Origin of the sequence: Streptantibioticus cattleyicolor NRRL 8057 = DSM 46488 (assembly GCF_000240165.1) — a bacterium.
GTDB lineage: Bacteria > Actinomycetota > Actinomycetes > Streptomycetales > Streptomycetaceae > Streptantibioticus > Streptantibioticus cattleyicolor.
In genome coordinates, this window is the sequence record NC_017586.1 from 1,021,107 (window position 1) to 1,249,054 (window position 227,948).

At 73.3% G+C, this 227,948-nt stretch carries 203 protein-coding genes, 1 tRNA gene, 3 rRNA genes and 1 riboswitch (2 of these 208 cut by a window edge); of the genes, 84 read left to right on the forward strand and 123 right to left on the reverse strand.

Annotated elements, in window-relative coordinates; genetic code table 11:
• The 8 genes from SCATT_RS04250 to SCATT_RS04285 all read right to left on the reverse strand — a co-directional run.
• Positions 1 to 986 carry the 5' portion of a S1 family peptidase gene (locus tag SCATT_RS04250; protein ID WP_014141698.1) on the reverse strand. Its footprint begins 76 nt before the window's first position, so only the first 986 of its 1,062 coding nucleotides appear in the window; its start codon is at positions 984 to 986; its stop codon lies beyond the left edge, outside the window.
• Positions 987 to 1,209: 223 nt separating this feature from the next.
• Complete coding sequence (locus tag SCATT_RS04255) at positions 1,210 to 1,986, reverse strand: DUF1684 domain-containing protein (protein ID WP_014141699.1); 777 nt, start codon at positions 1,984 to 1,986, stop codon at positions 1,210 to 1,212.
• 5 nt (positions 1,987 to 1,991) lie between these two features.
• Positions 1,992 to 3,290 (reverse strand): NtaA/DmoA family FMN-dependent monooxygenase, encoded by a 1,299-nt coding sequence (locus SCATT_RS04260; RefSeq protein ID WP_014141700.1) that lies wholly within the window; start codon positions 3,288 to 3,290, stop codon positions 1,992 to 1,994.
• Positions 3,287 to 4,327, reverse strand: a complete 1,041-nt coding sequence (locus SCATT_RS04265) for an LLM class flavin-dependent oxidoreductase (RefSeq protein ID WP_014141701.1) — start codon at positions 4,325 to 4,327, stop codon at positions 3,287 to 3,289. Before SCATT_RS04265 ends, SCATT_RS04260 begins: the two co-directional genes overlap by 4 nt.
• A 76-nt stretch (positions 4,328 to 4,403) precedes the next feature.
• Positions 4,404 to 5,372 carry an ABC transporter substrate-binding protein gene (locus SCATT_RS04270; RefSeq protein WP_014141702.1) on the reverse strand — a complete coding sequence of 323 codons (969 nt, stop codon included), beginning with the start codon at positions 5,370 to 5,372 and terminating at the stop codon, positions 4,404 to 4,406.
• Between the two features lie 29 nt (positions 5,373 to 5,401).
• Positions 5,402 to 6,154 carry an amino acid ABC transporter ATP-binding protein gene (locus SCATT_RS04275; RefSeq protein ID WP_173405673.1) on the reverse strand — a complete coding sequence of 251 codons (753 nt, stop codon included), beginning with the start codon at positions 6,152 to 6,154 and terminating at the stop codon, positions 5,402 to 5,404.
• A 20-nt stretch (positions 6,155 to 6,174) separates the two neighbouring features.
• Positions 6,175 to 7,062 (reverse strand): amino acid ABC transporter permease, encoded by an 888-nt coding sequence (locus SCATT_RS04280; RefSeq protein ID WP_014141704.1) that lies wholly within the window; start codon positions 7,060 to 7,062, stop codon positions 6,175 to 6,177.
• A 34-nt stretch (positions 7,063 to 7,096) separates the two neighbouring features.
• Entirely contained in the window at positions 7,097 to 9,061 is a 1,965-nt protein-coding gene (locus SCATT_RS04285) for an FAD/NAD(P)-binding protein (RefSeq protein ID WP_014141705.1), read from the reverse strand.
• Positions 9,062 to 9,991: 930 nt separating this feature from the next.
• Between SCATT_RS04285 and SCATT_RS04295 the strand changes: the two genes are divergently transcribed.
• Entirely contained in the window at positions 9,992 to 10,438 is a 447-nt protein-coding gene (locus SCATT_RS04295) for a cell division protein SepF (RefSeq protein ID WP_014141707.1), read from the forward strand.
• Between the two features lie 48 nt (positions 10,439 to 10,486).
• Here SCATT_RS04295 and SCATT_RS04300 read toward each other — a convergent pair whose 3' ends face one another.
• Both SCATT_RS04300 and SCATT_RS04305 read right to left on the reverse strand, forming a co-directional pair.
• Complete coding sequence (locus tag SCATT_RS04300; RefSeq protein WP_014141708.1) at positions 10,487 to 11,674, reverse strand: acyl-CoA dehydrogenase family protein; 1,188 nt, start codon at positions 11,672 to 11,674, stop codon at positions 10,487 to 10,489.
• Between the two features lie 86 nt (positions 11,675 to 11,760).
• Positions 11,761 to 13,353, reverse strand: coding sequence for an MFS transporter (locus SCATT_RS04305; protein ID WP_014141709.1), 1,593 nt, complete (start codon positions 13,351 to 13,353; stop codon positions 11,761 to 11,763).
• A 565-nt stretch (positions 13,354 to 13,918) separates the two neighbouring features.
• Between SCATT_RS04305 and SCATT_RS04310 the strand changes: the two genes are divergently transcribed.
• Positions 13,919 to 14,926 carry a phosphatase PAP2 family protein gene (locus tag SCATT_RS04310; RefSeq protein ID WP_014141710.1) on the forward strand — a complete coding sequence of 336 codons (1,008 nt, stop codon included), beginning with the start codon at positions 13,919 to 13,921 and terminating at the stop codon, positions 14,924 to 14,926.
• A gap of 87 nt (positions 14,927 to 15,013) precedes the next feature.
• Here SCATT_RS04310 and SCATT_RS04315 read toward each other — a convergent pair whose 3' ends face one another.
• The 3 genes from SCATT_RS04315 to exaC all read right to left on the reverse strand — a co-directional run bounded on the left by SCATT_RS04315 (position 15,014) and on the right by exaC (position 17,454).
• Entirely contained in the window at positions 15,014 to 15,229 is a 216-nt protein-coding gene (locus SCATT_RS04315) for a hypothetical protein (RefSeq protein WP_014141711.1), read from the reverse strand.
• Between the two features lie 303 nt (positions 15,230 to 15,532).
• Positions 15,533 to 15,931 (reverse strand): DUF779 domain-containing protein, encoded by a 399-nt coding sequence (locus SCATT_RS04320; protein WP_014141712.1) that lies wholly within the window; start codon positions 15,929 to 15,931, stop codon positions 15,533 to 15,535.
• Positions 15,931 to 17,454: an acetaldehyde dehydrogenase ExaC gene (exaC, locus tag SCATT_RS04325; RefSeq protein WP_014141713.1), complete on the reverse strand. Its 1,524-nt coding sequence runs from the start codon at positions 17,452 to 17,454 to the stop codon at positions 15,931 to 15,933. The genes SCATT_RS04320 and exaC overlap by 1 nt, the downstream gene beginning before the upstream one ends.
• Positions 17,455 to 17,591: 137 nt before the next feature.
• Here exaC and gvpO point away from each other — a divergent pair, with 137 nt between their 5' ends.
• From gvpO to SCATT_RS04365, 8 genes are read left to right on the forward strand one after another with little or no spacing between them, the layout of a single operon-like run.
• Entirely contained in the window at positions 17,592 to 17,885 is a 294-nt protein-coding gene (gene gvpO, locus SCATT_RS04330) for a gas vesicle protein GvpO (protein WP_041824423.1), read from the forward strand.
• 21 nt (positions 17,886 to 17,906) lie between these two features.
• Positions 17,907 to 18,353, forward strand: a complete 447-nt coding sequence (locus SCATT_RS04335; RefSeq protein ID WP_014141715.1) for a gas vesicle structural protein GvpA — start codon at positions 17,907 to 17,909, stop codon at positions 18,351 to 18,353.
• Positions 18,350 to 19,075: a GvpL/GvpF family gas vesicle protein gene (locus SCATT_RS04340; protein ID WP_014141716.1), complete on the forward strand. Its 726-nt coding sequence runs from the start codon at positions 18,350 to 18,352 to the stop codon at positions 19,073 to 19,075. The genes SCATT_RS04335 and SCATT_RS04340 overlap by 4 nt, the downstream gene beginning before the upstream one ends.
• Positions 19,075 to 19,314, forward strand: a complete 240-nt coding sequence (locus tag SCATT_RS04345) for a gas vesicle protein GvpG (RefSeq protein WP_014141717.1) — start codon at positions 19,075 to 19,077, stop codon at positions 19,312 to 19,314. Before SCATT_RS04340 ends, SCATT_RS04345 begins: the two co-directional genes overlap by 1 nt.
• Positions 19,315 to 19,336: 22 nt before the next feature.
• A complete protein-coding gene (locus SCATT_RS04350; RefSeq protein ID WP_014141718.1) occupies positions 19,337 to 19,651 on the forward strand; it encodes a gas vesicle protein in 315 nt (104 codons plus the stop codon).
• Entirely contained in the window at positions 19,648 to 20,421 is a 774-nt protein-coding gene (locus SCATT_RS04355; protein ID WP_014141719.1) for a GvpL/GvpF family gas vesicle protein, read from the forward strand. The genes SCATT_RS04350 and SCATT_RS04355 overlap by 4 nt, the downstream gene beginning before the upstream one ends.
• Complete coding sequence (locus SCATT_RS04360; protein WP_014141720.1) at positions 20,418 to 20,621, forward strand: gas vesicle protein; 204 nt, start codon at positions 20,418 to 20,420, stop codon at positions 20,619 to 20,621. Before SCATT_RS04355 ends, SCATT_RS04360 begins: the two co-directional genes overlap by 4 nt.
• On the forward strand, positions 20,618 to 20,890 hold the full coding sequence (locus SCATT_RS04365; RefSeq protein ID WP_014141721.1) for a gas vesicle protein K: 273 nt from the start codon (positions 20,618 to 20,620) through the stop codon (positions 20,888 to 20,890). The genes SCATT_RS04360 and SCATT_RS04365 overlap by 4 nt, the downstream gene beginning before the upstream one ends.
• A gap of 18 nt (positions 20,891 to 20,908) precedes the next feature.
• On the opposite strand, the gene SCATT_RS04370 is transcribed toward SCATT_RS04365, so the two are convergent.
• Both SCATT_RS04370 and SCATT_RS04375 read right to left on the reverse strand, forming a co-directional pair.
• The gene (locus SCATT_RS04370) at positions 20,909 to 21,535 is read right to left on the reverse strand and encodes a LysM peptidoglycan-binding domain-containing protein (protein ID WP_014141722.1); all 627 of its coding nucleotides are present in this window, start codon (positions 21,533 to 21,535) and stop codon (positions 20,909 to 20,911) included.
• A gap of 107 nt (positions 21,536 to 21,642) precedes the next feature.
• Entirely contained in the window at positions 21,643 to 22,326 is a 684-nt protein-coding gene (locus tag SCATT_RS04375) for a LysM peptidoglycan-binding domain-containing protein (RefSeq protein ID WP_014141723.1), read from the reverse strand.
• A gap of 509 nt (positions 22,327 to 22,835) precedes the next feature.
• On the opposite strand from SCATT_RS04375, the gene SCATT_RS04380 reads away from it, so the two are divergent.
• Both SCATT_RS04380 and SCATT_RS04385 read left to right on the forward strand, forming a co-directional pair.
• Positions 22,836 to 23,648, forward strand: a complete 813-nt coding sequence (locus tag SCATT_RS04380) for a hypothetical protein (protein ID WP_014141724.1) — start codon at positions 22,836 to 22,838, stop codon at positions 23,646 to 23,648.
• A gap of 202 nt (positions 23,649 to 23,850) precedes the next feature.
• The gene (locus SCATT_RS04385; protein WP_014627488.1) at positions 23,851 to 24,195 is read left to right on the forward strand and encodes a hypothetical protein; all 345 of its coding nucleotides are present in this window, start codon (positions 23,851 to 23,853) and stop codon (positions 24,193 to 24,195) included.
• A 33-nt stretch (positions 24,196 to 24,228) separates the two neighbouring features.
• Here the strand turns inward: SCATT_RS04385 and der are convergent, their stop codons facing one another.
• The 4 genes from der to SCATT_RS04405 form a co-directional block, all read right to left on the reverse strand.
• Positions 24,229 to 25,686, reverse strand: coding sequence for a ribosome biogenesis GTPase Der (der, locus tag SCATT_RS04390; protein WP_014141726.1), 1,458 nt, complete (start codon positions 25,684 to 25,686; stop codon positions 24,229 to 24,231).
• A gap of 57 nt (positions 25,687 to 25,743) precedes the next feature.
• Positions 25,744 to 26,439, reverse strand: coding sequence for a lysophospholipid acyltransferase family protein (locus tag SCATT_RS04395; RefSeq protein WP_014141727.1), 696 nt, complete (start codon positions 26,437 to 26,439; stop codon positions 25,744 to 25,746).
• Positions 26,436 to 27,104, reverse strand: coding sequence for a (d)CMP kinase (cmk, locus tag SCATT_RS04400; RefSeq protein WP_014141728.1), 669 nt, complete (start codon positions 27,102 to 27,104; stop codon positions 26,436 to 26,438). Before cmk ends, SCATT_RS04395 begins: the two co-directional genes overlap by 4 nt.
• 164 nt (positions 27,105 to 27,268) lie before the next feature.
• Positions 27,269 to 28,354, reverse strand: a complete 1,086-nt coding sequence (locus SCATT_RS04405; RefSeq protein WP_014141729.1) for a prephenate dehydrogenase — start codon at positions 28,352 to 28,354, stop codon at positions 27,269 to 27,271.
• Positions 28,355 to 28,718: 364 nt separating this feature from the next.
• On the opposite strand from SCATT_RS04405, the gene SCATT_RS04410 reads away from it, so the two are divergent.
• Positions 28,719 to 29,081 carry a DUF952 domain-containing protein gene (locus SCATT_RS04410; RefSeq protein WP_014141730.1) on the forward strand — a complete coding sequence of 121 codons (363 nt, stop codon included), beginning with the start codon at positions 28,719 to 28,721 and terminating at the stop codon, positions 29,079 to 29,081.
• A gap of 31 nt (positions 29,082 to 29,112) precedes the next feature.
• Here SCATT_RS04410 and SCATT_RS04415 read toward each other — a convergent pair whose 3' ends face one another.
• From SCATT_RS04415 to SCATT_RS04455, 9 genes are all read right to left on the reverse strand, one after another.
• Positions 29,113 to 30,159 carry a pseudouridine synthase gene (locus tag SCATT_RS04415; RefSeq protein ID WP_014141731.1) on the reverse strand — a complete coding sequence of 349 codons (1,047 nt, stop codon included), beginning with the start codon at positions 30,157 to 30,159 and terminating at the stop codon, positions 29,113 to 29,115.
• A complete protein-coding gene (scpB, locus tag SCATT_RS04420) occupies positions 30,159 to 30,806 on the reverse strand; it encodes an SMC-Scp complex subunit ScpB (protein WP_014141732.1) in 648 nt (215 codons plus the stop codon). Before scpB ends, SCATT_RS04415 begins: the two co-directional genes overlap by 1 nt.
• Positions 30,803 to 31,750 (reverse strand): segregation and condensation protein A, encoded by a 948-nt coding sequence (locus SCATT_RS04425; RefSeq protein WP_014141733.1) that lies wholly within the window; start codon positions 31,748 to 31,750, stop codon positions 30,803 to 30,805. The genes scpB and SCATT_RS04425 overlap by 4 nt, the downstream gene beginning before the upstream one ends.
• A gap of 74 nt (positions 31,751 to 31,824) precedes the next feature.
• On the reverse strand, positions 31,825 to 32,391 hold the full coding sequence (locus tag SCATT_RS04430; RefSeq protein ID WP_407696588.1) for a hypothetical protein: 567 nt from the start codon (positions 32,389 to 32,391) through the stop codon (positions 31,825 to 31,827).
• Positions 32,388 to 33,503, reverse strand: coding sequence for a ParA family protein (locus SCATT_RS04435; RefSeq protein WP_078590616.1), 1,116 nt, complete (start codon positions 33,501 to 33,503; stop codon positions 32,388 to 32,390). The genes SCATT_RS04430 and SCATT_RS04435 overlap by 4 nt, the downstream gene beginning before the upstream one ends.
• Positions 33,504 to 33,822: 319 nt before the next feature.
• Positions 33,823 to 34,938: an alanine dehydrogenase gene (gene ald / locus SCATT_RS04440; protein ID WP_014141736.1), complete on the reverse strand. Its 1,116-nt coding sequence runs from the start codon at positions 34,936 to 34,938 to the stop codon at positions 33,823 to 33,825.
• A gap of 248 nt (positions 34,939 to 35,186) precedes the next feature.
• Entirely contained in the window at positions 35,187 to 37,691 is a 2,505-nt protein-coding gene (locus SCATT_RS04445; protein WP_014627491.1) for a Tetratricopeptide TPR_4, read from the reverse strand.
• Between the two features lie 153 nt (positions 37,692 to 37,844).
• Positions 37,845 to 38,483: an NUDIX domain-containing protein gene (locus SCATT_RS04450; RefSeq protein WP_014141738.1), complete on the reverse strand. Its 639-nt coding sequence runs from the start codon at positions 38,481 to 38,483 to the stop codon at positions 37,845 to 37,847.
• Between the two features lie 144 nt (positions 38,484 to 38,627).
• Positions 38,628 to 40,340, reverse strand: coding sequence for a CTP synthase (locus SCATT_RS04455; protein WP_078590857.1), 1,713 nt, complete (start codon positions 40,338 to 40,340; stop codon positions 38,628 to 38,630).
• Positions 40,341 to 40,921: 581 nt separating this feature from the next.
• On the opposite strand from SCATT_RS04455, the gene SCATT_RS04460 reads away from it, so the two are divergent.
• Positions 40,922 to 42,748, forward strand: a complete 1,827-nt coding sequence (locus SCATT_RS04460; RefSeq protein WP_041824428.1) for a glycoside hydrolase family 15 protein — start codon at positions 40,922 to 40,924, stop codon at positions 42,746 to 42,748.
• Between the two features lie 6 nt (positions 42,749 to 42,754).
• On the opposite strand, the gene SCATT_RS04465 is transcribed toward SCATT_RS04460, so the two are convergent.
• The 6 genes from SCATT_RS04465 to SCATT_RS04490 form a co-directional block, all read right to left on the reverse strand.
• A complete protein-coding gene (locus tag SCATT_RS04465) occupies positions 42,755 to 43,909 on the reverse strand; it encodes a glycosyltransferase family 4 protein (RefSeq protein ID WP_014141741.1) in 1,155 nt (384 codons plus the stop codon).
• 282 nt (positions 43,910 to 44,191) lie between these two features.
• A complete protein-coding gene (recN, locus tag SCATT_RS04470; RefSeq protein ID WP_041825014.1) occupies positions 44,192 to 45,910 on the reverse strand; it encodes a DNA repair protein RecN in 1,719 nt (572 codons plus the stop codon).
• 89 nt (positions 45,911 to 45,999) lie between these two features.
• Positions 46,000 to 46,911, reverse strand: a complete 912-nt coding sequence (locus tag SCATT_RS04475; protein WP_014141743.1) for an NAD kinase — start codon at positions 46,909 to 46,911, stop codon at positions 46,000 to 46,002.
• A gap of 35 nt (positions 46,912 to 46,946) precedes the next feature.
• Positions 46,947 to 47,753 carry a TlyA family RNA methyltransferase gene (locus SCATT_RS04480; RefSeq protein ID WP_014141744.1) on the reverse strand — a complete coding sequence of 269 codons (807 nt, stop codon included), beginning with the start codon at positions 47,751 to 47,753 and terminating at the stop codon, positions 46,947 to 46,949.
• A 15-nt stretch (positions 47,754 to 47,768) separates the two neighbouring features.
• Positions 47,769 to 48,092 carry a hypothetical protein gene (locus SCATT_RS04485; RefSeq protein WP_014627493.1) on the reverse strand — a complete coding sequence of 108 codons (324 nt, stop codon included), beginning with the start codon at positions 48,090 to 48,092 and terminating at the stop codon, positions 47,769 to 47,771.
• A gap of 316 nt (positions 48,093 to 48,408) precedes the next feature.
• A complete protein-coding gene (locus SCATT_RS04490; RefSeq protein WP_014141746.1) occupies positions 48,409 to 49,248 on the reverse strand; it encodes a hypothetical protein in 840 nt (279 codons plus the stop codon).
• 233 nt (positions 49,249 to 49,481) lie between these two features.
• Between SCATT_RS04490 and SCATT_RS04495 the strand changes: the two genes are divergently transcribed.
• Positions 49,482 to 49,829: an SCP2 sterol-binding domain-containing protein gene (locus tag SCATT_RS04495; protein WP_014141747.1), complete on the forward strand. Its 348-nt coding sequence runs from the start codon at positions 49,482 to 49,484 to the stop codon at positions 49,827 to 49,829.
• 36 nt (positions 49,830 to 49,865) lie between these two features.
• Here the strand turns inward: SCATT_RS04495 and SCATT_RS04500 are convergent, their stop codons facing one another.
• Entirely contained in the window at positions 49,866 to 50,891 is a 1,026-nt protein-coding gene (locus tag SCATT_RS04500; RefSeq protein ID WP_014141748.1) for an HAD hydrolase-like protein, read from the reverse strand.
• Between the two features lie 149 nt (positions 50,892 to 51,040).
• On the opposite strand from SCATT_RS04500, the gene SCATT_RS04505 reads away from it, so the two are divergent.
• Positions 51,041 to 52,351 carry a DUF1015 family protein gene (locus SCATT_RS04505; protein WP_014141749.1) on the forward strand — a complete coding sequence of 437 codons (1,311 nt, stop codon included), beginning with the start codon at positions 51,041 to 51,043 and terminating at the stop codon, positions 52,349 to 52,351.
• A gap of 54 nt (positions 52,352 to 52,405) precedes the next feature.
• Here SCATT_RS04505 and SCATT_RS37655 read toward each other — a convergent pair whose 3' ends face one another.
• The 7 genes from SCATT_RS37655 to SCATT_RS04535 form a co-directional block, all read right to left on the reverse strand.
• A complete protein-coding gene (locus SCATT_RS37655; protein ID WP_050990291.1) occupies positions 52,406 to 53,356 on the reverse strand; it encodes a tetratricopeptide repeat protein in 951 nt (316 codons plus the stop codon).
• Positions 53,335 to 53,880 carry a hypothetical protein gene (locus tag SCATT_RS37660; RefSeq protein ID WP_086010085.1) on the reverse strand — a complete coding sequence of 182 codons (546 nt, stop codon included), beginning with the start codon at positions 53,878 to 53,880 and terminating at the stop codon, positions 53,335 to 53,337. Before SCATT_RS37660 ends, SCATT_RS37655 begins: the two co-directional genes overlap by 22 nt.
• 278 nt (positions 53,881 to 54,158) lie before the next feature.
• Positions 54,159 to 54,275: ribosomal RNA gene (gene rrf / locus SCATT_RS04515) — 5S ribosomal RNA — on the reverse strand.
• A 161-nt stretch (positions 54,276 to 54,436) separates the two neighbouring features.
• Positions 54,437 to 57,559: ribosomal RNA gene (locus tag SCATT_RS04520) — 23S ribosomal RNA — on the reverse strand.
• Between the two features lie 274 nt (positions 57,560 to 57,833).
• A 16S ribosomal RNA gene (locus SCATT_RS04525) occupies positions 57,834 to 59,359 on the reverse strand.
• The 16S, 23S and 5S rRNA genes sit together here, the layout of an rRNA operon.
• 545 nt (positions 59,360 to 59,904) lie before the next feature.
• Positions 59,905 to 61,185 carry a tyrosine--tRNA ligase gene (gene tyrS / locus SCATT_RS04530; protein WP_014141750.1) on the reverse strand — a complete coding sequence of 427 codons (1,281 nt, stop codon included), beginning with the start codon at positions 61,183 to 61,185 and terminating at the stop codon, positions 59,905 to 59,907.
• A gap of 112 nt (positions 61,186 to 61,297) precedes the next feature.
• A complete protein-coding gene (locus SCATT_RS04535; RefSeq protein ID WP_014141751.1) occupies positions 61,298 to 61,942 on the reverse strand; it encodes a DNA-3-methyladenine glycosylase in 645 nt (214 codons plus the stop codon).
• Positions 61,943 to 62,053: 111 nt separating this feature from the next.
• Between SCATT_RS04535 and SCATT_RS04540 the strand changes: the two genes are divergently transcribed.
• Together SCATT_RS04540 and SCATT_RS04545 are read left to right on the forward strand one after the other, a co-directional pair.
• Complete coding sequence (locus tag SCATT_RS04540; RefSeq protein ID WP_014141752.1) at positions 62,054 to 62,593, forward strand: YbhB/YbcL family Raf kinase inhibitor-like protein; 540 nt, start codon at positions 62,054 to 62,056, stop codon at positions 62,591 to 62,593.
• Between the two features lie 414 nt (positions 62,594 to 63,007).
• Positions 63,008 to 63,472 (forward strand): HNH endonuclease, encoded by a 465-nt coding sequence (locus tag SCATT_RS04545; protein WP_014141753.1) that lies wholly within the window; start codon positions 63,008 to 63,010, stop codon positions 63,470 to 63,472.
• 17 nt (positions 63,473 to 63,489) lie between these two features.
• Here the strand turns inward: SCATT_RS04545 and SCATT_RS04550 are convergent, their stop codons facing one another.
• From SCATT_RS04550 to SCATT_RS04560, 3 genes are all read right to left on the reverse strand, one after another.
• A complete protein-coding gene (locus SCATT_RS04550) occupies positions 63,490 to 64,443 on the reverse strand; it encodes an SPFH domain-containing protein (RefSeq protein WP_014141754.1) in 954 nt (317 codons plus the stop codon).
• A 120-nt stretch (positions 64,444 to 64,563) separates the two neighbouring features.
• Complete coding sequence (locus SCATT_RS04555; protein WP_014141755.1) at positions 64,564 to 64,974, reverse strand: NfeD family protein; 411 nt, start codon at positions 64,972 to 64,974, stop codon at positions 64,564 to 64,566.
• Between the two features lie 71 nt (positions 64,975 to 65,045).
• The gene (locus SCATT_RS04560) at positions 65,046 to 65,837 is read right to left on the reverse strand and encodes an ABC transporter ATP-binding protein (RefSeq protein WP_014141756.1); all 792 of its coding nucleotides are present in this window, start codon (positions 65,835 to 65,837) and stop codon (positions 65,046 to 65,048) included.
• Positions 65,838 to 65,985: 148 nt separating this feature from the next.
• Between SCATT_RS04560 and SCATT_RS04565 the strand changes: the two genes are divergently transcribed.
• Positions 65,986 to 66,804 (forward strand): hypothetical protein, encoded by an 819-nt coding sequence (locus tag SCATT_RS04565; RefSeq protein WP_014627498.1) that lies wholly within the window; start codon positions 65,986 to 65,988, stop codon positions 66,802 to 66,804.
• Positions 66,805 to 66,885: 81 nt separating this feature from the next.
• Here SCATT_RS04565 and SCATT_RS04570 read toward each other — a convergent pair whose 3' ends face one another.
• The 4 genes from SCATT_RS04570 to SCATT_RS04585 all read right to left on the reverse strand — a co-directional run bounded on the left by SCATT_RS04570 (position 66,886) and on the right by SCATT_RS04585 (position 69,783).
• Positions 66,886 to 67,293, reverse strand: a complete 408-nt coding sequence (locus tag SCATT_RS04570) for a chaplin (RefSeq protein ID WP_014141758.1) — start codon at positions 67,291 to 67,293, stop codon at positions 66,886 to 66,888.
• Between the two features lie 260 nt (positions 67,294 to 67,553).
• Positions 67,554 to 67,796 carry a chaplin gene (locus tag SCATT_RS04575; protein WP_014141759.1) on the reverse strand — a complete coding sequence of 81 codons (243 nt, stop codon included), beginning with the start codon at positions 67,794 to 67,796 and terminating at the stop codon, positions 67,554 to 67,556.
• A gap of 171 nt (positions 67,797 to 67,967) precedes the next feature.
• On the reverse strand, positions 67,968 to 68,615 hold the full coding sequence (locus SCATT_RS04580) for a response regulator (protein WP_014141760.1): 648 nt from the start codon (positions 68,613 to 68,615) through the stop codon (positions 67,968 to 67,970).
• Positions 68,608 to 69,783, reverse strand: coding sequence for a GAF domain-containing sensor histidine kinase (locus SCATT_RS04585; RefSeq protein WP_014141761.1), 1,176 nt, complete (start codon positions 69,781 to 69,783; stop codon positions 68,608 to 68,610). Before SCATT_RS04585 ends, SCATT_RS04580 begins: the two co-directional genes overlap by 8 nt.
• A gap of 194 nt (positions 69,784 to 69,977) precedes the next feature.
• On the opposite strand from SCATT_RS04585, the gene SCATT_RS04590 reads away from it, so the two are divergent.
• Positions 69,978 to 70,676, forward strand: a complete 699-nt coding sequence (locus tag SCATT_RS04590) for an SDR family NAD(P)-dependent oxidoreductase (protein WP_014141762.1) — start codon at positions 69,978 to 69,980, stop codon at positions 70,674 to 70,676.
• Complete coding sequence (locus SCATT_RS04595; protein WP_014141763.1) at positions 70,673 to 71,716, forward strand: S-adenosylmethionine:tRNA ribosyltransferase-isomerase; 1,044 nt, start codon at positions 70,673 to 70,675, stop codon at positions 71,714 to 71,716. Before SCATT_RS04590 ends, SCATT_RS04595 begins: the two co-directional genes overlap by 4 nt.
• Positions 71,717 to 71,776: 60 nt before the next feature.
• Here SCATT_RS04595 and SCATT_RS04600 read toward each other — a convergent pair whose 3' ends face one another.
• The gene (locus tag SCATT_RS04600; RefSeq protein WP_014627499.1) at positions 71,777 to 74,227 is read right to left on the reverse strand and encodes an FHA domain-containing protein; all 2,451 of its coding nucleotides are present in this window, start codon (positions 74,225 to 74,227) and stop codon (positions 71,777 to 71,779) included.
• 218 nt (positions 74,228 to 74,445) lie between these two features.
• Here SCATT_RS04600 and SCATT_RS04605 point away from each other — a divergent pair, with 218 nt between their 5' ends.
• Together SCATT_RS04605 and serB are read left to right on the forward strand one after the other, a co-directional pair.
• The gene (locus SCATT_RS04605) at positions 74,446 to 75,813 is read left to right on the forward strand and encodes a streptophobe family protein (protein ID WP_014141765.1); all 1,368 of its coding nucleotides are present in this window, start codon (positions 74,446 to 74,448) and stop codon (positions 75,811 to 75,813) included.
• Positions 75,814 to 75,914: 101 nt separating this feature from the next.
• A complete protein-coding gene (gene serB / locus SCATT_RS04610; RefSeq protein WP_014141766.1) occupies positions 75,915 to 77,162 on the forward strand; it encodes a phosphoserine phosphatase SerB in 1,248 nt (415 codons plus the stop codon).
• Positions 77,163 to 77,243: 81 nt separating this feature from the next.
• On the opposite strand, the gene SCATT_RS04615 is transcribed toward serB, so the two are convergent.
• From SCATT_RS04615 to SCATT_RS04625, 4 genes are all read right to left on the reverse strand, one after another.
• A complete protein-coding gene (locus SCATT_RS04615) occupies positions 77,244 to 77,765 on the reverse strand; it encodes a SixA phosphatase family protein (RefSeq protein ID WP_014141767.1) in 522 nt (173 codons plus the stop codon).
• A 106-nt stretch (positions 77,766 to 77,871) separates the two neighbouring features.
• Positions 77,872 to 78,123 carry a hypothetical protein gene (locus SCATT_RS04620; protein WP_014141768.1) on the reverse strand — a complete coding sequence of 84 codons (252 nt, stop codon included), beginning with the start codon at positions 78,121 to 78,123 and terminating at the stop codon, positions 77,872 to 77,874.
• Between the two features lie 169 nt (positions 78,124 to 78,292).
• Positions 78,293 to 78,412, reverse strand: coding sequence for an SGM_5486 family transporter-associated protein (locus tag SCATT_RS40265; RefSeq protein ID WP_014627503.1), 120 nt, complete (start codon positions 78,410 to 78,412; stop codon positions 78,293 to 78,295).
• Positions 78,413 to 78,529: 117 nt separating this feature from the next.
• Positions 78,530 to 79,870, reverse strand: coding sequence for a CynX/NimT family MFS transporter (locus tag SCATT_RS04625; protein WP_014141770.1), 1,341 nt, complete (start codon positions 79,868 to 79,870; stop codon positions 78,530 to 78,532).
• 76 nt (positions 79,871 to 79,946) lie between these two features.
• On the opposite strand from SCATT_RS04625, the gene SCATT_RS04630 reads away from it, so the two are divergent.
• Entirely contained in the window at positions 79,947 to 80,633 is a 687-nt protein-coding gene (locus tag SCATT_RS04630) for a FadR/GntR family transcriptional regulator (RefSeq protein ID WP_014141771.1), read from the forward strand.
• A gap of 18 nt (positions 80,634 to 80,651) precedes the next feature.
• Here SCATT_RS04630 and SCATT_RS04635 read toward each other — a convergent pair whose 3' ends face one another.
• The 3 genes from SCATT_RS04635 to fabG all read right to left on the reverse strand — a co-directional run bounded on the left by SCATT_RS04635 (position 80,652) and on the right by fabG (position 82,795).
• Complete coding sequence (locus SCATT_RS04635) at positions 80,652 to 81,002, reverse strand: hypothetical protein (protein WP_014141772.1); 351 nt, start codon at positions 81,000 to 81,002, stop codon at positions 80,652 to 80,654.
• A 303-nt stretch (positions 81,003 to 81,305) separates the two neighbouring features.
• Positions 81,306 to 82,085: an enoyl-ACP reductase FabI gene (fabI, locus tag SCATT_RS04640; RefSeq protein WP_014141773.1), complete on the reverse strand. Its 780-nt coding sequence runs from the start codon at positions 82,083 to 82,085 to the stop codon at positions 81,306 to 81,308.
• Between the two features lie 5 nt (positions 82,086 to 82,090).
• Entirely contained in the window at positions 82,091 to 82,795 is a 705-nt protein-coding gene (fabG, locus tag SCATT_RS04645) for a 3-oxoacyl-[acyl-carrier-protein] reductase (protein WP_014141774.1), read from the reverse strand.
• 220 nt (positions 82,796 to 83,015) lie between these two features.
• On the opposite strand from fabG, the gene SCATT_RS04650 reads away from it, so the two are divergent.
• From SCATT_RS04650 to SCATT_RS04665, 4 genes are all read left to right on the forward strand, one after another.
• Positions 83,016 to 84,539, forward strand: coding sequence for a TldD/PmbA family protein (locus SCATT_RS04650; RefSeq protein WP_014141775.1), 1,524 nt, complete (start codon positions 83,016 to 83,018; stop codon positions 84,537 to 84,539).
• The gene (locus SCATT_RS04655) at positions 84,539 to 85,927 is read left to right on the forward strand and encodes a metallopeptidase TldD-related protein (RefSeq protein WP_014141776.1); all 1,389 of its coding nucleotides are present in this window, start codon (positions 84,539 to 84,541) and stop codon (positions 85,925 to 85,927) included. Before SCATT_RS04650 ends, SCATT_RS04655 begins: the two co-directional genes overlap by 1 nt.
• A 142-nt stretch (positions 85,928 to 86,069) precedes the next feature.
• Positions 86,070 to 86,480 carry a DUF3099 domain-containing protein gene (locus tag SCATT_RS04660; protein WP_014627504.1) on the forward strand — a complete coding sequence of 137 codons (411 nt, stop codon included), beginning with the start codon at positions 86,070 to 86,072 and terminating at the stop codon, positions 86,478 to 86,480.
• 203 nt (positions 86,481 to 86,683) lie between these two features.
• Positions 86,684 to 86,926, forward strand: a complete 243-nt coding sequence (locus SCATT_RS04665; RefSeq protein WP_014141778.1) for a hypothetical protein — start codon at positions 86,684 to 86,686, stop codon at positions 86,924 to 86,926.
• A 34-nt stretch (positions 86,927 to 86,960) separates the two neighbouring features.
• On the opposite strand, the gene moaA is transcribed toward SCATT_RS04665, so the two are convergent.
• Complete coding sequence (gene moaA, locus SCATT_RS04670; protein WP_014141779.1) at positions 86,961 to 87,950, reverse strand: GTP 3',8-cyclase MoaA; 990 nt, start codon at positions 87,948 to 87,950, stop codon at positions 86,961 to 86,963.
• Positions 87,951 to 88,234: 284 nt separating this feature from the next.
• Between moaA and SCATT_RS04675 the strand changes: the two genes are divergently transcribed.
• Together SCATT_RS04675 and SCATT_RS04680 are read left to right on the forward strand one after the other, a co-directional pair.
• Positions 88,235 to 88,420, forward strand: coding sequence for a hypothetical protein (locus tag SCATT_RS04675; RefSeq protein WP_041824435.1), 186 nt, complete (start codon positions 88,235 to 88,237; stop codon positions 88,418 to 88,420).
• 157 nt (positions 88,421 to 88,577) lie between these two features.
• Positions 88,578 to 90,104 (forward strand): S8 family peptidase, encoded by a 1,527-nt coding sequence (locus tag SCATT_RS04680; protein ID WP_014141782.1) that lies wholly within the window; start codon positions 88,578 to 88,580, stop codon positions 90,102 to 90,104.
• On the opposite strand, the gene SCATT_RS04685 is transcribed toward SCATT_RS04680, so the two are convergent.
• Both SCATT_RS04685 and SCATT_RS04690 read right to left on the reverse strand, forming a co-directional pair.
• Positions 90,073 to 90,810, reverse strand: coding sequence for a lysoplasmalogenase (locus tag SCATT_RS04685; protein WP_014141783.1), 738 nt, complete (start codon positions 90,808 to 90,810; stop codon positions 90,073 to 90,075). The genes SCATT_RS04680 and SCATT_RS04685 overlap by 32 nt on opposite strands.
• Positions 90,807 to 91,718 (reverse strand): sterol desaturase family protein, encoded by a 912-nt coding sequence (locus SCATT_RS04690; RefSeq protein ID WP_014141784.1) that lies wholly within the window; start codon positions 91,716 to 91,718, stop codon positions 90,807 to 90,809. The genes SCATT_RS04685 and SCATT_RS04690 overlap by 4 nt, the downstream gene beginning before the upstream one ends.
• A gap of 166 nt (positions 91,719 to 91,884) precedes the next feature.
• Between SCATT_RS04690 and SCATT_RS04695 the strand changes: the two genes are divergently transcribed.
• The 5 genes from SCATT_RS04695 to SCATT_RS04715 all read left to right on the forward strand — a co-directional run bounded on the left by SCATT_RS04695 (position 91,885) and on the right by SCATT_RS04715 (position 96,940).
• Positions 91,885 to 92,943: a DEDDh family exonuclease gene (locus SCATT_RS04695; RefSeq protein ID WP_014141785.1), complete on the forward strand. Its 1,059-nt coding sequence runs from the start codon at positions 91,885 to 91,887 to the stop codon at positions 92,941 to 92,943.
• Positions 92,944 to 93,041: 98 nt separating this feature from the next.
• Positions 93,042 to 93,290 (forward strand): hypothetical protein, encoded by a 249-nt coding sequence (locus SCATT_RS04700; RefSeq protein WP_078590622.1) that lies wholly within the window; start codon positions 93,042 to 93,044, stop codon positions 93,288 to 93,290.
• Between the two features lie 118 nt (positions 93,291 to 93,408).
• Positions 93,409 to 94,293 (forward strand): SURF1 family cytochrome oxidase biogenesis protein, encoded by an 885-nt coding sequence (locus tag SCATT_RS04705; RefSeq protein WP_014627506.1) that lies wholly within the window; start codon positions 93,409 to 93,411, stop codon positions 94,291 to 94,293.
• Complete coding sequence (locus SCATT_RS04710) at positions 94,290 to 96,164, forward strand: glycoside hydrolase family 15 protein (protein WP_265736692.1); 1,875 nt, start codon at positions 94,290 to 94,292, stop codon at positions 96,162 to 96,164. The genes SCATT_RS04705 and SCATT_RS04710 overlap by 4 nt, the downstream gene beginning before the upstream one ends.
• Positions 96,165 to 96,178: 14 nt before the next feature.
• On the forward strand, positions 96,179 to 96,940 hold the full coding sequence (locus SCATT_RS04715; protein ID WP_014141789.1) for an SDR family oxidoreductase: 762 nt from the start codon (positions 96,179 to 96,181) through the stop codon (positions 96,938 to 96,940).
• 7 nt (positions 96,941 to 96,947) lie between these two features.
• Here the strand turns inward: SCATT_RS04715 and SCATT_RS04720 are convergent, their stop codons facing one another.
• The 11 genes from SCATT_RS04720 to SCATT_RS04770 form a co-directional block, all read right to left on the reverse strand.
• A complete protein-coding gene (locus SCATT_RS04720) occupies positions 96,948 to 97,562 on the reverse strand; it encodes an alkaline shock response membrane anchor protein AmaP (protein ID WP_014141790.1) in 615 nt (204 codons plus the stop codon).
• Positions 97,563 to 97,569: 7 nt separating this feature from the next.
• Complete coding sequence (locus SCATT_RS04725) at positions 97,570 to 98,112, reverse strand: DUF6286 domain-containing protein (RefSeq protein ID WP_014141791.1); 543 nt, start codon at positions 98,110 to 98,112, stop codon at positions 97,570 to 97,572.
• Entirely contained in the window at positions 98,109 to 98,510 is a 402-nt protein-coding gene (locus SCATT_RS04730) for an Asp23/Gls24 family envelope stress response protein (RefSeq protein ID WP_014141792.1), read from the reverse strand. Before SCATT_RS04730 ends, SCATT_RS04725 begins: the two co-directional genes overlap by 4 nt.
• Complete coding sequence (locus SCATT_RS04735) at positions 98,507 to 98,713, reverse strand: hypothetical protein (protein ID WP_014141793.1); 207 nt, start codon at positions 98,711 to 98,713, stop codon at positions 98,507 to 98,509. The genes SCATT_RS04730 and SCATT_RS04735 overlap by 4 nt, the downstream gene beginning before the upstream one ends.
• A gap of 34 nt (positions 98,714 to 98,747) precedes the next feature.
• A complete protein-coding gene (locus SCATT_RS04740) occupies positions 98,748 to 99,200 on the reverse strand; it encodes an Asp23/Gls24 family envelope stress response protein (protein ID WP_014141794.1) in 453 nt (150 codons plus the stop codon).
• Positions 99,201 to 99,384: 184 nt separating this feature from the next.
• Positions 99,385 to 100,194, reverse strand: a complete 810-nt coding sequence (locus tag SCATT_RS04745) for an enoyl-CoA hydratase/isomerase family protein (RefSeq protein ID WP_014141795.1) — start codon at positions 100,192 to 100,194, stop codon at positions 99,385 to 99,387.
• A 114-nt stretch (positions 100,195 to 100,308) separates the two neighbouring features.
• Complete coding sequence (locus SCATT_RS04750) at positions 100,309 to 100,530, reverse strand: helix-turn-helix domain-containing protein (RefSeq protein ID WP_014141796.1); 222 nt, start codon at positions 100,528 to 100,530, stop codon at positions 100,309 to 100,311.
• A gap of 447 nt (positions 100,531 to 100,977) precedes the next feature.
• Complete coding sequence (locus SCATT_RS04755) at positions 100,978 to 102,576, reverse strand: ABC-F family ATP-binding cassette domain-containing protein (protein WP_014141797.1); 1,599 nt, start codon at positions 102,574 to 102,576, stop codon at positions 100,978 to 100,980.
• Between the two features lie 619 nt (positions 102,577 to 103,195).
• Positions 103,196 to 104,563: a hypothetical protein gene (locus tag SCATT_RS04760; protein WP_173405623.1), complete on the reverse strand. Its 1,368-nt coding sequence runs from the start codon at positions 104,561 to 104,563 to the stop codon at positions 103,196 to 103,198.
• Positions 104,564 to 104,715: 152 nt separating this feature from the next.
• Positions 104,716 to 105,852 (reverse strand): alpha/beta hydrolase, encoded by a 1,137-nt coding sequence (locus SCATT_RS04765; RefSeq protein ID WP_014141799.1) that lies wholly within the window; start codon positions 105,850 to 105,852, stop codon positions 104,716 to 104,718.
• An 81-nt stretch (positions 105,853 to 105,933) separates the two neighbouring features.
• Positions 105,934 to 106,584, reverse strand: coding sequence for a class II aldolase/adducin family protein (locus tag SCATT_RS04770; protein WP_014141800.1), 651 nt, complete (start codon positions 106,582 to 106,584; stop codon positions 105,934 to 105,936).
• Positions 106,585 to 106,717: 133 nt separating this feature from the next.
• Here SCATT_RS04770 and SCATT_RS04775 point away from each other — a divergent pair, with 133 nt between their 5' ends.
• From SCATT_RS04775 to cobC, 14 genes are all read left to right on the forward strand, one after another.
• Positions 106,718 to 108,109 carry an NAD(P)/FAD-dependent oxidoreductase gene (locus tag SCATT_RS04775; protein ID WP_014141801.1) on the forward strand — a complete coding sequence of 464 codons (1,392 nt, stop codon included), beginning with the start codon at positions 106,718 to 106,720 and terminating at the stop codon, positions 108,107 to 108,109.
• Positions 108,110 to 108,323: 214 nt separating this feature from the next.
• A complete protein-coding gene (locus tag SCATT_RS04780; RefSeq protein WP_014141802.1) occupies positions 108,324 to 109,595 on the forward strand; it encodes an inorganic phosphate transporter in 1,272 nt (423 codons plus the stop codon).
• Positions 109,592 to 109,813: a hypothetical protein gene (locus SCATT_RS04785; RefSeq protein ID WP_014141803.1), complete on the forward strand. Its 222-nt coding sequence runs from the start codon at positions 109,592 to 109,594 to the stop codon at positions 109,811 to 109,813. Before SCATT_RS04780 ends, SCATT_RS04785 begins: the two co-directional genes overlap by 4 nt.
• Positions 109,814 to 109,964: 151 nt before the next feature.
• Positions 109,965 to 110,089: riboswitch (cobalamin riboswitch) on the forward strand.
• 121 nt (positions 110,090 to 110,210) lie between these two features.
• Complete coding sequence (locus tag SCATT_RS04790; protein ID WP_014141804.1) at positions 110,211 to 111,149, forward strand: cobalamin biosynthesis protein; 939 nt, start codon at positions 110,211 to 110,213, stop codon at positions 111,147 to 111,149.
• Positions 111,146 to 112,654, forward strand: coding sequence for a cobyric acid synthase (locus SCATT_RS04795; protein ID WP_014141805.1), 1,509 nt, complete (start codon positions 111,146 to 111,148; stop codon positions 112,652 to 112,654). The genes SCATT_RS04790 and SCATT_RS04795 overlap by 4 nt, the downstream gene beginning before the upstream one ends.
• Positions 112,655 to 112,677: 23 nt before the next feature.
• Positions 112,678 to 116,310, forward strand: coding sequence for a cobaltochelatase subunit CobN (gene cobN, locus SCATT_RS04800; protein WP_173405676.1), 3,633 nt, complete (start codon positions 112,678 to 112,680; stop codon positions 116,308 to 116,310).
• Complete coding sequence (locus tag SCATT_RS04805; protein WP_014141807.1) at positions 116,307 to 118,364, forward strand: putative cobaltochelatase; 2,058 nt, start codon at positions 116,307 to 116,309, stop codon at positions 118,362 to 118,364. The genes cobN and SCATT_RS04805 overlap by 4 nt, the downstream gene beginning before the upstream one ends.
• Positions 118,364 to 118,960, forward strand: a complete 597-nt coding sequence (gene cobO / locus SCATT_RS04810; protein WP_014141808.1) for a cob(I)yrinic acid a,c-diamide adenosyltransferase — start codon at positions 118,364 to 118,366, stop codon at positions 118,958 to 118,960. Before SCATT_RS04805 ends, cobO begins: the two co-directional genes overlap by 1 nt.
• Positions 118,954 to 120,345 (forward strand): cobyrinate a,c-diamide synthase, encoded by a 1,392-nt coding sequence (locus tag SCATT_RS04815; protein ID WP_173405624.1) that lies wholly within the window; start codon positions 118,954 to 118,956, stop codon positions 120,343 to 120,345. Before cobO ends, SCATT_RS04815 begins: the two co-directional genes overlap by 7 nt.
• Positions 120,342 to 121,070, forward strand: coding sequence for a precorrin-2 C(20)-methyltransferase (gene cobI, locus SCATT_RS04820; protein ID WP_014141810.1), 729 nt, complete (start codon positions 120,342 to 120,344; stop codon positions 121,068 to 121,070). The genes SCATT_RS04815 and cobI overlap by 4 nt, the downstream gene beginning before the upstream one ends.
• Positions 121,067 to 121,867 (forward strand): precorrin-4 C(11)-methyltransferase, encoded by an 801-nt coding sequence (cobM, locus tag SCATT_RS04825; protein WP_014141811.1) that lies wholly within the window; start codon positions 121,067 to 121,069, stop codon positions 121,865 to 121,867. Before cobI ends, cobM begins: the two co-directional genes overlap by 4 nt.
• A 42-nt stretch (positions 121,868 to 121,909) precedes the next feature.
• Positions 121,910 to 123,607, forward strand: a complete 1,698-nt coding sequence (gene cobJ / locus SCATT_RS04830) for a precorrin-3B C(17)-methyltransferase (RefSeq protein WP_014141812.1) — start codon at positions 121,910 to 121,912, stop codon at positions 123,605 to 123,607.
• 48 nt (positions 123,608 to 123,655) lie between these two features.
• Complete coding sequence (locus tag SCATT_RS04835) at positions 123,656 to 124,615, forward strand: sirohydrochlorin chelatase (RefSeq protein ID WP_014141813.1); 960 nt, start codon at positions 123,656 to 123,658, stop codon at positions 124,613 to 124,615.
• Positions 124,599 to 125,654 (forward strand): Rv2231c family pyridoxal phosphate-dependent protein CobC, encoded by a 1,056-nt coding sequence (gene cobC, locus SCATT_RS04840; RefSeq protein WP_014141814.1) that lies wholly within the window; start codon positions 124,599 to 124,601, stop codon positions 125,652 to 125,654. The genes SCATT_RS04835 and cobC overlap by 17 nt, the downstream gene beginning before the upstream one ends.
• Positions 125,655 to 125,673: 19 nt before the next feature.
• On the opposite strand, the gene SCATT_RS04845 is transcribed toward cobC, so the two are convergent.
• The 4 genes from SCATT_RS04845 to SCATT_RS04860 form a co-directional block, all read right to left on the reverse strand.
• The gene (locus tag SCATT_RS04845) at positions 125,674 to 128,481 is read right to left on the reverse strand and encodes a bifunctional YncE family protein/alkaline phosphatase family protein (RefSeq protein ID WP_014141815.1); all 2,808 of its coding nucleotides are present in this window, start codon (positions 128,479 to 128,481) and stop codon (positions 125,674 to 125,676) included.
• Positions 128,482 to 128,639: 158 nt separating this feature from the next.
• Entirely contained in the window at positions 128,640 to 129,086 is a 447-nt protein-coding gene (locus tag SCATT_RS04850) for a hypothetical protein (RefSeq protein WP_014627512.1), read from the reverse strand.
• A 2-nt stretch (positions 129,087 to 129,088) separates the two neighbouring features.
• Positions 129,089 to 129,961, reverse strand: a complete 873-nt coding sequence (locus SCATT_RS04855) for an ABC transporter permease (RefSeq protein WP_014141817.1) — start codon at positions 129,959 to 129,961, stop codon at positions 129,089 to 129,091.
• On the reverse strand, positions 129,958 to 130,839 hold the full coding sequence (locus SCATT_RS04860; RefSeq protein WP_014627513.1) for an ABC transporter ATP-binding protein: 882 nt from the start codon (positions 130,837 to 130,839) through the stop codon (positions 129,958 to 129,960). The genes SCATT_RS04855 and SCATT_RS04860 overlap by 4 nt, the downstream gene beginning before the upstream one ends.
• Before the next feature lie 207 nt (positions 130,840 to 131,046).
• Between SCATT_RS04860 and SCATT_RS04865 the strand changes: the two genes are divergently transcribed.
• Positions 131,047 to 131,844, forward strand: a complete 798-nt coding sequence (locus SCATT_RS04865; protein ID WP_014141819.1) for a Clp protease N-terminal domain-containing protein — start codon at positions 131,047 to 131,049, stop codon at positions 131,842 to 131,844.
• 20 nt (positions 131,845 to 131,864) lie between these two features.
• On the opposite strand, the gene SCATT_RS04870 is transcribed toward SCATT_RS04865, so the two are convergent.
• On the reverse strand, positions 131,865 to 132,956 hold the full coding sequence (locus SCATT_RS04870) for an amidohydrolase family protein (protein WP_014141820.1): 1,092 nt from the start codon (positions 132,954 to 132,956) through the stop codon (positions 131,865 to 131,867).
• 87 nt (positions 132,957 to 133,043) lie between these two features.
• On the opposite strand from SCATT_RS04870, the gene SCATT_RS04875 reads away from it, so the two are divergent.
• The 5 genes from SCATT_RS04875 (at position 133,044) to thpD (ending at position 137,973) form a co-directional block, all read left to right on the forward strand.
• The gene (locus tag SCATT_RS04875) at positions 133,044 to 134,147 is read left to right on the forward strand and encodes a pyridoxal-phosphate-dependent aminotransferase family protein (protein ID WP_014141821.1); all 1,104 of its coding nucleotides are present in this window, start codon (positions 133,044 to 133,046) and stop codon (positions 134,145 to 134,147) included.
• A gap of 425 nt (positions 134,148 to 134,572) precedes the next feature.
• Positions 134,573 to 135,103: a diaminobutyrate acetyltransferase gene (gene ectA / locus SCATT_RS04880; protein ID WP_014141822.1), complete on the forward strand. Its 531-nt coding sequence runs from the start codon at positions 134,573 to 134,575 to the stop codon at positions 135,101 to 135,103.
• A gap of 144 nt (positions 135,104 to 135,247) precedes the next feature.
• Complete coding sequence (gene ectB / locus SCATT_RS04885; RefSeq protein ID WP_014141823.1) at positions 135,248 to 136,516, forward strand: diaminobutyrate--2-oxoglutarate transaminase; 1,269 nt, start codon at positions 135,248 to 135,250, stop codon at positions 136,514 to 136,516.
• An 80-nt stretch (positions 136,517 to 136,596) separates the two neighbouring features.
• Positions 136,597 to 137,001: an ectoine synthase gene (locus SCATT_RS04890; RefSeq protein ID WP_014141824.1), complete on the forward strand. Its 405-nt coding sequence runs from the start codon at positions 136,597 to 136,599 to the stop codon at positions 136,999 to 137,001.
• Between the two features lie 72 nt (positions 137,002 to 137,073).
• Positions 137,074 to 137,973, forward strand: coding sequence for an ectoine hydroxylase (gene thpD, locus SCATT_RS04895; protein WP_014141825.1), 900 nt, complete (start codon positions 137,074 to 137,076; stop codon positions 137,971 to 137,973).
• 16 nt (positions 137,974 to 137,989) lie between these two features.
• Here the strand turns inward: thpD and SCATT_RS04900 are convergent, their stop codons facing one another.
• Together SCATT_RS04900 and SCATT_RS04905 are read right to left on the reverse strand one after the other, a co-directional pair.
• Entirely contained in the window at positions 137,990 to 138,694 is a 705-nt protein-coding gene (locus tag SCATT_RS04900; RefSeq protein ID WP_014141826.1) for a hypothetical protein, read from the reverse strand.
• 163 nt (positions 138,695 to 138,857) lie between these two features.
• Positions 138,858 to 140,447: an aldehyde dehydrogenase family protein gene (locus SCATT_RS04905; protein ID WP_014141827.1), complete on the reverse strand. Its 1,590-nt coding sequence runs from the start codon at positions 140,445 to 140,447 to the stop codon at positions 138,858 to 138,860.
• 141 nt (positions 140,448 to 140,588) lie between these two features.
• On the opposite strand from SCATT_RS04905, the gene SCATT_RS04910 reads away from it, so the two are divergent.
• The 3 genes from SCATT_RS04910 to SCATT_RS04920 all read left to right on the forward strand — a co-directional run bounded on the left by SCATT_RS04910 (position 140,589) and on the right by SCATT_RS04920 (position 143,945).
• Positions 140,589 to 141,359 carry an IclR family transcriptional regulator gene (locus SCATT_RS04910; RefSeq protein WP_014141828.1) on the forward strand — a complete coding sequence of 257 codons (771 nt, stop codon included), beginning with the start codon at positions 140,589 to 140,591 and terminating at the stop codon, positions 141,357 to 141,359.
• Between the two features lie 421 nt (positions 141,360 to 141,780).
• Positions 141,781 to 143,160, forward strand: coding sequence for a cytochrome P450 (locus SCATT_RS04915; RefSeq protein ID WP_014141829.1), 1,380 nt, complete (start codon positions 141,781 to 141,783; stop codon positions 143,158 to 143,160).
• Positions 143,157 to 143,945: a class I SAM-dependent methyltransferase gene (locus tag SCATT_RS04920; RefSeq protein WP_014141830.1), complete on the forward strand. Its 789-nt coding sequence runs from the start codon at positions 143,157 to 143,159 to the stop codon at positions 143,943 to 143,945. Before SCATT_RS04915 ends, SCATT_RS04920 begins: the two co-directional genes overlap by 4 nt.
• Positions 143,946 to 143,991: 46 nt before the next feature.
• Here the strand turns inward: SCATT_RS04920 and SCATT_RS04925 are convergent, their stop codons facing one another.
• Together SCATT_RS04925 and SCATT_RS04930 are read right to left on the reverse strand one after the other, a co-directional pair.
• Positions 143,992 to 144,966: an aldo/keto reductase gene (locus SCATT_RS04925; protein WP_014141831.1), complete on the reverse strand. Its 975-nt coding sequence runs from the start codon at positions 144,964 to 144,966 to the stop codon at positions 143,992 to 143,994.
• A gap of 125 nt (positions 144,967 to 145,091) precedes the next feature.
• Complete coding sequence (locus tag SCATT_RS04930; RefSeq protein WP_014141832.1) at positions 145,092 to 146,030, reverse strand: 5-dehydro-4-deoxyglucarate dehydratase; 939 nt, start codon at positions 146,028 to 146,030, stop codon at positions 145,092 to 145,094.
• Between the two features lie 186 nt (positions 146,031 to 146,216).
• Here SCATT_RS04930 and SCATT_RS04935 point away from each other — a divergent pair, with 186 nt between their 5' ends.
• Positions 146,217 to 147,035: an NAD-dependent epimerase/dehydratase family protein gene (locus SCATT_RS04935; protein WP_014141833.1), complete on the forward strand. Its 819-nt coding sequence runs from the start codon at positions 146,217 to 146,219 to the stop codon at positions 147,033 to 147,035.
• 21 nt (positions 147,036 to 147,056) lie between these two features.
• Here the strand turns inward: SCATT_RS04935 and SCATT_RS04940 are convergent, their stop codons facing one another.
• A complete protein-coding gene (locus SCATT_RS04940) occupies positions 147,057 to 148,556 on the reverse strand; it encodes a hypothetical protein (protein WP_014141834.1) in 1,500 nt (499 codons plus the stop codon).
• A gap of 538 nt (positions 148,557 to 149,094) precedes the next feature.
• Between SCATT_RS04940 and SCATT_RS04945 the strand changes: the two genes are divergently transcribed.
• Positions 149,095 to 150,912: an endonuclease/exonuclease/phosphatase family protein gene (locus SCATT_RS04945; protein WP_041824441.1), complete on the forward strand. Its 1,818-nt coding sequence runs from the start codon at positions 149,095 to 149,097 to the stop codon at positions 150,910 to 150,912.
• Positions 150,913 to 150,939: 27 nt separating this feature from the next.
• Positions 150,940 to 151,488: a DinB family protein gene (locus SCATT_RS04950; RefSeq protein ID WP_014141837.1), complete on the forward strand. Its 549-nt coding sequence runs from the start codon at positions 150,940 to 150,942 to the stop codon at positions 151,486 to 151,488.
• 51 nt (positions 151,489 to 151,539) lie between these two features.
• On the opposite strand, the gene dapD is transcribed toward SCATT_RS04950, so the two are convergent.
• The 9 genes from dapD to SCATT_RS04995 all read right to left on the reverse strand — a co-directional run bounded on the left by dapD (position 151,540) and on the right by SCATT_RS04995 (position 159,288).
• Positions 151,540 to 152,535: a 2,3,4,5-tetrahydropyridine-2,6-dicarboxylate N-succinyltransferase gene (gene dapD / locus SCATT_RS04955; RefSeq protein WP_014141838.1), complete on the reverse strand. Its 996-nt coding sequence runs from the start codon at positions 152,533 to 152,535 to the stop codon at positions 151,540 to 151,542.
• Between the two features lie 142 nt (positions 152,536 to 152,677).
• Positions 152,678 to 153,010, reverse strand: coding sequence for a metal-sulfur cluster assembly factor (locus tag SCATT_RS04960; RefSeq protein WP_014141839.1), 333 nt, complete (start codon positions 153,008 to 153,010; stop codon positions 152,678 to 152,680).
• Entirely contained in the window at positions 153,007 to 153,462 is a 456-nt protein-coding gene (gene sufU / locus SCATT_RS04965; RefSeq protein WP_014627518.1) for a Fe-S cluster assembly sulfur transfer protein SufU, read from the reverse strand. The genes SCATT_RS04960 and sufU overlap by 4 nt, the downstream gene beginning before the upstream one ends.
• 14 nt (positions 153,463 to 153,476) lie before the next feature.
• On the reverse strand, positions 153,477 to 154,733 hold the full coding sequence (locus tag SCATT_RS04970) for a cysteine desulfurase (RefSeq protein ID WP_014141841.1): 1,257 nt from the start codon (positions 154,731 to 154,733) through the stop codon (positions 153,477 to 153,479).
• A complete protein-coding gene (gene sufC / locus SCATT_RS04975; protein ID WP_014141842.1) occupies positions 154,730 to 155,494 on the reverse strand; it encodes a Fe-S cluster assembly ATPase SufC in 765 nt (254 codons plus the stop codon). Before sufC ends, SCATT_RS04970 begins: the two co-directional genes overlap by 4 nt.
• A gap of 7 nt (positions 155,495 to 155,501) precedes the next feature.
• Positions 155,502 to 155,819 (reverse strand): bifunctional 3-phenylpropionate/cinnamic acid dioxygenase ferredoxin subunit, encoded by a 318-nt coding sequence (locus SCATT_RS04980; protein WP_014141843.1) that lies wholly within the window; start codon positions 155,817 to 155,819, stop codon positions 155,502 to 155,504.
• Positions 155,816 to 156,985 (reverse strand): Fe-S cluster assembly protein SufD, encoded by a 1,170-nt coding sequence (gene sufD, locus SCATT_RS04985; protein WP_014141844.1) that lies wholly within the window; start codon positions 156,983 to 156,985, stop codon positions 155,816 to 155,818. The genes SCATT_RS04980 and sufD overlap by 4 nt, the downstream gene beginning before the upstream one ends.
• Positions 156,986 to 157,054: 69 nt before the next feature.
• Entirely contained in the window at positions 157,055 to 158,476 is a 1,422-nt protein-coding gene (gene sufB / locus SCATT_RS04990) for a Fe-S cluster assembly protein SufB (RefSeq protein WP_014627519.1), read from the reverse strand.
• A complete protein-coding gene (locus tag SCATT_RS04995) occupies positions 158,473 to 159,288 on the reverse strand; it encodes a helix-turn-helix transcriptional regulator (protein ID WP_014141846.1) in 816 nt (271 codons plus the stop codon). Before SCATT_RS04995 ends, sufB begins: the two co-directional genes overlap by 4 nt.
• Before the next feature lie 146 nt (positions 159,289 to 159,434).
• Between SCATT_RS04995 and SCATT_RS05000 the strand changes: the two genes are divergently transcribed.
• The 3 genes from SCATT_RS05000 to SCATT_RS05010 all read left to right on the forward strand — a co-directional run bounded on the left by SCATT_RS05000 (position 159,435) and on the right by SCATT_RS05010 (position 162,179).
• Positions 159,435 to 160,361 carry an ABC transporter ATP-binding protein gene (locus tag SCATT_RS05000; protein WP_014141847.1) on the forward strand — a complete coding sequence of 309 codons (927 nt, stop codon included), beginning with the start codon at positions 159,435 to 159,437 and terminating at the stop codon, positions 160,359 to 160,361.
• A gap of 41 nt (positions 160,362 to 160,402) precedes the next feature.
• Positions 160,403 to 161,119 carry an ABC transporter permease gene (locus SCATT_RS05005; RefSeq protein ID WP_202446966.1) on the forward strand — a complete coding sequence of 239 codons (717 nt, stop codon included), beginning with the start codon at positions 160,403 to 160,405 and terminating at the stop codon, positions 161,117 to 161,119.
• Between the two features lie 82 nt (positions 161,120 to 161,201).
• The gene (locus SCATT_RS05010) at positions 161,202 to 162,179 is read left to right on the forward strand and encodes a COX15/CtaA family protein (protein ID WP_014141849.1); all 978 of its coding nucleotides are present in this window, start codon (positions 161,202 to 161,204) and stop codon (positions 162,177 to 162,179) included.
• On the opposite strand, the gene SCATT_RS05015 is transcribed toward SCATT_RS05010, so the two are convergent.
• The 4 genes from SCATT_RS05015 to SCATT_RS05030 all read right to left on the reverse strand — a co-directional run bounded on the left by SCATT_RS05015 (position 162,153) and on the right by SCATT_RS05030 (position 166,191).
• Positions 162,153 to 163,277: an amidohydrolase family protein gene (locus tag SCATT_RS05015; protein WP_014141850.1), complete on the reverse strand. Its 1,125-nt coding sequence runs from the start codon at positions 163,275 to 163,277 to the stop codon at positions 162,153 to 162,155. The two genes, SCATT_RS05010 and SCATT_RS05015, sit on opposite strands and share 27 nt — an antisense overlap.
• On the reverse strand, positions 163,277 to 164,641 hold the full coding sequence (locus SCATT_RS05020) for a type I glutamate--ammonia ligase (RefSeq protein ID WP_014141851.1): 1,365 nt from the start codon (positions 164,639 to 164,641) through the stop codon (positions 163,277 to 163,279). The genes SCATT_RS05015 and SCATT_RS05020 overlap by 1 nt, the downstream gene beginning before the upstream one ends.
• Before the next feature lie 143 nt (positions 164,642 to 164,784).
• On the reverse strand, positions 164,785 to 165,126 hold the full coding sequence (locus SCATT_RS05025) for a hypothetical protein (RefSeq protein WP_014141852.1): 342 nt from the start codon (positions 165,124 to 165,126) through the stop codon (positions 164,785 to 164,787).
• Positions 165,127 to 165,240: 114 nt separating this feature from the next.
• Entirely contained in the window at positions 165,241 to 166,191 is a 951-nt protein-coding gene (locus tag SCATT_RS05030; RefSeq protein WP_041824445.1) for a heme o synthase, read from the reverse strand.
• A 379-nt stretch (positions 166,192 to 166,570) separates the two neighbouring features.
• Here SCATT_RS05030 and tkt point away from each other — a divergent pair, with 379 nt between their 5' ends.
• Genes tkt through pgl form a run of 5 tightly spaced genes read left to right on the forward strand, consistent with a single transcriptional unit; the run spans position 166,571 to position 173,209 of the window.
• Positions 166,571 to 168,649 carry a transketolase gene (tkt, locus tag SCATT_RS05035; RefSeq protein WP_014141854.1) on the forward strand — a complete coding sequence of 693 codons (2,079 nt, stop codon included), beginning with the start codon at positions 166,571 to 166,573 and terminating at the stop codon, positions 168,647 to 168,649.
• 39 nt (positions 168,650 to 168,688) lie between these two features.
• Positions 168,689 to 169,807 carry a transaldolase gene (tal, locus tag SCATT_RS05040; RefSeq protein ID WP_014141855.1) on the forward strand — a complete coding sequence of 373 codons (1,119 nt, stop codon included), beginning with the start codon at positions 168,689 to 168,691 and terminating at the stop codon, positions 169,805 to 169,807.
• Between the two features lie 5 nt (positions 169,808 to 169,812).
• The gene (gene zwf, locus SCATT_RS05045; protein ID WP_014141856.1) at positions 169,813 to 171,339 is read left to right on the forward strand and encodes a glucose-6-phosphate dehydrogenase; all 1,527 of its coding nucleotides are present in this window, start codon (positions 169,813 to 169,815) and stop codon (positions 171,337 to 171,339) included.
• The gene (gene opcA, locus SCATT_RS05050; protein ID WP_014141857.1) at positions 171,336 to 172,430 is read left to right on the forward strand and encodes a glucose-6-phosphate dehydrogenase assembly protein OpcA; all 1,095 of its coding nucleotides are present in this window, start codon (positions 171,336 to 171,338) and stop codon (positions 172,428 to 172,430) included. Before zwf ends, opcA begins: the two co-directional genes overlap by 4 nt.
• Positions 172,427 to 173,209, forward strand: a complete 783-nt coding sequence (pgl, locus tag SCATT_RS05055; protein ID WP_014141858.1) for a 6-phosphogluconolactonase — start codon at positions 172,427 to 172,429, stop codon at positions 173,207 to 173,209. Before opcA ends, pgl begins: the two co-directional genes overlap by 4 nt.
• 105 nt (positions 173,210 to 173,314) lie before the next feature.
• Here pgl and SCATT_RS05060 read toward each other — a convergent pair whose 3' ends face one another.
• The 11 genes from SCATT_RS05060 to uvrA form a co-directional block, all read right to left on the reverse strand.
• Positions 173,315 to 173,650, reverse strand: a complete 336-nt coding sequence (locus SCATT_RS05060; protein WP_078590626.1) for an RNA polymerase-binding protein RbpA — start codon at positions 173,648 to 173,650, stop codon at positions 173,315 to 173,317.
• Positions 173,651 to 173,835: 185 nt separating this feature from the next.
• The gene (gene secG / locus SCATT_RS05065) at positions 173,836 to 174,072 is read right to left on the reverse strand and encodes a preprotein translocase subunit SecG (protein ID WP_014141860.1); all 237 of its coding nucleotides are present in this window, start codon (positions 174,070 to 174,072) and stop codon (positions 173,836 to 173,838) included.
• A gap of 101 nt (positions 174,073 to 174,173) precedes the next feature.
• Positions 174,174 to 174,950: a triose-phosphate isomerase gene (gene tpiA / locus SCATT_RS05070; RefSeq protein ID WP_014141861.1), complete on the reverse strand. Its 777-nt coding sequence runs from the start codon at positions 174,948 to 174,950 to the stop codon at positions 174,174 to 174,176.
• 5 nt (positions 174,951 to 174,955) lie between these two features.
• Entirely contained in the window at positions 174,956 to 176,179 is a 1,224-nt protein-coding gene (locus SCATT_RS05075) for a phosphoglycerate kinase (protein ID WP_014141862.1), read from the reverse strand.
• 93 nt (positions 176,180 to 176,272) lie between these two features.
• On the reverse strand, positions 176,273 to 177,277 hold the full coding sequence (gene gap / locus SCATT_RS05080) for a type I glyceraldehyde-3-phosphate dehydrogenase (protein WP_014141863.1): 1,005 nt from the start codon (positions 177,275 to 177,277) through the stop codon (positions 176,273 to 176,275).
• A gap of 187 nt (positions 177,278 to 177,464) precedes the next feature.
• On the reverse strand, positions 177,465 to 178,442 hold the full coding sequence (whiA, locus tag SCATT_RS05085; RefSeq protein ID WP_014627522.1) for a DNA-binding protein WhiA: 978 nt from the start codon (positions 178,440 to 178,442) through the stop codon (positions 177,465 to 177,467).
• Positions 178,433 to 179,419 (reverse strand): gluconeogenesis factor YvcK family protein, encoded by a 987-nt coding sequence (locus SCATT_RS05090; protein WP_014141865.1) that lies wholly within the window; start codon positions 179,417 to 179,419, stop codon positions 178,433 to 178,435. The genes whiA and SCATT_RS05090 overlap by 10 nt, the downstream gene beginning before the upstream one ends.
• Before the next feature lie 23 nt (positions 179,420 to 179,442).
• Positions 179,443 to 180,366 (reverse strand): RNase adapter RapZ, encoded by a 924-nt coding sequence (gene rapZ, locus SCATT_RS05095; protein ID WP_014141866.1) that lies wholly within the window; start codon positions 180,364 to 180,366, stop codon positions 179,443 to 179,445.
• A complete protein-coding gene (gene uvrC / locus SCATT_RS05100) occupies positions 180,363 to 182,456 on the reverse strand; it encodes an excinuclease ABC subunit UvrC (protein ID WP_014141867.1) in 2,094 nt (697 codons plus the stop codon). Before uvrC ends, rapZ begins: the two co-directional genes overlap by 4 nt.
• An 82-nt stretch (positions 182,457 to 182,538) precedes the next feature.
• Positions 182,539 to 182,949: a Rieske (2Fe-2S) protein gene (locus SCATT_RS05105; RefSeq protein ID WP_014141868.1), complete on the reverse strand. Its 411-nt coding sequence runs from the start codon at positions 182,947 to 182,949 to the stop codon at positions 182,539 to 182,541.
• 112 nt (positions 182,950 to 183,061) lie between these two features.
• Positions 183,062 to 186,088 carry an excinuclease ABC subunit UvrA gene (gene uvrA / locus SCATT_RS05110; protein ID WP_014141869.1) on the reverse strand — a complete coding sequence of 1,009 codons (3,027 nt, stop codon included), beginning with the start codon at positions 186,086 to 186,088 and terminating at the stop codon, positions 183,062 to 183,064.
• A 316-nt stretch (positions 186,089 to 186,404) separates the two neighbouring features.
• Between uvrA and SCATT_RS05115 the strand changes: the two genes are divergently transcribed.
• On the forward strand, positions 186,405 to 187,139 hold the full coding sequence (locus SCATT_RS05115) for a maleylpyruvate isomerase family mycothiol-dependent enzyme (protein WP_014141870.1): 735 nt from the start codon (positions 186,405 to 186,407) through the stop codon (positions 187,137 to 187,139).
• Between the two features lie 5 nt (positions 187,140 to 187,144).
• Positions 187,145 to 187,798, forward strand: coding sequence for an MBL fold metallo-hydrolase (locus tag SCATT_RS05120; RefSeq protein ID WP_014627524.1), 654 nt, complete (start codon positions 187,145 to 187,147; stop codon positions 187,796 to 187,798).
• Between the two features lie 73 nt (positions 187,799 to 187,871).
• On the opposite strand, the gene SCATT_RS05125 is transcribed toward SCATT_RS05120, so the two are convergent.
• From SCATT_RS05125 to uvrB, 6 genes are all read right to left on the reverse strand, one after another.
• Positions 187,872 to 188,177, reverse strand: coding sequence for a DUF3761 domain-containing protein (locus SCATT_RS05125; protein WP_014141872.1), 306 nt, complete (start codon positions 188,175 to 188,177; stop codon positions 187,872 to 187,874).
• A 159-nt stretch (positions 188,178 to 188,336) separates the two neighbouring features.
• Entirely contained in the window at positions 188,337 to 189,365 is a 1,029-nt protein-coding gene (locus SCATT_RS05130; protein ID WP_014141873.1) for a cytochrome c oxidase assembly protein, read from the reverse strand.
• A gap of 66 nt (positions 189,366 to 189,431) precedes the next feature.
• Positions 189,432 to 190,442 (reverse strand): TerC family protein, encoded by a 1,011-nt coding sequence (locus SCATT_RS05135; RefSeq protein ID WP_014141874.1) that lies wholly within the window; start codon positions 190,440 to 190,442, stop codon positions 189,432 to 189,434.
• A 138-nt stretch (positions 190,443 to 190,580) separates the two neighbouring features.
• On the reverse strand, positions 190,581 to 192,638 hold the full coding sequence (locus SCATT_RS05140; RefSeq protein ID WP_014141875.1) for a TerD family protein: 2,058 nt from the start codon (positions 192,636 to 192,638) through the stop codon (positions 190,581 to 190,583).
• Between the two features lie 93 nt (positions 192,639 to 192,731).
• On the reverse strand, positions 192,732 to 193,310 hold the full coding sequence (locus SCATT_RS05145) for a TerD family protein (protein ID WP_014141876.1): 579 nt from the start codon (positions 193,308 to 193,310) through the stop codon (positions 192,732 to 192,734).
• Between the two features lie 224 nt (positions 193,311 to 193,534).
• The gene (gene uvrB / locus SCATT_RS05150; RefSeq protein ID WP_014141877.1) at positions 193,535 to 195,631 is read right to left on the reverse strand and encodes an excinuclease ABC subunit UvrB; all 2,097 of its coding nucleotides are present in this window, start codon (positions 195,629 to 195,631) and stop codon (positions 193,535 to 193,537) included.
• 144 nt (positions 195,632 to 195,775) lie between these two features.
• On the opposite strand from uvrB, the gene SCATT_RS05155 reads away from it, so the two are divergent.
• Both SCATT_RS05155 and SCATT_RS05160 read left to right on the forward strand, forming a co-directional pair.
• On the forward strand, positions 195,776 to 197,224 hold the full coding sequence (locus SCATT_RS05155; protein ID WP_014141878.1) for a WGR domain-containing protein: 1,449 nt from the start codon (positions 195,776 to 195,778) through the stop codon (positions 197,222 to 197,224).
• A 41-nt stretch (positions 197,225 to 197,265) separates the two neighbouring features.
• On the forward strand, positions 197,266 to 197,802 hold the full coding sequence (locus tag SCATT_RS05160) for a methylated-DNA--[protein]-cysteine S-methyltransferase (protein WP_014141879.1): 537 nt from the start codon (positions 197,266 to 197,268) through the stop codon (positions 197,800 to 197,802).
• Between the two features lie 360 nt (positions 197,803 to 198,162).
• Here SCATT_RS05160 and SCATT_RS05165 read toward each other — a convergent pair whose 3' ends face one another.
• Positions 198,163 to 198,531 carry a tetratricopeptide repeat protein gene (locus SCATT_RS05165; RefSeq protein WP_014141880.1) on the reverse strand — a complete coding sequence of 123 codons (369 nt, stop codon included), beginning with the start codon at positions 198,529 to 198,531 and terminating at the stop codon, positions 198,163 to 198,165.
• A 544-nt stretch (positions 198,532 to 199,075) separates the two neighbouring features.
• Between SCATT_RS05165 and SCATT_RS05170 the strand changes: the two genes are divergently transcribed.
• On the forward strand, positions 199,076 to 200,518 hold the full coding sequence (locus tag SCATT_RS05170; RefSeq protein WP_014627526.1) for a N,N-dimethylformamidase beta subunit family domain-containing protein: 1,443 nt from the start codon (positions 199,076 to 199,078) through the stop codon (positions 200,516 to 200,518).
• Between the two features lie 7 nt (positions 200,519 to 200,525).
• Here the strand turns inward: SCATT_RS05170 and coaE are convergent, their stop codons facing one another.
• Entirely contained in the window at positions 200,526 to 201,152 is a 627-nt protein-coding gene (coaE, locus tag SCATT_RS05175) for a dephospho-CoA kinase (RefSeq protein ID WP_014141882.1), read from the reverse strand.
• Between the two features lie 20 nt (positions 201,153 to 201,172).
• The gene (locus tag SCATT_RS05180) at positions 201,173 to 202,111 is read right to left on the reverse strand and encodes a PAC2 family protein (RefSeq protein ID WP_014141883.1); all 939 of its coding nucleotides are present in this window, start codon (positions 202,109 to 202,111) and stop codon (positions 201,173 to 201,175) included.
• A 419-nt stretch (positions 202,112 to 202,530) separates the two neighbouring features.
• Between SCATT_RS05180 and SCATT_RS05185 the strand changes: the two genes are divergently transcribed.
• From SCATT_RS05185 to SCATT_RS05195, 3 genes are all read left to right on the forward strand, one after another.
• Positions 202,531 to 205,155, forward strand: coding sequence for a GH92 family glycosyl hydrolase (locus tag SCATT_RS05185; protein WP_202446979.1), 2,625 nt, complete (start codon positions 202,531 to 202,533; stop codon positions 205,153 to 205,155).
• Between the two features lie 186 nt (positions 205,156 to 205,341).
• Positions 205,342 to 206,295 carry a right-handed parallel beta-helix repeat-containing protein gene (locus tag SCATT_RS05190; protein ID WP_014141886.1) on the forward strand — a complete coding sequence of 318 codons (954 nt, stop codon included), beginning with the start codon at positions 205,342 to 205,344 and terminating at the stop codon, positions 206,293 to 206,295.
• 225 nt (positions 206,296 to 206,520) lie between these two features.
• Positions 206,521 to 207,654 carry an IS30 family transposase gene (locus tag SCATT_RS05195; protein WP_410176203.1) on the forward strand — a complete coding sequence of 378 codons (1,134 nt, stop codon included), beginning with the start codon at positions 206,521 to 206,523 and terminating at the stop codon, positions 207,652 to 207,654.
• Between the two features lie 108 nt (positions 207,655 to 207,762).
• Here the strand turns inward: SCATT_RS05195 and rpsA are convergent, their stop codons facing one another.
• Positions 207,763 to 209,259 (reverse strand): 30S ribosomal protein S1, encoded by a 1,497-nt coding sequence (gene rpsA, locus SCATT_RS05200; RefSeq protein ID WP_014141888.1) that lies wholly within the window; start codon positions 209,257 to 209,259, stop codon positions 207,763 to 207,765.
• Positions 209,260 to 209,575: 316 nt separating this feature from the next.
• Here rpsA and SCATT_RS05205 point away from each other — a divergent pair, with 316 nt between their 5' ends.
• Both SCATT_RS05205 and hrpB read left to right on the forward strand, forming a co-directional pair.
• Complete coding sequence (locus SCATT_RS05205) at positions 209,576 to 210,466, forward strand: class I SAM-dependent methyltransferase (RefSeq protein WP_014627530.1); 891 nt, start codon at positions 209,576 to 209,578, stop codon at positions 210,464 to 210,466.
• 13 nt (positions 210,467 to 210,479) lie between these two features.
• Complete coding sequence (gene hrpB / locus SCATT_RS05210) at positions 210,480 to 213,002, forward strand: ATP-dependent helicase HrpB (RefSeq protein WP_014141890.1); 2,523 nt, start codon at positions 210,480 to 210,482, stop codon at positions 213,000 to 213,002.
• On the opposite strand, the gene SCATT_RS05215 is transcribed toward hrpB, so the two are convergent.
• The 4 genes from SCATT_RS05215 to polA form a co-directional block, all read right to left on the reverse strand.
• The gene (locus SCATT_RS05215) at positions 212,939 to 213,955 is read right to left on the reverse strand and encodes a DUF3068 domain-containing protein (RefSeq protein ID WP_014141891.1); all 1,017 of its coding nucleotides are present in this window, start codon (positions 213,953 to 213,955) and stop codon (positions 212,939 to 212,941) included. The two genes, hrpB and SCATT_RS05215, sit on opposite strands and share 64 nt — an antisense overlap.
• 13 nt (positions 213,956 to 213,968) lie before the next feature.
• On the reverse strand, positions 213,969 to 214,103 hold the full coding sequence (locus SCATT_RS37885) for an SPW_0924 family protein (protein WP_014627532.1): 135 nt from the start codon (positions 214,101 to 214,103) through the stop codon (positions 213,969 to 213,971).
• Between the two features lie 155 nt (positions 214,104 to 214,258).
• A complete protein-coding gene (locus SCATT_RS05220; protein ID WP_014141892.1) occupies positions 214,259 to 215,497 on the reverse strand; it encodes a lytic transglycosylase domain-containing protein in 1,239 nt (412 codons plus the stop codon).
• Between the two features lie 294 nt (positions 215,498 to 215,791).
• Entirely contained in the window at positions 215,792 to 218,527 is a 2,736-nt protein-coding gene (gene polA / locus SCATT_RS05225) for a DNA polymerase I (protein WP_014141893.1), read from the reverse strand.
• A gap of 165 nt (positions 218,528 to 218,692) precedes the next feature.
• Here polA and SCATT_RS05230 point away from each other — a divergent pair, with 165 nt between their 5' ends.
• Together SCATT_RS05230 and SCATT_RS05235 are read left to right on the forward strand one after the other, a co-directional pair.
• On the forward strand, positions 218,693 to 221,005 hold the full coding sequence (locus tag SCATT_RS05230; protein ID WP_014141894.1) for an FdhF/YdeP family oxidoreductase: 2,313 nt from the start codon (positions 218,693 to 218,695) through the stop codon (positions 221,003 to 221,005).
• An 81-nt stretch (positions 221,006 to 221,086) separates the two neighbouring features.
• Complete coding sequence (locus tag SCATT_RS05235; protein WP_014141895.1) at positions 221,087 to 221,560, forward strand: PaaI family thioesterase; 474 nt, start codon at positions 221,087 to 221,089, stop codon at positions 221,558 to 221,560.
• Positions 221,561 to 221,628: 68 nt separating this feature from the next.
• Here the strand turns inward: SCATT_RS05235 and SCATT_RS05240 are convergent, their stop codons facing one another.
• The gene (locus SCATT_RS05240; protein WP_086010107.1) at positions 221,629 to 222,261 is read right to left on the reverse strand and encodes an ANTAR domain-containing response regulator; all 633 of its coding nucleotides are present in this window, start codon (positions 222,259 to 222,261) and stop codon (positions 221,629 to 221,631) included.
• Between the two features lie 118 nt (positions 222,262 to 222,379).
• Here SCATT_RS05240 and SCATT_RS05245 point away from each other — a divergent pair.
• Together SCATT_RS05245 and SCATT_RS05250 are read left to right on the forward strand one after the other, a co-directional pair.
• Positions 222,380 to 222,462, forward strand: a tRNA-Leu gene (locus tag SCATT_RS05245).
• A gap of 77 nt (positions 222,463 to 222,539) precedes the next feature.
• Positions 222,540 to 223,328: a hypothetical protein gene (locus SCATT_RS05250; RefSeq protein ID WP_014141897.1), complete on the forward strand. Its 789-nt coding sequence runs from the start codon at positions 222,540 to 222,542 to the stop codon at positions 223,326 to 223,328.
• 6 nt (positions 223,329 to 223,334) lie between these two features.
• Here SCATT_RS05250 and pyk read toward each other — a convergent pair whose 3' ends face one another.
• Together pyk and SCATT_RS05260 are read right to left on the reverse strand one after the other, a co-directional pair.
• Positions 223,335 to 224,777, reverse strand: a complete 1,443-nt coding sequence (gene pyk, locus SCATT_RS05255) for a pyruvate kinase (RefSeq protein ID WP_014141898.1) — start codon at positions 224,775 to 224,777, stop codon at positions 223,335 to 223,337.
• 157 nt (positions 224,778 to 224,934) lie between these two features.
• The gene (locus SCATT_RS05260; RefSeq protein ID WP_014141899.1) at positions 224,935 to 225,630 is read right to left on the reverse strand and encodes an SIMPL domain-containing protein; all 696 of its coding nucleotides are present in this window, start codon (positions 225,628 to 225,630) and stop codon (positions 224,935 to 224,937) included.
• A 214-nt stretch (positions 225,631 to 225,844) separates the two neighbouring features.
• On the opposite strand from SCATT_RS05260, the gene SCATT_RS05265 reads away from it, so the two are divergent.
• Positions 225,845 to 227,680 (forward strand): bifunctional metallophosphatase/5'-nucleotidase, encoded by a 1,836-nt coding sequence (locus tag SCATT_RS05265; RefSeq protein ID WP_014141900.1) that lies wholly within the window; start codon positions 225,845 to 225,847, stop codon positions 227,678 to 227,680.
• Here the strand turns inward: SCATT_RS05265 and SCATT_RS05270 are convergent.
• A protein-coding gene (locus SCATT_RS05270; protein WP_014141901.1) for a lysine N(6)-hydroxylase/L-ornithine N(5)-oxygenase family protein crosses the window boundary here: on the reverse strand, positions 227,652 to 227,948 show its 3' portion. Its footprint extends 1,236 nt past the window's final position; the window shows 297 of its 1,533 coding nt (coding positions 1,237–1,533); its start codon lies beyond the right edge, outside the window; the stop codon is at positions 227,652 to 227,654. The two genes, SCATT_RS05265 and SCATT_RS05270, sit on opposite strands and share 29 nt — an antisense overlap.

The window sequence follows — 227,948 nt, forward strand, 5'->3', positions numbered from 1 at the left end:
TCGCCGCTGCCGCCGGAGGTGAGGCCCACCGCGGTGCTGCCGGAGTACAGGGAGCCGCCGCTGTCGCCGGGCTCGGCGCACACGTTGGTCTGGATCAGGCCCCGTACGATGCCGTCGCTGCCGTAGTTGACGGTGGCGTTGAGGCCGGTGACCGTACCGCTGTGGACGCCGGTGGTGCTGCCGCGCCGGGTGACCGACTCGCCGACGTAGGCGTTGCCGGCGCCGGTGATGGTCTGGCCGCCGACCGCGCTGGGGTGGGGGAGCGAGGTGTTGCTGTAGCGCACCAGCGCGTAGTCGTTGCCGGGGAAGGTGTAGCCGGTGGTGGGACCGATCACCGTGGACTGGCCGGAGCTGGTGTACCAGGTGGAGACGGCTTTGCCGCAGTGGCCGGCGGTCAGGAAGTAGTAGGTGCCGCCGCTGTGCACGTTGAACCCGAGCGAGCAGCGGTAGCCGCCGCCGTAGATGGCGTCGCCGCCGGAGAGGAGTTCCCGGAAGCGTCCGGCGACCCGCTGGACGCGGACCGCGTCGCCGTACCGGGCGGCGGTGGTGCGCAGCGCGGCGTAGCGGCCGGCCGGCACGCCGTGGTCGGCGCTGACCACGAGCTGGTCGGTGCGGGGGTCCTGGGCCCAGGCGGTGCCGGCGATGCCGAGCCGCTGCACCGCGGCGCCGGCCGTGTCGAGCTGGGCCGAGCTGTACTTCACCAGCCGGGGTACGGCCCCGGCGGCGCGCACCTGGCGGGCGGCGGCGTCGGAGGTCACGTTGACCACGGTGGCCTTGGCCGCCGCGTCGTAGTAGGTGCCGGCGGTCGCGGCGGCCCCGAGGGTACGGGCGACGCCGGCGGCGGCGTCGGGGGTGGCCCGGGCCGCGGGCGCGGCGTCGGCGGCGGGCAGGGAGACCGCGGTGGCCGCGACGAGTCCGCAGGCCACCGCCAGCAGGCGGAGCCGTCTGCCGGTGGCGGCGGGCGGGGTGACGCGCTTGATCCTCACTCGTTCCTCCTGTGGGGGGTGGAGGGACCGGCCCGGCCGGCCGGTCCGTGAGGCGCAGCCGGGAACCGGCCGAACGTAGCGGCGTGTCCCTGACAAGCGCTTCCTGGAGTATTCACCCGCACCCCCAGGGGCGCACAAGACCACGGTTCGGACGTTTTCTTTACGGTCCCGAGCGGTCCCGCTGAGATCCCCTTTACCCGCCCATTAATTGACGCGCCGTCATCTACCGGGTGAGCACCGCCTTCTCCCCCGCCTCCACCGCGAACGGCAGGGTGTTGCCCGGCGGCGGGAACGGGCACAGGAAGGCGTCGGAGAAGGCGCACGGCGGCAACTGGGCCCGGTTGAGGTCGAGTTGCACGGTGCCGTCGGCGGCCGGGGCCGGCGGGCGCAGGAAGCGGAACCGGAAGGTCTGCGATCCGCTGGTGGCGTCGGCGACCACGCCCCACAGCGAGCCGTCCGCCTCCACCGCCACCGCGATCCGGTGTTCCCCGCCGGCCGCGGTGAAGACCAGGTCGCCGTCGAGCCCCAGTCCGCGTTCCCGGCCGTCCGCGTTGGCCACCCGCACGCCGTGCCGCCGCGGGTACGGCTCGAAGCGGGCGGTCAGCGCCCACCGCGGGTCGTAGCCGAAGGCGTCGATGCCGGCGAAGCGTTGCCGGGCGGCCGCGGCGGGGTCGAAGACCCGTACCGCCCACTCGCCCTCGGGGCGCACCAGGGCCAGGGCGCGTTCGCCGTGGGCCAGCCCGCCGCGGCCCGCGGTCAGCCGCACCTCGCCGCTGACCGGGACACCGTCCAGGGTGATCCCGTCGGCGGCCGACGCGGTCAGCACCAGTTCGTCGCCCTTCTCCCGCCAGTGGCCGGGTACTCGGGGCAGCCGGCCGTCCTCGGCGTCGGCGAGCCAGTGGGTCCCGGTCAGCGCCAGCGGTCCGTGCGGCGCCGACACCGCCTCGACGCGCCGGCGGCGCCACTCGTGCCAGTCCTCTTCGGTGTCGTGGTTGCTCATGTCGGTCAGCCTCCCACTGCCGGCCGCGGCAGACCCAGGTGGTCCCGCAATGTGGTCCCCTCGTACTCGGCGCGCAGCGAGCCGCGTTCCTGGAGCAGCGGGACGACCCTGTCCACGAAGTCGTCCAGACCGCCCGGGGTCAGATGCGGAACGAGGATGAATCCGTCGGCCGCGCCCGCCGCGACGAACCCCTCCAGCGCCGTCGCGACCGTCTCCGGCGAGCCGACGAAGGAGTGGCGCGCGGCCAGTTCGATCACCGTCTCGCGGATCGACAGCCCCTTCTCCTCGGCCAGGGCACGCCACCGGGCGGCGGTGGCCAGCCGGTCGGCGTGGCGCACCCGGCCCTGGCTCACCTCGCCCGCCGGCTCCGGGTCGATGTCGGGGAAGGGGCCGTCGGGGTCGTAGCCGCTCAGGTCGCGCCCCCACAACTGCTCCAGGAAGACGATGGCGGTGGGGCCGGAGACCTGCCGGCGGCGGATCCCGGCGGCCCGTTCGGCGGCCTCGGCGTCGGTGTCGCCGAGGACCACGGTCACCCCGGGCATGATCTTCACATCGTCCGGCCGCCGTCCGTACCGGGCCAGGCGCCCCTTGACGTCGGCGTAGAAGGCGCGGCCGGCCTCCAGCGTGCCGTGCCGGGTGAAGACCACGTCGGCCGTGGAGGCGGCGAACTCCCGCCCCTGCCCGGAGTCCCCGGCCTGGATGATCACCGGCCGACCCTGCGGGGTGCGGGGCACGGTGAACTCGCCGTGGATGTCGAAGTGCCGGCCACGGTGGACGAAGGGCCGGGCCTGTCCGCCCGGGGTCCAGGAGTCCCACAGCGTCCGGGCCGCGGTGACGAACTCGGCGGCCCGGGTGTAGCGGTCGGCGTGGTCCAGGAAGCCGCCGCGCCGGAAGTTCTCACCGGTGAACGCGTCGGAGGAGGTCACCACGTTCCAGGCCGCCCGGCCGCCGCTGAGGTGGTCCAACGAGGCGAGCCTGCGGGCGAGTTCGTACGGTTCGTTGAAGGTGGCGTTGACCGTGGCGGCGAGCCCGACGTGCTCGGTGACGGCGGCCAGCGCGGCCAGCACGGTGACCGACTCGGGCCGGCCGACCACGTCCAGGTCGTGGATGCGCCCCTTGTGCTCGCGCAGCCGCAGCCCCTCGGCGAGGAAGAAGAAGTCGAACCTGCCGCGTTCGGCGGTGCGCGCGAGGTGGTGGAAGGAGGAGAAGTCCACTTGCGAGCCGGAGGCCGGGTCGGACCAGACGGTGGTGTTGTTGACGCCGGGGAAGTGGGCGGCCAGGTGCATCCGGCGGGGCGCGGTCATCGGGCGGCCTGCCGGGACGGCGCGTAGCGGTTGGCCGGGCGCGGCAGGCACAGGTGGTCGCGGAGGGTGTCGCCGGTGTAGAAGCGGCGCAGCAGTCCGCGTTGCTGGAGCAGCGGGACGGTGGCGTCGGCCAGCCGGGCCAGGTCGCGCGGCGGATCGGTGGGGCGCAGGTGGAACCCGTCGGCGGCGCCGTCGCGGAACCAGTCGCCGATGCGTGCGGCCAGGCGTACCGCGTCGGCCGGGTCGACCAGGTCGACGCGGAGCGAGGCGAGCACGGTGAGCCGGTCCGGGTCGCGCCCCGACTCCGCGGCGCGGTGGCGCAGTTCGGCGCGGAGCGAGGCGGCGGTGCCGGGGTCGTCGGTGCGGACGTAGGCCACGTCCGCGCGGTCGGCGGCGAGGGCCCGGGGGGCGGGGTCGGTGGCGTCCACGGCGATCAGCGGGTGGCCCTGGGGCGGGCGGGGCACGATCGAGGGGCCGCGGACGGTGAACCGCTCGCCTTCGAAGTCCACGTGGTGGAGCTTGTCCCGGTCGATGAACCGGGCGGTCGCGGTGTCGCGGATCTCGGCGTCGTCCTCCCAGCTGTCCCACAGCCGGGTCACGACGTCGGCGACCTCGGCGGCCTCCCGCCACAGCGCGTCGGCGGGCTCGGCCGGCCGGCGGCCGAAGTGGGCCGCCTCCGCCTCGGTGGCCGAGACCTGGACGGTCCACCCGGCCCGGCCCCGGCTGACCCAGTCCAACGTGGCCACCTGGGTGGAGAGGTGGAACGGCTCGGTGTGGGTGGTGGTGACGGTCGGCACCAGCCCGACGCGACCGGTGCGCGGGGCGACCCGGGCGAGCACGGCGAGCGCGTCGAGCCTGGGCACGCCGGGGGCGGGCGGGGCGAGCGAGTCGTCCAGGGTGACGAAGTCCAGGCAGCCGCGTTCGGCGAGCCGGGCCAGCGCGGTGAAGTGGTCGGCCTGGTACACCCCGGGGGCGTCGATGGCGGCGGCCAGGTGGAGCGGCCGGGTACGGCCACGGGCGGTTGCGGGTCCGGGCATCAGGGCGTCCTTCCGGGACGGCGACGGGGAGCGGGGGCGCTGGTGGCACGGGTCGTACGGCGGGCCGCGGGCGGGCTCACTGGCTGGTCCTGGGCAGCCCCGGCGGGTTGATCTCGGACCGGGGCACCGCCTCCGCGCTCAGCCCCCAGCGGGCCAGCACCTTGGCGTAGTCGCCGTTGCGGATCACCTCGTTGATGGCGTCGGCGTACGCCTTGACCAGTCCGTCGCCCTTGCGTGTGGTGGCGGCGATCTTGCCGGTGAGCGAGCCGCCGCCGGAGAGGGTGCCGACGATCCGGGTGCGGCCGGAGACGGCGCAGTGGTAGGCGGCGGTGGGGTCGGGGCCGAGGTAGGCGTCGATGCGGTGGGACTGAAGGGCCAGGTAGTAGTCGGAGGCCCGCTGGTAGTACCGGACGTCCACCGGTTTCAGTCCCGCCTTGACGTCCTTGGCGCTCCAGTCGAGCAGGATCTTCTCCTGGTTGGTGCCGGAGGAGACCGCGATGGTCTTCCCGGCCACGTCCTTGGGCCCGGTCACCTTCCAGCCGGCCGCGTCCTTCGGCGCCTCGAAGGCGAGTTCGTCCAGCCGGTAGGTGGCGAAGTCGTACCGTTCCTTGCGTTCCTCGGTGACCGTGATGTTGGCGAATCCGGCGTCGTAGGCGCCGCTGTCCAGGCCGACGAAGAGCTGTTCCCAGGAGGCCACCTCGAACCGGGGTCGCAGGCCGAGGGTGTCGGCGACCAGGGTGGCGATGTCGTACTCGACGCCGATCGGGGTCTTGTCGTCGGTGGCGTAGAAGCTCAGCGGCGGCGCGGTGTCCGCGGTGCCGCCGATCACCAGGGTGCCGCGGGCCCGGACGGCGGCGGGCACTTCGGCGGCGATGGCGGCGACCTTCGCGGCGCGGATCCGGTGCTGGTCGGGGCCGAGGTCGATCCTGGACCCGGCCGGGGCGGCGACCGGGTCGGCGGTGCCGGTGGCGCCCGGGCCGCAGCCGCTGAGCAGCCCGGCCATGACGAGGACGGCGGTGGCCGCGGCGGCGGTGCGTGTGATCACGTGGTGACTCCTTGGCCGAGGGGCGGCGGTCACAGCACCTTGGACAGGAAGGTCCGGGTGCGTTCGTGGCGGGGGTTGTCGAGGACGGCGGCGGGCGGCCCCTGTTCGACGACGCGACCGCCGTCCATGAAGACCACGGTGTCGGCGACCTCGCGGGCGAAGCCGATCTCATGGGTGACGACGATCATGGTGGTGCCCTGCCGGGCCAGGTCCTTGATGACGTCGAGGACCTCGCCGACCAGTTCCGGGTCGAGCGCCGAGGTGGGCTCGTCGAACAGGAGCAGTTCGGGTTCGAGGGCGAGCGCGCGGGCGATGGCGACGCGTTGCCGCTGGCCGCCGGAGAGCTGGGCGGGGTAGGCGCCGGCCTTGTCGGCGAGCCCGACCCGGTCCAGCATCCGCTCGGCGGCGGCCACCGCGTCCGCCCGGCGCCGGCGCAGCGCGGCCACCGGCGCCTCGACGACGTTCTCCACCACGGTCAGGTGCGGGAAGAGGTTGAAGGTCTGGAAGACGAAGCCGATCCGGGTGCGTTGGCGCAGCACCTCGCGTTCGGTCAGCTCGTACAGCTTGCGGCCCGCGCGGCGGTAGCCGACCGGGCGGCCGGCCACGCTGATCCAGCCGCTGTCCGCCTTCTCCAGGTGGTTGATGGTGCGCAGCAGCGTGGACTTGCCCGAGCCGGACGGCCCGAGGACCACCGCGACCTGCCCCGCGGCCACCGTCAGGTCGATCCCGCGCAGCACCTGGAGGGCGCCGAACCGCTTGTGCACGCCGCGCAGTTCGACCATGGGCGGGGCGGCCGGCGCGGTCATCGGGCGGCCCCGCGGGCGTAGCGGCGCTCCACGTAGTGCTGGAGCACCGAGAGCACGGTGGTGAGCAGGACGTACCAGACGGTGGCCACCATCAGCAGCGGGATGACCCGGGTGTTGCGGCCGTAGACCACCTGGACCTGGTAGAACAGCTCGCCGATCGCCATCACCGAGACGATCGAGGTGCCCTTGAACAAGGAGATCACCTCGTTGGCGGCGTTGGGCAGGATGGCCCGCATGGCCTGCGGCAGCACGATGCGGCGCAGTTGGCGCAGCCGGGGGATGCCCAGGGCGGCGGCAGCCTCGCGCTGCCCGGGGTCGACCGAGAGCACCCCGGCCCGCACGATCTCGGCGGCGTAGGCGGCCTGGTGGAGGGCGAGCCCGAGGACGGCGGCGCCCATGGAGCTGACCATGTCGCGGGTGTCGAAGGAGAAGAACCCGGGGCCGAACGGGATGCCGAAGTCCAGCCTGCGGTAGAGCACCGAGAGGTTGAACCAGAACAGCAGCTGCACGATGAGCGGGATCGAGCGGAACGCCCACACGTAGCCGAAGGCCACCGCGCGCAGGAACGGGCTGCCGGACAGCCGCAGCAGCGCCAGCACCAGGCCGAGGGCGAAGCCGAGCACGGTGCCGTAGACGGTGAGCTGCACGGTGACGCCGAGCGCCTTGAGGATCGAGTCGGCGGTGAAGAACGCGGCGAACGTCCCCCAGTCCCACACCGGGTTGGTGACCAGGCCGTGCACCAGCTGGGCGAGGAGGACGACGACCACCGCGGTGGCCACCCAGCGCCAGGGGTGGCGGGCGGGCACGATGGTCAGGGTCTCGGGGCCGGCCGGGCCGGCGCGTTCGGGGACCGCGCCGACGGCGGGGTCGGTCGTCACGGACATGACGGTTTCCTCCAGGGACGGGGACGGGGACGGCTCAGGCGGTGAGCGCGGGCGGGGCGTCGCCGGTGGCGAGCGTGCGCAGGAAGGCGAGGGCGGCGCGGGCGGTGGCGTCGTTCTGCCCGAAGGCGGGGGCGTTGGTGCGCGGGCGGGCGAAGGCGGCGTAGGCGCGGCCGTTGGTGTGCGGGCCGAGGGCGAGGCGGCGGGGGTGCGGGCGGCCGTCGCGGTCCAGGACCCGGGAGTCGCCGGGGTCGACGGCGAGCAGTCCGGTGGGCAGCGCGGTCGTGCCGTCGTACAGCACCTCCTCGCCGCCACCGCCGTCCTCGGCGAGGGCGCGCAGCAGCGGGTCGCGCGAGCGGTGCACCGACGGTGCGGGCAGCCGGGCCTCGACCAGGGCCCGGGCGGTCACGTCCCCCGGCCAGGTGGTGCCGGTGGCCCGGAAGGCGCGGGCCCGGGGGTCGGCGTGGACGGTGAGCCCGGCGCCGAGGAAGCGGACCACCCCGGCGCGGGAGAGCGCGAGCAGTTGCCGCAGCCGGGGCGCGGGCGGGCCGGAGGCGTAGAAGCTGAAGAACCCGTGCCACCAGCCGTCCACCTCGGCCAGCCGGGAGCGCGGGGCGAGCCTGCCGGAGCCCACCAGCGGGACGAGGTGGGTGTAGACCGACAGCATGGCCAGGAAGACCGCGAGGTCGGGGCTGTGCGCCCGGTCGACGCGGCGGTCGAGGTCGGCGGTGACGTGGTCGCGCAGATAGGACTGGAACGTCTCCTCGTCCGGGCAGCGCACCCCGGCCAGCGGATGGTCCAGCGCCACCGGGTCGAAGCGGTCGGCCGGGTCGGGGACCGCGTCGGCGATCAGGGCGTCCAGTCCGGCGCCGCCGGGTGCCGCGGCGGCGAACTTCTCCTCGAAGTCGGGCCAGTTGACCCGGGTGCGCTCGGGGTGGGCGGTGAACAGCCGGTGGTAGTGGGCGTAGGCCAGCTCCTTGGCGATCAGCGGCCACACGTCGCGCCGGAAGTCCAGCGCCGGGCGGGTGAGCAACTCGCCCACCTGCTCCGGCCCGAAGAACCGGGGTAGCGGCGTCCGTTCGCCCCACCAGCCGTAGCCGATCTTGGCGTGGTACGGCACCCCGCGGCGCGACCCCACGTGGAGCACCGGTTCCCGGCCGGAGGGCAGGTAGACCAGCCCGCCGTGATCGTCGGTGCGGTACCTGCCGCCGCGTCCCTCGGTGAGGAGCACCATCAGGTCGACGAAGGCGAGGCCGAAGCCGCGGACGATCACCGGTTCGCCGGGGCGCAGCGCCGACAGGTCGGCGTCGGCGGTGTACGCGGGCGGGATGTGGACCAGGCCGTGCTCGCGGGCGAACCGGGTCAACTCGCGCTGTTCGTCGTCGGGTTCGGAGTCCAGGTGGCCGAGGGCGAGGACGACCAGGTCGGCGGTGAGCGGCTCGGGGACGCCCTCCAGCCAGACCCGTTGGCGGCCGTCGCGCGGGCCGGTCACGCGTACCGCGCGGCGCCGGTGGCGGTGGAGCCGGACGCCGGGCGGCAAGGCGGCCACCGCCTGCTCGTACACCCAGGCCAGGTAGGCGCTCTGGACCCGGCGGGAGGGGAAGGCGGTGGGGGTGAGCCGGCGTACCTCGGCGGCGAGTGCCGGGTCGGCGGGGGCCGGTATCCGGCCGGCGCGGACCCGCTCGGCCCATTCGGCGAGCGTCGGCCCGGGGCGCACCGGTCCGGCGCAGGTGACCGACTCGTCGAGGAACATGGTGACGTCCTCGGCCATGGAGTTCATCCACAGCAGCGGCGACTGGTCGGCGCGCCAGACCCGTCCGGCGCCGGGCGGGTACGGGTCGACCAGGTGGACGTCGAGCGGCGAACCGCCGTACAGCTCCGGGACGTTGGCGGCGAGGCGTTCCAGCAGTCCGGTGCCGCGCGGACCGGCGCCCACGACGACCAGCGAGGGTACGGTGCCGCCGGGGTGCGGCGGGCGGGACGGAAGGGGGGAGACGGGCATGTGAAGGCTCCGACGGGATCACCGCGCGACGACTCGCGCGTCACGGAAATCGCCTTCACACGGCCGCGCCCCTCAACGCGGCCAGGGCCCGACCAGGCCCCGCCCCGAGGCTATGCCGACGGCGCCGCCGGTTGTCAACCCTGTCCAGCAGGTGGTCACCGCGTCTCATCATGGTTGACGTGTCCGCGTTGGACTGCTCAACTGTGCTCATGCGCTCGCAGGAGTTGGTCACCCGCGGCCACATCGACTTCGGTCGGGTGTGGTCGTCCTCGTGTTGTCGTTGATCCGGTAGCCGGCCGCGCAGACGGCCCGTTCTCCCCTTGATCCGACCACGTCCGGGCGCCTCTCCCCCGGTCAGCCGCGGCTACCGTTCCTCCTTCGGCCTTCCCGCCTTCACACCGTGTCAGCAGTTCCCGCCGCGCCCGCCCTGGCAGCACTCGCACGAGCGCGTGCGGCAGTCGCACCCCGTACAGCCGTCCTCACGACACCAGCCGTACTTCGGCCCGCCCCGCGCCGCCGGCGCCGGCGCCGCACCGTGGATCAACTCGGCGTCCGTCATGCTCCCGGTCGACCTCGCCGCGACCGCCGCCCCCTCGTTCGGGTGTTTCGCCGACCGGGGGCGGGGCAGGCGACGGGCGCTCGGGCGGCGGGTGAACGGAGGGTGCGGTGCGGTGACGGAGGGGTGAGGAGATTGGGGGCGTGGGCCGTCCGGACGCGCCCCTTCACTCTCCCGTGCGCCGGGCGTGACAGGATTTCCAGCGCCCCGTCAGCTTCCTTGTGCACCGCGTCCCCTGACGCAGCGCCATGCCGGTCGTGCACCAGTAGCGTCACGAATCCCCGGTCCGGTCCATTTCCACTTGGCGCTTCCTCCGCATCATGGACGACGATAGGGGGGCGGACGGTACGGACCGCAGCGTTAAGGAGGCGTCCATGGGTTCGGTGCGAAGGGCCAGCGCCTGGCTGGGGCTCGTCGACGAGGGCGGGGACGAGCGTTACTACGACGAGGAGTACACGGACTACCCCGAGGCCCCGCAGACCACCGAAGCCTGGGTGACCGATCCACGGGTGCAGGTGGCCGGGGAGACGGCGGAGCAGCAGGGGCGGCGGATCGCCACCGTCACCCCGGACGGCTTCCGGGACGCGCGGGGCCTCGGCGAGCTGTTCCGGGACGGCATCCCGGTGATCGTCAACCTCACGGCGATGGAACCGGCCGACGCCAAGCGGGTGGTCGACTTCGCCGCCGGGCTCACCTTCGGGCTGCGCGGATCCATCGAACGGGTGGCCAACCGGGTCTTCCTGCTGACGCCCGCCGACTACCTGGTGGTCAGCGCGGAGGCGGCGGGGCGTTCGGCGGACGGGTTCTTCAACCAGAGCTGACCGCCGCCCGGGGGTGCGGACCCCCGGTCGGCGGCGGCCCCGCGGCCGTCAGCGGAAGGCGTCCACCCCGGTGAGCGCCTTGCCGAGGACGAGCTGGTGCATCTCCACCGTGCCCTCGTAGGTGAGCACGCTCTCCAGGTTGGTGGCGTGCCGCATGACGGGGTATTCCAGCGAGATGCCGTTGGCGCCCAGGATGGTGCGGGCGGTGCGGCAGATGTCGATCGCCTCGCGGACGTTGTTGAGCTTGCCGAAGCTGATCTGCTCCGGGCGGAGCGTTCCGGCGTCCATCCGGCGGCCGAGGTGGTGGGCGAGCAGGACGCCCTTGTGGAGTTCGACCGCCATGTCGGCGAGCTTGGCCTGGGTGAGCTGGAAGCCGGCCAGCGGCTTGCCGAACTGCTCGCGGCTGACGGCGTACTCCAGGGCCGCCTCGAAACTGCTGCGGGCGGCCCCCATCGCGCCCCACACGATGCCGTACCGCGCGTGGCTCAGGCAGCTGAGCGGTCCGCGCAGCCCGGTGACCTCCGGGAGGACGGCGTCGGCCGGCAGCCGTACCCCGTCCAGGACCAGTTCGCTGGTGACCGAGGCGCGCAGGCTCCACTTGTGCTTGATCTCCGGCGCCGAGAAGCCGGGGGCGTCGGTGGGGACGACGAAGCCGCGGATGCCCTCGTCGGTGCGGGCCCAGACCACCGCCACCCCGGCCACCGAGCCGTTGGTGATCCACATCTTGCGGCCGGTGAGCACCCAGTCGGTGCCGTCCCGTTCGGCCCGGGTGGTCATCGCGGCCGGGTCCGAGCCGTGGTCGGGCTCGGTCAGGCCGAAGCAGCCGATCACCTCGCCGGCCGCCATCCGCGGCAGCCACTCGCGCTTCTGCTCCTCGGAGCCGAACCGGTGGATGGCGTACATCGCCAGCGAGCCCTGCACGGAGACCAGGGAGCGGATCCCGGAGTCGGCGGCCTCCAGCTCCAGGCAGGCCAGGCCGTACTGGACGGCGGTGGCGCCGGCGCAGCCGTACCCGGTCAGCGACATCCCCAATGCCCCGATACGCCCCAGTTCCTGGGCGAGTTCCCGGATCCCGGGCAGCTCCCCGGCCTCGTACCACTGGGCGATGTGCGGCAGCACCCGGTCGGCGGCCCAGCGGCGTACCGTGTCGCGCACCGCGAGGTCCTCGGGGGCGAGCAGGTCGTCCAGGCCGATCGGGTCGGACGGGTCGAACGGCGGCAGCGTGCTGCCCTTCATGGCGGACCTCCGGGGTGCACCGAGACGATCTTCGCTGGCGCGCTCGACGCTACGGGCGGCCCCGGGCCGCGTAAAGCCCCCGCCGGTCAGCCGTGAACCGCGTCACGCGCGGCGGCGGCCCGGGCGGTGTCCATCCCGCGCGGCAGGCACAGCGCGGCCAGCGCGCCGATCAGCAGCAGCCCGGCGCTGACCGCGAGGGTGACGTGGAGGCCGTGCACGAAGGCGGAGCGGGCAGCGGCGCGCAGCGTCTGGCCGGCCGGACCACCGAGCCGGCCGGCCACGTCGTAGGCCTCGCCGAGCGAGTGGGTGGCCTGGTCGGCGGCGTACTCCGGCACCCCGGGCACCCGGCGCACCCCCGGTTCGTAGGCGGCGTTCATCACGCTGCCGAGCAGGGCGATGCCCATCCCGGCGCCGAGTTGGTAGGAGGTCTCGCCGATCGCGGCGGCGCCGCCGGCCCGGTCCGGCGGGGCCTCGCTGAGCATGGACTCGTAGGCGCCGAAGAGCGTGGTCTCCAGGCCGAAGCCGAGCAGTACGAAGCCGCCGGTGAGCAGCCAGGGCCGGTCGGTGGCGCCCATCGCGGTGAGCGCGAGCACGGCGCAGGCGGTGAGCACGAAGCCACCGCAGACCATCGCGCGCGGCCCGACGCGGTGGAGTATGCGCGAGCCGGTCAGACCGGCGGCCATCGCGGCGAAGGTGAGCGGCAGCAGCCGCAGCCCGGCCGCGACCGGGCTGAGGTGGAGCACCAGTTGGAGGTACTGCACCGCGACCAGTTCCAGGCCGACCAGGGCGAGCATGGCCAGCACGATGCACCCCACCGAGGTGCCGAACGCCGCCCGGCCGAACATCGACATGTCGATCAGCGGATGGCGCAGCCGGCGCTGGCGGCGTACGAAGAGCCACAGCAGCACCACCCCGGCGGCGAGCGCGGTGAGCGCCGCGGGGTCGGTGAACCCGTCCCCGCCGCCGAGCCGCTTGACGCCGAGGATCACCCCGAGGATGCCGAGGGCGGCCAGCCCCGCGCCGAGCAGGTCCCACGGACCGTCCCGGTCGCCGGTGGACTCCGGCAGCAGCAGCCGGGCGACCGGCCAGATCACCGCCATCAGCGGGATGTTGACCAGGAAGACCGAGCCCCACCAGAAGTGTTCCAGCAGGAAGCCGCCGAGCACCGGGCCGACGGCGGCGCCCACCGCGGCCACCGCGCTCCACACCCCGATGGCCACCGCGCGTTCCTTGCGGTCGGGGAAGACCTGGCGCAGCACGGAGAGGGTGGCGGGCATGATCATCGCGCCGCCGACGCCGAGCAGCGCGCGGGCGGCGATGAGCACCGCGGGCGAGGTGGCCAGCGCGGCCAGCCCGGAGGCGGCGGCGAAGAGCGCGTAGCCGAGCAGCAGCACCCGGCGGCGGCCGACCCGGTCGCCGAGGGTGCCGAAGAGGATCAGCAGGGAGGCCGCGGCCAGCGGGTAGGCGTCGACGATCCACAGCAGTTCGATCGGCCCGGGCCGCAGGTCCTCGGTGAGCGAGGGGACGGCGACGTGGAGCACCGTGGAGTCGAGCGCCACCAGCAGCAGGCTCACGCAGAGAATGACCAGGACCGTCCAGCGGTTCGCCGGGTGGCGCGCGCCGGCCCGGTCGGACCGCCCGCCGGGCGGGACGGCGGCCTGCTCCGAAGTGCCGGCCATGGTCGTCCCCGTCATCCATGCACCTCCACAGGTCGTACGAGCCCGCCCGCGACCCGGGCGGGCGGCGGCCCAGGCGCCGGATTCCCCCCGGTGCGGTGCGGGCAAGTGAGTGAGCCGCCAGCGTACGCGAGTCGGACCGGGCGGGGTCCGGCCCGCCCGGCGTTCCGGGTGATTTATGAGGTCCATCCGGTACATGGCGTTCATCACATTCCCCGGCGTGTCCCGGGCCCGCGGGGCGGCGGGGGCGGGCGCCGGTGGACCGGCGGGGCAGAATTCGATCTTGGAACGGGGAACGCCGCCCGCCCCGCGCCCCCGGTCCGCGGCCGGCCGTCCGCACCGCCCGGTCCGGTCCCCCGGCCCCTATCCCCTTGGGATTACCGGGAATTGCGCGGACGGAATTCCGGTGCGCCCACCACGCGGTGAATACCAGGGCCGCCGACCGCCCGGCCGGCAAGTCGGAAAATGTGAGCCAGATGACACGGGGTGACTGTTGCCACATCACATCGTCATCACAAAGCGCTCGGTCCGGCCGAACCAACCTGTCACACGCTGTAACGTCGTTTGAGTGCGTACCGACCGAATCGCCGCCCCCTTGAAGCGGGAGCGAGAGCAGGAGCGGCCGAGCGACCGCGAGGTCCCGCGGATGAGCCGAACACGCCTTGTGCTGTTCGGCACCACGCTGGTGGCCTACGCGGGGATAGTCGTCGCCGTGCTGGTGACCTCGAAGCTGGTCGGGCTGGACTGGCAGGTGATGCTGTTCCGCCCGTACAAGCAGTGGCCGCAGATCCACACGTTCCTGGACTACTTCGTGGTGCTGGGGCAGCGCGGGCCGACCGCGGTGGCGGTCGCCGCCTGGCTGGGCTGGCGTGCCTGGCGGCAGCGTTCGCTGCGCCCGCTGCTGGTGCTGGGCGCGGCGCTGCTGATGCTCAACGCGACGGTGGGCGCGGTCAAGTACGGGGTGGGACGGCTCGGTCCGCACTACGCCACCACCATCGGATCGGCCGAACTCTTCCGCGACGGCGACATATTCCCCTCCGGGCACACCGCCAACGCCGTGGTGACCTGGGGCATCCTCGCCTATCTGGCCACCACGCCGCGGGCCCGCCGGGTGCTGTCGGTGCTCAGCGCGATGCTGTCGCTGGGCGTCGGGATGACCACCATCTACCTGGGCACCCACTGGGTCAGCGATGTGCTCAGCGGCTGGTGCGCCGGGCTGCTGGTGCTGCTGGCGATGCCGTGGGTGGAGCCGCTGGTGGCGCGGGCCGAGGCGTGGCTCGCGGCGCTGTGGGGGTGGCTGCGCTCGGCGGCCTGGGCCCGCCCCGCGGGGGCGCCCCCGATCGCGGCGCGTCCGGGTGTGGTGGCGCCGCGCTCCCCCGCCGACGACACCACGCGGGTACCGCAGACGGTGGGCGCGGGGGCGTACGGCCGGCCGCCGGCCCCGCACGCGGTGCGCCACCCGGTGGTCCGCGGCGGCCACCCGCGCTACGACCGGCCGGCCGCCCCGGCGGTCCGCCGGCCGCGTCAGGGACCAGCGGTGGAGACGGCGGTACGCGGACGGGGCCCGGTGGGCTGAGCCGGGAAGAACGGCGGGCGGGGCCCGCGGGAGACGGTACGCACCAGCTCCCGCGGGCCCCGTCGCGTTGTCCGGACGGTGTCGCGGTCAGCCGTGCCAGCAGCGGGTGACCACCCCGTCCACCACGGTCAGGTTGATCCGGCCGGCGACGAACTCCATGGTGACCACGGCGTCCGGCGGCAGGGTGCGGACGGTGCGCCAGCCGTGTTCCGCGGCGCGGGCGCGGGCCTGTTCCTCGGTGAGCCCGACGTAGGCGCCGGCGTCGTCCCGGGGGGCGGGGGGCGGGGACGGTGGGTGTGCCATGGCGGCCACCGTACGTCCCCGCCCGCCGCCCCGGAAGGCGGCCGGGCCGGGGAAGTTCCCACAGTCGCGTCACACTTGTGTCACAGTCCGCGGCGCGGGGTTTACCGAGGCCATTCACTCGTCCGGGGAAGGACGGCGGCGCCCGGAAGGCCATTCACGGTTGCCTTCCGGAATTCCCTCCCGGGCATCGCCGATGTCAATTCCGGCGTCGGCGGATAAGCATCCGGAAAGGCGCTCCGGGCGATTCCGCTTGCCTTTCCGCAAGGGCACGGAACCGCCCGGAACACCCGCCGCCGACGGCGCTCAGGGACGGGATCGTTCCTCGCCCAGAGCGGCCAGTTCCTCATCGGTCAGCAGCCGGGAGCGGATCAGGAAGCGCCGGCCGGTGGGCGCCTCCAGGGAGAAACCGCTGCCCCGGCCGGGGACCACGTCGATGGTGAGATGGGTGTGGCTCCAGTACGCGAACTGGTCCCGCGCCATCCACACCGGCACCGGTTCGATCCCCGGCACCGGCAGGTCCCCGAGGTGCACGTCGGACTCGCCGGTGAGGAACTCCCCGGCCGGGTAGCACATGGGCGAGCTGCCGTCGCAGCAGCCGCCCGACTGGTGGAACATCAGCGGCCCGTGGGCCTCCGCGAGGCTGCGCAGCAACCGTGCCGCCTCCTCGGTCACCCCGACCCGCGCGGCGCCCGCGGTGTCCATCAGAACAGCCCCGGGCCCTTGGCCGAGTAGGAGATCAGCAGGTTCTTGGTCTGCTGGTAGTGGTCGAGCATCATCTTGTGGGTCTCCCGGCCGATGCCGGAGTTCTTGTAGCCGCCGAAGGCCGCGTGCGCGGGGTAGGCGTGGTAGCAGTTGGTCCACACCCGGCCGGCCTGGATGGCGCGGCCGGCCCGGTAGGCGGTGGACAGGTCGCGGGTCCACACCCCGGCGCCGAGGCCGTAGAGGGTGTCGTTGGCGATGGAGATCGCGTCGTCGTAGCCGTCGAAGCGGGTCACCGAGACGACCGGGCCGAAGATCTCCTCCTGGAAGATCCGCATCCGGTTGTCCCCCTCGAAGATGGTCGGGGCCACGTAGTAGCCGCCGGACAGGGAGCCGCCGAGGTCGACCCGTTCGCCGCCGGTGAGCACCTTGGCCCCCTCGGCGGTGCCGATGTCGATGTAGGACAGGATCTTCTCCAGCTGGTCGTTGCTGGCCTGGGCGCCGATCATGGTCTCGGTGTCCAGCGGGTTGCCCTGCTTGACGGCCCGGGTGCGTTCCAGGGCGTCGCCGAGGAAGCCGTCGTAGATCCCGCCGGCGATCAGCGCCCGGGACGGGCAGGTGCACACCTCGCCCTGGTTGAGGGCGAACATGGTGAACCCTTCGAGCGCCTTGTCGTAGAAGTCGTCCCGCGCGGCGGCGACGTCCTCGAAGAACAGGTTGGGGCTCTTGCCGCCGAGTTCCAGCGTCACCGGGATGAGGTTCTGGCTGGCGTACTGCATGATCAGCCGGCCGGTGGTGGTCTCCCCGGTGAACGCCACCTTGGCGATCCGGGGGTTGATCGCCAGCGGCTTGCCGGCCTCGATGCCGAAGCCGTTGACCACGTTGATCACGCCGGGCGGCAGGATGTCGGCGATCAGCTCCATCAGGACCAGGATGGAGACCGGGGTCTGCTCGGCGGGCTTGAGGACCACCGCGTTGCCGGCCGCCAGCGCCGGGGCCAGCTTCCAGACCGCCATCAGCAGCGGGAAGTTCCACGGGATGATCTGGCCCACCACGCCCAGCGGTTCGTGGAAGTGGTACGCCACCGTGTCCTCGTCGAGCTGCGAGATGGAGCCCTCCTGGGCGCGCAGCACGCCGGCGAAGTAGCGGAAGTGGTCCACCGCCAGCGGCAGGTCGGCGGCGAGCGCCTCGCGGATCGGCTTGCCGTTGTCCCACACCTCGGCGACGGCCAGTTCGGTCAGGTGCTGCTCGATGCGGTCGGCGATCCGGCCCAGGACGGCGGCGCGTTCGGCCGGGGCGGTGCGTCCCCAGGCCGGCGCGGCGGCGTGCGCGGCGTCCAGCGCCAGGTCGATGTCGGCGGCGGTGGAGCGGGCGATCTCGGTGTACTCCTCCCCGGTGACCGGGGTGGGGTTGGCGAAGTAGCGCCCTTCGGCGGGGGCTTTCCAGTCACCGCCGATCCAGTTGTCGTAACGGGGACGCAGCGAGATCACGCTGCCGGGGGTTCCGGGTGCCTGATGAACCGTCATGCCACAGCCTCCTGGTCGGCGTTCCGGGGGCATTTGCCGGATGTGACGCACGCTACTGCGGGACCGCGTTCCCGGCCATGGTCCGTACCCGGGTTTGGCCACCGCGGCTCGCGGTACCCGATGGGGGCGAGGTGCTGATGACGACGAACCGACGACAGCAAGGCGCGGACGACGGCCCGTCCCCGGCGGACGTACTGCGTTCGGCCCGCGCCGAGTTCACCGAGCTGACCGGCCTGAACGCCGAGTCCGTCTCCTGCTTCACCCGGACCGAGGAGGGCTGGGCGCTGGAGGTGGAGGTGGTCGAGGTGGCCCGGGTTCCCGACACGGTGAGCCTGATGGCCGGCTACCAGGTGACGCTCGACGAACGGGGACGGCTGACCGGATACCGGCGGGTGCGCCGCTACGAGCGCGGCCGGGCCGACCGCGCCTGACCGACCCGGAAGGAGAGGCAGATGACGACCGTGGCACCGACCACGACGCTACCGGCGACGTCCGGAGGCGGTGGTGGCAGCAGCGGCCTGTACGACGTCCTGGAACTCATCCTCGACCGCGGACTGGTGATCGACGCCTTCGTACGGGTGTCGCTGGTCGGCATCGAGATCCTGAAGATCGACGTGCGGGTGGTGGTCGCCGGGGTGGACACGTACCTGCGGTTCGCGGAGGCGTGCAACCGGCTCGACCTGGAATCGGGTCCGCACAAGGACCCCGGGCTGCCGCAGGTGGTCGGCGAGTTGACCGAATCCGGTGCCCAGGGCAAGGCCAAGGGCGCGCTCTCCGGGGCCGCGCAGTCCGTCGCCGACGCCTTCCACCAGGTGCGCGACGGCGTCCAGGGCGAGAGCAAGCAGACGTCCCGGCGCGGCGGCACCCGCCGTAAGGAGGAAGCGGAGGAGGAGCGGTGACCGCCTACGTGTACGGCATCGCCCGGGCCGGCGGCGAGGTGCTGCCGGAAGAGGTGACCGGCATCGGTGACCCGCCGCGCCCGGTGCGCACCGTGGAGCACGCCGGGCTGGTGGCGCTGGTGTCGGAGTGCGCCGAGGCGCCCCGGGCCAAGCGCCGCGACCTGGTGGCCCACCAGCGGGTGCTGACCCGGGCCGCCGAGTGCGGCCCGGTGCTGCCGCTGCGGTTCGGCAGCCTCAGCCAGGACGAGGAGACGCTGCGCGGCGTGCTGGCCGACCGCGCCGACCACTACCGCGAGCGGCTGGCGGCGCTGGACGGCAGGTCCGAGTACCACGTCAAGGCCGAGCACGACGAGGACGCGCTGCTGCGGGACATCCTGCGCGAGGACCCGGCGGTACGGGAACGCAACGCCGCCAACCGCGCGGCCGGCGGCGGCAGTTACCAGGACCGGCTGCGCCTGGGTGAGCTGGTGGCCCGGGCGGTGGAGGAACGGCGGGCGCGGGACGCGGAGTACCTGCGCGGTGAGCTGGCGCCGCTGGGCGAGGACGTGGTGGCCGTCGACGGCTGGCCGGCCGGTCTGTCGCTGCTGGCCGGCCGGGAGGTCACCGGTCCGCTGTCGGCCGCGCTCGACCGGATCCAGGCCGACCGGCCCCGGCTGCGGCTGAAGGTGACCGGACCGCTGCCCCCGTACAGCTTCGTCGAACCGCGTTCCGGGGCGGCCTGATGGGGCTGCTGACGGCGGTGCTGACGCTGCCGGCGGCGCCGGTGCGCGGTACCGCGTGGGTGCTGCGGCAGGTGGTGGCCGAGGCGGAGCGCCGTTACTACGACCCGGAGGTGATCCGCGCCGAACTGGCCGCGCTGGCCGAGCGGCTGGACGCCGGCGAGCTCGACGCGGACGCCTTCGACGCCGCCGAGGACGCGCTGCTGGAGCGGCTGGCCGAGGCCCAGCGGCGGCGGAGTTGAGGACCATGCGGAAGGGGAGACGATGACCGCCCGGCTGCCGGAGCCCTACGCCCCGGCCGACCCCGCGGGGCAGAACCTCGCCGACATCCTCGAACGGGTGCTGGACAAGGGCGTGGTGATCGCCGGGGACATCCGGATCAACCTGCTCGACATCGAACTACTCACCATCAAACTGCGGTTGGTGGTCGCCTCGGTCGACAAGGCCAAGGAGATGGGCATCGACTGGTGGGAGCGCGATCCGGAACTCTCCTCGGCGGCCGGCGACCGCGAACTGGCCCGGGAGAACGCCGAGTTGCGCGCCCGCCTGGCGGCGCTGGAGACGGAGGGGACGCGGTGAGCGAGCTGCTGTACGCCTACGGCGCGGTGCGCGCCGGTGCCGAGCCGCCGGCGCCGGGGCTGCGCGGGGTGGCCGGCCGGCCGGTGCGCCTGGTGTGCCACGAGGAGCTGGCCGCGCTGGTCAGCCCGGTGCCCGCCGAGGAGTTCGAGGAGTCGGCGCTGCGGTCCCGGCTGGAGGACCTGGGGTGGCTGGAGGAGACCGCCCGGGCCCACCAGCGCGTGGTGGACGCCGCCGCCTTCCCCGGCCCGGTGCTGCCGCTGCGGCTGGCCACCGTCTACCGGGACGAGGAGGGGGTACGGCGGATGCTCGCCGCCGACCGGGAGCGGTTCGCCGAGTCGCTGGACCGGGTGGAGGGCCGGGTGGAGTGGGGGGTGAAGGCGTACGCGACGGTGCCGCCGGAGCAGCCGGCCGCCCGCCCGGCCGAGCCCGCCGCCCCGGTGCCGGCCGGACCCGGTGCCGGCCGGGAGTACCTGCGCCGCCGCAGCCAGGCCCGGCGGGTCCGGGAGGACGGCATGGGGCGCGCCCACGAGGTGGCGCGGCAGGTCCACGAGGCGCTGCACGGGTACGCCGAGGCGTCCCGGCTGCACCGCCCGCAGGACGCCCGGCTCTCCGGGGAGCGCGACCCCAACGTGCTCAACGCGTCCTACCTGGTGCCCTCCGCCGAGGCGAGCGGCTTCGCGGCGCGGGTACGGGCGCTGGACGCCTCCACGGACGCGGCCCGGCTGGAGCTGACCGGCCCGTGGGCGCCGTACTCCTTCGTCACCTCATGACGTCGGCCGCGCCCCCGGAGCCCTTCGCCGAGCGGCGGATCGCCCTGGTCGACCTGCTCGACCGGCTGCTGGCCGGCGGGGTCGTGCTCAGCGGCGACCTGACCCTGCGGATCGCCGACGTGGACCTGGTGCGCATCGAACTGCGCGCGCTGATCAGCTCGGTGGGCGCCCTGATGGACGGCATGGAAGGCCCGGCATGACACAGATGTCCCTGGAACCGGACACGGTCGAACGTGATCTGGTCAAACTGGTGCTGACAGTGGTCGAGTTGCTGCGTCAGCTGATGGAACGGCAGGCGGTGCGCCGGGCCGATGCCGGTGATCTCACGGCGGACCAGGAGGAACGCATCGGGCTCACCCTGATGCTCCTGGCGGACCGCATGGACGCGCTGTGCGCCCGGCACGGCATCGACCCGGCGGAACTCAACCTGGACCTGGGCCCGTTGGGGCCGCTGCTGCCCGAGCGGTGACCGGCACCGCGCGGCGGGCTACCGTCCGGACGGGATCACCAGGGTGGCTCCGGGGGCCAGCCGGTCCGGGGAGGAGCCGACCGCCTGGTGGTTGGCCCGGTACAGCGCGGGCCAGCCGCCCTTGACGCCGAACCGGGCGGCGATGCCGCTGAGGGTGTCGCCGGACTGGACGACGTAGAAGCGTCCCACCGGGCCGCGGTGGGAGGAACGGTCGGCGGCCTCCGGCCCGCGCGGGTCGTCACCGTCCGGGGGGCGTACGCCCTTGGCGCACTGCGGCCACGCCTGCCACCCCTGGGCGCGCACGACCCGTTCGGCGACGGCGATCTGCTGTTCCCGGGTGGCCAGGTCGGCCCGTGGCGCGTAGGCCAGGCCGCCGGCCGCCTCCCAGGTGCCCTGGTAGAACTGGAGTCCGCCGTAGTAGCCGTTGCCGTTGTTGACGTGCCAGTTGCCTCCGCTCTCGCACTGCGCGATGGTCTCCCACACCTCCGAGGGCACTGCCGCTTGGGACTCCCCCGCGCTGCCCAGCACCGCGACCAGCGCGGTGACCGGCAGCGCGACCGCACACGCCGCACGGGCCCGGCCCGCTGACGGGTCGTCCTGGGCCCGGGCAGGCTCTTGTGTGTTCGTCGTACGAAGTGGGTGCATCGCCTCACGCTAGGGCGCGTACCCGGCGTGGCCGCACCGTGGCACGCCACACGGCCCGGGGCCCCACCCGGTCGGCGTACCGGATGGGGCCCGTTCGGCGCAGCCGGTCAGACGGTCAGCCGCTGGCCGGGCATGATCAGGTCGGGGTCGCCCCCGATGACCTGCCGGTTGGCGGCGTAGAGCCGCTGCCAGGTGGTGCCGTGGGCCTCGGCGATGGTGCTGAGGGTGTCGCCGGGGGCCACCGTGTAGCCGCCGTGTCCGCCGGCCGACCGGTGGGTGGTGGGCGCCGGGCGCGCGGGCTGCTCGCCGCGGGAGACCGGGGCGTTGTGGTGGCGGTGGGTGGTGGTGACCGGCTTGTAGGTCTTCAGTTCGGTGCCGGCGGCCCCGGGCGCGCTGCCGGAGGCCCCGGCCTGGCCGGAGCAGACCGGCCAGGCGCCCCAGCCCTGCGCCGACTGGACCTTGGCGGCCACGGCGATCTGCTGCTCCCGGCTGGCGCCGTCGGCGGTGGGCGCGTACCGGGTGCCGCCGTAGGCACGCCAGGTGGAGGCGCTGAACTGGAGCCCGCCGTAGTAGCCGTTGCCGGTGTTGATGTGCCAGTTGCCGCCGCTCTCGCACTGGGCGATGCGGTCCCAGACCCCGCTGTCGGCCGCGTGGGCCTGGCCGGCTGCCCCGAGGGCGGCCAGCGGTGCCACGGCCGCCGCTCCGGCGAGGACCGCGGCCCGCGCCGAGCGGCGCAGCTTCTTCGCGGTGGCCGGCGCGTTCTGCTCGTGGCGTTCCGGATGACCGGACATGAATCCCCTTCACTGCGAACCCGGGCTCCCCCTGTTGCCGACGGAACGGCCGCCGTGGCGCCTGGTGCGCCGGCGTTCGTCCCGCCCGTCCGCTGCGCCCGCCGAGGCGGGTGCATCTCCCGTGCGGACTGCCCGGGTGGTGCTGTCTGCACACGGCCGCCGAATCTAGGAAGCCGACGCCGTCGTCGGCAACCAAATCCCTTGCCGCCCAGGCCAGTTGGGGGTTACCGGCGGTAAATCGGCCGTTCGGCCGGGCGGTTGGCGACCCTTTATCACCATTTACGACCCCGACCCGGGCCTTCCCTGTGAATTTCTTCACGCGTTCACAAGCGGAGGGCCGGTTGCCCGCTCGACGCAGCGTCAGCGTTTCGGCCCCGGTGTCACCGAGCGTGTCCGACCGGCCGAACCGGTACCGGACGGCGCGTGACCCCGGCCACAGATCGTCCGTTGTCACTGCGAGCCCGGAAGCCCCGGGCCCGCAGTGTCCGCATCCACCGAGGAGTCATCCCGTGCCGCCCATGCTCGATGTCAGCGACGAGGTACGCGCCGAGATCGGCGATACGGAGGCCGACCGCCTGCTGGCGGGCGACAACACGCCCGGCCGGTACGACTGCACCTCCTGCCGCGCCCCCGGTGACACCACCAGGGAACGCACCAGCACGGTGCTCTTCGTCGGCGAGGAGACCGCGGTGCTCGCCTTCGCACACGCGAGCTGCATCCCCTCGCAGGTCGTCCCGGTCTCCGAGGAGCAGCTCCAGGGCGCCGTCCGGAGCATCACCGAGACCGCGGGTCCGGTCGCCGTCCCCGGTCCGGCCGGCGACGAGGCCGCCCCGGCGCGGCCGGACGTGCCCCGGCAGGCGGTGCTCGGCATCACCTGCGGCCTGGTGCTCTGCCAGGGCGCCCCGTGCCCGGCGCTCGTGGTGGAGCCGACCAGCCCGGTGGGACGCCCCGGCAGCACCGCCGACGACGAGTTCCTCGACCTGCTCGGCGAGGAGGGGTTCCAGCCCGTCACCACGCTGGAGGAGCCGCCGCCGCTGCTGGAGGGCTGGTCGGTGCTGCTGGTCATGGGGCGGCTGCACGCCGTGCTCCAGGGCGGGAGCAACAGCGCCAACGCCGTCGCCTGGTGGCAGGCGCACCAGCCGTTGCCGGTCACCGACGAGTGGCGGGCCGCCGTCAACCGCACCAACGAGGTCATCGTCTACGCCGCCCCGGTCGGCACCATCGGCCGTCAGCCCCGCGAGGACCTGCTGCGTACCGCGCTGGACAAGGCGGCGGCCAACGGGCTGCTGGTCGGCGGCCGGATGCCGCTGGCCGGCACCTGATCAGCGGCCGGCGCGCACCCGGGGCGACCGCGGCACCGGCGTGACCGACGCCGGTCCGCGGTCGCCGCACGCCCCGGCACCCGCGTACGGCACCCGCATACATATTCGGGAACAACGGCGTCAATCCCGGCCACCCGGAAGGAGTCGGCCAATACGCCCGAACGGCCCGCATCCCGGACGCGTCACGCTCGTTGCCCCTTACGTGCACACCTATGACGCCGCTTCGCCGTACCACGGCCACCACATCCCTGCCATGCGGGCGCCGCACGACTCCGTCACCGGCTCCAGCACGCCGATCTACGACGCGCTCTGCTCGGAGTACCGCAGGCTCTTCCGCGCCCTGCCCGGCGACCGCACCGGTGAGGAACACTTCAGCTACGAGAGCTGGACGCCCTGGGAGCGGTACGGCCCCCGCCCCGCTCCCCCGCCGCCCGTCCCCCCGCAGCCGTACCACCCGCGCCACCGCGGCATGGTCCGCGCGGCGCTGCCGCCGGGGCCCTCCGGCGGTCCTCCCGGCCCGTACGACAACCGGCCGCACGGACGCTGAGTCCGTACGGCCGGCCGCCCGGTCGGTGACCGGTTACTTCTTGCGACCGCGCTTCTCGCGCACCCGCACCGACAGCTGGATCGGGGTGCCCTCGAAACCGAACTCCTCACGCAGCCGGCGCTCGATGAACCGCCGGTAGCCGGCCTCCAGGAAGCCGGAGGCGAAGAGGACGAAGCGCGGCGGCCGGGTGCCCGCCTGGGTGCCGAAGAGGATGCGCGGCTGCTTGCCGCCGCGGATCGGGTGCGGATGGGCGGCCACCAGTTCGCCGAGGAAGGCGTTGAGCCGCCCGGTGGGCACCCGGGTCTCCCAGCCGGCCAGCGCGGTCTCGATCGCCGGCACCAGCTTCTCCATGTGGCGGCCGGTCTGCGCCGAGACGTTCACCCGCGGCGCCCACTGCACCTGGACCAGGTCCTGCTCGATCTCCCGCTCCAGGTAGTAGCGGCGCTCCTCGTCCAGCAGGTCCCACTTGTTGTAGGCGATCACGACGGCCCGGCCGGCCTCCACGGCCATCGAGATGATCCGGGTGTCCTGCACCGACAGCGTCTCGCTCGCGTCGATCAGGACCACCGCCACCTCGGCCTTCTCCAGCGCCGCCGCGGTGCGCAGCGAGGCGTAGTAGTCGGCGCCCTCGGTGAGGTGGACCCGGCGCCGGATGCCCGCGGTGTCCACGAACTTCCAGGTCTTGCCGCCGAGTTCGATCAGCTCGTCGACCGGGTCCCGGGTGGTGCCGGCCAGCTTGTCGACGACCACCCGCTCCTCGCCGGCCACCTTGTTGAGCAGCGAGGACTTGCCGACGTTGGGGCGGCCGAGGAGCGCGACCCGGCGCGGGCCGCCGAGGCCGGCGCCGAAGACCTGCGCCGGCGCCTCCGGCAGCGCCTCCAGGATGGCGTCGAGCAGATCGCCGGTGCCGCGGCCGTGCAGCGAGGAGACCGGGTAGGGCTCGCCGACGCCCAGCGACCACAGCATGGCCGCGTCGGCCTCGCCGCTGGGGCCGTCCACCTTGTTGGCGCAGAGCACCACCGGCTTGCCGGCCCGGCGCAGCAGCTTGACCACGGCCTCGTCGGTGTCGGTGGCGCCGACGGTGGCGTCCACCACGAGGACCACCGCGTCGGCGGCCTCGATGGCGAACTCGGCCTGGGCGGCGACCGAGGCGTCGATGCCGAGGACGTCCTGCTCCCAGCCGCCGGTGTCGACGATCTTGAAGCGGCGGCCGTTCCACTCCGCCTCGTAGGTGACCCGGTCCCGGGTGACCCCGGGGCGGTCCTCCACGACCGCCTCCCGGCGGCCGATGATCCGGTTCACCAATGTCGACTTGCCGACATTGGGCCGGCCGACGACGGCCAGCACCGGCAGTGGTCCGTGGCCGGCCGCGGCGACGTCGCCCGCGACGTCCTCGAGGTCGAAGCCCTCCTCCGCCGCGAGCTCCATGAACTCGGCGTACTCGGCGTCGCCGAGCGCGCCGTGCTCGCCGTACTCGTTCTCGTGGTCCATGAAGTCGTTTCCTCGTCCGTCAGCAGTGGGGGCCTCGAAAGCAGACCCGGTCTTGGTTCAACGCCGCCCGGTGGCCCGCCGGGCGTCCCGCAGGTGGGCGGTGAGCCGCTCCTGGATGCGGGCGGTGGCCGCGTCCAGCGCCGCCCGGGTGCGCCGGGCCCCGGGCCCGCCGTCCGTCCCGGTCGCGTCGAACGGGTCGCCGAAGACCACGTCGACCCGGCCGCGCAGCGGCGGCAGCGCCGGGACCAGCCGGCCCGCCCGGGCACTGCCGAGCACCGCCACCGGCACCACGGGGGCACCGGTGCGTACCGCGAAGTAGGCCAGCCCGGACCGCAGTTCGGCGAAGTCACCGCCGCCGGACCGGGTGCCCTCGGGGAATATCCCAAGCACCCCGCCGTCGGCCAGCACCCGCAGCGCCGCCATGACCGCCGACCGGTCGGTGCTCCCCCGGTCCACCGGCACCTGGCCGATGGCCCGCAGGAACCGGCCGAGCGGGCCGACGAACACCTCCCGCTTCACCAGGAAGTGCACCGGCCGCGGGCAGGTGCCCATCAGCATCGGGCCGTCCACGTTGTGCGAGTGGTTGCCGGCCAGGATCACCGGTCCGCTCGCCGGGAGCCGCCAGGCGCCGAGCACCCGCGGGCGCCACAGGCCGTTCATCAGGCCGATGCCGATCCGGCGGCCGATCGCGGCGCCCCGCGCGGAGGGCGCCTGCTCCGGCGCCCGGCCTCCCGCCGGAGCCGCCGGGGTCACCGGGCCGCCCTCTCCCCGATCAGGGTGACGATGCGTTCGACGACCTGGTCGAGGGTGAGTTCGGTGGTGTCCACCTCCACCGCGTCGTCCGCCTTGGCCAGCGGCGACGTACGGCGTCCCGAGTCGGCGGCGTCGCGCTTGGCCAGCGCTTCGCGGGTGGCCGCCAGGCCGACGGCCTCCTTGCCCTTCAGCTCGCCGTTGCGGCGGGCGGCGCGGGCCTCCTCGGAGGCGGTGAGGTAGATCTTGAGCGTGGCGTCGGGCAGCACGGTGGTGCCGATGTCCCGGCCCTCCACCACGATGCCCCGGGCGGCCCCGGCCGCCGCGGCGCGCTGCAGCTCGACCAGCCGGCCGCGTACCTCGGGCACCGCGCTGACCGCGGAGACCGCCGAGGTGACCTGCTGGGTGCGGATGGGCGCGGAGACGTCCTGGCCGTCCACGGAGATGACGGGGGCGGCCGGATCGGTGCCGGAGACGATCTGCGGCTTGCCGGCGGCGAGGGCGACCTCGGCCGGGTCGGTGACGTCCACCCCGTTGTTCAGCATCCACCAGGTCATCGCGCGGTACTGGGCGCCGGTGTCCAGGTAGGCCAGCCCCAGCTTGGCGGCGACCGCCTTCGACGTGCTCGACTTGCCCGTGCCGGAGGGGCCGTCGATGGCGACGATCACCGGAGTTTCCACAGCGCTGGGGCCTTCCTCGTGAACCGGATGCGGGGGGCGGGGTACGGCGCCGGGCCGACGCCATCCCCCAAGGTTACCGGCCGGGCCCGGGCTCCCGTGCCGGTGCCGTCGGCCGGCCGCCGGGGGGGCGGCCGGCCGGGGCGGGCGCGCGGTCACCCGCGGATCGACCAGCCGCGTTCCCGCAGCGCCGCGGTGAGCCCGGCGACCGACCGGGGCTCCACCATGAGCTGGACCAGACCGGCCTGCTGCCCGGTGGCGTGCTCGATGCGCAGGTCCTCGATGTTGACCCCGGCCGCGCCCGCGTCGGCGAAGAGCCGCGCCAGCTCGCCGGGGCGGTCGCCGATCAGCACGGCCACCGTCTCGTAGGCGGCCGGGGCGGCGCCGTGCTTGCCCGGGATCCGGTCGCGTCCGGCGTTGCCGCGCAGCAGCACGTCCTCGATGCCGCGGGCACCGGTGCGGCGCTTGTCCTCGTCGGCGGACTGGAGCGCGCGCAGCGCCTCGACGGTCCCGGTGAGGTCGGCGGCGACCGCGGCGAGCACGTCGGCGACGGGGCCGGGGTTGGCGGCCAGGATGTCGAGCCACATGGCCGGCCGCGAGGCGGCGATCCGGGTCACGTCCCGGATGCCCTGCCCGCACAGGCGCACCGCGGTCTCCTCGGCGTGCTCCAGCCGGGCCGCCACCATGCTGGAGACGAGCTGCGGGGTGTGCGAGACCAGCGCCACCGCCCGGTCGTGGGCGTCGGCGTCCATCACCACCGGCACCGCCCGGCACAGCGCGACCAGCTCCAGGGCGAGGTTGAGCACCTCGGTGTCGGTCTCCGGGGTCGGGGTGAGCACCCACGGGCGGCCCTCGAACAGCTCCTCGGTGGCGGCCAGCGGCCCGGAACGTTCCCGCCCGGCCATCGGGTGGGTGCCGAGGTAACGGCTGAGGTCGCCGCCGAGCGCCTCCAGGTCGCGGCGCGGCCCGCCCTTGACGCTCGCCACGTCCAGGTACCCGCGGGCCACCCCGGCCCGCTGGGCCTCGGCCACGGTGGCCGCCACGTACGCCGGCGGCACCGCGACCACCGCCAGGTCGACCCGCCCCTCGGGCGGCTCCGCCGTGCCCGCCCCGAGCGCGGCCGCGGTACGCGCGGCATCCGCGTCCGCGTCACGCAGATGCACCACGACCCCTCGCGCGGTCAACGCCAGTGCGGCGGACGTTCCGATCAGGCCGGTGCCTATGACGACGGCGGTACGCATGCCGCCATCCTGCCCTAACCCCCCGCCCCGACGTGCGCGGGGCGGGGCCGAACGCGGCGGTCGCCCCGGGATCCGCCCGCGCGAGCGGAAACGCGGCGGCCCGCCCGTCCGCCCGCGAGCGGGAACCGGGTGGACCCGGTGGTGCCGCGTCACGGCCCGCGCGGACGGGATCGCGGGCGAGCCGGGTCGCCCGAGGACACCGCCCCGCACGGGAACACGGACCGACACGGCCGCCCGAGGGCACCGACCCGCACGGGAACGCGGACCGACACAGCCGCCCGGGGGCACCGACCCGCACGGGGATGCCGACGGGGCCGAGGGGCACGGGCGCGGTGGGGGCGGGGTGTCGGGTAGAACGGTGCGCATGATCTACCACGTGGTTCCGCTGGACGACTGGTTGCGCATCCCGGACCGCCCGTACACCCCGGCCTCGCTGGCCGAGGAGGGGTACGTGCACTGTTCGCCGGACGAGGCGACCGCGTTGGCGGTGGCCGACGCCTTCTACCGGGAGGCGGTCGGCCCGCTGATGGTGCTGATGATCGACGAGGAGGCGCTCGACGCCCCGGTCCACTGGGAGGCGGCCAGCCCGGCGCCCCCGCCGGGCTCCGGCCCCGAGGTGCGCTTCCCGCACGTGTACGGGCGGATCAACCGGGGCGCGGTGGCCGGGATGCTGGAGGTGGAGCGGGACGACGAGGGCCGGGCGGTGCGGCTGCGGGCGTGGGCCTGAGTGCCGCCGCCCGGCGCTGTCGGGGCGTTGCTCAGAGGTCGACCTCACGCATGAGCATGCCGACCTCGGTGTTGGTCAGCCGGCGCAGCCACCCCGACTTCTGGTCGCCGAGCGCGATCGGGCCGAAGCGGGTGCGCACCAGCTTGTCGACGGGGAACCCGGCCTCGGCGAGCATCCGGCGCACGATGTGCTTGCGCCCTTCGTGCAGGGCCACCTCGACCAGGTAGTTCTTGCCGGTGTTCTCCACCACGCGGAAGCTGTCGGCGCGGGCGTAGCCGTCCTCCAGCTCGATGCCGCTCTTGAGCCGCTTGCCGAGGTCGCGCGGGAGCGGGCCCTGGATGGCGGCGAGGTAGGTCTTGGTGACGCCGTAGCGGGGGTGGGTGAGCCGGTGGGCCAGTTCACCGTGGTTGGTGAGGAGGATGATGCCCTCGGTCTCGGTGTCCAGCCGGCCCACGTGGAACAGCCGGGTCTCCCGGTTGGTGACGTAGTCGCCCAGGCACTGGCGGCCGTCCGGGTCCTCCATGGTGGAGACCACCCCGGCCGGCTTGTTGAGCGCGAAGAACAGGTACGACTGGGTGGCGACGGTCAGCCCGTCCACCCGTACCTCGTCCTTCTCCGGGTCGACCCGGAGCCCTTGCTCGGTGACGATCTTGCCGTTGACCTCGACGCGGCGCTGCTCGATCAGCTCCTCGCAGGCGCGCCGGGAGCCGAGGCCGGCCCGGGCCAGCACCTTCTGCAGGCGCTCGCCCTCGGGTTCGCCGAAGGTCTTGGGGAGCTTCAGGGCCGGACGGTCGTGCCGGGCCCGGTTGCGCTCCTCTATCTGGGCGTCGAGTTCGCGCGGGCGGGCGGGGGCGGTACGGCCGCCGGTCTGCTTGCGCGGGCCCGCCTGCTTGCCGGCCGCGGGCTGGCCGGCGCCGGGACGGCCGGGCTTGCCGGAGCGGCCGGCGGCACCGGGCTGGCCGACGTCGTAACGGCGCTCCTCCGGACGCGGCCGGCCCGCGCGCCTGTTCTTGTCGTCGCGGTTGTCGCCCGCGCCACGGTAGTTCCGGTTACCGCTGTTCCTGCCGCTGCTTCGCATCAATGTTCCGTAGTCGAGGTCGGTTCGGGGGCGTCCGGGTCGAACGACGGAAGCGCTTCCGCGGATTCCGCTTCGACGGCGTCGGCCTCCGGGAGGAACGGTGCCAGCTCGGGCAGCTCGTCGAGGCCGCGCAGGCCCATCCGTTCCAGGAAGTAGTTCGTCGTCCTGTACAGGATCGCACCTGTTCCGGGTTCCGTCCCAGCCTCCTCCACCAGTCCGCGCTGGAGGAGGGTGCGCATCACGCCGTCGCAGTTGACGCCGCGCACCGCGGCGACCCGGGAACGGCTGACCGGCTGGCGGTAGGCGACCACCGCGAGCGTCTCCAGCGCGGCCTGGGTGAGCCGGGCCTGCTGGCCGTCGAGGACGAACCGTTCGACCGCGGCGGCGTACTCGGGCCGGGTGTAGAACCGCCAGCCGCCGGCGACCAGGCGCAGGTCGAAGCCGCGGGCGGTGCGGGCGTACTCGTCGGACAGCTCGCGCAGCGCGTCGGCGACCGCGCGCCGCGGCCGTTCCAGCAGCCGGGCCAGGTCGGCCTCGGTGGCCGGTTCGTCGACCACCATCAGGACGGCTTCGAGCGCGGGCTTGAGCGCGAGGGCGGCGACGTCGGCCGGGGCCTGGCCGGGCGCGATGTCATCGGTGGTGGTCATCGGGGTCCATCCTGGCCCGCCGGGGGCGAGCCGTCGAACTCGTCGCCGATCAGCGCGGCGGTGTCCGGTCCCGTGCCGCCGGTCCAGCGTACGGTGAGCGGGCCGAGCGCCTGCTCCTGGTCGAGGGCGACGGCCTTCTCCCGGTACAGCTCCAGCAGCGCCAGGAACCGGGCGACCACGGTGAGAGTGTCGGGGGCGTCGGCGACCAGATCGGCGAAGGTGGCCTTGCCCCGCTCGCGCACCGCGGCGACCAGGATCGCGGCCTGCTCGCGGACGCTGACCAGGGGCGCGTGGATGTGGTCGACGTACACCTGCGGCCTGGGCCTGGGCTGCATCGCCTTGGCGGCGAGCCGGGCGAACCCCTCGGCGCCGATGCTGATGACGACGTCCGGCAGGAGTTCGGCGTGGTGGGGTTCGAGGCCGACGGTACGGGGGTGGTGGCGGGCCTCGGTGGTCAGGCGTTCCTCGAAGATCTCCGCGATGCGCTTGTACGCGCGGTATTGCAGCAGCCGCGCGAAGAGCAGGTCGCGGGCCTCCAGCAGCGCCAGGTCGGCCTCGTCCTCGACCTCGGCGGCGGGCAGCAGCCGGGCCGCCTTCAGGTCCAGCAACGTCGCCGCGACCACCAGGAACTCGGTCGTCTGGTCCAGGTCCCAGTCCGGCCCCATGGCCCGGATGTGCGCCATGAACTCGTCGGTGACCTTGGAGAGCGCGACCTCGGTGACGTCCAGTTTGTGCCGGGAGATCAGCTGGAGGAGGAGGTCGAACGGCCCCTCGAAGTTGGCCAGCCGGACGGTGAACCGCCCGTCGGCGCCCGGGTCGGCCTCGGTGTCGGAGGCTTCGTCGGGCGTTGCGTCGGGGGTCTCGTCGGGGGTTTCGTCGGGGGCGGGGGGCTCCTGGGCCGGGCCGTGGCCGAGGGGGCGGCGGGCGGGGCGGGGGTGCGGCATGACGGTCCAGGGAACGGGGGAACGGCGGAGGGGCCCGGCGGGCGCGCCGGACCGGCACACTACCGCCGGGCGCGTCAGCGTCCCCGCAGGCGGCGCACGAGGATGCTGGCGTCGCCGCGCGATTCGAGGTCGGCGAGGACCACGGCGACCGCCTCGCGCACGATCCGTCCGCGGTCCACGGCGAGTCCGTGCTCGCCGCGGAGGACCAGCCGGGCGTGTTCGAGGTCCATCAGCTCCTCGGCGGAGACGTAGACCGTGATCTTCTCGTCGTGGCGTTCCCGTCCGCTGGGGCGGCGGTTCTGGCTGCCGCGGCGTCGGCCGCGCTGCTGCTGGGCGACCACCCGTTCCTGCGGCTGCTGGCGGCGGGCGGGGGAGGATTCGGCCGCGTTGCCGCGGGCGTGCTCGGCGGCGTCCGGCCGGCCGTCGTCGCGGGCCGCGGCGTCGGCGTCGGCGGGTGCCTCGCCCGGGGCCTGCCCGGCCGGGGCCGCGTCGGGCCCGGCGGCCGGTGCCGGGACCGGCCGCAGCCGCTCGGTGCCGGCCGGCCCGCCCGCCTCGCCGCCCGGGTGCTGCCGCGGCGAGGAGGGCTGGAGGGCCGTGCCCCCGGTGGTGCGGAAGAGTTCCTCGGCTCCGGGCAGACTCACTCGGCGTGGCACCGGGCGAGCACCTCCCTGGCGAGTTGCCGGTAGGCGGCGGCGCCCACCGAGTTGGAGGCGTAGGTGGTGATCGGCTCGCCGGCCACCGTGGTCTCCGGGAAGCGCACGGTGCGTCCGATGACGGTGTGGAAGACGTGGTCGTCGAAGGCTTCCACGACCCGGGCGAGCACCTCGCGGCTGTGCACGGTGCGCGAGTCGTACATGGTGGCGAGAATGCCGTCCAGTTCCAGCTCGGGGTTGAGCCGCTCGCGGACCTTCTCGATGGTCTCGGTGAGCAGGGCGACCCCGCGCAGCGCGAAGAACTCGCACTCCAGCGGAACGATCACCCGGTGGGCGGCGGTCAGCGCGTTGACGGTGAGCAGACCGAGCGAGGGCTGGCAGTCGATGATGACGTAGTCGTAATCGGCCATCAGCGGCTTCAGGGCGCGCTGCAGGGTCGACTCGCGGGCCACCTCGCTGACCAACTGGACCTCGGCGGCCGACAAGTCGATATTGCTGGGCAGCAGGTCCATGCCGGGCACGGCGGTCTTCAGCAGCACCTCGTCGGCCGACATGCCGCGTTCCATCAGGAGGTTGTAGACCGTCAGGTCCAACTCCATGGGGTTGACGCCCAGTCCGACGGAGAGGGCGCCCTGCGGGTCGAAGTCGACCAGCAGCACCCGGCGGCCGTACTCGGCGAGGGCGGCACCCAGGTTGATGGTGGACGTGGTCTTGCCGACGCCGCCCTTCTGGTTGCACATGGCGATGATCTGGGCGGGCCCGTGCTCGCTCAGCGGGGACGGGATCGGAAAGTAGGGCAGCGGGCGGCCGGTCGGACCCACGCGCTCGCGGCGCTGGCGGGCCACGTCCGGGGCGAGGGTGGCCGCGTACTCGGGGTCGGGTTCGTACTCCGCGTCCGGGTCGTAGAACTGACCGTCCGTAAGGTCTTCCTCGTATGGCGACATGGCGTGCGTGGGGTGCGTCTCCGGGTTCGCATCGGGCCGGCGAGCCGCGAAAGTGCGGACCGCGACAGATCCTACGGCCGCGAGCCGCGTCGGGCTCGGACCCTGAACGGTCGTTCCTGGCTGACCACCCCCGGGAGCAAATGTCGACTCATTCACAAGTCGTCTTACCTCCTTGGTGACCAGGAAACTTCTAGATAGGTCAGCGTGACACCATGCCGACGGTTGGCGACTCTATGGCGTGTCGGCGGTCTGCAGCAACACAATCCACCGGAGACGGCGCGATGTGTCGGCAACGGAACACCGCTCTGTCAAGGGTCCAACCACCCCAACCGCGAAGTTTCGCCGCGGTGCGAATAGGCGGAATCCAGCCGAAGGTCACCGCAAGCGCACCGGCCGGGTCTTGACGGACAAGACCCGGCCGGTGCGGCGGTGTTGGCACAAGGTGACGCAAAGTACGTCACCCGCCGTCCAGTTGTCAGCCCAGCAGGCTGTTGAGGTCGGTCACCGGCAGGCCGTGCGCCTCGCCGACCTCGGGGTAGACGATCTGACCGTCGTGCACGTTGAGCCCCTTGGCCAGCGCGGCGTCCCGGCGCAGCGCCTCCCGCCAGCCGTTGTTGGCCAGCGAGACGATGTACGGCAGGGTCGCGTTGGTCAGCGCGTTGGTGGAGGTGTTGGCCACCGCGCCGGGCATGTTGGCCACGCAGTAGAAGATCGAGCCGTGCACCGGGAAGGTGGGCTCGGCGTGCGTGGTGGGGCGCGAGTCCTCGAAGCAGCCGCCCTGGTCGATGGCGATGTCGACCAGGACCGAGCCCGGCTTCATGCGCGAGACCAGCTCGTTGGTGACGAGCTTGGGGGCCTTGGCGCCCGGGATGAGGACGGCGCCGATCACCAGGTCGGCCTCGAGGACCGCCTTCTCCAGCTCGAAGGCGTTGGAGACCACGGTCTTGACCTTGGTGCCGAAGATCCGGTCGGCGTCGCGCAGCTTGTTGATGTCGCGGTCGAGCAGGGTCACCTCGAAGCCCATGCCGACGGCGATCTGGGTGGCGTTCCAGCCGGAGACGCCGCCGCCGATGACGACCGCCTTGGCGGGGGCCACCCCGGGGACGCCGCCCGGCAGCACGCCACGGCCGCCGGCCGAGCGCATCAGGTGGTAGGCGCCCACCTGCGGGGCGAGGCGGCCGGCCACCTCGGACATCGGGGCCAGCAGCGGCAGCGCGCGGTTGGCCAGCTCGACGGTCTCGTAGGCGATGGCGGTGGTGCCGGACTCGATCAGCGCGTCGGTGCACTCCCGCGAGGCGGCCAGGTGCAGGTAGGTGAAGAGGGTCTGGTCCTTGCGCAGCCGGTGGTACTCCTCCGCGATCGGCTCCTTGACCTTCAGCAGCAGATCGGCGGTGGCCCAGACCTCGTCGGCGGTGCCCAGGATCTGCGCACCGGCCGAGGTGTACTCGTCGTCCGTGATCGAGGAGCCGCGGCCGGCCCCCTGCTCCACGAAGACCTGGTGCCCGTTGCGCACGAGCTCGTGCACACCGGCCGGGGTGATGGCGACGCGGAACTCGTTGTTCTTGACCTCGCGGGGGATACCGACCTTCACGTGGATCACGGTCCTTGTTGAGAAGAGTGCAGATACACGTCCGGACATGCCAGGACATATGAGTGACATGTGGGCGCACGCCCGGAACCGACCGCGTTGACTGCGGCTGAGCCAAGTCTAATGAAGGGAGACGCGCTGTCTAGCCTTACAAAGTGAATAGTTTCGCGGAAGGCATTGGCAGATTCGTAGGCTGTCCCTCCGGATGGCGTCTTGTTGTCCCAGGGTGAGGGGCGGGCGGCGGCGCAGGATCAGGCGGGTGGGGCGCCGTGCGGCTGGAGGAGGCGGCCGGCCGCCTCGCGCTGGATGCGCGCCCCGGCCGGATCGCCGAGCCGGTCCAGGACGTCGGCCATGCGCAGCAGGATCGTCCCCTCGGTACGGGTGTCGCCGGCCTGCCGTGCCCAGTGCAGCGCCTCCTGGCCGGTGCGCAGCGCCTCCTCCGGCTGCCCGGACCGCTCCTGCACCACGGCGGTGGCGGCCAGCGCCCGGGCGACGCCGGACGGATCGCCGGCGCGCCGGGCCACGGCGGCGGCGGACCGCCACTCGCGCAGCGCGACCGCGGTTCGCCCCGCCGAGGTGGCCAGCGCGCCGAGCCGGCCGTGCAGCCGTACCTGGGCGGCGAGGTCGCCCCGGCCCAGCCGTAGGGTGAGCGCCCGGCCGTACCAGTCCGCGGCCCGTTCCGCGTCGCCCAGCTCGCGGTAGCCGTCGCCGAGCGCTTCGAGCGCCCGGCCCTGCGCGAGCGGGTCGTTGCCGGCCCGGGCGGCGTCCAGGGCGGCCCGGTAGCCGCGCAGCGCCTCGGCGCTCCGGCCGCGCCGCGCGTCGAGGTCGGCCAGTTCCAGCAGCGCCGCCGCCTGCTGCCGGGGCTCGGCGTGCCGCTTCGCCACGGTGAGCAGCAGTCCGTGCAGCTCGTACAGCTCCGGTACCCGGTCGGCGGCCTGCCGGTGGGCCTCCAGCGCCCGCAGCAGCGCGACGGCCAGCCGGCGGGCCAGGGTGTCCAGCTCGCCGTCGGCCACCGCGATCCGGGCCGCCGCCAGCAGCACCGGGAACCGCTCGCGCAGCCAGCGGTCGGCCGCCTCGGCGGAGGGGAAGCGCACCTCCTTGGGCAACTCCGCGGCGGCCTTGCGGGCCGGTGACCCCAGCGGCTCCGCGTAGCCCCGGCACGACCGCAGCAACCGCACCGCCCGCTCCAGCATGCGGGCCCGGGCCACGGTCACGTCGGCGGGACGCTCCCGCGCGGCAAGCTCGGCGGCGAGCAGCGGCTGAAGGCTGCCGAGGACGAGGCGGGTGCCGTCCGGGCCGGGGCGCACCACGCCGTGGGTCAGCAACTCGTCGAGCATCCGCCCCGCCGCGGCCGGCGCGCACCCGGCCAGCGCGGAGGCGAACTGGTCGTCCACGGTGGCGTCCGGGGCGATCGCCAGCAACCGGGCGAGCCGGGCGGCCGGCCCCGGCAGCGCCGCGTACACCACCCGGAACGCCCGCGCCACCGGCGAGACGTCCGTCTCCGCCTCGGCGACCCGGCTCACCTCGGCCAGCGCGTCGCCGACCGTCCGCCCCGGACGGGCCGCCATCCAGCCCGCCAGCAGCCTCAGCGCGGTGGGGTTGCCCTCGCACTGCCGCGCCAACGCCTCCGCGGCGGCCGGATCACACGTCACCCGGGTCGCCCCGGCCACCTCCGTGATCAACTCCACCGCGGCCCCCGCGTCGAGCCCCCCGAGCGCGCACGGCCGCACATCGGCGACCCCCGCCAACGGCCCCCTCGACGTCGCCACCACCAACGCCTGCGGCCCCCCGGGCAACACCTCCGCGACCTGCCCGCCCTCGGCCACGTCGTCCAACACCACCAGCACCCGCCGCCCCTCGACCGCCGCCCGCAGCACCCCCACCGGATCCCCCACGACATCCCCGCCTCCGGCGAACGGAGCACGCGCCGGCGCGCCGGACGAAACGGACGCGCCGCCTACGCCGGGCGCCCCGGCAGACGCCGTACCCGTCGGCCCACCCGGCCTCCCGGGCGGAACGGCAGGCGCCGCGCCCGGCGACGCGCCGGGCCTCCCCGACGAAGCCGCCGCCCCGGCAGGCATCGACACGCCGGACACCCTCGACGGAGCGGCGTGCTCCGCGCTGGGCGAAGCGGAGCGATCGGCGCGCGCAGTAGGCGCCCCGGTAGAAGTGGACGGATCAGCGGGCGCGGTACGCGCGCGGGCTGAAGCCGCCGCCCCGCGAGGCGCGGCACCCGACGAGGCGGACAGCCCGGCGGACGCGTCCCCCGCCCCGGACGACGGCGCCGGACCCGAGGGGGCCGATACGGAGGTGGTCGTGGGGGCCGGGACCGCGCGGGCCGGGGGCACGGCGGCGACCGGCCGGGACGCTTCGGCGGGGGCGCCGGCGGCCTGGGCCGGCAGGCCGGGCACCGGCGCGGGGCGGGGCGGCAACCGCCAGGAACGCAGCAGGTCGCGGGCGATCCGGGCGGCCGGCAGCGGGGTGCCGTCGGCCCCGGTGAGCCGGGCGAAGAGGAGGCCGTCCGGGTAGCGGGCGGCGAGTTCGGCGGCGAGGCGCAGCGCCAGGGTGGTGCGGCCGGAGCCGGGGCGGCCGGCGATCAGCAGGACCCGGGCGGCGGCCGGGGCGCTGCCGCGCAACGCGGCCAGCCCGGGGCGGTCGATCTCGGCGTGGAGTTCGGCCAGCTCACGGCGGCGGCCGACGAAGACGGCGGAGCCGGCCGCCGCCGAAGCCCCGGCACCCAGCTCGTGATCGGCCACCGGCACACTCCCGTCGTGACTGCTGCGTCCCTGCGCGCACGAGCGTAGTTCACCGGGTGCGCCATGATCGGCAGCCGGCGGCGGACACACCAGAAGGTGATCACCCCGACGGATCAGCCGATCAACCGATGAATTGATCGGCCGCCGAATCCGTCAGGGCTGGAACGGGCGCGCCGGCCAGGGGGCGTCGGCGGGGCGCAGCGCGTCCGGGCCGTCCCCGGTGAGCACCGCCTGGAGGGCGAGGACGCCCACCGCGAGGCACGCGTTGTGCAGCTCACCGGCGAGCACCTGACCGACCAGCTCGGCCACCGGCACCCGGTCGAACTCGAACTCGGCCTCCTCCTCGGCGGCCTCGAAGCGCTCCCCCTCGGCCGGGGCGAGACCGCGCGCGAGGTAGACCCGGATCGCCTCGTCGGAGCCGCCGGGGGTGCTGTAGATGTCCACCAGCACCCGCCAGTCGTCGGCCTTGAGGTGGGCCTCCTCGTACAGCTCGCGCTGGGCGGCGCGCAGCGGGTGCTCGCCGGGGACGTCCAGCAGCCCGGCCGGCAGTTCCCACAGCCGGTGGCGCACCGGGTGGCGGTACTGGCGCAGCACCAGCACCCGTTCCTCGTCGTCGAGGGCGACCACGGCGACCGACCCGGGGTGGGTCTGGTAGTCGCGGCGGGCGGTACTGCCGTCGGGCATCCGCACGACATCGGTACGCACTCCGGTGACCTTGCCGGAGAACGGCGTCTCGGTGGCCGTGACCGGCCATTCCTCGGGGGTGTCGTACGGCAGCGCGTGGTCGGCCATGGCTCCTCGGTTCCTTCGTGCCGGACGGAACGGCGGTGTCCGTGACGGTTTCGTGCTGACGTGACGCCGGTTACCCGGCGTGGCCGGGGTCGAACGCGACGACCGGGCCGGGCGGCGTGCGGCGGCCCGGCCCGGTGCGGCGGCTCAGCCCTCGGCGGACCCGGCGGAGTCGGCGGACCCGGCCGGGGCGGCGGCCGGCACCGCCCCGGCCGGGTCCTCGGTCTGCCGGCGCACCGCCGCGGCCACCAGGCCGGCGAAGAGCGGGTGCGGCCGGGTCGGCCGGGACTTCAGCTCCGGGTGGGCCTGGGTGGCCACCAGGTAGGGGTGGACCTCCCGCGGGTACTCCACGTACTCCACCAGCTTGTTGTCCGGGGAGGTGCCGGAGAAGACGATGCCCGCCTTCTTCTCCAGCTCGGCGCGGTAGGCGTTGTTGACCTCGTAGCGGTGGCGGTGGCGCTCCTCGACGTAGGGCTCGCCGCCGTAGACCTCGCGGACGATGGAGCCCTCGGCGAGCTTGGCCGGGTAGAGGCCGAGCCGCATGGTGCCGCCCAGGTCGCCCTTGCCCTCGACGATGTCGAGCTGCTCGGCCATGGTGGAGATCACCGGGTGCGCGGTGGCCGGGTCGAACTCGGTGGAGTTGGCGTCGGTGATCCCGGCGAGCACCCGGGCCGCCTCGATCACGATGCACTGCAGGCCCAGGCAGAGCCCGAGCAGCGGCACCTTGTTCTCCCGGGCGAAGGTGATCGCCTGGACCTTGCCCTCGACACCGCGCTCGCCGAAGCCGCCGGGGATGCAGATGGCGTCCACGTCGCCGAGCTGCTCCCGGGCGCCGGCCGGGGTGCGGCAGTCGTCGGAGGTGACCCACTTGATGGAGACGCGGGCGTTGTTGGCGAAGCCGCCGGCGCGCAGCGCCTCGGTGACCGACAGGTAGGCGTCGGGCAGGTCGATGTACTTGCCGACCAGGGCGACGGTGACCTCGTGGGCCGGCTCGTGGACCCGCTTGAGCAGGTCGTCCCACTGGGTCCAGTCCACGTCGCGGAAGGGCAGGTCGAGGCGGCGGACCACGTAGGCGTCGAGGCCCTCGCCGTGCAGCACCTTGGGGATGTCGTAGATCGACTTGGCGTCGATGGCGGCGACCACCGCGTCCTCGTCCACGTCGCACATCAGCGAGATCTTGCGCTTGATGGCGGTGGGCACCTCGCGGTCGGCGCGCAGCACGATGGCGTCCGGCTGGATGCCGATGTTGCGCAGCGCGGCCACCGAGTGCTGAGTCGGCTTGGTCTTCAGCTCGCCGGAGGGGCCGATGTAGGGCAGCAGCGAGACGTGCACGAAGAAGACGTTGTCCCGGCCGACCTCGTGGCGGACCTGGCGCACCGACTCCAGGAACGGCAGCGACTCGATGTCGCCGACGGTGCCGCCCACCTCGGTGATGACCACGTCCACGTCCTCGGTCGCCATCCGGCGGATCCGGGACTTGATCTCATTGGTGATGTGGGGAATGACCTGGACGGTGTCGCCCAGGTACTCGCCCCGCCGCTCCTTGGCGATCACCGTCGAGTACACCTGGCCGGTGGTGACGTTCGCGGAGCCGTCCAGGTCGACGTCGAGGAAGCGCTCGTAGTGGCCGATGTCCAGGTCGGTCTCGGCGCCGTCGTTGGTGACGAAGACCTCGCCGTGCTGGAACGGGTTCATCGTGCCCGGGTCAACGTTGAGGTACGGGTCCAGCTTCTGCATGGTGACCCGCAGTCCGCGCGCCTTCAGCAGCGCGCCGAGGCTGGAGGCCGTGAGCCCCTTGCCGAGCGACGACGCCACACCCCCGGTGACGAAGATGTGCTTGGTCGTGCCGGCACTTCGGATGGACGCAGCTTTGCCAGGGTGAGGCAGTGCCAAGAGGGGGCTCCCGTGGTCGCTAGGTGGAGGGCGGACGGCTCGGTGCGGAGGGAGCCGTCGCGGCGGTTCAGTGGTTCAGCCCACCGGCCCACGGGCTACCAGGGTATCAGCGGCTCACCGCCGACGCGCCCGACGGCACCCCGCGCGGCGGTCACCGGAGGCCGCCGCGCCTCACCCGTGTGAAGGACATCACCACGCCGTGGCCTGCGCAGGCGGCGCACGCGGTATTACGGTCGGCCTTCGCTCACCCGACCGGCGCACCCCGGCTCGGCCAGGACTCGCACACCGCCCGCCCTCCCGTCGTATTCTGCTCGGACACTCCCTCCTGTCGCCGACGAAGGCGTGGGTGGGGGCCCACTGCGAGCCGGCCGGCACGGCACCATCCCCGCCGCCTCCTTGAGCCGCGGTCCCCGTTCGGCGCGTACGACACAGCGGCGGACGGTCCACGGTCACCAGGGGGCACCGGAGCCGGGTTCGTCGAAATCCGCCAGACCTGGAAATCAACCGTCCTTCGGATCGGTTCTACAAGTTCGACTGTTCGACTGGAGATGCACGTGGCCGGGCGCATCGAGGACTACGCACTCATCGGTGACATGCAGACCGCCGCCCTGGTCTGCCGGGACGGCACGGTGGACTGGCTCTGCCTGCCCCGGTTCGACTCCCCCGCGGTCTTCGCCGGGCTGCTGGGCACCGAGGAGCACGGCTACTGGCGGCTGGGCCCGGCCCACAACCCCGCCGACGGTCCGGCGCCGGCCACCCGGCGGCGCTACCGCGGTGACTCGCTGGTGCTGGAGTCGGAGTGGGACACCCCGCGCGGCACCGTGCGCGTGGTGGACTTCATGCCGCCGCGGGACGGCGCCCCGCAGCTGATCCGCATCGTGGAAGGGGTCAGCGGCCGGGTGCCGATGCGCTCCGCGCTGCGGATGCGTTTCTCGTACGGCTGGGTGGTGCCGTGGGTGCACAAGGTGAACGACGCGCAGACGCCGGAGGGGCGCACGGTGGCCGTGGCGGGCCCCGACTCGGTGTGGTTCGACACCGAGTGCCCCACCTACGGCAAGGACCTGACCACCTACGCCGACTTCACGGTGGCCCCGGGCGAGCGGGTGGCGTTCACCATCAGCTGGCAGCCCTCCCACCACGAGCCGCCGGCGCTGCCGGATCCGGCCGGGTCGCTCCAGGCCACCGAGGAGTTCTGGCGCGATTGGGTCGAGCAGTGCACGTACCACGGCCCCTACCGGGACGCGGTGGTGCGGTCGTTGATCACCCTCAAGGCGCTGACGTACGGCCCGACCGGCGGCATCGTGGCGGCGCCGACGACCTCGCTGCCGGAGGACATCGGCGGGGTGCGCAACTGGGACTACCGGTTCACCTGGCTGCGGGACGCGGCGATCACCCTGTCGTCGCTGCTGCGCACCGGCTACCGCGAGGAGGCCCGGGCGTGGCGCGAGTGGCTGCTGCGCGCGGTCGCCGGCGACCCGGAGAACCTCCAGATCATGTACGGCATCGCCGGTGAGCGCGAGCTGGGCGAGACCGAGCTGTCCTGGCTGCCCGGGTACGAGGGCTCGCAGCCGGTCCGGGTCGGCAACGGCGCCGCCCACCAGCTCCAGCTGGACGTCTACGGCGAGGTCAGCGAGGCGCTGCACCTGGCCCACATGACCGGGCTGGCCCGCAACGACTACGCCAGCCTGCTCCAGCTCAAGCTCATCCAGTACCTGGAGGACCACTGGCAGGAGCCGGACGAGGGCATCTGGGAGGTGCGCGGCCCGCGCCGGCACTTCGTGCACTCCAAGGTGATGGCCTGGGTCGCCGTGGACCGCACGGTCAAGCTGATCGAGTCCGGCGAGGTGGACGGCCCGCTGGAGCGCTGGCAGGACCTGCGCGACGAGATCCACCGGGACGTGTGCGACAAGGGGTACGACAAGGAACGCAACACCTTCACCCAGTCCTACGGCTCCAAGGAGCTGGACGCCTCGCTGCTGCTCATCCCGCAGGTGGGCTTCCTGCCGCCGGACGACAAGCGGGTGATCGGCACCATCGAGGCGATCCAGCGGGAGCTGACGGTGGAGGGTGGCTTCGTGCTGCGCTATCCGACCGAGGGCACCGACGAGGGCGTCGACGGCCTCCCCGGTGACGAGGGCGCCTTCCTGGCCTGCTCGTTCTGGCTCGCCGACGACCTGGCGATGATCGGCCGGGTGGACGAGGCGCGGGCCCTGTTCGAAAAGCTGCTGTCGCTCCGCAACGATCTCGGGCTGCTCGCCGAGGAGTGGGACCCCCGCCTCCAGCGCCAGGTGGGCAACTTCCCGCAGGCCTTCAGCCACGTGCCCCTGATCGACACCGCGCTGCGGCTGACCGCCAGCGGCGCGTACGGCGGCTAGGCCCGGTCACCAGGCCGCCGGGCCGGGCAGCGTCAACTCGTCGTAGAGGCTGAGGACTTGGGCGACCGTGTCGTCCTCGGTGGGCCAGGTGGCGGCCTGGGCCGGGCCGGCGGTGGCGAGGCGGGCCCGGGCCCGGGGGTCGGTGAGGAGCGCGGTGACGGCCCGGGCCAGGGTGCGCGGTTCGCCGTAGGGCACCAGCACCGCGGCGTCGCCGACCAGTTCGGGGACGCCGCCGACCGCGGTGGCCACCAGCGGCACCCCGGCGCGCAGGGTGTGCTGGACGACGTGCGGATGGCTCTCCCGGCGGCCGGGCTGCACCACGAGGTCGGCGGCGGACAGCAGCCACGGCAGGTCGTCGCGGTCGCCGACGAGCCGCACCGGCAGGTCCTCGGCGTCGATCCGGCGCTGGAGCGGGCCCCGGCGGCTGCCCTCGCCGGCCACCACGACCAGCGGCCGGGGGTCGAGCGCCCGCCAGCTCACGGCGGCGTCCAGCAGCAGGTCGTACCCCTTGTGCTCCTCCAGGCGTCCGGCGGAGAGCACCAACGGGCGTTCCACCGCGCCGAGTTCGGCCCGGGTCTTCTGGCGGAGCAGCTCGGCCTCGGCGGCGGGCACCTCGTCACCGGGCGGCGGGGGCGCGACGGGGGCGAGCCGGACGTCCCGGGCGCCGAGCCGCCGTACCCGGTCGACCTGTTCGTAGGAGGCGGCGAGCACCACCGCGGCGGACCGGGCCGCGCGGCGCTCCATCAGCCGCAGCAGCCGTCCGCCGCCGTGCGGGGCGCCCCCGTGCCAGCTCACCACCAGCGGCTTGCGCCCGGCCACCGCCAGTGAGGCGAGGAACGCGGCCCGCGGCCCGTGCGCGTGGACCACCCCGGCACCGGCCAGCGCCGGACGCAGCGCGGCGACGGCCAACGCGTCGCCCCACGGCCCGGGCTGACGGGCCGTCTCCACGTGGGCGAAGCGGGCACCGGCCCGTACGCAGTGGTGCATCACCGCGGCGTCGGCCGGGCCGCACACCGTCACCTCCACCCCACGCGCCGTCAGCCCGCCGGCCAGCGAGCCGACGTGGTCACCGAGCACCCCGGCCGCGGTGCCCCGTGGCGCGCCGGCGAACACCTGGACGGCACGCAGCGGTCCGCGCGACGGGATCGATGCACTGCTCACAAAGGTCGGCTCCTGTGTCGGTCACGGTGAACGGCCTTGGGCGGACAGGTGGTTCGGCTCCAGGATGCCAGCCGGATACGACAACCACAGTCCCACTCGCCCGGCGCACCGCGTCACCCCCGCGCCCGGACGCTCCCGTGTCACCCGTACGAGTGGCGTTACCGGAAGGGCGCCGGGTCGGGTACGACGGCGTTGGGCGGCCACGACGGCGCGGAGCGTCAACCCCCGGCGTCCCCGGCGGCCACGGTCGCCGGTACCCCGGCTGACGTGGCCGCCGGTGACTCAGCGTGACGCGCGGGCCGCCGCCAGGAGTTCCTCGGCGTGCGCCCGGGCGGTGTCGGAGTCCTCCAGGCCGGCGAGCATCCGGGACAGCTCCCGGACCCGTTCCTCACCGTCCAGCGCCCGTACGCCGCTGCGGGTGACCGAGCCGTCGCTGGTCTTCTCCACCAGCAGCTGGCGGTCGGCGAACGCGGCCACCTGCGGCAGGTGGGTGACCACCACGACCTGGGCGGACTTCGCCAGCCGGGCGAGCCGGCGGCCCACCTCGACCGCGGCCTTGCCGCCCACCCCCGCGTCCACCTCGTCGAACAGGTAGGTCGGCACCGGATCGGAACCGGCGAAGACCACCTCCACCGCCAGCATCACCCGGGAGAGCTCACCGCCCGAGGCGCCCTTGGCGATCGGCCGGGGGGCGGCCCCGGGGTGCGGGGCCAGGTGGAGTTCGACCTCGTCCGCGCCGCTCGGACCGTAGGCCACGGTGCGCCCGTTCACCTCGATGCCCTCGGGGTCGTCGCTCTGCCCGATCGCCACGGTGATGCGGGCGTGCGGCATGGCCAGTTCGCCCAGTTCCGCGGTGACGGCGGCGGCGAACCGGTCGGCCGCCGCGGTACGCGCGTCGGTCACCGCCTGGGCCAGTTCGCCCAGTTCGGCGCGGAGCGCGTCGCGTTCGGCGGTCAGCGCCTCGATGCGCTCGTCGTCGCCCTCCAGTTCGGCGAGGCGGCCGGCGTTCTGCTCGGCCCAGGCCAGCACCGCGTCGATGTCGGCGCCGTACTTGCGGGTGAGCTGGGCGAGCACGGCACGCCGTTCCTCCACCGCGGCCAGCCGCAGCGGGTCGGCGTCCAGGTGGTCGGCGTAACCGGCGAGTTCACCGGCGACGTCGGTGAGCAGGATGCCGATCTCGCCGAGCCGGTCGGCCAGCGAGGCGAGCGCCGGGTCGTGCGCCCGTACCGCCTCCAGCGCGCGGGTGGCCCCGGCGACCAGGGTGGTCGCGTCCACCCCCTCCGGGTCCTCGGGGTCACCGGCGAGCGCGGTGTGCGCGGCGGCGGCGGCGGAGGCGAGCGCCTCGGCGTGGCCCAACCGCTCGGCCTCGGCGGCCAGTTCCACGTCCTCCCCCGGACGCGGCTCGGCGGCGCCGATCTCGCCCAGCCCGAACCGCAGCAGATCGGCCTCCTGGGCGCGCTCACGGGCCCGGGTGGTCAGCTCCTCCAGCTCCGCGGAGACCTCCCGCAGCCGCTGGTAGGCGGAGGCGTACTTGGCCAGCGGCACGGCGACCGCGTCCCCGGCGTACCGGTCGAGCGCCTTGCGCTGCCGGGCCGGGCGCAGCAGCCCCTGCTGGTCGGTCTGGCCGTGCACGGCGACCAGGTCGTCGGCGAGCTCCCCGAGCAGCGAGACGGGGACGGAACGGCCGCCGAGGTGGGCCCGGGAGCGCCCCTCGGCGGAGATGGTGCGGCTGACCAGCAGGGCGCCGTCGTCCAGCTCGGCACCGGCCTCCTCGGCCCGTACCGCCGCCGGGGAGTCGGCGCCGACCACGATCCGTCCCTCGACCACCGCCGACCTGGCCCCGTTGCGGACCAGCGTCGCGTCCGCCCGTCCGCCGAGCAGCAGCCCGAGGCTCGTGACGACCATGGTCTTGCCCGCGCCGGTCTCACCGGTCACCGCCGTGAACCCCGGGGACAGCTCGACCACTGCGTCCTCGATGACGCCCAAGGACCGTATCCGCATCTCCTCCAGCACGCCCCCGACGATAGCGGGTGCGGTGCGCCCGGGTTGCGCTGCGCCTTGGGTCACCGCCCGGACGGCGTCCCGGCGCGCTACCGGGGCGCGCCGCGCCAGCCGGCGACCGGCAGCGCGAACTTGGCCACCAGCCGGTCGGTGAACGAGGCGTGGTGCAGCCGGGCCAGCCGCACGGGGACCGCCCCGCGGCGCACCTCCACCCGGGCCCCGGCGGGCAACGGCACCGTACGGCGCCCGTCGCACCACAGCACACCGTGCGGCGTCTTGGGCTGCACCTCGACGGCGAGCACCGAGTTCGGGGAGGTCACCAGCGGCTTGGCGAAGAGCGCGTGGGCGCTGATCGGCACCATCAGCAGCGCCTCGACCTCCGGCCACACCACCGGGCCGCCCGCCGAGAAGGCGTACGCGGTGGAGCCGGTGGGGGTCGCGCAGACCACCCCGTCGCCGCCGAAGCCGGAGACCGGACGGCCGTCCACCTCGGTGACCACCTCCAGCATCCGCTCCCGGGCGGCCTTCTCCACCGACGCCTCGTTGAGCGCCCAGTCGGTGTGCACCACCCGTCCGTCCTCGCGGACCAGGACGTCGAGGGTCATCCGTTCCTCGACCTCGTAGGCGCGGGTGACCACCCGGTCGACCACCTTGTCCAGGTCGTCCCGCTCGGCCTCGGCGAGGAAGCCGACCCGCCCGAGGTTGACGCCGAGCATCGGCACCCCGGAGGCCCGGGCGAACTCGGCGCCGCGCAGCAGCGTCCCGTCGCCGCCGAGCACCACCAGCAGCTCGCAGCCGTCCACCACGTCCGGCCGCGGCTGGACCACGTCCACCGAGGCCGGCAACGTCAGGTCGACCGCCTCCTCGGCGAGGATGCGCACCCCTATCCCGCAGCGCAGCAGCCCCTGGACGACCCGTTCGGCGCTGCGCACCGCCGCCGCCCGGCCGGTGTGCGTCAGCAGGAAGACGGTGCGCTCACCGGCCGCCCCGCCCCTCGTCACATCCCGCGTCCCACCCGACGTACCACTCGATCCGCTCAACGGGGCCCCTCCGCTACGGCACGGTCGACATCCTCCGGGTCGAGTTCCGGCGCCCCGGCGCGCAGCCACAGAAAGTACTCGACGTTGCCCGACGGTCCGGGCAGCGGGCTGGCGGTCACCCCGAGGGCGCCCAGCCCCAGCTCCGCGGCCTGCGCCGCGACGTGGCGCACCGCCTCGGCACGCAACTGCGCGCTGCGCACCACGCCGCCGCTGCCCAGCCGTTCCTTGCCCACCTCGAACTGCGGCTTGACCATCAGCACCAGATCGGCGTCGGGGGCCGCGCACCGCACCAGCGCCGGCAGCACCAGCCCGAGCGAGATGAACGACAGGTCGCCCACCACCAGGTCGACCGGCTCGCCGCCGATCTGCTCCAAGGTCAGCTCGCGGACGTTGGTGCGGTCCTTGACCACCACCCGTTCGTCCTTCTGCAACGACCAGGCGAGCTGGCCGTAGCCGACGTCCACGGCCACCACGCGGGCGGCCCCGGCCCGCAGCAGCACGTCGGTGAAGCCGCCGGTGGAGGCGCCGGCGTCCAGGCAGAGCCGGCCCTGCACGGTCAGCCCCAGCGGCTCGAAGGCGGCGAGCGCGCCCGCCAGCTTGTGACCGCCGCGGGAGACGTAGTCCGGGTCGGTGTCGTCGGCCGCGACCACCAGCGCGGCGCTGGTCTCCACCTGGGTGGCGGCCTTGCCGGCCACGCCACCGCCTACGGTCACCCGGCCGGCCGCGATCAGTTGTGCGGCGTGCTCGCGGGAGCGGGCGAGTCCACGGCGGACCAGCTCCGCGTCGAGCCGTCGTCGTGCCACGTGCGGTTCAGCTCCTCATCGTTCGTGCGGGGTCCGGGCCGGTACGGGTGGCCCGGGTCGTCGGTCGAGGGCCGTCAGGCGTTCCCGCAGCCCCTGGTGGACATCCTCGTACACCGCCAGGTGCGCCTCGGTGGGCAGGGCGTCCGTCTCGGCCAGCCGGTCCAGCAACGCGTCCACCGCCGCCTCCCCGGTACGCGGCAGCGGTCCCGCGCTCCGCGCGGCCCTCTCCGGCCCACCAGGTGGCGCGGCTGCGCCGGGGACGGATCCGGCAGCCGGCGCGGACTCGTCCCGGAGCGCGGCCTCGGACGCCGCCGCCTTGACCGAGCCGACGGCCGCCACGGGCTCCCCCCGCGGCACGCCCGCACCGGGCCCGGCGGCAGACGGCACCGCAGGCCGAACTTCCCCACCGGCGGAACCGGCGACCGGCACGGACTCGTCCGGAAGCGCGGCCTCGGACGCCACCACCCCGGGCGGACCCCCGCCGACAGCCGAACCGACGGCCGCCACCGACTCCCCCCGCGGCACGCCCGCGCCGGGCCCGGCGGCAGACACCACCGCAGACCGAACGTCCCCACCGGCGGAACCGGCAACCGGCACGGACTCGTCCTGGAGCGCGGCGCCGGACGCCGTCGGCGCAACCGCTCCGGGCACCGGGTCACGCACCGGTGTCGCCTCCCGTCTTCTTACGGGGGGCGCGCTGTGCCTTCTTGGGCGGCGGGGCCGCGGTCAGGGGGGTGACCTTGCTGGTGGTGTGGCGGACGGTGGTCTTCTTGGCGGTGGTCTTCTTGGCCGTCGCCGGGGTCTTCTCGGCGGGAGCCGGGGTCGCGGCGGTGCCGGTGGCGGCCTTCTTCGCCGCCTTCTTCGCGACGGCGGCCTTCTTCGCCGGGGCGGCCTTCTTCTGCGGTGCCGTGGACTTCCGGGCGGCGGCGCGGGCCGCGGGGGCGAGGCCGCCCGGAGTGGCGGCGGTGTGCGTCTGCCGGGCGGCGGCGACCTTCTTGGCCGCGGTGGCCTTCTTGGCGGGGGCCGGTTTCCGTTCGGCCGGAGGCTCGGCCGCCGGCGGCGGCGTCTCGCGCGGCGCGGCGGGTTCCTCCCGCACCGGGACGCGTTCGCGCCGGGCGGCGGGCTCCTCGGCCGGCCGGGGCGGCTCGGGCGGCGGCTCGTCCTCCAGGCTGCGTACCCGGCGTTCCAGCGCCTCCAGCACCACCCCGACCTTGGTCACCTCGTCGGCGAGCCGGGAGACCCGGCCCATCGTCTTGTCGACCTCCTCGCGGATCAGGCCGACCAGCAGATCGCGGTTGGCCCGTCCGGAGGCGATCAGCTCGTCGGCGAGCACCTGCACCTCGGGCGGGATCCGCTCGCCGATCCTGCGCTGGACCTCGTGCACGGCGGGCCCGGCCTGGTCCGCCAGTTCCCGGGCGACCGTCGCGGCCCGCCGCCGGGTGGCCTCGGTCAGCCCGCCCGCGATCTGCAGACAGGTGCGCAACGCGTCACGCAATGCCCTCACTCCTCGCCTAGCCGTATCCGCCGTGTTACCGACGCTACCGCGTGCCCCCACCACGCGTTCGTACTCCGCCCCTGGCCGTCTGCCGGTGCCCACCGGGGCCCGGTGTACGGTCGAGCGGTGTCCGCGCGAGCGGTACGCGTCCCAGCGCTACGTACCGCGCGGGCCGACCGGGTACGCACCGGCGCGAGCGACGTACGCACCACGGAACAGGAGCAGCCCCACCGATGGCGTCCATCGAGGAGTGCCGCAGCGCGCTCGACCGGTTGTCGCAGAACCTCACCCGGGCGCAGGGCCCGGCCCGCGACGCGGCGGCCCTGGACCGCTCGCTGAGCTGCCGGATCACCGATCTGGACGTCACCTTCACCGGGCGCCTGGCGGCCGGGCGCGTCACCGGGGTCGAGGTGGTCCCCGGCCCGCCGGACGAACGCGCCCAGATCCGCCTGACCATGTCCGGCGACGACCTGGTGGACCTGGTGGACGGGCGGCTCGACTTCGCCAGGGCGTGGGCCACCGGACGGGTCAAGCTGGAGGCGGGCTTCCGCGACCTGATCCGGCTGCGCACGCTGTTGTGACGCGACGGCGCATGTTGTGTTGTGACCGCTGGCCCGTCACCACCCCAGCCGGGCCAGCGCCTTCTCCCCGTCCAGCCGCCCGGGCCCATCCCCGGCGGCCGTCCAGGCGGCGGCACACAGCGCCCTGAGCCCGTCGCAGGGGTCGCCGTCGCCCTCGACGCGCAGCGCGCCGCCGTCCGCGCCGGCCGACCAGCCGCCGCACCGGAAGCCGTCGCCGTGCGGGGTGACCGGCGGGTGCCCGGTGAGCAGTCCGCGCAGGTCGGCGGCGAGGTAGGTGGGCCGGTGCCGCGGCTCGGCGGCCAGCAGGTGCGCCGGGGTGGTGACCCCGGTCAGCACCAGCAGCGAGTCGACCTCGCCCACGTGGGCGCCCTCGATGTCGGTGTCGAGGCGGTCGCCGACCACCAGCGGACGCCGGGCGCCGGTGCGCAGGATGGTCTCACGGTGCATCGGCGGCTGCGGCTTGCCCGCCACCTGCGGATCGCCGCCGCCGGCCGCGATCCGGACCACCTCGACGGCCGCGCCGTTGCCCGGGGCGATGCCGCGCGGCCCGGGGATCGTCAGGTCGGTGTTGGAGGCGTACCAGGGCACCCCGCGGGCGACCGCGTACCCCGCCTCGGCCAGCCGCTCCCACGGCATCTTCGGGCCGCCGTAGCCCTGCACCACCGCCACCGGGTCGTCGTCCGCCGAGTCCACCGGCTCCAGGCCCTGCTCGCGCAGCGCGACCCGCAGCCCCTCACCGCCGATCGCCAGCACCAGCGAGCCGGGCGCCACCTGCTCCGCGATGAGCCGGGCCACCGCCTGCGCCGAGGTGACCACGTCCGACGCGTCGGCCGGCACGCCCAGCTCGGTCAGGTGCGCGGCGACCGCGTCCGGGGTGCGCAGCGCGTTGTTGGTGACGTACGCCAGCCGCATCCCCCCCTCCCGGGCCGCCCCGAGCGAGGACACGGCGTGCTCGATCGCCCGGCCGCCCGCGTACACCACCCCGTCCAGGTCGAGCAACGCCGTGTCGTACGCCTCGTGCAGCGGTTCCTCGCTGCCGCCCGGCCGGGTCCGCGCGTTCATCGCCGTACCGCTCCCATCGTCCGCCTCGCGTTCACCGCGCGAGCACTGTCACGTTCACTGCCGATACGCCCGAAAACACCGGGGACTTGGGCCGCTTCGGCCGTCGTCCCGGTGGCCGGACACCCCCACCGGACACATAGCATGCTCCGATGAGCACTCCAGGAGCCTCCCCCTGGCCATCCCAAGGGGACCCCCGGCAAGCGCGCGGCCTGCGGCTCGCGCCCTTCCGTGGACTGCGCTACGTCCCCGACCGGGTCGGCAGCCTGTCCGCGGTCACCTCGCCACCGTACGACGTCGTGGTCCGCCCCGACGGACTGGTACGGCTGGAGGACGCCGATCCGCACAACATCGTGCGGCTGATCCTCCCGCAGGACGGCGACCCGGCGGCCAGCCACGCCCGGGCCGCCCGCACCCTGCGCGACTGGCGGGAACGGGGCGTCCTCGCCCCCGACCCGGAGCCCGCGCTCTACGTGTACGAGCAGCGCGACGCGGCCGGCCTGGTGCAGCGCGGACTGATCGGCGCGCTGCGGCTGACCACCGCGGACGAGGGCGTGGTCCTCCCCCACGAGGACGTGATGCCGGCGCCGGTGGCCGACCGGGCCGGCCTGATGCGCGCCACCCGGGCCAACCTGGAACCGCTGCTGCTCGCCTACCGGGGAGACAGCCGGGGCGCCGCCGCCCGCACCGTGGAGGCGGCCGGCGACCAACCGCCGCTGCTCGCCACGACCACCGAGGACGGCACCCGCCACCGGCTGTGGGCGGTCACCGACCCGGCGCGGATCGCCGCCGTCGGCGCCGACCTGGCCACGCGCCAGGCGCTGATCGCCGACGGCCACCACCGCTGGGCCACCTACCTGCTGCTCCGCGCCGAGCAGCCCGCGCCCGGCCCGTGGGACCAGGGCCTGGTGCTGCTCGTGGACACCGCCCGCTACCCGCTGCGGGTCCGCGCCATCCACCGGGTGCTGCGCCGCCTCCCGGTGGCCGACGCGCTCGCCGCCCTGGGGGACGCCTGCCGGGTACGGCGGCTCGACGTGCCGCTGCCGGACGCGCTGGCCACGCTGGCCGAGGCGGCATCCGGCCCCGGCAACGCCTACCTGCTCGCCGGGGACGGCGCCTTCCACCTGGTCACCGAGGTCGCCGAGCGCCTCGTCGACGCGTGCGTGCGCCACGACCGCCCGGAACCGTGGCGCCGGCTCGACGCCACGGTCCTCCACCACGTGCTCATCGACCACCTGTGGCGGGTTCCGGACGCCCCCGAGCACGTCGGCTACGTCCACGACGCCCCGGCCGCCGTGGGGCAGGCCGAACGCCTGGGCGGCACCGCCGTGTTGATGCACCCGGTGCCGGAGGCGACGGTGCTCGAACTGGCCCGGCAGGGCGTGATGATGCCGCACAAGTCGACGTCGTTCGGCCCGAAGCCGGCGTCGGGGCTGGTGCTGCGCAGCCTGGATCTGGAGTGAGTCCGCGCTGACGGGTACGGCCCCGCCGGGGTGGCGGGGCCGTACGGTCGGCCGTCAGGCGTTGTCGGGACGGTTGTCGTCCTCTTCGGAGCGCTTGTCCGCGGGACGGTCGTCCTCGGGCCGTTCGTCTTCCGGCTTGGCGTCGTCGGCGGGGGCCGGCTCCTTGAACGGGTTGTCGAGGAACGCGGAGGGGTCGATCGGCTGCGCGGGGGCGGCCTCGGTGCCGGACTCCTCGGAGCCGGACTCCTCGGAGCCGGACTCCTCGGGGCGGGCGTCCTCGGCGAGGTCTTCCGCGTCCTCGGCGTCCTCCGCGTCCTCGGCCTCCGGGTCGAGGGCGTCCACGAAGTGCACGCCCTCCAGCTCGGCCAGCCGGTCGGAGGCGTCGGTGGCGCCGTTCTGGTCGGCCTCCAGCGCCTTGGCGAACCAGTCCCGCGCCTCGTCCTCGCGGCCCACCGCGACCAGCGCGTCGGCGTACGCGTAACGCAGCCGCGCGGTCCACGGGTGGACGGCGCTGGACGCCAGCTCCGGGCTCTGCAGGGTGACCACGGCCGCGTCGGCCTGACCCATGTCCCGCCGCGCGCCGGCCGCCACGAGCCGCATCTCCACCTGCCCGGCCCGGTCCAGCTTCTGCACCTCGGGCTCGCCGGCCATGGCCAGCGCCCGCTCCGGACGGCCCAGCCCGCGCTCGCAGTCGGCCATCACCGGCCACAACTCCACCGAACCGGTCATCCGCCGCGCCGCGCGGAACTCCGCCAGCGCCTCCGCGTACCGCTCGGTGGAGTACGCCGCGAAGCCCACCGCCTCACGCACCGCCGCCACCCGCGAAGCGAGCCGGAAGGCCACCTTGGCGTACGCGTACGCCTGCTCGGCCTCGGTGTCCAGCAGCCGCGCCACCATCACCAGGTTGCGGGCCACGTCCTCGGCGAGCGTCTTCGGCAGCGACTGCAACTCCTGCCGGACGCTCTTGTCCAGCTCCTGGCCGGTCACGTCCTCCGGGATCGGCAGCCGCTTGACCGGCTCGCGCTGCTCCTCACGCGCATCCTCCCGGCCACCCCGCCCCCGACCACGGTCGCGGTCCCGGTCGCGGCTCTCGAACCGCCCCCGCCCCGGCCCGGCCGGACGACGGTCCCCCCGGCCCCGGTCGTCACGGCGGTCGTCACGCGGGCGGTCTTCGCGCGGACGGTCGTAACGGGGACGCTCATCCCGGCGGTCATCGCGCCGGAAGCCACCCCGTTCGTCGTCCCGACGCGGACGGTCGTAACGCGGCCGGTCGTCCCGGCGGAAGCCGCCCCGGTCGTCCCGACGGTCGTCACGCGGCCGGTCATCACGGGGACGGTCGTGGCGCGGACGGTCGTCACGCCGGTCGTCCCGACGGAAGCCACCACGGTCATCACGCCGGTCATCGCGGGGACGGTCGTAACGGGGACGCTCGTCGCGGCGGAAACCACCACGGTCATCCCGACGGTCATCACGCGGGCGCTCGTCGCGGCGGTCTTCGCGGGGACGGTCGTAATGGGGACGCTCGTCACGCCGGTCGTCCCGGCGGAAGCCGCCCCGGTCGTCGTTGCGACGGGGGCCACCGGTACGGAAATCGCGGCGCCCGCCGACGCCGGCGTTCCGGTCCCTGCGCTCGGGCCTATCCGAGCGGCCCTCGGACGAGTTGGACATCGACGTGACTCCTTGGATCGTGCTGCTGTAGTGCCAGTCTCCCGTATTCGTCGGGAGAACGCGCATCGGCGGGGGGTGGGCAAACGAAAAGGACCCTCGGTCCCGGCGCTCAGGCCGGGACCGAGGGTCCATAAAGATAGTTCGGCGGCGTCCTACTCTCCCACGAGGTCCCCCTCGCAGTACCATCGGCGCTGAAAGGCTTAGCTTCCGGGTTCGGAATGTGACCGGGCGTTTCCCTAACGCTATAACCACCGAAACACCATCGGGCCGTCCCGTCGGAACGAGACACAGGCGAGGTGCCAGCGAACGAGCACACTTTTCAGTTGACTGCCGTCCCGGCCAGACCGAGGCGGTTGTAACCGATTCACCGGTGCGATGGTTCGCAACCCGGGAACCGCATAGTGGACGCGTGCAGCTATGGACAAGCCCTCGGCCTATTAGTACCGGTCAACTCCACCAGTCACCTGGCTTCCATATCCGGCCTATCAACCCAGTCGTCTACTGGGAGCCTTACCCCATCAAGTGGGTGGGAGCCCTCATCTCGAAGCACGCTTCCCGCTTAGATGCTTTCAGCGGTTATCCCTCCCGAACGTAGCCAACCAGCCATGCCCTTGGCAGAACAACTGGCACACCAGAGGTCCGTCCGTCCCGGTCCTCTCGTACTAGGGACAGCCCTTCTCAAGACTCCTACGCGCACAGCGGATAGGGACCGAACTGTCTCACGACGTTCTAAACCCAGCTCGCGTACCGCTTTAATGGGCGAACAGCCCAACCCTTGGGACCGACTCCAGCCCCAGGATGCGACGAGCCGACATCGAGGTGCCAAACCATCCCGTCGATATGGACTCTTGGGGAAGATCAGCCTGTTATCCCCGGGGTACCTTTTATCCGTTGAGCGACGGCGCTTCCACAAGCCACCGCCGGATCACTAGTCCCAGCTTTCGCTCCTGCTCGACCCGTCAGTCTCACAGTCAAGCTCCCTTGTGCACTTACACTCAACACCTGATTGCCAACCAGGCTGAGGGAACCTTTGGGCGCCTCCGTTACCCTTTAGGAGGCAACCGCCCCAGTTAAACTACCCATCAGACACTGTCCCTGATCCGGATCACGGACCCAGGTTAGACATCCAGCACGACCAGAGTGGTATTTCAACAACGACTCCACCCAAGCTGGCGCCTGAGCTTCACAGTCTCCCACCTATCCTACACAAGCCGAACCGAACACCAATATCAAACTGTAGTAAAGGTCCCGGGGTCTTTCCGTCCTGCTGCGCGAAACGAGCATCTTTACTCGTAATGCAATTTCACCGGGCCTATGGTTGAGACAGTCGAGAAGTCGTTACGCCATTCGTGCAGGTCGGAACTTACCCGACAAGGAATTTCGCTACCTTAGGATGGTTATAGTTACCACCGCCGTTTACTGGCGCTTAAGTTCTCAGCTTCGCCCTGACGAATCAGAGCTAACCGGTCCCCTTAACGTTCCAGCACCGGGCAGGCGTCAGTCCGTATACATCGCCTTACGGCTTCGCACGGACCTGTGTTTTTAGTAAACAGTCGCTTCTCGCTGGTCTCTGCGGCCACCCCCAGCTCACCGTGCACGACGGATCACCAGGAATGGCCCCCCTTCTCCCGAAGTTACGGGGGCATTTTGCCGAGTTCCTTAACCATAGTTCACCCGAACGCCTCGGTATTCTCTACCTGACCACCTGAGTCGGTTTAGGGTACGGGCCGCAACAGCACTCACTAGAGGCTTTTCTCGACAGCATAGGATCATCCACTTCACCACAATCGGCTCGGCATCAGGTCTCAGACTATGTGTCATACGGATTTGCCTGCATGACGTCCTACACCCTTACCCCGGGACAACCACCGCCCGGGCTGGACTACCTTCCTGCGTCACCCCATCGCTCACCTACTACCACGTTGGACCGGCGGCTCCACCACTCCCCCTCACTCCGAAGAGATCAGAGGCGGCTTCACGGCCTTAGCATTCGAGGATTCAGCGTTGGCGCACTGCCACGGGTACCGGAATATCAACCGGTTGTCCATCGACTACGCCTGTCGGCCTCGCCTTAGGTCCCGACTTACCCTGGGCAGATCAGCTTGACCCAGGAACCCTTAGTCAATCGGCGCAAGAGTTTCCCACTCTTGTATCGCTACTCATGCCTGCATTCTCACTCGTGAACCGTCCACAACTACCTTCCGGCGCTGCTTCACCCGGCACACGACGCTCCCCTACCCACCCACACCCTCGTTGGAGGTATTGTGTGAGTGACACGACTTCGGCGGTGTACTTGAGCCCCGCTACATTGTCGGCGCGGAATCACTTGACCAGTGAGCTATTACGCACTCTTTCAAGGATGGCTGCTTCTAAGCCAACCTCCTGGTTGTCTCTGCGACTCCACATCCTTTCCCACTTAGCACACGCTTAGGGGCCTTAGTCGATGCTCTGGGCTGTTTCCCTCTCGACCATGGAGCTTATCCCCCACAGTCTCACTGCCGCGCTCTCACTTACCGGCATTCGGAGTTTGGCTAAGGTCAGTAACCCGGTAGGGCCCATCGCCTATCCAGTGCTCTACCTCCGGCAAGAAACACACGACGCTGCACCTAAATGCATTTCGGGGAGAACCAGCTATCACGGAGTTTGATTGGCCTTTCACCCCTAACCACAGGTCATCCCCCAGGTTTTCAACCCTGGTGGGTTCGGGCCTCCACGAAGTCTTACCTCCGCTTCACCCTGCCCATGGCTAGATCACTCCGCTTCGGGTCTTGAGCGCGCGACTGACTCGCCCTGTTCGGACTCGCTTTCGCTACGGCTACCCCACACGGGTTAACCTCGCCACGCACCGCAAACTCGCAGGCTCATTCTTCAAAAGGCACGCAGTCACGACCGCCAAGCAAAACCTGACGGCGACGCTCCCACGGCTTGTAGGCACACGGTTTCAGGTACTATTTCACTCCGCTCCCGCGGTACTTTTCACCATTCCCTCACGGTACTATCCGCTATCGGTCACCAGGGAATATTTAGGCTTAGCGGGTGGTCCCGCCAGATTCACACGGGATTTCTCGGGCCCCGTGCTACTTGGGTGGCTCTCAAGCAAGCCGCTGATGTTTCGACTACGGGGGTCTTACCCTCTACGCCGGGCCTTTCGCATGCCCTTCGCCTACACCAACGGTTTATAACTCGCCGACCGGCCGGCAGACCGGTCAAGAAAGCTCCCACAACCCCGCCTGCGCAACCCCTGCCGGGTATCACACACAAACGGTTTGGCCTCATCCGGTTTCGCTCGCCACTACTCCCGGAATCACGGTTGTTTTCTCTTCCTGCGGGTACTGAGATGTTTCACTTCCCCGCGTTCCCTCCACACTGCCTATGTGTTCAGCAGTAGGTGACAGCCCATGACGACTGCCGGGTTTCCCCATTCGGACACCCCCGGATCACAGCTCGGTTGACAGCTCCCCGGGGCCTATCGCGGCCTCCCACGTCCTTCATCGGTTCCTGGTGCCAAGGCATCCACCGTGCGCCCTTAAAAACTTGGCCACAGATGCTCGCGTCCACTATGCAGTTCTCAAGCAACGACCCATCCCCCACACCCAACACCTCACGGCGCCTTCGGCGAGACCGGTCTCCATGTCCGAGGGGACTCATCGTTCCCTCAGGACCCAACAGCGTGCCCGACACCACCCCGCTCAAGGCCCACGTTCCACGCCGAAGCAGTACTAGTGCCCATCACAAGGACATGCCGAATAGTCAACGTTCCACCCATGAGCAACCGTGCGAGACACTCGCTCGCATCCGGCTATGTGCTCCTTAGAAAGGAGGTGATCCAGCCGCACCTTCCGGTACGGCTACCTTGTTACGACTTCGTCCCAATCGCCAGTCCCACCTTCGACAGCTCCCTCCCACAAGGGGTTGGGCCACCGGCTTCGGGTGTTACCGACTTTCGTGACGTGACGGGCGGTGTGTACAAGGCCCGGGAACGTATTCACCGCAGCAATGCTGATCTGCGATTACTAGAGACTCCGACTTCATGGGGTCGAGTTGCAGACCCCAATCCGAACTGAGACCGGCTTTTTGAGATTCGCTCCACCTCACGGTATCGCAGCTCATTGTACCGGCCATTGTAGCACGTGTGCAGCCCAAGACATAAGGGGCATGATGACTTGACGTCGTCCCCACCTTCCTCCGAGTTGACCCCGGCAGTCTCCCGTGAGTCCCCATCACCCCGAAGGGCATGCTGGCAACACAGGACAAGGGTTGCGCTCGTTGCGGGACTTAACCCAACATCTCACGACACGAGCTGACGACAGCCATGCACCACCTGTACACCGACCACAAGGGGGCCCCCGTCTCCAGGGTTTTCCGGTGTATGTCAAGCCTTGGTAAGGTTCTTCGCGTTGCGTCGAATTAAGCCACATGCTCCGCCTCTTGTGCGGGCCCCCGTCAATTCCTTTGAGTTTTAGCCTTGCGGCCGTACTCCCCAGGCGGGGAACTTAATGCGTTAGCTGCGGCACGGACAACGTGGAATGTCGCCCACACCTAGTTCCCAACGTTTACGGCGTGGACTACCAGGGTATCTAATCCTGTTCGCTCCCCACGCTTTCGCTCCTCAGCGTCAGTATCGGCCCAGAGATCCGCCTTCGCCACCGGTGTTCCTCCTGATATCTGCGCATTTCACCGCTACACCAGGAATTCCGATCTCCCCTACCGAACTCTAGCCTGCCCGTATCGAATGCAGACCCGGGGTTGAGCCCCGGGCTTTCACATCCGACGCGACAAGCCGCCTACGAGCTCTTTACGCCCAATAATTCCGGACAACGCTCGCACCCTACGTATTACCGCGGCTGCTGGCACGTAGTTAGCCGGTGCTTCTTCTGCAGGTACCGTCACTTGCGCTTCTTCCCTGCTGAAAGAGGTTTACAACCCGAAGGCCGTCATCCCTCACGCGGCGTCGCTGCATCAGGCTTTCGCCCATTGTGCAATATTCCCCACTGCTGCCTCCCGTAGGAGTCTGGGCCGTGTCTCAGTCCCAGTGTGGCCGGTCGCCCTCTCAGGCCGGCTACCCGTCGTCGCCTTGGTAGGCCATTACCCCACCAACAAGCTGATAGGCCGCGGGCTCATCCTGCACCGCCGGAACTTTCCACCCCAGGGCATGCGCCCTAAGGTCGTATCCGGTATTAGCCCCGGTTTCCCGGAGTTATCCCAGAGTGCAGGGCAGATTGCCCACGTGTTACTCACCCGTTCGCCACTAATCCACCCCGAAGGGCTTCATCGTTCGACTTGCATGTGTTAAGCACGCCGCCAGCGTTCGTCCTGAGCCAGGATCAAACTCTCCGTGAATGCTTCCGGGCTATCCCGGTGACACAGTCACGAGAGCGGCACGGGCCGGAGGAATAATCCGGTCCGTGCACAGCGTCCTCGCTGTGTTTTCTTCAAAGGAACCTCATCCATCCAGGCCGTCAGGCCCGGCGGACGGGGTATCAACATATCTGGCGTTGACTTTTGGCACGCTGTTGAGTTCTCAAGGAACGGAAGCTTCCTTCGTTGCCGTTTCCGGCCCCTCCGGGCTTTCCCTTCGTTGTCCCCAGCTTATCAGATCCTTTCGGACCCGATTCCCGCTGGCGGGGTTTTGCCTTTTTGGCCTTTCGGCCCTTCCAGCGTGTCCACCACGTTACACCCGAATTTCTCGACAAGGAAATTCGACCCTGTCGGGAGCGAGTTCAGTAGTGGTTATGCCGAGTGACGAGGTGCCTGTGGACGTGGTCCACCGCATGGCCCTCAGCCCCCAGCGGCTTAGCCACGTTAGGCGGTGGACGGGCCGGAGTCAAGTCTCGTCCGGCCCGTCCACGTTGCCGCAGGTCAGGGCGTTGCTCGGCGGTGTCGCGTCAGTCGCGGACGACCTCGACGGCGGCCAGGTTGCGCTTGCCGCGGCGCAGCACCAGCCACTTGCCGTGCAGCAGGTCGGCCTCGCCCGGGATCTCGTCCTCGCCGGCGACCTTCGCGTTGTTCACGTAGGCACCGCCCTCCTTGACCGTGCGGCGCCCGGCGGACTTGCTCGGTACCAGGCCGGTCTCGGCGAGCAGGTCGACGACCGGGGCGAGGGCCGGCACCTTGGCGTAGGGCAGCTCGGCGAGGGCCGCGGCCAGCGTCCGCTCGTCCAGGGCGGCCAGGTCTCCCTGGCCGAAGAGCGCCTGCGAGGCGGCGATCACCGCGGCGGTCTGGTCGGCGCCGTGCACCAGGGTGGTCAGCTCCTCGGCGAGCGCCCGCTGGGCGGCCCGGGCCTGCGGGCGCTCGGCGGTGGCCCGCTCCAGCTCCTCGATCTCCTCGCGGTCGCGGAAGCTGAAGGTGCGCAGGTAGCGGGTGACGTCGCGGTCGTCGGTGTTGAGCCAGAACTGGTAGAAGGCGTAGGGCGTGGTCAGCTCGGGGTCGAGCCAGACCGCGCCGCCCTCGGTCTTGCCGAACTTGGTGCCGTCCGCCTTGGTCAGCAGGTTCTGGGTGAGGGCGTGCGCCGGGCCGTGCGGCTGGTTGGATCGCATCCGGCGGATCAGGTCGAGGCCGGCGGTGATGTTGCCCCACTGGTCGCTGCCGCCGATCTGGAGCGTGCAGCCGTACCGCTGGTACAGCTCCACGTAGTCCAGCGCCTGGAGGATCACGTAGCTGAACTCTGTGTAGCTCATGCCCTCGCCGTCGAGGCGGGTCTTGACCGTCTCGCGGGAGAGCATCGAGTTGACGCTGAAGTGCTTGCCGAGGTCGCGCAGGAAGGAGAGCGCGGAGATGCCGGCCGTCCACTCGTAGTTGTTGGCCATGATCGCCTGGCCGGGACCCGGGGTGTCGAAGTCCAGGAAGGCGGAGAGCTGGCCGCGCAGCCTGCCGACCCACTCCTCGACGGTGGCGGCGGCGTTGAGCTGGCGCTCGGCGCTGGGCTTGGGGTCGCCGATCAGTCCGGTGGCGCCGCCGACCAGGGCGATCGGCCGGTGCCCGGCGAGCTGGAAGCGGCGCAGCGCGATGATCTGCGTGAGGTGGCCGACGTGCAGGCTGGCCGCGGTGGGGTCGAAGCCGCAATACAGCGTGACGGGGCCGTCCGCGAGCGCCTTGCGCAGGGCTTCTTCGTCGGTGGTCTGGGCGAGGACTCCCCGCCACCGCAGCTCGTCGACGATGTCCGTCACGGTGTCTCGTTTCTCCCTCTTCGGGTACGCCCTCCGCCGCGCCGATCGCGGTGCCGGGCGTACCTCGTCACTACAGACAGCTTGTCCGAGGGTACGCGGTCCGGGCCGGCGGTTACCGCCTGCGGCGGGGCGCGTGGGCACGGTACGGGCTGACGGTGGGGTCGCCGTCGATCCAGAAGCGCCACGGGTGGGCCGCGCCCTCGCCGCCGACCCCGGTGCGCGGGCCGTTGCGTACCGCCCCGGGGGACGCCGGGGTTCCGGTGAGCACCCGGAAGGGCGAGTCGGCGGGGGCGGCGGGGCAGACGTCGGCGCCGTCGAGCGCGCGGTCGATGCCGAGCGCGGTGGCCAGCCGGGCCGGACCCTGGGCGAGGTCGGCGGGGCGGCGGGAGCTGGGGCGGCGCTTGGCGGCCAGGTCGGCGCCGGCCACGATCTCCCCGGCCCGCAGCAGCACGCCGCCGGCGGTGCCCTCCGGGCAGCACACCAGGTTCATGCAGTGCCACATCCCGTAGGTGAAGTACACGTAGGCGTGACCGGGCGGGCCGAACATGACGGCGTTGCGCGCGGTGCGGCCTCGGTAGGCGTGCGAGCCGGGGTCCGCGGTGCCGGCGTACGCCTCGACCTCGGTGAGCCGTACCTCGACGGGACCGTCGGGGGTGTCGCGGACGAGGACGCGGCCGAGCAGGTCGGGTGCCACGTCGAGCACCGGGCGGTCGAAGAAGGCACGGGGCAGCGGGGTGCGGTCGGTAGCCGAGGTCATGTGGTCCGAGCGTACCGGGCGGGCCGATCGCGCACGGTGCCGATCACGTTCCCGGTCGATCACGTTCTAGGGTGGCGGACGAACCATCAGGCGCGATGAGGAGGCAGCCAGGTGACCGAGCGCAAGAGGCGACCGCTCCCCCACGACTTCCACCCGCCGGTGCCGTCGTTCACCGTGGTGAGCGACGACGTCCGGGACGGCGGCACGCTGCCGGACGCCCAGGTGTACGCCAAGGGCAACACCTCGCCGCATCTGCGGTGGGACGGGTTTCCGGCCGGGACCAGGAGCTTCGCGGTGACGTGCTACGACCCGGACGCGCCGACCGGCAGCGGGTTCTGGCACTGGTCGGTCTTCGACATCCCGGCCTCGGTGACCGAGTTGCCGGCCGGGGCGGGGTCGGGGGACTTCGCGGGGCTGCCGCGGGGCGCGGTCCAGGTGCGCAACGACTACGGCACCCAGGACTTCGGCGGTGCGGCGCCGCCGCCCGGTGACGGTCCGCACCGCTACGTCTTCACGGTCTACGCGGTGGACGAGGAGAAGCTGGGGCCGGACGCGTCGGCGACGCCCGCGGTGGTCGGGTTCAACCTGCGGTTCCACACGATCGGCCGGGCGCAGCTGATCGCGGAGTACGAGGTGCCCGCCGAGGGCTGAGCGCCTCGGCCGGGCCGCGGTGCGGCCGTGCGGGCCGGTACGCCTCCGTCGGGCGGAAAACGCGTTGCGCGGGGGGTGTTGGGGCCGCACAGTGGTGGTGGCCGGCGGCCTTCCTGGTCACCGGCGACCGGCACCGCAGTGGCGGGGACGGCCCGGCGTGCTTGCCGTGGCCTTCCGCCGGAGCCTTGGCATGGTCCGGGTGACCGCGCCGGTCGCCGGATGCCCCGGGTGTCTCGCTGTATGGACGGGGGACGAGCACCCGGGGCGTTGTCATGTCTGCCTGCGCAACCTCCCGATCGCCAATCCCCGTGCCCAGCGGGCTCGTTGGGCGAAATTGCGTTGTCGCGCGTGATCGGCACGGTCACAGTGGTGCCACCCCGCCACGGGGGCGGGGCGGACCCGGAGGTGGGCGCGATGCGCGAGGCGTTGGTGCTGAACGCGAGTTACGAGCCGTTGTCGACGGTCTCGCCGCGGCGTGCGGTGGTGCTGGTGATGCAGGGCAAGGCCGTGGTGGAGCAGGCGCATCCGGGGTTGCGGCTGCGGTCGGCGGCGGTCGAGGTGGAGGTGCCCCGGGTGATCAGACTGAGCCGTTACGTCCGGGTGCCGTTCCGACAACGGGCGCCGTGGTCGCGGCGCGGGGTGCTGGCCAGGGACCGGCACCGGTGCGCGTACTGCGGGCGCCGGGCGACCACGGTGGACCACGTGGTGCCGAGGTCGCGGGGCGGCCAGGACACCTGGCTGAACACGGTGGCGGCTTGCGCGGCCGATAATCACCGTAAAGCGGACCGCACCCCGGAGCAGGCCGGGATGCGGTTGCTGATCAGGCCGTTCGAGCCGACGCCGGCGGACGCGCTGCTGCTGGCGGTGGGCCGGGGCTGAGGTGCCCGGGGCGGGCGTCAGTCCTTGTCGAGGCTGGGGCTCTCGCGGCGCGGGGCGACCACGGTGCCGTTGCCGCCACCGCTGTTGCCGCCGGTGGGCGGGGCGAAGTTGCCGATGGCGCCGCCGAGTCCCTTGAGGGCGTCGCCGAGTTCGCTGGGGACGATCCACAGCTTGTTGGCGTCGCCCTCGGCGATCTTGGGGAGCATCTGGAGGTACTGGTAGGCGAGGAGCTTCTGGTCCGGGTCGCCGGCGTGGATGGACTCGAAGACGGTGCGGATGGCCTGGGCCTCGCCCTCCGCCTTGAGCGCGGCGGCCTTGGCCTCACCTTCGGCGCGCAGGATGGCGGAGGCCTTCTCACCTTCGGCGGTGAGGATCTGGGACTGCCGGATGCCTTCGGCGGTGAGGATGGCGGCGCGCTTGTCACGGTCGGCGCGCATCTGCTTCTCCATCGAGTCCTGGATGGAGGTGGGCGGTTCGATCGCCTTCAGCTCGACGCGGTTGACGCGGATGCCCCACTTGCCGGTGGCCTCGTCCAGCACGCCGCGCAGCGCCGCGTTGATCTCCTCACGGGAGGTCAGGGTGCGTTCCAGGTCCATGCCGCCGATGATGTTGCGCAGGGTGGTGACGGTGAGCTGCTCGATCGCCTGGATGTAGCTGGCGACCTCGTAGGTGGCGGCCCGGGCGTCGGTGACCTGGTAGTAGATGACGGTGTCGATGTTGACCACCAGGTTGTCCTGGGTGATCACCGGCTGCGGCGGGAAGGGGACGACCTGTTCGCGCAGGTCGATGCGGTTTCGGATGCGGTCGATGAAGGGCACCACGATGTTCAGGCCGGCGCTGAGGGTGCGCGTGTAGCGGCCGAACCGCTCCACGATGGCCGCGCTGGCCTGCGGGATGACCTGCACCGTCCTGATGAGTGCGATGAAGACCAGCACCACCAGGATGACCAGCACGATGATGATGGGTGTCACGACCACTCCCCGGACGACGCGCGGCTTTCCGACTGTTCGATGATCAAGTCTGGCAGAGTCCCGACCCGGCGTGCGGCGGGTTGCGGGGATTGCTCCGCCCCGGCCGCCCGGGTGTGCCGGTCACATCACGACCGCGGTCGCCCCCTCGATGTCGACCACGTCCACCTCTTCGCCGGCCTCGTAGACCCGACCGGTGTCCAGGGCGCGGGCCGACCAGATCTCGCCGGCCAGCTTGATGCGTCCGGCGTGCTGGTCGACGCGTTCCACCACCAGGGCCGAACGCCCCTTGAGCGCGTCGATTCCGGTGCGCAGCCGGGGCGGGGTGGCGCGGTGGCGCAGCGCGATGCCGCGGACCACGCCGACCAGGGCGACGGAGACGGCGAGGAAGACCACGGTCTGCAGGACGACTCCGCCGCCGAGGCCGGAGGTGGCCGCGGCGGCGGCTCCGCCGATGGCGAGCATGCCGAGTTCGGGCAACGTCGTGATCACCATGGCGATGCCCAGCGCCGCGGCGGCGACCAGCCACCACATCCATGCCTCCACACCGCCATCGTAGGGGCGCGGGGCCCGGCAGCACAGGGGCGCACGGATGTGGCGTCGGGTCAGACCAGGGGCAGGCCCTGCGCGGTCCAGCGGTCGCCGCGGCGTTCCACGACGAGCGGCAGGCCGAAGCAGTGGGAGAGGTTGCGGGAGGTCAGTTCCAGGTCGATGGGGCCGGCGGCGACCACCTTGCCCTGACGGATCATCAGGACGTGGGTGAAGCCGGGGGCGATCTCCTCGACGTGGTGGGTGACCATGATCATGGCCGGGGCGATGGGGTCGCGGGCGAGGCGGCCGAGGCGGCGCACCAGGTCCTCGCGTCCGCCGAGGTCGAGGCCGGCCGCCGGCTCGTCCAGCAGGAGCAGTTCGGGGTCGGTCATGATGGCGCGGGCGATCAGGGTGCGCTTGCGTTCGCCCTCGGAGAGGGTGCCGAAGCGGCGGTCGGCGTACTCGGCCATGCCGAGCCGGTCCAGGATCAGCCGGGCGCGGTGCTCGTCGGAGGTGTCGTACTTCTCCCGCCAGTGGGCGGTCATGCCGTAGGCGGCGGTGAGCACGGTCTCCAGCACGGTCTGCCGGCGCGGCATCTTCTCGGCCATGGCGATGCCGGCCATGCCGATGCGCGGGCGCAGGTCGAACACGTCGACGCTGCCCAGCTTCTCACCGAGGACGACGGCGGTGCCGGTGGTCGGGAAGAGGTAGCTGGAGGCGACGTTGAGCAGCGTGGTCTTGCCGGCGCCGTTGGGGCCGAGGATCACCCAGCGCTCACCCTCGGCGACCGACCAGGAGACCCGCTCGACCAGAGCCCGGCCGTCGCGGACCACGGATACGTCCACCAGCTCCAGTACATCGCTCATGAGCGCGTTGTCTCCCCATGCGTTTTCGGTCGGTACTCGGTCGGTACTCGTGCGTACGTGGCGTTCGGCGCGACGCGGGTAGGTCGCGGAAGCGCACCAGGGAAAACCTACGCCACGCGCCGAGCGGCTCACTCCATAGGCTGGGGGGATGCTTCGAGAACCTCGTTCAGGACGCCTGGCGGCGTGGGGAAATGCCCTGCTTGGAGGATTTGTCGCACCTGATGACGCGGTGCAGGAGATCACCGGGGGTGACGCGGTTCACCGGATCACCGGGCTGCCCGGGGAGCCGGACGCGGTGGGGCTGGCGTACGGGCTCGGCCGGTTGCGGGCGCTGGGGGTGACGGGGCTGCGGGTGGCCCTGCCGACGCCGGGGCATCCGCTGGGGCTCAGCGGGCCGCCGGAGTTCAACGAGGTGGCGCTGGCGGCGGGTGAGGCGGTGCTCACCGAGGTGGCCCGGGGTCCGGGGGCGGCGGCGCCGCTGGGTCTGGTGCCTTCGGTCACCGAGGCCGGCCCGGCCCCGGACGACCTGCACGTGGAGGTGGTCTGGCGCTGCTCCCCGGTGCGGGACGCGCCGCCGGCCGACGTGCCGTCGCTGGGCGAGGCGGAACAGGAGTTGGCGGAGGCGATGCGGGAGGCCACGGCGGCGCTCGCCCGGCTGGACGTGGCGGGGGCGGGGCCGGCCGCGCGGGCGGCGCTGGAGGCGTACCGGGCCCGGGCCGGACGCGGCCGGGAGGTGCTGGCCCCCGGGTACCCGCCGCGGGCCATCCGGGTGCTCGAACTCGCCCAGCGGGTGGCCGCGTTGACGCAGATCGCGCGGGGCGACGAGGCGGACGCGGAGCACGGTGCCGCCGTCAGCGCCTCGGAGATCGCGGCCCGGGCCGCCGTGCTGCGTCCGGTGGAGCGCACCGCCCGCCGCGCCCAGGTGGCCGCGTACAACGCCTACGTGGAGCACTCCGCCCGGCGCTGAGCCGGTGGCGCGGTCCCGGACCCGGACACGGCAAGGCCCCGCGGGCGGTGCGCTCGCGGGGCCTTGGCGACGCCGCAGGTGTCAGTCGTCCCAGCCGCCACGGCCGTGCCCGTATCCACCGCGCTCGTGGTGCTCGCTCACGTGGTCGTAACCGCGCTCGCGGTCCTCTTCGCGGACGATCGGGCCGTTGACGCAGTTGTTGCCGAACGCCGGGTTGAGGATGCCGATGATGTCCACGGTCAGGCCGCAGGCGTTGATCGGGATGTCGATCGGGACCTGGACGACGTTGCCGGAGATCACGCCCGGGGAGTTGACCGCCGCGCCCTTGGCGATGGAGCCGCTCTCCACCTTGGTGCGGTGGCTGCTGTAGTAGTGGTGGTGGTGGACGTGGTGGTGTTCCTCTTCGTGCGCGAAGGCGTTGCCGGCGGTGGTGCCCGCCGCGAACCCGGCCGCAACGAGGACCAGGGCGGCCTTCTTGGCAGTGTTCATGGGAAGTGCTCCTCTTGTGATCCGGTGACCCCTGCCGCGGGGTCACACGGTGCCAACGCCCGATCGCGTCCGATGACACGGCAATCAGCCGCGATACCTCCGGACGGCGCAATGCCGGGGTACGCGGTGGTGTGACACCGGTGAGGAAGCCGACCCAAGGGGGCCGGCCCCGGATGTGGTCTCCGGGGCCGGCCGGCTACGGGCACGCCGCGCGGGTACGGACCGCGCGATGCGCCCGCGGCAAAGGCCCGGCCGACGGCTCAGTCGTTGTGGCAGACGTTGCCGAAGGCGGGGTTGAGGATGCCGACGACGCTGATGCTGTCGCCGCAGACGTTGACCGGCACGTGGACCGGCACCTGCACGGTGTTGCCCGAGGCGACGCCCGGCGACTGCACGGCCTTGCCCCGCGCGTCGGCGTCGTGGGCGGAGGCCACGCCGGCACCGGCGGCGGCGATACCGGCCGACAGGGCGGTGACGACGAGGGCCTTCTTCAGGTTCTTCACTTCTTCGATCCTCCTAGCGACGCGCTCCGCGGCACGTCGCCGCGGGCACGCCATGGAGAACGTCCGACGATCGGCCCGGTTGCGCCGATCGGGCGACATACACCCGACGGTATGAATCTCACTCCGGAAGAAGACGTTCCGCTTCGGCTCCGGACCCCTTGGCCCCCCGCGTCAGCCGCCGACCCCGTGGCGTACCGCCCACAGCGCGGCCTGGGTGCGGTCGGCCAGGTCGAGCTTCATGAGGATGTTGGAGACGTGGGTCTTGACGGTCTTCTCGGAGAGCACCAGGGCGCGGGCGATCTCCCGGTTGGAGCGGCCGTCGGCGATGAGGCCGAGCACCTCGCGCTCGCGGTCGGTGAGGGCGCCGCCGCGGCCGGTGCCGCCGCCGGTCTCCTCCCGGGTCAGCAACGCCTCGGCCACCTCGGGCTGGAGGACGACGTGGCCGGCGTGGACCGAACGGATCGCCCCGGCCAGCGCGTCGGGGTCGACGTCCTTGTAGACGTACCCGGCGGCCCCGGCCCGCATCGCCGGGACCACGGTGCGCTGCTCGGTGAAGCTGGTGACCACCAGCACCCGCGACGCGCTGCCCAGCTCCCGCAGCTTGCGCAGCGCCGTGATGCCGTCGGTGCCGGGCATCTTGACGTCCATCAGGACGACGTCGGGGCGCAACTCCTGGGCCAGGCGCACCCCTTCGTCGCCGTCCGACGCCTCGCCGGCCACCTCGATGTCGTCCTGGACCTCCAGGAACGTCCGCAGGCCGCGGCGGACCACCTGGTGGTCGTCGACCAGCAGCACCCGGATCTTGTGTCCCTCAGCCACCGGGCACCTCCATTTCGACGACGGTGCCCTTGCCGGGCTCGGACTCCACGACGAGGCCGCCGCCCACCCCGGCCGCCCGGTCGCGCATGGACACCAGGCCCAGGTGGCGGCCGGCCCGGCGCACCGCCGAGGGGTCGAAGCCCCGGCCGTCGTCGGATATCCGCAGGCGGGCGCCCTTGCCGTGGCCTTCGAGCAGCACCTCGACGGTGGTGGCGTCGGCGTGCCGCAGCGCGTTGTGCAGCGCCTCCTGGAAGACCCGCAGCACCGCCTCCTCCTGGGCCGGCGGCAGCGCCCGTACCCCGCGGGAGGTGAAGGCGATGGTGGCGGGGTGGGCGCGGCCGAGCACCTGGGCCTGGGTGCGCAAGGTGGCCACCAGGCCGTGCTCCTCCAGGGCGGCCGGGCGCAACTCGACGACCACGTCCCGCAGTTCGTCGGTGGCCTCGGCGGCGAGCCGGGCCACCTGGCGCATCTCCTCCTTGGCGCGGGCCGGGTCGCGGTCGACGAGGGCGGCGGCGGCCTGGGCGGTGAGCCGCAGCGAGAAGAGCTTCTGGTTGACCGCGTCGTGCAACTCGTGGGCGATACGGGCCCGTTCGGCGGCGATGGTCAGCTCCCGGCCGCGTTCGTAGAGCCGGGCGTTGGTCAGGGCGATGGCGGCGTGGGCGGCGAGGATGCGCAGCACCGCCTCGTCCTCCTCGTCGAAGGCGCAGCCGCCGCCGGGCGCCGGGCAGTTCTTGTTGGCCAGGAAGATCGCGCCGAGCACCTCGTCGCCGTCGACGATGGGCACGCCGAGGAAGTCGGCCAGCTCGGGGTGGGCGGCGGGCCAGCCGCCGAAGCGGGGGTCGCGGCGGACGTCGGCGAGGCGCTGCGTGGTGGCCTCCTGGAGCATCACCGCGAGGATGCCGTGCTGCCGGGGCAGCGGGCCGATCGCCTTCCACTGCTCGTCGCTGACGCCGTCGACCACGAACTGCGCGAAGCCCCCGTGGTCGTCGGGGACGCCGAGTGCCGCGTAGCGCACGTCGAGCAGCCGGCGGGCGGAGGCGACGATGGTCTGGAGGACCTCGCGCACCTCCAGGTGGCGGCTCATCGCGAGCACCGCCGCGCTGACCGCCTCGATACCGGCTCGCCCGGAGTACGCGCCGGGCGGCGCCGGGTGGGACCCGTTGGACATGTGTTCACGGTAGCCGGGCGGTACGACACCCGGCATCCGCCCGGGGTCGGGGGCCACCCGGGACCGGGGGTTTAGGCCCAAGTGCCCACCGGGTCCCAGGTCCGCGGGCCGAGGCGGGGCGGAGCGGGGCGTTCCTACGGTGGGGGCCGTGCGCCGGGCGACGGGCCCGGCGACGGCGGTGCGAGGAGGCCGACATGCCGGTGGCGATCGTCACGGGGGCGTCCAGGGGGCTGGGGCTGGCGCTGGCCGCGGGGCTGGCGGCGCGGGGCTGGGAGGTGGTGGCCGACGCCCGTTCGGGGCCGGCGCTGCGCTCGGCGGTGGCCCGGCTGCCCGGGCCGGGCCGGGTACGGGCGGTGCCGGGGGACGTCACCGACGCCGGGCACCGGTCCCGGCTGGTGGCCGCGGCCATGGCGGCGGGCGGGGTGGACCTGCTGGTGAACAACGCGAGCGTGCTGGGCGCCGAGCCGCTGGTGCCGCTGGCCGACCATCCGCTGACCGGGCTGCGGGCGGCGCTGGAGACCAACGCGGTGGCGCCGCTGGCCCTGGTGCAGGAGGCGCTGCCGCATCTGCGGGCGGCCGGCGGCGCGGTGCTCTCGGTCACCTCGGACGCGGCCGTGGAGGCGTACCCCACCTGGGGCGGCTACGGGGCGAGCAAGGCGGCGCTGGAGCGGCTGTGCGCGGTGCTGGCGGTGGAGGAGCCGGCCGTCCGGGTGTGGTGGGTCGATCCGGGCGACATGCGGACGGCGATGTACGAGGCGGCGGTGCCGGGGGATCCGGACGCGGCGGCGCGTCCGGATCCGGCCGGTGTGGTGCCGGCGCTGCTGCGGCTGGTGGCGGAGCGGCCGGCCAGCGGCCGTTACCTGGCCGGCGCGCTCCTGGAGGCGGCGCGGTGACCGCGTCGGCGGTGCGGACGGTACGGGTGCCGCCGGAGCTGTCGGCGCGGGTGCCGCCGGCCCGGCGGGACGCGGTGCGGCTGATCACCGGCCGGCGGAGCACCGGTGAGGTGAGCCACCACGCGTTCCGGGCGCTGCCACGGCTGCTGTGCGCCGGGGACGTGCTGGTGGTCAACACCTCGCCGACGCTGCCGGCGGCGGTGGACGGGGTGCTCGCCGGGGAGGCGGTGGTGGTCCACTTCTCGACCCGGCGGGACGACGGGCGGTGGGCGGTGGAGCTGCGGACCCCGGACGGGCGGGGCACCACCCGGGCGCGGCCGGGCGGTCCGGCGGGGGCGGTGGTGGCGCTGGCCGGCGGCGGGCGGCTGGTGCTGGACGCGCCGCTGGCGGCCGGGTCGGACCGGCTGTGGCTGGCCACGGTGGCGCCCGCGGACACGGTGGCGTACCTGCGCCGCAACGGGCGGCCGATCCGGTACGGCTACACCGAGCGGGACCAGCCACTGGCGGCGTACCGCACGGTGTTCTCGGTGCCGTCGGCGGACGGCCTGGGGTCGGCGGAGATGCCCGGCGCGGGGCGGCCGTTCACCGCGGGCATGGTGGCGGCGCTGGTGAGCCGGGGGGTGCAGGTGGCGCCGCTGACGCTGCACACCGGGGTGGCGTCCGCTCAGGCCCACGAGCCGCCGTACCCGGAGCGGTTCGCGGTGCCGGAGAGCACGGCGCGGCTGGTGAACGCGGCGCGGGCCGGCGGCGGCCGGGTGATCGCGGTGGGGACGACGGCGGTGCGGGCGCTGGAGTCGGCGGCGGACGAGGGCGGCCGGGTGCGCGCGGCGCGGGGATGGACGGATCTGGTGGTCACCCCGGAGCGCGGGACGCGGGTGGTGGACGGGCTGCTGACCGGGTTGCACGAGCCGGAGGCGTCCCATCTGCTGATGCTGGCCGCGGTGGCGGGCGTCGAGCTGCTGGACCGGGTGTACGCGGAGGCGGTGCGGGAGCGGTACCGGTGGCACGAGTTCGGGGACGTCAACCTGCTGCTGCCGTAGGAACGCGGACGGCGGCGCCCCGGGGTTCCGGGGCGCCGCCGTCGGGCCGGGCAGGGGCGGTCAGCCGCCGCGCATGACCTCGGGTTCGTGCCGGCGCAGCAGCCGGGCGACGGCGAAGCCGCAGGCGACGCCGAGGGAGAGCAGGACGGCCAGGTCGAGGCACCAGATCCCGGCGCTGTGCTTCCACAGCGTGTCGGGGTGGGCGGGGTCGTACGGCATGAGGATGTTGAGCTGGGCGGTGGTGGCCAGGCCGGCCAGCGCCCAGCGGGACGGCATCAGCCAGGCGACCTGTTCCAGGCCGGGCTTGTCGTAGAGCTGGAAGAGGATGCCGGTGAAGACCACCTGGACGATGGCGAACATCACCAGCAGCGGCATGGTCTTCTCGGCGGTCTTGACCAGCGAGGAGATGACCAGGCCGATCATCATCGAGGTGAAGCCGATGCCGATGACGACGAGGGTCATCTCGACGGCCGGTTCGTTGTGCAGCAGGACGCCTTCGGCGGGCATGGCGCGCGGGGCGAAGCCGATGGCGCAGATGATCACGCCCTGGACGGCGGTGATCAGGCCGAGCACGACGACCTTGGACATCAGGTAGGCGCTGCGGGACAGGCCCACGGCGCGTTCGCGTTCGTAGATGACGCGTTCCTTGATGAGTTCGCGTACCGAGTTGGCGGCGCCGGAGAAGCACATGCCGACGGTGAGGATCATCAGGATGGTGCCGGCGTCCTTGTTCCACAGGCGCACCCGGGCCGGGCCGAAGCCGAGGCCGCTGTCGGCCGGGATGACCACGCTGACCACGCCGAGGACGGCGGGCAGGACGAGCATCAGCCCCATGAAGCCGCGGTCGGAGGCGATCACCGACAGGTAGCGGGCGATCAGGGTGCGCAGTTGGGAGCCCCAGCTGCGGGCCATGCGCGGTTCGGCCTGCGGCGGGGCCACCGGGGCGGGCGGGGTGGGGACGGTCGCGGCGGCGTCCAGGTCGGCGGCGTAGGTGCGGTAGTGGTGGGAGCCGTGCCAGCGGCCGGCCCAGTCGTAGTCGCGGTAGTTCTCGAACGCCTGGAAGACGTCGGCCCAGGTGTCGTAGCCGAAGAAGGCGAGCGCCTCGTCGGGCGGCCCGAAGTAGGCCACCGAGCCGCCCGGTGCCATCACCAACAGCCGGTCGCACAGGGCGAGTTCGGCCACCGAGTGGGTGACCACCAGCACCGTGCGGCCGTCGTCGGCGAGGCCGCGCAGCAGTTGCATCACGTCGCGGTCCATGCCCGGGTCGAGGCCCGAGGTGGGTTCGTCGAGGAAGATCAGCGACGGTTTGGTGAGCAGTTCCAGGGCGACCGAGACGCGTTTGCGCTGGCCGCCGGAGAGCGCGGTGATGCGTTTGTCGGCGTGGACGTCGAGCTTGAGCTCGCGCAGCACCTCGTCGATGCGGGCCTGGCGTTCGGCGGCGGCGGTGTCGTCGGGGAAGCGCAGTTTGGCGGCGTACTTCAGGGCCCGGCGGATCGTCAGTTCCTTGTGCAGGATGTCGTCCTGCGGCACCAGTCCGATGCGCTGGCGCAGTTCGGCGAAGTGCTGGTAGAGGTCGCGGTTGTCGTAGAGGACCTGGCCGTGGTCGGCGGGGCGGTAGCCGGTGAGCGCGCGCAGCAGGGTGGACTTGCCGGATCCGGAGGGGCCGATGACGCCGATCAGGGACTTCTCCGGTACGCCGAAGGAGACGTCCTTGAGGATGGTCTTGGTGGTGTTGCCGTGCGGCACCTGGACGGTCAGGCGGCGGGCGGAGAAGGTGACTTCGCCGGTGTCGACGAACTCCTCCAGCCGGTCGCCGACGAGCCGGAAGGTGGAGTGGCCGACGCCGACGGTGTCGCCGGGGCCGATCAGGGCGCGGCGCACCGGCTTGCCGTTGACGTAGGTGCGGTTGTGGCTGCCGAGGTCGACGATCTCGTAGCGGCCGTCGGGGTGGATGCGCAGTTCGGCGTGGCGGCGGGAGACCTGGAGGTCGGCGACGACCAGGTCGTTCTCCAGGGCGCGGCCGATGCTCAGTACCCGGCCGACGGCGAGCTGGTGGAAGCTGGTCGGGTTGCGTCCGCCGGCCGGCGCGGGGTGGGGTTGCGGCCACTCGGATGCCGGTGCGGAGTGCTGGGGTGCGGGGTGGCCGGGGTGCGGTGCGGTGGCCGGGTGTTCCGGGGCGGCGTAGGCGGGGGCGGCGTGGACGGGGACGGGGGCGGCGAAGTCCAGCCGCGGGCCGTCGGTGGCGTTGCCGAGGTGGACGGTGCTGCCCGGGCCTATCGGTATCTCGTGGACGCGCTGTCCGTGCGCCCAGGTGCCGTTGGTGCTGCCCAGGTCCTCCAGGGTCCAGCCGTGCCCGTTCCACCGCAGGATCGCGTGCCGCCAGGAGACCCGGGCGTCGTCGAGCCCGATGTCCCCCTGCGGGTCGCGGCCCACGGTGTACGACCTGGCCGGGTCAAGTGACCAGGTTTGTCCGTTCAGTTGCAGTACGAGTTCCGGCACTCCATGCCCCACAAGGTTGTCCCCCGGTTTACCCCCATGCCGGGAAGTCCGGGATGGCGAACGTCGGGAGCACTATTCCAGGCTCCCGTCCGTTACGGAAAGTCGCCCTCTGGCGGGGGCTTGGGGCCGAAACGCCCTCGGACGGTGGTAGGGAGGAAGTAGGCGGCGGTATGCCGGATGATCCCGGCATACGGCGGTGTACGGCTTTCCTCCGCGGAACAGGGGCGACCATGGCCAGCGGTCCGGAGCAGTCACACGGTGCTCGCGCGGTGCCGTGGGGACGGGCGGTGCTCGCCGCGGTGGCCGCCGTCGGCTGGGCGTTCGCGGCGATGGCGGCGGTGGCGGCGCTCGGCCTCCATCTGCTGGGCGCCGACACCCGAGGGGCGCTCGGCCCGATGACCGCCGCCGTGGTGATCATGGCGGTGGGCGGCCAGGTCTCCCCCTCCGGTGACGTGACGGTCTTCGGGATCGGCGGGGCGCAGGCGGTCGGGGCGGTGGACATCATGCCGCTGGGCGTCGCGCTGGCCGGGGCGCTGCCGCTCGGCTGGGTCTTCGCCCGCTCCACGCGCCGGGCCGGCGTGGTGGCCGGCGGCGCGGAGTTCGCCGTCCGCACGGTCGCGGTGATCGTGGTCTTCCTGGCCGTGCTGGCCGGGCTGACCTGGGCCGGCCACGAGACGATCACCATCAGCGGGGCGTCGCCGGGGTCCGCCGCGCCCGGCCTCGGTGACCTGGGCGACCTCGGTGACCTGGGCGGTCTTGGCGGGCGGCTCGCCGACAGCCTGGGCCGGCTGGCGCACGAACGCGCCTCGGTGGGCTTCCGGGTCGACGCGGGCGCCTCGGTCGGCGCGGGGCTGCTGTGGGTGCTGGCGGTGCTGGCGCTGGCACTGCTGGTCAACCGGCGCGCGCCGCTGCCGGCCGCCTGGCACGTGGTGCACCGTGCCGTACGGCCGGCCGCCTCGGCGCTGTGCACGGCGCTGCTGCTGGCGGTGGCGGCCGGGTTCGTGGTCGCGCTGTGCCACGCGGTGGCGGACGACCATCCGGGCCGGGTGGTCGGCGCGGCCCTGGTCGGCACCCCGAACGCGGTATGGCTGGCGGCGACGCTGGGGTTGTTCGTCCCGTGGCACGGACGGGCGTACGGCCCGCTGGCGTACGTACTGCCGCACCCGCTGGACCAGTTGCTCAAGGGCGGCGCCGACCATCCGGTGACGGTGGCGGGGCTGGCCGGGTACGACGGGTGGGTGTGGCTGCTGCCGGTGGCCGCGGTGGTGACGATGCTGCTGGCCGGGGTGGTGCTCGCGGCGCGCACGCCGCCGGGCGCGTCGACGGCCGCCTGCGCGCTGCGGCTGGCCGTCGCCGCCGCGCTCGCCTTCGCGTTGCTGACCGCGTTGACCACGCTGTCGGTCAACGCCGATCTGTCGCTGTTCGGCTTCGACGCCCTGGGGTCCGGGATCGACCTGGCGGGCAGTGTTCCGCTCGCCTTCCTGCTGGGTGCCGGGTGGGGGCTGGTCTGCGGTGCGGTGGGGGCCGCCCTCGCCACGGCGACCGGGGCGCGCGGCACCCGGGTGGCGGGGCCCGCCGGGCTTTCCGGACGCCCCTGACCGGGCGCCGCCGGCGCTCGCCGCGCCGTAGGTCCGCGGGGTGCCCGGGATACGGGACGGGTCCGCTGCCGGGGCCGCCGGGCGGTTACCGTGGTGCCACCATGGACGACGTTTCGCAGCCCGGTCCCGCCCCCGACGTTCCGGTCGGGGCGGCCTCGGGGCCCACGCTTCTGGTCAAGATCTTCGGCAAGGACCGGCCGGGCATCACCGCCGGACTCTTCGACACGCTCGCCGCCTACGGCGTGGACGTGGTCGACATCGAGCAGGTGGTCACCCGGGGCCGGATGGTGCTGTGCACCCTGGTCACCGCACCGGAGGGCGGACCCGCCGCGGAGGGCGGGCTGCGCGCCACCGTTCACAACTGGGCCGAATCCATCAAGATGCAGGCGGAGATCATCTCCGGCACCGGTGACAACCGGCCGCGCGGCACCGGACGCTCCCACGTCACCGTGCTCGGCCATCCGCTCACCGCCGAGTCGACGGCGGCCATAGCGGCCCGGATCACCGCCGTCGGCGGCAACATCGACCGTATCTTCCGGCTCGCCAAGTACCCGGTCACCGCCGTGGAGTTCGCCGTCTCCGGCGCGCCCACCGGGGTGCTGCGCACCGCCTTGGCGATGGAGGCGGCCCACCGCGGGGTGGACGTGGCGGTGGTCGCCGCCGGGCTGCACCGGCGGGCGCAGCGGCTGGTGGTGATGGACGTGGACTCCACCTTGATCCAGGACGAAGTGATCGAGCTCTTCGCCGCCCACGCCGGCTGCGAGGACCAGGTCGCCGAGGTGACGGCCGCGGCGATGCGCGGGGAGCTGGACTTCGAGCAGTCGCTGCACGCCCGGGTGGCGCTGCTGGCGGGGCTGGACGCCTCGGTGGTCGACAAGGTGCGCGCCGAGGTCCGGCTGACCCCGGGCGCCCGTACCCTCATCCGTACGCTCAAGCGGCTCGGCTTCCAGGTGGGCGTGGTCTCCGGCGGCTTCACCCAGGTCACCGACGACCTCAAGGAACGCCTCGGGCTCGACTTCGCCTCCGCCAACACCCTGGAGATCGTCGACGGGCGGCTGACCGGCCGGGTCACCGGTGACGTGGTGGACCGGGCCGGCAAGGCACGGCTGCTGCGGTCCTTCGCCGAGCAGGCCGGGGTGCCGCTCTCCCAGACCGTGGCGATCGGCGACGGCGCCAACGACCTGGACATGCTCAACACCGCCGGGCTCGGCGTCGCCTTCAACGCCAAGCCGGTGGTGCGGCAGGCCGCGGACACCGCGGTCAACGTGCCGTTCCTGGACACCGTGCTCTACCTGCTGGGCATCACCCGGGAAGAGGTCGAGGCGGCCGACCTCCACCTGGACGCCTGAGACCCGGGCGCGCCCGGCGCGGGTGCGCCTCCCGGCCGGGGCGGCGGGGAGGCGCGTTCGCGTGAGTGACGGGCGGGGGCTTCAGGCCTTGTGCGGGACCCAGTAGTCGGCCAGCGTCCCGACCCCGTGCTCGACCGACTTCCACGAGCCGTCGAAGGTGATCACGGCGATGGCGCAGGTGGGGAAGGCACTGCGGTTCATCCGGGCCGCCAGATCGCCCTCGGCGCGGCCGGTGAGCGCGTCGGCCAGCGCGTGCATGCCCGGGTTGTGGCCGACCAGCATCAGGTCGGCGACCTCGTCGGAGGTCTCGTTGATCAGCGCGAGGAGTTCGCCGAGGGATGCCTCGTAGAGCCGCTCCTCGTAGACGGTCTTGGGGCGCTGCGGCAGTTCGTGGGCGACGAGCTTCCAGGTTTCGCGGGTGCGCTGCGCCGTCGAGCAGAGGGTCAGTTCGGGGAGGAAGCCCTTCCAGGCGAGCCATTGTCCGGCGACGGGGGCGTCCTTGCGACCACGGTCGCTCAGCGGCCGTTCGTGGTCGGATTCCTGCGCCCAGTCGGCCTTGGCGTGCCTGAGGAGGACGATCCTGCGGGGCGTTGCGTCGCTCATGTCCTTCAGCTTCCCAGAAAACGCCGCACGAGGCGCGGGGTGCGCGGGCGTTGTGCGGGTGCTGGACGCGGTACGCGGCGGGCGCGCGACCGGGTCCGCCGCGCCGTTACGACACGTGCCCGACGAGGGCCGCGAGGAGCGCGGTGACCTTGGAGAAGAGCGCGGCGAGCGGCTGCGCGGCGGCGGGCGGACCGGCCTGCGCGGTGCCCGCGACGAACGTCAGCAGCGCGCCGAAAGCCACCGCGGGCAGCGCCACCGCCCACCACCGCAGCCGTCCCGCCGGTCGCTCCGCCCCGCCGGGCGGCGCCGCCTCCGCGGCCTTCGCACGGGTCGGCCAGGCGGTACTGCACACAGGCATGGGGCTCGCCTCCGGGTCGGGGTCGCCGCCGCGCGGCGGCGTCGTTTCGTACGCCACCGACGCTACGGCCGCCTTCCGGGCCGGACCATCCGGAAGACCACCCAGTCGACCCTGATCCACACCCCCTAGGGGACCGGGGGACAACCCCCTCCCCCGGTGTGCGAGGCGCTCAATAATGTGCCGCGATCGAGGCCACGATCGCCACCACCGCCGGTACGCCCAGCATCATGCAGAGCATCAGCAGCAGCTTCTTCTGCGGTTTCGGAGGGTTCGGCTCGAGCACGGGCATGCGCCCAGTCTCCCACCCCCGCCCCGCGCCCCGTCCCGGGGGTGGCCCCGCCGCGCCGGTGGCGTGTCGTACCCCGGAACGGGACCGGGGTGGCGGACCCGGCGGCGGCGCCGCGGCTCAGATCTCGTCCTCCACGTGGCGTTTGCGGCCGGCCAGGATGCCGGCGGCCATCTGGGGGAGCATGAGGGCGGCCATGAGGGCGATGGGCAGGTGCCAGCCGCCGGTGCTCTGGTAGAGGGCGCCGACGAGGATGGGGCCGGGGATGGACAGCAGGTAGCCGGTGCTCTGGGCGAAGGCGGAGAGCTGGGCGACCCCGGCACCGGTGCGGGAGCGCATGCCGATCATGGTCAGCGCCAGCGGGAAGGCGCAGTTGGAGACGCCCATCAGCAGGGCCCAGGCGACCGGGGCGGCGGCGGGCGCGAGCCAGAGCCCGGCGTAGCCGGCGAGGCCGAAGGCGCCGAGCGCGGCAACCAGCCAGCCCTGGTGGCTCACCCGGGCGGCGAGCGCGGGCAGGACGAAGGAGAGCGGGACGCCGAGCACCATGGTGACCGCCAGCAGCACGCCCGCGGTGGCGGCCGACACGCCCGCGTCCCGGAAGATCTGCGGCAGCCACCCCATGGTGATGTACGCGCCGGTGGCCTGGAGGCCGAAGAAGACGGCGAGCGCCCAGGCGGTCCGGCTGCGGGTGATCCGGACGCGCGGCGCGGAGCCGGCGGCCGGGGCGCCGGCGGCGGCACCCCGGCCGGTACGGGCCACCGCGAGCCACGGCACCACGGCGACCACGGCGAGCGCCGCCCAGACCCCCAGGCCCAGCCGCCAGCCGCCGCCCATCGCCCGGGTCAGCGGCACCGTACTGGCCGCGGCGACCGCGGTGCCCAGGGAGAGCGCCATCGAGTACAGCCCCGTCATGGCGCCGACCCGGTCGGGGAAGTACCGCTTGACGACCACCGGCAGGAGCACGTTGCTGACGGCTATGCCGGCCAGCCCCAGCGCGCTGGCGGCGAGGAAGACCGCGGTGCCCTGGGCGAACGGGCGCAGCAGCAGCCCGCCGGCGATGGCGGCCATGCCGGCGCAGACCACCGCGCCGGGGCCGAACCGGCGGGCCAGCCGGGGCGCGGCGGTGCCGAAGACGGCGAAGCACACGGCGGGTACGGAGGTGAGCAGCCCGGCCACCGTGCCGTTCATGTGCAGCCCGGTGCGCACCTCGGCCATGAGCGCCCCGAGGCTGGTGATCGCCGGACGCAGGTTGACCGCGGCGATCACCAGCGCGACGGCGACCAGCCGCCGGGTGAGGGGGGTCAGGGGTGTCCCGGGGGCGGCTCCGGCGCCGGGGGGCGGCGGAGCCGAGGCGGCCGGCACGGCACCATGGGGTGCGTCGGCGGCGTCGGTGGCCGGCACGGCAGCGGGTACGGCGGGTCCCCGGTGGTCTTCGGACAGCACGGTCTCGTCGTCTCGCATGGGGCCCATCATAGAATCATGGGATGACTGATGGACCCCTTCACGCCGCCGTAATCCAGTAAGGAACGAGGAGACCATGCCGCTGAGCTCGCCCCGTCGTTCGGTCCTCGCGGACCAGGTGATCAACCAGTTGCGCACCCAGATCACCTCGGGTGAGTGGCCGGTCGGCTCGCGCATCCCGACCGAGCCGGAGCTGGTCGAGCAGCTCGGGGTGGCCCGCAACACGGTGCGCGAGGCGGTGCGCGCGCTCGCCCACAACGGCCTGCTCGACATCCGCCAGGGGTCCGGCACCTACGTGGTCGCCACCAGCGAGCTGGCCGGGGTGATGCACCGCCGGTTCGCCGACGCCGACCAGGGCGACGTGGCCGAGGTGCGCAGCGTGCTGGAGGCGTCCGCGGCCCGGCTCGCCGCCCTCCGGCGCACCGAGCGCGACCTGCGCCACCTGGACAAGGTGCTGGCCCGGCGGGAGGAGGCGTGGCACTCCGGGGACGCCGAGGCGTTCGTGGACGCCGACGCCGCGCTCCACCTCGCGGTGGTCGGCGCCGCCCACAACGAGGTGCTCACCGAGATGTACGCCGACCTCGGCCAGGTGCTGCGGGAGTTCCTGCGCGCCGATGTCGGCGGGGAGCTGCGCCCGGAGGGGTACGTGGACCACGCGCGGCTGGTGGAGGCGATCCGGGCCGGGGACGGCGCGTCGGCGGCGGCGGAGGCGGGAGGCCACGCGCGGTCGTGCCGGGCCCGGGACACGGCCGCCGACCGCTGACCGCGGCCCGCGCGGCGCTCAGCGCACCGTGACCCAGGCCGCGCGGATCTCCTTCCAGCAGTGGCCGCCCAGGGTGACCGTGGCGGCCGGCAGGATCTGGGCGTGGCCGGTGTCCACCGCCGGGTCCCACCAGCGGCGGCAGGCGATGTGCAACTGGGCGCGGACGGTCTCCGGGTCGGGGTTGTGGCACACCGCCCGGGCGCTGCTGCCGCGTACCCGGGTGAAGCACTCGGTGCCGGCCGGTGCGGGCGCCGGGGGCTCGGCCGCCGACACGGCGGTGGGGGCCACCGCCAGCACCGCCACGGCGAGCGCCACCGCGGTGGGCCAGTCACGCGTGCGGGCGGGGCGCGGCCGGGTACCGGTACGCATGGCTGGACCTCCTCGATGGCGTCGGCCGGCCGCCGGGGCAGCACGGGGTCGCGCCGGCACGCGGGCGCCGGCGTACGGAAGTGGCATCGGTGGGCGGCCCGCCACGCGCGCCGCCGTTTCGTCCCCGGGGCCGGTGGGACGGCCCCGCCGCGGCAGGGGGCGGTCGTCCGGCGTGGTGCGGCCCGGGGGTCCATCGTGCCGTCATCCGCCCGCCGGGCGCCCGTCCGGTGCGGCCGTCCGGGGCACGCGCGAGCCCCGGCCCGCGCGTGGCGGACCGGGGCTCGGCGGAAAACGGTGTACGGGTCAGGCGCCCATCATGTGCACGCCGCCGTCGACGTGCACGATCTCACCGGTGGTCTTGGGGAACCAGTCGGACAGCAGGGCCACCACACCACGGCCGGCCGGCTCGGGGTCGGTGAGGTCCCAGCCGATCGGGGCGCGGGTGTTCCACACGTCGGCCAGCTCCTCGAAGCCCGGGATGGACTTGGCGGCCATGGACTTGATCGGGCCGGCCGAGACCAGGTTGACCCGGATGTTCTTGTGGCCCAGGTCGCGGGCGAGGTAGCGGGAGGTGGACTCCAGCGCCGCCTTGGCCACGCCCATCCAGTCGTACTTCGGCCAGGCCACCTGCGCGTCGAAGTCCATGCCGACCACCGAGCCGCCGCGCTGTTCGAGCAGCGGCAGCAGGGCCATGGTCAGCGACTTGAGCGAGTAGGCGGAGACCTGGACGGCGGTGGCCACCGACTCCCAGCCGGTGTTGAGGAAGTTGCCGCCGAGCGCGTCCTGCGGGGCGAAGCCGATGGAGTGGACCACACCGTCGAGGCCGACGCCCTCGCCGAGGTGTTCGGCGACCTTGGCGGCGAGGCCGTCTAGGTGCTCCTGGTTCTGCACGTCCAGCTCGATGACCGGGGCGGGCTTGGGCAGCCGCTTGGCGATCCGCTCGACGAGGCTCAGCCGGCCGAAGCCGGTGAGGACGACCTCGGCGCCCTCCTCCTGGGCGAGCCTGGCGGTGTGGAAGGCGATCGAGGCGTCGGTGAGAACGCCCGTCACCAGAATGCGCTTGCCTGCGAGGATTCCACTCATCGTGCTCAGTGACCCATGCCCAATCCGCCGTCGACGGGAATGACGGCTCCAGTGATGTATGCGGCGTCGTCGGAGGCGAGGAAGCGGACCGACGAGGCGACCTCTTCCGGACTCGCGTAACGGTTCAGCGGGATGCTGCCCAGGATCGACTCCCGCTGGTCGTCGGAGAGTACGCGGGTCATGTCGGTGTCCACGAAGCCGGGGGCCACGACGTTGACCGTGATGCTGCGGGAGCCGAGTTCCCGGGCGAGGGACCGGGCGAAGCCGACCAGACCCGCCTTGGAGGCGCCGTAGTTGGCCTGGCCCGCCGAGCCGGTGAGCGCGACCACCGAGGAGATCAGCACGATCCGCCCCTTGCGGGCCCGGAGCATGCCGCGGGTGGCCCGCTTGACGACGCGGAAGGTGCCGGTGAGGTTGGTGTCGACGACCGAGGTGAACTCCTCCTCGGTCATCCGCAGCAGGAGCTGGTCCTTGGTGACGCCGGCGTTGGCCACCAGCACCTCGACCGGTCCCTGCTTCTCCTCCACCTCCTTGAAGGCCCGTTCCACCTGCTCGTGGTCGGTGATGTCGCACCGTACCGCCAGGAAGCCCTCCGGGGGCTCGCCGGAACGGTAGGTGATGGCGACCTTGTCACCTGCCTCGGCCAGGGCGCGGGCGATGGCGAGCCCGATGCCCCGATTGCCTCCGGTGACGAGTACCGAGCGGCTCAACGGCCCACCCTTTCGTTCGTTGTCCTGTGTGCCCTATGCAAACTATCGGCCCGCGGCCCGTGCCGAGGAATCGGCCCGTGACAGGGGCGCAGGTCGGCCACTGTGGACTCCCTACAGATTCCGCCGGGCGCGGGGGTTGTCATAGGGGCATGATTCACTGCCGGTGAGTGTGCGGAGCGTACTGCCACAGGAACGTACTGCCTGAGGAAGGGGAGGGGCCGTGCCCAAGGGGATCGACGAGTCTTTTGTGGCACTTCCGTTGCGGGCGCTGGCCGACGCGGCGCTGGCCCGGGCCCGGGCGCTGGGGGCCGAGCACGCCGACTTCCGCTTCGAGCGGGTGCGCAGCGCCTCGGTGCGGCTGCGTGACGCCCGTCCGGCCGGTTCGGCCGACACCACGGACACCGGCTACTGCGTCCGGGTGGTGCACGGCGGCGCCTGGGGGTTCGCCTCCGGGGTGGATCCGACGATGGACGCGGCGGCCCGGGTGGCCGGCCAGGCGGTGGCGATGGCCAAGCTGGCGGCGCGGGTGACGGCGTCGGCCGGGGGCGGCGGCCGGGTGGAGCTGGCCCCGGAGCCGGTGCACGCCGACCGCACCTGGGTCTCCTCCTACGAGGTCGACCCGTTCAAGGTGCCGGACCGGGAGAAGGCGGCGCTGCTCGCCGAGTGGAGCGCCCGGCTGCTGGCGGCGGACGGGGTCTCGCACGTGGACGCGTCGCTGGTGGCGGTGCGGGAGAACAAGTTCTACGCCGACACCGCCGGCACCAGCACCACCCAGCAGCGGGTGCGCATCCACCCGGAGCTGACGGCGGTCGCGGTCGACCCGCGCACCGGCGAGTTCGACTCGATGCGCACCCTGGCCCCGCCGGCCGGCCGCGGCTGGGAGTACGCCACCGGCACCGGCTGGGACTGGGACGGCGAACTCGCCGCGATCCCCGGGCTGCTGGCCGAGAAGATGCGCGCCCCCGGCGTGGAGCCCGGCCGTTACGACCTGGTGATCGACCCGTCCAACCTGTGGCTGACCATCCACGAGTCGATCGGCCACGCCACCGAGCTGGACCGGGCGCTGGGCTACGAGGCGGCCTACGCGGGCACCTCGTTCGCCACCTTCGACCAGCTCGGCACGTTGCGCTACGGCTCCCCGGTGATGCACGTGACCGGCGACCGCACCACCGAGCACGCCCTGGCCACCGTGGGGTACGACGACGAGGGGGTGGCCGCCCAGTCCTGGGACCTGATCCGGGACGGGGTGCTGGTGGGCTACCAGCTCGACCGGCGGATGGCGCACGACTGCGGCTTCGAGCGCTCCAACGGCTGCGCCTTCGCCGACTCCCCCGCGCACGTGCCGGTGCAGCGGATGGCCAACGTCTCGCTCCGCCCGGCCGAAGGGGGGCCGTCCACCGAGGAGTTGATCGGCCGCGTCTCGGACGGGCTGTACCTGGTGGGCGACCGCTCCTGGTCGATCGATCAGCAGCGGCACAACTTCCAGTTCACGGCGCAACGGGCGTTCCGCATCAGGAACGGCCGACTCGACGGCCAGGTGCGGGACTTCGCGTACCAGGCGACCACCACGGAGTTCTGGGGCTCCATGGAAGCGGTGGGCGGCCCGCAGACCTATGTGCTGGGCGGCGCCTTCAACTGCGGCAAGGCCCAGCCCGGGCAGATCGCCGCGGTCAGCCACGGTTGCCCCTCGGCGCTCTTCCGGGGCGTCGGCATCCTCAACACCACACGGGAGGCGGGACGGTAATGGGCAGGTCGGCACCGCACGAGATCGTCGAACGCGCCCTGGAGCTGTCCCGGGCGGACGGCTGCGTGGTCATCGCGGACGAGGAGTCCAGCGCCAATCTGCGCTGGGCGCGCAACGCGCTCACCACCAACGGCGTCACCCGGGGGCGCACCCTCACCGTGATCGCCACGGTGGACGGCGCCCGGGGCACCGCGGCCGGGGTGGTCTCCCAGGGCGCGGTCACCGCCGCCGAGCTGGAGCCGCTGGTGCGGGCGGCGGAGGCGGCGGCCCGCCAGGCCGAACCGGCCGAGGACGCCGAGCCGCTGGTCGCCGGGGTGGCCCCGGACGCGGCCTTCACCGCGCCGCCCGCCGAGACCTCCGCCGAGGTCTTCGGCGCCTTCGCACCGGCGCTCGGCGAGGCGTTCGCCGCCGCCCGCTCCGGCGGCCGGGAGCTGTACGGCTTCGCCCAGCACACCCTGGTCTCCCACTACCTGGGCACCTCGACCGGGCTGCGGCTCCGCCACGACCAGCCCACCGGCACGCTGGAGCTGAACGCCAAGTCGCCGGACGGCACCCGTTCGGCCTGGTCGGGGGCGGCCACCCGCGACTTCACCGACGTCGATCCGCTGGCCCTGGACGGGGAGCTGGCGCGGCGGCTGGGCTGGGCCGAGCGCCGGATCGAGCTGCCCGCCGGACGGTACGAGACGCTGCTGCCGCCGTCGGCCGTGGCCGATCTGCTGATCTACCAGTACTGGCAGTCCACCGCCCGGGAGGCGGCCGAGGGGCGGACGGTCTTCAGCGCCCCCGGCGGCGGCACCCGGATCGGTGAGCGGCTCAGCCCGCTGCCGGTCAGCCTGCGCAGCGATCCGCGGGAGCCCGGCCTGGAGGCGGCGCCGTTCGCGCTGGCGCACGCCTCCGGCGACGGCTCCTCGGTCTTCGACAACGGGCTGCCGCTGGAGCCGGTGGAGTGGATCCGCGACGGCGTGCTGGAGCGGCTGGTCACCACCCGGCACACCGCGCGCCTGACCGGTCTGCCGTCCGCGCCCATGGTGGACAACCTGGTGCTGGACGCGGGCGGCACCCGCTCGGTCGAGGAGCTGGTGGCCGACACCGAGCGCGGGCTGCTGCTGACCTGCCTGTGGTACATCCGCGAGGTGGACCCGGCCACCTTGCTGCTGACCGGGCTGACCCGGGACGGGGTCTACCTGGTGGAGCACGGCGAGGTGACGGGGGCGGTCAACAACTTCCGGTTCAACGAGTCCCCGGTCGCCCTGCTGGCCCGGGCCACCGAGGCGGGGCGCACCGAGCGGACACTGCCGCGGGAGTGGAACGACTGGTTCACCCGTACCGCGGCCCCGGCGCTGCGGATACCGGACTTCAACATGAGTTCGGTGAGCCCCGGGGTGTGACCGGGGGTGCCGTGCCGTGCGATGCGCCGGGGCGCCGGGGCGCGCGGTGCCCCCGCTCTCGTCGCCCCGGCCCCGGCGGCGTACCGTGTGAAGTGCCAGGACAGGGGTGTTACCGGGCACATCGAGCAGGTGGTGGAGCGTGATGCGGAAACACGGCGGCGCGGAGGTGTTCCGGATCACCGGGGCCCGGGCCGGGCTGAGTGAGGACGTCAAGGGGCGCCAGCGCCGGTACGTCATCTCGATGTCGATCCGTACGGTCTGCTTCCTGCTGGCGATCGCGCTGTGGCATGTGCAGGTCGTGCTGGCGGCGGTGGCGCTGGTGGCCGGCGGGGTGCTGCCGTATATCGCGGTGGTGATCGCGAATGCCGGGCGGGAGAACAACCCGGTCGCCCCGACCTCGTTCGTCCCCGCGCCCACCCGTGGCGAGCTGGGGGCGGGCGCCGTGGAGCGCGGCGGGCAGGCCGCCGAGCCCGGCGCGGCGCCCGGGCGGGCGCCCGGTGAGGGGTACCAGACCGGGGACGGCGGCGAATCCCGGGCCGACCGTCCGCACTGACCTGGGCAGTTGGCGCAAGCTCAAGAAAACCTCAGATCAATCCCGCCGTTCGGCTGCCAAGCCGGGGCATCCGCGTGACATACTTCGTACGCGCTCCGCATCCCCCGTCGGAGCGACGGACCGACGCCGGGCGGCTCCCCCCGTGGCTGCCCGGCGTCGCCCTTTTCTGCTCCGTACCGCTGTTGTGTCGAGGGTTCGTTTCCATGGAGTTCGTCGCGGCCGAGAAGCCCATCTGCTCGGCCAAGGGCTGCCGGGCCGACGCCGAGTGGGTCCTGGTGTGGAACAACCCCAAGGTGCACACCCCCGAGCGGCGCAAGACGTGGCTCGCCTGCGGTGACCACCGCGAGCAGTTGTCGTCCTTCCTGGGCGTGCGCGGCTTCCTCAAGGACGTGGTGGCGATCGCCGACTGGGACTTCGACGCGGCGGACGAGCGCCCCGCCCCCTGACCGGCACGGTCCTCGGCGGCGCGGGCGCCGGTCGTCAGCCGCCGATCGCGGACATCGGGCGCTGCGGCTGGAGGAACGACGGGTCGTCCAGCCCGGAGCCGGCCTTCTTGCCCCACATCGCGGCCCGCCACAGCTCGGCCACGCGTTCGTCGGAGGCGCCGGAGCGCAGCGCGGTGCGCAGGTCGGACTCCTCGCGGGCGAACAGGCAGTTGCGCACCTGGCCGTCGGCGGTCAGCCGGGTGCGGTCGCAGGCGCGGCAGAACGGGCGGGTGACCGAGGCGATCACCCCGACCCGGGCCGGGCCGCCGTCGACCAGCCACCGTTCGGCCGGGGCCGAGCCGCGGTCGTCGGAGGCCTCGGGGGTGAGGGAGAAGCGGGCGGTGAGCCGGGCCAGGATCTCCTCGGCGGTGACCATGTCGGAGCGCTGCCAGCCGTGCTGCGCGTCGAGCGGCATCTGCTCGATGAACCGCAGCTCGTAGTCCTCCGCCAGCGCCCAGGCGAGCAGGTCGGCGGCCTCGTCGTCGTTGACGCCGCGCATCAGCACCGCGTTGACCTTGACCGGGGTGAGGCCGACGGCGCGGGCGGCGGCCAGCCCGGCGAGGACGTCGTGGTGGCGCTTGCGGCGGGTGAGGGTGGCGAAGACGTCGGGGCGCAGGGTGTCCAGCGAGACGTTGACCCGGTCGAGCCCGGCGTCGCGCAGCGCCTCGGCGGTGCGGGCGAGCCCGATGCCGTTGGTGGTCAGCGATATCCGGGGGCGGGGCGCCAGCGCGGCGCAGCGGGCGACGATGTCCACCAGGCCGGGGCGGAGCAGCGGTTCGCCACCGGTGAAGCGGACCTCGGTGACCCCGAGCCGGGTGACCGCGACGCCCACCAGCCGGACGATCTCGTCGTCGGTGAGCAGGTCGGGCTTGGCGAGCCACTGCAGACCCTCCTCGGGCATGCAGTAGGTGCAGCGCAGGTTGCACCGGTCGGTGAGCGAGACCCGCAGGTCGGTGGCGACCCGGCCGTAGGTGTCGAGCAGCACGGGCGACGCCTCCCCTCGGGGCGCGGGGTGCGCCCGATCGCTTACAGCCTAGATCCACGGTCCGACAACCCGGCCGGGCCCGGCGGTCCGCGCGGCCCGCACCGGTGGTGATCGCCCCGCGTACCGCCGCAGCGTACGCGATGGACCCCGGCTTGCAACAGATTGTTTAATTCCGCGCGGGCTCCCCCGCCGCCGCGCGCCGCCGCGTCCCCGGCGGGCCCACGGTGACCGGGTGAAACGGCGTGGACGGCGATACCGCGGCGGTGCGGTGTCGTTTACCGGTCGTGAGTTCCGTGCCCGCCTCGCCTCCCCCCGTTCCGGGCAAGCGGCCGTACGGCACGGTGCGGCTGACGGCCGCGGTGCCCGCGGTGAGCACGGCCCGCAAGGCGGTGGCGGCGCCGTGCGGGCAGTGGCACGGGCTGCGGGCGGCGATACCGGTGCTCAGCTTCCGCAGCCTGCGCGGCGGTTGACGTCCGGTCCGAACCGGTCCCGTTTCTTGCGCCGTTCCAGGGGTTTGAAGCCCGATCCGTTGATGGGGGAAGCGCGCGGACGCTAGCTTCCTTCGTCATGTGCCCGTCCGGCGGCAGCCGTGCCGTGGCCGGGTTTACGGACGAATGGAGATCCCGTATGGCTCATCTCCCCACCCGTCGGCGCCTGCCGGCGCTCGCCCTCGGGGTGGCCGCCGCTGCCGCGCTCGCCTTCCTGCCCGGCGTCCCGGCCGCCGCCGAGCACCCCGCCGGTGCCGTCCCGGTGATGTCCTACCTGGTCAACACGGCGCCGGGGCACGGCGCCGTCCAGCACGCGGAGCACGCGGTACGCGCCCTGGGCGGCACCGTGGTCACCGGCTACGAGCAGATCGGCGTGGTCGTGGCGCGCTCCGCCGACCGTTCCTTCGCCCGCCGGATGCGCGCCGTGCCCGGGGTGGTCTCGGCGGGGGCGACCCGTACCGCGCCGCTGGTCTCCGCGGCGGCCACCGACACCGGCAACCCCAAGGCGCTCAGCGCGGGGCAGCTGGCCGCCGCGCTGCCCAGGGGCGTGGCGGCCGAGGCCGGCCAGGATCCGCTGGAGCCGTTGCAGTGGGACATCCGGGCCATCCACGCCGACCAGGCGCAGCACGTCACCACCGGCAGCCGGGAGGTGAAGGTCGGCGTGGTGGACACCGGGGTGGACGACACCCACCCGGACCTGGCGCCCAACTTCGACCGGGCCGACTCGGTCAGCTGCGTGGGCGGCAGGGCCGACACCTCCGAGGGCGCCTGGCGTCCGTACGCAGGCGGCGGCAACCCGCACGGTACGCACACCGCCGGGGAGATCGCCGCGGCCCGCAACGGCATCGGGGTGGTCGGGGTGGCCCCCGGGGTGCGGATCGCCTCGATCAAGGTGGACGAGCCGGGGAACGCGATGTTCTACCCGGAGGCCGTGGTCTGCGCCTTCGTCTGGGCCGGCGAACACGGCATCTCGGTCACCAACAACAGCTATTACGTGGACCCCTGGTACTTCAACTGCCTCACCGACCCCGATCAGCGGGCGCTGGTGGACGCCGTCGCCCGTGCGACCCGTTACGCCGAGCGCCGCGGGACGGTGAACGTGGCCTCGGCGGGCAACTCCAAGTGGGATCTGAGCGCGTCGTCGATCCTGGACACCAGCAGCCCGGACGACGGCCCGGCGCGTCCGCGCCGGATCGACCCGCACCGCTGCCTGGACCTGCCGACGCAGCTGCCCGGCGTGGTCTCGGTCTCGGCCACCGGCGCCAAGGCGCTCAAGGCGTCGTACTCCAACTACGGCTACGGGGTGATCGACGTGGCCGGGCCGGGCGGGGACAACACCGCGTACCAGCCGCCGCAGGCGCCGGCCACCTCGGGGCTGATCCTGTCGACGCTGCCCGGCGGCAAGTACGGCTACATGGCGGGCACCTCGATGGCCGGGCCGCACGTGGTCGGGGTGCTGGCGCTGCTGAAGAGCACCCATCCGCAGGCCGGTCCGGCCGAGTTGAAGCGCCTGCTGTACAAGGAGGCCGACGCCACGCCCTGCCCGCGTCCGTACGACATCGACGGGGACGGCAAGCCGGACGCGGTGTGCCACGGCACGCCGGCGTACAACGGCTTCTACGGGCACGGCATCGTCAACGCGCTGAAGGCGGTGACGATGCCGTAGACCGGGCCGCCGGACGGCCGCGGGGCGGAGTGGCGGCGGCGTCGAGCACCCCGGTGGTCAGCAGGTACTGGGCGGCCAGATAGGTCAGCATGATCCAGAACTGGTGACCGGGGAGCCGCGGCCAGTGGGCGAGGCCGGTGGCGATGAGGCCGTCGGAGAGGACGAAGAGGGCGCCGCCGGTGCCGGTCCGCGGACCGGGTCCGGCGGCGCCGAGGGCCATCGCCGCCAGCAGCAGGCCGTACCCGGTCAGCGGCGCACGCAGCGCGCCCACGTCCGCTCCGAGCACCAGGGCGCTCACCGCCCACACCGCCGCATAGCACGCGGCGAGCACGTACGTTCTGCGCCGGGCGCGGCTGAAACCACCCATGCGGGTGAAGAGCACCAGGTAGGCGATGTGTCCGGCGGCGAAGCACCCCATCCCGGCCAGGAACGCCGTGTCGCCGTCGAGTTGGAGCAGCGTGTCGCCGGCGCAGCCGCACAGCAGCGCCACCACCAGCGTCCACGGTCCGCGCCGGGCCGCGGTGTAGCCGGCCAGGGCGAGGGCGAGCGCCGGTTTGGTGGCGTGGGCCACGGCCGTGCCCGCGGGGGCGGCGGCGAGTCCGGCGAGGTGGACGGCGGCCAGGGCGAGGAAGAGCAGGAGCACGGCGCGCGCCGGGGGCGTGCGGGGCCGGCCAAGGGCGCCGTGGTCCGCCGGAGAGGTCGTCACGCGGCGCGCTCCGTCGCCGTGACCCCGCCGCGCGCGTCCGTCCCCGGCGCCGGGCCGGTCGCGGTGACGGCCGGGGCCGGCGACCAGCCCGGGCCGCGCAGGATCCGGCCGGCCCGCTCGCGCCAGTCACGGGCGGACTTCAGGTCGCGGGCGATGGCGGCGTACTCGTGGGTGGCCACCCGCAGCGGGTTGTAGGTGCCGATGTTCTTCGTCAGGCCGTAGACCGGGCGTTCGCCCTCGGGGACGAAGGAGCCGAAGAGCCGGTCCCAGACGATGAGGATGCCGCCGAAGTTGCGGTCCAGGTAACCGCCTTGGGAGGCGTGGTGCACCCGGTGGTGGGAGGGGGTGTTGAGGACGAACTCCAGCGGCCGGGGCAGCTTGCCGACCCGTTCGGTGTGCACCCAGAACTGGTAGACGAGGTTGGCCGAGGTGCAGAAGGCGAGCGCCGCCGGATGCACGCCTAGGGCGACCATCGGCAGGTAGAACGGCCACACCGTCAGCGAGGTCCACGGCTGCCGCAGGGCGGTGGAGAAGTTGAAGTTCCGGCTGGAGTGGTGGACGACGTGACAGGCCCACAGGATCCGCACCACGTGGTGGCCGCGGTGCGACCAGTAGTAGAAGAAGTCCTGGACCAGCAGCATCAGCGGGATGGTCCACCACAGCACCGGCACCCGCAGCGGGGTCAGTTCGTACACCGCGGTGTAGACGGCGACGATCGGGATCTTCCACAGGGCGTCGAAGACCAGGCTGCCCAGGCCCATGGTGATGCTGGTGGCGGTGTCCTTGACCGTGTAGCCGGCGGCGTCCTCGTCGGGGTGGAGGCGGTAGCCGACCACCTCCAGGACGGTGAGCAGGACGAAGGCGGGTATGGACCACAGCACGACGTCGGGCAGTTGGGTTGCGGACATGGGCGCACTGTAGGAGCGCCCGAGCCCGTTGCGCCAGAGGTTGTTACCGACTGGTACTACCAGAGGTAACGATCCGGCCCGGAGCGATCATTCCTGACATACCGTCAGGTCCGCGGCAGGTCACGGCGTACGGAGGTGTCGGTGGCGGCCCGTATCCTCATGAACCATGCTGGACGATCGCACCGAGCCCCCCTCACCGCAGCCACCACGCGCCACCGGGGCGCAGCCCGAGCTCCCGGCCCCGTGGCCGGAGGGCTACCCCGCCGGGTACGCCGTGGTGGACGTGGAGACCACCGGGCTCGGCCGGGACGACCGCATCGTCTCGGCGGCCGTCTACCGGCTCGACCGGTACGGCACGGTCGAGGACCACTGGTACTCGCCGGTCAACCCGCAGCGCGACCCGGGCCCGGTGTGGATCCACGGACTGACCACCGAGGTGCTGCGTGACGCGCCGCTCTTCGCCCAGGTCGCCGAGGAGTTGACGGGGCGGCTGGCGGGCCGGGTGCTCGTCGCCCACAACGCGGTCTTCGACTGGTCCATGCTGGCGCGGGAGTTCGCCCGGGCCGGGCGCAGCGCCCCGGTGGAGCACCGGCTGTGCACCATCGTGCTCGCCAAGGAGCTGGGGCTGCCGCTGCCCAACCACAAGCTGGAGTCGCTGGCGGCCCACTACGGCGTGGTGCAGCGCCGGGCGCACCACGCGCTGGACGACGCCCGGGTGCTGGCCGAGGCGTTCCGGCCGAGCCTCCAGCGGGCCGCGGCGGCCGGGCTGCGGCTGCCGCTGCACGCCTGCCGGCCGCTGACCGAGTGGTCCTCGGGCCCCGCCATCGGACGGCAGCGTTCCGTGGCGCCGGGCGGACGCGGCCCGTACCCGCAGCGCGGCTGGCGGCCCTCCCGCAAGCGCCCGCCGTGCCCGTACCCCAACCCGGGCCGGCTCCAGCCGGGCGGGCCGCTGGTGCAGGGGATGCGGGTGGCCTTCTCCGGGGACACCGGGACCGAGCGCGAGCTGCTGGAGGACCGGGCCACCGAGGCCGGGCTCCACGTGGCCACCAGCGTCTCCCGGCTGACCAGCCTGCTGGTGACCAACGACCCGGAGGGCGCCACCGGCAAGGTGGCCAACGCCCGCCGGTACGGCACCCCGGTGGTGGACGAGGCGACGTTCCAGCGGCTGCTGGCCGGCGTCGTCCCGGCCGAGGGCACCGGACCGGGGGCGCGGCCGGCCGAGTAGTCCGCACGGCGCAGCACGGATGGGCCGGGCGGGCGGAGTCGGCCCGCGCCGGGCCGTCGCGCGTTGCCGACCGCCGGTGCCGCCCGCACGCTGGGCACATGGCACGATGTGAGGTCTGCGGAAACGACTACGAGATGGCATTCGAGGTGCGCGCGCAGGGCGTGGTGCACACCTTCGACTGCTTCGAGTGCGCCATCCACCGCATGGCGCCGATCTGCGAGCACTGCCGGGTGCAGATCGTCGGGCACGGGGTGGCGGTGGACGGCCGCTTCTACTGCTGCGCGCACTGCGCCAACGCGGAGGGGGACGCCGGGATCGTCGACCGGGTGGAGACGATGATGGCCTGACGACGACACCCTCACGACCGCCGCGGGCGGGGCCGGGCCGCCGGCTCCGTCCGCACTCCCCCGTCCGGGGGTGCCCCCTGCGGCCGGACCGGAAGGGGACGAGTTGTACCGTCGTGGGGTGTACCGCTTCCTGCTGTCGAGGCAATGGGTGATCCTCACCCTGATCTGCCTGATCCTGATGCCCACCATGGTGGAGCTCGGCCTGTGGCAACTCCACCGGCACGAGCGCCAGGCCGCGGACAACAGCCTGATCGCGCGCAGTCTGCGGGCCCCGCGGGTCCCGGTGGAGGAGCTGGCCTCCCCGCACCGCGCGGTGGCGGCGGACGACAACTTCCGGGCGGTGACCGCCACCGGCCACTACGACCCGGCGCACCAGGTGGTCATCCGGCACCGCACCTCCGCGGACAACTCCCGGCTCGGCTACTACCTGGTCACCCCGCTGGTCATGGCCGACGGCAAGGCGGTGCTGGTCAACCGGGGCTGGATCGCGCCCCCCGCCTCGGGTGACTCGATCTCCTTCCCGCCGGTGCCGGCCACCCCGTCCGGCGAGGTCACCGTCACCGGACGGATCCGGCCCGACGAGACCACCGCGAGCACCAGCATCGCGGACAAGACCGGGCTGCCGCCGCACGAGTACATGCTGATCAACAGCGGCAAGCTGGCCGGCGAGGTGCCCCGGCCGCTGCTGGGCGGCTACATCGAGCTGACCGACACCACGCCGAGGCCCGCCGGCGCCCAGCCGGAGCTGGTCCCCAAGCCCACGCCCGGCGACAGCGGCGGCTGGTACAGCCCGCCGCACCTGGCGTACGCCTGGCAGTGGTGGCTCTTCGTACTGATGGTCCCGGTCGGCTGGTTCATCCTCTTCCGGCGCGAGCGCCGGGACCGGATCGCCGCGCTCGCCGCCGAGCGGGAAGGGCAGGCCGGGCAGAACGGGCCGGACGCCGCCGACGAGCCCGCCGCCTCCCGCGCCCAGGCCGCCGCCGGAGCCGAAGCCGCCGAATAGCGGGTACCCGTCCCGGGCAGGCGCGAGGGCGACAGCGCCACACGAGGAAAGGCGGGACGGTGGCAGGACGCATCGAGGACTACGCCCTCATCGGGGATCTCCAGACGGCCGCGCTGGTGGGCCGGGACGGATCGATCGACTGGCTGTGCCTGCCACGGTTCGACAGCGGGGCCGCCTTCGCCGCCCTCCTCGGTGACGAGGGCAACGGCCACTGGCGGCTCGCCCCGGCCGGCGCGGGGGCCTGCACCCGGCGTGCCTACCGGGGCGAGACCCTGGTGCTGGAGTCGGAGTGGGACACCCCCACCGGCACGGTGCGGATCACCGACTTCATGCCCGCCCGCGACCAGGCGCCCGACGTGGTCCGGATCGTCGAGGGCGTCTCCGGGCGCGTGGATGTCCGCGGTGAGCTGCGGCTGCGCTTCGACTACGGGCACGTGGTGCCGTGGGTGCGGCGGATCGACGGGCACCGGGTGGCGATCGCCGGCCCGGACTCGGTGTGGTTCCGCAGCGAGCCGCAGGTGCGCACCTTCGGCAAGGACTACTGCACGCACTCGGAGTTCACCGTCGCCCAGGGCGAGCGGGTGGCGTTCGTGCTCACCTGGCACCCCTCCCACCAGCCCCGGCCCGACCGGGTGGACCCGTACACGGCGCTGGAGCAGACCGTGCGGGATTGGGAGGAGTGGTCGGCCCGGTGCCGTTACCAGGGGCCGTGGCGGGACGCGGTGATGCGGTCGCTGATCACCTTGAAGGCGCTCACCTTCGCGCCCAGCGGCGGCATCGTGGCGGCGGCGACCACCTCGCTCCCGGAGAAGCTGGGCGGGGTGCGCAACTGGGACTACCGGTTCTGCTGGCTGCGGGACGCCACGCTGACCCTGGGCGCGCTGGTGGAGAGCGGCTACCTGAAGGAGGCGGAGGCCTGGCGGGACTGGCTGCTGCGCGCGGTCGCCGGCGACCCGGCCGACCTCCAGATCATGTACGGCCTCGCCGGTGAGCGGCGGTTGCCCGAGTTCGAGGTGGAGTGGCTGCCCGGGTACGCCGGCTCGGCGCCGGTGCGGGTCGGCAACGCCGCCGTCGACCAGCTCCAGCTCGACGTGTACGGCGAGGTGATGGACTCGCTCTACCTGGCCCGCGAGTGCGGTCTGCCGTACAAGCCGCACGCCTGGGACATCCAGCGCTCGCTGATGGACTTCCTGGAGTCCAACTGGCGTGATCCCGACGAGGGGTTGTGGGAGATCCGCGGGCCGCGGCGGCACTTCGTGCACTCCAAGGTGATGGCCTGGGTCGCCGCCGACCGCACGGTGCGCACCATGGAGGCCCACCCGGGGCTGCGCGGGGACGTCGACCGGTGGCGGGCGATGCGCGCGGACGTCCACCGCGAGGTGTGCGAGAAGGGCTTCGACACCGAACGCAACACCTTCACCCAGTACTACGGCTCCCGGGAGCTGGACGCGGCCACGCTGCTGATACCCCGGGTGGGGTTCCTGCCGCCGGACGACCCCCGGGTGATCGGCACCGTGGACGCCGTCCAGGCCGGGCTGGACCACGGCGGCTTCGTGCGCCGGTACACCATCGAGGAGCAGTCGGTGGACGGGCTCCCCGGTGACGAGGGGGCCTTCCTGGCGTGTTCGTTCTGGCTGGCCGACGCGCTCGCCGCGATCGGCCGCCACACCCAGGCCCGGGCGCTCTTCGAACGGCTGCTGTCGCTCCGCAACGACGTGGGGCTGCTGGCCGAGGAGTGGGACCCCGACGCGCGCCGTCAGATCGGCAACTTCCCGCAGGCGTTCAGCCACGTCGGCCTGGTCAACACCGCGCTGGGGCTGGCGCAGGGGGCCTCCGTTCCCGTACCGGCCTCGAATCCGGTGCCGCGCTGAGGCACCATGTGGGCATGGATCTTGGGCTGAAGGACAGGGTGTACGTGCTCACCGGGGCGACCCGGGGGCTCGGCCTGGCCACCGCGCGCGAGCTGGTGGCCGACGGGGCGCGGGTGGTGGTCAGCGGGCGCCGTGAGGAGTCCGTGGCCAGGGCGGCCGAAGCGCTGGGCGGCCCGGCGCAGGCGGTGGGGGCGGCCGCCGACAACGCCGACCCGGCCGCCGCCGAGCGGCTGATCGCGGCGGCCGGTGCCGCCTTCGGCCGCTTCGACGGGGTGCTGATCAGCGTGGGCGGCCCGCCGGCCGGCGCCACCGACGCGATGGGCGACACCCAGTGGCGGGACGCCTTCGAGACGGTCTTCCTCGGCGCGGCCCGGATGGCCCGGACGGCGGCGGAGCGGCTCGGCGAGGGCGGGGTGATCGCCTTCGTGCTCTCCGCCTCGGTGCACGAACCCATCCCGGGGCTGGCGATCTCCAACGGACTGCGTCCGGGGCTGGCCGGGCTCGCCAAGACCATGGCCAACGAGCTGGGCCCGCGCGGGATCCGGGTGGTCGGCCTGCTCCCGTCCCGTATCGACACCGACCGGGTACGGGAGCTGGACGCCATCGGCGGCGACCCGGAGGCGGCCCGGGAACGCAACAGCGCGGCGATCCCGCTGCGCCGCTACGGCACCCCGGAGGAGTTCGGCCGCACGGCCGCGTTCCTGCTCTCGCCGGCCGCGTCCTACCTGACCGGCCTCATGCTGCCGGTGGACGGCGGCTTCCGGCACGGTTTCTGACGGCACGTCAGGCAACTCGGCGGGCGCGGTGGCGTCGGCCGGTCATCCGCACCTCGGTGCGGAGCATGAGGCCGGTCGCGGTACGGGCGCGTTCGAGCGGTTCGCCGGCGAGCGCGGCGAGGACGGCGGCCGGCTCGGCGTCCGGGCGGAGCACCACCCACACCCGGGCGCGGGGCGCGGCGCGGCGGCCGGTGAGGACGGCCCGGGCGCGGGCCACCCCGGGCAGCGCCGCGATGTCGGCGGCGAGCGCCTCCTCCAGCGCCCGGCCGCGCAGCCGTACCTCACCGGCCCCGCCCCGGGCCACCCGCACCCGGGCGACCCGTTGCCGGCCGAACTGGGCCAGCAGCCACCACAGCGCGGCCAGCGCGAGCACGCTCAGCCCCGAGAAGACCGCCGGCCACCACCACGGCTCGCCCCGGTAGCGCACGCGGGCCCCGGCGGGCAGCAGCACGTCGGTACCGGAGTGGTACGGCCACCACCACGACGGCAGGGTCAGCCCCCAGGTGCGCGGCAGGTCGAAGCCGATCAGCAGGACGGCCGCGCCCACCGCGAAGAGCACGGCGCCGGTCAGGGCCAGCAGTGCCCGGTTGGCCGCCCGCGTCTCACCCGGTGTCGCCCGCAACGCCGGCTCACCCCCGCTTCGCGCGGCGCACCCGGACGCGTACCGCCGGACGCGGCACGCCGCCCAGGACGCCGACGGTCCGCGCCAGCGCCGCCGTCACGTCCGCCCGCACCCGCGGCAGCTCGCGGAAGTGCGCGTCCGCCCGGACCCGGATCCGCCGCCGGCCGACCCGCACCCGCGCGGCCCGCACCCCGGCGACGGCCACGGTACGGTCGCGGACCAGCCAGGCGGCGGTGGACCGGTCGACCGCGGCGCGCAGCGGACGGCCCGGGGTACGCAGCGGCAGCAGCGCGCGCAGCCCGGGGGTGACGGCCAGCGCGATCAGCCACAGCCCGGCGAAGGCGGCCACGGCGGCGCCGGTGAGCACCCACACGTCGTCCAGCCGGCGGCGGGCCAGCTCGCCGGCGACCGTGCGGCGCCAGGCCATCGCCGGGCGCCCGGCGCGTACCGCGGCGATGTCGTACAGGAGGGCGCCGGCGACCACCAGGACCGCCAGCGCGACGAGCCCGGCCGGGACGCGGCGCGACGCCCACAGGCGCCGGGCGGTCACCGCACCCTCCCGGTGCCCGCGGCGGTGGTGGCGCCGGAGTGCAGCCGTTCGACGTCGACCGCGACCTCGGTGACGTCCACCCCGGCGAGGGCGCCGACCCGTTCGGCGACGTGCCGCCCGAGCCGGGTGCCCACCGCGGCCAGGTCGGCGGGGTAGCCCAGGTGCACCGCGAGCCGGATGGTGGCCCGTCCCCGGCCGCCGCGGCGCCGGCGAGGGGCGTGGACGGTCACCCAGGCCCGCGGACGGCGGTGGCGGTGCGGTACGTGCTCGTGCCCCGGGGCCCCGCCGAGCGCCTCCCGGGCGGCGTGCGCGGCGAGTTTGGCGATCACCCGGTCGGCGATCCGCAGGGCGCCGCGCTCGGCGGCGGCCACCGGTCCGCCGTGCTCCGCGGTGCTCACCGGCGGCGCTCCCGGCCGTACTCGCCGCCCAGGTCACCGCCCTGGAAGAACTCCCCCGGCCGGTAACCGCGCTCCACCAGCCGACCGGCCAGCAGCCCGATCGCGCCGAGCGCCGCCACCAGCAGGAAGGCCCAGAAACCGCCGAAGTACCCGGCGAAACCCAGGGCCATCCCGGCGGCCAGCCCCACCACGGCCATGCTCATCGTCCGCTCCCGTCGTCGCGCCGCCGCACCGGTCTCACTGGATCCTCGGCTCCGGTTCTTCCTCTTCCTCGTCGGGCAGCTTCACGTCGTCCACCGCGACGTTGACCTCGACCACTTCCAGGCCGGTCATCCGCTCGACGGCGGCGATCACGTTCTCCCGTACCGCCCGGGCCACGTCGGCGATGGGGACCCCGTAGTCGACGATGATGTCCAGGTCGAGGGCGGTCTGCACCTCGCCGACCTCGGCCTTGACGCCCCGGGCGGCGGACCTGGCGCCGCCGGGCACCCGGTCGCGTACCGCGCCGAGGGTGCGGGCGAAGCCGCTGCCCATCGCGTACACCCCGACCACCTCGCGGGCGGCGAGGCCGGCGATCTTCTCGACCACCCCGTCGGCGATGGTGGTGCGCCCCCGTTCGCCGGGGGCGACGCCGGATCCGGTACGGGAACGGGCGGCACCGGTCGCCGCCTGCTGCGCGCTGTCGGTCATGGCGAGTCCCTTCGTCGCACGTCGGACGCCCCGCCCGCGGCCCACCCTAGGCGCCTTCGCGGGGTGCCGCGCGGCGAGCGGGGGCGGCGCGCCGCCGTCCGGGGCACGCCCGACGTCGAACGGCAGCCGCCGCACCGGGACTCGCGGTGCGGCGGCTGCCGTGGTGTGGAGGTGGGGGGCGGGGCTACTCGCCGACGCCCGCGAGGTCGCGCAGCCGGCGGCCCTGGGCGGCCCGCTCGGCGGCGCGCTGCTCGTCGTAGCCGCGCGGGGCGGCGTCCCGCAGCAGCGCCTTGGTCTCGATGACCGCGTCCCGGGGGGCGGCGAGCAGCGCGGCGGTCAGGTCGGCCACCGCGGCGTCGAGTTCGCCGCCGGGCACCACCAGGTTGGCCAGGCCGATCCGCTCGGCCTCGGCGGCCTGGACGTAGCGGCCGGTGACGCAGATCTCCAACGCCCGGGCGTACCCCACCAGTTCGGTCAGCGGCTTGGTGCCGGCCAGGTCGGGGACGAGCCCCAGGCTGGTCTCGCGCATCGCGAACTGCGCGTCGTCGGCGCAGACCCGCAGGTCGCAGGCGAGGGCGAGCTGGAACCCGGCACCGATGGCGTGCCCTTGGACGGCGGCGACGCTGATGACGTCGTTCCGCCGCCACCAGGTGAACGCCTCCTGGTAGGCGGCGATCGTCGCGTCCAGCTCGGCGGCGTCACCGCGGGCGAGGTCGAGGAACGACGGCTCGCCCGCTATGCCCTCCGGGGTGAACGCCTGCCGGTCGAGGCCGGCCGAGAACGAGACGCCCTCGGCGCGCAGCACCACCACCCGGACGCTGCCCGGCAGCGTCCGGCCGGCCTCGGCCAGGGCCCGCCACAGGGCGGGCGACTGGACGTTGCGCTTGGCCGCGTTGGCCAGGGTGACGGTGGCGACGGCGCCGTCCACGGTGAGCCGTACGCCGTCACGGTCGAGCAGTGCCGGGGCGGATACGGCGGGGGCGGGTTCGGACATCGGGGTACCTCCGAGCGGCCGGCGGACGTTGATTACCGAAGAGTAACCGCCACTGCCGCCCGCGTTCGCACCGCGGGTGCCCGGCCGACACCGGCCGGAGGTGTCCCGGCCGGGTCAGCCCGTCGCCGCCTTCTTGCCCCTGGTGGCGCCTCCACGACCGCGCAGAGTCACACCGGACTCGCTCAGCATCCGGTGCACGAATCCGTAGGAACGGCCGGTCTCTTCGGCCAATGCCCGGATACTCGCACCGGAGTCGTACTTCTTCTTCAGGTCTGCCGCGAGCTTTTCGCGCGCGGCGCCGGTCACCCGGCTGCCCTTCTTCAGAGTCTCGGCCACCCGTGCCTCCTCTAGGGAAGTGCGCTCTGGACTCTCATGATCACCCCTCGGGCGCTTCCTGGCCACCCATTCGACAAGGTCCGTGAAAACAACATCGGGTCCGGCCGGATTCGATTGCCCGTGGCATTGCCCGGCCCCGCCGGGAATTCCGTCCGCGCGGCATTCCGCGCCCGGACCGGATGGCGCGGCGAATTCGCTGGTCATCACGGTGAGTAAGGAGCACGGGGGCCATTCACCGCTGATCATCGCGGACAACCACCCGTGCGGGTGAGGCGGGCAGGGGGTACGAGGGATCCTCACGCAGATGACGGATCACGCATCGGCCGAATGATCCACAGGGCCGACCGGCGGACGCCGACCCGCGGCGGGCGCGGAACGGGACGCGCCGCCGGACGCGGGGTCCGGCGGCGCGAGGGGCGTCCCCGCCCCGTGGTGTCCTCCTGGGCGTCAGGCCAGCGAGACCAGGTCGGCGTACTCGTCGCCCCACAGGTCCTCGACGCCGTCCGGGAGCAGGATGATCCGTTCCGGCTGGAGCGCCTCGACCGCGCCCTCGTCGTGGGTGACCAGCACCACGGCGCCGGTGAACGAGTGGAGCGCGCCGAGGATCTCCTCGCGGCTGGCCGGGTCGAGGTTGTTGGTGGGCTCGTCGAGCAGGAGGACGTTGGCGCTGGAGACCACCAGGGTGGCCAGGGCCAGCCGGGTCTTCTCGCCGCCGGAGAGCACCCCGGCCGGCTTGTCCACGTCGTCCCCGGAGAACAGGAACGAGCCGAGGATCTTGCGGACCTCGACCAGGTCCATGTCGGGCGCGGCGGAGCGCATGTTCTCCAGCACCGTGCGGTCCGGGTCGAGGGTCTCGTGCTCCTGGGCGTAGTAGCCGAGCTTGAGGCCGTGGCCCGGTTCGACCTTGCCGGTGTCGGGCTGTTCGACGCCGGCCAGCAGACGCAGCAGGGTGGTCTTGCCGGCGCCGTTGAGGCCGAGGATGACGACCCGGGAGCCCTTGTCGATGGCGAGGTCGACGTCGGTGAAGATCTCCAGCGAGCCGTAGGACTTGGAGAGCCCGGTGGCCATCAGCGGGGTCTTGCCGCACGGCGCGGGCTCCGGGAAGCGCAGCTTGGCCACCTTGTCGGACTGGCGCACCGACTCCAGCCCGGCGAGCAGCTTGTCGGCGCGGCGCGCCATGTTCTGCGCGGCGACGGTCTTGGTGGCCTTGGCGCGCATCTTGTCGGCCTGGGCGTTGAGCGCGGCGGCCTTCTTCTCGGCGTTGGCCCGCTCCCGCTTGCGGCGCCGCTCGTCGGCCTCGCGCTGGGCCTGGTAGAGCTTCCAGCCCATGTTGTAGACGTCGATCACCGAGCGGTTGGCGTCCAGGTGGAAGACCTTGTTGACGACGGTCTCGACGAGGTTGATGTCGTGCGAGATGACGACGAAGCCGCCGCTGTAGGTCTTGAGGTAGTCGCGCAGCCAGCTGATGGAGTCGGCGTCGAGGTGGTTGGTGGGCTCGTCCAGCAGCAGGGTGTCGGCGTCGGAGAAGAGGATCCGGGCCAGTTCGACGCGGCGGCGCTGACCGCCGGAGAGGGTGTGCAGCGGCTGGCCGAGCACCCGGTCGGGGAGCCCCAGCGCGGCGGCGATGGTGGCCGCCTCCGCCTCGGCCGCGTAACCGCCCCGGGTGAGGAACTCGGTCTCCAGGCGGGCGTACTTCTTCATGGCGTTGTCGCGGGTGGCGCCCTTGCCGTTGGCCATCCGCTCCTCGTTCTCGCGCATCTTGCGCAGGACGACGTCGAGGCCGCGGGCGGCGAGGATGCGGTCGCGGGCGAGGACGTCGAGGTCGCCGGTGCGCGGGTCCTGGGGCAGGTAGCCGATCTCCCCGGAGCGGGCGACCGTCCCCGCCGCGGGCTGGCCCTCCCCGGCGAGCACCTTCGTCAGCGTGGTCTTGCCGGCGCCGTTGCGGCCGACCAGGCCGATGCGGTCGCCCTTGGCGATGCGGAAGGTGGCGGACTCGATGAGGACACGGGCGCCGGCGCGCAGCTCAAGGCCGGTGGCGGTGATCACGGAACGGGCTCCTGGCGGGAAGGGACGGCATGCGGACGGGTTCGTCGCCGCGTGAAGAAGCCCGCCGCGGACACGGGCGGGCGAGCGGCGTCACAGCCGTCTAATCCGTGAGAAGAACTGCCATGGAGCCAGTCTACCGGTGGCCTGCAACCGCATTACCCGGCCCGGCGGAGGCCGGGTGAAGCGGTTGCAGGCCCCGCCCGGCGCCGGCCCCCGCGCCCCGGAAGCCCCGGGGCCGGTCCCGGCCGGGGCAGGCCAAGCGTCCGGCGTACCGGGCCCCGGGCGGGGGCCACGGACCGGGGCCGCCGTCCGGGCGCCCCACGGCCCGGCCACCCGGGACCGGCTCCCGACCGGGACGGGCCGAACGCCCGAGGCACCGGGCCGACGCCACCGCCCGAGGGCACCGCGTTTCGGCCTCCGGGGCGGCCCGGACGTCCGGGGTGCCGAAACCCGGGCCAACAGGGGCGGGGCCGGGCGGGGGCCGTATCGAGGCACCGGGCCCCGGGCCCGCGCGGGCAGCCCGGGCGGAGGCCACCGTCCGAGGGCACCGCGGCCCGGCCCCGGGGCGGGCCCCCGCCGGGGACGGGCCACACGCCGGGGCGCCCCGGCCCGGACGGGGCTATTCGCCGCCGGTGTGGACCTCGAAGGCGGCTCGGCGGACGATCTTGGCGAGGGCGGGGTCGGGCAGGGCGGCGGCGAGGGCGACGAGGACCTGGACGATGCGGGGGTGGCCGGTTTCGCGGATCTCGTCGAGGAGGCGGGGCACGGAGCCCTGGACGGCGGTGTCGAGGTGGGCGAGGAGCAGGTGGCCCTCGCCGTGGTCGGCGACGGCGGCGGCGGTGTCCACCCAGAGCCAGGTGGCCTCCTCGCGGGTGAGCAGCGCCATCTGCTCCTCCGGCGGGCACCCCTGCTGCTCGGCGAGCCACAGCAGCGCGTACGGCCGCAGCCGGGGCTCGTCGACGACCGCGCTGACCGCGGGCTCGGCGGGGGCCCCCACGGTCCGCAGCGCCTCGAAGGCGAGACCGCGCAGCAGGGCGTCGTCGCCCCGGGCGACCTGGAGCAGTTCGGCGACGGCCTGGCCGACCGGACGGGCGGCGAGCCAGGCCCGGTACTCCACCCGGGCCGGGCCGGGCGAGTAGTGCGAGCAGGCGCGCAGCAGGTCCTCGGCGGACTGCTCGATGTGCCCGGCCGGACCCTGCGCGGCCACGCAGATCTGCTCCAGCTTGACCCACACCGCCCAGTTGCCGAGCGGGGTCAGCGCCACCTCCCCGTCCCCGGCGCGCGGACGCAGCGCGCCCACCTCGACCAGCGCGTCCAGCGTCCAGTCGAGGAGGCCGGGCAGCGGGTCGGCGCCGCCGTCGGCGGGGGGCTCGTGGCGTTCGGTACGCAGTTCGGCCACCCGCTGGCGCAGCAGGTCGAGCAGGACGGGGACGGCCACCGGGCCGGAGGACAGGTGGAGCAGCGAGAGCAGTTGCGGGGCGGCCTCGACGACCTCGGCGACCAGGGCGTGGTCGGAGCCGCAGGGGGCGGGGTGACACAGCGACCAGGCGTCGAAGAGGGCGACCCAGCCGCGCAGCACGGCGGTGTCGTCCCGGTCCCAGGCGCTCAGCCGCCAGCCGGGGTGGGCCGCGCCGTCGCGCAGCTCGACCAGCCCGGCCAGCCGGGCGCGGTCCCATCCGACCTGGACCTGACGCGGCGTCAGCTCCAGTGCGGCGGCGGCGCGTTGGAGTTCCGGGTCGGGCAGGGTGCCGCCGGGGGCGGGCCTGGGCGGGGCGGCCCGGCCGCCGACGGTGGCGGTCCAGCGGGCGAGGCGGACCGCGTCGGCCAGTACGGCCCGGGCCTGGGCGGCGAGTTCGTCCGGCGCCGGGGTGCCCTCGGGGGGACGGGGCGGCCCGGCGCGCCTGGCCGCGGTGGCCCGGCGCACGTTGGGAACGGGCCGGGGGGATACGAGCCGGAGCCTGGTGTCACGCTGGGAACGAGACGTCACGACAGCAGTCTTACGGGTGAGCCCCCGGAAACCCAAACGAGCATCCGCCGACCCTCCGCCACACCGCCGTCACCTGCGGCGACGCAACCGTCCCCGGGCCCTGGGCCGGACGCGGGACCCCGGCCCCGGCCGGCCGGGCGGGCGCGCCCGGGCTAGACCAGCGGGGTCAGGAAGCGCCGCAGGGCCTCCTCGTAGCCGGTGGGGTCGGCGTTCCACATCGCCTGGTGCTCGGCCCGCGGGACGGTGCGCAGGGTGACCAGGTCGGGGCGGCGGGCGGCCAGCTCGCGGGAGGGTTCCCAGGGGGCGATGGTGTCGTCGGGGCCGTGCACCACCAGGGTGGGCACGGTGAGCCGGTCGGGCTCGGCGGAGTCGGCGAGCCGCTCGGCGTGCAGGCCGGTACGTCCCTGGGCGGCCCGGACCGCCAGCGGCACCAGGGCGTCGGGCACGTGGTGGCTGCGGGCCACCCCGCGCACCGCGGCCTGCCACTCCAGCACCGGCGAATCGAGGATCAGGCCGCTGACGTGGCCGCGCAGCGGCGAGTGGTCGGCCACCCGCAGCGCCATCGCGGCCCCGGTGGACCAGCCGTGCAGCACCACGCGCCGGGCACCGCCGCGCACGGCGTACCGCAGCGCGGCGTCCACGTCGGCCCACTCGGTGTCGCCGAGGTGGCCGATGCGGTCGGCGGAGTCCGGGGCGCCGGGGTCGTTGCGGTAGCTGATCAGGAGCGCCGGCATCCGGGCGCGCCGCCAGAACGGCAGCAGGTTGAGCGGGTGCTCCCGGGTGGTGCCCAGCCCGTGCACGGCGATCACCCAGGTGTCCCGCGCCCCGTCCGTCAACCAGGCGGGCATCGGCCCGAGTTCGCCGTCCACGGTGACGTCGTGGAAGGCGACGCCGTGCGCCTGGGCGGGGTCGCCGGTGTGGAGCTGCGGGGTGATCCGTACCCGGGTGCCCGGCCGGAAGTCGCCGAACTGGACGCTCTCCAGCTCGCGGGTGACCGAGTCGGGACGGGTCTCCACCACCGGCCCGACCACGGCGTGGCAGCCGGCCCCGGCGAGCCCGTAGCGCCCCGGGCGCACCGAGGTCAGGCAGCGGCTGAGGGTGATCCGGCCGGGTTCGACGCGGTGCACGGTCAGCGGGGGCGCCTGCTGGGCGGGCGGGCCGGCCAGCGCGGTGCCGCCGTGCCGGGGCCGCAGCGCCAGATCGCAGACGTACCGGCCGGCGGCCACGGTGGCCAGACCGGCACCGGCACAGGTGGCGGCGAGCAGCGCCGCGGTACGCACCGTACGCATACGCATTTCTCCAGGGTCGCGGGCGGCCCCGGGGCGGGCCACCGGAGGCGGACCGGACGGGTGGTGCCCGGGGCGCCGGTCCTACCGTTGCGACTGCCCGTAATGGCGTAGTTCATGGCCGGCCTCGGCCAGTTCGGCCGGGGAGAGCACGGCCGGGGTGCCGACGGCCGCGGCGGCGAGCCAGACCCGGCACATCCATTCCAGCTGCCGGGTGTTGTCGTACGCCTCGTCCAGGGTGCGGCCGGTCACCACGGTGCCGTGGTTGCGCAGCAGGCAGCCGGTGCGGTCGCGCAGCGCCTCCAGCATGGCGTCGGCGAGTTCCGGGGAGCCGAAGGTGGCGTAGCGGGCGACGCGTACCGGTCCGCCGAGGGCGGCGCAGATGTAGTGGACCGGGGGGACCTCGTCCACCAGGGTGGAGACGGCGGTGGCGTGGGCGGCGTGGGTGTGCACCATGGCCCGGGCGTCGGTCTCCCGGTAGACCGCCAGGTGCATCGGGACCTCGCTGGTGGGGCGGAGCCGGCCGAACCGCTGCTTGCCGGAGAGGTCGACGGCGGTGAGGTCCCGCTGCCGGAGCCGGTCGTAGTGCACCCCGCTCGGGGTGACCAGCACCAGGTCGCCGACGCGCACCGAGACGTTGCCGGAGGTGCCGACCACCAGGCCGTCCGCCGCGGTCCGGCGGGCGACGGCCACGAGGTCGCGCCAGGCGTCGTCGAGGTCCTTGTACCAGTCCATGCCGCCCCGCCTCTCTTGTCGTCCGCCGCACCGGAGCCCTTTGATCCTGACACGTTGTCCATTGATCGGCCCCTGACAGGAGCAGTAACGTCCGCCACCACGAACGGCAGCATCATCGGGGCGGGAGCTGGGCATGACGACCGTCAACGGCGGCATCTCCTACTGGTACGCGGCGAACGGGCTCCCCGCGCCGCGCGAGCCGCTGCCCGGGGACGCCACGGCCGACGTGTGCGTGGTCGGCGGCGGCTACACCGGGCTGTGGACGGCGTACTACCTGAAGAAGGCGGCGCCGTTCCTGCGGATCACCGTGCTGGAGAAGGACTTCTGCGGTTACGGGGCCTCCGGACGCAACGGCGGCTGGCTCTACAACGGCGTGGCCGGCCGCGACCGGTACGCCAGGCTGCACGGCCGGGAGGCGGCGGTGCGGTTGCAGCGGGCGATGAACGACACCGTGGACGAGGTGATCCGGGTCGCCGCCGAGGAGGGCATCGACGCCGGGGTCCACAAGGGCGGGGTGCTGGAGGTGGCCACCTGCCCGGCGCAGCTGGCCCGGCTGAAGGCGTTCCACGCGGCCGAGGTGGCGTTCGGGGAGACCGACCGGGTACTGCTGGGGGCACGGGAGACCGCCGAGCGGATCCGGGTGGCCGGGGCCGCCGGTGCCACCTGGACCCCGCACGGCGCCCGCCTCGACCCGGTGCGGCTGGTGCGGGGGCTGGCCGCCGTGGTGGAGGCGCTGGGCGTGGTGATCCACGAGTCGACCCCGGTGACCCGCATCCGCGCCCAGCAGGCGCGGACCCCGTACGGCACGGTGCGGGCGCCGTACGTGCTGCGGTGCACCGAGGGGTTCACGGCGGCACTGGAGGGGCAGCGGCGCACCTGGCTGCCGATGAACTCCTCGATGATCGTCACCGAGCCGCTGCCGGAGCGGGTGTGGGAGCGCATCGGCTGGGAGGGCCGCGAGACGCTGGGCGACCTGGCGCACGCGTACATGTACGCGCAGCGCACCGAGGACGGCCGGATCGCGCTCGGCGGCCGGGGGGTGCCGTACCGGTTCGGGTCGCGCACCGACAACGACGGGCGCACCCGGCCGGCCACCGTGGCGGCGCTGCGGGAGATCCTGGTGCGTCTCTTCCCGGCCGCCGCCGGGGCGGCGGTCGACCACGCCTGGTCGGGGGTGCTGGGGGTGCCGCGGGACTGGTGCGCCGCGGTGGAGCTGGACCGCACCACGGGGCTGGGCTGGGCCGGGGGTTACGTGGGCAGCGGGGTGGCCACCGCCAACCTGGCCGCGCGCACCCTGTGCGATCTGGTGCGGCTCGACTCCGGACAGGGCGGGGCGACCGGGCTGACCACGCTGCCGTGGGTCTCCCACCGGGTACGGCGCTGGGAGCCGGAGCCGCTGCGCTGGCTCGGGGTGCACACCCTGTACGCCGCCTACCGGACGGCCGACCGCCGCGAGCGCGCCGGCCGCACGGCACACACGGACCCGGTGGCCCGGCTGGCGGACCGGATCTCCGGGCGGGGCTAGCGCCGGGTGTTCCGCCGCCCGCGCGGGCGCTCAGGCGTGCGGCGGGGCCGGCCGCACCGCCCGTCGCCTCAGCGCGCCCTGGCGGGCCGGTCGGGGGGTGCGATGGTGAAGGGGTCGCGGTGACCGCCGGGAGGATGCCGTCAGTTCACCTTCCGTTCATTCTCGGTCCGTACGGTCGCCGCGTCTCTGCCCGCTCGAACGATTGCCTGGGTGAATGGACCACATCACGTTGCTCGTCGGAGTCGTGATCGTCACCGCGCTCGTGTTCGACTTCACGAACGGCTTCCACGACACCGCCAACGCCATGGCGACCACCATCTCCACCGGGGCGATGAAGCCGAGAGCGGCCGTGGCGATGGCCGCGGTGCTCAACCTGGCCGGGGCGTTCCTGTCGGTGCAGGTCGCCAAGACCATCTCGGGCGGCATCATCGACGAGAAGGCCGGGGTGCACCCGGAAGTGATCTTCGCCGGGCTGATCGGCGCGATCGTGTGGAACCTGGTGACCTGGCTGGCCGGGCTGCCGTCCAGTTCCTCGCACGCCCTGTTCGGCGGGTTGATCGGGGCCACCTTGGCCTCGGTGGGCGTCCACGGGGTGCACGCCGACGCGATCGTGATGAAGGTGCTGATCCCGGCGGTGGCCTCCCCGCTGATCGCCGGGATCGCCTCGGCGCTGGCCACCCGGGCGACCTACCGGATCGGGCGCGGCGCGGACCCGGCGGCCACCGCCAAGGGTTACCGGGCCGGGCAGATCGCCTCGGCCGGGCTGGTCTCGCTGGCCCACGGCACCAGCGACGGGCAGAAGACGATGGGCGTGATCACCCTGGCGCTGGTGACCGGCGGCCTGGTGGCGCCGCACGCCGACCCGCCGCTGTGGGTGATCGTGGCGGCCGGTGCCGCCATGGCGCTGGGTACGTACGTCGGCGGCTGGCGGATCATCCGCACCCTGGGCAAGGGGCTCACCGACATCCAGCCGCAGCAGGGCTTCGCCGCCCAGACCGGGGCCGCGACGGTGATCCTCGCCTCGTCCCACCTGGGCTTCGCGCTCTCCACCACGCACGTGTGCTCCGGCGCGGTGCTCGGGGCCGGGGTCGGCCGCAAGGGCGCCGTGGTGCGGTGGGGCACGGCCGGCCGGATGGCCGCCTCCTGGGTGATCACGCTGCCCGCCGCCGGGCTCGTGGCGTCCGGCGCCGCCCTCCTGTCCGAGCAGGGCACCTGGGGCGTGATCGTGGTCGGCGCGATCGGGCTGGCGGTGGGGCTGGCCGCGTGGCTGGTCTCACAGCGCAAGCCGGTGGACCACACCAACGTCAACGACGTGGCGCCGGTGGCGGAGCCCGCCGCCGAAGCCGCCGAGGAGGGCTTCGACCCGTTCGCCCCGGCCGTGGCGCCCGTCGCGCCGCTGACGGCCGTGCTGCCGGCGCCGGCGGCCTCCGTTCCCCCCGTGGTCCCGGCCGCCCCGGCCGCCGCACAGAAGGAAGCGCTGCTGTGAAGATCGACTGGGCGGGCTTCGCCTCGGTGCTCGGCGTCGGCGTGGGCGTCACGGTGGCGCTGGTCGCGCTGTTCACGCTGGGCGTGGCGGGGCTGGCGAAGCAGGCCCCGGCGGGCCCCGGCGGTCAGACCGCCTCAGCCCGGCGGGCGGGCGCCTACCTGTGCTTCGCGCTGTGCACGGCGGCGGTGGCCTACGGGATCTGGCTCATCGTCGGCTGAACCGCCGTGGCCGGCCCGTGCGTCGGGCCGGCCTTCCCGTCTCCACCTGCGCATACACCCCGTGGGGGCGCTCACACAAGGTTGACGCGCGTTCGCGGCCCATGGTGGACTTCGCGGTGCCATACGGCGCTATGCCCAACGGCGACAGCAGAGGAAGCCGGTGCGAATCCGGCGCGGTCCCGCCACTGTCACCGGGGAGCACGTCCCCACCCGAGCGTCACGGCCGCGTGAGCGGCTGGAAGGCCGGGGGCGTGCCGATCCGGGAGCCAGGAGACTCTCGTCGCCGGTCACGTCGAACCAGGGCGCGGACCCTGAGTGAGGACTTCTGCCATGCCCGGCACACCGCCCCCACCCCTGCCGACGAGGCCGTCCCGAGGCGCGACGGCGGACTGAACCGATGCGTGCCGATCGCTTCTTCGCGTACGGCGCCGCCCTGGGCTACACCTGCGACCTGCTCGCCGGTGACCCGCGCCGGGCGCATCCGGTGGCCGCGTTCGGCCGGGCCGCCTCGGCGGCGGAGCGCCGGCTGTGGCGGGACGACCGGGGCCGGGGCGCGCTCTTCACCGCGGTGTGCGCGGGCGGGGTGCTGGCCGCCGGGTACGCCGCCGAGCGGCTGACCCGCCGTTCCCCGTTGGCCGCCACCGCGCTGGGCGCCGTGGTGACCTGGTCGGTGCTGGGCGGTACGTCGCTGGGGCGGGAGGCCCGGGCGGTGGCCGCGGCGCTGGCGGACGGGGACCTGACGGCGGCCCGGGAACGGCTGCCGCACCTGTGCGGCCGGGATCCGCAGGCGCTGGACGGGCCGCAGATCGCCCGTGCCGTGGTCGAGTCGGTGGCCGAGAACACCTCCGACGCGGTGGTCGGCGCGCTGGTGTGGGGGGCGATCGGCGGGGTGCCGGGGCTCGCCGCCTTCCGGGCGGTCAACACGCTGGACGCGATGGTGGGTCACCGTTCGCCGCGTTACCGGCGGTTCGGCTGGGCGGCGGCCCGGCTCGACGACGTGCTGGGGTGGCCGGGCGCCCGGCTGACCGCGTTGCTGGCGACCGTGGCCGGACCCGATCCGCGCGGCGCCTGGCGGGTGTGGCGGGACGACGGACGGCGCCACCCGAGCCCCAACGCGGGGCCGGTGGAGGCGTCGTTCGCGGGCGCGTTGGGCGTCCGGCTGGGCGGCACGCTGTCGTACGGCGGGCGGGTGGAGCACCGGCCGGTGCTGGGCGCGGCCGGGCGGCCGGTCGAGGTGGCCGATGTGGAGCGCGCGGTGCGGCTGTCGCGCCGGGTGGGGTTGCTGGCGCTGGCGGTCTGCGCCGGTGCGGGGCTGGTGTCGAGGAGGCGTCGGTGACAGGCGGACTGCTGGTGGCCGGGACCACCTCGGACGCGGGCAAGAGCGTGGTGACCGCCGGGATCTGCCGGTGGCTGGTGCGGCGGGGTGTGCGGGTGGCGCCGTTCAAGGCGCAGAACATGTCGCTCAACTCCTTCGTCACCCGCGGCGGCGCCGAGATCGGCCGGGCCCAGGCGATGCAGGCGCAGGCCGCGCGGGTGGAGCCGACGGCGCTGATGAACCCGGTGCTGCTCAAGCCGGGCGGGGAGAGCAGCAGCCAGGTGGTGCTGCTGGGCAGGCCGGTGGGTGAGTTGAGCGCACGGGGCTACCATGACGGGCGGCAGCGGGAGTTGCTGGGCACCGTCACCGACTGCCTGGCCGAACTGCGCCGTACCCACGACGTGGTGATCTGCGAGGGGGCCGGCAGCCCGGCCGAGATCAACCTGCGGCGCAGCGACATCGTCAACATGGGGCTGGCGCGGGCCGCGCGGCTGCCGGTGGTGGTGGTCGGCGACATAGACCGCGGCGGGGTCTTCGCCTCGTTCTTCGGCACCACCGCGCTCCTGGACCGCGAGGACCAGGCGCTGATCGCCGGCTACCTGGTCAACAAGTTCCACGGTGACGTGACGCTGCTGGAGCCGGGGCTGGAGAGCCTCCGGAAACTGACGGGCCGTCAGACGCTGGGGGTGCTGCCGTTCCGGCACGGCCTGGGCATCGACGAGGAGGACGGGCTGCGGGTGTCGTTGCGCGGCACCGTGCGCGAGTCGGCCGTGACGCCCCCGTACGGGGAGGACGTGCTGCGGGTCGCGGTGGCCGCGGTGCCGCTGATGTCCAACTTCACCGACGTGGACGCGCTCGCCGCCGAACCCGGGGTCGTGGTGCGCTTCGTGGACCGCCCCGAGGAGCTGGCCGACGCCGACCTGGTGGTGCTGCCCGGCACCCGCGGCACGGTACGGGCGCTGGCCTGGCTGCGGGAGCGCGGGCTGGCCGACGCCGTGGTGCGCCGGGCCGCCGAGGGCCGTCCGGTGCTGGGCATCTGCGGCGGCTTCCAGATGCTCGGCGAGGTCGTCGAGGACGACGTCGAGTCCCGCGCCGGCACCGTCGAGGCGCTGGGCGTGCTGCCGGTACGGGTGCGGTTCGCCGCCGAAAAGACGCTGGCCCGGCCGTCCGGCAAGGAGTTCGGCGAACCCGTGGAGGGCTACGAGATCCACCACGGGGTGGCCGAGGTGCGCGGCGGCGACGAGGCGTTCCTGGACGGCTGCCGGGTCGGCGCGGTGTGGGGCACCCACTGGCACGGCTCGCTGGAGAGCGACGGTTTCCGCCGGGCGTTCCTGCGCCGGGTGGCGAAGGCGGCGGGGCGCCGTTTCGTCCCCGCGCCGGACACCTCCTTCGGCGCGCTGCGCGAGGAGCAGCTCGACCGGCTCGGCGATCTGATCGAGGAGCACGCGGACACCGCGGCACTGCTGCGGCTGATCGAGGACGGCGTTCCGGCCGGCCTCCCCTTCCTTCCCCCGGGAGCACCGTGAACAACGAGCACACCGTTGCGCTGCTGTCCACCGCCGACACCGACCTGCTGGCCGCCCGGGCCTGCGGTGCCGCCTACCGGACCGGCAACCCGACCCGGCTGACCGCGGAGGACCTGCCCGCGCTGCTGGACGGCGTCACGGTCGCCGTGGTCCGGCTGCTGGGCGGCAAACGGGCCTGGGAGGAGGGGCTGGCGGCGCTGGCCGCGAGCGGGGTGCCGACCGTGCTGCTGGGCGGCGAGGCGGTGCCGGACGCGGAGCTGATGGCGATGTCCTCGGTGCCGGCCGGCGTGGTGGCCGAGGCGCTGCGCTACCTGGTCGAGGGCGGCCCGCGCAACCTCGCCGAGCTGGCCCGCTTCCTGACCGACACCGTGGCCCTGACCGGCGAGGGGTTCGCCCCGCCGGAGCCGATGCCCGCCTACGGGGTGCACGGCTCCTACCAGCTCAAGGAGGACCGCCCCACGGTCGGCGTGCTCTTCTACCGGGCCCACGAACTCTCCGGCAACACCGCGTTCGTGGACACCCTGTGCGAGGCGATCGAGGCCAAGGGCGCCAATCCGCTGCCGGTGTACTGCGGTTCACTACGCGGTGCCGACCCGGGGCTGTACGAACTGCTGGGGCGGGCGGACGCGCTGGTGGCCACGGTGCTCGCGGCCGGCGGCACGGTCGCCTCGGACGCCTCGGCCGGCGGCGACGAGGAGGCGTGGGACGTCGGCGCGCTCGCCGAGCTGGACGTGCCGGTGCTCCAGGGGCTCTGCCTCACCTCGTCGCGGGCGGCCTGGGAGGCGTCGGACGCGGCGCTGACCCCGATGGACGCGGCGATGCAGGTGGCCATCCCGGAGTTCGACGGCCGGCTGATCACCGTTCCGTTCTCCTTCAAGGAGACCGGCGACGACGACGTACCGGTCTACGTCGCCGACCCCGAGCGGGCCGGGCGGGTGGCCGGGATCGCGGTGCGCCACGCGGCGCTGCGCCACAAGGCCGACGCGGACAAGAAGCTCGCCCTGGTCTTCACCGCGTACCCCACCAAGCACTCCCGGGTCGGCAACGCCGTCGGGCTGGACACCCCGGCCTCCGCGGTGCGGCTGCTGGACGCGCTGCGGGCGGCCGGGTACGACACCGGCGACCACCCGGACGACGGCGACGAGCTGATCCACCGGCTGATCGCGGCCGGCGGCCACGACGTGGAATGGCTCACCGAGGAGCAGTTGGCGGCGGCCCCGGCGCGGGTTCCGCTGGCGGACTACCGGGAGTGGTTCGCCACGCTCGACCCGGCGCTGCGCGAGGCGATGCTGGAGCACTGGGGGGAGCCGCCGGGCTCGCTCTACGTGGACGGCGACGAGATCGTGCTGGCCTCGCTGCGCTTCGGCAACGTGGTGATCATGATCCAGCCGCCGCGCGGCTTCGGGGAGAACCCGATCGCCATCTACCACGACCCCGACCTGCCGCCCTCCCACCACTACCTGGCCGCCTACCGCTGGCTGGAGCGGTCGTTCGGCGCCGACGCCGTCGTCCACCTGGGCAAGCACGGCACCATGGAGTGGCTGCCGGGCAAGGGACTCGGCCTGTCCCGGGGGTGCGCGCCCGACGCGGTGCTGGGCGAACTGCCGCTGGTCTACCCGTTCATCGTCAACGACCCCGGTGAGGGCACCCAGGCCAAGCGGCGCGGCCACGCCACCGTGGTCGACCACCTGGTCCCGCCGATGGCCCGCGCCGACTCCTACGGCGACCTCGCCAAGCTGGAGCAACTGCTGGACGAGTACGCGCTCGTCAGCGACCTGGACCCGGCGAAGGCACCGGCCGTGCGCGGCCAGATCTGGACGCTGGTGCGGGCCGCCGAGCTCCACCACGACCTCCAGGTGGACGAGCAGCCCGATGAGGACGAGTTCGACGAGTTCGTCATGCACATCGACGGCTGGCTGTGCGAGATCAAGGACGTGCAGATCCGTGACGGCCTGCACATCCTGGGCGGCGGCCCGGTCGGCGAGGCACGGGTCAACCTGGTGCTGGCGGTGCTGCGGTCGGCGCAGATCTGGGGTGGAACCGCGGGGGCTCTGCCGGGGCTGCGGGCGTCGCTGGCGGCCGAATACGGGCTGGTGGAACGGGAGTTGCTGGCCGAGCCGGGGGCCCGGGTGGCGGTTCCGGAGGCGCTGACCGCGCTGGCCGAGGGCCCGGCGCGCACCGCCTCGGACGCGATCGACCTGCTGGAACGGGTCGCCCGGCGGCTCGCCGAGACGCTGGAGGCCCGCGACTGGGCCGTCCCCGAGGCCGCCGCGGTGGTGGCCGAGGTGACCGGGCGCGACATCCCCGACGCGGTGCGGGTGCTGGAGTTCGCCTGCGCCGAGGTGGTGCCGCGGCTGGCCCGTACCGACGACGAGATCGAGAACGTGCTGCGCGCGCTGCGCGGCGGCTACGTCCCGGCCGGCCCGTCCGGCTCGCCCACCCGGGGCCTGGTCAACGTGTTGCCGACCGGGCGCAACTTCTACTCGGTGGACCCCAAGGCGATCCCCTCCCGGCTCGCCTGGGACGTCGGCTCGGCGCTGGCCGACTCGCTGCTCGCCCGCCACCTCGCCGACACCGGCGCCTACCCCAGGTCGGTGGGGCTGACGGTGTGGGGCACCTCGTGCATGCGCACCCAGGGCGACGACATCGCCGAGATCCTGGCGCTGCTGGGGTGCCGTCCGGTGTGGGACGACGCCTCGCGCCGGGTGACCGGGTTCGAGATCGTGCCCGCCGCCGAACTGGGCCGCCCCCGCGTCGACGTCACGGTGCGCATCTCCGGCTTCTTCCGGGACGCCTTCCCGCACGTGGTCGCCCTGGTGGACGACGCGGTGCGGGCCGTCGCCGAACTCGACGAGGACGCCGAGGCCAACTACGTACGGGCGCACGCCGACGAGGACACCGCCGCCCACGGCGACCGGCGGCGCGCCACCGCCCGGATCTTCGGCTCCAAGCCGGGCGCCTACGGTGCCGGTCTGCTGCCGCTGATCGACGCCCGCAACTGGCGTTCCGACGCCGACCTCGCCGAGGTCTACGCGGTGTGGGGCGGCTACGCCTACGGCCGCGGCCTCGACGGCAGCCCGGCGCGCGGTGACATGGAGGCGGCCTTCCGCCGGATCCAGGTGGCCGCCAAGAACGTCGACACCCGCGAGCACGACATCGCCGACGCCGACGACTACTTCCAGTACCACGGCGGCATGGTGGCCATGGTCCGCCACCTGACCGGCGCCTCCCCGCAGGCGTACGTCGGCGACAGCGCGCTGACCGACCAGGTCAGGACCCGCACGCTGGCCGAGGAGACGCACCGGGTCTTCCGCGCCCGGGTGGTCAACCCGCGCTGGATGGCGGCGATGCGGCGCCACGGCTACAAGGGCGCCTTCGAGATGGCGGCCACCGTGGACTACCTCTTCGGCTACGACGCCACGGCCGGCGTGGTGGACGACTGGATGTACGAGAAGCTCGCGAGCGCCTACGTCTTCGCGCCGGAGAACCGCGAGTTCATGAAGAAGTCCAACCCGTGGGCGCTGCGCGGGATCAGCGAGCGGCTGCTGGAGGCCGCCGAGCGCGGCCTGTGGGCCGAGCCGGACGCGGAGACGCTGGAGCGGCTGCGCGAGACGTACCTGGAACTCGAAGGCGATCTGGAGGGCGGCGACGCATGAGCACCACCACCCCTTACCCGTTCACGGCGATCGTCGGGATGGCCGATCTGCGGCTGGCGCTGCTGCTCAACGCCGTCTCCCCGGCGGTGGGCGGGGTGCTGGTGCGCGGTGAGAAGGGGACCGCCAAGTCGACCGCGGTACGGGCGCTGTCGGCCCTGATGCCGCCGGTCGAGGTGGTCCCCGGGTGCCGTTTCTCGTGCGACCCGGCGGCGCCCGACCCGGGCTGCCCGGACGGCCCGCACCCGGCGGACGCGGGCGGCGCGACCCGTGCGGCCCGCATGGTCGAGCTGCCGGTCGGCGCCTCGGAGGACCGGCTCGTCGGCGCCCTGGACATCGAACGCGCCCTCGCCGAGGGGAAGAAGGCCTTCGAGCCGGGCCTGCTGGCCGCGGCCCACCGCGGGCTGCTCTACGTCGACGAGGTCAACCTGCTGCACGACGCGCTGGTCGACCTGCTGCTGGACGCCGCCGCGATGGGCGCCTGCTACGTGGAGCGGGAGGGCGTCTCGGTGCGCCACGCGGCCCGCTTCCTGCTGGTGGGCACGATGAACCCGGAGGAGGGCGAGCTGCGTCCGCAGCTGCTGGACCGCTTCGGGCTCACCGTGGAGGTGGCCGCCTCGCGGGAGGCGGACGAGCGGGTCGAGGTGGTGCGCCGCCGGCTCGCCTACGACGACGACCCGGCCGCCTTCGCGGCGCGCTGGGCGGCCGAGGAGGAGGCGCTGCGCGAGCGGATCGCCGCGGCGCGGGCGCTGCTGCCGTCGGTGGTGCTCGGTGACGCGGCGCTGCGCCAGATCGCCGCGGTGTGCGCCGCGTTCGACGTGGACGGGATGCGCGCCGACATCGTCACCGCCCGTACCGCCACCGCGCTGGCCGCCTGGGCGGGCCGCACCCAGGTGCTCGCCGAGGACGTGCGGCAGGCCGCGCTGCTGGCGCTGCCGCACCGGCGCCGCCGCAACCCGTTCGACGCGCCGGGCCTGGACGAGCGGCAACTCGACGACACCTTGCGGGAGTTCGGCGGCGACGACGACCCGGACCCGGACGGACCGGACGGCCCCGACGGGCCGGGCGGCGGCGGGCCGGACGGCCCCGGCGGACAGCCCCCGCGCGAGTCCGGGGAGGACGACGGCCAGTCGCCACCGCCCTCCCCCTCCCCCACGCCCGGACCGGGCGAGGCGACCGGGAACGAGGCGGCCGAGGGCGAGCCGCGCGGCGCGGGCAGCGGCGGCGGTGAGCAGGCGGCGGCCCCGGCCGGAGAGCCGTTCAAGGCCCGCACCCTGACCGTGGCCGGCCTCGGCGACGGGGCGGCCGGGCGGCGTTCCCGGGCCCGTACCGACCATGGCCGCACCATCGGCGCCCGCCGCCCGCAGGGCCCGCTCACCCGGCTCCACCTGGCCGCCACCGTGCACGCCGCCGCGCCGCACCAGCGCGCCCGGGGCCGCAGCGGACCGGGGCTGGTGCTGCGCAAGGACGACCTGCGCCAGGCGGTGCGCGAGGGCCGCGAGGGCAACCTGGTGCTCTTCGTGGTGGACGCCTCCGGCTCGATGGCGGCCCGGCAGCGGATGACGGCCGTCAAGGGCGCCGTGCTCTCCTTGCTGCTCGACGCCTACCAGCGGCGCGACAAGGTGGGGCTGATCACCTTCCGGGGCACCGGCGCCGAGCTGGCGCTGCCGCCCACCTCGTCGGTGGAGGTCGGGGCCGCCCGGCTGGAGCGGCTGCCCACCGGTGGCCGTACCCCGCTGGCCGCCGGGCTCGCCAAGGCCCGGGAGGTGCTGCGGGTGGAGCGGCTGCGGGATCCGGCACGGCGCCCGCTGCTGCTGGTGGTGACCGACGGCCGGGCCACCGGCGGGCCGGAACCGGTGGCGCTGGCCACCCGGGCCGCCCGGCAGCTCGCCGCCGACCAGGTGGCCTCGGTGGTGGTGGACTGCGAGTCCGGGCCGGTGCGGCTGGGTCTGGCGGGCGCGCTCGCCCGCGACCTGGCGGGCACCGCGGTGACGCTGGAGGAGTTGCGCGCGGACACCGTGTCCGCCGTGGTACGGGACGCGAGGAGGGCCGCGTAATGCCGCAGGGCAAACCGAGTGTGGTACCGGACGACGGGCTGACGACCCGGCAGCGGCGCAACCGGCCGTTGCTGATCGTGCACACCGGACCCGGCAAGGGGAAGTCCACGGCGGCCTTCGGGCTGGCGCTGCGCGCCTGGAACCAGGGGTGGCCGGTCGGGGTCTTCCAGTTCGTCAAGTCCGCCAAGTGGCGGGTGGGCGAGGAGCGGGCGCTGCGGGTGCTCGGCGACTCCGGCGAGGGCGGCGCCGTCACCTGGCACAAGATGGGCGAGGGCTGGTCGTGGGTGCAGCGCGACATCGCCTCCAGCGAGGACGCGGCCCGGGAGGGCTGGGAGCAGGTCAAGCGTGACCTGGCGGCCGAGACGTACCAGCTGTACGTGCTCGACGAGTTCGCGTACCCGATGCACTGGGGCTGGGTCGACACCGACGAGGTGATCTCGGTGCTGCGCGACCGGCCCGGCTCCCAGCACGTGGTGATCACCGGCCGCAACGCGCCGCAGCCGCTGCTGGACGCGGCCGACCTGGTGACCGAGATGACGAAGGTCAAGCACCCGATGGACGTCGGGCAGAAGGGCCAGCGGGGCATCGAGTGGTGAACGTTCCCCGGCTGGTCGTCGCCGCGCCGGCCTCCGGGAGCGGCAAGACGACGGTGGCCACCGGGCTGATGGCCGCCCTGGCCGCGCGCGGCCTCGCCGTCTCCGGCCACAAGGTGGGCCCGGACTACATCGACCCGGGCTACCACGCGCTGGCCACCGGCCGCCCGGGGCGCAACCTGGACGCCTACCTGTGCGGCCCGGAGCGGATCGCGCCGTTGTTCCGGCACGGCGCGGCCGGTGCCGAGGTCGCCGTGGTCGAGGGCGTGATGGGGCTCTACGACGGCGCCGCCGGGCTGGGCGAGACGGCCTCGACGGCGCAGGTGGCCAAGGTGCTGCGGGCGCCGGTGGTGCTGGTGGTGGACGCCTCGTCGCAGTCGCGTTCGGTGGCCGCCCTGGTGCACGGCTTCGCGTCGTGGGACCCGGAGGTGCGGATCGGCGGCGTGGTGCTCAACAAGGTGGGCTCCGAACGCCACGAGGAGTTGCTGCGGGAGGCGCTGGACGCCTCCGGGGTGCCCGTCCTCGGGGTGCTGCGCCGGGACGCCTCGCTGGTGACGCCCGCCCGCCACCTGGGCCTGGTGCCGGTGGCCGAGCGGCGTGCCGAGGCGGTGGCCGCGGTACGGGACATGGCCGGCCGGGTCGCCGCCGGCTGCGACCTGGAGGCGCTGCTGGCGCTGGCCCGCAGCGCGCCGCCGCTGGACGTGCCGCCGTGGGAGGCGGCGGTCGCCGTCGGCGGCGCGGTGGCCGGGCCCGGGGCGGGCGGCGGTGCCGGGGCGCCGGGGCCGGTGGTGGCGGTGGCCGGCGGGCCGGCGTTCACCTTCTCCTACGCCGAGCACGCCGAGTTGCTGACCGCCGCGGGCGCCCGGGTGGTGGCGTTCGACCCGCTGCGTGACGAACGGCTGCCACGGGGCACCGCCGGGCTGGTGATCGGCGGCGGCTTCCCCGAGGTGTACGCCCCGGAGCTGTCGGCCAACGAGCCGTTGCGGGCCGCGGTGGCCGCGTTCGCCGCCGCCGGCGGCCCGGTGGCCGCCGAGTGCGCCGGACTGCTGTACCTGGCGCGGGAATTGGACGGCCGGCCGATGTGCGGGGTGCTGGACGTACGGGCCCGGATGGCGGAACGGCTGACCCTGGGCTACCGGGAGGCGGTGGCGCTCGGGGACAGTGTGCTGGCGGCGGCCGGCACCCGGGTGCGCGGCCACGAGTTCCACCGCACGGTGACCGAGCCGGGGTCGGGCGAGCCGCCGGCCGGCCCCGCCTGGGGGCTGACCGGGCCGCGGCGCCGGGGCGAGGGCTTTGTCCATGAGGGCGTGCACGCCTCCTATCTCCATGTGCACTGGGCGGCCGAACCGTCGATCGCCCGCAGGTTCGTCGAGAGGTGCGCGGCATGAGCAGCCGTCTGATCGGGGTCGGGGTGGGCCCCGGCGATCCGGAGCTGGTGACGGTCAAGGGCGTGGCCGCGCTGCGGTCGGCCGAGGTGGTGGTGGTGCCCGTGATGGACACCCTGGAGCGCGGCCGGGCGGAGGCCACCGTGCTGCACTACGTGGACGCCGCCAAGGTGGTGCGGGTGGTCTTCGCGCTCAACGAGCGCCAGGACCGGGCCCGTCGGGAGGCCGCCTGGGACGCGGCCGGCCGGCGGGTGGCCGGGCTGCTGGGCGACCACGCCACGGTGGCCTTCGCCACCATCGGCGACCCCAACGTGTACTCGACGTTCACCTACCTCGCGCAGACGGTCTGCGCGCTGGTGCCCGGGCTGGTGGTGGAGACGGTGCCGGGTATCACCGCCATGCAGGACCTGGCGGCCCGTTCCGGCGCGGTGCTCACCGAGGGCACCGAGCCGCTGACCCTGGTGCCGGTGACCGCGGGCTCGGCGGTGCTCAAGGAGGCGCTGACCGGGCCGGGCACGGTGGTGGCGTACAAGTTCGGCCGGCTGGCCGAGGAGGTGGCCGGGGTGCTGCGGGAGACCGGCCGCACCGAGGACGCGGTGTGGGGGTCGGCGCTCGGTCTGCCGGAGGAGTCGATCCGCCCGGCGTCGGAGCTGCTCGACGGCCCGCTGCCGTATCTGTCCACGCTGATCGCTCCCGCCCGCCGGGAGAGCCGAGGAGGCAAGCTGTGACCGGCAAGGTGACGATCGTCGGGGCCGGGCCGGGCGCGGCCGACCTGCTGACGTTCCGGGCGGCGCGGGCGATCGCCGAGGCCGACGTGGTGATCTGGGCGGCCAGCCTGGTGCAGGCCGAGGTGCTGGAGCACGCGCGGCCCGGGGCGGAGATCCTGGACTCGGCGGCGATGTCGCTGGAGGACGTGGTGGCCGTCTACCGCAGGGCCGCCGAGGAGGGGCTGCGGGTGGCCCGGATCCACTCCGGCGACCCGGCGTTGTGGGGCGGCACCCAGGAACAGCTCGACCACTGCGCCGGGTTGGGGCTGGCCACCGAGGTGGTGCCGGGGGTCTCGGCGTTCTCCGCGGTGGCGGCCGTGGCGCAACGGGAGCTGACCGTGCCGGAGGTGGCGCAGTCGGTGATCCTGACCCGGCTGGGCGGCGGCAAGACGCCGATGCCGCCGGGTGAGGAGGTCCGGGAGTTCGCCCGGCACGGCACCACGATGGCGGTCTTCCTCTCCGCGGCCCGGTCCGGACAGCTGGCGGCCGAGCTGACCGAGGGCGGCTACCCGCCGGACACCCCGGTGATCGTCGCCTACCAGGCCACCTGGCCGGAGGAGCTGGTGCTGCGCTGCACCGTCGGCACGCTGGAGGAGACCGTCAAGGAACACAAGCTGTGGAAGCACACGCTGTTCCTCGTCGGCCCGGCGCTGTCGGCCACCGGCACCCGTTCCCACCTGTACCACCCCGGGCACTTCCACGGTTACCGCAAGGCCGACCCGGCGGCCCGCAAGGCGCTGCGCGCCTCGCGCGGGTAACCCCTCGGCACCGCGAACGACCCCCGACGAAGGAGCACTCACGTGATCGGCCTGATCGCCGCCACCGCGGCCGGCGCCGCCGCCCGCGACCGGCTGGCCACCGCCTGGCCGGAGACCACCGCCGTCTACGACGGCCCGGTCAAGGAGGCCGTCGCCCGCGCCTTCGCCGAGTGCGACCGGCTGGTGTGCTTCCTGGCCACCGGCGCGGTGGTGCGGCTGGTGACGCCGCTGCTGGCGGACAAGGCCACCGACCCCGGGGTGGTCTGCGTGGACGAGGCGCAGCAGCACGCGGTGGCCCTGCTGGGCGGCCACGAGGGCGGCGCCAACGAACTGGCGCACGCGGTGGGCGAGGTGCTGGGCTGCCGCCCGGTGGTGACCACGGCCACCGACGCGGTCGGCCTGCCGGGGCTGGACACCCTGGGCTGGCCGGTGGAGGGCGCGGTGGCGGCGGTGAGCCGCGCGATGCTCGACGGTGACCCGGTACGACTGGACGCCCATGACGTCCACCCCCTTCCTGCTCTGCCACCCAACGTAACGGCGACCACTGACAGTGACGTCCGGCTGGTGGTCGGCGACCGGGTCGAGGAGTTGGACGGGCGCACCGCGGTGCTGCGTCCGCCGTCCCTGGTGGTCGGGGTGGGCGCCAGCAGGGGGGCGCCGACCCGGGAGGTGCGGGAACTGGTGGAGTCGGCGCTGGCCGGCGCGGGGCTGTCGGCGCGCAGCGTGGCCGCGCTCGCCACCGTCGACGCCAAGGCGGACGAGCCGGGCGTGGTGGCGACCGCGGAGCACTTCGGGGTGCCGCTGCTGACGTATCCGGCGGCGGCGCTGGAGGCGATCGAGGTGCCCAACCCGTCGGCCGCGCCGCTGGCCGCGGTGGGCACCCCGTCGGTCGCCGAGGCCGCCGCGCTGGCCGCCGCGCCCGGCGGTGAACTCCTGGTCCCCAAGCGGAAGTCGGCCCCCGAGGGGCGGGCCGCGATGGCCACCGCCGCGGTGGCCCGGCGCCGTCCGCGCGGCCGGCTCGCGGTGGTCGGCCTCGGCCCCGGCGCCCGCGACCTGCTCACCCCGCGGGCCCGTACCGAACTGCGGCGCGCGTCGGTGGTGGTCGGCCTGGACCAGTACGTGGACCAGATCCGCGATCTGCTGCGGCCGGGCACCCGGGTGCTGGAGTCCGGGCTGGGCGCGGAGGAGGAGCGGGCGCGCACGGCGGTGGCGCAGGCCCGGGCCGGGCACGCGGTGGCGCTGATCGGCAGCGGTGACGCGGGGGTCTACGCGATGGCGTCGCCGGCGCTGGCCGAGGCGACCGCGGACATCGACGTGACCGGGGTGCCCGGGGTGACCGCGGCGCTGGCCGCGGCGGCGGTGCTGGGCGCGCCGCTCGGCCACGACCACGTCTCGATCAGCCTGTCGGACCTGCACACCCCGTGGGAGGTGATCGAGCGGCGGGTGCGGGCGGCGGCCGAGGCCGATCTGGTGGTCACCTTCTACAACCCGCGCAGCCGGGGCCGCGACTGGCAACTGCCCAAGGCGCTGGAGATCCTGGCCGCCCACCGCTCCCCCGGCACCCCGGTCGGCGTGGTGCACGCCGCCTCGCGCCCCGACGAGCGCGGCGAGGTCACCACGCTGGCCGCGCTCGACGTGACCACGGTGGACATGGTGACCGTGGTGACCGTCGGCAACACCGCCACCCGCGAGGTGGCCGGCCGCATGGTGACCCCGCGCGGCTACCGCTGGCAGAGCTGACCGCTTCCGTCCCCGCTTCCCGTCGCAACGAGCAAGGAGACCCCTCGCATGACCTCGTCCCCGCAACCCGCGTCCGACGCCGCCGCGCCGCAACCGCCCGCCCCCGCCCTGCTGCTCGTGGGGCACGGCACGCGGGACGAGGCGGGCGCGGAGGCGTTCCGGTCCTTCGTCCGGGAACTCGGCGAGCGCAACCCGCAGTTGCCGGTGGGCGGAGGGTTCATCGAGCTGTCGCCGCCGCCGCTGGCGGACGCGGTGGCCGAGCTGGTCGAGCGGGGGGTGCGGCGGTTCGCCGCGGTGCCGCTGGTGCTGGTCTCGGCGGGCCACGCCAAGGGCGACATCCCGGCCGCGCTCGCCCGTGAGGAGCGGCGCCACCCGGGCACCAGCTACGCCTACGGCCGTCCGCTGGGGCCGCACCCGGGGCTGCTGAAGGTGCTGGAGCGGCGGCTGGACGAGGCGCTGGGCGAGTCCGCGCGCACCCCGGCCGACCGGGCGCGGACCACGGTGCTGCTGGTGGGCCGGGGGTCCACCGACCCGGACGCCAACGCCGAGGTGTTCAAGGTGGCCCGACTGCTGTGGGAGGGGCGCGGGTACGCGAACGTGGAGACCGCGTTCGTCTCCCTCGCCGCACCTGACGTACCGTCAGGTCTGGACCGGTGCGCCAGGCTCGGCGCCGAGCGGATCGTGGTGCTGCCCTACTTCCTGTTCACCGGGGTGCTCCCGGACCGGGTGCGGCAGCAGGCGCAGGGCTGGGCGGACGCCCACCCGGAGGTCGAGGTGCGCCACGCGGACGTCATCGGCCCCACCGAGGAACTGGTCGAGCTGGTGATGGAGCGCTACCGCGAGACGCTCACCGGCGACCTGCGGATGAACTGCGACTCGTGCGTGTACCGGATAGCGCTGCCCGGTTTCGAGGAGCGCGTCGGCATGCCGCAGCAGCCGCACCACCACCCCGACGACCCCTCGCACGGCCACGGCCACCACGACCACGGCCATGTCCACTCCCACTGACGACGGCCACGACCTGCGCCACCACGGCGACGCCGAGGTGCGTGACGCGGGCGCGGACCTGACCGACCTGGCCGTCAACGTCCGTACCCGCACGCCCCCGGCGTGGCTCACCGCGCGCATCACCGCCTCGCTGAGCACGCTCGCCGCCTATCCGGACGGCCGGGCGGCCCGCCGCGCGGTGGCCGCCCGGCACGGCCGTCCCACGGAGGAGGTGCTGCTGACGGCGGGCGCGGCGGAGGCGTTCGTGCTGCTGGCCCGGGCGCTGGCGGCACGCCGGCCGACCGTGGTGCACCCGCAGTTCACCGAGCCGGAGGCGGCGCTGCGGGACGCCGGCCACCGGGTGCACCGGGTGGTGCTGCGGGAGGAGGACGGTTTCCGGCTGGACCCGGCCGCGGTGCCGCGGGAAGCCGACCTGGTGGTGGTGGGCAACCCCACCAACCCGACCTCGGTGCTCCATCCGGCCGCCGATCTGGCCGCGTTGGCGCGTCCCGGGCGCGTCCTGGTGGTGGACGAGGCGTTCATGGACGCGGTGCCCGGCGAGAGCGGGTCGCTGGCCGGACGGCGTGACCTGCCCGGTCTGGTGGTGCTGCGCAGCCTGACCAAGACCTGGGGGCTGGCGGGGCTGCGGATCGGGTACGTGCTCGCCGCCCCCGAGGTGATCGCCGCGCTGAGCCGGGCGCAGCCGCTGTGGCCGGTCTCCACCCCGGCGCTGGCGGCGGCCGAGGCGTGCTGCGAGCCGGCCGCGCTGGCCGAGGCGGAGCGGGCGGCGCTGACCATCGCCCGGGACCGGGCCCATCTGCTGGACCGGCTCGCCGCGTTGGCCCGGGTCCATGTGGTGACCCCGGCCGCCGGCCCCTTCCTGCTGCTGCGCCTGGACCGGGCGGACGGGGTTCGGGAACGCTTGCGCGACCTGGGGTTCGCCGTCCGCCGGGCCGACACCTTCCCCGGTCTCGGACCGCGGTGGCTGCGCACCGCGGTCCGGGACCGGGAGACCAGCGACCGGTTCGCCGAGGCGCTGGAGAAGGCGCTGGCGGGGTGAGCGCCGCCGCGGGGCCGGGTCAGTCGCCGAGTTCCTGCGGCGGCGTGTCGCGGCCGGGCACCTCGTCGGGGCCGAGGATCCGCCGGTCACCGGGGTAGGGGCGGGCCCAGCCGGTGGCCGCGTACCAGTCGACGCGGTTGAGCTGTGCCGGGTTGACCTGGTCGAGCTGGGGCTTGGCGCCGCCGGTCCGCTGGAGCCGGCTCCACGCCTCCCACTGCCGGGCCAACTCCTTGACGTGGGCGGGCACTTCGGGCCGGCCGGCGGCGGAGGCCGTCGAGGCGTCGGCGGCCCGACCCGCTGCGGACTTGAGCCCGAGGTCCAGCGGGATCTCGTTGGGCCGGGCGGTGTAGGGGGTGAGGTCCGGGTGGTCGGTGAAGACGTCGTACATCGGCTCGGCGGCCCGGTCCACCTGGTTCATCGGCTGCGCCCCGAGGATCTGCTCGATGGTGCGCACCACGTTGACCTGGGAGTAGTACGTGGACACCACGGTGCCGCGCTTGGCGTAGGGGCTGGCCACCCACAGCGGGGCGCGGTGGCCGTCCACGTGGTCGGTGCCGTTCTGGGAGTCGTCCTCCAGGACGAAGACGGCGCTGTCCTTCCAGAACGGGCTGTGCGAGATCGTGTCGACGATCCGGCCGACGGCGAGGTCGTTGTCGGCGACCATGGCGGTGGGGAACGGGTCCTTGCCGCTGATGCCGTTGGTGTGGTCCTGCGGGAGCTGGATGAAGGTGAGGTCGGCCAGCTTGCCGGTCCTCACCGCCTGGGCGAAGTGGCGCTGCCAGATGTCCACCCGGTACTGGTCGGGGATGTCGGTGTCGAACGTCGGGTAGTCCGGGTGGTTCATGGCGTTGACCGACGGCACGTCGGAGGTGGTCGGGTAGGCGCCGATCGGGGTGGCGAGGGGGCCGGTCGCCTTGCCCTCCAGCACCCGCGCGTCGTGGTACCACTGGGCCCAGGTGGGGGCGCCGGTGGCGGGCAGCGCGATGTTGCCGGCGTATTCGCTGTAGTCGTCCACCGTCTTGCCGGCCCGCCGCACGGTGTCCCACAGGAAGCCGCTGCGCTGATAGGCCAGGGCGTCGTTGCCGAGCGCCGGGTAGCTGCGGTAGAAGGCGCCGAACTCCTTCTCCAGGTAGTCGTTGGCGTCCGCCTGCACCAGCCAGTTGTGGCCGTCGGCGGAGAGCGTCCCGATGTCGTAGAAGTTGTCCATCAGGGCGTAACGCCCGGCCAGCGCGTGCAGGTTGGGCGTCACGTGCCGCCCGAACTGGGCCAGCGACGGGTCGCCGTCGCCCTTGCCCATGTCGCCGAGCACCTGGTCGTAGGTGCGGTTCTCCTTGTCGATCAGGAAGACGTGCTTGATCTTCGACGGGCTGCCCAGCCGCGCCGGGATCACGGTGGGCCGGTCCGCCGCCGTGCCGTAGCCGGATCCGCGGCGCAGCAGCTTCTCCCAGTCGTTGTCGACGAAGACCTGGTGCGTCAGCTTGCCGAGCGCGGCGTGGCTGGGCGGGGTGAACGTGGTCACCGAGCCGGTGTCGTCGTAGGTGTTGTGGCCGGTGGCCGGATTGGTGCCGGGGCCCTCGGAGACGGTGGAGAAGGCGCCGCGGGTGCCGATGCCCTTGTCGTTGGTGACCACGACGCGGCCGGTGGCGGCGGAGCGCTGGACGGCCACCGGGTACCAGTCGGTGGGGATCAGCCCCTCGTAGCGCACCGGGGCGCGTCCGCCGTCCCACCGGTACTGGGCCAGGGCGTTGTCCCGGCCGATGCTGACCAGCAGGGTGTGCGGGCCGGCGAAGGCGAGCGCGTTGGGGTAGCTGCCGACCGAGGAGCCGGGCAGCGGGTTGACGTTGAAGGTCTGGGTGACCCGCCTGGTGCGGGTGTCGATCACCGAGACGCTGTCGTCACCGGAGTCGGCCACCAGCAGCGAGGTGCCGGCCAGGGTGAGCGCGCTGGGCTCCAGGCCGACCCGCACGGTGCTCTTCTCGGTGCCGGAGGCGAGGTCGATCACGGAGACGGTGCCGTTGGTGACGCGGCCGTCCCGGGCGTCGGCGACCACCTGGCTGCCGTCGGTGGTGTTGGTGCGGTCGCCGGGCTTCGGGGGCCGGCCGCCCTCGTTGGAGACGAACGCCTCGCCGCCGGTGACGACCACCTGGCGCGGGGCGATGCCGACGGGTATCTGGCGCACCAGGGTGTTGGTGGCGGTGTCGACCACGCCCAGGGTGTTGCTGCCGTTGAGGGCGACGTAGAGCTTGCCGCCGTCCGCGGAGAGCGCCATGCCGGACGGCAGGGCGCTGCCGTGCGGGCCGGTGAGCTTGACGACCACCGGCGCGCCGGTGACCTTGCCGTCCGGGCCGACGGTGAACCGGGCGAGGTCGGAGCTCTGCGGGAACCACAGGGTGCGGCCGTCCGGCGAGTACAGCGGCCCGTCGGCGGCCACCTTGCCGTCGCCGATCTTCCTGTCGCCGGCCGCGCCGGTGCCGACCTGCTGGACGACGGCGCCGGTGGCCACGTCCATGATGGTCAGGTAGCCGGTGCCCTGCCGGTAGGTGAGGGCGGCCAGCTTGCGGCCGTCGGGGCTGAGGGTGCTGGAGACCAGCCGCCCGTCGCCCACCAGGTGGCGGTCGCCGAGCGGGGTGATGCGCTGGTTGTCCGGCAGCAGGATGCCCTTGGCGGTCCGCTGCCCGTCGACCTTGTCGGTGCCGAAGCCGCCGAACGCTCCGGTGACCCCGGCCGCGGCGGCTGCCGCGGTGACCCCGAAGGCGGCGGTGACGGCGAGCGCGGCGATCGCCGTCCCGCGCAGCCCCTTGGGTCCGCTGCTGTGTCTGTGCCCCATCCTCATCTGGTCCCCTGTCGTGTGCCGTGGCGTCGGAACGGGCGTCGGGCGCCGACCGTAGCGGTGTACGTGAACATGACGAGTGGGAGCGAAGTGGCCCGCGGACGGCCGGTCGGTGAACGTATCGGGCGGGCAACGCCTGCCGGTCGGGCGGGAGTTCAGGTGGTGTCGAAGCAGCCGTCGAACTCGTAGAGCGGGTTGGTGCGGGTACGGCCGTCGGCGCCCTGGACGCGTTGCTGGCCGACGAGGGTCGCCGGGCCCTGCGCGCTGTAGCAGCCGTTGGGTTCGACGTGCACCTCGTAGCCGATGGGCTGGGTGATCCCGCTGGGGGCCGGCCAGTGCACCAGGCAGACCCAGTCGTCGCCGGGGCCGCTGCCGCCCGCCGCCCTTCCGCCCTTGCCGCACCGCGCCCAGGTGTCCGGCGGCGGGGTGTTGTCCGCGCCGTGCAGCTGGACCTGCTGGAGGACGAAGAGCCGGCGGAACTCGGGGCCCACCGAGCCGGCGAGCCGGTCGGCGGTGATCTCCGGCGTCCCGCACGCGGCGGCCCCGGCCAGCGTCACGGCGGCGAGGAGGGCGGTCACGGCGCCCTTGCGCGCTTTCCTCACGGTCACCCCTTGGTGAAGTCACGGCGCCGGAAGAGCGCCCCGGCGACGGCCAGGCAGACGACCAGGTATCCGGCGCTCACCAACGCCCCCTCGATCAGCGGCCCGTGGTACGGCGCCGCCCGCGCCAGCCCGTGCCAGGCGTCGAACGGCGTGGTGAGCAGCGCGTGCCGTACCCCGGCGAGCACCGGCCCGCCGCCCACGTACGCCAGCAGCTGCATCACCAGCCCGGCCAGCACCGGTACGCCGATCCCGGCGGCGGTGTGCCGGGTGGCGACCGAGCAGAGCACGCCGAGCGCGGTGAAGCCGAGCGCGGGCGGCAGGGCGGTCAGCCAGGCGAGGACGACCAGAGCGGCGGCGTGCCCCGGGCCCAGTCGGGTGCCGTCCAGCACCACCAGCGGCTCACGGCCGACGAGCAGCACCCCGGCGGCCAGGCTGCTCACCCCGGCGAGGGCGACCACCACCACGGTGAAGGTGGCGGCGGCCAGCACCTTGCCGGCGAAGAGCCGGCCACGGCCCAGGGACCTGGTCAGGATCGTCTTCCAGGTGCCGTGGTGGTCCTCGGCGGCGAAGATGTCCCCGGCGACCAGGCAGGTGAGCACCGGGAACGCCCACTGCCCGGCGAACCCCAGCACCACCAGCGGGACGGCGAACCCGGTGTCGTGCACCCAGCGCCCGAAGAGGGTGTCGGAGGGCACGGTGTCCTGGGTGTTCAGCGCCAGCGTGAAGACGAACGGCGCCAGCAGGCAGATCGCGGTGACGGCCCGGATCCGCCACTGGGCGCAGAGCTTCTCCAGCTCCCACAGGTAGACCACGCCGGTCCCGCCGCGGGTGCGCCCGGTCGCGGCGGGCCGGTCCGTGGTGGCGACGGCGGTCATGGCTCGCCCCTTCCGGTGCCGGTGAGCGTCAGGAAGAGCGATTCCAGCGGGGTGGCCCGAAGGCTCAGCGCGCGTACCGCGACGCCGTCCCGGCCGAGCGCGAGCACGTAGGCGTCGAGCGCGTCGGGGGCGGCGCGCACCGCGAGGCCGCCGTCGGGGTGGCCGGCCGCGGTGACCCCGGGGGTGGCCGCGGCGGCCCGCGCCGCCGCCTCGTCGTCGCTGGTCCGCAGGTGGTGGGCGGGGTCCGGGGCGCGGGACCGCAGGTCGGCGAGGGAGCCGGTGTAGGCGACGCGGCCGGCGCTCAGGACGGTCACGTCGTCGCAGACCTCCTCCACCTCGGCCATGTTGTGACTGCTGAGCAGGACGGTCAGGCCGTCGGCGGCGAGTTCGCGCACCAGGCGGCGCATGTCGCGGACGCCGGCGGGGTCCAGGCCGTTGGCGGGTTCGTCGAGCACCAGCAGGCGCGGGGCGCGCAGCAGGGCGGCGGCGATGCCCAACCGCTGGCGCATGCCGAAGGAGTAGCCGCCGACCTTGGCGCGGTGGCGACCGGCGAGCCCGACCCGGTCGAGGGCGGCGTCGATCCGCCCGGGGGCCGCGCCGCCGTCGAGGTCGGCCAGGAGCGCCAGGTTGCGGCCGGCCGACAGGTACGGGTAGAAGCGCGGGCTCTCCACGAAGCCGGCCACCCCGTCCAGGCCGCCCGGCGGGCGCTCCCGGCCGAGCAGCCGCAGCGTTCCGGCGTCCGGGCGCACCAGCCCGAACAGCATCCGCAACACCGTGGTCTTCCCCGCCCCGTTGGGCCCCAGCAGCCCGTGCACCCCGCCGACCGCCACCGTCAGATCGACGCCGGCCACCGCCGTGGTCGCACCGAATCGTTTCACCAGCCCCCGCGCCTCGACCGCCGTCCCCAACCGCCCGCACCCCCTCGCCCGTTGCCGTCAACGGCTGTGAACGTAGGGCCGGCCGGCGTACGGCGGAAGACGCGCGGAGGAACAACGGATGCCGCCCGGGCTACAGCGCCGGAGCGACGGAGGCATGATCGTCAACCAAGGGTTGACGCTCCGGTATCGACAACCTACGGTTGACGCATGTCGAAGAACCCCGTACGGCTCGACGACCTGATCGAGCACGTCCTCAACCGCAACCCGGAGGCCGACGCCCTCCAGCACCTCTCCGACGCCGTGGAGACCTCCACGCACCTCGGCGAGGTCGCCGACCACCTCATCGGCCACTTCGTGGACCAGGCCCGCCGCGCCGGCGCCTCCTGGACCGAGATCGGCCAGCACATGGGGGTGAGCAAGCAGGCGGCGCAGAAGCGCTTCGTCCCCAAGGAGACCGAGCCTGACGAGCTGCTGGAGGCGGCCCCCGGCTCCAACCTGTTCACCCGGTTCACCGCGCGCGCCCGCACGGCGGTGGAGAACGCCCAGCAGTACGCGCGCTCGCTCGGCGGCGAACTCATCGGCTCGGAGCACCTGTTGCTCGCGCTGCTGGACGACTCCCAGGGCCTGGCCGTCAAGGCCGTCGAGGCCCTGGGCGCCCCCGCCGAGCAGGTCCGCGAGGTGGTGCTGACCGCCCTCGGCCAAGGTGAGGCGTCCGACAAGGACCGGCTGCGCTTCAGCCGCGGCGCCAAGAAGACGCTCCAGCTCGCGCTGCGCGAGGCGCTCCACCTCGGCCACAACTACATCGGCACCGAGCACCTGCTGCTCGGCCTGCTGCGCAACGAGGGCGAACTCGGCGCCGAGATCCTCATCGGCCTCGGCGTCACCCGCGAACGCACCGAGGAGTGGGTGGTCGCCCTGCTCGACCAGTACCTGAAGTCCGGTGGCGAGCAGGGCGGTCAGCGGGAGACGTCCGAGGGCGGCGAGAAGACCGACGGCGGCGACTGAGCCGCTCAGCCCACCACTGCTCAGCCCACCACGCGGCCCCGCAGCACGATCCGCCGCGGGGCCGCCAACACCCGTACGTCCGCCCGCGGATCGGCCTCGTAGACCACCAGGTCGGCCGGGGCGCCCTCGTCCAGCAGCGGTCGGCCCAGCCACCGGCGTGCCCCCCAGGTGGCCGCCGAGACCGCCGCCACCTGCGGGATCCCCGCCTCCACCAGTTCGGCCACCTCGTCGGCCACCAGTCCGTGCGGCAGCGAACCGCCCGCGTCGGTGCCGGTGAAGACCGGGATGCCGGCGTCGTAGGCGGCGCGCACCGTGTCGTAACGGCGGGCGTGCAACCGCCGCATGTGCGCCGACCAGTTGGGGAACTTGGCCTCGCCGCCGTCGGCGAGCCGGGGGAAGGTGGCGATGTTCACCAGCGTCGGCACGATGGCCACCCCGCGTTCGGCGAACAGCGGGATGGTCTCCTCGGTGAGCCCGGTGGCGTGCTCCACGCAGTCGATGCCCGCCTCGACCAGGTCGGCCAGCGAGTCCTCGGCGAAGCAGTGCGCGGTCACCCGGGCGCCCTCCTCGTGGGCGGCGGCGATCGCCTCCTCGATCGCCCAACGCGGCCAGCAGGGCGCCAGATCACCCACCGAACGGTCGATCCAGTCCCCCACCAGCTTGACCCAGCCGTCCCCGCGCCGGGCCTCGCGGCGTACGTACGCGGCCAGGTCGCCCGGCTCGATCTCGTGCGCGTAGTTGCGGATGTAGCGGCGGGTGCGGGCGATGTGGCGCCCGGCCCGCACGATCCTCGGCAGGTCGGCGCGGTCGTCCACCCAGCGGGTGTCGGCGGGCGAACCGGCGTCCCGCAGCAGCAGGGCCCCGGCGTCCCGGTCGGCCAGCGCCTGCTTCTCCGAGGTGGCCTCGTCCACCGCGCCGTGCGCGTCGAGGCCCACGTGGCAGTGGGCGTCCACCAGACCGGGCAGCACCCAGCCGGTGACCGTCCGCACGTCCCGGGCGGTGGCCGGAGGCCGGTAGGTGATCCGGCCGCCGACCACCCACAGCTCGTCGCGGACCTCCTCCGGTCCGACCAGCACCCGGCCCTTGATGTGCAGCACCGCGCCATCCGTCATGGACAGGACTCTACGAGCCCGCGGGCGCCGCCGGACCGCCGGGTACGCTCGGCGAAACCCCCTGACCGTCCGGGAAGGCGACACGCAGTGACACACCCGTCCCCCATCACCCCGCACCCCCTGCTGGACCTCGAACCGCTCACCGCGGCGCGGTTCGCCGCCATCGAGCGCAAGGTCGCGGCCCTGCTCGGCACCACGCAGGACATCGTGGTCATGCAGGGCGAGGCGCTGCTGCCGCTGGAGGGGTGCATCCGCTCCGCCGCCCGCCCCGGCTCCACCGCGCTCAACGTGGTCACCGGGCCGTACGGGCAGACCTTCGGCGGCTGGCTGCGGGACTGCGGGGTCACCGTGGTCGACCTCGCGGTGCCGTACCACACGGCGGCCGGCGCCGAGCAGGTGGCGCGGGCGCTGGCGGAACACCCGCGGATCGACTTCGTCTCCCTGGTCCACGCCGAGGCGGCGACCGGCAACACCAACCCGGTGCCCGAGATCGCCGAGGCGGTACGGGCGCACGGCGCGCTGCTGATGGTGGACGCCGTCGCCTCGGTCGCCGCCGAACCGCTGCTGCCCGAGGCGTGGGGCGTCGACCTGTGCGTCATCGGCGCCCAGAAGGCCATGGGCGGCCCGGCCGGGGTCTCCGCGGTCTCGGTGAGCGAGCGCGCCTGGCAGCGCATGGCCGACAACCCGGCCGCGCCGCGCCGCTCCTACCTGTCGCTGCTGGACTGGAAGGAACGCTGGATCGACACCGGCCGCGCCGCGCTGCCGCACGCCCCGGCCCAGTTGGAGATGCTCGCCCTCGACGCCTGCCTGGACCGCGTCGAGCACGACGGCCTCGACGCGGTGACCGGCCGCCACCGGTCCGCCGCCGTCGCTACCCGGGCCGGGGTACGGGCGCTGGGCGACGGCGTCGAGCCGTACGTGCGCCTCGACCACGAGGCGGCCCCGGTGGCGACCACGCTGCGCACCACCGGCGACGCCCGCGAGATCGTCGCCGCCGCGCTCCGGGCCGACCCCGCCGTGCCGCTGACCGCGGGCGGCGGCGCCCTCGCCAAGGAGATGATCCGCGTCAACCACTACGGTCCGGACGCCCAGTTGCCGGTGATCCACCGTTCCCTCTCCGCGCTCGCCACCGCCTTGGACGCCGACCCGGCCGCCGCCCTGGAGGCCGCCTCCGCCGCCTGGTCCGCCTGACGCCGTCCGGCCCCGGGCAGCACGCACCACCCGGTCCACGACGCCCGCCATGGCGGGCGTTTTTCCGCGTGCCGCCCGGGCAAACCTCCCGCCGCGCCGCTCACCGCGATATCCATATTTCTCCGGCGGAATTCCGAGAATTCACGGAGCGCATTCGCCCGTTCTCTTCTGCCCAGCCTCCGGCGGGCTAAACACCAAGATTTCACAGCGGTCCGGCGGCCGATTCCAGGCGTGTTCCGGGGAGGTTACCCAGGTGTGACCGACTCCACAACGCGCCCGATGTGCCCGGACATATCCGGGCACATCGGTACGCAGAACCGCCCGTCGGCCACGATGTTCGCGTGCGCGTGATAACACAAGCAGGGCTTTCAGGTAACCCCGCGCCCCGATGCATTTCGCTTTTTCGCTGGGTAAATTCATCCCGCATGACCGCCACGTCGGAAGAACTTCTGCCCGCTGAGCCGGAACGCCGGACGGATTTCCGGTTGGACACGCCTTCGGTGGACGACGGCGCCGCGATCTGGCGGATCGCCCGTGACTCCAAGGCACTGGACCTCAACTCGTCGTACAGCTATCTGCTCTGGTGCCGCGACTTCGCCGGCACATCCGTGGTGGCGCGGGACGAAACCGGCACCCCGGTGGGTTTCGTGACCGGTTACGTACGCCCCGAGCGCCCCGGGACGCTGGTCGTCTGGCAGGTGGCGGTGGACGGCGCGTACCGCGGACGCGGACTCGCCGCGGCGATGCTCGACGGTCTGGCCGAACGGGCCGCCGAGGCCGGCATCCGTCACCTGGAGACCACCATCACCCCGGACAACGAGGCGTCCAACCGGCTGTTCACCTCCTTCGGGGCGCGGCACGGCGCCGCGGTCGAGCGCGAAGTGCTCTTCCACGGCGGCCAGTTCCCGGACCCGCACGCGCCCGAGGTGCTGTACCGCATAGGCCCGCTGACCTGACCCGCTGACCGACCCGCTGCCCCGACCCCTGGCCGACCCGACCCCTGGCCGACCCGACCCCTGGCCGACACCCGGCCGGCGCCTTTCCCTCGCCGGCCGCGCATTCCCCCCTCTTCCCCTCACATCAGCCCCGAGGAGATCACGGTGACCATCACCCCGCCCGAGTTGAGCATCTTCGAGTCGCTGGAGTCCGAGGTCCGCAGCTACTGCCGTGGCTGGCCCGCGGTGTTCGACCGCGCGCAGGGCAGCCGGCTCTACGACGAGGACGGCCACAGCTACCTGGACTTCTTCTCCGGTGCGGGCGCCCTCAACTACGGCCACAACAACCCGGTACTCAAACGCGCGTTGCTGGACTATCTGGAACGCGACGGCATCACCCACGGCCTCGACATGAGCACCACGGCCAAACGCCGCTTCCTCAGCTCGTTCCAGGAGGTGGTGCTCGCCCCGCGCGGCCTGGACTACAAGGTGATGTTCCCCGGCCCCACCGGCACCAACGCCGTGGAGGCCGCGCTCAAACTGGCCCGCAAGGTCAAGGGCCGCGAGGCGATCGTCTCGTTCACCAACGCCTTCCACGGCATGTCGCTGGGGTCGCTGGCGGTCACCGGCAACGCCTTCAAGCGGGCCGGCGCCGGCATCCCGCTGGTGCACGGCACCCCGATGCCGTTCGACCACTACCTGGACGGTCGCGTCCCGGACTTCCTGTGGTTCGAGCGCCTGCTGGAGGACTCCGGCTCCGGCCTCAACCAGCCCGCCGCGGTCATCGTGGAGACCATCCAGGGCGAGGGCGGCATCAACGTCGCCCGCCCCGAATGGCTGCGCGGCCTGGCCGAGTTGTGCCGACGGCGCGACATGCTGCTGATCGTCGACGACATCCAGATGGGGTGCGGGCGCACCGGCCCGTTCTTCTCCTTCGAGGAGGCCGGCATCGTCCCGGACATCGTCACCCTGTCCAAGTCCATCGGCGGCTACGGCATGCCGATGTCGCTGACGCTCTTCAAGCCGGAGCTGGACATCTGGGAGCCCGGCGAGCACAACGGCACCTTCCGCGGCAACAACCCGGCGTTCGTCACCGCGACGGCCGCGCTGGAGGCGTACTGGGCGGACGGCCAGATGGAGAAGCAGACCGTGGCCCGCGGTGAGCAGGTGGAGGCCGCGCTGCGGGAGATCGCCGCCGAGCACCCGCGGTCCGGCGCCACGTACCGGGGGCGGGGGCTGGTGTGGGGGCTGGAGTTCACCGACCCGGCCCGGGCCGGCGCCGTCTGCCGCCGCGCCTTCGAGCTGGGGCTGCTGCTGGAGACCTCCGGGCCGGAGAGCGAGGTCGTCAAGCTGCTGCCGGCCCTGACCGTCTCCCCCGACGAACTCGACGAGGGGCTGCGCACCCTGGCCCGCGCGGTCCGCGACACCGCCTGACCGCACCCCCGCGCCCGTCCGCGCGTCCGGCGCCGACCGGGCGCCGAGAACCCCGTACCGACAGAAAGGCACACGTCACCGTGATCGTCCGCTCGTTCAAGGACATCGAAGGCACCGACCGGCATGTGAAGGCCGCGTCGGGCACCTGGGAGAGCAAGCGCATCGTCCTCGCCCGGGAGGGCGTCGGCTTCTCGCTGCACGAGACGGTCCTCTACGCGGGCACCGAGACGTCGATGTGGTACGCCAACCACATCGAGGCGGTGCTGTGCGTCGAGGGCGAGGCGGAGCTGACCAACGACGAGACGGGTGAGAAGCACTGGATCACCCCGGGCACGATGTATCTGCTGGACGGCCACGAGAAGCACACGCTGCGTCCGAAGACCGACTTCCGCTGCGTGTGCGTCTTCAACCCGCCGGTCACCGGCCGTGAGGACCACGACGAGAACGGGGTCTACCCGCTGCTCACCGAGCCCGCCGGCGCCTGAGCCGGGTCCGCTCCCCCCTCTCCCTCGTCCCTCCCTCCTCCCTCCTCCCGACGACGCCCTGAAAGGAGCCGTATGACCACCGCCCCCGAGCGCATCGCCGACGTCTACCCGACCCGTGGCGCCACCGAGGTGGCCGTTCCGCGCCAGGACCCGGTGGTGTGGTCCGGGCCCGACGCCCCCGGGCCGATCCGCCCGGCCGAGCTGAGCGGCTTCGAACGCGACGGGTTCCTCACCGTCGACCAGCTCATCACCCCCGAGGAAGTCGTCCGCTACCGCGCCGAGTTGGACCGGCTGATCGCCGATCCGGCGGTCCGGGCCGACGAACGGTCGATCGTCGAGCCGAAGTCGCAGGACGTACGGTCCGTCTTCGAGGTCCACCGGATCAGCGAGGTCTTCGCCGAACTCGTCCGCGACCCGCGGGTGCTGGACCGCGCCCGGCAGATCCTCGGCTCGGACGTCTACGTCCACCAGAGCCGGGTCAACGTCAAGCCCGGCTTCGGGGCCAGCGGCTTCTACTGGCACTCCGACTTCGAGACCTGGCACGCCGAGGACGGGCTGCCGCGGATGCGTACCGTCTCGGTCTCCATCGCGCTGACCGACAACCACCCGACCAACGGCGGCTTGATGATCATGCCGGGGTCGCACCGGACGTTCATCGGGTGCGCCGGTGAGACCCCGCTGGACAACTACAAGCAGTCGCTGAAGATGCAGGAGGCGGGGACCCCCTCGCACCAGGCGCTGAGCGAACTCGCCGAAGCCCACGGCATCAAGCTCTTCACCGGCCCGGCCGGCTCCGCCACCTGGTTCGACTGCAACTGCATGCACGGCTCCGGGGACAACATCACCCCGTTCCCGCGCAGCAACGTCTTCATCGTCTTCAACAGCGTGGAGAACACCGCCGTCGAGCCGTACGCCGCCCCGGCGCGCCGTCCGGAGTTCATCGGCGCGCGGGACTTCACCCCGGTGCGCTGACCGGCACCGGTAGGACCTACAGGCCGGCGGGCCACTTGTAGTCGTTGGGGACCTTCATGGTGGCCCCGCCCGGCCCGTAGACAAGGGCGATCTCGTCGTGAGCGTTGAGCACGATCGCGGCGGGGTCGCCCTTGACCTGTTTGCCGTTGACGTACGCGCGCAGTTCCTTGCCGCCGCCCGCCTTGAGCCCGCCGATGTGGTCGGCGGAGAGCGCCACGTCCCACTCGGTCATGAACTGGCCGAGGGTGAACGTGGACTTCACCGGTGACTCGATGTGGATCACGCCGGAGGTGTCGTGGGTGTGCAGCGGGCTGATGCGCTGCTCCTGCTCGTCGATGCCGATGAAGGCCGGCACGGTGACCGGCTTGCCGTCGGCCAGCACGTCGAGGTGGGTGTGGATGTGCATGACCTGGCCCTCGGCGCCGAGCATGGGCAGCCCGGCGGCCCGGACCCGGGCGGTGGCGTCGGTGGGCGCGGCCCACGGCGGCGGCGTGGTGCGCCCCTCGGCGGTGGTGCGCGGGTGCTGGGGTACGCCGGAGCCGTCGCCCCCGCCGTCCGCGCCGGGTGTGGTGGCCGGTGCGCTCGGGCCGGGTGAGTGGGTGGCCGCCTTGGCGTCGGTGCCGGTGGGGCCGCAGGCCGCGAGGGCCGCTCCGGCCAAGGCGGCGAACGCGGTCGCGGTGACGGGCAGGAGGCGGCGGGTGCGGGAGGTGCGGTCGGCCACGGCAGGGGTCCTTCGGTCGGCGTAGGGCGGTGGGCCCGAGCGCCGCCCAGGATAGCCGCGCTGCCCCCGCTTCTTTTTTCTAGCGCTCACTATAGAAGGCGTGCTACGGTGACGTCATCACGTTTTTTAGCGGGCGCTATAGAAGCGAGGGGAGGGGTGTGTCTCAGGAAGATGTGGCGGGCGGGGCGGTCCTGGCCGGGGCCTGCTCGAAGGCGCCGTCCACCCGGCGGGGCAGGGCGGACGGGTTGTCGTCGCGCAGTTCCGGTGGCAGGAGCGCGGGCGGGGTGTCCTGGTGGACCACGGGGCGCAGCCAGCGTTCGACGGCGGTGGCGCCGACCGACGTCGAGGTCGAGGTGGTGGCCGGGTAGGGGCCTCCGTGGTGCTGGGCGGGGGCCACGGCGACCCCGGTCGGCCAGCCGTTCACCAGCACACGGCCGGCCAGCGGGGTCAGCCGGGCCAGCAGCTCGGCGGCGCTTCCCGTACCGGCGGCCTCGGCGCGGGACAGGTGCGCGGTGGCGGTGAGGTTGCCGGCGAGCCGGGCCAGCACCGCGGCGACCTCGGCGGTGCCGGCCGGGCCGTCCTGGTAGCGGGCGACCACGGTGACCGGGCCGAAGCACTCCTCGGTCAGCAGGTCGTGCGGGCCTTCCGCGGCGAGCCGGGCGGCGGGCACGGTGAGGAAGCCGGGGCGCACGGTGAGCGGTGCCCCGTCCGTCCCGCCGGGGCCGGGTGCGACGGGGGCGGTCACCTCGGGCAGCGCGGCCCGCTCCCGGACCCCGGCCAGGAAGCGCTCCCGCATCCGGACGTCCAGCAGGACCCCGGCCGGGGCCTCGGCGACGGCCCCGGCGAGGGCGGCCACCAGGCGGTCCCCCGCGTCCCCGGCCGGGACGAGGACGAGCCCCGGCTTGGTGCAGAACTGGCCGTTGCCCAGGGTGAAGGAGGCGGCCAGACCGGTGCCGATCTCCTCGGCGCGTTCGGCGGCGGCAGCGGCGGTGACCACCACGGGGTTGAGGCTGCCCAGTTCGCCGTGGAAGGGGATGGGCCGCGGGCGGGCCGCCGCGGCGTCGTGCAGCGCCCGGCCGCCGGCCACCGACCCGGTGAACCCGGCGGCGGCCACCAGGGGGTGGGCGACCAGGTCGGTCCCGGCCCGGAAGCCGTGCACCAACGAGACGACCGCCTCCGGGAGTCCGGCCTCGGCGGCGGCGCGGCGCAGCAGCGCGGCGCAGAGTTCGGAGGTGGCCGGGTGGTCGGGGTGGGCCTTGACGACGACCGAGCAGCCGGCGGCGAGGGCGCTCGCGGTGTCGCCGCCGGGCACGGAAAAGGCGAGGGGGAAGTTGCTCGCGGAGTAGACGGCGACGACGCCGATGGGCACCTTGTAGCGGCGCAGATCGGGGCGGGGCGCCGGGACGGCGTGCGGATCGGCGTGGTCGATCCGCACGTCGAGGAAGGCGCCCTCGTCCACCAGGTCGGCGAAGAACCGGAGTTGGAAGGTGGTGCGGGCGAGTTCACCGGTGAGCCGGGGGGCGCCGAGCGCGGTCTCGGCGTCGGCGGTGGACACCAGACGGTCGGCGGCGCCGTCGAGCAGATCGGCGGCGGTGCGCAGCAGCCGGGCCCGGGCGGCGCGGTCGGCGAGCGCGGGCAGGGCGGCTGCCGCCGCGGTGACGGCCGCGTCCACCTCGGCCGCCGTGGCCTCGACCGCCACCTGCTCCCGTGGCTTCCCGGTGCGGGGGTCGACGCTCCAGACTGGTACGGGCACGGAAGGAACCTCCTGGCCTGTCTCGGCGTGAGGACGGTCGGACGCCGCACAACGTGTTCGCTATGCTGAACACGGTTTTTGCTCGTGAACTCGGCGGGAGCCTACTGGCGGTCTCCCGCCCGGAACAAGAGGGGTTCGGCCATGCCGGTCGGCGAAGGCGGCGGCACGCAGGTGAAGTCGGCGGTACGCACCGTCGAACTGCTGGAGTTCTTCGCGGGGCGCCCCGGGATGCACAGCCTGGCCGCGGTGCAGGAGGCGACGAGGTACCCCAAGTCCAGCCTCTACATGCTGCTGCGCACCCTGGTCGACCTGGGCTGGGTGGAGACCGACGCCACCGGCACCCGGTACGGGATCGGGGTGCGGGCGCTGCTGGTCGGCACCTCCTACATCGACGGCGACGAGGTGGTGGCGGCGGCCCGGCCGACGCTCGACCGGCTCTCCGACGACACCACCGAGACCATCCACCTCGCCCGGCTCGACGGCACCAACGTGGTCTACCTGGCCACCCGCCAGTCGCAGCACTACCTACGGCCGTTCACCCGGGTGGGACGCCGGCTGCCGGCGCACAGCACCGCGCTGGGCAAGGCGCTGCTGGCCACCTATCCCGACGAGCAGGTGCGCACGATGCTCCCGAAGACCCTCGACGCGCTGACCGAGCACACCATCACCGACCGGGAACGGCTCATCGAGGAACTGCGCACCATCCGCGAGCGCGGGTACGCGGTGGACCGCGAGGAGAACACCGTGGGGCTGCGCTGCTTCGGGGTGGCGCTCCCCTACCGCACCCCGGCGCGCGACGCGATCAGCTGCTCGGTCCCGGTGGCCCGGCTGTCCCCGGCGCACGAACAGACCATCAAGGACGCGCTCTTCGACGCCCGCGACCGCCTCACCCTGGCCACCCGGCATCTGTGACCCGGCGCGCGCCGCGCCCGCCCGGACCCGTTCCCCTGATCCGCCGCCGGTCCGCCGGTGGCCGACGTGCCGAAGAATCCTCCGTCCCCGGACGGAAACCGGGTGACCGGCCGCGTCGCGGCTAGCCTCGCTGGAGGCGGCGGGTGAAGGGATCCGAGGTGACGTCAGCGGAGGCGGCCGGCGGGCCCGAGGCCCCGGCACGGACGGCGGTGCGAGGCGTGGTCGTCCGGCCAACGCCCGTCCCGCCAGGGCGCCTTCGGCGTGGTGAGCCCCGGCCTCAGCCCCGCCGCCGGGACGTCCCCGTGGCGGCCGGCGGGCCGGCCCGCGCCCCGTCATGAGCGTCCGCGAGGGCACCCGCCGCCCCGAAGGGCCCCGCCGCTCCGCGCGCCGCCTTCCGTTCCGCTCCGTTCAGGAGGAACCGATGCACGACGTGGTGAACTGCCCCAGCGCACCGGGCGGCCTGCCGCTGATCGGCCACACGCTGGCCGTCCTCGGCCGGCCGCTGTCCTTCTTCGAGTCCACCCGCACCGACGATCCGCTGGTCCGGGTGGTCATCGGCCGCCTTCAGGTCTACCTCGCCAACGACCCCGACCTCGTGCACCGCATCCAGGTGGACACCGACACCTTCGAACGCGGCCGGTTCTTCGAGGTGCTGGCCGGCCACTTCGACAACCCGCCGATCGCCTCCAACGGCCCGGCCCACCGCGGCCAACGCCGGGCGTTGAAGCCGGTGTTCAACCGGCCGAGCGTGCGGCAGTACACCGACGCCATCGTGGAGGAGGCCGAGGCGCTGGCCGCCGGATGGCGGCCGGGCCGGCTGCCCGACGTGCGGCAGCAGCTCTCCGATGTCGTCGCCTGCACCGTCCTGCGCTGCCTGTTCAGCACCGAACTGTCCACCGAGGACGTCCACGACATCCAGCGGACCATCTACCAGGTGGCCCGCCGGCTGCTGCCCGGCACCCTCCTGCCGGCCGCCGTGACCCAGGTGCCCACCCCCGGCAACCGGCGGCTGGCCGAGGCGATGGGCCGCTTCCGCGTCCTGGTGGAACGGCTCGTCCGGGAACGCGAGGAGCACGGCCAGGGCCACCACGACGCGCTCTCCGCGCTGCTGCACGCCCGGCACGGGGCCACCGGCCGGCCGCTGACCCCGCGCGAGATCCGCGGCGAGTTCCTGGTCCTGCTCTTCGCCGCGCTGGAGACCACCAGCACCACGCTGGCCTGGGCGCTGTACGAGATCGCCACCCACCCGCGGGTGGCCGCGCGGCTGGCCGACGAGGTCGACGCCGTGCTGCGGGACGGCCCGGCCACCTACGACGGGCTGCAGCGCATGCCGTATCTGCGGCAGGTGCTCCACGAGACGCTGCGGCTGCACCCGCCCACGCTCTTCACCCGGCGCACCCGGCACGCGGTCACCCTGGCCGGGGTCGCCGTCCCGGCCGGCGCCGAAGTGGGCTACAGCCCGCGCGCGATGCACCGCCACCCGGGGCTCCACCGCGACCCGGCGCGCTTCGACCCGTCACGGATCGGCAGCGAGGGGGCACTGCCGCAGGGCGCGTTCTTCCCCTTCGGGGTCGGCGCCCACCGCTGCATCGGCGAACACCTGGCGATGACCACCATGGCGGCGGTCGTCGCGGCCGTCGTCGCCCGCTGGACGATCCGCCTCCCACCCCGCGTCCGCGTCCGCGAGACGATCAGCTCCATGCCCCACCCCGACTCCCTCCCCCTCCAACTCACCACGCGCCCCTCGGCCTCGCGGCGCAGCGCCCGCTACGCGACCGCCCGCTACAGTCACCCGGCATGACCTCACAGGAGACCGGCCACACCCGCCGGGCGTCGTCGTTCGGCGGGAGTGCGGGCGCTTACGCCGACCATCGGCCCGACTACCCGCAGGCCGCGGTGGCGTGGGCGTTGCGACCGCTCGCCGGACGGCCATCGGGCGGGGCCGCCGACGACCGCCCGCACCTGCTCGATCTGGGCGCCGGCACCGGCAAGCTCACCGGCGTGCTGCTGCGTACCGGCCACCGGGTCACCGCGGTGGAACCGGATCCGCAGATGGCGGACGAGTTGCGGCGGCGGGAGCCGGGGGTGCCCGTGCTGGCCGGGCGGGGCGAGGAGATCCCGTTGCCGGACGGTTCGGTGGACGCCGTCCTGATCGGCCAGGCGTTCCACTGGTTCGACCCGCGGCTCGCGCTGCCGGAGATCGCCCGGGTGCTCACCCAGGGCGGGGTGCTCGCCGGGCTGTGGAACGCCGACGACGACCGGGTGCCGTGGGTGGCGGGCCTGGCCGAGGTGTCCGGGGTCCAGGTGTCGTTCACCGGGTGGCCCGAGGAGCCGATGATCCCCGGGCACCCGTCGTACACCCCGGTCGAGCGCGGAACGTTCCCGCACGCGCAGCGCCGTACCGCCGACTCGCTCACCGCGACCCTCGCGACGCACTCGCGGTTCCTGGTGCTCCCCGCGGAGGAGCGGCGGCGGGGGCTGGAGAGGGTGCGCGATTACCTGGGCGGGCGGCCGGAGACGGCGTGCGGGGAGTTCGAGCTGCCGCTGGTCACCCTCGTCGAGCGCTGCGTGATCGCCCCCGGCTGACGGGCGGCGGCCGGGGCCGGGGACGCCCCCGGGCCCGGCCGGGGGCTCACTGGTGGCCGGACACCTCACGCGGGGTGTAGGGGGCCTGGAGGCGTTGGGCTTCCTCGTCGGTGAGTTCCAGGTCGAGCGCGGCCAGGGCGTCGTCGAGGTGGTGCGGCTTGGTGGCGCCCACGATGGGGGCGGTCACCACGGGGTTGCGCAGCACCCAGGCGAGGGCGACCTGGGCGCGCGGCACGCCGCGTTCCTCGGCGACCCGGCCGACCTCGTCGACGATCTCGCGGTCCTGGTCGACGTAGAAGGTCTTGCTGCCCTCGTCGGTCTCGGTGCGCGCGGTGCCGACGTCCCAGGGGCGGGTGAGCCGGCCGCGGGCCAGCGGGCTCCACGGCAGCACCCCGATGCCCTCGTCCGCGCAGAGCGGCAGCATCTCGCGCTCCTCCTCGCGGTAGACGAGGTTGTAGTGGTTCTGCATGGTGACGAACCGGGTCCAGCCGTTGCGCTCCTGGAGGTGGAGCGCCTTGGCGAACTGCCAGGCGTACATCGAACTCGCCCCGAGGTAGCGGACCTTGCCCGCCTTGACCACGCCGTGCAGGGCCTCCAGGGTCTCCTCGACCGGGGTGTGCGGGTCCCAGCGGTGGATCTGGTAGAGGTCAACGTAGTCGGTGCCCAGGCGGCGCAGGCTGTTGTCGATCTCGGTCATGATCGCCTTGCGGGAGAGCCCGGAGCCGTTGGGGCGCCCCGGCCGCATCGGGAAGTAGACCTTGGTGGCGATGACCACCTCGTCGCGGCGGGTGTAGTCGGCGAGGGCGCGGCCGACGATCTCCTCGCTGGTGCCGTCCGAGTAGTAGTTGGCGGTGTCGAAGAAGTTGATGCCCGCCTCGATCGCGCGCCGTATGAAGGGGCGGCTGCTCTCCTCGTCCAGCGTCCACGGGTGGGGACCGCGGGTGGGCACTCCGTAGCTCATACAGCCGAGGGCCAGTCGTGAGACGTCCAGTCCGGTCCGGCCGAGTTTCACGTACTCCATGGGTGCCTCTCCGAGTCGGTTTCGGTAACGTCGCGCCAGGCGGACGTGATCGTACGGTAGACGTCCAAGATCCGCTCGGGGATTCCCGGGGGCGCGGAGAGCTTCGGCACGGGCCCGTAGCGCGCTCAGCCCTCCGCCGCCAGGGCCAGCCCGCGGTCGATGAGCGCGCCCAGTTCGGCCAGGTGCGCGGCGGTGGGGTCGGACAGCGGCGGACGGACCCCGCCGACCGGGCAGCCGCGCAGCCGTACCGCCGCCTTGACCAGCGAGACGGCGTATCCCTCGCCCTGGTCGCGCAGTTCGGCCAGCGGCCGGTAGAAGCCGTCGAGCAGCCGGCCGACGGTGGTGGTGTCGCCGGCGGTCAGGGCGCGCTGGAAGGCGAGGGCGATCTCGGGGGCGAAGCCGAAGACGGCGGAGGAGTAGAGGCGGACGCCGATGCCCCGGTAGGCGGGGGCGGTCAGTTCCGCGGTGGGCAGGCCGTTGACGTAGCGCAGGCCGCTGCCGGGGGCCTGATCGCGGACCGCGGAGACGATGCGCCGCATCAGTTCCAGGTCGCCCAGGCCGTCCTTGAGGCCGGCGATGCCCGGGGTGCGGGCGAGTTCCACCACGGTGCGGGGGGTGAGGACGGCGGTGCCACGCTGGTAGACGACGATGTCGAGCGCGGTGCCGGCGGCCAGCGCGGTGTAGTGGCGCAGCAGCCCCGCCTGGTCGCCGGTGACCAGGTACGGGGGCATGGCCAGCAGTCCGTCGGCGCCGGCCGCTTCGGCGAGCCGGGCGTAGCGCAGCGCGAGCCCGGTGCCGTACCCGGTGCCGGCCACCACCGGCACCCGGCCCCGCGTGGCCCGTACGGCGGCGGCCACGCAGTCGCGGTACTCCTCCGGGGTGAGCGCGGGGAACTCGCCGGTGCCGCAGCAGGCGAAGACCGCGCCGGCGCCCGCCGCCACCCCGGCGCCCACGTGCGCCCGGTAGGCGTCCAGTTCGAGCCCGCCGTCCGGGGCGAACGCGGTGACCGGGAAGAACAGCGGGCCGTTCAGGTCCCTCAGGCGCCCGCGCGACGCTGCGGTCATCGGAGGTACCCCCGTCCGGCGCGTTCCGTCAGGCGACATGCGTGCACATTCGTGAACGACGCCACGCTAAGGCAGCCGCCGGAGGCCGGTCAAGCACCCCGGTGGCCCGCTCCGGTGCCTTTCCAGCGGGGTCCGCGATGGACATACTTCTGAACATCATCCACGTATAAGCATGGAGGATCCATCATGCCCGCTCCCCGTACCGTCCTGCTGACCGGTGCCGCCGGCGGCGTGGGAACGCTGATGCGCCGTCTGCTGCCGTCCTACGGCTACCGGCTGCGCCTGCTGGACGTGGTGCCGATCGAGGACGCGGAGGAGGGCACCGAGGTGGTCACCGCGGACCTCGCCGACACCGGGGCGCTGCGCGCGGCGGTACGCGGCACCGACGCCGTGCTGCACCTGGCCGGCATCTCCCTGGAGGCCGATTTCCCGGAGATCCTGCGCGCCAACGTCGAGGGCACGTACCACCTGTACGAGGCCGTCCGCGCCGAGGGCGTGCGGCGGGTGGTCCTCGCCTCCAGCAACCACGCGGTCGGCTTCACCCCGCGCCCGGCCGGGGACGACCCGCTGGTCCCGGTCGACACCCCGCACCGCCCGGACACCTTCTACGGCCTGTCCAAGTGCTTCGGCGAGGACCTGGCCTCGCTCTACTGGGACCGGTACGGCGTCGAGACGGTCTCGGTGCGCATCGGCTCCCTCCAGCCCGAGCCGACCGACGTGCGCATGCTCTCGGTGTGGCTCAGCCCCGCGGACGGCGCCCGGCTCTTCCACGCCGCGCTCACCGCCGGGGACGTCGGCCACACCGTGGTCTACGGCAGCTCCGCCAACACCCGGCTGTGGTGGGACCTTTCCTCGGCCCGGGCGCTGGGCTACCAACCGCGCGACGACGCCGAGGCGTTCGCCGCGCGGCTCCTCGCCGAGCAGGGCGAACCCGACCCGGCCCGGCCCGAACACGCCTTCCTGGGCGGGCAGTTCTGCACCGACCCGCCCAGGTGGGGACGGTGACGGGAACCGCCCGGTGACCGGTCAGCCCCGGTCGGCCACCGAACGCGCCCGGAACGCGGCCTTGCGGGCCGCCTTGGCGGCGCCCCGGTCCGGGTGGAGCCGGCCCATCGCCTCCAGCACGTCGGCGGTGGCCGGGTGGTCCACCCGCCAGGCCGCGTCGAAGAAGCCGTCGTGCCGGTCGACCAGGTCGCGGACGAGTTCCCGCAGCGGCTCGGGGTCGTCGCCCACGTCGAGCTGGGCGGCGATGGTGTCGATGGTGAGCCAGAAGACCATCGCCGCGTCCGGCGCCGGAACGTCGGCCGCGCCGCGCTCGGTGAGCCAGACCCGGGCCAGGCCGCCGAGCTGGCGGTCGTCGAGCACCTCGCGCAACGCCGGTTCGGCGGCGGTGCCGAGCCGGCTGAGGGTCTGCTGGCAGGCGAGCCGCCGGGCGGGCGCGTCGGGGCCGTCACCGCGCGCCGCGGCCAGCAGCTCGCGGGCGGCGTCCACCTCCTGGCGGCCAGCCAGCCACGCCTCCGCCTCGGCGTACGCGGCCGGTTCGGGGAAGGTGACCAGCGCGTCCAGCAGGGTGTCGGCGTTCTGCCCGGCGAGGTCGCCGACCACGGGGGCGGTCACGCCGATGTCCAGCAGCCGGCGGCGCACCCCCGCCGCGCCGAGCGGGGTCAGCCGCACCATGCCGTACCGGGCGACCTCCTCCTCGGCCAGCTCCGGCTGACCGTCGCCGTCCGGGTCGGCCGGGCGTTCGCCACCGCCGGCGGCGGCCTCGGCCTCCTCGGCGATGAGCGCCTCGTCCACCGGCCGGTACTCCACCAGACCGGTGGGCATCAGCAGCCGGAAGTGGTCGTCCAGGCGCATCATCGCCTCGGAGACCTCCTCCAGCACGGCGTCGGTGGGCACCTCCATGTCGTCCGGGACCACCAGGGAGGCGGCGAGCACCGGCAGCGGCACCTCGGGGGCGGCACCCGGCTCAGGGAGCACCCCGGTGGCCGCGGCCCGCTCCAGCTCCTCCAGGGCGGTCAGCAGGTAGAGGTTGGCGAGGGCGCCGTCGAGGAAGGCCGCCTCCTCCTCGGGGCTGCCGGACCGCTCGGCGGGCCAGTCGTCCTCCTCCGCGTCGCTCCACAGCCCGGACGAGGAGGCGGCGGCGATCTCCGCCAGCACCGCGTCGACGCCGGTGCGCCACAGCCCCAGCACCTCGTCCGGCTCGCCGCCGTCCAGCAGCTCCAGCGCCTTGCCGGGGGCGGCGGCCGCCGGGGCGCCGTCACCGTCCGCCGCGATCTCCACCAGACCGGTGTCCACCGCCAGCGCCCACGCCTCCGCGACCTCCTCCGCCGACCCCAACTCCGCGCCCGCCCGGGCGAGTTCGGCCTCACCCAGCGTGCCGTCGGCGTCCACCGGAACCGTGGGCGCCGCCCAACGGGCGAGCCGCCCGGCCCGTTCGAACAGCGGCGCCGACCGCACCAGTCGGGCGAGTTCGGCTTCCGGGAGCAGCCGCACCGGCGGCATGTCGCGGCTGTCAGCGGCCATGGGAAAGGTTCTCCTCGTACGGTTCGGCACTGAACGTAACGGTCGGTACGGGCGCCCGGACTCCACGCGACCGCCCGCCCACACGCACAGCCTAGTGCGGCGTCGGCCGAGGTTCGCCCGGCGAGGAGCGGCGACCGGTGCCGTACACCGCGAGGCGCCGGATCGGCCCCCGAGCCGCGCCCGCCCGACCGATCCGACAACGCCGCGAGACGCCGGGCTAGGCGTCGCGACAGGGCAGACCGTGGACGAGGCGGCACCGGAGTCGGCACCGGCGGTTCGCCCGGCGAGCGGTGGCGTCCGGTGCGGTGCACCGCGAGGCGCCGGGGCGGCATCCCCCCGCGGGACACCCCCTGGTCCCGGGCGGCCACGCCCTGGTGGGCGGCGGTTTGTTCACCTGCCCGCCTTGCCTCGCTTCGCACACCTGTCTTGACAACTCCCTGACAAGCCAAGGAGATTGACGCGCGTAGAGGGGGCCCGTCCGCGGAACCGTCCCCCCTTCCCCTGCCTTCTGCTCCCCGCCAACGGAGGACGTTCCGTGATGCGCAGACACCCGCGCGGTCCGGTCACCATCGGCGCGTTGTGCGCCGCCGCGCTCGCCGCCGGGCTGCTCGCCGTGCCCGAGGCGTCGGCCGCCCCGATCCGGATCCACGACATCCAGGGCACCACCCGCATATCCCCGTTCGCGGGCCGGGACGTGACCGGGGTATCCGGCATCGTCACCGGGGTCCGCGGCTACGGCTCGTCCAAGGGGTTCTGGATGCAGGACCCGCACCCGGACGCCGACCCGGCCACCAGCGAGGGCGTCTTCGTCTTCACCTCCGCCACCCCCGCCGTGCGGGTCGGCGACAGCGTCACCGTGGATGCCACGGTGACCGAGTACTACCCCGGCGGCGCCTCGGACGGCGGCCAGTCCGTCACCGAGCTGAGCCGGCCGAAGGTCACCGTGGTCTCCTCCGGCAACCCGGTGCCGGCCCCGGTGGTGCTGCGCAGCCGCGACATACCCACGCGCTACGCGCCCGACGCGCACGGCGGCAGCATCGAGCACCTTCCGCTGCGTCCGGCCGAGTACGCCCTGGACCGCTTCGAATCGCTGGAAGGCATGAACGTCGAGGTGGACGACGCCCGGGTGGTGGGCCCCACCGACGCGTACCACGAGTTGTGGGTCACCGCGAAGCCCCGGCAGCACCCCACCCCGCGCGGCGGCACCGTCTACACCGGCTACCGGGACCCCGACTCCGGCCGCATCCAGGTGCAGTCGCTGATCCCGCTCGCCCAGCGGCCCTTCCCGCAGGCGAACACCGGTGACACCCTCACCGGCGCCACCGCCGGCCCGCTGGACTACAACCAGTTCGGCGGATACACCATCGCCGCCACCACGCTGGGCACCCTGCGCTCCGGCGGCCTGAAGCCGGAGGTCACCCGCAAGCAGCGGCGCGGCGAACTGGCGGTGGCCACCTACAACGTGGAGAACCTGGCCCCCGGCGACAGCGACACCAAGTACCAGCGGCTGGCCACCGGCGTCGTCACCAACCTGGCCGCGCCCGACATCGTCGCCCTGGAGGAGATCCAGGACAACAGCGGCGCCGCCGACGACGGCACGGTGGCCGCCGACCGCACGGTGGCCAAGTTCGTCGCGGCCGTCAAGGCGGCGGGCGGCCCGTCCTACGACTGGCGCTCGATCGACCCGGTCGACGACGCCGACGGCGGCCAGCCCGGCGGCAACATCCGGCAGGTCTTCCTCTTCGACCCGGCCCGGGTCTCCTTCACCGACATCCCCGGCGGTGACGCCACCACCCCGGTCGGGGTGACCCGCGAGCACGGCCACGCCCGGCTGACCGCCTCCCCCGGCCGGATCGAGCCCGGCGACGCCGCCTGGACCACCAGTCGCAAGCCGCTCGCCGGCCAGTTCTCCTTCCACGGCCGCACGGTCTTCGTGATCGCCAACCACTTCAACTCCAAGGGCGGCGACCAGGGCCTCGACAGCCGCTTCCAGCCGCCGGCCCGCACCAGCGAGACCCAGCGCGTCCGCCAGGCCCGGGTCGAGCACGACTTCGTCGCCAAGCTGCTCGCCGCCGACCGGCACGCCGATGTGATCGCCCTCGGCGACCTCAACGACTACCAGTTCTCCGGCGCCCTGAAGACCCTCACCGCCGGCGGCGTGCTCACCGACCTGATGAACTCCCTCCCGGCGGACCAGCGTTACTCCTACGTCTACCAGGGCAACTCCCAGGTCCTCGACCACATCCTGACCAGCCCGGCGATCCACCGCCCCGACTACGACGTGGTACACATCAACGCGGAGTTCGCCGGTCAGACCAGCGACCACGACCCGCAGATCGTCCGCATCCGTCCCTGAGACGTCCGTACGCCGAGGAGGCCGGTGATGGTGGTGTTCGTGGGCGAGGGGCCCGACGAGCGCGAGACGCTGCTGACGTTCGTCGCCGAGCAGCGGGCGGCGCTGCGCCGGGCCGCTCTCGGGCTCACCGAGGAGCAGTTGCGGGCGACCCCCACGGCGAGCGCCCTGTCCATCGGCGGGCTGCTCAAGCACAACGTGGACGTGGAACGCTACTGGACGGTCGGCGTCCTCGACGGCCGCCTTCCAGACGTGCTCCCCCGCGAGTCGGCCCACCGGCCCGAAGCCCACCGGCTGGCCGACGACGAGACCGGGGCCGGGGTGCTGGCGGCGTACGAGGCGGTGGCGCGCGAGACCGAGCGGATCGTCCGGGCGCTGCCCGGGCTGGAGGTGGCGGTCACGCTCCCGGACCGTCCCTGGTACCCGCCGGGGACCACCCGCACCGCGCGGTGGATCCTGCTGCACCTGGTGCAGGAGGCGGCCCGGCACGCCGGCCACGCCGACATCGTCCGCGAGACGCTGGACGGCAAGGGGTCCTTCGAGCTGATCGCCGAGGAGACCGCCGCCGAGCGGGGCTGACACGCGGGTGCCCCCGGCCGGGGGCACCCGCGTACCGCCTTGCGCGGGGCGTCAGTTGTGGCTGTGCAGCGCGGCGTTGAGGCCGCCCCAGGAGCCGCTGCGGGGCAGTGCCTCGACGGTGCCGGTGACCGAGTTGCGGCGGAAGAGCAGGTTGGCCGCGCCGGAGAGCTGCACGGCCTTGACCACCTCGCCGTCCGGCAGGGTGACCCGGGTGCCGGCGGTGACGTACAGGCCGGCCTCGACCACGCAGTCGTCGCCGAGCGAGATGCCGATGCCGGCCTCGGCGCCGAGCAGGCAGCGCTCGCCGATGGAGACGACCTGCTTGCCGCCGCCGGACAGGGTGCCCATGATCGAGGCGCCGCCGCCGATGTCGGAGCCGTCGCCGACGACGACGCCCTGGCTGATGCGTCCCTCGACCATGGAGGTGCCCAGGGTGCCGGCGTTGTAGTTGACGAAGCCCTCGTGCATCACGGTGGTGCCGGACGCGAGGTGGGCACCGAGCCGGACCCGGTCGGCGTCGCCGATGCGCACCCCGGCGGGGGCCACGTAGTCGGTCATCCGCGGGAACTTGTCGACGCCGTACACCGCGAGGTGCAGGCCCTCGGCGCGGGCGGCGAGGCGGACCCGCTCGATCGCGTCCACCGGCACCGGGCCCAGCGAGGTCCAGGCGACGTTGGCCAGCAGGCCGAAGATGCCTTCCAGGTTCTGCCCGTTGGGGCGCACCAGGCGGTGGCTGAGCAGGTGCAGCCGCAGGTAGATGTCGTGGGTGTCGAGCGGCTTGTCGTCCAGCGAGGAGATCACGGTGCGCACCGCGACCACCTCGACGCCGCGGCGCGGGTCGGGGCCGAGGGCCTTCGGCGCCACCTCGCCCAGCAGTTCCGCGGCACGCTCGGCGGACAGCCGCTCGGTCCCGGCCGGCCCCGCCTCGGCGGCCAGCTCGGGGGCCGGGAACCAGGTGTCGAGGACGGTGCCGTCGGCGGCGATGGTGGCGAGTCCGGCGGCAACGGCTCCGGTGGCGCGGGTATCCGTCGTAGGCGTTTCAGTCATGGCACGAACGCTAGCCGGTGCCGTCCGGTGACGCTAAACCGGCCCGGATCGCGGGATCCGGGTTCCACCGGATGCCCCGGGAACGCCGACGGGCCCGCCCCGCGTGGTGGCGCGGAACGGGCCCGGGACGTGCCGGACGGCGTCAGACGTTGAAGCCCAGCGCCCGCAGCTGCTCGCGGCCCTCGTCGGTGATCTTGTCGGGGCCCCACGGCGGCATCCAGACCCAGTTGATCTTCAGGTCCTCGACGATGCCCTCGGTGGCGGAGCGCGCCTGGTCCTCGATGACGTCGGTCAGCGGGCAGGCCGCCGAGGTGAGCGTCATGTCGAGGGTGACGACGTTGGAGTCGTCGATGTGGATGCCGTAGATCAGGCCCAGGTTGACCACGTCGATCCCGAGCTCGGGGTCGACCACGTCGTACAGGGCCTCCTTGATCTCGTCCTCGGAGGCGAGCTTGGTCGCCGACTCGTCACTCATGCCGTCTTCCTTTCGGACAGCGCCTGCGCGGTCGCGTCCTTCCACGCCATCCAGCTCAGCAGCGCGCACTTGACCCGCGCCGGGTACTTGGAGACACCGGCGAAGGCCACCGCGTCCTCCAGCACCTCTTCCATCGCGTCGTCCGGTTCGATGCGGCCCTTGGACTGCATCAGCTCCAGAAACGTCTCCTGGACCTTGCGGGCGTCCGCGATCTCCTTGCCGACCAGCAGGTCGTTGAGGACCGAGGCGCTCGCCTGGCTGATGGAACAGCCCTGGCCCTCGTAGGAGACGTCGGCGATCACCGAGCCGTCCAGCCGGACGCGCAGCGTGATCTCGTCCCCGCACGTCGGGTTGACGTGGTGGACCTCGGCGTCCCCGTCCCGCAGGCCACGCCCGTGCGGGTGCTTGTAGTGGTCCAGGATCACGTCCTGGTACATCGAATCCAGCTTCACCAGTCCCGCCTTCGTCAGCCGAAGAAGTTCCGCACGTGTTCCAACCCGGCGACCAGCGCGTCGACCTCGGCCGGGGTGGAGTACAGGTAGAACGACGCCCGGGTGGTCGCCGGAATTCCGTACCGCAGGCAGACCGGACGGGCGCAGTGGTGGCCGACCCGGACCGCGATGCCCTGTTCGTCGAGGACCTGGCCCACGTCGTGCGGGTGGATGTCGCCCAGCGTGAAGGAGATCGCCGCCCCCCGGTCCTCGGCCGTCGTGGGGCCGATGATCCGCAGGTCGGGCACCTGGGAGAGGCGTTCCACCGCGTAGGTGGTGATGGCGTGCTCGTGCGCGGCGATGTTCTCCATGCCGATCGAGGTCAGGTAGTCCACGGCCGCGCCCAGCCCGATGGCCTGGGCGATCGGCGGGGTGCCCGCCTCGAACTTGTGCGGCGCCGGGGCGTAGGTGGACGAGTGCATCGAGACGGTCTCGATCATCTCACCGCCGCCCAGGAACGGCGGCAGGTCCTCCAGCAGCTCCTGGCGGCCCCAGAGCACGCCGATGCCGGTCGGACCGCACATCTTGTGCCCGGTGAAGGCGACGAAGTCGGCCTGGAGCGCCTGCACGTCCAGCGGCATGTGCGGGGCGGCCTGCGAGGCGTCGATCACCACCAGGGCGCCCACCTCCTGGGCGCGCCGGACGATCGCCTCGACCGGGTTGACGGTGCCCAGGATGTTGGAGACCAGCACGAACGAGACGACCTTGGTCTTCTCGGTGATCACCTGGTCGATGGCGGACAGGTCGAGCCGGCCGTCGTCGGTCAGGCCGAACCACTTCAGCTTGGCGCCGGTGCGCTGGGCGAGCAGCTGCCACGGAACGATGTTGGAGTGGTGCTCCATCTCCGTGATGACTATCTCGGTGCCGCGGTCCACCCGGTAGGGCTCGTCGGCCCAACCGAGCATGTTGGCCACCAGGTTGAGCGACTCGGAGGCGTTCTTGGTGAAGATCACCTCGTCGCGGCTGGGGGCGTTGACGAACGCGGCGACCTTGTCCCGCGCGCTCTCGTACCCGGCCGTGGCCTCCTCGGCGAGGACGTGCACGCCGCGGTGGACGTTGGCGTTGTAGTTCTCGTAGTACTCGGCCAGGACGTCGAGCACCTGGCGCGGCTTCTGCGAGGTCGCCGCGTTGTCCAGGTACACCAGCTTCTTGCCGTCGTGGATCCGGCGGTCCAGGATCGGGAAGTCCTTGCGGATCGCCTCGGTGTCGAGGAGGCCCGGCAGATGAGTCACTCGGATACGCCGCCTTCCACGTAAGCCGCGTAGCCCTCTTCCTCCAGCTTGTCCGCGAGCTCGGCGCCGCCGGATTCGACGATGCGGCCCTTGGCGAAGACGTGGACGTGGTCGGGCTTGATGTAGCGCAGGATGCGGGTGTAGTGGGTGATCAGCAGGGTGCCGACCTCGCCGGTCCCGTGGACCCGGTTGACGCCCTCGGAGACCACGCGCAGCGCGTCGACGTCCAGGCCGGAGTCGGTCTCGTCGAGGATCGCGATCTTCGGCTTGAGCAGTTCGAGCTGGAGGATCTCGTGGCGCTTCTTCTCGCCGCCGGAGAAGCCCTCGTTGACATTGCGCTCGGCGAAGGACGGGTCGATCTGGAGCGCCTCCATGGCCTCCTTGACCTCCTTCACCCAGGTGCGAAGCTTCGGGGCCTCGCCGCGCACCGCGGTGGCGGAGGTGCGCAGGAAGTTGGAGACCGACACACCCGGCACCTCGACCGGGTACTGCATGGCCAGGAAGACACCGGCCCGGGCCCGCTCGTCGACGGGCATCGCCAGCACGTCCTCACCGTCGAGGGTGACGGTGCCGCCGGTGACCGTGTACTTGGGGTGGCCGGCCAGCGAGTAGGCCAGGGTCGACTTGCCGGAGCCGTTGGGGCCCATGATGGCGTGGGTCTCGCCCTGCTTCACGGTCAGGTCGACACCGCGCAGGATCTCCCGCGGGCCGTTCTCGGCCTCGACGGAGACGTGCAGGTCGTGGATCTCAAGCGTTGCCATGGGTGCCTCAGGACTCCTGGGTGACGGAGACGAGCACGTCGTCCCCTTCGATCTTGACGGGGTATACGGGGACGGGCCGCGTGGCGGGCAGCCCGGACGGCTTGCCGGTGCGCAGGTCGAAGCTGGAGCCGTGCAGCCAGCACTCGATCTGGCAGTCCTCCACCTCGCCCTCGGACAGCGAGACGTTGGCGTGCGAGCAGATGTCGTTGATCGCGTAGATCTCGCCCTCGGTGCGGACGATGGACACCGGGGTGCCGTCGAGCTCCACCCGCTTGGGGGTGTCGTCCTCCAGCTCGCTCAGCGCGCAGGCACGTACGAAACTCATCCGACGGACTCCTCCAGCTCCTTCTCGATCTTCGCCAGCAGGCGCTCCTCCAGATCGGCGAGGCCGATCTGCTGGATCAGTTCCGCGAAGAAGCCGAGGACCACCAGGCGCCGGGCCTCCTTCGCCGGGATGCCGCGGGCCATCAGGTAGAAGAGCTGCTCGTCGTCGAAGCGGCCGGTGGCCGAGGCGTGGCCGGCGCCGACGATCTCACCGGTCTCGATCTCCAGGTTGGGGACCGAGTCGACCCGGGCGCCGTCGGTGAGCACCAGGTTGCGGTTGAGCTCGTAGGTGTCGGTGCCCTGGGCCGCCGCGCGGATGAGCACGTCGCCGATCCACACCGCGTGCGCGTCCTTGCCCTGCAGCGCGCCCTTGTAGGCGACGTTGCTGCGGCAGTGCGGGGTGTCGTGGTCGATGAAGAGCCGGTGCTCCTGGTGCTGGCCGCCCTCGGTGAAGTACAGGCCGTACAGTTCGGCCTCGCCGCCGGGGGCCGCGTAGACCACCCGCGGGTGGAGGCGGACCAGGTCGCCGCCGAAGGTGACGATCACCGACTTGAAGGTGGCGTCCCGGCCGACCAGCGCGGTGTGCTGGGCGACGTGCACCGCGGTGTCGTCCCAGTCCTGCACCGAGACCACGGTGACCTTGGCGCCCTCGCCGACGACGTACTCGACGTTGGCGGCGAGCGTGAGGTCACCGGTGTGGTCGAGGACCACCACGGCCTCGGCGAAGGCGCCGACCTCGACCAGCAGGTGGCCGAAGGCGGTGCCGCCCTCGCCGTGCACCGAGATCCGCACCGGCTCGGTGAGCACGGTCTCCTTGGGGATGGAGACCACCGAGGCCTTCTCGAAAGAGCTGTACGCCTGGGCCACCACCCGGTCGACGGGCTTGCCGGCCTTGCCCAGCCGGGCGTCGGCGCGGTCCACGGTCTCCACGGTGACGCCGTCCGGGGCGGTCACCTCGATCCGCGGGGCGCCGGTGGCCTCGGCGGTGCCGTCGTGCAGGCCGCGCAGCCGCTCCAGCGGCGTGAACCGCCAGTCCTCCTCGCGCCCGGTGGGCACGGGGAAGTCGGCCACGTCGTAGGACGGGGCGGCGCCGACCCGCGCGTCGGCGGGCTGGCCGACCTGGATCGCACCCTCGGTGGTGCTGCCGGCCGGAAGGGTTTCAGCCATGGCTGTCGTACTGCTCTCTCTCGGTTGGGAACGTCGCCTGGGAACGCTGCTGGCTTCGGGCCGGGCCGGTCAGCCGACCGCGCCTTCCATCTGGAGCTCGATCAGCCGGTTCAGTTCCAGGGCGTACTCCATCGGCAGCTCGCGCGCGATGGGCTCCACGAAACCACGGACGATCATCGCCATCGCCTCCTGCTCGGTCAGGCCGCGGCTCATCAGGTAGAAGAGCTGGTCCTCGCTGACCTTGGAGACCGTCGCCTCGTGGCCCATGGAGACGTCGTCCTCGCGGACGTCCACGTAGGGGTAGGTGTCCGAACGGGAGATGGTGTCCACCAGCAGCGCGTCGCACAGCACGTTGGACTTGGCGCCCTGGGCGCCCTCGCCGATCTCGATCAGACCCCGGTAGGAGGTGCGGCCACCGCCCCGGGCCACCGACTTGGAGACGATGTTGGAGGAGGTGTTGGGGGCCATGTGCACCATCTTGGCGCCCGCGTCCTGGTGCTGGCCGGCGCCGGCGAACGCGATCGAGAGCGTCTCGCCCTTGGCGTGCTCGCCCATCAGGTAGACGGCCGGGTACTTCATGGTGACCTTGGAGCCGATGTTGCCGTCGACCCACTCCATGGTGGCGCCCTCGTAGGCCACGGCGCGCTTGGTCACCAGGTTGTACACGTTGTTGGACCAGTTCTGGATGGTCGTGTAACGGCACCGGGCGTTCTTCTTGACGATGATCTCCACGACCGCCGAGTGCAGCGAGTCCGACTTGTAGATCGGCGCGGTGCAGCCCTCGACGTAGTGCACGTAGGCGCCCTCGTCGACGATGATCAGGGTCCGCTCGAACTGGCCCATGTTCTCGGTGTTGATCCGGAAGTACGCCTGGAGCGGGATCTCCACGTGCACGCCCTTCGGCACGTAGATGAACGAACCGCCGGACCACACCGCCGTGTTGAGCGCGGCGAACTTGTTGTCACCGGCCGGGATCACGGTGCCGAAGTACTCCTGGAACAGCTCCGGGTGCTCGCGCAGACCGGTGTCGGTGTCCAGGAAGATGACGCCCTGCTCCTCAAGGTCCTCACGGATCTTGTGGTAGACCACCTCGGACTCGTACTGGGCGGCCACACCGGCGACCAGGCGCTGCTTCTCGGCCTCGGGGATGCCCAGCTTGTCGTAGGTGTTCTTGATGTCCTCGGGCAGCTCTTCCCAGGACTCCGCCTGCTTCTCGGTGGAGCGCACGAAGTACTTGATGTTGTCGAAGTCGATGTCCGACAGGTCCGAGCCCCAGGTCGGCATGGGCTTCTTCGCGAAGAGCCCGAGCCCCTTCAGGCGCAGCTTCAGCATCCACTCCGGCTCGTTCTTCTTCGCCGAGATGTCGCGGACGACCTCTTCGGAAAGCCCGCGCCGGGCGGAGGCGCCGGCCACGTCCGTGTCGGCCCAGCCGTACTCGTACGTGCCGATGCCTTCGAGCTCCGGGTGAGTGGTCTCCGTAGGAGCAGTCATGCGGGGTTCCTCCCGGACGTGCTGGCAGATGCTGATGCAGATGCGTTGGCGTGGTTGGCTTGTGGAACGAACGTCGTGCACACCCCGTCGCCGTGGGCGATGGTGGCCAGACGCTGCACATGGGTCCCGAGCAGGCGGGAGAAGACCTCGGCCTCCGCCTCGCAGAGCTGCGGGAACTGCTCGGCGGTGTGCGCCACCGGGCAGTGATGCTGGCAGAGCTGCTCACCCGCAGCATCGCGCGCCTGACCGGCCACGGCCGGCGCCCTGCGCGTGGTAGCAGCGTACCCGTCCGCGGTCAATGCCTCGGCGAGCGCCCGGACCCGCTGCTCGGGAGGTACGTCGGCGAGCGCCGCGGCGTACCGCTCGGCCTGGGCGGCGACCCGGGCGCGGGCGAACTCGGCGACCGCGGCCTCACCGCGCTCGCCGCCGCCCGCGCTGCGCGCGATCCAGCGCAGCGCCTCCGCGGCGAGCTGGTCGTACGCCTGGTAGAAGGCGTCCCGGCCGCAGTCGGTGAGGGCGAAGACCTTGGCCGGCCGGCCCCGCGAACGGGAGCCGTAGACCCGCTGGTCACGCGGCTCGACGATACCCTCGGCGACGAGCGCGTCAAGGTGCCGGCGAACGGCCGCCGGGGTGAGCGCGAGGCGTTCGGCGAGGTCGGCCGCGGTGGACGGGCCGTGATCGAGGATGGAGCGGGCGACCCGGTTGCGGGTGCCGCGCTGGCCCTCGGCCTCGCCGGGCTCGACGGCAGGCGTACCCGAAGCGGCGGCCGGTGCGACCGTCGTCTCCCGCGCTACCTCGCCCTTGTATTTCACAACGCCATTGTTGCGTAATTCCGTCGCTCGCGACAAGCGAGCAGTGGATCATCCCCGGTGCGTTGCGTCACGTAAGGCATGCCTCACTTCGGCCCCGCCGCCCGCCCCGGTGCGGGACGGCCGCGGTGCCTCCTTAGACTCGCCCCATGCCAAGCACCCCCGCGGTCGAGCTCGTCGGCCTGGTCAAGCGGTACGGGGACAAGGTCGCGGTCGACGGGCTGGATCTGTCCGTCGCCCCCGGCACGCTGACCGCCGTACTCGGCCCCAACGGCGCCGGAAAGACCACCACCGTCGAGACCTGCGAGGGGTACCGCCGCCCCGACGCCGGTACGGTCCGGGTCCTCGGGCTCGACCCGGTGGCCGAGTCGGCGGCGCTGCGCCCGCGGATCGGGGTGATGCTCCAGTCCGGCGGCGTCTACCCGGGCGCCCGGGCCGAGGAGATGCTGCGCCACACCGCGCGGCTGCACGCCCATCCGCTGGATCCGGCGATGCTGATCGAACGGCTGGGCCTGGACGGCTGCGGGCGCACCCCGTACCGGCGGCTCTCCGGCGGGCAGCAGCAGCGCCTCGCGCTGGCCATGGCGGTGGTGGGCCGCCCCGAGCTGGTCTTCCTCGACGAGCCCACCGCGGGGCTGGACCCGCAGGCCCGCCGGGCCACCTGGGAACTCGTCCGCGAGCTGCGGGCGGACGGCGTGACCGTCGTGCTGACCACGCACTTCATGGACGAGGCGGAACAGCTCGCGGACCAGGTGGCGATCATCGACGGCGGCCGGGTGATCGCCGAGGGCACCCCGGAGGAGCTGTGCCGCGGCGGCGCCGAGGGCACGCTGCGGTTCACCGGCCGCCCCGGGCTCGACCTGGTCTCGCTGCTCAACGCGCTGCCCGCGGACAGCTCGGCGGCCGAGCCGGCCCCGGGCAGCTACCGGGTGGAGGGCAAGATCGATCCGCAGCTGCTGGCCACCGTCACCTCCTGGTGCGCCCAGCACGGCGTCATGCCCGACCGGATCGCGGTGGAGCGCCGCACGCTGGAGGACGTCTTCCTGGAGCTGACCGGCAAGGAGCTGCGTTCGTGAGCACGTTTTCCCCGAAGCCGGGCGCGGCCCCGCTGCCCCGGATGATCGGCGCCCAGACGGCGCTGGAGACCCGGATGCTGCTGCGCAACGGTGAGCAGCTGCTGCTGACCGTGGTCATCCCCACCCTGCTGCTGGTGCTCTTCAGCGCGGTGCGGATCGTGGACACCGGGGCCGGCAAGGCGGTGGACTTCCTCGCCCCCGGCGTGCTGGCGCTCGCGGTGATGTCCACGGCCTTCACCGGCCAGGCCATCGCCACCGGCTTCGAGCGGCGGTACGGGGTGCTCAAGCGGCTGGGCGCCTCGCCGCTGCCGCGCTGGGCGCTGATGACCGCCAAGACCGGTTCGGTGCTGGTGACCGAGGTGCTCCAGGTGGTGCTGCTGACCGTGGTGGCGCTGGCGCTGGGCTGGTCGCCGCACGGCGACCCGGTGTGGGTGGTGGTGCTGCTGGTGCTGGGCACCGCCGCGTTCTCCGGGCTGGGGCTGCTGATGGCGGGCACGCTGAAGGCGGAGGCCACGCTGGCCGCGGCCAACCTGGTCTTCCTGCTGCTGCTGGTCGGCGGCGGGGTGATCGTGCCGCTGTCGAAGTTCCCGCACGCGTTCGCCTCGGTGCTCCATCTGCTGCCGATCTCTGCGCTCTCCGACGGCCTGCGCGCGGTGCTGCGGGACGGCGCCGGGATGCCGTGGGGGGACGCCGGGATCCTGGCGGTGTGGGCGGTGCTGGGGCTCGCCGCGGCGGGCCGCCTCTTCCGCTGGGAGTAGCCCGGGCGCGCCGGGAGTAGCCCGGGCGCGCCACGCCACCCCCTCGTGAAAACGCGCACAAGCGTCGGCCTACGATGGTCGGGTGCCCAAGACACTCAACCCGTTCGTCCTCGTCGCCGAGCGGTGGCAGCCCTCCCGCAAGCTGGTCGAGCGGGCCGCGCTGGCCACCGTCGTGATGGCCGTGATCATCGTGGTCACCGGCGGCGTGGTCCGGCTGACCCAGTCCGGACTCGGCTGCTCGACCTGGCCGACGTGCACCCCGGAGAGCCTGACGCCCACCCCGGCGATGGGCATCAACGGCGCCATCGAGTTCACCAACCGGATGCTCACCTACGTGCTGTGCGCCATCGTCGGCCTGGCCATCGTGGCGGCGCGGTCCCGGGATCCGTGGCGGCGTGAGCTGACCCGGCTGGGGTGGGCGCAGTTCTGGATCGTGATGGGCAACGCGGTGCTCGGCGGCATCGTGGTGCTCACCGGGCTCAACCCCTACGTGGTGGGGTCGCACTTCCTGCTGTCCAGCGCGCTGCTGACGGTGTCGGTGGTGATGTGGCAGCGCACCCGCGAGGGCGACGGTCCAGTGCGGGAGCTCACGGCCCGCCCGGTGCGGCAGCTGTCCTGGGTGCTGGCGGCGGCGTCGGGGGCGCTGATCGTCGTCGGCACCGTGGTCACCGGTGCCGGTCCGCACGCCGGTGACGCCCGCCATGTGCACCGGATCCCGGTCAACTGGCGGGAGATCACCCAGCTCCACGTGGACCTGGTGTACATCGTGGTGGGGCTCACCGTGGCGCTGTGGTTCGTGCTGCGGGCGGTGAGCGCCCCGGCGCCGGCCCGGCGGCGGGTGGTGGAGCTGTTCGCCGTGCTGATGGCCCAGGGCGTGATCGGGTACGTGCAGTACTTCACCGGGCTGCCGTCGGTCGTGGTGGGCGTGCACATGCTGGGGTCGGCGCTGGTGTGGATCGCGGTGCTGCGGGTGCCGCTGGCGCTGCGGGAGCGCCCCGAGGCCCCGGCCGGCACCGAGCTGCCGGCCCAGGAGTCAGCGGTCCCGGCCGGGGTCCGGTAGCCGGTAGAGCCGGCGGGCGTTGCCGGCCGAGACCATCCCGGCCACCCGCCGCGCGTCCTGCCGCGACCAGGCGCCCTCGTCCACCCATCCGGCCAGCAGCCGCTCCAGCGCCCTGGTGTACAGCCGCACCCCGACCACGTACAGCTCGGGCAGGCCGTAGGCGTCGGTGGAGAACAGCAGCTTGCCGAAGGGCACCAGCTCCAGCACCTCGGCGAGGACGGCCTCGGCCCGGGCGCCGGTGTGGGTCAGGGCGAGGCCGACGTCGGCGTGGACGTGCGGGAAGACGTTGGCCAGGTAGGCGGCCTGCCGGTGGTAGGGGTAGCCGTGCAGCAGCACCAGGTCGGTGCCGAGGCCGTCGGTGGCCTTGGCGAAGTCGGTGAGGAGCGCCGGGTCGGCGTGGTCCAGCCGCAGGTCGGGGTCGCCGAAGCCGGTGTGCAGTTGCAGCGGCAGCCCGGTGGCCACCGCGCTCCACAGCAGGTGGCGCAGGAGGACGGGGTCGCGCAGCCGGGCTCCGGCGGCCCGCCCGGCGAGCCAGTCGGCGGCGGCCAGCCGTACCTCGGCCGGCCCCGGCGCGCTCGGCTCCAGCGCCAGCCCGTGGCGGTAGGCGGCCACCGACTTGAAGGCGACCGCCGTGCGGGACGCGGTGTGGACGGCCTCGGCGAAGGCGGTGACGAAGGCGGCCGGGGTGGCGGCGGCGTCGGCGGCCCGTTCCGCCAGGGTCTCCAGGCGGACCACCTCGCGGGCCCGGGCGTCGCCGGCCGCGGCCAGCTCGTCCGGGGTCGTCAGGTCGCCGGGGATGCCGGTGTCCACCAGGTAGGTGCCGATCCCGGTGGAACGCAGCAGCCGCCGGGTGACCTCGTAGGCGCCCAGTTCGCGGCGGCGGGCCAGGTAGTGGGCGGGCGGGCAGTGCGCCTCCAGCCCGAGCAGCGGCGGGCACCAGCGGCGTACCGCGAAGCCGGTCTGGGTGTCGAAGTAGGTGGTGCCGGCGGCGGCCGGGGCGGCGGCCTCGGTCAGCAGCAGCTCGAACGAGGCGAGTCCGAGGTCGCCGCGGACCACGCCGTGGCAGTGGTGGTCGACCAGGGGCGGCAGCGCGTCCATCAGTAGCGCCACCGGACGGCCGCGGCGATCTTCTCCGGGCTGTGCCCCTCGAACTGCGCGGCCTCCGCCCGCCGTACCGCCAGCACCGCGCCGAGCAGCACCTCCCCCAGCGCCTCGGCGAGCACCGGGTGGGCCGCCAGCCGGTCGGCGGCCTCGGTCAGGGTGCCGGGCAGCCGGACCGCTCCGGGGTGGTGGACGGGGTCGCCGGCGACCGGTTCCGGCAGGGTGAGCCCGGCCGCCACCCCGGCCAGCCCGGCGGCGATCACGGCACCGGTGACCAGGTACGGGTTGGCGGCGGCGTCGAAGCACTTGACCTCGGCGTTGGCGCTGCCGGGCTCGTCGGGCGGGCCGGCCACGAAGCGCAGCGCGGCCTCCCGGTTCTCCAGCCCCCAGCACTGGAAGGCGCCGGCCCAGTGCGAGGGGATCAGCCGCGCCCCGCTGACCGGTGAGGGGGCGCCGACGGCCAGCAGCGCCGGCAGCGCGTCCACCACCCCGGCCAGGAACGCCTCCCCGGTCGGGGTCATCCCGTACCGGCCGGTTCCGTCGCGCAGCAGGTCGGTGCCGTCGGCGGTGGCGCGCAGCCCGACGTGCAGATGGCAGCCGTTGCCGACCTGGCCGGCCACCACCACCGGGGCGAAGCTGGCGCGCAGGCCGTGCCGGACGGTGACCGCCCGTACCGTCTCGCGGACCAGCACCAGGTCGTCGGCGGCGGCCACCGGGTCGGCGGGGGCGGTGGAGACCTCGAACTGGCCGGGGGTGTACTCGGGGTGGATCTGGAGCACCTCGACGTGCTCGGCGGCGAGCGCGGTGAAGACCTCGCGCAGGTAGCCGGAGTGATGCACCACCCTGGTCATGCCGTAGGCGGGGCCGTGGCCGGCCGGGACCACCGGGTCGTCGGGGCCGGGTTCGGCGGCGAGCCATTCGGTCTCGAAGCCCATGGTGACCGCGATGCCCTCGGCGGCGGCGCGGTCGGCCATCCGGCGGGCGAAGCCGCGCTGGCAGGCGGGGTGGACGGCGCCGCGCTGGTCGTACCGGTCCACCGGGGCCCAGGCCCAGCCGGGCTGGGCGGCGAGCACGGTCAGCCGCCGCAGGTCGGGCAGGAGCCGCAGGTCGCCGTCGGGTCCGCCGAGGTGCGGGGAGGGGGCGACGGCGTCGTCGGAGGTGTAGACGTCGAAGATCGGCGACATGCCGACGCCGTGCCGGGCGACGTGCGGCAGCCGGCTCGCCGGGATCCCCTTGACCCGGGTGATCCCGGCGTTGTCGACCCAGGTCAGCGCGACCGCGTCGACCCCTTCGGCGGCGAGCCGCGCCGCCTGCTCGTGGGCGTGCTGCCGTGCCCGCTCCCGTGCGCCACCGGTGTCCATCGCCTCTGCCCTCCGCCACTCGCCGACGCCTCCGGTGATCCGGCCGCGTCCATGGTGCTAACGGCGCGGGGCCCGGTCGGGTGTCGTCCCGCCCGGCGGGTGGCCGGGCGCCCACCGGACGGCACCGGTGGCGAGCCTATCGATCAGCCCTGTCCGCCGAGCTGGATACCGGCCATCCGCTTCCACTCGTACGGGCCGGTGCTCACCTTGGCGGCGAAGTCGCCGTCGAAGGAGTCGTGGACGGTGATCCCGGCGTGCTCGACGGCCTTGCGCGCCACCTCGTAGGAGGGGGCCACCAGGTCGCCCCAGCGGCCGTCGGCGCCGACCAGCACGATCCGGGTGCCGATCGCGCCGATGTGGGCGTAGTGGCCCTCGGCGCCGCCGTGGCCGTGCGCGAAGGCCGTGATCTGCCGGGCGAGCCGGTGGGCGCGCCGCTCGGCCCGCTGGTCGGGCGCGGTGGACTGGTCAACGGTGGTCTCTGCCATGACCAGGATGCTACTCGCCGGTAATCGTGCGAGGAAGAGCGGTCCGCGGCCGGCAACGCCAAGGGCCGGCCCGGAGGGTTCCGGACCGGCCCAGGTGGCTTCGTCGTCCGCGGCTCAGCGGACGAACGGGTCCACGGCCACCGCGACGAACAGCAGCGTCGCGTAGGTGATCGACCAGTGGAAGAGACGCATCTCCTTCAGGCCGGCCCCGGTCACCCCGGCCTTGGCGCGGCCGTAGAGGGCGTGCGCCTCCTTCAGCCAGAAGGCGCCCAGCACCGTGGCGACCACCGGGTAGAACCAGCCGGTGGCGCCCACCGGCCACCACAGCGCCAGCGAGACGGCGACCATCGCCCAGCTGTAGAGGACGATCTGCTTGCCGACCACCACGTTGCCCGCGACGACCGGCAGCATGGGCACGCCCACCCGCTCGTAGTCGTCCTTGACCTTCATCGACAGCGGCCAGTAGTGCGGCGGCGTCCAGAAGAACAGCACCAGGAAGAGGACGAAGGGCGCCCAGGCCAGTTCGTTGCGGACGGCGGACCAGCCGATGAACACCTGGAGACAGCCGGCCACACCGCCCCACACGATGTTCTGCGCGGTGCGACGCTTCAGCCAGAGGGTGTAGACGAAGACGTAGTAGAGGATGGCCGCGGCCGAGAGCGCGGCCGACAGCCAGTTGACCAGGAAGCCGAACATCAAGGTGGAGACCACCGACAGGGTGATCCCGAAGACCAGGCACTCGGCCGGCGAGACCATCCCGGTCACCAGCGGACGCTGCTCGGTGCGGTGCATCAGCGCGTCGATGTCCCGGTCGATGTACATGTTGAGCGCGTTGGCGCCCCCCGCCGAGAGGTAGCCGCCGACCATCGTGATCAGCACCCGCCACAGGTTGGGCACCCCATGGGCCGCCAGGAACATCACCGGGACGGTGGTGATGAGCAGCAGTTCGACGATGCGTGGCTTGGTCAGCGCCACGAACGCCTTGACACGGGCCCCGAACGGCCGGTGCCGAGGGCTCGTCCCGACGACCCCGGAGGGTCGGGATTCGACGGCTGTCACGAACACCTCTGGGAGGAAGGGTTGAAGACCAGCAAGTCCTCCCCAGGCGGAGACCGGGCAAGTCCTTGCGCGTACCACGCCACTCTAGACGTTGCCGTTACGCGACCCGTCGCGGGGGGCACCCGTGTTGGCGGTACGGGTCCGGCCCGGCGTGCCGGTGGTGGCGGGGTGCCGTTTCGGAGCAGTCCGGCGGGCGGGGCGACCCCCGGTGGACGACGCTGGTGAGGACCGGGAGACAATATGTATCGGGAATGAACAAAGTCTTTCTTCCGTTGCATGAGACGTCGCCAGAACGCCTCCCCCTCCAGGGGTAGGCTCGAAAACGCCCGGGTGGCAGACGGCCGGCCGGCGTTGTGAGACATGTGGAGAGGAGCCCTGACCCAGGGTGAGCACGAAGCCGACCACCACTGACTTGGAATGGACCGAGCTGGACAAGCGTGCCGTGGACACCGCCCGTGTCCTGGCCATGGACTCTGTCCAGAAGGTCGGAAACGGCCATCCGGGCACGGCCATGAGCCTGGCACCCGCCGCGTACCTGCTCTTCCAGAAGCTGATGCGGCACGACCCCAGCGACCCCAACTGGACCGGCCGCGACCGCTTCGTCCTGTCGCCGGGCCACACCAGCCTTACCCTCTACACCCAGCTCTTCCTGTCCGGCTACGGCCTTGAGCTGGACGACCTCAAGGCGTTCCGCACCTGGGGTTCGCTCACCCCGGGCCACCCGGAGCACGGCCACACCGTCGGCGTGGAGACCACCACCGGCCCGCTGGGCCAGGGCATCGCCAACGCCGTGGGCATGGCCATGGCCGCCCGTTACGAGCGCGGCCTGTTCGACCCGGAGGCGCCGGCCGGGGAGTCCCCGTTCGACCACACCATCTGGGCCATCGTCTCCGACGGCGACCTGGAGGAGGGCATCTCCGCCGAGGCCTCCTCGCTCGCCGGCCACCAGAAGCTCGGCAACCTGGTCGCGCTCTACGACGACAACCACATCTCGATCGAGGGCGACACCGAGACCGCCTTCTCCGAGGACGTCCTCAAGCGCTACGAGGCCTACGGCTGGCACGTCCAGCGCATCGAGCAGGCGCCCAGCGGCGACTTCGACGTCGAGGCGCTGCACCGGGCGCTGAAGGAGGCGCAGGCCGAGACCTCGCGCCCGTCGCTGATCGCGGCCCGCACCATCATCGCCTGGCCGGCCCCCAACGCCCAGAACACCGAGGCCGCGCACGGCTCGGCGCTGGGTGAGGACGAGGTCGCGGCCACCAAGCGGGTGCTCGGCTTCGACCCGGACCAGCACTTCGAGGTCGCCGACGAGGTGCTGGCCCACGCGCGCCGGGTCGTCGAGCGCGGCCGGGAGGCCCACGCCCAGTGGACCAAGCGGTTCGAGGAGTGGCGGGCCGCCAACCCCGAGCGGGCCGCCGACTTCGACCGGATCGCCGCCGGTGAGCTGCCGGCCGGCTGGGAGGCCAAGCTCCCGGTCTTCCCGACCGGCAAGGACGTGGCCACCCGCAAGGCCTCCGGCGAGGTGCTCAAGGCGCTCGGCGGCGTGCTGCCCGAGCTGTGGGGCGGCTCGGCCGACCTGGCCGGCTCCAACAACACCACCATCGACAAGACCTCGTCCTTCCTGCCGGAGGGCAACCCGCTGCCGGAGGCCTCCCCGTACGGCCGCACCGTGCACTGGGGCATCCGCGAGCACGCCATGGGCTCGACCATGAACGGCATCGCGCTGCACGGCAACACCCGCATCTACGGCGGCACCTTCCTGGTCTTCTCCGACTACATGCGCCCGGCCGTGCGGCTGGCCGCGCTGATGAAGCTGCCGGTCACCTACGTGTGGACGCACGACTCCATCGGCCTGGGCGAGGACGGCCCGACCCACCAGCCGGTCGAGCACCTCTCCGCGCTGCGGGCCATCCCGGGGCTCAACGTCGTCCGCCCGGCCGACGCCAACGAGACCTCCGTGGTCTGGGGCGAGATCACCCGCCGCTACTCGGCCAACCCGGCCCCGCACGGCCTCGCCCTCACCCGGCAGAACGTGCCCACCTACGACCGCAACGAGGACGCCGCCAAGGGCGGTTACGTGCTCTTCGAGGCCGAGGGCGGCGCCCCCCAGGTGATCCTGATCGGCACCGGTTCCGAGGTGCAGCTCGCCGTCGAGGCCCGCGAGGCCCTCCAGGCCGAGGGGGTCCCCACCCGGGTGGTCTCCATGCCGTCCGTGGAGTGGTTCGAGGAGCAGGACCAGGCGTACATCGACTCGGTGCTGCCGCCGAGCGTCAAGGCCCGGGTGGCGGTGGAGGCCGGCATCGGCCTGACCTGGTACCGCTTCGTCGGGGACGCCGGCCGGATCGTCTCGCTGGAGCACTTCGGCGCCTCCGCGGACTACAAGGTCCTCTACCGCGAGTTCGGGCTGACGGCGGAAGCCGTGACCGCCGCCGCCCGTGACTCCATCGCCGCCGCGGCCCGCTGACCGCGCCCAAGACTTCCCTATCGAGGAGATGCAGTACTCATGACGGACGCACTCAAGCGCCTCTCCGACGAAGGCGTCGCGATCTGGCTGGACGACCTGTCGCGGCAGCGGATCACCTCCGGCAACCTGGCCGAACTGATCGACGCCAGCCACGTCGTGGGCGTGACCACCAACCCCACCATCTTTCAGAAGGCGATCTCGTCCGGTGAGGGTTACCAGGAGCAGGTGGCCGACCTGGCCGCCCGCCGGGTGACCGTGGAGGAGGCGGTGCGCATGATCACCACCGCCGACGTCCGCGACGCCGCCGACATCCTGCGCCCGCTGTTCGACGCCACCGACGGCCAGGACGGCCGGGTCTCCATCGAGGTCGACCCGCGCCTGGCGCACGACACCAGGGCCACCGTCGCCGAGGCCAAGCAGCTGGCCTGGCTGGTGGACCGGCCCAACACCCTGATCAAGATCCCGGCCACCAAGGCGGGGCTGCCGGCCATCACCGAGGTCATCGGGCGCGGCATCAGCGTCAACGTCACGCTGATCTTCTCCCTGGAGCGCTACCGCGCGGTGATGGACGCCTACCTGTCCGGCCTGGAGAAGGCCAAGGAGGCCGGCATCGACCTGGCCGGCATCCGCTCGGTCGCCTCCTTCTTCGTCTCCCGGGTGGACACCGAGGTCGACAAGCGGCTGGACAAGATCGGCGGCGAGGAGGCCAAGGCGCTGCGCGGCAAGGCCGCCCTGGCCAACGCCCGCCTCGCCTACCAGGCCTACGAGGAGGTCTTCGGCTCCGAGCGCTGGGCGGCGCTGGAGAAGGCCGGCGCCCACAAGCAGCGCCCGCTGTGGGCCTCCACCGGCGTGAAGGACCCGGCGCTGCCGGACACCCTGTACGTCACCGAGCTGGTCGCCCCGAACACGGTCAACACCATGCCGGAGCCGACCCTGCACGCCACCGGCGACCACGGTGAGGTCACCGGTGACACCATCCGCGGCCGTTACCAGGAGGCCCAGGGCGTCCTCGACGCGCTGGCCGGCCTCGGCGTGGACTACGACGACGTGGTCCAGGTGCTGGAGGACGAGGGCGTCGAGAAGTTCGAGGCGTCCTGGAACGACCTGCTCAAGTCGACCGAGGCCGAGCTCAAGCGGCTCGCCGGACCGGGGGCCTGAGAACCGTGACCAGCAGCAGCAACCCGCTGCGTGACCCGGCGGACCGGCGGCTCCCGCGCATCGCGGGGCCGTCCGGCCTGGTCATCTTCGGAGTCACGGGCGACCTGTCCCGTAAGAAGCTGATGCCCGCGGTGTACGACCTGGCCAACCGCGGTCTGCTGCCCCCGGGCTTCTCGCTCGTGGGCTTCGCCCGCCGTGACTGGGAGAGCGAGGACTTCGCCCAGGTCGTGCACGACGCCGTCAAGGAGCACGCGCGGACCCCGTTCCGGGAGGAGGTCTGGCAGCAGCTCGCCGAGGGGTTCCGCTTCGTACCCGGCGAGTTCGACGACGACGACGCGTTCGAGACGCTGCGGGCCACCATCAACGACCTGGACAAGGCGCGCGGCACCGGCGGCAACTTCGCGTTCTACCTCTCGGTGCCGCCGAAGTTCTTCCCCAAGGTCGTCGCGCAGCTGAAGAAGCACGGCCTGTCCGAGGGCCCGGGCGACTCCTGGCGGCGCGCGGTCATCGAGAAGCCGTTCGGCCACGACCTGGCCAGCGCCCAGGAACTCAACCGGGTGGTGCACGAGGTCTTCCAGCCGTCCGACGTCTTCCGCATCGACCACTACCTGGGCAAGGAGACCGTCCAGAACATCCTGGCGCTGCGGTTCGCCAACACCATGTTCGAGCCGATCTGGAACCGGTCCTACGTCGACCACGTCCAGATCACCATGGCCGAGGACATCGGCATCGGCGGCCGGGCCGGATACTACGACGGGATCGGCGCCGCCCGGGACGTCATCCAGAACCACCTGCTCCAGCTGCTGGCGCTGACCGCGATGGAGGAGCCCGGCTCCTTCCACCCCAAGGCGCTGGTGGCCGAGAAGCTCAAGGTCCTGTCGGCCGTGGAGCTCCCGGAGGACCTGGGCCGGCACACGGTCCGCGGCCAGTACGTCCGGGCCTGGCAGGGCGGCCAGGAGGTGCCCGGGTACCTGGAGGAGGAGGGCATCGACCCCAAGTCCAGGACGGACACCTACGCCGCCATCAAACTGACCATCAACAACCGCCGTTGGGCGGGCGTCCCGTTCTACCTGCGCACCGGCAAGCGGCTGGGCCGCCGGGTCACCGAGATCGCGGTGGTCTTCAAGCGCGCCCCGTTCCTGCCGTTCGAATCCCAGGCCACCGAGGACCTGGGGCAGAACGCGCTGGTCATCCGGGTCCAGCCGGACGAGGGCGTCACGGTGCGGTTCGGCTCCAAGGTGCCGGGCACCTCCATGGAGGTCCGGGACGTGACGATGGACTTCGCCTACGGCGAGTCCTTCACCGAGTCCAGCCCCGAGGCGTACGAGCGCCTGCTGCTGGACGTCCTGCTCGGCGACGCCAACCTCTTCCCGCGCCACCAGGAGGTCGAACTCTCCTGGAACATCCTCGACCCGATCGAGGAGTACTGGGAGAAGAACGGCACGCCCGCCCAGTACCCGGCCGGGACCTGGGGGCCGGCCGAGGCGGACGAGATGCTCGCACGAGACGGCAGGAGCTGGCGTCGGCCATGAAGATCGATCTCACGGACACCACATCGTCGAAGATCAACCAGGCTCTCGTCGAGGGGCGCCGGGCGAGCGGTACGCCGGCCGTCGGTATGGTGCTCACCCTGGTCATCGTCACCGACGAGGGCAACGCCTACGACGCCCTCAAGGCGGCCGGGGAGGCGTCCCGGGAGCACCCCTCCCGGATACTCGCGGTCATCAAGCGGCCCGGCCGCTCGCCGCGGGACCGGGCGACCTCCCGGCTCGACGCCGAGGTACGGGTCGGCTCCGACGCCGGCACCGGCGAGACCGTGCTGCTGCGGCTGCACGGTGAACTCGCCCACCACGACGCCTCGGTGGTGCTGCCGCTGCTGCTGCCGGACGCCCCCGTGGTGGTCTGGTGGCCGGAGGACGCCCCGGACCGCCCGGCCGAGCACCCGCTGGGCAAGCTGGCGCAGCGCCGGATCACCGACGCCGCGGCGGCCGAGGACCCGCTGGCCGCGCTGAAGGCACGGGCCGCGGCCTACTCCCCCGGCGACACCGACCTGGCGTGGACCCGGACCACCCCGTGGCGCAGCATGCTCGCCGCCGCGCTGGACCAGAAGCACTCCCGGATCACCTCCGCCGTGGTGGAGGGCGAGCCGTACAACCCCAGCACCGAGCTGCTCGGGATGTGGCTGGCGGACCGGCTCGGGGTGCCCGTGGAGCGCAGGGTCACCGACGGCCCGGGGCTCACCGCGGTACGGCTGTCCACCGCGGACGGCGTGATCTGCCTGGACCGTGCCGACGGCGCCCTGGCCGAGCTGGCCATGCCCGGCCAGCCCGACCGGCACGTCGCCCTCAAGCGGCGGGAGACGGCCGAGCTGATCGCCGAGGAGCTGCGCCGGCTGGACCCGGACGACATCTACAAGTCGGCCGTGCAGTTCGGGCTGGAGAAGCTGACCCACGGCGGTACCGGCAAGGCCGGGACGCCGGCCACCGAGTCGCAGCCCGCCGCCCAGGAGTCCACCCCCAAGGAGGACGGGACCAAGGAGACCGGCTCGCGCAGGTCCGCCGGGAAGATGTCGGCGAAGGCCGGGGCGGCGGCCGGCGGCGGCCAGGGGGAGCGGTCCTCGTGACGGCACCCCAGGTCGTGGTCCACCGCGACAAGGAGCTGATGGCCAAGGCCGCGGCGGCCCGGCTGATCACCAAGATCGTCGACGCCCAGGCCGCCCGCGGCTCCGCCTCGGTGGTGCTCACCGGCGGGCGCAACGGCAACGCGCTGCTCGCGGCGCTCGCCGAGGCGCCCGCCCGGGACGCGGTCGACTGGTCCCGGCTCGACCTGTGGTGGGGCGACGAGCGCTTCCTGCCCGAGGGCGACCCGGAGCGCAACGCCACCCAGGCCCGCGAGGCCCTGCTGGACGCGGTACCGCTCGATCCGGCACGGGTGCACGCCATGCCCGCGGCCGGCGGCGCCTGGGGCAACGACGTGGACGCGGCGGCCGACGCCTACGCGGCCGAGCTGGCCGCCTCGGCCGGCCCGGCGGACCACGGCCCGGTGCCCACGTTCGACGTGCTGCTGCTCGGCGTCGGCCCGGACACCCACGTCGCCTCGCTCTTCCCCGAGCACCCCGGGGTGCGGGAGACAGAGCGCACGGTGATCGGGGTGCGCGGGGCGCCGAAGCCGCCGCCGAACCGGGTGTCGCTGACGCTGCCGGCGATCCGCGCCGCCCGTGAGGTGTGGCTGCTGGCGGCCGGCGAGGACAAGGCCAACGCGGTCGCCATCGCGCTGGCCGGGGCCGGGGAGATCCAGGCCCCGGCGGCCGGCGCGTACGGCCGCGGTCGCACCCTGTGGCTGCTGGACCGGGCCGCCGCCGCCCAGCTCCCCAAGCAGCTCTACCCGCCGGCCTCGGCCTGAGGCCACGTGAAGCGGCCCGGCCGCGTCACCCCTCACGGGATGGCGCGGCCGGGCCGCTTCACCGTTCTCACCCTCCGGCTCGGCCGTGCGGCCGGGACCGGTGGCTCAGATCTCTCCGCGCAGCTTGGCGAGGGCCTCGGCGAGGATCGCCTCGCCGTCCGCGTCGCTGCGCCGTTCCCGGACGTACGCCAGGTGGGTCTTGTACGGTTCGGTGCGCGGCGGAGCCGGCGGGTTGTTCTCGTCCTGCCCGGCCGGGAAGCCGCACCGAGGGCAGTCCCAGGTGTCCGGGATCTGCGCGTCACTGGCGAAACTCGGCTGGGTTTCGTGCCCGTTCGAGCACCAGAAGGAGATGCGAAGGCGGGGCGCGGACTCGCCGCGCTCGGCCTCCCCCATCGGCCCCGCTCCGACCCGACTGCCACGGATCGCGTTGCCACTTGCCACGGTCGTAACTCCCTGCGTGATGCTGCTGCGAGGTCGTCCAGTTTACGGGGACCTTACGTGTCGTCCAGTGGCAGGCCAACAGCCCGGCTCGGAAGGACGCCGTCCCATGATAAGCGCCCAGACGACGGGCCGTCAGTTGTGCCGCTGCGCAGGGGAGTAGAGGACCGCCCCGCCCGCCGGGCCGCTCAGTGCTTGAACTTCAGCACCAGGCCGAGCGCCACGATGGAGGCGAACCAGAGCAGACCGACGACGATGGTGATCCGGTCCAGGTTGCGCTCGGCGACCGAGGAACCGCCGACGGAGGACTGCATGCCGCCGCCGAACATGTCGGACAGACCGCCGCCCTTGCCCTTGTGCATCAGGACCAGCAGCATCAGCAGCAGGCTGAAGACGATGAGGGCGATGGAGAACCCGATAACCACGGCTGGACCAACTCTCTCGGTGACATGTTGCAAAGCCTCGGGAGGCCGGGCGGACACCCCGCCCGGCCCCCGTCAGGGTACTTCGGAAGCAGGCCGTCAGCCTACTGTTCCCCGTACCGGACGATCTTCACGAACTCGTCGGCGTCCAGGCAGGCGCCGCCGACCAGGGCGCCGTCCACGTCGGCCTGGGCCATGATCGCCGCGATGTTGCCGGACTTCACCGAGCCGCCGTACTGGATCCGCACGGCGTCGGCGACCCCGGCGTCGTACAGCTCGGCCAGCCGGGCGCGGATCGCCCCGCAGACCTCCTGGGCGTCCTCGGGGGTGGCCACCTTGCCGGTGCCGATCGCCCACACCGGCTCGTAGGCGATCACGATGGTGCGCGCCTGGTCGGCCGGGACGTCCTTCAGGGCGCCGTCCACCTGGGCGAGGGTGTGGGCCACCTGGTTGCCCGCCTCGCGGACCTCCAGCCCCTCCCCGACGCACAGGATCGGGGTCAGGCCGTGCCGGTAGGCCGCCTTCACCTTGGCGTTGACCTGCTCGTCGGTCTCGCCGTGGTACTGGCGGCGCTCGCTGTGGCCGATGGCCACGAAGGCGCACTTGAGCTTGGCCAGCATGGCGCCCGAGATCTCACCGGTGTACGCGCCCGAGTCGTGCGCGGACAGGTCCTGCGCGCCGTACTTGATGCGCAGCTTGTCGCCGTCGACCAGGGTCTGCACCGAACGCAGGTCCGTGAAGGGCGGCAGGACCGCGACCTCCACGGCGTCGTGGTCCTTGTCGGTGAGCGCGAAGGCGAGCTTCTGGACGTGGGCGATGGCCTCGAGGTGGTTGAGGTTCATCTTCCAGTTGCCCGCGATCAGCGGGGTGCGAGTGCTCATGCGGTTCAGTCCTTAAGTGCGGCGAGACCGGGCAGGGTCTTGCCTTCGAGGTATTCCAGGCTGGCGCCGCCGCCGGTGGAGATGTGGCCGAAGGCGTTCTCGTCGAAGCCCAGGGTGCGTACCGCGGCGGCCGAGTCGCCACCGCCGACCACGGTGAAGGCGCCGTCGGCCGCGGAGGAGCCGGCCGCGTCGACCAGCGCCTGGGCCACCGCGCGGGTGCCCTCGGCGAAGTCGGGGTGTTCGAAGACGCCCATCGGACCGTTCCAGAACACCGTGGCCGCGTCGGCCAGTTGGGCGGCGAACAGCTCACGGGTGCGCGGACCGATGTCCAGCCCCTCCAGGTCCGCGGGGATGGCGTCGGCGGGGACGACCCGCGGGTCGGCGGGGGCCTTGGTCTTCAGGTCCGGGAAGTCGGCGGCGGCGACCACGTCGACCGGCAGCACGAACTCCACGCCCTTGGCCTTGGCGCGCTCCAGGTATTCGGTGACCGCCGGCACCTGCTCCTCCTGGAGCAGGCTCTTGCCGACCTCGTGGCCCTGGGCCTTGAGGAAGGTGTACGCCATGCCGCCGCCGATCAGGATGCGGTCGGCCTTCTCCAGCAGGTTGTCGATGACGGCCAGCTTGTCGGAGACCTTGGCGCCGCCGAGCACCACCACGTAGGGGCGGGTGACGTCCTCGGTGAGCCGCTGGAGCACACCGACCTCGGTGGCGATCAGCCCGCCCGCGGCGTGCGGCAGCCGGGCCGGCAGGTCGTAGACGGAGGCGTGCTTGCGGTGCACGGCACCGAAGCCGTCGCCCACGTACAGGTCGGCCAGGGTGGCCAACTCGTCGGCGAACGCGCCGCGTTCGGCGTCGTCCTTGGCGGTCTCACCGGCGTTGAACCGTAGGTTCTCCAGCAGCGTGACCTCGCCGTCGGCCAGGGCGGCGACGGTGGCCTTCGCGCTGTCCCCGACCGTGTCGGTGGCGAACGTGACCTGCTTGCCGAGGAGTTCGCCCAGCCGTCCGGCGACCGGGCGGAGCGAGAACTGCGGGTCGGGGGCGCCCTTGGGACGGCCCAGGTGGGAGGCGACGATCACCTTGGCGCCGCGCTCGGCGAGCTTGGCGATGGTCGGTACGGCGGCCCGGATGCGGCCGTCGTCGGTGATGTCCTGCCCGGACAGGGGGACGTTGAGGTCGGCGCGGACGAACACCCGCTTGCCCGCGACCGAGAGGTCGTCGATCGTCTTCATGGTGTTGACTCCTGGGTCATGGGTCGGGGCCCGTACGACGCCGGTGTCGTTCGGGCCCCGACCTTGTACATCGCGCGGTTGCCGACCGTCAGGTCAGAGCCGGCCGCCGACGAAGGTGGTGAGGTCGACGAGGCGGTTGGAGTAGCCCCACTCGTTGTCGTACCAGCCGATGACCTTCACGGACTTGCCCTGGACCATGGTCAGGGAGGCGTCGAAGGTGCAGGAGGCCGGCCAGTTGACGATGTCCGAGGAGACGATCGGGTCCTCGGTGTACTCCAGGATGCCCTTGAGCTCGCCCTGCGCGGCCTTCAGGAAGGCGGCGTTGACCTCTTCCTTGGTCACCTCGCGCTCCAGCTCGACCACCAGGTCGGTGACGGAGCCGGTGGGCACCGGCACGCGCATGGCGATGCCGTCCAGCTTGCCCTTGAGCTCCGGGATGACCAGCGCGGTGGCCTTGGCGGCACCGGTGGTGGTCGGGATGATGTTCTCGGCGGCGGCCCGGGCCCGGCGCAGGTCCTTGTGCGGGAAGTCCAGGATGCGCTGGTCGTTGGTGTAGGCGTGGACCGTGGTCATCAGGCCCTTGACGATGCCGAAGTTCTCCAGCAGCACCTTCGCCATCGGCGCCACGCAGTTGGTGGTGCAGGAGGCGTTGGAGATGATGTTGTCCTTGGCGGCGTCGTACTTCTCGTTGTTGACGCCCATGACGATGGTGATGTCCTCGCCCTTTGCGGGCGCGGAGATGATCACCTTCTTGGCACCGCCGGCGAGGTGCTTGCCGGCGTCCTCGGCCTTGGTGAAGATGCCGGTCGACTCGATGACGATGTCGACACCGAGCTCGCCCCACGGGATGTCGGCCGGGTTGCGCTCGGAGAGCACCTTGATGGTGTGGCCGTCGACGGTGATGGAGTCCTCGGTGTGGCTCACCTCTGCCTTGAGGCGGCCCAGGATCGTGTCGTACTTCAGCAGGTGCGCGGTGGTCGCCGTGTCGCCCAGGTCGTTGACAGCCACGATCTCCAGGTCCGCACCCTGCTCGAGCGCGGCACGGAAGAAGTTACGACCGATGCGGCCAAAGCCGTTGATGCCTACGCGGATCGTCACGAACCGATCTCCTCGTTGATGTGCCGGATACACTCCGGCTGCGCCGTTTGGGATGTCCCCGACCACCCCCGACCCTACCTCCCCCGGCTCCGCTCGGTGACATCGAGCACGCCGTGCGACCGAGGGCGTTCCCGGCACGGTGACGCGGCCGGCCGGGAACCGGTGAACCCTCGCGGAGCGCCCGTGGTCAGCCCACCATCTCCTCGGTCAGGTTGGACTCGGTGCCCGGGATGCCCAGGTCGGCGGCGCGCTTGTCGGCCATGGCCAGCAGCCGGCGGATCCGGCCGGCCACCGCGTCCTTGGTCAGCGGCGGATCGGCGAGCGACCCCAGCTCCTCGAGGGACGCCTGCTTGTGGTCCATGCGCAGCCGGCCGGCCGCCGCCAGGTGTTCGGGGACGTCGTCGCCGAGGATCTCCAGGGCGCGCTGCACCCGGGCGCCGGCCGCGACCGCGGCGCGGGCGGAACGGCGCAGGTTGGCGTCGTCGAAGTTGGCGAGCCGGTTGGCGGTGGCCCGCACCTCGCGGCGCATCCGCCGTTCCTCCCAGGCGAGCACCGACTCGTGGGCGCCCAGCCGCGTCAGCAGCGCGCCGATGGCATCACCGTCGCGGACGACGACGCGGTCAACCCCGCGTACCTCGCGGGCCTTGGAGGGGATGCCGAGCCGGCGGGCGGCGCCGACCAGGGCGAGGGCGGCCTCCGGTCCGGGGCAGGTGACCTCCAGGGAGGAGGAGCGGCCGGGCTCGGTGAGCGAACCGTGGGCGAGGAAGGCGCCCCGCCAGGCGGCCTCGGCGTCGCAGGTCGCCCCCGAGACGACCTGCGGCGGCAGTCCGCGGATGGGCCGGCCGCGCCCGTCCACCAGGCCGGTCTGCCGGGCGAGCTGGTCCCCGCCGGCCACCACCCGGACCACGAACCGGCTGCCGCGGCGCAGCCCGCCGGGGGCCATCACCACCAGGTCCGAGGGGTGGCCGAAGATCTCCAGGATGTCCTTGCGCAGTCGCCGGGCAGCGATCCCGGTGTCCAGCTCCGCCTCGATCACGATGCGCCCGCTCACCAGGTGGAGTCCGCCCGCGAACCGCAGGATCGACGACACCTCCGCCTTGCGGCAGCAGGTACGGGTGACGGGAAGCCGGGAGATCTCGTCCTTCACCGCTGGCGTCATCGCCATGGGCCGATCCTTCCATGCATCCGAAAAATCCGGTCGTACGCGGCGGCCAACAGCTCCGGGTCGTGCCGCGGCCCGTCCGGGGCGGCGACCCGGGCCAGTTCGACCGTGCCGCCCAGCCCGGCGGCGGCCCGGTCCAGGCTGTCGCGGTCGGGTACGGCGGCCTCGTCGGCCAGCACCACGTCGATGGTGAGTTTAGGGGCGTGTCGGACCAAAACCTCCAAGTGACGCTGCGGAGAAAAGCCCGCGGTCTCCCCCGGCTGCGGGGCGAGGTTGAGGGTGAGGACGCGCCGGGCCCGGGTCTGCGTCAGCGCCTCGGCCAGCTCCGGCACCAGCAGATGGGGGATGACCGAGGAGAACCAGGAACCGGGGCCGAGCACCACCCAGTCGGCGTCGAGGACGGCCTGCACGGCCTGCGGCACGGCCGGCGGGTCCTGCGGCACCAGCCGGACCTCGCGCACCTCACCGGGGGTGAGCGCCACCGTGGCCTGGCCGCGTACCGTGCCCACCTCGTCCGGGCGTTCGGGGTCGTGGCCGCGGACGATGGCCTCCAGCTCCAGCGGGACCGCGGACATCGGCAGCACCCTGCCGTGCGCGCCGAGCAGGCGGCCCACCCACTCCAGCGCCGCCACCGGGTCGCCGAGCTGCTCCCACAGCGCGACGATGAGCAGGTTGCCGACCGCGTGGCCGTGCATCTCACCCTTACTGGTGAACCGGTGCTGGATCACCTTGGACCAGGTGCGCCCCCATTCGTCGTCACCGCACAGGGCGGCGAGCGCCTTGCGCAGGTCGCCGGGGGGCAGCACGCCGAGCTCGTCGCGGAGCCGGCCGCTGGAGCCGCCGTCGTCGGCCACGGTGACCACCGCGGTGAGGTCCTGGGTTATCCGGCGCAGCGCGGCCAGCGAGGCCGACAGCCCGTGGCCGCCGCCGAGCGCCACCACCTTGGGGGTGGCGCCGAGGCGGCGTACGCTGCGGCGCATCCGGCGCGCGTTCCTGGTGCGGATCACTCGCGCCCCATGTCGCGATGGACGACCACGGTCTCGACGCCGTCCGAGGAGAGGCGGCGGGCCAGCCGCTCCGACATCGCGACGCTGCGGTGCTTGCCGCCGGTGCAGCCGACGGCGATGGTCACGTAGCGCTTGCCCTCGCGGCGGTAGCCGGCCGCGATGATGTGCAGCAGTTCGGCGTAGCGGTCCAGGAACTCCTTGGCGCCGGGCTGGTTGAAGACGTAGGTGGCCACCTCGTCGTTGAGCCCGGTGTAGGGGCGCAGCTCTGGCACCCAGTGCGGGTTGGGCAGGAAGCGGCAGTCGACCACCAGGTCGGCGTCGACGGGCAGGCCGTACTTGTAGCCGAACGACATGACGGTGGCCCGCAGTTCGGGCTCCTCCTCACCGGCGAACTGGGCGTCCATCTTGGCGCGCAGCTCGTGCACGTTGAGGCTGGAGGTGTCGATCACCAGGTCGGCCTCGCCGCGCAGTTCGCGCAGGAGGTCGCGTTCCTGGGCGATGCCGTCGACGATGCGCCCGTCGCCCTGGAGGGGGTGCGGGCGGCGCACCGACTCGAAGCGGCGCACCAGGGCGTCGTCGGATGCCTCCAGGAACAGGACGCGCCGCTTGACGTTGCGGGTGTCGAGGTCGGCGAGGGATTCCCGCAGGTTGTCGAAGAACCGCCGGCCGCGGACGTCCACCACGACGGCGATCCGCGCGACGTTGCCCTGGGAGCGGGCGCCGAGGTCGACCATGGTGGGGATGAGGGCGGGCGGCAGGTTGTCCACCACGAACCAGCCGAGGTCCTCCAGGCACTTGGCGGCCGTACTGCGCCCGGCCCCGGACATGCCCGAGATGATCACCAGTTCGGGGATGGCCTCCGCTGCCTCGCCCGCTCCGCCGGTACTCACGTGTGCTCCGTCTCCGTGGGTCTCGCTCATGGTTCCTGTCCCCGTTCCTCCCCCGGCCGGGCCGGGGCGTCCGGGACGTGCTCTCCGGTGGCCGCCCCCTCGTCGTCCATGATCTCTCCAGTCGCGGTGTTGACTGCGGGAACGGGGGGTGAAGCCTGGGCGAGCGCGGCGGCCACCGACTCGGCGGTGGTGCGGCCTATGCCCGGTACTTCGCAGATCTGCTCGATGGTGGCGGCGCGCAGGCGCTTGAGGGAGCCGAAGTGTTTCAGCAGCGCCTTGCGGCGGGTCTCGCCGAGGCCGGGCACCGTGTCCAGGGCGCCGGTGCGCATCGACTTGGAGCGCTTGCCGCGCTGGTAGCCGATGGCGAACCGGTGGGCCTCGTCCCGGACGCGTTGCAGCAGGTAGAGGCCCTCGCTGGTGCGCGGCAGGATCACCGGGTCGTCCTCGCCGGGCAGCCAGACCTCCTCCAGCCGCTTGGCCAGGCCGCAGACGGCGACGTCGGTCACCCCCAGCTCGTCCAGGGCCCGCTGGGCGGCGGCGACCTGGGGCGCTCCGCCGTCGACGACGACGAGCTGCGGGGGGTAGGCGAACCTGCGGGGGCGGCCGGTCTCCGGGTCGACGGGGCCGGCCGGGCCCTCCTCGCCGGGGTGGAGCGCGGCGTCCGGCGCCGGGAGCGCGGCGGCGTCCGGCGGTCCGGGCTCGTCCCACTCGCCGGTGCGCTGCTTCTCCGCGAGGTAGCGGCGGAAGCGCCGGGAGACCACTTCGTGCATGGCGCGTACGTCGTCCTGGCCGGCGAACGACTTGATCTGGAAGCGCCGGTATTCGCTCCTGCGGGCCAGGCCGTCCTCGAAGACGACCATGGAGGCGACCACGTCGTCGCCCTGGAGGTGGGAGATGTCGAAGCACTCGATGCGCAGCGGCGCGGTCTGCAGGCCGAGCGCCTCGGTGATCTCCTCCAGCGCGCGGGAACGGGTGGTCAGGTCGGAGGCGCGCCTGGTCTTGTGGAGCGCCAGCGCCTGCTGGGCGTTGCGTTCCACGGTGGCCATCAGGTCCTTCTTGTCGCCGCGCTGCGGGATGCGCAGCGCCACCTGGGAGCCGCGGCGTCCGGCGAGCCACTGCGCGACCGGCTCGACCGGGTCGGGCAGCGCGGGCACCAACACCTCCTTGGGGACCGCGTCCCCGCTCTCCTCGCCGTACAGCTGCTGGAGCGCGTGCTCCACCAGCCCGGCGGTGTCGACCGCCTCGACCTTGTCGGTGACCCAGCCGCGCTGGCCGCGGACCCGGCCGCCGCGGACGTGGAAGATCTGCACCGCGGCTTCGAGTTCGTCCTGGGCCACCGCGATCAGGTCGGCGTCGGTGGCGTCGGCGAGGACGACGGCGTTCTTCTCCATGGCGCGTTTGAGCGCCTCGATGTCGTCGCGCAGCCGGGCGGCCTTCTCGTACTCCATCGTGGCCGCCGCCTCCTGCATCTGCTTCTCCAGCCGGCGCAGGTGGGTGCCGGTGCGGCCGGCCATGAAGTCGCAGAATTCCTCGGCGAGTTCGCGGTGGTCCTCGGGGGAGATCCGGCCGACGCAGGGCGCGGAGCACTTGCCGATGTAGCCGAGCAGACAGGGGCGGCCGATCTGCTCGGAGCGCTTGAAGACCCCGGCGGAGCAGGTGCGGACCGGGAAGACCCGCAGCAGCAGGTCGACGGTCTCGCGGATGGCCCAGGCGTGCGCGTACGGGCCGAAGTAGCGCACGCCCTTGCGCTTGGGGCCGCGCATGACCTGGACCCGGGGGAACTTCTCGCCCATGGTGACGGCGAGCGAGGGATAGCTCTTGTCGTCGCGGTACTTGACGTTGAAGCGGGGGTCGAACTCCTTGATCCAGGAGTACTCCAGCTGCAGCGCCTCCACCTCGGTGGTGACCACCGTCCACTCCACGGAGGCGGCGGTGGTCACCATCGTCCGGGTGCGCGGGTGGAGGTTGGCGATGTCCTGGAAGTACGACGACAGCCGCTGCCGCAGGCTCTTGGCCTTGCCCACGTAGACGACGCGGCCGTGCTGGTCGCGGAATTTGTAGACCCCGGGCGAGTCGGGGATCTGCCCCGGTTTCGGGCGGTAGCTGGAGGGGTCGGCCATGGTTTCACCCTACTGGTGGGGACCGACGATCCGTGCGCGGGCGGGCACGGAGCCGGTCGCCCGGTGGCGCCGGTCCGCCGGGTCAGCCCTGGGCGCCGCCGGCGATCAGCTTGCCGCCGCGGACCCGTACCGGGACGGTGTCCAGCGGGGCGTCGGCGGGGCCCTGCACCACGGCGCCGGTGGCGGTGTTGAAACGGCTGCCGTGGCACGGGCAGGTGACCACGCCGTGGCTGTCGACGTTGCCGCCGACCACGCACCCCTGGTGGGTGCAGCGGGCGCTGAACGCCTTGAAGGAGCCCTTGGCCGGCTGGGCCACGATCACCCGCTGCTCGGGGAAGACCTTGGCGCCGCCGACCGGCACCTGCTCCGGGCTGCCGAGGTCGGTCTCGGGCATCGGCTTGGGGCCGCCGCAGGCGCTCAGCCCCAGGCAGGCCACCGAGGCGACGGCGGCCGACTGGAGCACGGTGCGGCGGGTTGCGGGGTGGTCGGACATGGTGGTCTCCGGGCTCGGTACGTGGTCCCTGTCGGGGCCGCGCCCCGCCGGGTGGCGGGGCGCGGCGCCTACGTACCCTACGTGGCCGGCGTGCCGGGCCCGGAGCCGCCGGTCACCCCTTGCCGCTGGTGCGCTTGCGGGTCGCGGCGGCCTTGCCCGCCGGGCCGCCGGAGGCCGTCTTGGCCGCCGTGGTGCGGCTGGTGGCCGTCTTGCGGGCGGTGCCGCGGGCGGCGGCGACCTGCTTGGCCGGGGCCTTGCGGGTGCCGCGCCTGGGGGCGGACGGGGTGGCGTCGCTGACCCGCTCGCCCAGGATGTCCCGCAGGAACTTGCCGGTGTGGCTGGCCGGGACCGCCGCGACCTGCTCGGGGGTGCCCTCGGCGACCACCAGGCCGCCGCCGTTGCCGCCCTCGGGGCCCATGTCGACGATCCAGTCGGCGGTCTTGATCACGTCGAGGTTGTGCTCGATCACGATCACCGTGTTGCCCTTGTCGACCAGGCCGGACAGAACGGTGATCAGCTTGCTGATGTCCTCGAAGTGCAGACCGGTGGTGGGCTCGTCCAGCACGTAGACGGTGCGTCCGGTGGAGCGCTTCTGCAGCTCGCTGGCGAGCTTGACCCGCTGGGCCTCGCCGCCGGAGAGGGTGGGCGCGCTCTGCCCGAGGCGTACGTAGCCCAGGCCGACGTCGTTGAGGGTGCGCAGGTGGCGGGCGATCGCGGGGACCGCCTCGAAGAACTCCAGCGCCTCCTCGATCGGCATGTCGAGCACCTCGGCGATGGACTTGCCCTTGTAGTGGACCTCCAGCGTCTCCCGGTTGTAGCGGGCGCCGTGGCAGACCTCGCAGGGGACGTAGACGTCCGGCAGGAAGTTCATCTCGATCTTGATGGTGCCGTCACCGGAGCAGTTCTCGCAGCGACCGCCCTTGACGTTGAAGGAGAACCGGCCCGGCAGGTAGCCGCGGACCTTGGCCTCCATCGTCTCGGCGAAGAGCTTGCGGATGTGGTCGAAGACACCGGTGTAGGTGGCCGGGTTGGACCGCGGGGTGCGGCCGATCGGCGACTGGTCGACGTGGACCACCTTGTCCACCAGGTCGTCGCCGTCCACCCGGGTGTGGCGTCCCGGCACCGCCCGGGCGCCGTTGAGCTCCCGCGCCAGGTGGGTGTAGAGGATGTCGTTGACCAGCGTGGACTTGCCGGATCCGGAGACCCCGGTGACCGCGGTGAAGACGCCGAGCGGGAAGGAGACGGAGATGTCCCGCAGGTTGTTCTCCCGGGCGCCGTGGACCGTCAGCTTCCGCTCGCCGTCCACCGGCCGGCGCTGCTCGGGCACCGGGATCGCGCGCTTGCCGGACAGATACTGACCGGTCAGCGACTCGTCGTTGGCCAGCAGCTCGGCGAGCGAGCCGGAGTGGACCACCTTGCCGCCGTGTTCCCCGGCGCCGGGGCCGATGTCGACCACCCAGTCGGAGGTGCGGATGGTGTCCTCGTCGTGCTCGACCACGATCAGGGTGTTGCCCAGGTCGCGCAGGCGGACCAGGGTCTCGATCAGCCGGTGGTTGTCGCGCTGGTGGAGGCCGATGGAGGGCTCGTCCAGCACGTACAACACGCCGACCAGGCCGGAGCCGATCTGGGTGGCGAGGCGGATGCGCTGGGCCTCGCCGCCGGACAGGGTGCCGGCCGCGCGGCTGAGCGAGAGGTAGTCCAGGCCGACGTCGACCAGGAACCGCAGCCGTTCGTTGACCTCCTTGAGCACCCGCTCGGCGATGGTCTTCTCACGCGGGGTGAGGGTGAGCGAGCGGAGGAACTCCGCGCAGTCGCTGATGGACATCGCCGAGACCTCGGCGATGGACTTCTCCGCGACGGTGACGGCGAGCACGATGGGCTTGAGCCGGGTGCCCTCGCAGGTGGGGCAGGGCACCTCGCGCATGTAGCCCTCGAAGCGCTCCCGGCTGGCGTCGGACTCGGCCTCGGAGTGGCGGCGGCGCACGAACGGGATGGCCCCCTCGAACGCCGTGGTGTACGAGCGCTCCCGCCCGTAGCGGTTGCGGTAGCTGACCTGGATCTGCGTCTTGTGGCCGCCCAGCAGTGCCTTCTTGGCCCGCTGCGGCAGCCCGTTCCAGGGGATGTCGGTGCGGAAGCCCAGCTCGCCGGCGAGGGCGCCGACCAGGCGGGCGAAGTAGTCGCGGGTGTGGCCGAGCGACCAGGGGGCGATGGCCCCCTCGTCCAGCGACTTCTCCTCGTCCGGGACGATCAGCTCGGGGTCGACCTCCATGCGGGTGCCGATGCCGGTGCAGTCGGGGCAGGCGCCGAACGGCGAGTTGAAGGAGAAGGAACGGGGCTCCAGCTCCTCGAAGGAGAGGTCGTCGTAGGGGCAGTAGAGGTGCTCGGAGAACATCCGCTCGCGCTGCGGATCGTCCTCGGGCAGGTCGACGAAGTCCAGCACGACCATGCCGCCGGAGAGGCCCAGGGCCGTCTCCACCGAGTCGGTCAGCCGCCGCTTGGCGCTGCCCTTGACGGTGAGGCGGTCGACGACCACCTCGATGGTGTGCTTCTCCTGCTTCTTCAGCTTGGGCGGCTCGGTGAGGTGGACGATGACGCCGTCCACCCGGGCCCGGCTGTAGCCCTTGGTCTGCAGGTCGGCGAAGAGGTCGACGTACTCGCCCTTGCGCTCGCGCACCAGCGGGGCGAGCACCTGGAAGCGGCTGCCCTCCTCCAGCTCCAGCACCCGGTCGACGATGGCCTGCGGCGACTGCCGGGAGATCGGCCGACGGCACTCGGGGCAGTGCGGCTTGCCGATGCGGGCGAAGAGCAGCCGCAGGTAGTCGTAGACCTCGGTGATGGTGCCGACGGTGGAGCGCGGGTTGCGCGAGGTGGACTTCTGGTCGATGGAGACCGCGGGCGAGAGCCCCTCGATGAAGTCGACGTCCGGCTTGTCCATCTGGCCGAGGAACTGCCGGGCGTACGAGGAGAGCGACTCGACGTAGCGACGCTGCCCCTCGGCGAAGATCGTGTCGAACGCCAGGGACGACTTGCCGGATCCGGACAGACCCGTGAAGACGATGAGGGAGTCCCGGGGCAGGTCCAGCGAGACGTTCTTGAGGTTGTGTTCGCGAGCGCCGCGGACGGTGAGTCGATCGGCCACGCCGGTCCGTACCTTTCGTAGAAAACGGAGGGCAACGCCCTGGTGGAGACGGGCAGGCCCCCTGCGATCGGAGGGTGGCGCCCCCTGGAGTCCCCCAGCCAGCGTAACCGGGGTGCCTGCCGCTCTCGTGGTCGTTGCGGGGAATCCAGCCGTTGCCGGAGGGCGGACGGGGGCCGCCCGGCGGTGACGTGCTGCTGCCGTGCCCTCCCGAGCCTATAGCACGCGTATTCGATTTTCGGCCGACAGTCGCCAGGTTCACCCGGTCGAGTGAGGAGCGCTAGCGTCGGAGACGGAACATCGATCAAGGAGGCTGCACGTGTCCGTCCAACGCCCCGATCCCGCCGCCGACGCGGACGCCGTCCGGCGTGCCACGCAAGAGCTGATCGACGCGGTCTCCGCGCTGCCCGCCGAGTCCGTCGGCGAGCCCTCGCTGCTCCCGGGCTGGACCCGCGGCCACGTCCTGACCCACCTGGCGCGCAACGCCGACGCCATGGTGAACCTCCTCACCTGGGCCCGCACCGGCGTGGAGACGCCGATGTACGCCGACGAGGAGACCCGGAACAAGGACATCGAGGAGGGCGCCGGCCGGCCGCTCACCGAGCACCTGGACGACCTGCGCACCTCCGCGCGGCGCCTGGCCGACGCCATCGGGGCGATGTCCGCCACCGACTGGGCCGCCCAGGTGCGCACCCGGCAGAACGTGGTCAAGCCCGCCGCCGAGCTGCCCGACCGGCGGGTGGCCGAACTGCGGCTGCACCTCGTCGACCTCGGCATCGGCTACACCTGCCGCGACCTGCCCGCCGACTTCGCCGCCCGGGAACTGGCGACACGGGTGGACAACCTCGTCGGCCGCGAGGGTATTCCCGCCATCGAGGTGCACGACGCCGAGAGCGGTGAGCGGTGGGAGATCGGCGCCGCCGAGGAGCCCGAGCTGACCGTCACCGGCCCCACCCGCGCCCTGCTCGCCTGGGTCACCGGCCGGGCCGGCGCCGAGGAGCTGACCACCACGCCCGCGCACAAGTCCCTTCCCGCGCTCCCCCCGCTAGGGTGACCGCCATGTCGTACACCGGAGCAGTGAAGGTCGGCGGAACACCCGACGTGCACGAACTCACCGACCTGATGATCACCAAGGTCGCGGTAGGCCCCATGGACAACAACGCCTACCTGCTGCGCTGCCGGAACACCGGCGAGCAACTGCTGATCGACGCGGCCAACGACGCCGCCACCCTGCTGGAGGTGATCGGCCCGGACGGACTGGCCTCCGTCGTCACCACGCACCGCCACGGCGACCACTGGCAGGCGCTGGCCGAGGTGGTCGCGGCCACCGGCGCCCGCACCTACGCCGGCCGCCACGACGCGGAGGGCGTCCCGGTACCGACCGACGTCCTCGTGGACGACGGCGACACCGTACGGGTGGGCCGGGTCGAGCTGACCGCCCGCCACCTGGTCGGCCACACCCCGGGCAGCATCGCCCTGGTCTACGACGACCCGCACGGGCACCCGCACGTCTTCACCGGCGACTGCCTCTTCCCCGGCGGTCCCGGCCGGACGACGAACCCGGAGGAGTTCACCTCGCTCATGGACGGGCTGGAGGCCAAGCTCTTCGGCGTCCTGCCGGACGAGGCGTGGATCTACCCCGGGCACGGCAACGACACCACGCTGGGCGCCGAGCGTCCGCATCTGGCGGAGTGGCGCGAACGCGGCTGGTGAGCACCGCGGAGGACGGCGGCGCCCGCCGGCGCGTACGGACACGCCCGGCGGGCGCCGCCGTTCCCGCCGACGGTTACTTGAACCAGTAGCGCACCCCGCGGTGGTGCGAGCAGGTGCCGGAGAAGTGCGCCGAGAAGCTGAAGGTGCCGTCCTTGCACTTGGCGGTGGCGCCGCGCGGGTGCTTCACCCAGGGGGCGCAGGTGCCGGTGGTGTGGTGGGCGCACGCGCTCCTGGCGGGCGCCGCCTGCGCCTGGCCGGCCAGCGGCACCAGCAGCGCGGCGCCCATCGCGGCGGCGGCCACCGCCTTGGCGAACCCGCCGCGCACGGCGGACGTCCGTGGCCGGGCCGCCCTCGGCGGCAGGGTGGATATGCGGCTCATCAGGTCTCCGTAAGACAGGTCGGACACCACGGCGGTCCGACGGGAGCCCTGATCGTCCCGGCTCGGGCGGGTCCGGGCGGGGTGAACACGGTAGCCGTGACGAAAAGGTGATGATCACATGGACGCCGTGTGTACGCCCCGGTCCGGGCGGGGCCGCCGCTAGCCGCGCGTCTGGCGCCGTACGCGTTGGCCGACCTCGCCGCCCTCCGTTTCCCACCACGGGCGGACGAGCCCGGCGGCGGGCGGCTCCGGGGCACCGGCCGGTCGCGGGGCGGACGGCTCGGCCGGTGCGGGGACGTCGGTGGCCGGCACCAGTTCGCGGTCGAGGCGTTCGTCGAGTTCGGCGGTCTTCGACCGTTCGGCACGCCACCACTCGACGAAGACCGCGATCAGGAACGGAAGTCCGATCAGTTCGGCGATGGTCACCATCAGGCCGCCGCCGATCATCTGGTCGCGCTGGAGCGTCGGCCCCCAGGTCCGCGGGTGGGTGGCGTACCAGTGTCCGGCGACCAGGGTGCCGCTGGTCATCACCACGATGCCCGGCACCGAGTCGAAGAGCCCGTCGAACAGGACGAGCACCGCCCGTACCGGGTGGCTGCACCAACGCGGCAGCAGCTCCTGCCGGGTGAGCATCGGCAGCACGAACAGGCAGCCGGTGAGCAGCAGTTGCAGATGCATCAGCTGACGCACCCCGTCCTGGCGCAGCGCGGTCTGGAAGTACGGGGTGAAGTAGATCGTCAGCTCCGAGGCGAGCACCGCCACCGAGCTGACCAGGGGGAAGGTGAGGAAGCGCACCAGGCGTCCGCCCACGGCCGCGTCCAGCCGGCGGCGGCCGGTCTCCCCCAGGGCGCGGGAGGCCAGGGTGAGGGGGTCGCCGAGGGCGAGGCCGAGCGGGGCCAGCAGGTCGAGCACGATGTTCTGCACCGCGGCCGGCCAGAACAGCACCCGGCTGTAGACCATCAGCGCCGACATCGTGGCGATCACGATCATGCCAAGGCCCAGCACCCCGAAGGCCGCCGTGCGCCCTGCCGACCAGCGCTCGCCCCGCCTGCGCAGCCGTACCACGCCGGCCGCGTAGAGCGCCCCGAGCAGCACCGTGAAGGCCAGCGCGTACGGGTCGGCCTCCCAGGTGCCGAGGAACCGGGAAACCGTCAGCTCCGGCAGAGCTGTCGCCGCCAAGGTGTGCACCGGCACCCACCTGCCTCACGTTCGCCTGGGTCTGCTGCCGCGGTCTCCTCGATCGCGGCAACCAGGTTAGACGGGGGGTGTGGTGCGTTCGCGCGCCGGGGCGGGGGACCGCTGGACGGCGTCGTCCGGCGCCGGCGCGCGGCGCGAGGCGATCAGGCTGGTGGCCGTGGTGACCGCCAGGACGGCCGCGATCACGGCGAGCGAGACGGGGACGGAGATCTCCGGCACCTGCGCCCCGGACTGGTGCAGGGCGTGCAGCACCAGCTTGACGCCGATGAAGCCGAGCACGACCGACAGCCCGTAGGAGAGGTGGACCAGCCGCCGGAGCAGGCCGCCGATGAGGAAGTACAGCTGGCGCAGGCCCATCAGCGCGAAGGCGTTGGCCGTGAAGACGATGTACGGGTCCTGGGTCAGGCCGAAGATCGCCGGGATGGAGTCGAGCGCGAAGAGCACGTCGGTGGTGCCGATGGCGACCACCACGACGAGCATCGGGGTCGCCAGCCGCCGGCCCCGCTCGGTCACGAACAGCGCCGTGCCCCGGTAGCCGGAGGTGGTCGGCACCCGGCGCCGGACCGCGCGCAGCAGCCGGTTCCCGGTGTACTCCTCGGCCGGCTCGGGGCGCCGGGCCTCCCGCAGCAGCTTGACCGCGGTCCAGATCAGGAAGGCGCCGAAGAGGGGGAACAGCCACCCGAAGGCGGCGATGGCGGCGGCGCCGGCGGCGATGAGGACCGCGCGCAGCACGAGCGCGACGAGGACCCCGATCAGCAGCACCCGCTGCTGGTAGCGGCCGGGTACCGCGAACTTCGCCATGATCAGCACGAAGACGAAGAGGTTGTCGACGCTGAGCGCCTTCTCGGTGACGAACCCCGCGAAGAACTCCCCGGCCGGCCCGCCCCCGGCCACCAGCAGCAGCCCGACGCCGAAGAGCACGGCGAGGCCGGTCCAAGCGAGCGTCCACACCGCCGCTTGACCGACCGACACGTCGTGCGGCTTGCGGCCCCCCACGGCGATGTCCACGCCGATCAGGGCACACAGGCCGAGGATGGTCACCACCCAGACGATCAGCGCGACATCCACGCCACGAACCGTACAAGATTCACCAAGATGCGGTAAATACTTGGTCAAGTGGCCAGGTGGGAGCGTCGGAGAGGAACGCTACCGGAGCGCTCCGCGGACGCCGCGGCCTCCCCCGCACCGTGCGCCGGTGGCCGTGGCTCACCTGCCGTGCGCCTGCCGGACCGCGGCCACCTCCCCCAGCACCCGCTCCAGCACCCGGCTGCCCTCGGGCGGCAGCAACGGCTCGTACGTCCAGGTGTGGCCCACCCACGGGTCCGCCACGTGCTCCCCGGGGAACGGGGTGAGCCGCAGCAGCGACCGCCCCAGCACATCGGCCGCCACCGGCCCGCGCCCCGCCGCGTCCGCGCGCGCCGCGACCACCAGCGGGAGCACCCCGGCGTCCGGCCCCTCCTCGGCGATCCGGCCCAGCAGCGCGACGGACCGGTCGTCGAACCCGTACGGAAAGTCGTTGACCACCAGCAGCCGGGCACCGCGCAACGGACCGGGCAGCTTCGGGTCGGCCTGCGTACCGCGCCCGTCCGACGCCATCCGCACCAGATCCGACCGCAGCGCCAGCTCCTCCAGCACCTCCGCCACACCGCCCGGCCGTTCGGCGAGGACGCCCGCCCGGCGCAACGCCTCCGCCGCCGGACCGAAGGCCGCCGCGGCGGTCCCGGCCGGATCCAGCAGATGAACGGTGAGCCCGCCGGCCGGGTGGACGGCGAGCAACCGCACCACCAGCGCCACGGCCGTCTCCAGCGCCCGCCGCCGCACCTGCTCCGCCTCCGGCCCGGCCTCATCCGCCAGGTCCGCGTCGTGCCCGCTGTCCACCCACAGCCCGCACTCCAGCGGCAGCCGCGTCAGCATCGGTATGCGCAGCTCGGGCACCTCCGGCAGATGGAGATCACCGAGCCGTACCGCCCAGGGCAGCGCCTCCGGCGGACGGTACGCCTGCCACACCGGGCTCTCCCACCCCGCGCACCCGGACGGCAGCGCGGGCTCGACCACCTCCGACTCCGCGGTGAGCTGCCGCAGGTCCCGGTCGAGGGCGGCCCTCGCCTGGTCCACCAGCGCCTGCCGGGCGGCCGACGCCTGGTCCCGGGCGGCCTCCACGGCGGCCCCCAGCCGCGACCCCGGCTCCCCGAGCAACCGGTCGAGCTCCCGCTCCAACCGCCCGTCCGCGAACTCCACCGCCCCCCGATACCCCGCCATCGCCCTCGCCAGATCCTCGAACATCCCGTTGACCTGGTTGTACAGCCGCTCCTCCAGACTCCACCCCGCGGCATCCCCCGCGTAAGGCAGCCACCCCGGCCCCCCCACCCCCCTCGTCCAACGCCCGCCGCGGCGAAGGCAGAACGGAAACGCCCCCCGCCACCGGGCCGGACGGCTGGGGCGGGGTTGCCGAGGCGGGAAGGCGGGCGGGGGCGGGGTGACCCGGCGGTGTCGCCGAGGCGGGGGGTACCGGAGCCGTGGGGCTGCCGGAGCCCACGGGGGCCCCGGAGCCCCATGGTCGGCGGAGCCGTCCGGGACCGCGGGGCCTGGCGGCAGCGGCGGCGGGGGCGCCGACGGGGCGGGCGGGGGCGTCAGGGCCGCGGGGCCTGGCGGCGGGAGTGCCGGGGCCGGGGGGCTCGGCGGGGCCGGGGCGGAGCATCGGGGGCCGGCTATCGCCTGGTCCACGGCGGCGGCCACGGCCGCCGGGTCCGGGACTCCGTGGTCGGCCAGCAGCCGCGGCAGCCCGTCCGCGTACCCCTGGCCGACGGCGCGCAGCCGCCAGCCGCCGTGCCGGCGGTACAGCTCCACGGCGACGACCGCGGTCTCGGTGTCCAGGCCGGTCAGCACGAAGGCGAGCGGCTCGGCCGAGCCGTCCTCGCCGGTGACCCGCACGCGCGGCGGCGCCGGCACGCCGAACCGGTCCGGCACCCGCCGTCCGCCGCGACCGGGCGGCAACGCGAGCACCACACCGAGCCGCCCCACCGCGGCCGGCAACTCGGCCAGATCGACGGTGAGTTCGTGATCGCGGGCGGCGGCCGGAGGCACGCGCAGCCCGTCCGCACGCGCCGGCGCGCCGGGCCGCAGGAAGCTCGCGCCTCCCCCGGCGGCACCGCGCCCCTCGTCCAGCACGGCCCCGACGACCAGCGGCACCGCCGCCGAGACGTGGATCCGCAGCCGGTTTCCCGCCAGCGGCTGGTTCTCTCCCCGTACCAGTTCGACGCCCATCGGTCCTCCCCGTTCCCTCGGTCGTCGCGGCGCCGGCGGTCCGACCGTTCCGTCCCGGGTGCGGCAGGCTCACGCGGTCGGCGGCGCCCCCGCTCACAGGTGCGGCACGATCGAACCCATCAGGTCGTTGATGGTCCGGCCGCCGGCCGGGGCACCGATCGCGGTCATCGACCAGGCGCCGCCGGAACGGTGCACCTTGGCCATGATCTGCCCGGTGTACGGGCCGCCGCCGGTGAGGGTGTAACGGGCCAGCTCCTGGCCGTTGGTCTCGTCGACCAGCCGGCAGAACGCGTTCCGGACCTCCTCGAAGGTCTGCCCGGTGAAGGAGTTGACGGTGAAGACGATCTGGTCGACGTGGACCGGAACGCGCTCCAGGTCCACCAGGATCGCCTCGTCGTCGCCGCCCTGGCCCGCCCCGCCGACCAGGTTGTCGCCGGTGTGGCGCACCGAACCGTCCTCGCTGATCAGCTGGCGGAACCAGACCATGTCGACCCGCTGCTTGTCCGCGAAGAGCACCGCCGAGGCGTCGAGGTCTATCTCCCGGGTGCGGCGGCCGAAGAGCCCGCGGCGCGGCGCCGCCTGCCAGCCGAGCCCCATGCGGACCGCGGTCAGCGTCCCCCCACCGCTCTTGACCAGGCTGACCTGCTGGCCCTTGGACAAGTTCACCGTCACGGGCGTTCCCCTCCGTCCGTTCGCGCGGGCCACCGCGCCGTTCCCCGCCGGATCGGTCGTTCCGGCCGCCCGGCCGCCCCTCGCGGGACGACCGGTCTCCTCGCACCCTACGCACCTCGTCCCGACGGCGGCAGGCCGGACCGGCTTTGTGGCGATCCCGCGACATCCGCGGCAGCGCCCGGCCGAGGGGACGAAGGGGGTGAAAGGGCCGATGGCCCCGCGGGTCAGGCGATCCCGGCCTCCCTCATCTGACGCAGCTCCTTCTTCAGCTCGCCCAACTCGTCCCGGAGGCGGGCGGCCACCTCGAACTGGAGCTCCGCGGCGGCGGTGTGCATCTGCTGCGTCAACTCCTCGATGAGATCGGTGAGTTCGTCGGCGGCCAGGCTCTTGCCCGACCGCTTCCCGGCGGACTTGGCCGACAGCCCCGGCACCGGCGACTTGCCGCGCGAGCGCTGGCGGCCGGAACCGAGCAGCTCCTCGGTGTCGGCGTCCTCCCGGGCGAAGGAGTCGAGGATCCCGGCGATCTTCTTCCGCAGCGGCTGCGGGTCGATGCCGTTCTCCTCGTTGTACGCGATCTGCTTCTGGCGCCGCCGGTTGGTCTCGTCGATGGCGCGTTCCATACCCGGGGTGATCTTGTCCGCGTACATGTGGACCTGGCCGGAGACGTTGCGCGCGGCGCGGCCGATCGTCTGGATCAGGGAGGTGCCCGAGCGCAGGAAGCCCTCCTTGTCGGCGTCGAGGATGGCGACCAGGGAGACCTCGGGCAGGTCGAGCCCCTCACGCAGCAGGTTGATGCCGACGAGCACGTCGAACTCGCCCGCCCGCAGGTCGCGCAGGAGCTCCACCCGGCGCAGGGTGTCGATGTCGCTGTGCAGATAGCGGACCTGGATGCCGAGCTCCAGCATGTAGTCGGTGAGGTCCTCGGCCATCTTCTTGGTGAGCGTGGTCACCAGCACCCGCTCGTCGCGTTCGGCGCGCAGCCGGATCTCGTGCACCAGGTCGTCGATCTGGCCCTCGGTCGGCTTGACGATCACCTCGGGGTCGATCAGCCCGGTCGGGCGGATGATCTGCTCGACCACGCCGTCGGAGCGGGAGAGCTCGTACGGGCCCGGGGTGGCCGACAGGTAGACGGTCTGGTCGACGCGCTCCAGGAACTCCTCCCACTTCAGCGGGCGGTTGTCGAGCGCGGACGGCAGCCGGAAGCCGTGGTCGATCAGGGTGCGCTTGCGCGAGGCGTCCCCCTCGTACATCGCGCCGATCTGCGGCACGGTGACGTGCGACTCGTCGATGACCAGCAGGAAGTCGTCGGGGAAGTAGTCGAGGAGGGTGTTGGGCGCCGTGCCGGCCTCGCGGCCGTCGATGTGCCGCGAGTAGTTCTCGATGCCGGAGCAGGTGCCGATCTGGCGCATCATCTCGATGTCGTAGGTGGTGCGCATGCGCAGCCGCTGGGCCTCCAGCAGCTTGCCCTGCTTCTCCAGCCTGGCCAGCGTGGTCTCCAGCTCGGACTCGATGCCGGCGATCGCCCGTTCCATCCGCTCGGGGCCGGCCACGTAGTGGGTGGCCGGGAAGACGTACAGCTCCTGGTCCTCGGTGATCACCTCGCCGGTGAGGGGGTGGAGGGTGGAGAGCGCCTCGATCTCGTCCCCGAACATCTCGATGCGCACCGCGAGCTCCTCGTAGACCGGGAAGATCTCGATGGTGTCGCCGCGCACCCGGAAGGTGCCCCGGGTGAACGCCAGGTCGTTGCGGGTGTACTGGATGTCGACGAACCGGCGCAGCAGCTGGTCGCGGTCGATCTCGTCGCCCACCTTCAGCGGCACCATGCGGTCGACGTACTCCTGCGGCGTGCCCAGGCCGTAGATGCACGAGACGGAGGCGACGACCACCACGTCACGCCGGGTGAGCAGGGAGTTGGTCGCGGAGTGCCGCAGCCGCTCGACCTCCTCGTTGATCGAGGAGTCCTTCTCGATGTAGGTGTCCGTCTGCGGGACGTACGCCTCCGGCTGGTAGTAGTCGTAGTAGGAGACGAAGTACTCGACCGCGTTGTTCGGCAGCAGCTCCCGGAACTCGTTGGCGAGCTGCGCGGCGAGCGTCTTGTTGGGCGCCATGACGAGCGTGGGGCGCTGGAGCTTCTCGATCATCCACGCCGTCGTGGCGGACTTGCCGGTGCCGGTGGCACCCAGCAGCACGACGTCCTTCTCGCCCGCCCGCACCCTGCGCTCCAGCTCGGCGATGGCCGCCGGCTGGTCACCGCTGGGCTGGTAAGGGCTGACGACCTGGAAGGGCGCCACCTTGCGTTCGATGTCTGATACGGGCCGCATGGAACCCACCGTACGACCCGCCACTGACAAAGGGCGCGCGCCGGCCCGGCGGCCTCCTCGGCGGCGGGGCGTTGTCAGTGGCCGCTCCTAGGGTTCGTCGGTGTGGGGGGCGGCTGCTGGGGCCGTCCGGGAAGGGGTTGTGCGGTGTCGGTGTCCACGACGTACCTGGAGCTGTCGGAGAACGGCGGCGGGGCGCACAAGTTCTACGAGGTGACGGTGGAGGGCGTGGCCGTCACGGTGCGCTACGGGCGGATCGGGGCCGCCGGGCAGGTGCAGCGTTCCACGTTCCCGAGCGAGCAGAAGGCGCAGGCCGCGGCGGCGAAGAAGATCGGCGAGAAGGTGCGCAAGGGGTACGCGCCGGCGGTGCCGGGGCAGCGGGCGGCCCGGCCGGTCACCCGGCGCCAGGTGGCCTCGGCGCCGTCGACGGCCCGGGCGGTCGCCCCGGTGCTGTGGCGGTTCCGCACCGGTGCCTCGGCGTTCGGCATACACATCGACGACGACCGCTGCTGGGTGGGCAACCAGGCGGGGGACGTCTACACCCTCGGCCACGACGGCGAGGTCCTCGCCCGCTACCGGCTGCCGGACGGCGTCAAGTGCCTGGTCGCCGACGACTTCTGGATCTACGCGGGGTGCGACGACGGCACCGTCTACGACCTGTCCTCCAAGCTGCCGTTCGCCGCCTACGAGATAGCCGCCGACGTGGACATCTTCTGGCTCGACATCCACGAGGGCATCCTCAACGTCGCCGACCGCAACGGCGGTCTGACGGTGATCGACCACGAGGACGAGTACCAGTGGTCGCGTCGGAGCACGGGGGCGCACGCCTGGATGGTGCGGCGTGACGACCACGCCGTGTACCACGGTCACGCGCGGGGTGTGACCGCGTACGCCCCGGACGGCGGCGGGGAGCTGTGGCACACCGACACCCGGGGCGCGGTGCTCTTCGGCTGGCAGGAGGACGCGTCGGTCTACGCGGGCACCGCCCAGCGGGTCGTCCAGCGGCTGGCGAAGGCCACCGGCGCGGTGGAGGCCACCTACGCCTGCGACGCGGTGGTGTACTCCTGCGCCACCGCCCCCGGCGGACGGTACGTCTTCGCCGGCGACTCGGCCTCCTCGGTCTACTGCTTCGACGCGCACGGCACCCGGCTGTGGAAGCTGGGCACCGGCGGCGGCTCGGCGCTGTCGATGCAGTACCGGGACGAGAAGCTGTACATGGTGACCACGGACGGTTCGCTGGTGTGCGTGGACGCCTCGCCGGCCGCGATATCGGCCGCGCAGTCCGGCAGCGTGCCGGTGCCGGTGGACGTCAAGTCCTCGGCGGCGCTGCCCACCTACACCCCGTCGACGGCCGTGCGGACGGTGGCGTCGGCGCAGGCGGTGACGGGCGCGGGGGCGGACGGCGTGGTGGTCGAGTGCGTCCGGGACGGGGCACGGCTGCGGGTCCACGTGGTCTCGGAAGGGTACGAGCCGACGTGGAACGTGCAGTTCCCGCGGGCCGTCCGGGAGGCCGGCGCCCGATTCCTGGTGGACGCGCTGCACCCGGCACCCGGCGGCTTCTACCGGGTGCGCGGGGAGATCCGGCGGCTGGTGTGACGGCCGGGGGCGTTGTCGGTGGCGGGGCATACGCTGGCGGCGTGAAGGTGATCTGGACGGTGCGGGAGACCCCGATCGGCCCGCTGTTCCTGGCCGCGACGGATCAGGGGCTGGCCACTGTCGGCTTCCGGGCCGGGGAACAGGTGGTGGAGCGGACGGTACGCCGGCTGGCCGGGCGGTTCGGCACCGATCCGGTGCCCGGCGAGCCCGCGGACGACGCCCATCTGGCGCTTGCGGCACGGGAGTTGGACGCCTACTTCGCCGGGGAGCTGCGCGACTTCACCGTCGAGCTGGACTGGTCGCTCAGCGGCGGTTTCAACCGGCGGGTCCTGCACGAGCTGGCCACCGGTGTACCGTACGGCACCGTCGTCGGCTACCAGACGCTCGCCGACCGCGTCGGCGAACCCGGCGCCGCCCGGGCCGTCGGGGTCGCCATGGGCTCCAACCCGCTGCCCGTCGTCGTCCCCTGCCACCGCGTGGTGGAGAGCGACGGCGGCATCGGCGGCTTCGGCGGCGGCCTGGAGATCAAGCGGACCCTCCTCGGCCTGGAGGGCGTCCTCCCCCAGCCACTGTTCTGAACGCGACCCGCCGACCCGGGCCACACGGCGGTCGGGGCCGCCGCCGTCCCCTCCGGCCCGCGCGGCCGGTCGGGCCAGGGGGGCGGACAGGCCGCGTCGAGGCAATGCGCCACGCGCGGCCCCACCCGAGCCGGTGAAGCCCCACCAGCGGAACAGCGGCCGGGCAACGGACGAGGCGCCACGAGCAGCCCGCTCGGGCGAGGCGAGCGGGCCACACGCCAGGCAAGGGCACCGCCGTCCCCTGCCGGCCACGGGCGTCGTCCATGGGGCCAACCCACTACGTCGGCGCAGAGCGCCACGCGCGCTCCCCACCCGAGCCGGTCAAGGCCCCGCCGGCGGGTCAACGGGTGGGGGCGGCGCTCAGTCCTTGCGGTCGAAGGCGGCCTTCGCCATGTATTCCGGGTTGGGGTCGAGCGCGGCGGCGAGGCGGAAGTGGCGCACCGCTTCCTGGTGGCGGTTGGCCCGCTGGAGGGTGCGGCCGAGGGCGAAGTGGGCGAAGGCGTTGTCCGGCTCGCGCTCCAGGACTATCTGGAACTCCAGCTCGGCGGAGCGCAGTTGGGCGGACATGAAGAAGGCGCGGGCGCGCAGCAGCCGGGCCGCGGTGTTCTCCGGGTGGGCGGTGATCACCGGGTCGAGCAGCTTCACCGCACCCCGCGGGTCCCGGGCCTCCAGCAGGTGCTCGGCCGCCCGGTAGTCGATGACGTTGTCCTCGGGGGTCCGCTCACGCACGGCCGTCTCCTTCCCACACGACGGTGGCGCGTTCCGCGCCGGCCGACGCGGACGGCCCGCGCGGGCTCACCGGCGTCGACGTACTACGCAAACGTCCCGGCCGCACCACTGATTCCCGCCCGCTTCTCCCTCGATCGGGTGAACCAGGCGATCGGACGGCCGACAGGGCATCCCTACCCCGGCGCGTACGCGCGTACGCGACACCCGTACGCCGCGTCCGGCGGGCGGCCCGCGACCGCGTCTGCTTACCCTCCGGCCATGGGCCACGGGGACCTCCCGGCCGAGAAGTCCCGCGCCGGCCGGCCCCGCCGACACGCCTCCCCCACCAGGAGTCCTCCCATGACCCCCAGCCGAGCGGGCCCCCGCCGACCGGCCCCGGCCGGAAGCACACCGGGCCGAAGCCCCCTCCCCCGGCACGCGCCCCCCGCACTGGGCCCGCCGCCACTTCCTCGGAGCCGCCGCCGGGCTCGGCGCCGGGGCGCTGGTCGCCGGGTGCTCCGAGGGCCCGGGACGGCGGGGCGGCGGGGAGCGCGGGACCGGACGCGTGGCCGGGGACTCCTTCGTCGCCACGGAGAACGCCCGCCCCGGCGATCCGGACTGGCGGCTGCGCGTCCGGGGCACCGACCGGGCGGTGGAGGGATACGCCGACCGGGTGAGTGTGCTGCCCGGCGAAACGTTCCACCTGCACATATCCACCACCGCCAAGGGGTTCCGGGCCGAGGCGTTCCGGATGGGCTGGTACGGCGGGGCGCAGGCCCGCAAGGTCTGGGAGTCGCCGAGGACACCGGGCGGGGCGCGCGGCATCCCCCGGCCGTCGGGCGACACCCGTACCGTGCTGGCGGGGTGGCCGCCGTCGCTGGCGGTGACCACCACGGGGTGGCCGGAGGGCGCGTACCTGATCCGGCTCACCGCCGACACCGGCGAGCAGCGGTACATACCGGTCACCGTCCGCTCGGCGACGACGGCGGGGCGGCTGGTGCTGGTCAACGCGGTGGCGACCTGGCAGGCGTACAACACCTGGGGCGGCCACAGCCTGTACCACGGGCCGGGCGGCAAGTCGGACTACTCCGGCCGGGCGCTGGCGGTCGGCTGCGACCGGCCCTACGACGAGGACGGCGCGCCGCTGTTCACCACCTACGAGCAGCCGGCGATCGCGCTCGCCGAGCGGCTGGGGCTGCCGCTGGCGTACGTCACCGGCATGGACGTCGACCGCGACCCGGCGCTGCTGCGCGGGGCGCACGCGGTGGTCTCCCTCGGCCACGACGAGTACTGGACCCCGGCGATGCGGGCGCATGTCACCGCGGCCCGGGACGCGGGCACCAACGTGGCCTTCCTCGGCGCCAACGCGTGCTTCCGGCGGATCCGGCTGGAGCCCTCCCCGGGCGGGGAACGCAGGTTGGTGGTCTGCTACAAGACCGACTGGCCACGCGATCCGCTGGCCGGCAAGGACGACGCCGCGGTCACCACGGACTACCGCGAGCCGCCCGCCGCCCGTCCGGAGAACTCGCTCACCGGCACGCTGTACGAGTCCAACCCGACCGACGCCGACTACGTGGTGGCCGAGCCCGGGCACTGGCTCTTCGAGGGCACCGGGGTCACCCGTGGCACCGGCTTCCCCAACCTCGTCGGCACCGAGTACGACCGGGTCAACTCCGGGGCCGCGACGCCTCGTCCGATCCAGATCGTGGCCCACTCCAGGCTGGTCTGCCGGGGCGTGCGCAGCTACTCGGACTCGGCGTACTACACGGTGGCGAGCGGCGCCGGGGTCTTCAACACCGGCACCATGCGCTGGGTGGAGTCGCTCACCGGGGACGGCGGCCACGGCATACCGCCGCACACCGCCGCCTTCACCTCACGGGTCACCGAGAACCTGTTGCGGGCGTTCGCCGCCGGTCCGGCCGGGCGGACGCATCCGGCCGAGGACAACCTGGACGCCTACCACCCCTTCGACGGCGACCCGATATGGGGCCGGAAGCACCTGTGGTGACGGTTCGTCAGTTTCCGGCGGGGCGGGCGGTGCCGCGGGCCGCCGCCCGTTCCCGCAACTCACGCCAGACACCGGCCACCTGGCGCTCCAGCTCCTCCAGCGGGCCGTCGTTGCGGATCACCAGGTCGGCCACGGCCAGCCGCTGCTCGCGGGTGGCCTGGGCGGCCATCCGGGCCCGGGCCTCCTGCTCGGTCATGCCGCGCAGCCGTGTCAGCCGGTCGAGCTGGGTGGCGGGGTCGGCGTCGACCACGACCACCAGGTCGTAGAGGTCGGCCAGCCCGTTCTCGGTGAGGAGCGGTACGTCGTGGACGACGATGGCCTCCGGCCCGGCCGCGGCCTGCAACTCGGCGGCGCGGTCCCGGACGAGCGGGTGCACGATCGCGTTGAGCGCGGCGAGCCTGGCGGGGTCGCCGAAGACGATGCCGCCGAGCTTGGGCCGGTCCAGCGTGCCCTGCGCCGTCAGCACCTGGTCGCCGAACTCGGCCACCACGGCGGCGAGTCCGGGGGTGCCCGGCTCCACGACCTCGCGCGCGATGCGGTCGGAGTCGATCAGCACCGCCCCGTACGACACCAGCAACCGCGAGACCTCGCTCTTGCCCGCCCCGATCCCGCCCGTGAGCCCCACATTCAGCATGGGGCCAGCCTAGTGCCGCGTCAGGCGCCGCCCTCGCCGCTCTCCCGTTCGGCGAGGAAGCGCTCGAACTGGGCGCCGAGGTCGTCGGCGGAGGGCAGGTCGATCGGCTCGGCCATCAGGCTCTCCCGGGTGGCGGCGCCGGCCAGCGCGTCGTACTGGGTCTCCAGGCCGCGGACGACCGAGACGAGTTCGGCGTCGCCCTCGGCGATCTGGCGCTCGATCTCGCCGCGGATGGTGTGGGATTCGGCGCGCAGCGCGCTGGCCGGGCCGGGGAGGACCAGCCCGGTGGCGGCGGTGATCGCCTCCAGCACGGCGAGCGAGGCGTCGGGGTAGGGGGAACGGGCCAGGTAGTGGGGGACGTGGGCGGCGACGCCCAGCACGTCGTGGCCGGCCTCGGCGAGCCGCAGTTCGATCAGCGACTCGGCGCTGCCGGGGACCTGGGCCTCGTCGAACCAGGCGCGGTGGCCGGGCATCAGGTCGACGCGGTTGCCGTGCGGGGTGATGCCGACCGGCCGGGTGTGCGGGACGCCCATCGGTATGCCGTGGAAGTTGATCGACAGGCGGACCCCGAAGCGCTCCACCAGTCGGCGCACGGCCTGCGCGAACGCCTCCCAGTGGACGTCCGGTTCGGGGCCGGAGAGCAGCAGGAACGGGGTGCCGGTGGCGTCGTGCACCAGGCGCAGCGCGATCTCGGGGGCCTCGTAGTCGGTCCAGTGGTCGCGGCGGAAGGTCATCAGGGGGCGTCGGGCCCGGTAGTCGACCAGGCGGTCGGCGTCGAAGCGGGCCACCACCTGGTGGTCGAGGCCGTCGAGCAGTCGGTCGACGAGGAGTTCACCGGTCTCGCCGGCGTCGATGAAACCGTCGAGGTGGTACAGGAGGACCGGGCCGCCGACGTCCGCGGAGTCGACCGCGTCCACGCCTTCCGGTTCGAGTTCGTACATGTCCTGCGGATCCAGCACCGTAACCGCCCTTTCCTGTTCTTCAACCGGCCAACGTCCGGGCGGGCGGCGGCATTCCCGGACCGGCCGGCACCGGCGCGGGTTACGCCGTGCGGGTGATCTTCGCGTGCCGGTGATGACGTGCGGCGGCACGCCGGGCGGATGGTGCGGTGAGCGGCCTTGACAGCGGTCCCGGCGGGGTCGAGGATCCTCGACCGGACCAAGGCGCGGCATCGGTGACGACGGGGACTGACAGCGTTGTCAGCACGAAGGGACACGAGCCATTGACGCTACGTAGGGCCATCTTCCGCCGGAACAGACCCGTGCCGGGCGCGCCGGGTGCCACCGGGACCTTTCCACGCCGCACCGCACGGCGCCCCGGGTTACCCGCTTCGCGCCTGGGCGCCCCCGTGGTCGCCGCGTTCGCGGCGGCCTTCTTCATGGCCGGACCGCTTCCCGTGGCGCACGCCGCCGCGCCCGCGTCGCACGGCCGACTGACCGACCTGGTCAACCCGTTCATCGGCACCAAGGACGAGGGGAACACCTACCCCGGGGCCGCGCTGCCCTTCGGCATGGTGCAGCTCTCCCCCGACACCGGGCACGACACCGGCTACGACTACGACCAGAGCAGCATCCGCGGCTTCTCCGCCGTCCACCTGTCCGGGGTCGGCTGCGGGCTCGGCGGCGACCTGCCGGTGCTGCCGACCACCGGCGAGGTCACCGCGACCGACGACGCGGCGTACGCGGCCTCGTACACGCACGCCGACGAGCAGGCGTCGCCGGGCTACTACCGGGTGGGGCTCACCTCGTACGGCGGGATCACCGCGGAGCTGACGGCGACGACCCGGACGGGCTGGCAGCGCTACACCTTCCCGGCCACCGACAAGGCCAACGTTCTGATCAACACCGGTCAGGCGCTGCACAAGGTCGTCAACAGTTCGGTCACCGTGGTGGACGACCACACCGTGGCGGCGACGATCACCGGGCGCGGTTTCTGCCAGGACACCCAGCCGTACACGGTGTACACGGTCACCCGTTTCAACCGGCCCTTCACCGCGCACGGCACCTGGAGCGGGGCGTCCGTCACCGCCGGGTCGGACACCTCCGACGGGGCCGGCCTGCGCGGCGCCTACGTGCGCTTCGACACCCGCGACGGCGACCGCTCGGTGGTGGCGACCACCGCGATCTCCTACGTCGACGCGGCCGGGGCGGTGCGCAACCTCGACCAGGAGGGGCGCGGCACCTTCGACGACACCGCGGCGCGCGCCGGGCGGACGTGGGAAGGGTGGCTGGCCGAGGCCCGGATCAGCGGCGGCACCACCGACCGGCAGCGGGTCTTCTACTCCTCGCTCTACCGCGCGCTGCTGTCGCCCAACACCGGCAGCGACACCGACGGCCGTTACACCGGCTGGGACGGCAAGGTGCACCGGGCGAAGGGGTTCACGTACTACCAGAACTGGTCGTTGTGGGACACCTACCGCACCCAGGCGCAACTGCTGTCGCTGCTGGCGCCGGCCCAGGAGCGGGACATGGCGCTCTCCCTGCTGCGGGTGGACCAGGAAGGCGGCTGGCTCCCCAAGTGGGGCTACGCCACGGTGGAGACCAACATCATGACCGGCGACCCGGTGACCCCGTTCCTGGTCAACGCCTACCAGCAGGGGCTGCTCGCCGGGCACGAGGAGGAGGCGTACCGGGCGCTGCGCGAGAACGCCGACTCGGTGCCGAGCGCCGACTCCCCGTACGAGGGCCGCGGCGGCAACCCGCGGTACCTGGCGGACGGTTTCGTTCCGCTGGATCCGTCGGCGCCGCACAAGCCGGGTGACTACGACTACGACCACGGGCCGTCGGCGACGCTGGAGTACGCGCTGGCCGACGCCGCGCTGGGCACGATGGCGCGCGGGCTCGGGCACGGCGCCGACGCCCGCCGGTACGCGGCGCGCGGGCAGAACTACCGCAACGTGTTCGATCCGCGCACCGGCTTCTTCCGGGCCCGGGACGCCGACGGGGTCTTCACCGGCCCGGCCGACCCCAAGGACAGCGTGGGCTTCCACGAGGGCACCGCCTGGCAGTACATGTGGCTGGTGCCGCAGGACCTGCCCGGACTGGTGTCGCTGATCGGCGGCGAGGGCGCGGCCAACCAGCGGCTGGATTCCTTCTTCGCCTACGACAAGCTCGTCAAGGACCCGGCCGGGACCGCCCGCAACGTCTGGGTCAACGGGCCGTATTCCTACTACAACCAGGACAAGTACAACCCGCAGAACGAGCCCGATCTGATCGCCCCGTACACGTATCTGTCCACCGGGCAGCCGTGGAAGACCACCGACGTGGTGCACGCGGCGCTGACGCTCTTCACCGACCAGCCGGACGGCATCACCGGCAACGACGACCTGGGCACCATGTCGTCGTGGCAGGTGCTCTCCTCGGTGGGGCTCTTCCCCGTCTCCCCCGGCTCGGCCGTCTGGGGGCTGACCACGCCCGCCTTCGACCGGGTCGAACTCACCCTGGACCGCCGCTACTACCCCGCCGGGAAGCTGGTGATCTCCGCCCCCGGCACCTCCGACAGCGCCCGGTACGTGCAGTCCGTACGGGTCGGCGGCAAGCGGCATCCGTCCACGTACGTGACCACGGCGGACATCAGGGCGGGGCGCCGGATCGCCTACGCCGTGGGCACCGCGCCCTCCGCCTGGGGCACCCGCCCCGGTGACGCGCCGCCGGCCACCGACCATGTGACGGCGGTCGGCCACCACGTGGCGCTCGGGGTCGCCCCGGCCACCGTGACCGTCCCGGCCGACGGTACGGCGACGCTCACCGCCTCCGCGGTGCTCACTGGGCCGGGCACCGACCGGGCCGTGCTGACCGCGTCGGCCGCCGCTCCGCTGACGGCGGATCCGGCACGGCGGCGGCTGAGCGCGCGCTCGGACGGGCTGCCGGCCACCGTCGAGGTGCCGCTGACGGTGACCGTCCCGGCGGGCACCGCGCCCGGCCCCTACCAGCTCGGCGTCGAGCTGCGGGACGCCCGGGGCACCACGGTGAGCCGCACGGTGACGGTGACGGTCACCGGCTGACCACCGCCGCGAGGCGCGAGGGCCGCGGGGTCGCCGACCTCGCGGCCCTTCGCCGTACCGGGGCGGGGCGGAGGCGTGTGCGAGGGATTGACGGCGCATTGGTATGGACCTAACCTCGGCGCGCAGCTGGGGAGTTCAGCATCGCGCTCATCGTTCCGTCACGCGAACGACACTTCGGGAGGTCCCATGCGCGTCCGCCCCGTTCCGCTCCTCGCCGCGGCCGTACTCGCCGGGGGCGGGCTGGTGGCCGCCGCCCCGGCGCCGCACGCCACCGTCACCGTGAGCACCGCGAGCCAGCTGAAGTCCGCGCTGGCCGCGGCGGAACCCGGCGACACCATCCAGCTCGCGGACGCCGTCTACCCCGGCAACTTCACCGCCACCACGCCCGGCACCGCCGCCGCGCCGATCACCCTCACCGGCTCCTCCCGCGCCGTGCTCACCGCGAGCGGCGGCTACGGGCTCCATCTGGACGGCGCGAGCTACTGGCAGGTCCACGGCATCACCGTCACCGGCGGCCAGAAGGGCATCGTGCTGGACTCCGCCACCCACGTCACCCTCGACTCGGTCACCGTGCACGGGCTCCAGATGGAGGGCGTCCACTTCCGGCGGTCCAGCGGCGACGGGGTGATCGAGAACTCGCGGATCTACGACACCGGACGGGACCGCCCCGGCTACGGCGAGGGCGTCTACGTGGGCACCGCCGGCGACCTGACCGACCGGAGCGACCAGGTCCGGATCCTGGACAACACCATCGGCCCCGCCGTGCGCGCCGAGAACGTCGACATCAAGGAGGGCACCACCGGCGGCCTGATCGCCGGCAACTCCTTCGACGGCAGCGGACTGAGCGACGCCAACTACGACGACTCCTGGGTGGACGTCAAGGGCAACGGCTGGACGGTGCGGGACAACACCGGCGTCCACACCCTCAACGACGGCTTCCAGGTGCACGCGGTCGCCCCCGACTGGGGGTGCGGCACGGTGTTCACCGGCAACCACGCCGATCTGACCGGAGCCACCGGGGCCGACCGGTACGCCATCGACGTGACCGACTACAGCGCGGCGTGCCCGGTGACGATCGGCGCCGGCAACACCGTCACCGGCGGCCGGGGGCTGGTCGACCCCGGCGTGCCGGTGGGCTGAGCGCGCCCGCCCGCACGACAACGCGCCCCCTCCCCGCACGGGACGCCGGCGTCGGTCCGGAATCCGGGAACGGCGAAGGCCCGCCCCCTTCGCCTTCCGTTCTAGTGGTCGTCGCAACACCCCAGTTCAGGGGATGCTGCGATGGACTTCAAGATCCGGGAGATCCGGACGGTGGCTCAGGGGCCCAAGAAGCTGCTGCGTGAGCGGGAGGCATACTCCCAACTCATGCAGCAGGGCCTGAGCAACAAAGAGGCGTGCCGGATCGTCGGTATCAACGAGAAGACCGGCCGGCGATGGCGGAACGGCCGCAGCGCGGACCGCCGGCAGAAGGCGGCGCCACCGATCCACGCGGTGGTGCCGCCTTCTGGTCCGTCCCGGTACCTGCGCGAGGACGACCGGATCTACATCGCCGACCGGCTGCGGGAGAAGGCCACGGTTCGGGCGATCGCGGCCGAGCTGGGCCGCAGCCCGTCGACCGTCAGCCGCGAGATCCGCCGCAACCGGCATCCGGGCAACGGCCAGTACCGACCACACGCAGCCCAGGCCCGTGCCGATGCCCGCCGGCCCCGCCCCAAGCCGGGGAAGATCAGCCAGAACCCCGAACTGCGGCGCTTCATCCAGGATCGCCTGCATCTACGGTGGAGCCCCGAGCAGATCTGCCAGGCTCTGCGGGCACAGTTCCCCCAGCGGCCGGAGATGCACGTGGTCCACGAGACGGTCTACCAGGCCCTCTATGTCCAGGGCCGGGGAGAGCTGCGCCGCGAGCTGGCCCGCGCCCTGCGGACCGGCCGCGCCCGGCGCAAGCCTCGCCGCCAGGCCCAGCAGCGCCAACCGCGGTTCTCCACTCCCATGGTGATGATCAGCGAACGGCCCGCCGAGGCGGAAGACCGGGCCGTGCCCGGCCACTGGGAGGGCGACCTCATCATCGGCAAGGACGGAGCCTCCGCCATCGGCACCCTGGTCGAACGAGCCACCCGCTACGTCATGCTCCTGCACCTGCCCGACGGCCGCAGCGCCGAGCACGTCCGTGACGCCCTGACTGACACCGTCCAGACGCTGCCCGCCCACCTGGTGCGCTCGCTGACCTGGGACCAAGACGCGGAGATGGCCGCGCACGGCGCGTTCACCATCGCCACCGACATCCCGGTCTACTTCTGCGATCCGGCCAGCCCCTGGCAGCGCGGCTCCAACGAGAACACCAACGGCCTGCTGCGGCAGTACTTCCCCAAGGGCACCGACCTGTCCGTCCACACCCGCGAGCACCTGGACGCCGTCGCTGCCGAACTCAACGGCCGCCCACGCAAAACGCTCGGCTGGGAAACCCCAGCCGAGCGCCTGCATAAACTGCTCGCGGCCTGATCAACACGACCACGTGTTGCGACGACCCCTAGAAACCGCCCACCGGATGCCGGGCCTTCGTGGCTACCGCCTCAGGTCGGACCAGCGACCGAGGTCAGGGCCGGAGCGTCAGCTCTGGCCGCCGGCCAGCTTCTCGCGGAGCGCGGCCAGCGCCTCGTCCGAGGCGAGCGCACCGGAGGTGTCGCTGGACTCCGAGGAGTACGAGCCGCCGGTCGGCTGACCGCCGCCCTGGGCACCCTGGGTGCCCTCGGCCGCGGCCTCGGCGTCGGCCTCGCGGGACTTGATGACCTGCGCCTGGTGCTGCTCGAAGCGAGCCTGCGCCTCGGCGTACTGGCGCTCCCACTCCTCCCGCTGCTTCTCGTAGCCGGGCAGCCAGTCGTTGGCCTCCGGGTCGAAGCCCTCGGGGTAGATGTAGTTGCCCTGGTCGTCGTAGGACGCGGCCATGCCGTACAGGGTCGGGTCGAACTCGACCGCCGACGGGTCGGCGCCGAACGACTCGTTGGCCTGCTTCAGCGACAGGCTGATGCGACGGCGCTCCAGGTCGATGTCGATGACCTTGACGAAGATCTCGTCGTTGACCTGGACGACCTGCTCCGGGATCTCGACGTGGCGCTCGGCCAGCTCGGAGATGTGGACCAGGCCCTCGATGCCCTCGTCGACGCGGACGAACGCACCGAACGGCACCAGCTTGGTGACCTTGCCGGGGACGACCTGGCCGATCTGGTGGGTCCGGGCGAACTGCTGCCACGGGTCTTCCTGGGTCGCCTTGAGCGACAGGGAGACGCGCTCGCGGTCCATGTCGACGTCGAGGACCTCGACGGTGACCTCCTGGCCGACCTCGACGACCTCGGAGGGGTGGTCGATGTGCTTCCAGGACAGCTCGGAGACGTGGACCAGACCGTCCACGCCGCCCAGGTCCACGAAGGCGCCGAAGTTGACGATCGAGGAGACCACACCCGACCGCACCTGACCCTTCTGGAGGGTGGTGAGGAAGGTCTGGCGGACCTCGCTCTGGGTCTGCTCCAGCCAGGCACGGCGGGACAGGACCACGTTGTTGCGGTTCTTGTCCAGCTCGATGATCTTGGCTTCGAGCTCCTTGCCGACGTACGGCTGCAGGTCGCGGACGCGACGCATCTCGACCAGGGAGGCCGGGAGGAAGCCGCGCAGGCCGATGTCGAGGATGAGGCCGCCCTTGACGACCTCGATGACGGTACCGGTGACGATGCCGTCCTCTTCCTTGATCTTCTCGATGGTGCCCCAGGCACGCTCGTACTGGGCACGCTTCTTCGAGAGGATCAGGCGGCCTTCCTTGTCCTCCTTCTGGAGGACGAGGGCCTCGATCTCGTCACCGACGGCGACGACCTCGTTGGGGTCGACGTCGTGCTTGATCGACAGCTCGCGCGAGGGGATGACGCCCTCGGTCTTGTAGCCGATGTCGAGCAGGACCTCGTCCCGGTCGACCTTCACGATGACGCCGTCGACGATGTCGCCGTCGTTGAAGTACTTGATCGTCTCGTCGATCGCGGCGAGGAAGGCTTCCTCGGAACCGATGTCGTTGACCGCCACCTGCGGGGTGGTGCGGGGGGCCTCGGTGCTGCTCGTCATTAGGGAAAGGACTCCGGTACGGACAATAAGTCGTAGGTACTGCCACGCCGTGAGCCCGTATCGCTTCTGCCGATTCCGGACAGCTTCGAGGCGATGGGTCCCGGATCCGGAATCTTCGCCTCAACAACCGAGAGGTCTGCAACAGACGCGAGCGCAACCTGCTCCGTCCGAGGTGCGCAGGCCCGCAGCGCAACTTGTAGCATACGGGGGCAGCCGGGCATGGTCAATGCGCGAAGAGCACACCAGGGACAGAACGCCCCAGACCGGCGCACACCTCCCCCGCCAGGTCACCGATGAGGGTACGACGAGCGCCGCGATGATCCAAGACCCTACGTTTTACCACCGTGAGCCGGATTCCGTAGCAGTACCGCCGGTTTCGGCCGGAGAACCGGCCGGCGCCGGGCAGCCCGCCGGGGCGGAGCCGGAGGCGGTGCGCCGGACGGCGGGGGCGGCCGAGTCCACCCGGGCCAGCCGCTCGTGGTGGGACCGCAACGCCGACGAGTACCAGGCCGAGCACGGCGGCTTCCTCGGCGACGACCGGTTCGTGTGGGGCCCCGAGGGACTCTACGAGCAGGACGCCCGGCTGCTCGCCCCGGCCGGCGGCCTGGCCGGGCTCGCGGTGCTGGAGATCGGCGCCGGCGCCGCCCAGTGCTCGCGCTGGCTGGCCGCGCAGGGCGCCCGCCCGACCGCGCTGGACGTCTCCCACCGCCAGCTGACCCACGCCCGGCGGATCGGTGCCGGCTTCCCGCTGGTGCAGGCGGACGCCGCCGCGCTGCCGTTCGCCGCCGCCAGCTTCGACCTGGCCTGCTCCGCGTACGGCGGGGTGCCGTTCGTCGCGGACTCGGCCCGGGTGATGCGCGAGGTGCACCGGGTGCTGCGGCCCGGCGGCCGGTGGGTGTTCTCGGTGACCCACCCGATCCGCTGGGCGTTCCCGGACGAACCCGGCCCCGAGGGGCTGACCGCCTCCGGCTCCTACTTCGACCGCACCCCCTACGTCGAGCAGGACGAGGCGGGCCGGGCGGTCTACGTCGAGCACCACCGCACCCTCGGCGACCGGGTACGGGAGATCACGGCCGCCGGCTTCCGCCTGGTGGACCTGGTCGAGCCGGAGTGGCCGGCCTGGAACACCCGGGAGTGGGGCGGCTGGTCCCCGCTGCGCGGCGCCCTGCTGCCGGGCACCGCCGTGTTCGTCTGCGTACGCGGCTGACGGGCGGGCCGGGGTGATACGGAGCGAGGCGGCCTCGCTGCCCGTCGCCGCCGCGCTGCCGGAGCTGCGGGCGGCGCTGGCGGACCACGGCTGCGCGGTGCTGGCGGCACCGCCGGGCACCGGCAAGACGACGCTGGTGCCGCTGGCGCTGGCCGGGCTGCACGGCCCGTCCGGGGCGGCGGACGGGCCACGGGTGGTCGTCGCCGAGCCGCGGCGGATGGCGGCCCGCGCGGCGGCGCGGCGCATGGCGTGGCTGCTGGGCGAGGAGGCCGGCGGCCGGGTCGGCTTCACGGTGCGCGGCGAGCGGAAGGTGTCGCCGGCCACCGTGGTGGAGGTGGTCACCACCGGCGTGCTGGTGCAGCGGCTGCTGCGCGACCCGGAGTTGCCCGGGGTGGGCACCGTGGTCCTCGACGAGTGCCACGAGCGCCATCTCGACGCCGACACCGCGCTGGCGTTCCTGCTGGACGTGCGGGCGGCGCTCCGGCCCGGGCTGCGGATCGTGGCGGCGTCGGCGACCACGGACACCGCGGCCTGGTCGGCGCTGCTGGACGGGGCGCCGGTGGTCCGGGCGGCCTCGGTGGCCCACCCGGTGGAGGTGGTGTGGGCGCCGCCGGCGCGTCCGGTGCGCCCGCCGGACGGCACCCGGGTCGACCCCGCGCTGCTGGAGCACGTGGCGGCGGTGGTGCGGCGCGCGCTGCGGGAACGCGCCGGGGACGTGCTCTGCTTCCTGCCCGGGGTCGGTGAGATCGCCCGGGTCGCCGGGGCGCTCGCGGGGCTCGCCGGGGACGGGATCGACGTGCTCCAGGTGCACGGCCGGGCGCCCGCCGCCGTCCAGGAGGCGGCGCTGTCGCCGGGGACGCGGCGGCGGGTGCTGCTGGCGACCTCGGTGGCCGAATCGAGCCTGACCGTCCCCGGGGTGCGCGTGGTGGTCGACAGCGGGCTGGCCCGGGAACCGCGCACCGACCACGCGCGCGGGCTGGGCGCCCTCGCCACGGTACGGGTCTCCCACGCGGCGGCGGACCAGCGGGCGGGCCGGGCCGGGCGGGAGGCCCCCGGCACGGTGTACCGGTGCTGGCCGGAGGCGGAGTTCGCGGGGTATCCGCGGTTCCCGGCGCCGGAGATCGCGGTGGCCGATCTGACCGGTTTCGCCCTCCAGGCGGCGTGCTGGGGCGACCCCGCGGCGGCCGGGCTCGCGCTGCCGGACGCGCCGCCGGCCGGGGCGATGGCGGCGGCCCGCGGCACGCTGCGGGCGATCGGCGCGCTCGATCCGGACGGCCGGGCCACGCCGCGCGGTCACCGGCTGGCGGCGGCCGGGCTGCCGCCCCGGCTGGCCCGGGCGCTGCTGGACGCGGCCGGCACGCTCGGGGCGCGCCGCGCGGCCGAGGTGGTCGCGCTGCTGAGCGAGGAGCCGCCGCGCGAGTACGGCGACGACCTCGCCGCCGCCTGGCGCCGGGCGGCCTCGGCCCGTGACGGCTACGCCGAGCGGTGGCGCCGGGAGGCCCGCCGGCTGGCCTCGGTGGCGGCCGGGGCGGACGGCGAGGGGGCCGGGCACCGGTGGCCGGACGACGCCGCCGCCGGTTACGTGGTGGCGCTGGCGTTCCCGGAACGGGTGGCCCGGCGGCGCGGCGGCGGCTATCTGATGGCCTCGGGCACGGCGGCGGATCCGGTGCCGGGGACCGGGCTGTCGGGGGCGGCGTGGCTGGCGGTGGCGGTGGCGGACCGCCCGGTGGGGTCGGCGTCGGCGCGGATCCGGCTGGCGGCGGCGGTCGACGAGGAGACCGCGCGGCTGGCGGCGGCACCGCTGCTGTCGGCCGGCGAGGAGGTCGGCTGGGACCACGGCGACGTGGTGGCCCGGCACGTGGAACGGCTGGGCGCGATCGAGCTGTCCGAGCGGCCGTTGCGGGAGCCGGGGCGAGAACGGCTGCGGGCCGCCGTGCTGACGGGGCTGCGCCAGGAGGGCCTGGGGCTGCTGCGCTGGGGCCGGGAGGCGGTGGCGCTGCGCGGGCGGCTGGCGTTCCTCCACCGTGAACTGGGCGCGCCCTGGCCGCCGATGAGCGACGAGGCGCTGCTGGCGGCGGCGGACGAATGGCTCGGCCCGGAGCTGGACGCGGCGCGCCGGAGGGCCGACCTGGAGCGGGTGGACGCCGGGGCGGCGCTGACCCGGCTGCTGCCGTGGGCCTCGGGTGCGGCGGCCCGGTTCGAGGAGCTGGCCCCGCAGCGCGTCGAGGTGCCGAGCGGTTCACGGGTGCGGATCGAGTACGGGGACGGGTCCGGGCCGCCGGTGCTGGCGGTCAAGGTGCAGGAGCTGTTCGGGCTGCGCCGGACCCCGCGCATCGCGGACGGGCGGGTGCCGCTGCTGGTCCATCTGCTGTCGCCGGCCGGGCGTCCGGCGGCGGTGACGGCGGACCTGGAGTCGTTCTGGCGGGACGGCTACCGCGCGGTCCGGGCCGAACTGCGCGGACGGTACCCGCGTCACCCGTGGCCGGAGGACCCGGCGACCGCGGAGCCCACCCGCCGTACCAACCCGCGCCGGTAGGCGGGGCCGGCCGCGCGGACGGTACGGCCGCGGGCCTCCAGCACCAGGGCGAGCGCCAGCAGCAGTGCCCCGGCGCCGGCCAGCCCCCACGGCAGGTAGGTGGTGAGCAGCAGCACCAGCCGGCGCTGGGACTTCACCAGGGCGACGGTGGAGGCGACGTAGTCGGGGCGCATCCGCACGTCCCCGGCGAACGCGGTGAGCGGCGGGGTGCCGGGGCGGCCGGGGTAGCGCATCTCCTCGCGGTGGATCTCCTCGCCGTCGACCGGGGCGCCGGTCACCGGGTCGACCCAGAACATGCGCCGGGTGGTGTACCAGCGCTCCATCCCGGCGGCCCGGACGACGGCCGGGGTGACCCCCAGCGGGAGCTTCCTGGGCACCGGCACCCGGGTCCACGGGACGGTCTGCTCGAAGTAGTAGACCGTCAGCCCGTGGAAGGCGCGGGTGCCGCGGTAGTGGATCGGGGCGGAGGTGCGGGTCTGCGGGTCGAAGTAGTCGTAGTCGCGCTTCTCGGTCAGGAAGGGCCACTTGTACTCGATACCCGTGCGGCGTACCGGGTCGCCGTCCACGTTCTCCCCCGCGGCGTGCACCGGGGCCTGGGAGTGGGCGTCGAAGACGTAGCGTTCGGGGATCTCGGAGACCATCCGGCCGCGCGGGTCGGCCACGTACGACAGGCCGTCCCAGACCACCACGTGGCGTCCGGTCTCCCTCAGGACCCGGCGGGCCGCGGCCACGTCGCCGCGGAGCGTCTGCACGATGCTGACCTTCGGCACGGTGACGGCCTTCATCCGGGTGTAGTCGAGCAGGGTGGCGTTCCTCGCCTCCAGGACCACCACCTGGTACTGGCCGGCCGGGACGCGGGCCAGCCGGGGGAAGGCGTACCAGCGCAGCAGCGGTGAGAGCGTGGCGCACAGTACGGCGAGGGCGAGGACCACGAGGGCGGAGCGCCGGCGCACGACCCGGACCCCGTCAGGGCTGCCGGGGCACGGTGGTCAGCAGCGGCTTCGGCGACGTCGTCCCGGAGGGCGCGCCGGCCGCCGTGACGACGAGCACCAGGGCGAAGGCTGCGGCGGCTCCGACGACCGCGGCGATCAGGGCACGCATGACCGTCCTCCCGACTGCGGGCTGCGGCTGTGCTGCTCCGGCCGGGGTGACGCCGGGCGCGGGCACGGTAGCAACCGGGAGGCGAAATGAGAACAGGTTCCACCGAACGCGGACGCGTGGGGCGGGCCGTCGCCCGGCCCGCCCCTGACGCCGCGTCAGCTCGCGGACGGGCTCGGCTGGGCCTTCACCGACGGCGAGGCGCTCCCCCTGGCCGACGACGGGCTCGGCGACGAGGCGCACGGGGTCGGGGTCGGGCTCGGCGAGCCGCTGGTGGACGGCGACGGCGACGGGGTCACGGTCGGCGTGGCCGAGGGCGTCGGGGTGGCGGTCGGCGACGCGCTGCCACTCGCGGAGGCGGAGGCGGACGGCACCGGGCAGGTGGCCGTCGGCGACGGGGACGGGTGCTTGCCGCCGCCCGGGTGGCTCGGCGCCGGACCGATGCTGCCGCTGACCGAGACCGTGGGCTGCGCGACCGGCGAGGAGCCCGACGAACCGCCGTGCCCCTTGCCGCCGCCGCCATGAGCGGCCGGCGTCGAGGCGGAGGGCGACGGCCCGGCCGAGGGCAGCGCCGGCGGCAGGACGGTACCGGGGCCGCCGACCGGCTCGTCCGGCACGTCGTGGGCGCCCTTGCGGAAGTAGTCGTACCAGGCGCGCACCGTGTGCAGGTAGTCCAGCGAGTGGTTGTAGCCGAGGATCGCGCGGTCCATGTTCTTGGAGACGGACAGGTCGCCGCCGGCCGCGCACAGGTAGTTGCCGGCCGCCAGGGCCGCGTCGAAGATGTTGTTGGGGTCCTTGACCCCGTCCCCGTTGCCGTCCGCGCCCCAGGCGGCCCAGGTGGACGGGATGAACTGCATCGGGCCCACCGCCCGGTCGTGCAGCGGGTCGCCGTCGTACCGGCCGCCGTCGGTGTCGGGGATGTTCGCGAAACCGTTGCCGTCGAGCACCGGGCCCAGGATCGGCCGCAGCGTGGTGCCCGCCGCGTCCACGTCGCCGTTGTCGGCCTGGCCGGACTCCACCTGGCCGATGCCGGCCAGCAGTTCCCACGGCAGATGGCAGCCGGGCCGGCTCTGCGCCACCTTGGCCTCGGCGTTGCGGTAGGCGGCGAACACCGTGGCCGGCAGCCCGGCACCGCCGACGCCCGCGCCCGGCCCCGCGGTGGGCCCGTGGCCGCCCGAACCCCCGCCCGGATGCGGGGACTTGAGCGGCGGCAGGTCGGTGATGTACGGGGAGCCGCCGTCGATCGGCGTGCCCGGCGGCGGGGCCGGGTCCGTCGTACCGTGCGCGGCCGACGCCAGACCAGGGGGCTGCGACGCGGTCAGCGCCGCCATCGCCGCCGCGGCGACCGCCGTACTCAGGACCCCGTTGCGTACCCGTCGGCCGAACCGAGCTGCCATACGCCCTTTCCCCTCCCATGCCGTCTCGCCCTGCGGTGTGCCGCGTCCGGGCCTGCCAGGTCCCGCGCGGGAAGCACGAACCACCCGGCGGCGGGCGCGTGCTGCACCGTGTGCGCCCCCCGGCGCGACAACGCAACGGACCTTACGGCAACTGATGGACCGTAGCCACACCACGGCAGCCACTCTCAACGACGCACAAGGAGTACGGACGCCGTTCACCTCACCGCGCCGGCCGCCACCCCCACGGCACGGGAACGCCACGGCCCCGGGCCCCCCGGGGCCGCGACCGTCACCTCAGTGCGCCGCCGCCTCCCAGTCGTCACCGACGCCCACCGACACGTCCAGCGGCGCCCGCAGCGGATAGGCACCGGACATCTCCTGCCGCACCAGCGCCTCCACCTCGGCGCGCTCACCCGGCGCCACCTCCAGCACGATCTCGTCGTGCACCTGGAGCAGCAGCCGCGAACGCAGCCGCTGCCGTCGCAACGCCTCGTCCACCCGCAGCATCGCGATCTTGACGATGTCGGCGGCGGACCCCTGGATCGGCGCGTTGAGCGCCATCCGCTCGGCCATCTCCCGGCGCTGCCGGTTGTCACTGGTCAGATCCGGCAGATAACGGCGACGGCCCAGCAGCGTCTCGGTGTAACCGGTGACCCGGGCCTCCTCCACCACCCGCTGCAGATAGTCACGCACCCCGCCGAACCGCTCGAAGTACATGTCCATCAGCCCGCGCGCCTCGGCCGCGTCGATGCCCAGCTGCTGACTGAGCCCGAACGCCGACAACCCGTACGCCAGCCCGTACGACATCGCCTTGATCTTGCGGCGCATCTCCGCGTCCACCCCCTCCGGGGGCACCGAGAAGACGTACGAGCCCACCGTGGTGTGCAGGTCCTCCCCCGAGGTGAAGGCGGCGATCAGCCCCTCGTCCTCGGACAGATGGGCCATCACCCGCAGCTCGATCTGGCTGTAGTCGGCGGTCAGCAGCGACTCGTACCCCTCACCGACCACGAAGCCGCGGCGGATCGCCCGGCCCTCGTCGGTGCGCACCGGGATGTTCTGCAAGTTGGGGTCGGTGGAGGAGAGCCGGCCGGTGGCGGCCACCGTCTGGTTGAACGTGGTGTGGATCCGGCCCTCCGGGGCGATCGTCTTGATCAGCCCCTCCACGGTCGAACGCAGCCGCGCCTGCTCCCGGTGACGCAGCATGATCACCGGCAGCTCGTGCTCGGTCTGCCCGGCCAGCCACGCCAGCGCGTCGGCGTCCGTCGTCCACCCCGTCTTGGTCTTCTTCGTCTTCGGCAGCCCCAACTCGCCGAAGAGCACCTCCTGGAGCTGCTTGGGCGACCCCAGGTTGAACTCGTGGCCCACCGCGGCGTGCGCCTCCTTCACCGCCTGCTGCACGGCGCCGGCGAACTGCTGCTCCATCCGCTCCAGCCACTCGCGGTCCGCGGCGATGCCGTGCCGCTCCATCCGGGCCAGCACCGCCGACGTCGGCAGCTCCACGTCACGCAGCAACTCCAACGCGCCGTCCTGCTCCAGCCGGGCCGCGAACACCTCACCCAGGTCGAGCACGGTACGCGCCTGCGCCATCAGCGCGTCGGCCTCCGCCCGCTCGTCCGTGCCGAACGCCAACTGGCCGTCCTCGGCGCCCGCCGGAGCCAGATCCCGCCCCAGGTACTCCACCGACAACGCGTCCAGCGCGAACGAACGCCGCCCCGGCTTGATCAGATACGCGGCGAGGGCGGTGTCCATCGTGACCCCCTCCACCCGCCAGCCGTGCTCGGCGAAGACCCGCATCGCCCCCTTGGCGTTGTGCAGCACCTTCGGCCGCGCCGGATCGGCCACCCACGCCGCGAACGCCTTCTCGTCGGCCTCGTCCAGCCGCGCCGGGTCGAACCACACCGCCGGCCCCGCCCCGCTCGCCAGCGCGATCTCACTGACGCCGCCGCTGCCCAGCGCCCAGGCGTCCACACTGGCCAGCCCCAGCGGCCCGGCCCCGTGCTCCGCCAGCCACCCCGGCAGCTCGCCCCCCTCCAGCACCCGGCCGTCGACCTCCACCCCGCCGACCGCCACCGGCACCGCGTCGTCCAGCGCCGCGCCCGGGTCCGCCGCGAAGAGCCGCTCCCGGAAGTTGGGGTTGCGGAACTCCAGCGCGTCCAGCACCACCTCCAGCGACGGACGGTCGTACGCCTCACGCGCCAGACCGTCCGGACCCGTGGACAACTCCACGTCCCGGCACAACTCCGTCAGCCGCCGGTTGAGTTTCACCGACTCCAGATGCTCGCGCAGGTTCTGCCCGGCCTTGCCCTTGACCTCCTCGGCCCGCTCCACCAGCTCGGCGAAGGAACCGAACTGCAGGATCCACTTGGCGGCGGTCTTCTCCCCCACCCCCGGGATCCCCGGCAGGTTGTCCGACGGGTCACCGCGCAGCGCCGCGAAGTCCGGGTACTGCCGCGGGGTCAGCCCGTACTTCTCCTCCACCTTCGCCGGCGTGAACCGGGTCAGCTCCGAGACCCCCTTGGTCGGGTACAACACCGTCACGTGCTCCGAGACCAGCTGGAGCGCATCACGGTCACCGGTGACGATCAGCACCTCGTAACCGGCCGCCTCCGCCTGCGAGGCCAAGGTGGCGATCACGTCGTCCGCCTCGTAACCCTCCACCGCGAACCGCGGCACCCGCATCGCGTCCAGCAGCTCCCCGATCAGCTCCACCTGGCTGCGGAACTCGTCCGGGGTCTTGGACCGGGTCGCCTTGTACTCCGGGTACTCGTCGAAACGCCACGTCTTGCGCGAGACGTCGAACGCCACCGCCAGATGCGTGGGCTGCTCGTCACGGAGCGTGTTGGCCAGCATCGAGGTGAAGCCGTAGATGGCGTTCGTCGGCTGCCCGGTCACGGTGTTGAAGTTCTCCACCGGCAGCGCGTAGAAAGCGCGGTACGCCAGCGAATGCCCGTCCAGCAGGAGCAGGCGCGGCCGGTCACCACCCGCGGTGCCGGTCGCTGCGGTCGTCGTCTTCGATGCCTTTGCTGCCACGCCCCCGATCCTGCCACGGACCACTGACACTCCGGTCCCGGCGGGCGGGTGAGCGCCCCGTCGCGGAAGGTGACCGGCGCGTTGTCGGCGGCCCGTGGGAGGATCGGAACGAGCACGTCGACCCGGGCCCGCCGCGAGGGCCGGCACGTTCGAAGGGGAGCGAAGATGGCAGCCAAACCGCCCAACGGGGACCCGGTCCAGGACGCGCCCGAGGTCACCGGACCCCAGCACGCGGCGGCCGGGCTGCCCGCCGTCGGCCACTCCCTGCGCATCGCCACCCGCCAGATGGGCGCCCGCCGCACCGCGCTCACCCTGCTCAAGGTCAACCAGAAGGACGGCTTCGACTGCCCCGGCTGCGCCTGGCCCGAGCCCGACAAGCGCCACCGCGCCGAATTCTGCGAGAACGGCGCGAAGGCCGTCGCCGAAGAGGCCACCCTGCGCCGCGTCACCCCCGCCTTCTTCGCCCGCCACCCGGTCTCCGACCTCGCCCGGCGCAGCGGCTACTGGCTCGGCCAGCAGGGCCGGCTCACCCAGCCCATGTACCTGCCCGAGGGCGCCGACCACTACCAGCCGGTGCCCTGGGAACGGGCCTTCGAGATCATCGCCGACGAACTCACCGCCCTGGCCTCACCCGACCAGGCGGTCTTCTACACCTCCGGCCGCACCAGCAACGAAGCCGCCTTCCTCTACCAGCTCTTCGCCCGCGAGTTCGGCACCAACAACCTGCCGGACTGCTCCAACATGTGCCACGAGTCCTCCGGCTCCGCGCTCACCGAGACACTCGGCGTCGGCAAGGGCAGCGTGCTCCTCGACGACCTCCACCAGGCCGACCTGATCATCGTCGCCGGCCAGAACCCCGGCACCAACCACCCCCGCATGCTCTCCGCCCTGGAGAAGGCGAAGGCCGCCGGCGCCCGCGTCGTCAGCGTCAACCCGCTGCCCGAAGCCGGACTCGAACGGTTCAAGAACCCGCAGACCCCACGCGGCCTGGCCGCCGGCGGCACCCCGCTGACCGACCTCTTCCTCCAGATCCGCATCGGCGGCGACCAGGCGCTCTTCCGCGCCCTCAACCGCCTGCTGCTGGAGACCGACGGCGCCCTCGACACCGCGTTCATCGCCGAACACACCCACGGCTTCGAGGAGTTCGCCAAGACCGCCCGGGACACCGACTGGGACGAGGTGCTCCACGCCACCGGCCTCGACCGCCCCGCCATCGACCGGCTGCTGGCCATGGTCCTCGGCGCCCGCCGGATCGTGGTCTGCTGGGCGATGGGGCTCACCCAGCACAAGCACGCCGTCCCCACCATCCGCGAAGTCGTCAACTTCCTGCTGCTGCGCGGCAACGTCGGCCGCCCCGGCGCCGGCGTCTGCCCGGTCCGCGGCCACAGCAACGTCCAGGGCGACCGCACCATGGGCATCTTCGAACGCCCCGCCCCCGCCTTCCTCGACGCCCTGGAGCAGGAATTCGGCTTCGCCCCGCCCCGCCACCACGGCTACGACGTGGTACGGGCCATCCGCGCGCTGCGGGACGGCGAGGCCAAGGTCTTCTTCGCCATGGGCGGCAACTTCGTGGCCGCCTCCCCGGACACCGAGGTCACCGAGGCCGCCATGCGCCGCGCCCGGCTCACCGTCCACGTCTCCACCAAGCTCAACCGCTCCCACGTCGTCACCGGCGCCCGCGCGCTGATCCTGCCCACCCTCGGCCGCACCGAACGCGACCGGCAGGCCTCCGGCGAGCAGTTCGTCACCGTCGAGGACTCCATGGGCATGGTGCACGCCTCCCGCGGCACCCTGGAGCCCGCCGGCCCCCACCTGCTCTCCGAACCCGCCATCGTCTGCCGGCTGGCCCGCGCCGTCCTCGGCCCGCACAGCGTCGTCCCCTGGGCCGAGTTCGAGGCCGACTACGACCGGGTACGCGACCGCATCGCCCGCGTCGTCCCCGGCTTCGAGGACTTCAACACCAAGGTGCGCCGCCCCGGCGGCTTCACCCTGCCGCACGCCCCGCGCGACTCCCGCACCTTCCCGACCGCCACCGGCAAGGCCAACTTCACCGCCGCCCCGGTCGAATACCCGCGGGTGCCCGAGGGCCGCCTGCTGCTCCAGACGCTGCGCTCGCACGACCAGTACAACACCACCGTCTACGGACTCGACGACCGCTACCGCGGCATCAAGGGCGGACGCCGGGTCGTCCTCGTCCACCCCGCCGACGCCGCCGACGCCGGGCTCGCCGACGGCGACTACGCCGACCTGGTCGGCGAGTGGACGGACGGCGTCGAACGGCGCGCCCCCGGGTTCCGCGTGGTCCACTACCCCACCCCCCGCGGCTGCGCCGCCGCCTACTACCCGGAGACCAACGTCCTGGTGCCGCTCGACCACACCGCGGAGACCAGCAACACCCCGGCCTCCAAGTCCGTGGTGATCCGGCTGGAGCCGGTACGTGATCGAGAACACCCGCAGGGGACGGCCGTCGTCGGTTGAACACCTGATAGGACGGTGGCAGTTCCGGCCGGGCGTCCGGAACCGACCCGCGACGACCGAGGACGATCGGAGCCGACCGAGATGGGCGAGCAGACCTCCACCCAGTTCCCACCGGAGATCATCGAGCAGTACGCCGGCCAGGGCATCGACCTGACCGCGCTGTTCTCCGCGGGCCATCTGGGCACCCGGATGGGCATCCAGATCACCCACGCCGCCCCCGAGCGCGTCGTCGGCACCATGCCGGTGGAGGGCAACACCCAGCCGTACGGGCTGCTGCACGGCGGCGCCTCCGCGGTGCTCGCCGAGACGCTCGGCTCGGTCGGCGCGATGCTCCACGCCGGCCCGCACAAGATCGCGGTCGGCGTCGACCTCAACGCCACCCACCACCGCGGCATCCGGGCCGGCCTCGTCACCGGCGTCGCCACCCCCGTCCACCGCGGCCGGTCCAGCGCCACCTACGAGGTCGTCATCACCGACGAGCAGGACCGCCGCGTCTGTTCCGCGCGACTGACCTGCATGCTGCGCCCGGTGACGCCGAACGCCCAGGGAGCGTGAGACGGCACCGGCCGCCGCGCGCCGTCGCGCGCGGCGGCCGGTGTCCGGCGGTCCCGCGATCCGGCGGGCTACTCCTTGCCGACCTCTTCGATGACGGCCTGCGCGACCTGGCGCATGGACATCCGGCGGTCCATGGAGGTCTTCTGGATCCAGCGGAACGCGGCCGGCTCGGTGAGTCCGTACTTGGTCTGGAGCACGCTCTTGGCCCGGTCGACGAGCTTGCGGGTCTCCAGCCGCACCGACAGGTCGGCGATCTCCATCTCCAGCGCGCGCAGCTCGGTGAAGCGGGAGACGGCCATCTCGATGGCGGGCACGAGGTCGCTCTTGTTGAACGGCTTGACCAGATAGGCCATCGCCCCGGCGTCCCGGGCCCGTTCGACCAGCTCGCGCTGGGAGAACGCGGTGAGCATCAGCACCGGGGCGATCCGCTCCTGGGCGATCCGCTCGGCGGCCGAGATGCCGTCCAGCACCGGCATCTTCACATCCAGGATGACCAGGTGGGGGCGGTGCTCCTCGGCGAGTTCGACGGCCCGCAGACCGTCCCCGGCCTCGCCGACGACCTCGTACCCCTCCTCCTCCAGCATCTCCTTGAGATCGAGGCGGATCAGCGCCTCGTCCTCGGCGATCACCACGCGGGTGGTCTGCGGCGGCACGTGCGAAGTGCCGGATTCGCCAGCGTCGTCGGCGGCGTGGGCGGTGATCTCGTCGGGGGCGTCAGCGGCGCTCACTGGGCTCCTCGTTTCAAGGGCGGGGGGTGCCCAAGAAAGCCTACCCAGGTGTGCCGGAGCTCGGTGAACCGGTACACTGCTCACGCAGCGCGCCGGGTTGGTGGAATGGTAGACACGATCGTCTCAAAAGCGATTGCCCGAGAGGGCGTGCGGGTTCGAGTCCCGCACCCGGCACCGGTTCGACCACTCGTTCGGGTGGTATTCGCCAGTTTGGCCTAGGCACCATCGTCACCGAGTGTGACGATGTGTGCATGCAACATCACGACCTCGCGATCCGCCAGAAGGCCGTCGCCCTCTTGCGTTCCGGTGTCGGCAACGCGGAGGTCGGGCGGCGTCTCGGGGTGCCGTCCGGCACCATCGGCTACTGGCACCACCTCGACCGGGCCGCACGGGACGCCCTCCCGGGCCGCCCGAGCACCCGTTGCCCCCGGTGCCACGGGCGGGATCTGGACGCGGTGGCCTACTCCTACCTGCTCGGCCTCTATCTGGGTGACGGTCACATCGTGCAGTACTCCCAGCATCGGGCGCCCAGCCTGATGATCACGTGCTGTGAAGGATGGCCGGGGCTGATGGACTTGGCGGAGGAGGCACTACGCGCCGTCTTCCCCGACAACAGGACCTGCCGGGTACGCCGCACCGGCTGCCGCAACGTGAAGGTCTACTCGACGCATCTGTGGTGCCTCTTCCCCCAGCACGGTCCCGGCAGGAAGCACGAACGTGAGATCACGCTGGAGCGGTGGCAACAGGACATCGTCGACTCCCACCCTTGGGAGTTCATCCGCGGCCTCGTCCACTCCGACGGGTGCCGGGTCACCAACTGGACGGTCCGGGACGTCGGCGGTGAGCGCAGACGTTATGAATACCCGCGGTACCTGTTCACCAACAAGTCCACCGACATCCTGCGGCTGTACGCCGACACCCTCGACAAGGTCGGTGTCGAATGGAAGGTCACGCGGCGGGGCGGCCGACCGTACAACATATCCGTCGCCCGCCGCTCCTCCGTCGCTCTCATGGACCGCCACATCGGCCCCAAGCACTGAGCGGGGTCAGCGGGACGGGTGGGGGGAGTCGTCCTCGCCGATGTGGTGGACGCGGACCATGTTGGTGGTGCCGGGCATGCCGGGCGGGGAGCCGGCGGTGATGACGACGGTGTCACCGCGCTGGCAGCGGCCGATGCGCAGCAGTTGCTCGTCGACCTGCTCGACCATCTCGTCGGTGGTCTGCACCATCGGCCCCAGGAAGGTCTCCACGCCCCAGCTGAGGCACAGTTGGGAGCGGGTGGCCGGTTCCGGGGTGAAGGCGAGGACGGGGATGGGCGAGCGGTAGCGGGACAGCCGGCGGGCGGTGTCGCCGCTCTGGGTGAAGGCGACGAGGAAGTCGGCGCCGAGGAAGTCGCCCATCTCGGCGGCGGCCCGGGCCACCGCGCCGCCCTGGGTCCGCGGCTTGGTGCGCTCGCTGAGCGGCGGCAGCCCGGCGGCGAGCATGTCCTCCTCCGCGGCGGCCACGATCCGGCTCATCGTCTTCACCGTCTCGATGGGGTACTTGCCGACGCTGGTCTCGCCGGAGAGCATCACCGCGTCGGCGCCGTCCATCACGGCGTTGGCCACGTCGGACGCCTCGGCGCGGGTGGGGCGGGAGGCGTCGATCATCGAGTCGAGCATCTGGGTGGCGACGATGGCCGGCTTGGCGTTGCGGCGGGCGAGGTCGACCGCCCGCTTCTGCACCATCGGCACGTCCTCCAGCGGCATCTCCACCCCGAGGTCGCCGCGGGCGACCATGATGCCGTCGAAGGCGTCGACGATCTCCTCCAGGCGCTCGACGGCCTGCGGCTTCTCGATCTTGGCGATGACCGGGAGCCGGCGCCTCTCCTCGTCCATGATCCGGTGGACGTCCTCGATGTCGCGGCCGGCGCGGACGAAGGAGAGCGCGATGATGTCGGCGCCGGTGCGCAGGGCCCAGCGCAGGTCTTCGACGTCCTTGTCGGACAGGGCGGGGACGCTCACCGCGACACCCGGCAGGTTGAGCCCCTTGTGGTCGGAGACGAGGCCGCCCTCGATGACCAGGGTGTGCACCCGGGAGCCCTCGACCCCGGTGACCTCCAGGGTGACGCGGCCGTCGTCCACCAGGATCCGTTCGCCGCGGCTGACGTCACCGGCGAGGCCGCGGTAGGTGGTGCCGCACATGTGGCGGTCGCCGGGTACCTCGTCCGTGGTAATGGTGAACTGGTCGCCGCGTTCAAGGAGTACGGGTCCTTCGGCGAAGGTGGCGAGCCGGATCTTCGGGCCTTGAAGGTCGGCGAGGACCCCGACGCTGCGGCCGGACTCGTCCGACGCCTTGCGCACGCGTCGGTAACGGTCCTCATGCTCCGCGTAGCTGCCGTGGCTCAGGTTGAACCGTGCCACGTCCATACCAGCGTCGACCAGCGCTTTGATCTGGTCGTAGGAATCGGTGGCAGGGCCCAGGGTGCAGACGATCTTCGCTCGGCGCATGGGTCGAGCCTACGACCTACCCGTTGGTAGGGAGCCGGAACATGGAGAAGGGCGAACGCCCTTCTGGTTAAAGGTTGTTGACGTGCGGAAGAAGCGGAGGAATCGGTCGGCGTGGCGTTCGGGTTTCCGCGTTGACGGGTCGGCCGGCCACCGGGGGTCAGCCCCGTAGGTCCGGCGGGGTCATGGTGAAGCGCGCGGTCACCTGGGCGCGTACGGTCTGCCGTTGCGGTTCCAGGTCGAGGACGACCGGTCCCTCGCCGCCGCCGGGGGCCGCCGTGGACATCGCGCCGAACGCCCGCGGCACGGGGACGGCGCCGAAGTCGGTTCCCTCGTCGGCGAGTTCGAGGAGGGCGAGGAGTTCGCCGCCGAGCGCCTGGGCGTACTCGCGGGCGCGCCGTACCGCGTCCGTCACGGCGGCCACCCGGGCGGTGCGGTGGGCGGGTGAGTCGGGGCGCAGGCTCCACCAAGGGCCGGCGAGGGTGGTGTGGTCGAGGTCGGCGAGGCGGCCGGCGAGTTCGCCGAGGACGGTGAAGTCGTCGAGGTCGGCGGTGAGCCGTACGCGGCCGTGGTGGGCGCGGACGCGTTCGCCCCGTCCCTTGCCCGGTTCGGGGGTGACCACCAGGGTGCCGGTCTCCAGCCGGGTCACCGCCTGGCCGTACCCCCGGATCAGTTCGAGCGCGGTGGTGTTGCGCCGGGTGAGGTCGGCGAGGACGGTGTGCCGGTCGGTGCCGCGGGCGGTGATGGTGACGTCGAGGCGGGCGAGTTCGGGTTCGGCCTCCAGGTGGGCTTCGCCGCGTACGGCGAGGTGCGGGGTGCCTTCGGTGCCCCGGCCGGTGGGCCACGGTGTCGTCATCCGCCCAGTGTGGCACCGGGGCGTGGCCCGTTTCCGCGCGTCGGGTGTCCGTACGGTCCCGGGCCCTTACCCGCCGCATTACCTGATCGCAACCTCGCAGGGGTGTCGCGTACACGCCGACTGCGCCAGAATCTACGCGCGTTAACCGCGTTGACCGCACATGGAGATCGGTGACGCCTCGTCAGCCGACAGGCGCGCACTTGGGGAGCAGTGGATGTCGATCGACCGCAGGACCTTTCTGAACCGCTCGGCGGCGACCGGCGCGGTCGTCGCGCTCGGCGGGGCGGCCGGCGCGGTGGGCCCGGCCGGGACCGCGCAGGCGGAGCCGGGGACGCCCGCCGGGGCCGCGCACCGCCACCCGCGCCGCGCCTCCTTCCGTGTCCTGGGCACCACCGACGTGCACGGCCACGTCTTCAACTGGGACTACTTCACCGACAAGGAGTACGACGACGCCGCCCACAACGACGTCGGCCTGGCCAAGATCGCCACGCTGGTCGAGCAGGCCCGCGCCGAGAAGGGGCGCCACCGCACCCTGCTGATCGACGCCGGCGACATCATCCAGGGCACCCAGCTGTCGTACTACTACGCCCGGGTCGACCCGATCACCGGCGGCAACGGCAAGCGCCCGCCGAAGCACCCGATGGCGCTGGCCATGAACCACATGCGGTACGACGCGGCGGCGCTGGGCAACCACGAGTTCAACTACGGCATACCGGTGCTGCGCGCTTTCCAGGAGCAGTGCGACTTCCCGCTGCTGGCGGCGAACGCGCTCGACGCCACCACGCTCAAGCCGGCCTTCCCGCCGTACGTGGTCAAGCGGATCAAGGTGCCGGGCGGCCCGGACGTGAAGGTGGGCATCCTCGGGCTGACCAACCCGGGCATCGCCATCTGGGACAAGAACAACGTGCAGGGGAAGCTGACCTTCCCGGGCCTGGTGGAGCAGGCCAAGGTGTACGTGCCCAAGCTGCGCGCGCTCGGCTGCGACGTGGTGGTCTGCACCGACCACTCGGGGCTGGACGGCGGCACCTCCTACGGTGACGCGCTGCCGTACCCGGAGAACGCCTCCTCGCTGGTGGCCGAGCAGGTGCCGGGGATCGACGCGATCCTGGTGGGCCACACCCACAAGGAGGTCGCCTCGCGCACCGTGGTGAACGCCGAAACCGGCAAGCCGGTGGTGCTCTCCGAGCCGCTGATGTGGGGCATGCGGCTGAGCGTCTTCGACTTCGAGCTGGAACTGCGGCACGGCCGCTGGCAGGTCCTCTCGGTCACCGCCGAGGTGCGCAACGCCAACACCGTTGCGGAGGACCCGCACGTGGCCCGCCTGGTGCGCAAGGAGCACCAGGCGGTGGTGGCCTACGTCAACCAGGTCATCGGCACCTGCAAGGAGGCGATGTCGGCGGCCGAGGCGCCGTACCGGGACACCCCGGTCATCGACTTCATCAACACCGTGCAGGCGGCGACCGTCAAGGCGGCGCTGGCCGGCACCGCGTACCGCGACCTGCCGGTGCTCTCCCAGGCGGCGTGCTTCTCGCGGACCGCCGCCATCCCGGCCGGCCAGGTCTCGCTGCGGGACGTGGCCGGGCTGTACGTGTACGAGAACACCCTGGACGCGCGGGTGCTGACCGGGGCGCAGCTCAAGGACTATCTGGAGTGGTCGGCCCGGTACTACGTGCAGACCCCGGCCGGCACCCCGGTCGACCTGACGAAGATCACCAACGCGGACAACACCCCGGACTACAACTACGACGTGGTGTCCGGGCTCGGCTACGACATCGACATCGCCAAGCCGGCCGGGTCGCGGATCACCAATCTGACGTTCCAGGGCAAGCCGCTGGACCCGGCCGCCTCGTTCGTGCTGGCGGTCAACAACTACCGGGCCAACGGCGGCGGCAACTTCCCGCACGTGGCCGCGGCGCGTTCCATCTGGTCGTCGTCCGAGGAGATCCGGAACACGATCATCGCCTGGGTGAAGGAGAACAAGGTGATCGACCCGGCCGCCTTCGCCTCGGTGGACTGGCGGCTCACCCGCGACGGAGTGCCGGTGCTGTGAACCGGCCGCTGCCGCCCGGCCGCGGGGTGGCCGGGCGGCGGTCGTCGGCGCCGTCGAGACCGAAGGTGGTGAAGGCGGTGCGCCGGGGCAGCGGGTAGACCTCCTTGCCCAGCAGGGAGTTGAGGATCACGGCCGAGCGCCAGGCGCCGAGGCCGAGGTCGGGGGTGCCGACGCCGTGGGTGTGGCGTTCGGCGTTCTGCACGTGGACGGCGCCGCGTACCGCGGGGTCGAGGACGAGCCGGTGGTGGGCGTCGACCCGGGGGCGTCC

Bases quoted from the DNA above. Each gene is read 5' to 3' on its own strand.
- SCATT_RS04920 (WP_014141830.1), top strand. From the start codon at position 143,157: ATGACCTCACAGGAGACCGGCCACACCCGCCGGGCGTCGTCGTTCGGC.
- dapD (WP_014141838.1), bottom strand. From the start codon at position 152,535: ATGACTGAAACGCCTACGACGGATACCCGCGCCACCGGAGCCGTTGCC.
- opcA (WP_014141857.1), top strand. From the start codon at position 171,336: ATGAAGATCGATCTCACGGACACCACATCGTCGAAGATCAACCAGGCT.
- SCATT_RS05195 (WP_410176203.1), top strand. From the start codon at position 206,521: ATGCAGCAGGGCCTGAGCAACAAAGAGGCGTGCCGGATCGTCGGTATC.
- SCATT_RS04770 (WP_014141800.1), bottom strand. From the start codon at position 106,584: ATGGACTGGTACAAGGACCTCGACGACGCCTGGCGCGACCTCGTGGCC.
- SCATT_RS04460 (WP_041824428.1), top strand. From the start codon at position 40,922: ATGCACGTGGCCGGGCGCATCGAGGACTACGCACTCATCGGTGACATG.
- SCATT_RS04735 (WP_014141793.1), bottom strand. From the start codon at position 98,713: ATGAGCATGGCCGTGGTGGGGCTGGCCGCCGGGATGGCCCTGGGTTTC.
- SCATT_RS04500 (WP_014141748.1), bottom strand. From the start codon at position 50,891: ATGAACGCGCGGACCCGGCCGGGCGGCAGCGAGGAACCGCTGCACGAG.
- SCATT_RS04980 (WP_014141843.1), bottom strand. From the start codon at position 155,819: ATGAGTTTCGTACGTGCCTGCGCGCTGAGCGAGCTGGAGGACGACACC.
- SCATT_RS40265 (WP_014627503.1), bottom strand. From the start codon at position 78,412: ATGCCCGTGCTCGAGCCGAACCCTCCGAAACCGCAGAAGAAGCTGCTG.
- SCATT_RS05005 (WP_202446966.1), top strand. From the start codon at position 160,403: ATGATCGGCGCCCAGACGGCGCTGGAGACCCGGATGCTGCTGCGCAAC.
- SCATT_RS05250 (WP_014141897.1), top strand. From the start codon at position 222,540: ATGCAACATCACGACCTCGCGATCCGCCAGAAGGCCGTCGCCCTCTTG.
- SCATT_RS04545 (WP_014141753.1), top strand. From the start codon at position 63,008: ATGCGCGAGGCGTTGGTGCTGAACGCGAGTTACGAGCCGTTGTCGACG.
- SCATT_RS05265 (WP_014141900.1), top strand. From the start codon at position 225,845: ATGTCGATCGACCGCAGGACCTTTCTGAACCGCTCGGCGGCGACCGGC.
- cobI (WP_014141810.1), top strand. From the start codon at position 120,342: ATGAGCAGCCGTCTGATCGGGGTCGGGGTGGGCCCCGGCGATCCGGAG.
- SCATT_RS04405 (WP_014141729.1), bottom strand. From the start codon at position 28,354: ATGCGTACCGCCGTCGTCATAGGCACCGGCCTGATCGGAACGTCCGCC.
- SCATT_RS04680 (WP_014141782.1), top strand. From the start codon at position 88,578: ATGGCTCATCTCCCCACCCGTCGGCGCCTGCCGGCGCTCGCCCTCGGG.
- SCATT_RS04740 (WP_014141794.1), bottom strand. From the start codon at position 99,200: ATGACCGACAGCGCGCAGCAGGCGGCGACCGGTGCCGCCCGTTCCCGT.
- SCATT_RS05235 (WP_014141895.1), top strand. From the start codon at position 221,087: ATGGGCGAGCAGACCTCCACCCAGTTCCCACCGGAGATCATCGAGCAG.
- SCATT_RS05015 (WP_014141850.1), bottom strand. From the start codon at position 163,277: ATGGACGCGCTGCCGCCCCTGGTCGACCACCACTGCCACGGCGTGGTC.
- SCATT_RS04615 (WP_014141767.1), bottom strand. From the start codon at position 77,765: ATGAGCGACGCAACGCCCCGCAGGATCGTCCTCCTCAGGCACGCCAAG.
- SCATT_RS04375 (WP_014141723.1), bottom strand. From the start codon at position 22,326: ATGTCCGGTCATCCGGAACGCCACGAGCAGAACGCGCCGGCCACCGCG.
- SCATT_RS04295 (WP_014141707.1), top strand. From the start codon at position 9,992: ATGGGTTCGGTGCGAAGGGCCAGCGCCTGGCTGGGGCTCGTCGACGAG.
- cobC (WP_014141814.1), top strand. From the start codon at position 124,599: ATGTCCACTCCCACTGACGACGGCCACGACCTGCGCCACCACGGCGAC.
- serB (WP_014141766.1), top strand. From the start codon at position 75,915: ATGGACGACGTTTCGCAGCCCGGTCCCGCCCCCGACGTTCCGGTCGGG.
- gvpO (WP_041824423.1), top strand. From the start codon at position 17,592: ATGACGACGAACCGACGACAGCAAGGCGCGGACGACGGCCCGTCCCCG.
- SCATT_RS04585 (WP_014141761.1), bottom strand. From the start codon at position 69,783: ATGTCCAACGGGTCCCACCCGGCGCCGCCCGGCGCGTACTCCGGGCGA.
- rapZ (WP_014141866.1), bottom strand. From the start codon at position 180,366: ATGAGCGAGACCCACGGAGACGGAGCACACGTGAGTACCGGCGGAGCG.
- SCATT_RS05185 (WP_202446979.1), top strand. From the start codon at position 202,531: ATGGCCGGACCGCTTCCCGTGGCGCACGCCGCCGCGCCCGCGTCGCAC.
- SCATT_RS04605 (WP_014141765.1), top strand. From the start codon at position 74,446: ATGGCCAGCGGTCCGGAGCAGTCACACGGTGCTCGCGCGGTGCCGTGG.
- SCATT_RS05140 (WP_014141875.1), bottom strand. From the start codon at position 192,638: ATGGGCGTCGAACTGGTACGGGGAGAGAACCAGCCGCTGGCGGGAAAC.
- SCATT_RS05205 (WP_014627530.1), top strand. From the start codon at position 209,576: ATGATCCAAGACCCTACGTTTTACCACCGTGAGCCGGATTCCGTAGCA.
- SCATT_RS04845 (WP_014141815.1), bottom strand. From the start codon at position 128,481: ATGGGGCACAGACACAGCAGCGGACCCAAGGGGCTGCGCGGGACGGCG.
- SCATT_RS04790 (WP_014141804.1), top strand. From the start codon at position 110,211: ATGCGTGCCGATCGCTTCTTCGCGTACGGCGCCGCCCTGGGCTACACC.
- SCATT_RS04535 (WP_014141751.1), bottom strand. From the start codon at position 61,942: ATGACCTCGGCTACCGACCGCACCCCGCTGCCCCGTGCCTTCTTCGAC.
- scpB (WP_014141732.1), bottom strand. From the start codon at position 30,806: ATGACCACCACCGATGACATCGCGCCCGGCCAGGCCCCGGCCGACGTC.
- SCATT_RS05120 (WP_014627524.1), top strand. From the start codon at position 187,145: ATGTCGTACACCGGAGCAGTGAAGGTCGGCGGAACACCCGACGTGCAC.
- SCATT_RS04300 (WP_014141708.1), bottom strand. From the start codon at position 11,674: ATGAAGGGCAGCACGCTGCCGCCGTTCGACCCGTCCGACCCGATCGGC.
- SCATT_RS05105 (WP_014141868.1), bottom strand. From the start codon at position 182,949: ATGTCCGACCACCCCGCAACCCGCCGCACCGTGCTCCAGTCGGCCGCC.
- SCATT_RS04935 (WP_014141833.1), top strand. From the start codon at position 146,217: ATGCCCGCTCCCCGTACCGTCCTGCTGACCGGTGCCGCCGGCGGCGTG.
- SCATT_RS04360 (WP_014141720.1), top strand. From the start codon at position 20,418: ATGACGTCGGCCGCGCCCCCGGAGCCCTTCGCCGAGCGGCGGATCGCC.
- SCATT_RS04425 (WP_014141733.1), bottom strand. From the start codon at position 31,750: ATGCCGCACCCCCGCCCCGCCCGCCGCCCCCTCGGCCACGGCCCGGCC.
- thpD (WP_014141825.1), top strand. From the start codon at position 137,074: ATGACCACCGCCCCCGAGCGCATCGCCGACGTCTACCCGACCCGTGGC.
- tal (WP_014141855.1), top strand. From the start codon at position 168,689: ATGACGGACGCACTCAAGCGCCTCTCCGACGAAGGCGTCGCGATCTGG.
- pyk (WP_014141898.1), bottom strand. From the start codon at position 224,777: ATGCGCCGAGCGAAGATCGTCTGCACCCTGGGCCCTGCCACCGATTCC.
- recN (WP_041825014.1), bottom strand. From the start codon at position 45,910: ATGCGGATACGGTCCTTGGGCGTCATCGAGGACGCAGTGGTCGAGCTG.
- SCATT_RS04930 (WP_014141832.1), bottom strand. From the start codon at position 146,030: ATGACCGCAGCGTCGCGCGGGCGCCTGAGGGACCTGAACGGCCCGCTG.
- whiA (WP_014627522.1), bottom strand. From the start codon at position 178,442: ATGGCGATGACGCCAGCGGTGAAGGACGAGATCTCCCGGCTTCCCGTC.
- SCATT_RS04765 (WP_014141799.1), bottom strand. From the start codon at position 105,852: ATGCGTACGGTGCGTACCGCGGCGCTGCTCGCCGCCACCTGTGCCGGT.
- SCATT_RS04940 (WP_014141834.1), bottom strand. From the start codon at position 148,556: ATGGCCGCTGACAGCCGCGACATGCCGCCGGTGCGGCTGCTCCCGGAA.
- SCATT_RS04635 (WP_014141772.1), bottom strand. From the start codon at position 81,002: ATGCGTACCGGTACCCGGCCGCGCCCCGCCCGCACGCGTGACTGGCCC.
- SCATT_RS05260 (WP_014141899.1), bottom strand. From the start codon at position 225,630: ATGACGACACCGTGGCCCACCGGCCGGGGCACCGAAGGCACCCCGCAC.
- SCATT_RS04855 (WP_014141817.1), bottom strand. From the start codon at position 129,961: ATGACCGCCGTCGCCACCACGGACCGGCCCGCCGCGACCGGGCGCACC.
- SCATT_RS04560 (WP_014141756.1), bottom strand. From the start codon at position 65,837: ATGAGCGATGTACTGGAGCTGGTGGACGTATCCGTGGTCCGCGACGGC.
- SCATT_RS04715 (WP_014141789.1), top strand. From the start codon at position 96,179: ATGGATCTTGGGCTGAAGGACAGGGTGTACGTGCTCACCGGGGCGACC.
- SCATT_RS04350 (WP_014141718.1), top strand. From the start codon at position 19,337: ATGACCGCCCGGCTGCCGGAGCCCTACGCCCCGGCCGACCCCGCGGGG.
- SCATT_RS04305 (WP_014141709.1), bottom strand. From the start codon at position 13,353: ATGGCCGGCACTTCGGAGCAGGCCGCCGTCCCGCCCGGCGGGCGGTCC.
- exaC (WP_014141713.1), bottom strand. From the start codon at position 17,454: ATGACGGTTCATCAGGCACCCGGAACCCCCGGCAGCGTGATCTCGCTG.
- SCATT_RS04345 (WP_014141717.1), top strand. From the start codon at position 19,075: ATGGGGCTGCTGACGGCGGTGCTGACGCTGCCGGCGGCGCCGGTGCGC.
- uvrC (WP_014141867.1), bottom strand. From the start codon at position 182,456: ATGGCCGACCCCTCCAGCTACCGCCCGAAACCGGGGCAGATCCCCGAC.
- SCATT_RS05190 (WP_014141886.1), top strand. From the start codon at position 205,342: ATGCGCGTCCGCCCCGTTCCGCTCCTCGCCGCGGCCGTACTCGCCGGG.
- SCATT_RS04555 (WP_014141755.1), bottom strand. From the start codon at position 64,974: ATGTGGTGGCTGGTCGCCGCCGCGGCGCTGGGCATCGCCATGGTGATC.
- sufB (WP_014627519.1), bottom strand. From the start codon at position 158,476: ATGACTGCTCCTACGGAGACCACTCACCCGGAGCTCGAAGGCATCGGC.
- SCATT_RS04745 (WP_014141795.1), bottom strand. From the start codon at position 100,194: ATGTCCGAACCCGCCCCCGCCGTATCCGCCCCGGCACTGCTCGACCGT.
- SCATT_RS04690 (WP_014141784.1), bottom strand. From the start codon at position 91,718: ATGTCCGCAACCCAACTGCCCGACGTCGTGCTGTGGTCCATACCCGCC.
- coaE (WP_014141882.1), bottom strand. From the start codon at position 201,152: ATGCTGAATGTGGGGCTCACGGGCGGGATCGGGGCGGGCAAGAGCGAG.
- rpsA (WP_014141888.1), bottom strand. From the start codon at position 209,259: ATGACGAGCAGCACCGAGGCCCCCCGCACCACCCCGCAGGTGGCGGTC.
- SCATT_RS04275 (WP_173405673.1), bottom strand. From the start codon at position 6,154: ATGGTCGAACTGCGCGGCGTGCACAAGCGGTTCGGCGCCCTCCAGGTG.
- SCATT_RS04695 (WP_014141785.1), top strand. From the start codon at position 91,885: ATGCTGGACGATCGCACCGAGCCCCCCTCACCGCAGCCACCACGCGCC.
- cobO (WP_014141808.1), top strand. From the start codon at position 118,364: ATGCCGCAGGGCAAACCGAGTGTGGTACCGGACGACGGGCTGACGACC.
- SCATT_RS05125 (WP_014141872.1), bottom strand. From the start codon at position 188,177: ATGAGCCGCATATCCACCCTGCCGCCGAGGGCGGCCCGGCCACGGACG.
- SCATT_RS04700 (WP_078590622.1), top strand. From the start codon at position 93,042: ATGGCACGATGTGAGGTCTGCGGAAACGACTACGAGATGGCATTCGAG.
- SCATT_RS04320 (WP_014141712.1), bottom strand. From the start codon at position 15,931: ATGGACACCGCGGGCGCCGCGCGGGTCGGGGTGACCGAGGAGGCGGCA.
- SCATT_RS04780 (WP_014141802.1), top strand. From the start codon at position 108,324: ATGGACCACATCACGTTGCTCGTCGGAGTCGTGATCGTCACCGCGCTC.
- der (WP_014141726.1), bottom strand. From the start codon at position 25,686: ATGGACCACGAGAACGAGTACGGCGAGCACGGCGCGCTCGGCGACGCC.
- SCATT_RS04835 (WP_014141813.1), top strand. From the start codon at position 123,656: ATGACCTCGTCCCCGCAACCCGCGTCCGACGCCGCCGCGCCGCAACCG.
- SCATT_RS04915 (WP_014141829.1), top strand. From the start codon at position 141,781: ATGCACGACGTGGTGAACTGCCCCAGCGCACCGGGCGGCCTGCCGCTG.
- sufD (WP_014141844.1), bottom strand. From the start codon at position 156,985: ATGGCTGAAACCCTTCCGGCCGGCAGCACCACCGAGGGTGCGATCCAG.
- tpiA (WP_014141861.1), bottom strand. From the start codon at position 174,950: ATGAGCACTCGCACCCCGCTGATCGCGGGCAACTGGAAGATGAACCTC.
- SCATT_RS04285 (WP_014141705.1), bottom strand. From the start codon at position 9,061: ATGCCCGTCTCCCCCCTTCCGTCCCGCCCGCCGCACCCCGGCGGCACC.
- SCATT_RS04315 (WP_014141711.1), bottom strand. From the start codon at position 15,229: ATGGCACACCCACCGTCCCCGCCCCCCGCCCCCCGGGACGACGCCGGC.
- SCATT_RS04960 (WP_014141839.1), bottom strand. From the start codon at position 153,010: ATGAGTGACGAGTCGGCGACCAAGCTCGCCTCCGAGGACGAGATCAAG.
- SCATT_RS04925 (WP_014141831.1), bottom strand. From the start codon at position 144,966: ATGGAGTACGTGAAACTCGGCCGGACCGGACTGGACGTCTCACGACTG.
- SCATT_RS37885 (WP_014627532.1), bottom strand. From the start codon at position 214,103: ATGCGTGCCCTGATCGCCGCGGTCGTCGGAGCCGCCGCAGCCTTCGCC.
- SCATT_RS04945 (WP_041824441.1), top strand. From the start codon at position 149,095: ATGCGCAGACACCCGCGCGGTCCGGTCACCATCGGCGCGTTGTGCGCC.
- uvrB (WP_014141877.1), bottom strand. From the start codon at position 195,631: ATGCGGCCCGTATCAGACATCGAACGCAAGGTGGCGCCCTTCCAGGTC.
- SCATT_RS04665 (WP_014141778.1), top strand. From the start codon at position 86,684: ATGGAGTTCGTCGCGGCCGAGAAGCCCATCTGCTCGGCCAAGGGCTGC.
- SCATT_RS04630 (WP_014141771.1), top strand. From the start codon at position 79,947: ATGCCGCTGAGCTCGCCCCGTCGTTCGGTCCTCGCGGACCAGGTGATC.
- sufC (WP_014141842.1), bottom strand. From the start codon at position 155,494: ATGGCAACGCTTGAGATCCACGACCTGCACGTCTCCGTCGAGGCCGAG.
- SCATT_RS04505 (WP_014141749.1), top strand. From the start codon at position 51,041: ATGAGCACTCCAGGAGCCTCCCCCTGGCCATCCCAAGGGGACCCCCGG.
- SCATT_RS04805 (WP_014141807.1), top strand. From the start codon at position 116,307: ATGAGCACCACCACCCCTTACCCGTTCACGGCGATCGTCGGGATGGCC.
- SCATT_RS04335 (WP_014141715.1), top strand. From the start codon at position 17,907: ATGACGACCGTGGCACCGACCACGACGCTACCGGCGACGTCCGGAGGC.
- SCATT_RS04255 (WP_014141699.1), bottom strand. From the start codon at position 1,986: ATGAGCAACCACGACACCGAAGAGGACTGGCACGAGTGGCGCCGCCGG.
- SCATT_RS04570 (WP_014141758.1), bottom strand. From the start codon at position 67,293: ATGAACACTGCCAAGAAGGCCGCCCTGGTCCTCGTTGCGGCCGGGTTC.
- SCATT_RS04495 (WP_014141747.1), top strand. From the start codon at position 49,482: ATGGCGTCCATCGAGGAGTGCCGCAGCGCGCTCGACCGGTTGTCGCAG.
- SCATT_RS04950 (WP_014141837.1), top strand. From the start codon at position 150,940: ATGGTGGTGTTCGTGGGCGAGGGGCCCGACGAGCGCGAGACGCTGCTG.
- SCATT_RS05020 (WP_014141851.1), bottom strand. From the start codon at position 164,641: ATGGACACCGGTGGCGCACGGGAGCGGGCACGGCAGCACGCCCACGAG.
- SCATT_RS04450 (WP_014141738.1), bottom strand. From the start codon at position 38,483: ATGGCCGACCACGCGCTGCCGTACGACACCCCCGAGGAATGGCCGGTC.
- SCATT_RS05230 (WP_014141894.1), top strand. From the start codon at position 218,693: ATGGCAGCCAAACCGCCCAACGGGGACCCGGTCCAGGACGCGCCCGAG.
- SCATT_RS04365 (WP_014141721.1), top strand. From the start codon at position 20,618: ATGACACAGATGTCCCTGGAACCGGACACGGTCGAACGTGATCTGGTC.
- SCATT_RS04415 (WP_014141731.1), bottom strand. From the start codon at position 30,159: ATGCGAAGCAGCGGCAGGAACAGCGGTAACCGGAACTACCGTGGCGCG.
- SCATT_RS04865 (WP_014141819.1), top strand. From the start codon at position 131,047: ATGTCGAAGAACCCCGTACGGCTCGACGACCTGATCGAGCACGTCCTC.
- SCATT_RS04410 (WP_014141730.1), top strand. From the start codon at position 28,719: ATGATCTACCACGTGGTTCCGCTGGACGACTGGTTGCGCATCCCGGAC.
- SCATT_RS04910 (WP_014141828.1), top strand. From the start codon at position 140,589: ATGCCGGTCGGCGAAGGCGGCGGCACGCAGGTGAAGTCGGCGGTACGC.
- SCATT_RS04660 (WP_014627504.1), top strand. From the start codon at position 86,070: ATGCGGAAACACGGCGGCGCGGAGGTGTTCCGGATCACCGGGGCCCGG.
- SCATT_RS04620 (WP_014141768.1), bottom strand. From the start codon at position 78,123: ATGCCTGTGTGCAGTACCGCCTGGCCGACCCGTGCGAAGGCCGCGGAG.
- SCATT_RS05220 (WP_014141892.1), bottom strand. From the start codon at position 215,497: ATGGCAGCTCGGTTCGGCCGACGGGTACGCAACGGGGTCCTGAGTACG.
- SCATT_RS04565 (WP_014627498.1), top strand. From the start codon at position 65,986: ATGCTTCGAGAACCTCGTTCAGGACGCCTGGCGGCGTGGGGAAATGCC.
- fabI (WP_014141773.1), bottom strand. From the start codon at position 82,085: ATGAGTGGAATCCTCGCAGGCAAGCGCATTCTGGTGACGGGCGTTCTC.
- SCATT_RS05090 (WP_014141865.1), bottom strand. From the start codon at position 179,419: ATGCGCCGCAGCGTACGCCGCCTCGGCGCCACCCCCAAGGTGGTGGCG.
- SCATT_RS04280 (WP_014141704.1), bottom strand. From the start codon at position 7,062: ATGTCCGTGACGACCGACCCCGCCGTCGGCGCGGTCCCCGAACGCGCC.
- SCATT_RS04260 (WP_014141700.1), bottom strand. From the start codon at position 3,290: ATGACCGCGCCCCGCCGGATGCACCTGGCCGCCCACTTCCCCGGCGTC.
- ectA (WP_014141822.1), top strand. From the start codon at position 134,573: ATGACCGCCACGTCGGAAGAACTTCTGCCCGCTGAGCCGGAACGCCGG.
- SCATT_RS05000 (WP_014141847.1), top strand. From the start codon at position 159,435: ATGCCAAGCACCCCCGCGGTCGAGCTCGTCGGCCTGGTCAAGCGGTAC.
- SCATT_RS04625 (WP_014141770.1), bottom strand. From the start codon at position 79,870: ATGCGAGACGACGAGACCGTGCTGTCCGAAGACCACCGGGGACCCGCC.
- SCATT_RS05025 (WP_014141852.1), bottom strand. From the start codon at position 165,126: ATGGCAGAGACCACCGTTGACCAGTCCACCGCGCCCGACCAGCGGGCC.
- SCATT_RS05075 (WP_014141862.1), bottom strand. From the start codon at position 176,179: ATGAAGACGATCGACGACCTCTCGGTCGCGGGCAAGCGGGTGTTCGTC.
- SCATT_RS04370 (WP_014141722.1), bottom strand. From the start codon at position 21,535: ATGCACCCACTTCGTACGACGAACACACAAGAGCCTGCCCGGGCCCAG.
- SCATT_RS04590 (WP_014141762.1), top strand. From the start codon at position 69,978: ATGCCGGTGGCGATCGTCACGGGGGCGTCCAGGGGGCTGGGGCTGGCG.
- SCATT_RS04265 (WP_014141701.1), bottom strand. From the start codon at position 4,327: ATGCCCGGACCCGCAACCGCCCGTGGCCGTACCCGGCCGCTCCACCTG.
- SCATT_RS04655 (WP_014141776.1), top strand. From the start codon at position 84,539: ATGGGCAGGTCGGCACCGCACGAGATCGTCGAACGCGCCCTGGAGCTG.
- SCATT_RS04870 (WP_014141820.1), bottom strand. From the start codon at position 132,956: ATGACGGATGGCGCGGTGCTGCACATCAAGGGCCGGGTGCTGGTCGGA.
- SCATT_RS04775 (WP_014141801.1), top strand. From the start codon at position 106,718: ATGACGACCGTCAACGGCGGCATCTCCTACTGGTACGCGGCGAACGGG.